General features: G+C 72.4%; 228 protein-coding genes, 2 pseudogenes and 1 riboswitch (2 of these 231 running past the window's edge). Of the genes and pseudogenes, 109 read left to right on the top strand and 121 right to left on the bottom strand.

What is annotated here, in order from left to right:
• From ACGFI7_RS30380 to ACGFI7_RS30360, 5 genes are all read right to left on the bottom strand, one after another.
• A protein-coding gene (locus tag ACGFI7_RS30380) for a hypothetical protein (protein WP_393410473.1) crosses the window boundary here: on the bottom strand, window positions 1-322 show its beginning. The gene continues 401 nt to the left of window position 1, outside the view; 322 of the gene's 723 nt are visible here — the first part of the coding sequence; the start codon lies at window positions 320-322; its stop codon lies off the left edge, out of view.
• A gap of 100 nt (window positions 323-422) precedes the next feature.
• On the bottom strand, window positions 423-713 hold the full coding sequence (locus ACGFI7_RS30375; RefSeq protein ID WP_393410470.1) for an HIT family protein: 291 nt from the start codon (window positions 711-713) through the stop codon (window positions 423-425).
• Between the two features lie 9 nt (window positions 714-722).
• Window positions 723-1,805 carry a CU044_5270 family protein gene (locus ACGFI7_RS30370; protein ID WP_393410468.1) on the bottom strand — a complete coding sequence of 361 codons (1,083 nt, stop codon included), beginning with the start codon at window positions 1,803-1,805 and terminating at the stop codon, window positions 723-725.
• Entirely contained in the window at window positions 1,802-2,359 is a 558-nt protein-coding gene (locus ACGFI7_RS30365; RefSeq protein WP_393410465.1) for an RNA polymerase sigma factor, read from the bottom strand. Before ACGFI7_RS30365 ends, ACGFI7_RS30370 begins: the two co-directional genes overlap by 4 nt.
• Before the next feature lie 79 nt (window positions 2,360-2,438).
• Window positions 2,439-2,879, bottom strand: coding sequence for a response regulator transcription factor (locus ACGFI7_RS30360; protein ID WP_393410462.1), 441 nt, complete (start codon window positions 2,877-2,879; stop codon window positions 2,439-2,441).
• A gap of 99 nt (window positions 2,880-2,978) precedes the next feature.
• Here ACGFI7_RS30360 and ACGFI7_RS30355 point away from each other — a divergent pair, with 99 nt between their 5' ends.
• The 4 genes from ACGFI7_RS30355 to ACGFI7_RS30340 all read left to right on the top strand — a co-directional run bounded on the left by ACGFI7_RS30355 (window position 2,979) and on the right by ACGFI7_RS30340 (window position 8,704).
• Window positions 2,979-3,263: a CATRA system-associated protein gene (locus ACGFI7_RS30355; protein WP_393410459.1), complete on the top strand. Its 285-nt coding sequence runs from the start codon at window positions 2,979-2,981 to the stop codon at window positions 3,261-3,263.
• A complete protein-coding gene (locus ACGFI7_RS30350) occupies window positions 3,250-4,431 on the top strand; it encodes a CATRA conflict system CASPASE/TPR repeat-associated protein (protein ID WP_393410456.1) in 1,182 nt (393 codons plus the stop codon). Before ACGFI7_RS30355 ends, ACGFI7_RS30350 begins: the two co-directional genes overlap by 14 nt.
• Window positions 4,428-8,084, top strand: coding sequence for a CHAT domain-containing protein (locus tag ACGFI7_RS30345; protein WP_393410453.1), 3,657 nt, complete (start codon window positions 4,428-4,430; stop codon window positions 8,082-8,084). The genes ACGFI7_RS30350 and ACGFI7_RS30345 overlap by 4 nt, the downstream gene beginning before the upstream one ends.
• A 161-nt stretch (window positions 8,085-8,245) precedes the next feature.
• The gene (locus tag ACGFI7_RS30340; protein WP_393410451.1) at window positions 8,246-8,704 is read left to right on the top strand and encodes a GNAT family N-acetyltransferase; all 459 of its coding nucleotides are present in this window, start codon (window positions 8,246-8,248) and stop codon (window positions 8,702-8,704) included.
• 10 nt (window positions 8,705-8,714) lie between these two features.
• Here the strand turns inward: ACGFI7_RS30340 and ACGFI7_RS30335 are convergent, their stop codons facing one another.
• The 3 genes from ACGFI7_RS30335 to ACGFI7_RS30325 all read right to left on the bottom strand — a co-directional run bounded on the left by ACGFI7_RS30335 (window position 8,715) and on the right by ACGFI7_RS30325 (window position 12,876).
• Window positions 8,715-9,509: an integrase gene (locus ACGFI7_RS30335; RefSeq protein WP_393410449.1), complete on the bottom strand. Its 795-nt coding sequence runs from the start codon at window positions 9,507-9,509 to the stop codon at window positions 8,715-8,717.
• A gap of 148 nt (window positions 9,510-9,657) precedes the next feature.
• Window positions 9,658-11,013 carry a hypothetical protein gene (locus tag ACGFI7_RS30330; RefSeq protein WP_393410447.1) on the bottom strand — a complete coding sequence of 452 codons (1,356 nt, stop codon included), beginning with the start codon at window positions 11,011-11,013 and terminating at the stop codon, window positions 9,658-9,660.
• Window positions 11,014-11,064: 51 nt separating this feature from the next.
• Window positions 11,065-12,876, bottom strand: a complete 1,812-nt coding sequence (locus ACGFI7_RS30325) for a S8 family serine peptidase (RefSeq protein WP_393410445.1) — start codon at window positions 12,874-12,876, stop codon at window positions 11,065-11,067.
• Window positions 12,877-12,999: 123 nt separating this feature from the next.
• Here ACGFI7_RS30325 and ACGFI7_RS30320 point away from each other — a divergent pair, with 123 nt between their 5' ends.
• Genes ACGFI7_RS30320 through ACGFI7_RS30310 form a run of 3 tightly spaced genes read left to right on the top strand, consistent with a single transcriptional unit; the run spans window position 13,000 to window position 15,546 of the window.
• Complete coding sequence (locus ACGFI7_RS30320; RefSeq protein WP_393410442.1) at window positions 13,000-13,617, top strand: RNA polymerase sigma factor; 618 nt, start codon at window positions 13,000-13,002, stop codon at window positions 13,615-13,617.
• The gene (locus ACGFI7_RS30315; protein ID WP_393410440.1) at window positions 13,610-14,656 is read left to right on the top strand and encodes a hypothetical protein; all 1,047 of its coding nucleotides are present in this window, start codon (window positions 13,610-13,612) and stop codon (window positions 14,654-14,656) included. Before ACGFI7_RS30320 ends, ACGFI7_RS30315 begins: the two co-directional genes overlap by 8 nt.
• 41 nt (window positions 14,657-14,697) lie before the next feature.
• A complete protein-coding gene (locus tag ACGFI7_RS30310) occupies window positions 14,698-15,546 on the top strand; it encodes a hypothetical protein (protein WP_393410437.1) in 849 nt (282 codons plus the stop codon).
• 134 nt (window positions 15,547-15,680) lie between these two features.
• Here the strand turns inward: ACGFI7_RS30310 and ACGFI7_RS30305 are convergent, their stop codons facing one another.
• A complete protein-coding gene (locus tag ACGFI7_RS30305; RefSeq protein WP_393410435.1) occupies window positions 15,681-16,391 on the bottom strand; it encodes a TetR/AcrR family transcriptional regulator in 711 nt (236 codons plus the stop codon).
• A 121-nt stretch (window positions 16,392-16,512) separates the two neighbouring features.
• Between ACGFI7_RS30305 and ACGFI7_RS30300 the strand changes: the two genes are divergently transcribed.
• The 5 genes and pseudogenes from ACGFI7_RS30300 to ACGFI7_RS30280 all read left to right on the top strand — a co-directional run.
• Entirely contained in the window at window positions 16,513-17,067 is a 555-nt protein-coding gene (locus tag ACGFI7_RS30300; RefSeq protein ID WP_393410432.1) for a dihydrofolate reductase family protein, read from the top strand.
• A gap of 58 nt (window positions 17,068-17,125) precedes the next feature.
• Window positions 17,126-17,536: an SRPBCC domain-containing protein gene (locus ACGFI7_RS30295; RefSeq protein ID WP_393410430.1), complete on the top strand. Its 411-nt coding sequence runs from the start codon at window positions 17,126-17,128 to the stop codon at window positions 17,534-17,536.
• Between the two features lie 204 nt (window positions 17,537-17,740).
• Window positions 17,741-18,154 (top strand): DUF6069 family protein, encoded by a 414-nt coding sequence (locus tag ACGFI7_RS30290; RefSeq protein ID WP_393410428.1) that lies wholly within the window; start codon window positions 17,741-17,743, stop codon window positions 18,152-18,154.
• Between the two features lie 19 nt (window positions 18,155-18,173).
• Window positions 18,174-18,422: a DUF4158 domain-containing protein gene (locus ACGFI7_RS30285; RefSeq protein WP_393410426.1), complete on the top strand. Its 249-nt coding sequence runs from the start codon at window positions 18,174-18,176 to the stop codon at window positions 18,420-18,422.
• Between the two features lie 134 nt (window positions 18,423-18,556).
• Window positions 18,557-18,730, top strand: a pseudogene (locus ACGFI7_RS30280) (Tn3 family transposase); the annotation flags it as partial.
• 329 nt (window positions 18,731-19,059) lie between these two features.
• Here the strand turns inward: ACGFI7_RS30280 and ACGFI7_RS30275 are convergent.
• A complete protein-coding gene (locus tag ACGFI7_RS30275) occupies window positions 19,060-20,364 on the bottom strand; it encodes an MFS transporter (protein WP_393410424.1) in 1,305 nt (434 codons plus the stop codon).
• On the bottom strand, window positions 20,333-21,121 hold the full coding sequence (locus tag ACGFI7_RS30270) for an MBL fold metallo-hydrolase (RefSeq protein ID WP_393410421.1): 789 nt from the start codon (window positions 21,119-21,121) through the stop codon (window positions 20,333-20,335). The genes ACGFI7_RS30275 and ACGFI7_RS30270 overlap by 32 nt, the downstream gene beginning before the upstream one ends.
• 86 nt (window positions 21,122-21,207) lie before the next feature.
• On the opposite strand from ACGFI7_RS30270, the gene ACGFI7_RS30265 reads away from it, so the two are divergent.
• The 3 genes from ACGFI7_RS30265 to ACGFI7_RS30255 all read left to right on the top strand — a co-directional run bounded on the left by ACGFI7_RS30265 (window position 21,208) and on the right by ACGFI7_RS30255 (window position 22,894).
• A complete protein-coding gene (locus ACGFI7_RS30265; RefSeq protein ID WP_393410418.1) occupies window positions 21,208-21,819 on the top strand; it encodes a CGNR zinc finger domain-containing protein in 612 nt (203 codons plus the stop codon).
• 120 nt (window positions 21,820-21,939) lie between these two features.
• On the top strand, window positions 21,940-22,377 hold the full coding sequence (locus ACGFI7_RS30260) for a zinc-binding dehydrogenase (RefSeq protein ID WP_393410415.1): 438 nt from the start codon (window positions 21,940-21,942) through the stop codon (window positions 22,375-22,377).
• 34 nt (window positions 22,378-22,411) lie between these two features.
• Window positions 22,412-22,894 (top strand): hypothetical protein, encoded by a 483-nt coding sequence (locus tag ACGFI7_RS30255; RefSeq protein ID WP_393410413.1) that lies wholly within the window; start codon window positions 22,412-22,414, stop codon window positions 22,892-22,894.
• A gap of 16 nt (window positions 22,895-22,910) precedes the next feature.
• Here ACGFI7_RS30255 and ACGFI7_RS30250 read toward each other — a convergent pair whose 3' ends face one another.
• On the bottom strand, window positions 22,911-23,885 hold the full coding sequence (locus tag ACGFI7_RS30250; protein ID WP_393410411.1) for a helix-turn-helix transcriptional regulator: 975 nt from the start codon (window positions 23,883-23,885) through the stop codon (window positions 22,911-22,913).
• A gap of 99 nt (window positions 23,886-23,984) precedes the next feature.
• On the opposite strand from ACGFI7_RS30250, the gene ACGFI7_RS30245 reads away from it, so the two are divergent.
• Window positions 23,985-24,380 carry a RidA family protein gene (locus tag ACGFI7_RS30245; protein WP_393410539.1) on the top strand — a complete coding sequence of 132 codons (396 nt, stop codon included), beginning with the start codon at window positions 23,985-23,987 and terminating at the stop codon, window positions 24,378-24,380.
• 136 nt (window positions 24,381-24,516) lie between these two features.
• Here ACGFI7_RS30245 and ACGFI7_RS30240 read toward each other — a convergent pair whose 3' ends face one another.
• The 4 genes from ACGFI7_RS30240 to ACGFI7_RS30225 form a co-directional block, all read right to left on the bottom strand.
• Window positions 24,517-25,776 carry a glycosyltransferase gene (locus tag ACGFI7_RS30240; RefSeq protein WP_393410409.1) on the bottom strand — a complete coding sequence of 420 codons (1,260 nt, stop codon included), beginning with the start codon at window positions 25,774-25,776 and terminating at the stop codon, window positions 24,517-24,519.
• 113 nt (window positions 25,777-25,889) lie between these two features.
• A complete protein-coding gene (locus ACGFI7_RS30235) occupies window positions 25,890-26,699 on the bottom strand; it encodes a DUF4184 family protein (protein ID WP_393410407.1) in 810 nt (269 codons plus the stop codon).
• A gap of 45 nt (window positions 26,700-26,744) precedes the next feature.
• Window positions 26,745-27,482, bottom strand: coding sequence for a VOC family protein (locus ACGFI7_RS30230; RefSeq protein WP_393410404.1), 738 nt, complete (start codon window positions 27,480-27,482; stop codon window positions 26,745-26,747).
• Window positions 27,483-27,525: 43 nt separating this feature from the next.
• Window positions 27,526-27,900, bottom strand: a complete 375-nt coding sequence (locus tag ACGFI7_RS30225) for a VOC family protein (RefSeq protein WP_393410402.1) — start codon at window positions 27,898-27,900, stop codon at window positions 27,526-27,528.
• 58 nt (window positions 27,901-27,958) lie between these two features.
• On the opposite strand from ACGFI7_RS30225, the gene ACGFI7_RS30220 reads away from it, so the two are divergent.
• From ACGFI7_RS30220 to ACGFI7_RS30200, 5 genes are all read left to right on the top strand, one after another.
• Window positions 27,959-28,489, top strand: a complete 531-nt coding sequence (locus ACGFI7_RS30220; RefSeq protein WP_393410400.1) for a TetR/AcrR family transcriptional regulator — start codon at window positions 27,959-27,961, stop codon at window positions 28,487-28,489.
• Between the two features lie 96 nt (window positions 28,490-28,585).
• Window positions 28,586-29,791: a tryptophan synthase subunit beta gene (gene trpB / locus ACGFI7_RS30215; protein ID WP_393410398.1), complete on the top strand. Its 1,206-nt coding sequence runs from the start codon at window positions 28,586-28,588 to the stop codon at window positions 29,789-29,791.
• Window positions 29,788-30,603, top strand: a complete 816-nt coding sequence (gene trpA / locus ACGFI7_RS30210) for a tryptophan synthase subunit alpha (RefSeq protein WP_393410396.1) — start codon at window positions 29,788-29,790, stop codon at window positions 30,601-30,603. Before trpB ends, trpA begins: the two co-directional genes overlap by 4 nt.
• Window positions 30,600-31,355 carry a GntR family transcriptional regulator gene (locus ACGFI7_RS30205; RefSeq protein WP_393410394.1) on the top strand — a complete coding sequence of 252 codons (756 nt, stop codon included), beginning with the start codon at window positions 30,600-30,602 and terminating at the stop codon, window positions 31,353-31,355. The genes trpA and ACGFI7_RS30205 overlap by 4 nt, the downstream gene beginning before the upstream one ends.
• 127 nt (window positions 31,356-31,482) lie before the next feature.
• Entirely contained in the window at window positions 31,483-31,953 is a 471-nt protein-coding gene (locus ACGFI7_RS30200; protein WP_393410392.1) for a hypothetical protein, read from the top strand.
• A gap of 13 nt (window positions 31,954-31,966) precedes the next feature.
• Here the strand turns inward: ACGFI7_RS30200 and ACGFI7_RS30195 are convergent, their stop codons facing one another.
• A complete protein-coding gene (locus ACGFI7_RS30195; RefSeq protein WP_393410390.1) occupies window positions 31,967-32,449 on the bottom strand; it encodes a hypothetical protein in 483 nt (160 codons plus the stop codon).
• Window positions 32,446-32,991, bottom strand: coding sequence for an RNA polymerase sigma factor (locus ACGFI7_RS30190; protein ID WP_393410388.1), 546 nt, complete (start codon window positions 32,989-32,991; stop codon window positions 32,446-32,448). Before ACGFI7_RS30190 ends, ACGFI7_RS30195 begins: the two co-directional genes overlap by 4 nt.
• Before the next feature lie 109 nt (window positions 32,992-33,100).
• Here ACGFI7_RS30190 and ACGFI7_RS30185 point away from each other — a divergent pair, with 109 nt between their 5' ends.
• The 6 genes from ACGFI7_RS30185 to ACGFI7_RS30160 all read left to right on the top strand — a co-directional run bounded on the left by ACGFI7_RS30185 (window position 33,101) and on the right by ACGFI7_RS30160 (window position 39,682).
• Window positions 33,101-33,508, top strand: a complete 408-nt coding sequence (locus ACGFI7_RS30185; protein ID WP_393410386.1) for a YciI family protein — start codon at window positions 33,101-33,103, stop codon at window positions 33,506-33,508.
• A gap of 5 nt (window positions 33,509-33,513) precedes the next feature.
• Window positions 33,514-34,659 carry an RNA polymerase sigma factor gene (locus ACGFI7_RS30180; protein WP_393410383.1) on the top strand — a complete coding sequence of 382 codons (1,146 nt, stop codon included), beginning with the start codon at window positions 33,514-33,516 and terminating at the stop codon, window positions 34,657-34,659.
• 72 nt (window positions 34,660-34,731) lie between these two features.
• Window positions 34,732-35,241 (top strand): PadR family transcriptional regulator, encoded by a 510-nt coding sequence (locus tag ACGFI7_RS30175; protein WP_393410381.1) that lies wholly within the window; start codon window positions 34,732-34,734, stop codon window positions 35,239-35,241.
• Window positions 35,238-35,939, top strand: coding sequence for an ABC transporter ATP-binding protein (locus ACGFI7_RS30170; protein WP_393410378.1), 702 nt, complete (start codon window positions 35,238-35,240; stop codon window positions 35,937-35,939). Before ACGFI7_RS30175 ends, ACGFI7_RS30170 begins: the two co-directional genes overlap by 4 nt.
• Entirely contained in the window at window positions 35,936-38,422 is a 2,487-nt protein-coding gene (locus ACGFI7_RS30165; RefSeq protein ID WP_393410376.1) for an FtsX-like permease family protein, read from the top strand. The genes ACGFI7_RS30170 and ACGFI7_RS30165 overlap by 4 nt, the downstream gene beginning before the upstream one ends.
• Window positions 38,423-38,833: 411 nt before the next feature.
• The gene (locus ACGFI7_RS30160) at window positions 38,834-39,682 is read left to right on the top strand and encodes a class I SAM-dependent methyltransferase (RefSeq protein ID WP_393410374.1); all 849 of its coding nucleotides are present in this window, start codon (window positions 38,834-38,836) and stop codon (window positions 39,680-39,682) included.
• A 65-nt stretch (window positions 39,683-39,747) separates the two neighbouring features.
• Here ACGFI7_RS30160 and ACGFI7_RS30155 read toward each other — a convergent pair whose 3' ends face one another.
• Genes ACGFI7_RS30155 through ACGFI7_RS30140 form a run of 4 tightly spaced genes read right to left on the bottom strand, consistent with a single transcriptional unit; the run spans window position 39,748 to window position 43,070 of the window.
• On the bottom strand, window positions 39,748-40,989 hold the full coding sequence (locus tag ACGFI7_RS30155; protein WP_393410372.1) for an MFS transporter: 1,242 nt from the start codon (window positions 40,987-40,989) through the stop codon (window positions 39,748-39,750).
• Complete coding sequence (locus ACGFI7_RS30150) at window positions 40,986-42,029, bottom strand: GNAT family N-acetyltransferase (protein ID WP_393410370.1); 1,044 nt, start codon at window positions 42,027-42,029, stop codon at window positions 40,986-40,988. Before ACGFI7_RS30150 ends, ACGFI7_RS30155 begins: the two co-directional genes overlap by 4 nt.
• The gene (locus tag ACGFI7_RS30145) at window positions 42,026-42,778 is read right to left on the bottom strand and encodes a YqcI/YcgG family protein (protein WP_393410367.1); all 753 of its coding nucleotides are present in this window, start codon (window positions 42,776-42,778) and stop codon (window positions 42,026-42,028) included. The genes ACGFI7_RS30150 and ACGFI7_RS30145 overlap by 4 nt, the downstream gene beginning before the upstream one ends.
• Window positions 42,779-42,803: 25 nt before the next feature.
• Window positions 42,804-43,070 carry an arginine deiminase family protein gene (locus ACGFI7_RS30140; RefSeq protein WP_393410364.1) on the bottom strand — a complete coding sequence of 89 codons (267 nt, stop codon included), beginning with the start codon at window positions 43,068-43,070 and terminating at the stop codon, window positions 42,804-42,806.
• A 135-nt stretch (window positions 43,071-43,205) separates the two neighbouring features.
• On the opposite strand from ACGFI7_RS30140, the gene ACGFI7_RS30135 reads away from it, so the two are divergent.
• Window positions 43,206-43,739 (top strand): MarR family winged helix-turn-helix transcriptional regulator, encoded by a 534-nt coding sequence (locus tag ACGFI7_RS30135; protein WP_393410361.1) that lies wholly within the window; start codon window positions 43,206-43,208, stop codon window positions 43,737-43,739.
• A gap of 78 nt (window positions 43,740-43,817) precedes the next feature.
• Here the strand turns inward: ACGFI7_RS30135 and ACGFI7_RS30130 are convergent, their stop codons facing one another.
• Window positions 43,818-44,369, bottom strand: a complete 552-nt coding sequence (locus ACGFI7_RS30130) for a TetR/AcrR family transcriptional regulator (RefSeq protein WP_393410358.1) — start codon at window positions 44,367-44,369, stop codon at window positions 43,818-43,820.
• Between the two features lie 72 nt (window positions 44,370-44,441).
• On the opposite strand from ACGFI7_RS30130, the gene ACGFI7_RS30125 reads away from it, so the two are divergent.
• From ACGFI7_RS30125 to rox, 3 genes are all read left to right on the top strand, one after another.
• Window positions 44,442-45,068: an FMN-dependent NADH-azoreductase gene (locus tag ACGFI7_RS30125; protein WP_393410355.1), complete on the top strand. Its 627-nt coding sequence runs from the start codon at window positions 44,442-44,444 to the stop codon at window positions 45,066-45,068.
• The gene (locus ACGFI7_RS30120) at window positions 45,065-45,379 is read left to right on the top strand and encodes a DMT family transporter (protein ID WP_393410352.1); all 315 of its coding nucleotides are present in this window, start codon (window positions 45,065-45,067) and stop codon (window positions 45,377-45,379) included. The genes ACGFI7_RS30125 and ACGFI7_RS30120 overlap by 4 nt, the downstream gene beginning before the upstream one ends.
• Before the next feature lie 185 nt (window positions 45,380-45,564).
• On the top strand, window positions 45,565-46,998 hold the full coding sequence (gene rox, locus ACGFI7_RS30115; RefSeq protein ID WP_393410350.1) for a rifampin monooxygenase: 1,434 nt from the start codon (window positions 45,565-45,567) through the stop codon (window positions 46,996-46,998).
• A gap of 18 nt (window positions 46,999-47,016) precedes the next feature.
• Here the strand turns inward: rox and ACGFI7_RS30110 are convergent, their stop codons facing one another.
• Window positions 47,017-47,604 carry a TetR/AcrR family transcriptional regulator gene (locus ACGFI7_RS30110; protein WP_393410537.1) on the bottom strand — a complete coding sequence of 196 codons (588 nt, stop codon included), beginning with the start codon at window positions 47,602-47,604 and terminating at the stop codon, window positions 47,017-47,019.
• A gap of 168 nt (window positions 47,605-47,772) precedes the next feature.
• Between ACGFI7_RS30110 and ACGFI7_RS30105 the strand changes: the two genes are divergently transcribed.
• Window positions 47,773-48,486, top strand: coding sequence for a VOC family protein (locus tag ACGFI7_RS30105; RefSeq protein WP_393410347.1), 714 nt, complete (start codon window positions 47,773-47,775; stop codon window positions 48,484-48,486).
• Between the two features lie 123 nt (window positions 48,487-48,609).
• On the opposite strand, the gene ACGFI7_RS30100 is transcribed toward ACGFI7_RS30105, so the two are convergent.
• On the bottom strand, window positions 48,610-49,602 hold the full coding sequence (locus tag ACGFI7_RS30100; RefSeq protein WP_393410345.1) for an NAD-dependent epimerase/dehydratase family protein: 993 nt from the start codon (window positions 49,600-49,602) through the stop codon (window positions 48,610-48,612).
• Between the two features lie 266 nt (window positions 49,603-49,868).
• Window positions 49,869-50,219: a winged helix-turn-helix transcriptional regulator gene (locus ACGFI7_RS30095; RefSeq protein ID WP_393410343.1), complete on the bottom strand. Its 351-nt coding sequence runs from the start codon at window positions 50,217-50,219 to the stop codon at window positions 49,869-49,871.
• Window positions 50,220-50,335: 116 nt separating this feature from the next.
• Here ACGFI7_RS30095 and ACGFI7_RS30090 point away from each other — a divergent pair, with 116 nt between their 5' ends.
• Window positions 50,336-51,211, top strand: a complete 876-nt coding sequence (locus ACGFI7_RS30090; RefSeq protein ID WP_393410340.1) for an NAD(P)-dependent oxidoreductase — start codon at window positions 50,336-50,338, stop codon at window positions 51,209-51,211.
• Window positions 51,212-51,215: 4 nt separating this feature from the next.
• On the opposite strand, the gene tsaA is transcribed toward ACGFI7_RS30090, so the two are convergent.
• The 6 genes from tsaA to ACGFI7_RS30060 all read right to left on the bottom strand — a co-directional run bounded on the left by tsaA (window position 51,216) and on the right by ACGFI7_RS30060 (window position 54,987).
• Window positions 51,216-51,617 (bottom strand): tRNA (N6-threonylcarbamoyladenosine(37)-N6)-methyltransferase TrmO, encoded by a 402-nt coding sequence (gene tsaA / locus ACGFI7_RS30085; protein WP_393410337.1) that lies wholly within the window; start codon window positions 51,615-51,617, stop codon window positions 51,216-51,218.
• A gap of 149 nt (window positions 51,618-51,766) precedes the next feature.
• The gene (locus ACGFI7_RS30080; RefSeq protein ID WP_393410334.1) at window positions 51,767-52,186 is read right to left on the bottom strand and encodes a rhodanese-like domain-containing protein; all 420 of its coding nucleotides are present in this window, start codon (window positions 52,184-52,186) and stop codon (window positions 51,767-51,769) included.
• Window positions 52,183-52,635, bottom strand: a complete 453-nt coding sequence (locus ACGFI7_RS30075) for a cysteine dioxygenase (RefSeq protein WP_393410331.1) — start codon at window positions 52,633-52,635, stop codon at window positions 52,183-52,185. Before ACGFI7_RS30075 ends, ACGFI7_RS30080 begins: the two co-directional genes overlap by 4 nt.
• 343 nt (window positions 52,636-52,978) lie before the next feature.
• A complete protein-coding gene (locus ACGFI7_RS30070) occupies window positions 52,979-53,890 on the bottom strand; it encodes an NADP-dependent oxidoreductase (RefSeq protein ID WP_393410329.1) in 912 nt (303 codons plus the stop codon).
• Window positions 53,891-53,926: 36 nt separating this feature from the next.
• Window positions 53,927-54,508, bottom strand: a complete 582-nt coding sequence (locus ACGFI7_RS30065; RefSeq protein ID WP_393410326.1) for an NADPH-dependent FMN reductase — start codon at window positions 54,506-54,508, stop codon at window positions 53,927-53,929.
• On the bottom strand, window positions 54,505-54,987 hold the full coding sequence (locus ACGFI7_RS30060) for a MarR family winged helix-turn-helix transcriptional regulator (protein WP_393410324.1): 483 nt from the start codon (window positions 54,985-54,987) through the stop codon (window positions 54,505-54,507). Before ACGFI7_RS30060 ends, ACGFI7_RS30065 begins: the two co-directional genes overlap by 4 nt.
• 29 nt (window positions 54,988-55,016) lie before the next feature.
• On the opposite strand from ACGFI7_RS30060, the gene ACGFI7_RS30055 reads away from it, so the two are divergent.
• Window positions 55,017-56,441: a DHA2 family efflux MFS transporter permease subunit gene (locus tag ACGFI7_RS30055; protein ID WP_393410322.1), complete on the top strand. Its 1,425-nt coding sequence runs from the start codon at window positions 55,017-55,019 to the stop codon at window positions 56,439-56,441.
• A gap of 35 nt (window positions 56,442-56,476) precedes the next feature.
• Here the strand turns inward: ACGFI7_RS30055 and ACGFI7_RS30050 are convergent, their stop codons facing one another.
• The 3 genes from ACGFI7_RS30050 to ACGFI7_RS30040 all read right to left on the bottom strand — a co-directional run bounded on the left by ACGFI7_RS30050 (window position 56,477) and on the right by ACGFI7_RS30040 (window position 58,906).
• A complete protein-coding gene (locus tag ACGFI7_RS30050) occupies window positions 56,477-57,598 on the bottom strand; it encodes a methyltransferase (RefSeq protein WP_393410320.1) in 1,122 nt (373 codons plus the stop codon).
• 280 nt (window positions 57,599-57,878) lie between these two features.
• Entirely contained in the window at window positions 57,879-58,514 is a 636-nt protein-coding gene (locus ACGFI7_RS30045) for a transcriptional regulator (RefSeq protein WP_393410318.1), read from the bottom strand.
• Window positions 58,511-58,906: a DNA-binding protein gene (locus tag ACGFI7_RS30040; protein ID WP_393410315.1), complete on the bottom strand. Its 396-nt coding sequence runs from the start codon at window positions 58,904-58,906 to the stop codon at window positions 58,511-58,513. The genes ACGFI7_RS30045 and ACGFI7_RS30040 overlap by 4 nt, the downstream gene beginning before the upstream one ends.
• A gap of 59 nt (window positions 58,907-58,965) precedes the next feature.
• Here ACGFI7_RS30040 and ACGFI7_RS30035 point away from each other — a divergent pair, with 59 nt between their 5' ends.
• A complete protein-coding gene (locus ACGFI7_RS30035; RefSeq protein WP_393410313.1) occupies window positions 58,966-60,267 on the top strand; it encodes a PEP/pyruvate-binding domain-containing protein in 1,302 nt (433 codons plus the stop codon).
• A 131-nt stretch (window positions 60,268-60,398) separates the two neighbouring features.
• Here ACGFI7_RS30035 and ACGFI7_RS30030 read toward each other — a convergent pair whose 3' ends face one another.
• Window positions 60,399-60,977, bottom strand: coding sequence for a TetR/AcrR family transcriptional regulator (locus tag ACGFI7_RS30030; RefSeq protein WP_393410310.1), 579 nt, complete (start codon window positions 60,975-60,977; stop codon window positions 60,399-60,401).
• A 173-nt stretch (window positions 60,978-61,150) separates the two neighbouring features.
• Between ACGFI7_RS30030 and ACGFI7_RS30025 the strand changes: the two genes are divergently transcribed.
• Window positions 61,151-62,050: an alpha/beta hydrolase family protein gene (locus ACGFI7_RS30025; protein WP_393410308.1), complete on the top strand. Its 900-nt coding sequence runs from the start codon at window positions 61,151-61,153 to the stop codon at window positions 62,048-62,050.
• A 7-nt stretch (window positions 62,051-62,057) separates the two neighbouring features.
• Here ACGFI7_RS30025 and ACGFI7_RS30020 read toward each other — a convergent pair whose 3' ends face one another.
• From ACGFI7_RS30020 to ACGFI7_RS30005, 4 genes are all read right to left on the bottom strand, one after another.
• Window positions 62,058-62,963 carry an LLM class flavin-dependent oxidoreductase gene (locus ACGFI7_RS30020; RefSeq protein ID WP_393410306.1) on the bottom strand — a complete coding sequence of 302 codons (906 nt, stop codon included), beginning with the start codon at window positions 62,961-62,963 and terminating at the stop codon, window positions 62,058-62,060.
• A 75-nt stretch (window positions 62,964-63,038) separates the two neighbouring features.
• Entirely contained in the window at window positions 63,039-63,503 is a 465-nt protein-coding gene (locus ACGFI7_RS30015; RefSeq protein WP_393410303.1) for a MarR family winged helix-turn-helix transcriptional regulator, read from the bottom strand.
• Window positions 63,504-63,533: 30 nt separating this feature from the next.
• Window positions 63,534-63,734, bottom strand: a complete 201-nt coding sequence (locus tag ACGFI7_RS30010; RefSeq protein WP_393410301.1) for a respiratory nitrate reductase subunit gamma — start codon at window positions 63,732-63,734, stop codon at window positions 63,534-63,536.
• Window positions 63,735-63,747: 13 nt separating this feature from the next.
• Window positions 63,748-64,776: an Acg family FMN-binding oxidoreductase gene (locus tag ACGFI7_RS30005; RefSeq protein ID WP_393410299.1), complete on the bottom strand. Its 1,029-nt coding sequence runs from the start codon at window positions 64,774-64,776 to the stop codon at window positions 63,748-63,750.
• A 152-nt stretch (window positions 64,777-64,928) separates the two neighbouring features.
• On the opposite strand from ACGFI7_RS30005, the gene ACGFI7_RS30000 reads away from it, so the two are divergent.
• Together ACGFI7_RS30000 and ACGFI7_RS29995 are read left to right on the top strand one after the other, a co-directional pair.
• The gene (locus ACGFI7_RS30000) at window positions 64,929-65,342 is read left to right on the top strand and encodes a helix-turn-helix transcriptional regulator (protein WP_393410296.1); all 414 of its coding nucleotides are present in this window, start codon (window positions 64,929-64,931) and stop codon (window positions 65,340-65,342) included.
• A 37-nt stretch (window positions 65,343-65,379) separates the two neighbouring features.
• Window positions 65,380-65,790, top strand: a complete 411-nt coding sequence (locus ACGFI7_RS29995) for a VOC family protein (protein WP_393410293.1) — start codon at window positions 65,380-65,382, stop codon at window positions 65,788-65,790.
• Window positions 65,791-65,793: 3 nt separating this feature from the next.
• Here ACGFI7_RS29995 and ACGFI7_RS29990 read toward each other — a convergent pair whose 3' ends face one another.
• Window positions 65,794-66,999, bottom strand: coding sequence for a TIGR04053 family radical SAM/SPASM domain-containing protein (locus ACGFI7_RS29990; RefSeq protein WP_393410290.1), 1,206 nt, complete (start codon window positions 66,997-66,999; stop codon window positions 65,794-65,796).
• 18 nt (window positions 67,000-67,017) lie between these two features.
• The gene (locus ACGFI7_RS29985; protein ID WP_393410287.1) at window positions 67,018-67,491 is read right to left on the bottom strand and encodes a hypothetical protein; all 474 of its coding nucleotides are present in this window, start codon (window positions 67,489-67,491) and stop codon (window positions 67,018-67,020) included.
• Between the two features lie 209 nt (window positions 67,492-67,700).
• On the opposite strand from ACGFI7_RS29985, the gene ACGFI7_RS29980 reads away from it, so the two are divergent.
• The 3 genes from ACGFI7_RS29980 to ACGFI7_RS29970 are packed head-to-tail and all read left to right on the top strand — an operon-like array spanning window position 67,701 to window position 72,678.
• Complete coding sequence (locus ACGFI7_RS29980; protein ID WP_393410284.1) at window positions 67,701-68,375, top strand: TetR/AcrR family transcriptional regulator C-terminal domain-containing protein; 675 nt, start codon at window positions 67,701-67,703, stop codon at window positions 68,373-68,375.
• Window positions 68,376-68,389: 14 nt separating this feature from the next.
• Entirely contained in the window at window positions 68,390-70,948 is a 2,559-nt protein-coding gene (locus tag ACGFI7_RS29975) for an ABC transporter ATP-binding protein/permease (protein WP_393410281.1), read from the top strand.
• Window positions 70,945-72,678, top strand: coding sequence for an ABC transporter ATP-binding protein (locus tag ACGFI7_RS29970; protein ID WP_393410278.1), 1,734 nt, complete (start codon window positions 70,945-70,947; stop codon window positions 72,676-72,678). Before ACGFI7_RS29975 ends, ACGFI7_RS29970 begins: the two co-directional genes overlap by 4 nt.
• 10 nt (window positions 72,679-72,688) lie before the next feature.
• Here the strand turns inward: ACGFI7_RS29970 and ACGFI7_RS29965 are convergent, their stop codons facing one another.
• From ACGFI7_RS29965 to ACGFI7_RS29920, 10 genes and pseudogenes are all read right to left on the bottom strand, one after another.
• Window positions 72,689-73,486 carry a VOC family protein gene (locus ACGFI7_RS29965; protein WP_393410275.1) on the bottom strand — a complete coding sequence of 266 codons (798 nt, stop codon included), beginning with the start codon at window positions 73,484-73,486 and terminating at the stop codon, window positions 72,689-72,691.
• Window positions 73,487-73,547: 61 nt separating this feature from the next.
• The gene (locus ACGFI7_RS29960; protein ID WP_393410273.1) at window positions 73,548-74,156 is read right to left on the bottom strand and encodes a TetR/AcrR family transcriptional regulator; all 609 of its coding nucleotides are present in this window, start codon (window positions 74,154-74,156) and stop codon (window positions 73,548-73,550) included.
• Window positions 74,157-74,181: 25 nt separating this feature from the next.
• Window positions 74,182-74,403 (bottom strand): annotated as a pseudogene (locus ACGFI7_RS29955) (hypothetical protein); the annotation flags it as partial.
• A gap of 29 nt (window positions 74,404-74,432) precedes the next feature.
• Entirely contained in the window at window positions 74,433-74,822 is a 390-nt protein-coding gene (locus ACGFI7_RS29950) for a RidA family protein (protein ID WP_393410270.1), read from the bottom strand.
• Between the two features lie 9 nt (window positions 74,823-74,831).
• Window positions 74,832-76,094 (bottom strand): PLP-dependent aminotransferase family protein, encoded by a 1,263-nt coding sequence (locus tag ACGFI7_RS29945; RefSeq protein ID WP_393410268.1) that lies wholly within the window; start codon window positions 76,092-76,094, stop codon window positions 74,832-74,834.
• 96 nt (window positions 76,095-76,190) lie between these two features.
• Window positions 76,191-76,457: a hypothetical protein gene (locus ACGFI7_RS29940; protein WP_393410265.1), complete on the bottom strand. Its 267-nt coding sequence runs from the start codon at window positions 76,455-76,457 to the stop codon at window positions 76,191-76,193.
• A gap of 55 nt (window positions 76,458-76,512) precedes the next feature.
• Window positions 76,513-77,535, bottom strand: coding sequence for a FecCD family ABC transporter permease (locus ACGFI7_RS29935; RefSeq protein ID WP_393410263.1), 1,023 nt, complete (start codon window positions 77,533-77,535; stop codon window positions 76,513-76,515).
• Window positions 77,532-78,518 (bottom strand): FecCD family ABC transporter permease, encoded by a 987-nt coding sequence (locus ACGFI7_RS29930; protein ID WP_393410261.1) that lies wholly within the window; start codon window positions 78,516-78,518, stop codon window positions 77,532-77,534. Before ACGFI7_RS29930 ends, ACGFI7_RS29935 begins: the two co-directional genes overlap by 4 nt.
• Window positions 78,508-79,323 (bottom strand): siderophore-interacting protein, encoded by an 816-nt coding sequence (locus ACGFI7_RS29925; protein ID WP_393410259.1) that lies wholly within the window; start codon window positions 79,321-79,323, stop codon window positions 78,508-78,510. The genes ACGFI7_RS29930 and ACGFI7_RS29925 overlap by 11 nt, the downstream gene beginning before the upstream one ends.
• Complete coding sequence (locus tag ACGFI7_RS29920; protein ID WP_393410256.1) at window positions 79,320-80,321, bottom strand: ABC transporter substrate-binding protein; 1,002 nt, start codon at window positions 80,319-80,321, stop codon at window positions 79,320-79,322. Before ACGFI7_RS29920 ends, ACGFI7_RS29925 begins: the two co-directional genes overlap by 4 nt.
• Before the next feature lie 84 nt (window positions 80,322-80,405).
• Between ACGFI7_RS29920 and ACGFI7_RS29915 the strand changes: the two genes are divergently transcribed.
• Window positions 80,406-81,260, top strand: a complete 855-nt coding sequence (locus tag ACGFI7_RS29915) for a helix-turn-helix transcriptional regulator (protein ID WP_393410255.1) — start codon at window positions 80,406-80,408, stop codon at window positions 81,258-81,260.
• A 13-nt stretch (window positions 81,261-81,273) separates the two neighbouring features.
• Here ACGFI7_RS29915 and ACGFI7_RS29910 read toward each other — a convergent pair whose 3' ends face one another.
• Window positions 81,274-81,999: a phytanoyl-CoA dioxygenase family protein gene (locus tag ACGFI7_RS29910; RefSeq protein ID WP_393410254.1), complete on the bottom strand. Its 726-nt coding sequence runs from the start codon at window positions 81,997-81,999 to the stop codon at window positions 81,274-81,276.
• A gap of 34 nt (window positions 82,000-82,033) precedes the next feature.
• Window positions 82,034-82,471 (bottom strand): neutral zinc metallopeptidase, encoded by a 438-nt coding sequence (locus ACGFI7_RS29905; protein ID WP_393410253.1) that lies wholly within the window; start codon window positions 82,469-82,471, stop codon window positions 82,034-82,036.
• A gap of 363 nt (window positions 82,472-82,834) precedes the next feature.
• Here ACGFI7_RS29905 and ACGFI7_RS29900 point away from each other — a divergent pair, with 363 nt between their 5' ends.
• Genes ACGFI7_RS29900 through ACGFI7_RS29890 form a run of 3 tightly spaced genes read left to right on the top strand, consistent with a single transcriptional unit; the run spans window position 82,835 to window position 84,253 of the window.
• Window positions 82,835-83,119 (top strand): hypothetical protein, encoded by a 285-nt coding sequence (locus ACGFI7_RS29900; RefSeq protein WP_393410252.1) that lies wholly within the window; start codon window positions 82,835-82,837, stop codon window positions 83,117-83,119.
• Between the two features lies 1 nt (window position 83,120).
• A complete protein-coding gene (locus ACGFI7_RS29895; protein WP_393410250.1) occupies window positions 83,121-83,246 on the top strand; it encodes a hypothetical protein in 126 nt (41 codons plus the stop codon).
• The gene (locus tag ACGFI7_RS29890; RefSeq protein ID WP_393410248.1) at window positions 83,246-84,253 is read left to right on the top strand and encodes a tyrosine-type recombinase/integrase; all 1,008 of its coding nucleotides are present in this window, start codon (window positions 83,246-83,248) and stop codon (window positions 84,251-84,253) included. Before ACGFI7_RS29895 ends, ACGFI7_RS29890 begins: the two co-directional genes overlap by 1 nt.
• A 41-nt stretch (window positions 84,254-84,294) precedes the next feature.
• Here ACGFI7_RS29890 and ACGFI7_RS29885 read toward each other — a convergent pair whose 3' ends face one another.
• From ACGFI7_RS29885 to ACGFI7_RS29860, 6 genes are all read right to left on the bottom strand, one after another.
• A complete protein-coding gene (locus ACGFI7_RS29885; RefSeq protein ID WP_393410246.1) occupies window positions 84,295-85,101 on the bottom strand; it encodes a hypothetical protein in 807 nt (268 codons plus the stop codon).
• Window positions 85,089-85,397, bottom strand: coding sequence for a PadR family transcriptional regulator (locus ACGFI7_RS29880; protein WP_393410244.1), 309 nt, complete (start codon window positions 85,395-85,397; stop codon window positions 85,089-85,091). The genes ACGFI7_RS29885 and ACGFI7_RS29880 overlap by 13 nt, the downstream gene beginning before the upstream one ends.
• Before the next feature lie 56 nt (window positions 85,398-85,453).
• The gene (locus tag ACGFI7_RS29875; RefSeq protein ID WP_393410243.1) at window positions 85,454-86,167 is read right to left on the bottom strand and encodes a hypothetical protein; all 714 of its coding nucleotides are present in this window, start codon (window positions 86,165-86,167) and stop codon (window positions 85,454-85,456) included.
• Entirely contained in the window at window positions 86,164-86,454 is a 291-nt protein-coding gene (locus tag ACGFI7_RS29870; RefSeq protein WP_393410535.1) for a PadR family transcriptional regulator, read from the bottom strand. The genes ACGFI7_RS29875 and ACGFI7_RS29870 overlap by 4 nt, the downstream gene beginning before the upstream one ends.
• Window positions 86,455-86,551: 97 nt before the next feature.
• Complete coding sequence (locus ACGFI7_RS29865) at window positions 86,552-86,788, bottom strand: hypothetical protein (RefSeq protein WP_393410241.1); 237 nt, start codon at window positions 86,786-86,788, stop codon at window positions 86,552-86,554.
• Between the two features lie 276 nt (window positions 86,789-87,064).
• A complete protein-coding gene (locus tag ACGFI7_RS29860) occupies window positions 87,065-87,265 on the bottom strand; it encodes a hypothetical protein (RefSeq protein WP_393410240.1) in 201 nt (66 codons plus the stop codon).
• An 89-nt stretch (window positions 87,266-87,354) separates the two neighbouring features.
• Here ACGFI7_RS29860 and ACGFI7_RS29855 point away from each other — a divergent pair, with 89 nt between their 5' ends.
• Window positions 87,355-87,738 carry a hypothetical protein gene (locus ACGFI7_RS29855; protein WP_393410239.1) on the top strand — a complete coding sequence of 128 codons (384 nt, stop codon included), beginning with the start codon at window positions 87,355-87,357 and terminating at the stop codon, window positions 87,736-87,738.
• Window positions 87,739-87,765: 27 nt separating this feature from the next.
• On the opposite strand, the gene ACGFI7_RS29850 is transcribed toward ACGFI7_RS29855, so the two are convergent.
• Window positions 87,766-88,338 (bottom strand): TetR/AcrR family transcriptional regulator, encoded by a 573-nt coding sequence (locus tag ACGFI7_RS29850; protein WP_393410238.1) that lies wholly within the window; start codon window positions 88,336-88,338, stop codon window positions 87,766-87,768.
• Window positions 88,339-88,405: 67 nt separating this feature from the next.
• Between ACGFI7_RS29850 and ACGFI7_RS29845 the strand changes: the two genes are divergently transcribed.
• Entirely contained in the window at window positions 88,406-88,978 is a 573-nt protein-coding gene (locus ACGFI7_RS29845) for a dihydrofolate reductase family protein (protein ID WP_393410236.1), read from the top strand.
• Here the strand turns inward: ACGFI7_RS29845 and ACGFI7_RS29840 are convergent.
• From ACGFI7_RS29840 to ACGFI7_RS29825, 4 genes are all read right to left on the bottom strand, one after another.
• Window positions 88,975-89,343 carry a VOC family protein gene (locus tag ACGFI7_RS29840; protein ID WP_393410235.1) on the bottom strand — a complete coding sequence of 123 codons (369 nt, stop codon included), beginning with the start codon at window positions 89,341-89,343 and terminating at the stop codon, window positions 88,975-88,977. The genes ACGFI7_RS29845 and ACGFI7_RS29840 overlap by 4 nt on opposite strands.
• Window positions 89,344-89,412: 69 nt before the next feature.
• Entirely contained in the window at window positions 89,413-90,243 is an 831-nt protein-coding gene (locus ACGFI7_RS29835) for a universal stress protein (protein ID WP_393410233.1), read from the bottom strand.
• A 76-nt stretch (window positions 90,244-90,319) separates the two neighbouring features.
• Window positions 90,320-91,165: a universal stress protein gene (locus tag ACGFI7_RS29830; protein WP_393410231.1), complete on the bottom strand. Its 846-nt coding sequence runs from the start codon at window positions 91,163-91,165 to the stop codon at window positions 90,320-90,322.
• 176 nt (window positions 91,166-91,341) lie between these two features.
• Window positions 91,342-92,301, bottom strand: a complete 960-nt coding sequence (locus ACGFI7_RS29825) for a helix-turn-helix domain-containing protein (RefSeq protein WP_393410230.1) — start codon at window positions 92,299-92,301, stop codon at window positions 91,342-91,344.
• Between the two features lie 71 nt (window positions 92,302-92,372).
• Here ACGFI7_RS29825 and ACGFI7_RS29820 point away from each other — a divergent pair, with 71 nt between their 5' ends.
• Both ACGFI7_RS29820 and ACGFI7_RS29815 read left to right on the top strand, forming a co-directional pair.
• Complete coding sequence (locus ACGFI7_RS29820) at window positions 92,373-92,687, top strand: cupin domain-containing protein (RefSeq protein ID WP_393410229.1); 315 nt, start codon at window positions 92,373-92,375, stop codon at window positions 92,685-92,687.
• A gap of 55 nt (window positions 92,688-92,742) precedes the next feature.
• Entirely contained in the window at window positions 92,743-95,931 is a 3,189-nt protein-coding gene (locus tag ACGFI7_RS29815; RefSeq protein WP_393410227.1) for a BTAD domain-containing putative transcriptional regulator, read from the top strand.
• Here the strand turns inward: ACGFI7_RS29815 and ACGFI7_RS29810 are convergent.
• Window positions 95,916-96,482 carry a dihydrofolate reductase family protein gene (locus ACGFI7_RS29810; protein WP_393410226.1) on the bottom strand — a complete coding sequence of 189 codons (567 nt, stop codon included), beginning with the start codon at window positions 96,480-96,482 and terminating at the stop codon, window positions 95,916-95,918. The two genes, ACGFI7_RS29815 and ACGFI7_RS29810, sit on opposite strands and share 16 nt — an antisense overlap.
• An 84-nt stretch (window positions 96,483-96,566) precedes the next feature.
• Window positions 96,567-98,039 carry an MFS transporter gene (locus ACGFI7_RS29805; protein WP_393410224.1) on the bottom strand — a complete coding sequence of 491 codons (1,473 nt, stop codon included), beginning with the start codon at window positions 98,037-98,039 and terminating at the stop codon, window positions 96,567-96,569.
• A 60-nt stretch (window positions 98,040-98,099) separates the two neighbouring features.
• On the opposite strand from ACGFI7_RS29805, the gene ACGFI7_RS29800 reads away from it, so the two are divergent.
• The gene (locus ACGFI7_RS29800; protein WP_393410223.1) at window positions 98,100-100,223 is read left to right on the top strand and encodes a BTAD domain-containing putative transcriptional regulator; all 2,124 of its coding nucleotides are present in this window, start codon (window positions 98,100-98,102) and stop codon (window positions 100,221-100,223) included.
• 77 nt (window positions 100,224-100,300) lie between these two features.
• On the top strand, window positions 100,301-100,792 hold the full coding sequence (locus ACGFI7_RS29795; protein ID WP_393410221.1) for a GNAT family N-acetyltransferase: 492 nt from the start codon (window positions 100,301-100,303) through the stop codon (window positions 100,790-100,792).
• A gap of 13 nt (window positions 100,793-100,805) precedes the next feature.
• Here the strand turns inward: ACGFI7_RS29795 and ACGFI7_RS29790 are convergent, their stop codons facing one another.
• Window positions 100,806-103,487, bottom strand: a complete 2,682-nt coding sequence (locus ACGFI7_RS29790) for a multicopper oxidase domain-containing protein (RefSeq protein ID WP_393410220.1) — start codon at window positions 103,485-103,487, stop codon at window positions 100,806-100,808.
• A gap of 132 nt (window positions 103,488-103,619) precedes the next feature.
• On the opposite strand from ACGFI7_RS29790, the gene ACGFI7_RS29785 reads away from it, so the two are divergent.
• The 4 genes from ACGFI7_RS29785 (at window position 103,620) to ACGFI7_RS29770 (ending at window position 105,958) form a co-directional block, all read left to right on the top strand.
• Window positions 103,620-104,021 (top strand): hypothetical protein, encoded by a 402-nt coding sequence (locus tag ACGFI7_RS29785; protein WP_393410219.1) that lies wholly within the window; start codon window positions 103,620-103,622, stop codon window positions 104,019-104,021.
• Between the two features lie 53 nt (window positions 104,022-104,074).
• A complete protein-coding gene (locus ACGFI7_RS29780; protein WP_393410218.1) occupies window positions 104,075-104,464 on the top strand; it encodes a RidA family protein in 390 nt (129 codons plus the stop codon).
• Between the two features lie 28 nt (window positions 104,465-104,492).
• Window positions 104,493-104,879: a VOC family protein gene (locus ACGFI7_RS29775; RefSeq protein ID WP_393410217.1), complete on the top strand. Its 387-nt coding sequence runs from the start codon at window positions 104,493-104,495 to the stop codon at window positions 104,877-104,879.
• Between the two features lie 77 nt (window positions 104,880-104,956).
• Complete coding sequence (locus tag ACGFI7_RS29770) at window positions 104,957-105,958, top strand: LacI family DNA-binding transcriptional regulator (RefSeq protein ID WP_393410216.1); 1,002 nt, start codon at window positions 104,957-104,959, stop codon at window positions 105,956-105,958.
• Here the strand turns inward: ACGFI7_RS29770 and ACGFI7_RS29765 are convergent.
• The 6 genes from ACGFI7_RS29765 to ACGFI7_RS29740 all read right to left on the bottom strand — a co-directional run bounded on the left by ACGFI7_RS29765 (window position 105,919) and on the right by ACGFI7_RS29740 (window position 109,241).
• On the bottom strand, window positions 105,919-106,491 hold the full coding sequence (locus tag ACGFI7_RS29765) for a YdeI family protein (RefSeq protein WP_393410215.1): 573 nt from the start codon (window positions 106,489-106,491) through the stop codon (window positions 105,919-105,921). The genes ACGFI7_RS29770 and ACGFI7_RS29765 overlap by 40 nt on opposite strands.
• The gene (locus ACGFI7_RS29760) at window positions 106,488-106,895 is read right to left on the bottom strand and encodes a VOC family protein (protein WP_393410213.1); all 408 of its coding nucleotides are present in this window, start codon (window positions 106,893-106,895) and stop codon (window positions 106,488-106,490) included. Before ACGFI7_RS29760 ends, ACGFI7_RS29765 begins: the two co-directional genes overlap by 4 nt.
• A gap of 82 nt (window positions 106,896-106,977) precedes the next feature.
• Window positions 106,978-107,352, bottom strand: a complete 375-nt coding sequence (locus ACGFI7_RS29755; RefSeq protein WP_393410212.1) for a DoxX family protein — start codon at window positions 107,350-107,352, stop codon at window positions 106,978-106,980.
• A gap of 83 nt (window positions 107,353-107,435) precedes the next feature.
• The gene (locus ACGFI7_RS29750) at window positions 107,436-108,341 is read right to left on the bottom strand and encodes a D-alanyl-D-alanine carboxypeptidase family protein (RefSeq protein ID WP_393410211.1); all 906 of its coding nucleotides are present in this window, start codon (window positions 108,339-108,341) and stop codon (window positions 107,436-107,438) included.
• An 11-nt stretch (window positions 108,342-108,352) separates the two neighbouring features.
• Window positions 108,353-108,484, bottom strand: a riboswitch (cyclic di-AMP (ydaO/yuaA leader).
• A gap of 86 nt (window positions 108,485-108,570) precedes the next feature.
• Window positions 108,571-108,789 carry a DUF3817 domain-containing protein gene (locus tag ACGFI7_RS29745; RefSeq protein ID WP_393410210.1) on the bottom strand — a complete coding sequence of 73 codons (219 nt, stop codon included), beginning with the start codon at window positions 108,787-108,789 and terminating at the stop codon, window positions 108,571-108,573.
• Window positions 108,790-108,794: 5 nt separating this feature from the next.
• On the bottom strand, window positions 108,795-109,241 hold the full coding sequence (locus ACGFI7_RS29740) for a hypothetical protein (protein WP_393410208.1): 447 nt from the start codon (window positions 109,239-109,241) through the stop codon (window positions 108,795-108,797).
• A 200-nt stretch (window positions 109,242-109,441) separates the two neighbouring features.
• On the opposite strand from ACGFI7_RS29740, the gene ACGFI7_RS29735 reads away from it, so the two are divergent.
• From ACGFI7_RS29735 to ACGFI7_RS29720, 4 genes are all read left to right on the top strand, one after another.
• Window positions 109,442-110,842, top strand: coding sequence for a glycoside hydrolase family 43 protein (locus ACGFI7_RS29735; RefSeq protein WP_393410206.1), 1,401 nt, complete (start codon window positions 109,442-109,444; stop codon window positions 110,840-110,842).
• Between the two features lie 21 nt (window positions 110,843-110,863).
• Window positions 110,864-112,333, top strand: a complete 1,470-nt coding sequence (locus tag ACGFI7_RS29730; RefSeq protein WP_393410204.1) for a family 43 glycosylhydrolase — start codon at window positions 110,864-110,866, stop codon at window positions 112,331-112,333.
• 101 nt (window positions 112,334-112,434) lie between these two features.
• Window positions 112,435-112,956: a signal peptidase II gene (locus ACGFI7_RS29725; protein WP_393410203.1), complete on the top strand. Its 522-nt coding sequence runs from the start codon at window positions 112,435-112,437 to the stop codon at window positions 112,954-112,956.
• A gap of 48 nt (window positions 112,957-113,004) precedes the next feature.
• Window positions 113,005-113,487, top strand: coding sequence for a MerR family transcriptional regulator (locus ACGFI7_RS29720; protein ID WP_393410202.1), 483 nt, complete (start codon window positions 113,005-113,007; stop codon window positions 113,485-113,487).
• 7 nt (window positions 113,488-113,494) lie between these two features.
• Here the strand turns inward: ACGFI7_RS29720 and ACGFI7_RS29715 are convergent, their stop codons facing one another.
• The 3 genes from ACGFI7_RS29715 to ACGFI7_RS29705 are packed head-to-tail and all read right to left on the bottom strand — an operon-like array spanning window position 113,495 to window position 116,723.
• Window positions 113,495-114,253 carry an ABC transporter permease gene (locus ACGFI7_RS29715; protein WP_393410201.1) on the bottom strand — a complete coding sequence of 253 codons (759 nt, stop codon included), beginning with the start codon at window positions 114,251-114,253 and terminating at the stop codon, window positions 113,495-113,497.
• Window positions 114,250-115,803 (bottom strand): hypothetical protein, encoded by a 1,554-nt coding sequence (locus ACGFI7_RS29710; protein ID WP_393410200.1) that lies wholly within the window; start codon window positions 115,801-115,803, stop codon window positions 114,250-114,252. Before ACGFI7_RS29710 ends, ACGFI7_RS29715 begins: the two co-directional genes overlap by 4 nt.
• The gene (locus tag ACGFI7_RS29705) at window positions 115,800-116,723 is read right to left on the bottom strand and encodes an ATP-binding cassette domain-containing protein (protein WP_393410199.1); all 924 of its coding nucleotides are present in this window, start codon (window positions 116,721-116,723) and stop codon (window positions 115,800-115,802) included. The genes ACGFI7_RS29710 and ACGFI7_RS29705 overlap by 4 nt, the downstream gene beginning before the upstream one ends.
• Window positions 116,724-116,858: 135 nt before the next feature.
• Here ACGFI7_RS29705 and ACGFI7_RS29700 point away from each other — a divergent pair, with 135 nt between their 5' ends.
• Both ACGFI7_RS29700 and ACGFI7_RS29695 read left to right on the top strand, forming a co-directional pair.
• A complete protein-coding gene (locus tag ACGFI7_RS29700) occupies window positions 116,859-118,103 on the top strand; it encodes a sensor histidine kinase (RefSeq protein ID WP_393410197.1) in 1,245 nt (414 codons plus the stop codon).
• 40 nt (window positions 118,104-118,143) lie between these two features.
• Window positions 118,144-118,815: a response regulator gene (locus ACGFI7_RS29695; RefSeq protein WP_393410196.1), complete on the top strand. Its 672-nt coding sequence runs from the start codon at window positions 118,144-118,146 to the stop codon at window positions 118,813-118,815.
• Between the two features lie 6 nt (window positions 118,816-118,821).
• On the opposite strand, the gene ACGFI7_RS29690 is transcribed toward ACGFI7_RS29695, so the two are convergent.
• Window positions 118,822-119,796, bottom strand: coding sequence for an aldo/keto reductase (locus tag ACGFI7_RS29690; protein ID WP_393410195.1), 975 nt, complete (start codon window positions 119,794-119,796; stop codon window positions 118,822-118,824).
• 84 nt (window positions 119,797-119,880) lie between these two features.
• On the opposite strand from ACGFI7_RS29690, the gene ACGFI7_RS29685 reads away from it, so the two are divergent.
• The gene (locus ACGFI7_RS29685) at window positions 119,881-120,501 is read left to right on the top strand and encodes a TetR/AcrR family transcriptional regulator (RefSeq protein WP_393410194.1); all 621 of its coding nucleotides are present in this window, start codon (window positions 119,881-119,883) and stop codon (window positions 120,499-120,501) included.
• Between the two features lie 335 nt (window positions 120,502-120,836).
• Window positions 120,837-121,307: a GNAT family N-acetyltransferase gene (locus ACGFI7_RS29680; protein ID WP_393410193.1), complete on the top strand. Its 471-nt coding sequence runs from the start codon at window positions 120,837-120,839 to the stop codon at window positions 121,305-121,307.
• Here ACGFI7_RS29680 and ACGFI7_RS29675 read toward each other — a convergent pair.
• Window positions 121,247-122,482 (bottom strand): ATP-grasp domain-containing protein, encoded by a 1,236-nt coding sequence (locus ACGFI7_RS29675; RefSeq protein WP_393410192.1) that lies wholly within the window; start codon window positions 122,480-122,482, stop codon window positions 121,247-121,249. The genes ACGFI7_RS29680 and ACGFI7_RS29675 overlap by 61 nt on opposite strands.
• A gap of 50 nt (window positions 122,483-122,532) precedes the next feature.
• Here ACGFI7_RS29675 and ACGFI7_RS29670 point away from each other — a divergent pair, with 50 nt between their 5' ends.
• Together ACGFI7_RS29670 and ACGFI7_RS29665 are read left to right on the top strand one after the other, a co-directional pair.
• Entirely contained in the window at window positions 122,533-123,099 is a 567-nt protein-coding gene (locus ACGFI7_RS29670) for a TetR/AcrR family transcriptional regulator (protein WP_393410191.1), read from the top strand.
• A gap of 198 nt (window positions 123,100-123,297) precedes the next feature.
• Complete coding sequence (locus tag ACGFI7_RS29665; protein WP_393410190.1) at window positions 123,298-124,194, top strand: SMP-30/gluconolactonase/LRE family protein; 897 nt, start codon at window positions 123,298-123,300, stop codon at window positions 124,192-124,194.
• Between the two features lie 15 nt (window positions 124,195-124,209).
• Here ACGFI7_RS29665 and ACGFI7_RS29660 read toward each other — a convergent pair whose 3' ends face one another.
• The 4 genes from ACGFI7_RS29660 to ACGFI7_RS29645 form a co-directional block, all read right to left on the bottom strand.
• Complete coding sequence (locus ACGFI7_RS29660; RefSeq protein WP_393410188.1) at window positions 124,210-124,773, bottom strand: GPP34 family phosphoprotein; 564 nt, start codon at window positions 124,771-124,773, stop codon at window positions 124,210-124,212.
• 86 nt (window positions 124,774-124,859) lie between these two features.
• A complete protein-coding gene (locus ACGFI7_RS29655) occupies window positions 124,860-126,029 on the bottom strand; it encodes a sensor histidine kinase (protein WP_393410187.1) in 1,170 nt (389 codons plus the stop codon).
• Window positions 126,030-126,051: 22 nt separating this feature from the next.
• Entirely contained in the window at window positions 126,052-126,705 is a 654-nt protein-coding gene (locus tag ACGFI7_RS29650) for a response regulator transcription factor (protein ID WP_393410186.1), read from the bottom strand.
• Window positions 126,706-126,759: 54 nt separating this feature from the next.
• Window positions 126,760-127,164 (bottom strand): VOC family protein, encoded by a 405-nt coding sequence (locus ACGFI7_RS29645; RefSeq protein ID WP_393410185.1) that lies wholly within the window; start codon window positions 127,162-127,164, stop codon window positions 126,760-126,762.
• A 285-nt stretch (window positions 127,165-127,449) separates the two neighbouring features.
• Between ACGFI7_RS29645 and ACGFI7_RS29640 the strand changes: the two genes are divergently transcribed.
• On the top strand, window positions 127,450-127,920 hold the full coding sequence (locus tag ACGFI7_RS29640) for a hypothetical protein (protein WP_393410184.1): 471 nt from the start codon (window positions 127,450-127,452) through the stop codon (window positions 127,918-127,920).
• On the opposite strand, the gene ACGFI7_RS29635 is transcribed toward ACGFI7_RS29640, so the two are convergent.
• Complete coding sequence (locus tag ACGFI7_RS29635; protein WP_393410182.1) at window positions 127,898-129,127, bottom strand: MFS transporter; 1,230 nt, start codon at window positions 129,125-129,127, stop codon at window positions 127,898-127,900. The two genes, ACGFI7_RS29640 and ACGFI7_RS29635, sit on opposite strands and share 23 nt — an antisense overlap.
• A gap of 515 nt (window positions 129,128-129,642) precedes the next feature.
• Between ACGFI7_RS29635 and ACGFI7_RS29630 the strand changes: the two genes are divergently transcribed.
• Entirely contained in the window at window positions 129,643-129,885 is a 243-nt protein-coding gene (locus ACGFI7_RS29630) for a DUF4342 domain-containing protein (RefSeq protein WP_393410180.1), read from the top strand.
• Window positions 129,886-129,890: 5 nt separating this feature from the next.
• Here the strand turns inward: ACGFI7_RS29630 and ACGFI7_RS29625 are convergent, their stop codons facing one another.
• Both ACGFI7_RS29625 and ACGFI7_RS29620 read right to left on the bottom strand, forming a co-directional pair.
• The gene (locus ACGFI7_RS29625) at window positions 129,891-130,802 is read right to left on the bottom strand and encodes an RNA polymerase sigma factor RpoD/SigA (RefSeq protein ID WP_393410179.1); all 912 of its coding nucleotides are present in this window, start codon (window positions 130,800-130,802) and stop codon (window positions 129,891-129,893) included.
• Between the two features lie 91 nt (window positions 130,803-130,893).
• Window positions 130,894-131,739: a universal stress protein gene (locus ACGFI7_RS29620; protein WP_393410178.1), complete on the bottom strand. Its 846-nt coding sequence runs from the start codon at window positions 131,737-131,739 to the stop codon at window positions 130,894-130,896.
• A 149-nt stretch (window positions 131,740-131,888) separates the two neighbouring features.
• Here ACGFI7_RS29620 and ACGFI7_RS29615 point away from each other — a divergent pair, with 149 nt between their 5' ends.
• Together ACGFI7_RS29615 and ACGFI7_RS29610 are read left to right on the top strand one after the other, a co-directional pair.
• Window positions 131,889-132,530 (top strand): response regulator, encoded by a 642-nt coding sequence (locus ACGFI7_RS29615; protein WP_393410177.1) that lies wholly within the window; start codon window positions 131,889-131,891, stop codon window positions 132,528-132,530.
• A gap of 51 nt (window positions 132,531-132,581) precedes the next feature.
• A complete protein-coding gene (locus ACGFI7_RS29610; RefSeq protein WP_393410176.1) occupies window positions 132,582-133,031 on the top strand; it encodes a pyridoxamine 5'-phosphate oxidase family protein in 450 nt (149 codons plus the stop codon).
• Here the strand turns inward: ACGFI7_RS29610 and ACGFI7_RS29605 are convergent.
• The 5 genes from ACGFI7_RS29605 to ACGFI7_RS29585 all read right to left on the bottom strand — a co-directional run bounded on the left by ACGFI7_RS29605 (window position 132,979) and on the right by ACGFI7_RS29585 (window position 138,786).
• On the bottom strand, window positions 132,979-134,667 hold the full coding sequence (locus ACGFI7_RS29605; protein WP_393410174.1) for a GAF domain-containing protein: 1,689 nt from the start codon (window positions 134,665-134,667) through the stop codon (window positions 132,979-132,981). The genes ACGFI7_RS29610 and ACGFI7_RS29605 overlap by 53 nt on opposite strands.
• A gap of 69 nt (window positions 134,668-134,736) precedes the next feature.
• Window positions 134,737-135,264 (bottom strand): hypothetical protein, encoded by a 528-nt coding sequence (locus tag ACGFI7_RS29600; RefSeq protein ID WP_393410173.1) that lies wholly within the window; start codon window positions 135,262-135,264, stop codon window positions 134,737-134,739.
• Window positions 135,265-135,379: 115 nt separating this feature from the next.
• Complete coding sequence (locus tag ACGFI7_RS29595) at window positions 135,380-136,366, bottom strand: Acg family FMN-binding oxidoreductase (protein ID WP_393410171.1); 987 nt, start codon at window positions 136,364-136,366, stop codon at window positions 135,380-135,382.
• 73 nt (window positions 136,367-136,439) lie between these two features.
• Window positions 136,440-137,399 (bottom strand): cytochrome d ubiquinol oxidase subunit II, encoded by a 960-nt coding sequence (cydB, locus tag ACGFI7_RS29590; RefSeq protein ID WP_393410169.1) that lies wholly within the window; start codon window positions 137,397-137,399, stop codon window positions 136,440-136,442.
• 10 nt (window positions 137,400-137,409) lie between these two features.
• Window positions 137,410-138,786: a cytochrome ubiquinol oxidase subunit I gene (locus tag ACGFI7_RS29585; protein ID WP_393410168.1), complete on the bottom strand. Its 1,377-nt coding sequence runs from the start codon at window positions 138,784-138,786 to the stop codon at window positions 137,410-137,412.
• A 198-nt stretch (window positions 138,787-138,984) separates the two neighbouring features.
• On the opposite strand from ACGFI7_RS29585, the gene ACGFI7_RS29580 reads away from it, so the two are divergent.
• Together ACGFI7_RS29580 and ACGFI7_RS29575 are read left to right on the top strand one after the other, a co-directional pair.
• Window positions 138,985-139,944, top strand: a complete 960-nt coding sequence (locus ACGFI7_RS29580) for an Acg family FMN-binding oxidoreductase (protein WP_393410167.1) — start codon at window positions 138,985-138,987, stop codon at window positions 139,942-139,944.
• Window positions 139,937-142,543: a GNAT family N-acetyltransferase gene (locus ACGFI7_RS29575; RefSeq protein WP_393410166.1), complete on the top strand. Its 2,607-nt coding sequence runs from the start codon at window positions 139,937-139,939 to the stop codon at window positions 142,541-142,543. The genes ACGFI7_RS29580 and ACGFI7_RS29575 overlap by 8 nt, the downstream gene beginning before the upstream one ends.
• A 59-nt stretch (window positions 142,544-142,602) precedes the next feature.
• Here the strand turns inward: ACGFI7_RS29575 and ACGFI7_RS29570 are convergent, their stop codons facing one another.
• Window positions 142,603-143,259: a CBS domain-containing protein gene (locus tag ACGFI7_RS29570; protein WP_393410165.1), complete on the bottom strand. Its 657-nt coding sequence runs from the start codon at window positions 143,257-143,259 to the stop codon at window positions 142,603-142,605.
• A 166-nt stretch (window positions 143,260-143,425) separates the two neighbouring features.
• Here ACGFI7_RS29570 and ACGFI7_RS29565 point away from each other — a divergent pair, with 166 nt between their 5' ends.
• The 3 genes from ACGFI7_RS29565 to ACGFI7_RS29555 are packed head-to-tail and all read left to right on the top strand — an operon-like array spanning window position 143,426 to window position 147,695.
• The gene (locus ACGFI7_RS29565) at window positions 143,426-144,175 is read left to right on the top strand and encodes an HAD family hydrolase (protein ID WP_393410164.1); all 750 of its coding nucleotides are present in this window, start codon (window positions 143,426-143,428) and stop codon (window positions 144,173-144,175) included.
• Window positions 144,172-147,105: a pyridoxamine 5'-phosphate oxidase family protein gene (locus ACGFI7_RS29560; protein WP_393410162.1), complete on the top strand. Its 2,934-nt coding sequence runs from the start codon at window positions 144,172-144,174 to the stop codon at window positions 147,103-147,105. Before ACGFI7_RS29565 ends, ACGFI7_RS29560 begins: the two co-directional genes overlap by 4 nt.
• Entirely contained in the window at window positions 147,102-147,695 is a 594-nt protein-coding gene (locus tag ACGFI7_RS29555; RefSeq protein ID WP_393410161.1) for a DinB family protein, read from the top strand. The genes ACGFI7_RS29560 and ACGFI7_RS29555 overlap by 4 nt, the downstream gene beginning before the upstream one ends.
• Here the strand turns inward: ACGFI7_RS29555 and ACGFI7_RS29550 are convergent.
• The 13 genes from ACGFI7_RS29550 to ACGFI7_RS29490 all read right to left on the bottom strand — a co-directional run bounded on the left by ACGFI7_RS29550 (window position 147,686) and on the right by ACGFI7_RS29490 (window position 163,467).
• Complete coding sequence (locus tag ACGFI7_RS29550) at window positions 147,686-148,459, bottom strand: DUF6544 family protein (RefSeq protein WP_393410160.1); 774 nt, start codon at window positions 148,457-148,459, stop codon at window positions 147,686-147,688. The two genes, ACGFI7_RS29555 and ACGFI7_RS29550, sit on opposite strands and share 10 nt — an antisense overlap.
• Window positions 148,456-149,307 carry a universal stress protein gene (locus ACGFI7_RS29545; RefSeq protein ID WP_393410159.1) on the bottom strand — a complete coding sequence of 284 codons (852 nt, stop codon included), beginning with the start codon at window positions 149,305-149,307 and terminating at the stop codon, window positions 148,456-148,458. The genes ACGFI7_RS29550 and ACGFI7_RS29545 overlap by 4 nt, the downstream gene beginning before the upstream one ends.
• Before the next feature lie 178 nt (window positions 149,308-149,485).
• Entirely contained in the window at window positions 149,486-151,978 is a 2,493-nt protein-coding gene (locus tag ACGFI7_RS29540) for a cation-translocating P-type ATPase (protein WP_393410158.1), read from the bottom strand.
• Between the two features lie 141 nt (window positions 151,979-152,119).
• Window positions 152,120-152,596 (bottom strand): universal stress protein, encoded by a 477-nt coding sequence (locus ACGFI7_RS29535; protein WP_393410156.1) that lies wholly within the window; start codon window positions 152,594-152,596, stop codon window positions 152,120-152,122.
• A 91-nt stretch (window positions 152,597-152,687) separates the two neighbouring features.
• Window positions 152,688-153,401, bottom strand: a complete 714-nt coding sequence (locus tag ACGFI7_RS29530) for a uridine kinase (protein WP_393410154.1) — start codon at window positions 153,399-153,401, stop codon at window positions 152,688-152,690.
• 31 nt (window positions 153,402-153,432) lie between these two features.
• Complete coding sequence (locus ACGFI7_RS29525; RefSeq protein ID WP_393410153.1) at window positions 153,433-153,951, bottom strand: flavodoxin family protein; 519 nt, start codon at window positions 153,949-153,951, stop codon at window positions 153,433-153,435.
• A 14-nt stretch (window positions 153,952-153,965) separates the two neighbouring features.
• Window positions 153,966-154,646 (bottom strand): HPP family protein, encoded by a 681-nt coding sequence (locus tag ACGFI7_RS29520; protein ID WP_393410151.1) that lies wholly within the window; start codon window positions 154,644-154,646, stop codon window positions 153,966-153,968.
• Window positions 154,643-155,476, bottom strand: coding sequence for a universal stress protein (locus tag ACGFI7_RS29515; RefSeq protein WP_393410149.1), 834 nt, complete (start codon window positions 155,474-155,476; stop codon window positions 154,643-154,645). The genes ACGFI7_RS29520 and ACGFI7_RS29515 overlap by 4 nt, the downstream gene beginning before the upstream one ends.
• Before the next feature lie 125 nt (window positions 155,477-155,601).
• Window positions 155,602-156,324, bottom strand: a complete 723-nt coding sequence (gene narI / locus ACGFI7_RS29510; protein WP_393410147.1) for a respiratory nitrate reductase subunit gamma — start codon at window positions 156,322-156,324, stop codon at window positions 155,602-155,604.
• Complete coding sequence (narJ, locus tag ACGFI7_RS29505) at window positions 156,321-156,959, bottom strand: nitrate reductase molybdenum cofactor assembly chaperone (protein ID WP_393410145.1); 639 nt, start codon at window positions 156,957-156,959, stop codon at window positions 156,321-156,323. Before narJ ends, narI begins: the two co-directional genes overlap by 4 nt.
• Window positions 156,956-158,608, bottom strand: a complete 1,653-nt coding sequence (gene narH / locus ACGFI7_RS29500) for a nitrate reductase subunit beta (RefSeq protein WP_393410143.1) — start codon at window positions 158,606-158,608, stop codon at window positions 156,956-156,958. The genes narJ and narH overlap by 4 nt, the downstream gene beginning before the upstream one ends.
• Window positions 158,608-162,255: a nitrate reductase subunit alpha gene (locus tag ACGFI7_RS29495; protein WP_393410142.1), complete on the bottom strand. Its 3,648-nt coding sequence runs from the start codon at window positions 162,253-162,255 to the stop codon at window positions 158,608-158,610. The genes narH and ACGFI7_RS29495 overlap by 1 nt, the downstream gene beginning before the upstream one ends.
• Before the next feature lie 12 nt (window positions 162,256-162,267).
• Complete coding sequence (locus ACGFI7_RS29490) at window positions 162,268-163,467, bottom strand: nitrate/nitrite transporter (RefSeq protein WP_393410140.1); 1,200 nt, start codon at window positions 163,465-163,467, stop codon at window positions 162,268-162,270.
• Window positions 163,468-163,782: 315 nt separating this feature from the next.
• Here ACGFI7_RS29490 and ACGFI7_RS29485 point away from each other — a divergent pair, with 315 nt between their 5' ends.
• On the top strand, window positions 163,783-165,630 hold the full coding sequence (locus ACGFI7_RS29485; RefSeq protein ID WP_393410533.1) for a protein kinase: 1,848 nt from the start codon (window positions 163,783-163,785) through the stop codon (window positions 165,628-165,630).
• Window positions 165,631-165,770: 140 nt separating this feature from the next.
• Here ACGFI7_RS29485 and ACGFI7_RS29480 read toward each other — a convergent pair whose 3' ends face one another.
• Together ACGFI7_RS29480 and ACGFI7_RS29475 are read right to left on the bottom strand one after the other, a co-directional pair.
• Window positions 165,771-166,841, bottom strand: coding sequence for a hypothetical protein (locus tag ACGFI7_RS29480; RefSeq protein ID WP_393410138.1), 1,071 nt, complete (start codon window positions 166,839-166,841; stop codon window positions 165,771-165,773).
• Window positions 166,838-167,827 (bottom strand): TOMM precursor leader peptide-binding protein, encoded by a 990-nt coding sequence (locus ACGFI7_RS29475; RefSeq protein ID WP_393410136.1) that lies wholly within the window; start codon window positions 167,825-167,827, stop codon window positions 166,838-166,840. The genes ACGFI7_RS29480 and ACGFI7_RS29475 overlap by 4 nt, the downstream gene beginning before the upstream one ends.
• 430 nt (window positions 167,828-168,257) lie before the next feature.
• On the opposite strand from ACGFI7_RS29475, the gene ACGFI7_RS29470 reads away from it, so the two are divergent.
• The 3 genes from ACGFI7_RS29470 to ACGFI7_RS29460 all read left to right on the top strand — a co-directional run bounded on the left by ACGFI7_RS29470 (window position 168,258) and on the right by ACGFI7_RS29460 (window position 170,480).
• Window positions 168,258-169,010: a DinB family protein gene (locus ACGFI7_RS29470; protein WP_393410134.1), complete on the top strand. Its 753-nt coding sequence runs from the start codon at window positions 168,258-168,260 to the stop codon at window positions 169,008-169,010.
• A gap of 131 nt (window positions 169,011-169,141) precedes the next feature.
• The gene (locus ACGFI7_RS29465; RefSeq protein WP_393410132.1) at window positions 169,142-169,468 is read left to right on the top strand and encodes a hypothetical protein; all 327 of its coding nucleotides are present in this window, start codon (window positions 169,142-169,144) and stop codon (window positions 169,466-169,468) included.
• A 121-nt stretch (window positions 169,469-169,589) separates the two neighbouring features.
• Window positions 169,590-170,480, top strand: coding sequence for an LLM class F420-dependent oxidoreductase (locus ACGFI7_RS29460; RefSeq protein ID WP_393410130.1), 891 nt, complete (start codon window positions 169,590-169,592; stop codon window positions 170,478-170,480).
• On the opposite strand, the gene ACGFI7_RS29455 is transcribed toward ACGFI7_RS29460, so the two are convergent.
• Window positions 170,470-171,738, bottom strand: coding sequence for an alpha-amylase family protein (locus tag ACGFI7_RS29455; protein WP_393410128.1), 1,269 nt, complete (start codon window positions 171,736-171,738; stop codon window positions 170,470-170,472). The genes ACGFI7_RS29460 and ACGFI7_RS29455 overlap by 11 nt on opposite strands.
• An 85-nt stretch (window positions 171,739-171,823) precedes the next feature.
• On the opposite strand from ACGFI7_RS29455, the gene ACGFI7_RS29450 reads away from it, so the two are divergent.
• Window positions 171,824-172,360, top strand: coding sequence for an NUDIX hydrolase family protein (locus ACGFI7_RS29450; RefSeq protein WP_393410126.1), 537 nt, complete (start codon window positions 171,824-171,826; stop codon window positions 172,358-172,360).
• 3 nt (window positions 172,361-172,363) lie between these two features.
• Here ACGFI7_RS29450 and ACGFI7_RS29445 read toward each other — a convergent pair whose 3' ends face one another.
• Entirely contained in the window at window positions 172,364-173,119 is a 756-nt protein-coding gene (locus ACGFI7_RS29445; RefSeq protein ID WP_393410124.1) for a siderophore-interacting protein, read from the bottom strand.
• A gap of 87 nt (window positions 173,120-173,206) precedes the next feature.
• Between ACGFI7_RS29445 and ACGFI7_RS29440 the strand changes: the two genes are divergently transcribed.
• Both ACGFI7_RS29440 and ACGFI7_RS29435 read left to right on the top strand, forming a co-directional pair.
• Window positions 173,207-173,929 carry a TetR/AcrR family transcriptional regulator gene (locus tag ACGFI7_RS29440; protein ID WP_393410122.1) on the top strand — a complete coding sequence of 241 codons (723 nt, stop codon included), beginning with the start codon at window positions 173,207-173,209 and terminating at the stop codon, window positions 173,927-173,929.
• A 34-nt stretch (window positions 173,930-173,963) separates the two neighbouring features.
• The gene (locus ACGFI7_RS29435; RefSeq protein ID WP_393410120.1) at window positions 173,964-174,920 is read left to right on the top strand and encodes an SDR family NAD(P)-dependent oxidoreductase; all 957 of its coding nucleotides are present in this window, start codon (window positions 173,964-173,966) and stop codon (window positions 174,918-174,920) included.
• 156 nt (window positions 174,921-175,076) lie between these two features.
• Here the strand turns inward: ACGFI7_RS29435 and ACGFI7_RS29430 are convergent, their stop codons facing one another.
• A complete protein-coding gene (locus ACGFI7_RS29430; protein WP_393410118.1) occupies window positions 175,077-175,949 on the bottom strand; it encodes an AraC family transcriptional regulator in 873 nt (290 codons plus the stop codon).
• Window positions 175,950-176,135: 186 nt separating this feature from the next.
• On the opposite strand from ACGFI7_RS29430, the gene ACGFI7_RS29425 reads away from it, so the two are divergent.
• Window positions 176,136-177,227, top strand: a complete 1,092-nt coding sequence (locus ACGFI7_RS29425) for an SAM-dependent methyltransferase (protein WP_393410116.1) — start codon at window positions 176,136-176,138, stop codon at window positions 177,225-177,227.
• A gap of 7 nt (window positions 177,228-177,234) precedes the next feature.
• Here ACGFI7_RS29425 and ACGFI7_RS29420 read toward each other — a convergent pair whose 3' ends face one another.
• Window positions 177,235-177,984: a pentapeptide repeat-containing protein gene (locus ACGFI7_RS29420; protein ID WP_393410114.1), complete on the bottom strand. Its 750-nt coding sequence runs from the start codon at window positions 177,982-177,984 to the stop codon at window positions 177,235-177,237.
• Between the two features lie 232 nt (window positions 177,985-178,216).
• Between ACGFI7_RS29420 and ACGFI7_RS29415 the strand changes: the two genes are divergently transcribed.
• A complete protein-coding gene (locus ACGFI7_RS29415) occupies window positions 178,217-179,002 on the top strand; it encodes an alpha/beta fold hydrolase (protein WP_393410113.1) in 786 nt (261 codons plus the stop codon).
• Here ACGFI7_RS29415 and ACGFI7_RS29410 read toward each other — a convergent pair.
• Genes ACGFI7_RS29410 through ACGFI7_RS29395 form a run of 4 tightly spaced genes read right to left on the bottom strand, consistent with a single transcriptional unit; the run spans window position 178,987 to window position 182,394 of the window.
• Complete coding sequence (locus tag ACGFI7_RS29410) at window positions 178,987-179,631, bottom strand: response regulator (protein WP_393410111.1); 645 nt, start codon at window positions 179,629-179,631, stop codon at window positions 178,987-178,989. The two genes, ACGFI7_RS29415 and ACGFI7_RS29410, sit on opposite strands and share 16 nt — an antisense overlap.
• Window positions 179,622-180,728: a sensor histidine kinase gene (locus ACGFI7_RS29405; protein ID WP_393410109.1), complete on the bottom strand. Its 1,107-nt coding sequence runs from the start codon at window positions 180,726-180,728 to the stop codon at window positions 179,622-179,624. The genes ACGFI7_RS29410 and ACGFI7_RS29405 overlap by 10 nt, the downstream gene beginning before the upstream one ends.
• Before the next feature lie 11 nt (window positions 180,729-180,739).
• Window positions 180,740-181,501: an ABC transporter permease gene (locus tag ACGFI7_RS29400; protein WP_393410107.1), complete on the bottom strand. Its 762-nt coding sequence runs from the start codon at window positions 181,499-181,501 to the stop codon at window positions 180,740-180,742.
• Window positions 181,498-182,394, bottom strand: a complete 897-nt coding sequence (locus tag ACGFI7_RS29395; RefSeq protein ID WP_393410106.1) for an ABC transporter ATP-binding protein — start codon at window positions 182,392-182,394, stop codon at window positions 181,498-181,500. Before ACGFI7_RS29395 ends, ACGFI7_RS29400 begins: the two co-directional genes overlap by 4 nt.
• 96 nt (window positions 182,395-182,490) lie before the next feature.
• On the opposite strand from ACGFI7_RS29395, the gene ACGFI7_RS29390 reads away from it, so the two are divergent.
• Genes ACGFI7_RS29390 through ACGFI7_RS29380 form a run of 3 tightly spaced genes read left to right on the top strand, consistent with a single transcriptional unit; the run spans window position 182,491 to window position 184,748 of the window.
• Window positions 182,491-182,883, top strand: coding sequence for a VOC family protein (locus ACGFI7_RS29390; protein ID WP_393410104.1), 393 nt, complete (start codon window positions 182,491-182,493; stop codon window positions 182,881-182,883).
• 49 nt (window positions 182,884-182,932) lie between these two features.
• Complete coding sequence (locus tag ACGFI7_RS29385; protein ID WP_393410102.1) at window positions 182,933-183,499, top strand: TetR/AcrR family transcriptional regulator; 567 nt, start codon at window positions 182,933-182,935, stop codon at window positions 183,497-183,499.
• A gap of 52 nt (window positions 183,500-183,551) precedes the next feature.
• Window positions 183,552-184,748 carry a Cmx/CmrA family chloramphenicol efflux MFS transporter gene (locus ACGFI7_RS29380; protein WP_393410100.1) on the top strand — a complete coding sequence of 399 codons (1,197 nt, stop codon included), beginning with the start codon at window positions 183,552-183,554 and terminating at the stop codon, window positions 184,746-184,748.
• Here the strand turns inward: ACGFI7_RS29380 and ACGFI7_RS29375 are convergent.
• The 3 genes from ACGFI7_RS29375 to ACGFI7_RS29365 all read right to left on the bottom strand — a co-directional run bounded on the left by ACGFI7_RS29375 (window position 184,709) and on the right by ACGFI7_RS29365 (window position 188,139).
• Window positions 184,709-185,347: a class I SAM-dependent methyltransferase gene (locus ACGFI7_RS29375; RefSeq protein ID WP_393410098.1), complete on the bottom strand. Its 639-nt coding sequence runs from the start codon at window positions 185,345-185,347 to the stop codon at window positions 184,709-184,711. The two genes, ACGFI7_RS29380 and ACGFI7_RS29375, sit on opposite strands and share 40 nt — an antisense overlap.
• A 66-nt stretch (window positions 185,348-185,413) precedes the next feature.
• Complete coding sequence (locus ACGFI7_RS29370; protein WP_393410096.1) at window positions 185,414-187,348, bottom strand: hypothetical protein; 1,935 nt, start codon at window positions 187,346-187,348, stop codon at window positions 185,414-185,416.
• Between the two features lie 134 nt (window positions 187,349-187,482).
• Complete coding sequence (locus ACGFI7_RS29365) at window positions 187,483-188,139, bottom strand: TetR/AcrR family transcriptional regulator (protein ID WP_393410094.1); 657 nt, start codon at window positions 188,137-188,139, stop codon at window positions 187,483-187,485.
• Window positions 188,140-188,221: 82 nt separating this feature from the next.
• Between ACGFI7_RS29365 and ACGFI7_RS29360 the strand changes: the two genes are divergently transcribed.
• From ACGFI7_RS29360 to ACGFI7_RS29340, 5 genes are all read left to right on the top strand, one after another.
• A complete protein-coding gene (locus ACGFI7_RS29360; protein WP_393410092.1) occupies window positions 188,222-188,665 on the top strand; it encodes a hypothetical protein in 444 nt (147 codons plus the stop codon).
• Window positions 188,662-192,039, top strand: a complete 3,378-nt coding sequence (ligA, locus tag ACGFI7_RS29355) for an NAD-dependent DNA ligase LigA (protein ID WP_393410090.1) — start codon at window positions 188,662-188,664, stop codon at window positions 192,037-192,039. The genes ACGFI7_RS29360 and ligA overlap by 4 nt, the downstream gene beginning before the upstream one ends.
• 351 nt (window positions 192,040-192,390) lie before the next feature.
• Entirely contained in the window at window positions 192,391-192,633 is a 243-nt protein-coding gene (locus ACGFI7_RS29350) for a hypothetical protein (protein WP_393410089.1), read from the top strand.
• Window positions 192,634-192,738: 105 nt separating this feature from the next.
• Window positions 192,739-193,524, top strand: coding sequence for a TetR/AcrR family transcriptional regulator (locus tag ACGFI7_RS29345; protein ID WP_393410087.1), 786 nt, complete (start codon window positions 192,739-192,741; stop codon window positions 193,522-193,524).
• A gap of 336 nt (window positions 193,525-193,860) precedes the next feature.
• Window positions 193,861-194,517, top strand: coding sequence for a class I SAM-dependent DNA methyltransferase (locus tag ACGFI7_RS29340; protein ID WP_393410085.1), 657 nt, complete (start codon window positions 193,861-193,863; stop codon window positions 194,515-194,517).
• On the opposite strand, the gene ACGFI7_RS29335 is transcribed toward ACGFI7_RS29340, so the two are convergent.
• Genes ACGFI7_RS29335 through ACGFI7_RS29325 form a run of 3 tightly spaced genes read right to left on the bottom strand, consistent with a single transcriptional unit; the run spans window position 194,508 to window position 196,418 of the window.
• Entirely contained in the window at window positions 194,508-195,230 is a 723-nt protein-coding gene (locus ACGFI7_RS29335; protein WP_393410083.1) for an SRPBCC domain-containing protein, read from the bottom strand. The two genes, ACGFI7_RS29340 and ACGFI7_RS29335, sit on opposite strands and share 10 nt — an antisense overlap.
• A gap of 1 nt (window position 195,231) precedes the next feature.
• Window positions 195,232-195,819: an ArsR/SmtB family transcription factor gene (locus tag ACGFI7_RS29330; RefSeq protein ID WP_393410081.1), complete on the bottom strand. Its 588-nt coding sequence runs from the start codon at window positions 195,817-195,819 to the stop codon at window positions 195,232-195,234.
• A gap of 41 nt (window positions 195,820-195,860) precedes the next feature.
• Window positions 195,861-196,418 (bottom strand): DUF6624 domain-containing protein, encoded by a 558-nt coding sequence (locus ACGFI7_RS29325; RefSeq protein WP_393410079.1) that lies wholly within the window; start codon window positions 196,416-196,418, stop codon window positions 195,861-195,863.
• Window positions 196,419-196,493: 75 nt separating this feature from the next.
• Between ACGFI7_RS29325 and ACGFI7_RS29320 the strand changes: the two genes are divergently transcribed.
• The 18 genes from ACGFI7_RS29320 to ACGFI7_RS29235 form a co-directional block, all read left to right on the top strand.
• Window positions 196,494-197,615 (top strand): winged helix DNA-binding domain-containing protein, encoded by a 1,122-nt coding sequence (locus ACGFI7_RS29320; protein ID WP_393410077.1) that lies wholly within the window; start codon window positions 196,494-196,496, stop codon window positions 197,613-197,615.
• A gap of 384 nt (window positions 197,616-197,999) precedes the next feature.
• The gene (locus ACGFI7_RS29315; RefSeq protein WP_393410076.1) at window positions 198,000-200,033 is read left to right on the top strand and encodes a phage tail sheath family protein; all 2,034 of its coding nucleotides are present in this window, start codon (window positions 198,000-198,002) and stop codon (window positions 200,031-200,033) included.
• A 27-nt stretch (window positions 200,034-200,060) separates the two neighbouring features.
• Entirely contained in the window at window positions 200,061-200,561 is a 501-nt protein-coding gene (locus ACGFI7_RS29310; protein WP_393410074.1) for a phage tail protein, read from the top strand.
• Between the two features lies 1 nt (window position 200,562).
• Window positions 200,563-201,411 (top strand): DUF6760 family protein, encoded by an 849-nt coding sequence (locus ACGFI7_RS29305; protein ID WP_393410072.1) that lies wholly within the window; start codon window positions 200,563-200,565, stop codon window positions 201,409-201,411.
• 1,728 nt (window positions 201,412-203,139) lie between these two features.
• The gene (locus ACGFI7_RS29300) at window positions 203,140-203,934 is read left to right on the top strand and encodes a Pvc16 family protein (RefSeq protein ID WP_393410531.1); all 795 of its coding nucleotides are present in this window, start codon (window positions 203,140-203,142) and stop codon (window positions 203,932-203,934) included.
• On the top strand, window positions 203,931-205,970 hold the full coding sequence (locus tag ACGFI7_RS29295) for an ATP-binding protein (protein WP_393410070.1): 2,040 nt from the start codon (window positions 203,931-203,933) through the stop codon (window positions 205,968-205,970). The genes ACGFI7_RS29300 and ACGFI7_RS29295 overlap by 4 nt, the downstream gene beginning before the upstream one ends.
• Window positions 205,967-206,653, top strand: coding sequence for a hypothetical protein (locus tag ACGFI7_RS29290; protein WP_393410068.1), 687 nt, complete (start codon window positions 205,967-205,969; stop codon window positions 206,651-206,653). The genes ACGFI7_RS29295 and ACGFI7_RS29290 overlap by 4 nt, the downstream gene beginning before the upstream one ends.
• Before the next feature lie 16 nt (window positions 206,654-206,669).
• Window positions 206,670-207,212, top strand: a complete 543-nt coding sequence (locus ACGFI7_RS29285; RefSeq protein WP_393410066.1) for a hypothetical protein — start codon at window positions 206,670-206,672, stop codon at window positions 207,210-207,212.
• 31 nt (window positions 207,213-207,243) lie between these two features.
• Window positions 207,244-208,353, top strand: a complete 1,110-nt coding sequence (locus ACGFI7_RS29280) for a phage late control D family protein (RefSeq protein ID WP_393410064.1) — start codon at window positions 207,244-207,246, stop codon at window positions 208,351-208,353.
• A gap of 23 nt (window positions 208,354-208,376) precedes the next feature.
• Window positions 208,377-208,964, top strand: a complete 588-nt coding sequence (locus ACGFI7_RS29275; RefSeq protein WP_393410062.1) for a phage baseplate assembly protein V — start codon at window positions 208,377-208,379, stop codon at window positions 208,962-208,964.
• A gap of 4 nt (window positions 208,965-208,968) precedes the next feature.
• The gene (locus ACGFI7_RS29270) at window positions 208,969-209,463 is read left to right on the top strand and encodes a hypothetical protein (protein WP_393410060.1); all 495 of its coding nucleotides are present in this window, start codon (window positions 208,969-208,971) and stop codon (window positions 209,461-209,463) included.
• Between the two features lie 19 nt (window positions 209,464-209,482).
• Entirely contained in the window at window positions 209,483-209,818 is a 336-nt protein-coding gene (locus ACGFI7_RS29265) for a GPW/gp25 family protein (protein WP_393410058.1), read from the top strand.
• 23 nt (window positions 209,819-209,841) lie between these two features.
• A complete protein-coding gene (locus ACGFI7_RS29260; RefSeq protein ID WP_393410056.1) occupies window positions 209,842-211,407 on the top strand; it encodes a baseplate J/gp47 family protein in 1,566 nt (521 codons plus the stop codon).
• A 2-nt stretch (window positions 211,408-211,409) separates the two neighbouring features.
• Window positions 211,410-213,314, top strand: a complete 1,905-nt coding sequence (locus tag ACGFI7_RS29255) for a phage tail protein (protein WP_393410054.1) — start codon at window positions 211,410-211,412, stop codon at window positions 213,312-213,314.
• Window positions 213,315-213,318: 4 nt separating this feature from the next.
• Window positions 213,319-214,653: a DUF4157 domain-containing protein gene (locus ACGFI7_RS29250; RefSeq protein ID WP_393410052.1), complete on the top strand. Its 1,335-nt coding sequence runs from the start codon at window positions 213,319-213,321 to the stop codon at window positions 214,651-214,653.
• 176 nt (window positions 214,654-214,829) lie between these two features.
• Entirely contained in the window at window positions 214,830-216,341 is a 1,512-nt protein-coding gene (locus tag ACGFI7_RS29245) for an IPT/TIG domain-containing protein (RefSeq protein ID WP_393410050.1), read from the top strand.
• A 10-nt stretch (window positions 216,342-216,351) separates the two neighbouring features.
• Entirely contained in the window at window positions 216,352-217,992 is a 1,641-nt protein-coding gene (locus ACGFI7_RS29240) for a hypothetical protein (RefSeq protein ID WP_393410048.1), read from the top strand.
• Between the two features lie 48 nt (window positions 217,993-218,040).
• Window positions 218,041-219,903, top strand: partial view of a hypothetical protein gene (locus tag ACGFI7_RS29235; RefSeq protein ID WP_393410046.1) — the 5' portion only. It continues 339 nt past the right edge of the window; 1,863 of the gene's 2,202 nt are visible here — the first part of the coding sequence; it begins with the start codon at window positions 218,041-218,043; its stop codon lies off the right edge, out of view.

Below are 219,903 nucleotides of genomic sequence, written 5' to 3'. Positions count from 1 at the left end.
AGACGGCGAAGGTGATGAGGGCTGCCACGCAGACGGCGAGAAAGGACAGGAACGTGTCCTTGGCCCCTCCTCCCCCGTCGCCGAACACTTCGTCGGGGACTATGCCCACGACTCCCCCGACCAGCGCGACCGCCGCTGCCGCGTATGCCTCGGGGTTGCGCCGGGGCCGGGCGAGAAACGCGTCAGCCTGGACGAGACATCGCGGCACGGCGAGAGCCGCGACGACGAAGACCAGGAACTCGGCAGCACGGTTCAGGCGTATCCGCGTGGGATCGTAGGCGACGTCGACGAGGTAACTCACGGCGAACGCCAGAACGACCACGACGCACACGATGAATGCCGGCCAGTGACGCCTCATGACGGCGGCGAGTCTGCTCACGGCCGTTCATCGCGCTCGACGTGGCCTTCGTTGCGCCAGGGCTTCAGCGCCAGGCCCTGATCTCCCTGGCCGGCTCCGCGAGGGATGCGACCGGGTGCTCGATCTCCGTCCATGGCGGCGTGAGGTCGGTGGGGCCGAAGCGCGGCAGCACGTGGAGGTGGAAGTGGAGGACGCTCTGCCAGGCCGTCTCGCCGCTGGCGTGCCAGAGGTTCACGCCGGGAGCCCCCAGCGCGCCGGTGAGTCGCCGGGAGACCTCGACGGCGGCGCGCATGACGTGCGCCGCCGTTTCGGTGCCGGCGACGATGCGACAGAAGACGCAATCGATGACCGGCATGATCACAGGTCAGTCGTTCGCCGGGGGGATCTTCGGTTCTTCGTCGGTCCAGCCGGAGTCCACCACGGCGCTCCAGCCGGCCGGCCGGAGGTCCGCGCAGTTCTGCCCGCCGGCGGACTTGCCGACGGACAGCAGGCGTCCGGTGTTCTCGTCGAACAGGACCTGCGACTCGGTGCCGTACGTGTGATCGCAGCTTCGCAGCGCGACCCCGACCGCGTCGCGACCCAGCGGGTCGCGCACGTCGCCGAGGGAGCGCACCTCGGGCAGGTCGGCCATCAGCCGGAACAGCCCGGCCCTGACCTCGGCCGGGACGGGCAGTTCGAGCAGCAGTTCGGCCGCCTGCGCGAAAAGGGTCTCCTGCCTTCTCCGGTCACTCATCGCGCCCGGGCCCTGCCACTGGATCAGCACCTTCCGCAGGGCCTCGGGGTCGGCGGGCAGGTTCTCGATCTCGGCGACGGAGACCGCCTTGCCGTTGACGTTGGGCCAGCTCGATCCCGGCTCGGCGAAGGCGTTCAGCCGTCCGGCGTAGGGCGTCTCGCCTGTCTCGTGGCGCACTGCCCGATTGCCCCGGGCGCAGGAGAAATGGGCCTGGTCGGAGCTGAAAGTCACGTCCTCGGGGGGTTGCGCCCCCTTGACGGCCGCCACCTGGGTCCAGGAGTGCACGATCCACCAGCTCGGGTCCTCGGGTGATCGCGCCACCCAGGTCTCGTCCCGGCACAGGCCCTGCGTCCGCCTTTCGCCGATCAGCAGCCCGCCCGAGTTGACGCCCTTGGTGTGCCAGTACCGGCCCGTACCGGCCGGCGCCTTCATGGTGTGCTCGGCGGCGGCGAGCAGCAGGCCGCGTGCGGCGGGATCGGCGGACGGGTCACCGGCGTCGGTGAGAACGAGGGCCGAGGCCAGCGCGAGCCCCGCCGCGGCCACGCCCACCGCCCAGCCCCGGCTGACCCGCCGCCGGCGGGGCGGTGCCGGAACCTCGGGCGGCCGGGTGGCCGCGCGGGCGATGATCCGGTCGAGTCGCGCCGCGTCGTCCACCGGGTCGAGCGTGGCGGGACGAGCGTCGGCGAGCACCTTCATCACGTCGGTCTTCTTCATCGGAAGGACTCCTTCACGGATGCCAGCGATGTGGAGGGCAAGGCGACCGCGCCTGGCTCCGTGGCCATCACGCGCTCCAGCCTGCGCCGGGCCCGGTGCAACCGGACGAAGAACGTGGCGGTCGAACACCCGACGACCTTCGCCGCGTCCGCGGCCCGCAGGCCGTGCCAGGCGACCAGCGTGAGCAGTTCGCGGTCTTCGTCGGAGAGCGTGGCGAGCGCCCGCAGGACGGCGATCCGCTCGGTCACCGATTCCGCGATGTCGCCCGTCGTCACCTCCTCGGCCGTGGCCCACGCCGTCAGGTCGCTCTCCAGCGACTGGCGTCGCGCTTCCGCCCGGTACGACTCGCGCAGGATGTTGCGCGCGACGCCGAGCAGCCACGGGAGCGCCTCGGCCGGCACATCGCCGATCCGCCGCCACGCCACGCCGAAGGTCTCACTCGCCACCTCCTCCGCCACCTGCCGTCCAGCACGGCTGACCGCGTACGCGTACACGGTCGAATAGCAAGAGCTGTACAGGGCGGTGAACCGGTCCTGAGGATCAGGTTCGGTCATGCGTCCCTCGCTTCCTTTCATGCGCCATCACCAAGGAAGTGAGCGGACGGCTCCGGTTCTTACACCCGAGGGGGATCGATCATCCAGGCCACCGACTGGATCCAGGTCGGAACGGCCAGTACGCGCCGGTTGTTCTCGGGGTGGACTGCGGATCCAGTTTCGCGAAGATCTCCGCGATATGGCTTTCGGTCGTCTCGACGCCGAGGTGCAGCTGCCGGCTGATCGCCTCCTTGAGCAGGTAGCCGACCCCGTGCGCCCGCAGCTGGGCGGCGCCCGTCAGGCCCTCGTCGGTGAAGGTCGGCGGCATGCGGATGTCGAGGACGACCGCGTCAGGCGCCTGGCCGCGCATCAGGGCCGTCAGTTCGGCGACGTCCCCGGCCTGCCCGGTGACCTCGACGCCGGCGGCTTCGAGCAGGAGCGCCACCCCGCGCCGGAACAGCGCGGAGTCGTCGCACCCACCTTGTGGACCCCGGCCCGGGGACGGGTGGCGCTCAAGGCCGGCCTGCGGGCGCGTGGCCACACCAACCCCCTGGTCGCGTTCCTGGTTCCACGGGCTCTGCAACGGCGTCACCCGGCGGACCGATAACGGGGTGAAGCGGCACGGTGACGGAGGCGACGGGTGGGTGTTCACGGTGAGGCGGTCGGCTTGCTGCGGGAGGCGTTGACCTGGAAGCTGCCCGCCGCGGAGTGGGCGGGCGTGGCGGCCGCGGTCGGCCGTCTGGAGAGCTCCGACGACGTACGGGGCGACCTCGGTCATCTGGAGCTGGCCGGGCCGATGCGGATCGTCACCCGGCACGGCGACCAGCCGGTCACGCCGATGCCCGACGACCTGCGAGAACGGGTCAACGAACTCATTCACACCCTCAGCGCCCCCGACGCCGAGGATCCCGATGGAGCCGGCTGATCTCGCCGATCCCGGCCTGATCGTCCACGTGTTCGCCGCCGCCAAGGGCCCCGAGGCGCGCGAGCACGAACGCCGCCTGCGCGGCATCTGGGACGTGCTCGGCGACCGGCTGGACATGCCCGCGCGGCGGACGGGCGAGATCGAGGTCCGCACCGCCCCTGGGGAGCCGCTCCGGCAGGCCGTGCTGCGGGTGGACGGCGACGTCCGCTGCCTCAGCGTGGCGCTGACCGGCGGAAGCTGGGCGGAGCTGGACCGGTTGTGGCGGGAGTGCGCGGGCGCGACCGGCGCGTGGGTCATGGGCGAGTGCCGGCTGTTCGTCGCCTATGTACGCACCGCACCGACGGCCCGGCGGACCAAGTCCGTACTCGCGGCCCTGCCCGAGGCCGACGGGCGGAGCCGGATGACCACGGTCAGGGGTGTGGCGGTCTGGGAGACCGGCGTCGAGGACGACGAGCGGACCCGGCGGACGTTCGCCCTGCTGGCCCCGCGCGAGCTGGAGGCGAAACTCGACGCCTGGGCGTGGACGCGCGGCGACGACCGCATGCCGCCGCTCGCCAGGCACCTCATGCACGCCGCCAAGCTCCGTTACGAGCTGCGTGTCTACCGGCGCGGCGAAGCCTTCCGCGAGGCCAGGAACCGGGTGGACGAGCAGGTGGAGGCCCTCTTGAAGGCGCTCGGCGACGACGACCTGCCGGACGCGCGGCGGGAGCTGGCCACCCGGCAGATCGCCGCGGCCGGGCTGATCTGGTCCCTGACGAGGCTGCGCGAGCTGCGCAAGACCGCGGAGATCGCCCGGCACAACATGCGCGAGCGGAATCTGGCCGACGACCTGGAGCTGGCCGACTGGTTCCTGCTGCGCCTGGACGACGACCTGGCGTACGGCGAGGCGACGCGGGAACGCGCCCGCGAGATCGGCGTCATCGCCGATCAGGTGATCGCCGAACGGCTGCAGCGCCGGGCGGAGGAGACCGCGCGTCGCTGGGAGCGCTTCCGCGTGCTGGAGACGGCCGTCGTCGGCACGCTGCTGATGATGCTGGCGGCGATCCAGGCGCTCGGCTACCGCGTGCCCGTGCCCGAGCACGTCAAGCCCTACATCGTGGCGGCGCTGGGCCTGACCGCCTTCGCGCTGACCGCGTTCGGCCTCGTCAGATGGCGGAGGAACCGATGAACCCCGAGGACCACCTCCGCGCTTACCTGCGGACCCGCGATCTCCGGGAGCTGGAGTCCGGTATCGCCGCCTACCGGCGCGCGATCGCCCGCGACCCCGATCCTCTGCTGCTGAGCGACCTCGGCAACGCGATCAGCATGCGTTTCGACGCCCTCGGGCAGCCGGCCGACCTGGAGGAGGCCGTCGCCCTGCACCGCCGGGCGGTGACGGCGCTGGCGGGCCGGCCGTACCTGGCCGAGGCCCAGGCATCGCTCGCCGGCGTGCTCGCCAACCACCACCTGACCGCCGAGCGGCACCTGCCCGAAGCGTTGGAGCTGTACGCCGCCGCGCTGCGCGGCACGCTGCACGACAGGCCGATGGTGCTGGCCAACTACGGCATGGCGCGGCAGGGATCGTACCTGCTCACAGGCGACAGGGCCGACCTGCTGGCGGCGGCCGACGCGCTGCGCGCGTCCGTGCGCGGCACCGATCCGGCCGGCCCGGCGGGCACGTACGTGTGGCGGCTGGCCAAGTTCGCCCACGTCCTGATCCCGGCCGCCGACGACCCGGTGCTCGCCGCGGAGCTGAAGGAGACGCTCGCCGTCATCCGCGAGCGGTACGCCCAGGCCCCCGACCACATCAAGCAGGAGATCCACCTTCTCGTGGGAACGGTCCTGCACGCCGAGGACGTCCCGGTCTTCTCGGAGGAGCAGTGGCGGCAGGCCCGCGAGGTCTTCGGCCACCTCAAGACCCATCCCGTGGGCCGGGCCGGCTTCCTGGCGAGCCTGGGCGGCCGGCTGATCGAGGAGGTGCGCCGGTCCGGCCGCCTGGAACAGGCGGACCAGGCGGTCGAACTGCTGCGGCAGGCCCTGGCGCAGAAGCCGCCCGGCGACCCGGAGCGGCCGGCGCTGCACATCGCGCTGGGCGCGGTGCTCGGCATGCGGATCGAGTTCAAGGGGACGTCGGAGGACCTCGACGAGATGATCGCCGCCCTGCGGGCCGGGGTGGCCGAGGTGCCCGCGGGCGACCCGAACGCGGGCATGTTCCGCTCGGACCTCGGCAACGGGCTGCTGCTGAAGTTCCAGCTCGGCGGAGGTCTGGCCGTGCTCGACGAGGCCATCGCCTCCTACCGCAGGGCCCTGGCGGATTCGCCGGACCATCCGGAGCGCGCCATGGCCTGCACCAGCCTCGGCGCGGCGCTGCACTTCAGGTGGGAGGTGACCGGCGACGCGGCCGACCTCGACGAGTCGGTGGACAGCCACACCAGGGCCGCGGAGCTCACCTCGCGGGACCATCAGAACTACGCGTTCTACCTGGCCAACCTCGGGGGCTCGCTGGCGCAGCGCTACCGGGCGGGCCACCGGAGCGAGGACGCGGAGAAGGCGGCGGAGGTCCTGCGGGAGGCGCTGGCCACCGCTCCCGGGACCAGCCCGTACCGGCCCGGCTACCTGACCAACCTCGCCGAGGTGCTGATCGAGCGCTACCACTTCACCGGGCAGAGCGCGGCGCGGGAGGAGGCCGACGAGCTGGTGCGCGAGGCGGCGGCGACGGTGCGGCCGGGCAACATCCAGTGGCCGGGCGTGCTGAACGGCCTCGGCAGAGCGCTCATGCAGGCGGACGACCACGACCAGGCGATCGACGTCCTCCGCCGGGCCCGCGCCGCCGCCCGGCCGGGCACCGTGACGCGGACCAACGCCACCGTCAACCTGGCCACCACGCTGATGCTCCGTTCCACGTCGGAGGAGAGGCCCCGGGCCGTGCTGGCGGCCGCACTCACGAAGATCCTGGCCCCGTCCGCGAAGCAGCGCCTCCTGCCGCGCCGCCGCCGGAACCAGGAGACCCCCGACCTGGACGAGGCCGTCGAGCTCTACAACGAGGCGATCAAGGCCGCGCCTTCGGGCGGCGCGTTCGCCTGCAACGGGCTGGGACTGGCGCTGCGGGCCCGCTACGCGATGACCGGCCGCGGCAAGACCCTCCTGCAGGCCATCCGCTCCCTGCGCACGGCGGTGGCCACGGCGCCGCCGGGCGACCTGACCCTGTCGATCGCGCTGTTCCACCTCGCGGAGGCGCTGACCGACCAGTGGGAGCTGACGAGGGAGGAGAAGGCCAGGGACGAGGCGCTGACCCGCTACCGCGAGGCCGCGGAGGTCGAGACGGCCTCGGCCGGGTGGCGGGCGAGCGTGGGCGAACGCTGGGGCCGGTTCGCCATGGAAGCGGGCGTCGCGGGCGAGGCCGTCGAGGGATTCGCGGTCTCGGTGGGCGCGCTGGACGAGGCGGCCTGGCGCGGGCTCGGCCGCGCGGACCAGGAACGGGTCCTCGGCGAGCACGAGGGCCTGGCCAGGGACGCCGCCGCGGCGGCGATCAGGACCGGCGACGCGGAGCGCGCGCTGGAGCTGCTGGAGCAGGGCAGGGGCGTCATGCTCGCCCAGGTCATCGGGGACCGCGCCGCCCGTGACCGGCTGCGCGCCGCCGCGCCGGAGCTGGCCGACCGGCTCGGCGAGGTGCACGGCGAGCTGGACGCCGCCGAGCGGATGGAACTGCACGACGACCTGGCCCCCGGCGCCGATCGCGGACGGCTCCTGGACCACCGGCACGTCCTGGCGCGTCGCCGCCGCGAGGTGCTGGAGGAGATCAGGCAGCTGCCGGACTTCGTCGACTTCCTGCGCCGGCCGCGCGTCTCCGGGCTGCTGCGCGCCGCCGAGGAGGGCCCGGTCGCGGTGGTGAACGTGAGCTCGTACGGGTGCGACGCGCTCCTGGTGACCGCCCAGGGCGTGCGTGTCCTGCCACTGGGTTTCACCGGCGCGGCGGCCCAGAGCCAGGCCGACCGGTTCGCCGACGCCCTGCGCGACAAGGCCGTGGACGGGGTCGCCGCCTGCCTGGACTGGCTGTGGGAGAACGTCACAGGCCCGGTGCTGGAGGCCCTGGACCGGCCGGGCCGGATCTGGTGGTGCGCCACCGGCCCGCTGACCCTGCTGCCCCTGCACGCCGCGGGCCCGGCGCTGGACATGACCGTGTCCAGCTACACGCCCACGTTGCGGGCGCTCGTCCACGCCCGCGGGCAGTCCGGGCCGCGGGCCGAGCGGCGCGTCCTGCTGATCGGCGTCCCGGTGGTCCCCGGCCAGGCCGCGCTGAAGGGCGTGCACGACGAATTGGAGGCCGCGCGGCGCCGGCTTCCCGGCGCACGTGAGCTGACCGAGGCCGACGCCACCAAGGATCGGGTGCTCCAGGCCCTGGACGACAGCGCCTGGGTGCACTTCGCCTGCCACGCCACGCAGGAGTCGCACGACCCGTCCCGGGCCAGGCTGATCCTGCACGACCGGCCGCTCACCGTACGGGAACTGGCCGTCCACCGGCTGGACCAGGCGGAGCTGGCGTTCCTGAGCGGCTGTGAGACCTCGCGGGGCGGGTCGGTGCTGGCTGACGAGGCGGTGAGCATCGCCTCCGCCGTCCAGCTCGCGGGCTTCCCGCACGTGATCGGCACACTCTGGCCGATCAGCGACCTGCACGCCCCCGCCGTGGTCGACGAGGTCTACGCGATGCTCACCGCCGGGGGCACGCGGGAACCTCACCCCGAGGGTGCGGCTCTCGCGCTGCACACCGCCGTCCGCTCCTTGCGCGCCCGACGGCCGGGCTTCCCGATCTTCTGGGCGCCGTACGTGCACATCGGTCCCTGACGCGGATGGTCACCCACGAGGTGGACCGGGGCGCGCGCCGCGGCCGCGGCCAGGTGCCCGGTCCGTGACCTGGCGCAGACCGGGACTGGCGACTTCACTGATTCGGCGACCGGTCAGTTCTTTCTAGCGTGGGGGCACACTCCCTCGGAAAGGAACTCCTCATGGTGTCGATTCGTCGTGCGACCGTCGCGGACGCGGCGACCGTCCATCGCATGATCTGTGAGATCGCCGAGCATCAGAACCAGCTGTCCGCGGTCACGTTGACCGTCGAACGGCTGGAGGAGCTGCTCACCTGGCCTGAGATCACCTATTTGATCGCGGAGAAGGACGGGCGGGCGGTCGGCTACGTGTCCTGGTTCGAAAGGATCAGCATGTGGGCGGGCACGGACTATGTCGCGTTGGACGACCTGTATGTCCGGGCCGAGGAGCGTGGCAACGGGGTCGGTGAGCAGTTGATGCGCGCGGTCGCGGAGGTCGCGGACGGCAAGGTGATCCGCTGGGAGGTCGCCGAGACCAACGTGGGGGCGCAGCGGTTCTACGAGCGCATCGGCGCCGACCTGTTCACCAAGGTGATCTGCCGCTGGCGGGTGACCGAGCCCGCGGCCGTGTCCGGCGACTGACGGGCGACGGTCAGGCCTCGTCGAGGGCGGTGCAGTGGATGACCGTCGCATCGTCGGCCGCCACCGCGTGCCGCGCCTCCGCCTGACGGACCCGGCGGATGATCTCGGCGGGTCCTTTCGACGCCAGCACGGCCATGACCTCGGGCCACCCGGCGAGCCGGAACCGGTCCACGATGCGGCCGGCTCCGTTGCTGAGCAGGGCGGCGCCGGTCGATGCGGCGATCGGGCAGCTTCCGGTGATCGCCTCGTCCGCCGCCCGCGGGTCGTCCTTGGCCACCCAGAAGCCGCCCGGCCGGTTGCGGTGGGCGCGCAGGTCCCGCAGGAGCCGCCGGTGTTCGTCGCTCCCCCGGGCTGCGGCCTCGATCGCGGGCTCGTACGAGCGGCTGATGATCACCTCCCGGGGATCGGCGACGACGAGCGGCGCGCCGTCCGCCCGGTCCACGACGAGGACCGCGTCACCGAGCACCAGATACTCGGCGAGACCGCCGGACACGCGCAGCACGGCCACGGCCGCCGACGGACTGATGGGGTCGGCGACGTCGCAGGTCTCCCGGTGGTCGTCCGTCACCTGCTCGATGGCCTCGGCGAGCAGCGCCGCGAGGCTACGGTCCGGTACGAGCGACAGGAGGCCGAGGAGGCTGCCCGCCAGGCGGGAGGCGTACCAGGCCACGCCGTGCCGGCAGATCGACGCGGTGCCGGGGATGCCGGCGCCGTCGATCAGCACCGCTGCCGAGGGGACGGCGCCGGCGAAGTCCTCGTTCGCGCGATCGGCCCGTTTCGCGACGGTCGCCATCGCCACCCGCATGCCCTGCCGCCTTCCTGCCGATCGAACCGCCGGCCCGGTCAGAGTCCGGCCTGCCAGGGGGAGTGGAACGGCGAACCGGGGTTGGTGTCACATCTTTGACACTGTAGGTCCGACCAGCCAGTCTTGCCCCCTGGCGCACGGCCCGCGGTCAGTTCCGGGGTGCGATGCGGTAGGACCGGATGACGGTCTGCTCGACGGTGTTGCCTGAGGTGTCGGCGGCCTTCGCGCGCAGGGAGACGAACCCCTCCGCGGCCGGGTGGCTCACCGTGACCTGGCCCTTGCGGATGTGGGCCGCGCTCCAGGTGGCGCCGTCATCGAAAGAGACCTCCACGGTGAGATCACGCACCTCGTCGGCGGTCGCGCCCGGCTGTCGTTCCACACGGACCGGTACCCGGTAGGTTTCGCCGCTGGGTGCGGTGTTACGGGCATCCAGCACTGGGGAGAAGCGGACGACAGAGACCGGCAGCGGGTTGTCGTCCTCGGTGTGCTCGGAGCGGAATGTCCAGGCTGTCGAGATGCGGGTCGACAGGGTGGCGGGTGCGCCCCGCTCGGCCTCCACGACCAGCCGGTAATCCGCTGCGCCCGGTGGGACGTTGAACCCCTTCCCTCCCAGTTCGGATCGTTCGGCGACCAAGACGCCGTCGCGGTAGAGCGCGACGCGCGCCCGGGTGGTGGCCGACCTCCCGGCGTGACCGGCGCCGTCGCCGTACATGGGGACGGTCATGTGGATGGAGTCGCCGGAACGGGTCAGCCTGCCGGACTCCGCGTCTCCCGTCAGGACGGGAGAGAAGACGCCCAGGTTCCACGATTCCCGGTGAACGCGGCCGGGCGTGTAGCCGGTGAGGCTTGACTCCAAGGTGGTCTCACCGCTTGCGGGGCCGTCCTCCCAGAAGTAGCGGCGCCACTTCGCCCCGCCTTCGGCGTTGACGTACTCGACGCGTACGGACGGCGTGCTGAACGTCGTCTCGGTCAGCAGGCCGGTGATCGGGCCGCCGGGCGGCTGCGCGGCGGCGGCGGCGCGACCTCTGCCTCCGATCAGGTGAGCGGCGTAGGCGGTGTGGACGACCGCCAGGTCACTGACGAGCACCTTGCGGCGGAACCCGGTGACCATGCCGCCCTCGTGAAACCATGCGAGCCGGTAGGCGCGGGAGCCGCCGGGCGACACCCACGTCCCGGTGATCTGGGTCAGTGCCCCGTCGTAGGCCTGGTCGGGGCCGAGTTGCGCGGTCGTCATGTTCTCGAACCCGTCCGGCGCGAGGGAATAGGAGGACTTCCCGTCGGTGAAGGTGACCTGGGCGCCGACCTGCGCGGCCGACGGATCAGGCACGGTGACCGAGATCGGCTTGCCCAGGCGGGCGTCCAGGTCGAGGGTCTGGTTCTCGGCCAGGTCGAGGCCGGGGTGGATCAGCTGGGTGGCGTGGTGGCCGTCGAACAGGGTGCTCCTGATCATCCAGCCGCCCTTGGGCAGGCGGAGCGTGGCGGTGCCGTCGCCGGGGTCCTGCACGGTGATGTCTTGGACGATGCCCGAGACGTCGACCCGGTGCAGCGTGGTGAGCTAGTCGGCGGCCGGGGTGCCGTCGCGGCCGGTGTGCTTGAGCGTCAGCGTGTAGGTCTCCTTCTCGTTCTCCACCGCCAGCGGCGTGCTGACCCGAACGTCACCGCCGGCGGCGACGAGGTAGCCGCCGAGGTATCCCACCGGGGCTACCGCGGTGCTGGCGGTGACCGAGACGTCGGCCTGCCCGCCCGCGGGCACTGTCACGGTCGTGGGATTCACCGTGAACGGCTTCGCGTCGCCCTGGTTCTCCACGGACAGCTTCAGCGTCACCGGTGCGGCACCGTGGTTGCGGTAGGTGACCTGCCGCGTGAGGGGCCTGTCGTCGTCGGGCGGCCACTGTTGCACGCCGAAGCCGACGCCGCTGGGCTCGGCGGTCACTGCCTGGGCCGTGGCCCGTCCCACGTCGACCCGGCCCGCGCCCTGGTCGAAGACGCCCGTTGCCGGGTTGGGCGACGCCGATCCCATCAGCGCCGCCTTGAGCGTGCCCGCGCTCCAGTCCGGGTGCTGCCCGGCCAGGATCGCGGCGGCCCCGACGACGTGCGGGGTGGACATCGAGGTGCCGGACATCGCGAGGTAGGAGCCCTCACCGAACGGCGCGTCCTTGGCGGGGGCGGCGACGATGTCCGCCCCGGGCGCGGTGATGTCGGGCTTGAGCGCCGAGTCGGTGACGCGCGGCCCTCTGCTGGAGAAGTCGGCCAGTTCGTCGGACTTGGTGACGGCCCCCACCGCCAGAGCCGCGTCGGCGCTGGCGGGCGACTCCACCGAGCGCTCGGTGCCGGTGTTGCCCACGGCGACCACGAACAGCGTGCCGTGGCGCTGGGTGAGCGTCGCCACCGCCGACTCCAGCGGATCGATCTCGGGGGTGTCGGCGCCGCCCAGGCTCAGGTTGACCACCTTCGCGCCCTGCTCGCTCGCCCACTGCATGCCCGCCAGGACCGCCGACTCCTCGCACCAGCTCACGCAGACCTTCCCGGCCAGGAGGCTGACGCCGGGCGCGACCCCCTTGTACCTTCCGCCGGAGGCGGCGCCGCTGCCGGCGATGGTGGAGGCGATGTGGGTGCCGTGCCCGTCGTGGTCGACGGCGTCGGAAGATCCGGTGAAGTCGGCCTGGGCGCTCACGCGGCCGGCCAGGTCGGGGTGGGTGGCGTCCACACCGGTGTCGAGCACTGCCACCTTCACCCCGGCGCCGGTGTGGCCCCGCTCCCACGCGACGGGTGCGCCGATCTGCTCGACACTGGTGTCCAGCGTCGGCTTGCGCAGGCCGTCCAGCCAGATCTTCGTCGCTCCGCCGGACAGAGCCTTCCGGCCGCCGGCGACGCCGTTCCAGAACCGGGCCCGGTCCTGCCTCGCGGCCCGTACGGCCAGGCCGGACACCACGTCCAGCTCCCGCGTCACGCGGGCGCCGCTCTCGGTCATCACCGAGCGTAGCCCGCCCGCGCGCGCCGGGCCCGAGCCGGTCACGATGAGCGGCAGGTCCTCGCGACGGTCGTCGTAGCCGAACGCCACGAGCGTCTTCACGTCGAACAGTCGCGGATCGAGCCGTCCCCGGCGCACCAACGCGGCGGCGTCGCTGGGTAGGACCCGCAGCCGCCCATCCCGCTCGTCGATGGCGAAGGAGACCCCGGTACGGCCCGCACCCCGCTCGACCAGGACACCACCACCCGGGCCGCTCAGCGTCACCCGGTCTCCGGTGATCAGTGTGACCGTGACGGGAGCGGCGGCCGGCGCGGGCTCGTCCTCGGCCATCGCCGTTCCCGGTGCGGCGAGCGCCAGCACCACGGCCCCCGCCAGTAGCGAAACTCTGCTTCTCATATCCTCTTCCAGCCGGTGTCCCTGTGATCCGCCTCGCATGACGGATCACTCGCACTCCACCGGAAGCGGCGGCGACTTTCACGGGGCGTGAAAGCGGAACGCCTCATCGGTTGAGTAGGGGATGTGACTGTCAATTCGACGGCTGAGGATCTCGCCGATCCACAGGGGACGATCAGCGACGAGGCTCTGGTGGAGGTGTCGCTCCGGACACCCGACCGGTTCGGTGAGATCTACGACCGGTACGTGAGCGAGATCCACGCCTACCTGGGCAGGCGGCTCGACCGGCAGGCCGCGGACGATCTCACGGCCGAGGTGTTCCTGGCCGCGTTCAGGAAACGCGAGACGTTCGATCCCCGGCGTGGCACGGTCCGTCCCTGGTTGTACGGCTTCGCCGGCAACGTGATCGCGTTACACCGGCGCGCCGAAGCCCGGCGGCTGGCGGCGCTGCAGCGCGGCGCCGGCGCGGACGACGGCCGGGAGCACGGCCACGAAGATCGCGTGGTCACCCGTGTGGACGCCGTGAGCACACAGGGACGGCTCGCGGCCGAACTGCGCGCGCTGTCCGACGGCGACAGGGACGTGCTGTTGCTGAGCGCACTGGGCGAGCTGAGCCATGAAGAGGTGGCCCAGGCGCTCGACATCCCGTACGGCACCGTCGGATCCCGCCTGTCCCGGGTGCGCAGAAAGCTTCGTGCCGCCCTGGGCGGCGTCAATCCCTTGCTTGGAGGCTCTGATGGATGAATACCGGGCGGTGCGGGATCTGCTGCCCGCACCGCCGTTGTCGCCCGAGGTCGAGCGAGCCGGGCGCGAACGCCTGCGCGCGGCCTTCGCCCAGGATCGGGTACGGGTGCGGCGTGGCCTCAGGGCCGCCAGGTGGAGCGCGCTGGCGCTCGGGATGGCCGGGGCCGCCGCGGCGGCGGCGATCGTCATCGCGAACATCGCGCCCGCCGGCGTGCCCGCCCCTCCTGGCGCGGCCGTCCAGGCGGACGGCAAGCGGTTCCTGCTGGTCGCGGCCGCCTCAGTGGCCGCCATGCCCGACGAGGGGGCGTGGTGGGGCAGCACGGAGGTCCGCGGCCGGCAGTTCCGCGAACCCGGCGGACGTTACGTCCTGCGTGAGAGCGAGTCGTTCGAGACCTGGATCCCCGCGGATCCCGAAGGGCTCACCTGGTACCGCCACACTCCTCAGGGGATCAAGCCCGCGACGCCCCAGGACGAGGCGGCGTGGATCGCCCACGGCTCGCCGACGTCCTGGACGTATGACAAGCGCTCGGAGACCGGACATTTCGGTGTCGTACGGTCCGAACCCGGTGAGCAGAAGACCTGGTCGACCGAGGACTGGGACTTCCGCATCCGCACGGCGGGCAAGCCGCTGACCAAGATGAGCGAGGTGCCCGAGACTCCTGAGGGGCTGAAGGCGTTCTTCGCCGCCGACGACCGTACGACCATCGACACCGCGGCGCGGCTGCTGTTCTTCGCGCCGGTGACGAGCGGAACCAGGGCCGCCGCGTACCAGCTGCTTGCCTCCGTGCCCGGGGTCACCGCCATCGGGGAGGTGGCCGATGCGCTGGGCCGGGCCGGGCAGGCGATCGAGTATGAGTCCGGCGAGTTCGCGCCGCCGGACTACAGGGGGGCGACCAGGACCCGGCTGGTGATCGACCCAGCCTCCGGGAGGCCCCTTTCCATCGAAGTCCGCTCCGCTGCGGACGGCTTGCTCCTGACGTACACCGCGATCCAGGACAGCCGCTGGGCGGATTCCAACCCATTGAAGGAGAAGGAATGAGATGCACTCTTGCTGTTGCCGCTGGGCTGCTGTTCGCTGGTGTGGCCGCTGCTCCGGCGTTCGCCGACGCGCCGAAGGCGGCGTACTGGCGGGTCGAGGCGACCTACACCATGACCCACCCTCACGCGGTCGGCAGCGGTTATTTCCTGACCGAGCGCCGTGTCAGCACCGACTGGCTGTCGCCGGAGGGCAAGAGCTGGAGCGGCCTGCGTAACCTGGGCGCCAGACCCGCGACCAAGAAGGACGAGGCGGCCTGGCGCGCCGACGGATCTCCGACCACCTGGGCCTACCGCACGGAAGGCATGAAGATCCGCCTGTCCACCCGGCCCGGCAAGGGCTTTATCGGGGAGGCCAAGGACCGGCCCAACGGGTTCCGGCTGGGTGAGAAGTACGTTACGTACCAGCAGCTCCAGGCTCTGCCGACGGAGGCCGAAGCGCTCAGGAAGCAGCTGACCGCCGAGGTCAACACCTGGATCGACGAGGCCGCCGAAGAGGCGAAGACCACCGCCCCGAAGGCCACCAAGAACGACTGGCTGGTCAACCTCGACCGATATGTCGCCCAGCGGGCGGTCGAGCTCCTGTACGCGAACCCGGTACCCGACAAGGTCAGGGCCGCCGCCTACCAAGTCCTCAAGACCACCAAGGGCGTCAGCGACCTCGGCCGGAGCAAGGACCCGCTGGGCCGCTCCGGCCACAAGCTCGCCCTGCCCGTCCCGTCCGGCAAGGGGTCTGAACTCAAGCAGCAGCTCCTCGTGGACACCACGGCCATGACCCTGCTGGCCGAGTACACCGACTTCGGCAAGGGCGGAAAGAAGATGCTCGGGTCCCGCGTGGCGACGTTCAAGGCCGGCTGGACGAACGACAAGCCCGCCGCCCCGGGCGTGAGCTGACCCTGGATTTTCGCCGCAGCCCCGGCCTCCGCGCCGGGGCTGCGGCTTCTCCATGGTCCATGCGGACCAGTCTCATCGATCGAGCCGGAACCGGCAGGGCTTCTCGGCGACATCCGCCTCCCCGTGGAGCCGGGTCACCGTTTCGAGGTGCGTCGGGTGATGGCGTGTTCGAGCCCGTCGAGGATGACGTGCAGGCCGAACTCCTGGGTCGTGGTGGCTGAGGGGATGGCGTGCGTGGTGGCCAGCAGCGGGAACCGGTCGGCGTTGCGGCTGAGCAGGTCGCGCATGACCGGACTCGCGTCGCCCGCCGTCCAGACCTGGGTGCCGGGGGTGGCGGCGGCGTGGGTGGCGCGGATGTGGTTGGACACCAGCATGATCGCGTCCAGGCGTTCGCTCTCGGTCAGGGGGGTGTCGACGAGGGCGCCGAGTGCGCTTTCCGGCCAGGCGGTCTCGCGGGGGCCCATCACGCGGTCGCCCGCGGTGATGGACGGCAGCCAGGGGTGCAGCCGCCAGGCGGCGGAGAGCTCGCGGGCGTACTCTTCGAGCTTGGCCCGCCACCCGCTCACCCTGCCCAGGTCGGGGGCCTCCCCGACTGCGGCCTCGATCATGACGGCGATGAGCTCGCCCTTGTCCCTGACGTAGCGGTAGAGAGCCATCTTGGTGAAGCCGAGCTCGGCGGCGATGCGCTGCATGGAGACCGCCTCCAGACCTTCGGTGTCGGCCACCTTCACGGCGGTGTCGGCGATCTGGTCCAGGTCGAAAGCCGGTTTGGGGCCTCTGCTGGACGGTTTCCGCAGGCCCCACAGCAGCTCGGCGACCGCTTTCTGATCCTCGTTGACGGACATCGCCACACTCCCTCTTGCCATCCCCAAAGAACTGTCTCTAGTATACACAGTGTCCGAGAGACACAGTTTTCGGGGTCGCGCTCCGGCCGTCCCCGCACGGCGATCAAGACGGGACATGCGCATGGGAACGATCAGCAGCTCCGCGTTCGTCAGCCTGGACGGCGTGGTCAACCACATGGACAAGTGGCACTTCGACTACGTCGACGCCGAGTCCGGCAGCCTGGCGCTGGAGCAGCTCCAGGCCGCGGACGCGATGCTGATGGGCCGCAAGACCTACGAGGTGTACGCCGGCGCCTGGCCGGACCGAGGCGGCGGGTACGCCGACGCGATCAACGCCATCCCCAAGTACGTCGCCTCCACCACCCTCACCCAGGCGGACTGGCACAACACCAGCGTGCTCGACGGCGACCTGATCGAGGCGGTCCGGGCGCTGCGCGCCAAGGACGACGCGTCGATCCTGATGCACGGCTACGGCCCGGTGGCCAAGGCCCTCCTCCAGGCGGACCTGCTCGACGAGCTCCACCTGTGGGTGCATCCGCACCTGGCCGGAGTCGGCGAGGCGGACGACCTCCTCCTCCACCCCGGCCTCACCAAGAAGCTCGAACTGACGGCCACGCGCACGCTCCGCTCCGGGGTCGTCGTCCTCACCTTGAGCAACCCCGGCGCGGGATCCTGATCGGGAGGAACACCACATGACTGAAACACCCCCACGGCACGAAAGCGGCGGATTCACCGTGAGTCGCCGTCTGCCCGCCCCCGCCGAGCGGGTCTTCGCCGCCTTCGTCGAGCCGGACAAGCTCGAACAGTGGTTCGTCGTGCCCGGCTATCGCACGCCCGCCGATCGGATGCGGGCCGACACCCGGCCGGGCGGGCGGCTCGACGCGGTCATGATCGCGGACGGGACCGGCGTGGAGATCCCCTTCGGCTTCACCTACGCCGAGATGGACCCGCCCCACCGCGTGGTCCTCGGGTTCCAGGAGCCGCGGGAACTGGTCACCGTGACCCTGTCCGACGCCCCCGACGGGGTCGATCTCACCTACGACTTCGTCTCCTGGCCGGGCCCCGCCGACCCGGACGCGTCCCGGCGCGGCGTCGACGACATGCTCGACCACATCGCGGCGGGGATCCAGCGAGGCACCATCTGATATTCCGCCCCTCGTCGTCACCCGGATCCCTCCATGACCGGTGACGAGGTGGCGTCGCCGACGACCGACAGGAGAGCGCGAGCGCGCCCCTGAGCGACGGCGACATTTTCTCCCATCTTTTCGCGGCCGATGTCGTATGCCCTCGAGCCGATTCGTAGACAAAGTGAAAGGCCGGCGGGAGCCGGCCCCTACCGGAGGTCAACCATGTCCATCACCAGCGCCAACGCCACCACCGCCCCTGCTACCACGACGAATCTGATCGTCGGCGGCGTGACCGCCGCGGCCGTCGCCGCGGTGGCGACCGTGGGCGTCGCCACGGCGGGCAGCCTCGCCGGGATCTCGCTCGACATCGGCGGCGCGCCGATCCCACTCGCCGGGTTCGCCACGCTGACCGTCGTGTTCTCCCTGCTCGGCCTGGGGCTGGCCCTCCTGCTGGCGCGTACGAACCGCCGTCCGCGTGTGGTGTTCGTCCGTACCACGATGGCGCTCACCGCGCTGTCCCTGGTGCCCGATCTCCTGGTGGACGGGGCCGTGGCCACGAAGGTGCTGCTGATGGTGACGCACCTGGTGGCCGCCGCGATCGTCGTCCCGGTCATCGCCCGCCGCCTGCGCGCCTGACCGCCGAGGAGCAGGCCGAGTGAGGCGCCGGGCCGCGCAGTCAGCGGCCCGGCGCCTCACCTTCGCGATCTTGCTGAAGTTCTCCACGCAGTACGGCCGTTTCCCGCGTGGACGCACGGAGCTGCCCGACCAGGTCGCCGAGGACGTCGCCAAGCAGGTCCAAGGGCCCGCATCGGAGCTCGGCCTCCACGAGTGGTCCGGCTCCACGATCGAGTACCACCGCAATCAGATCCGCACACCTCGGTTATCGCACCTGCACTACCGCTGACGCGACGAAGGTGACGGTGCGGCCGGCCGAGAACGTCGCACACGCTGAGCGACGGCCCGAGCGGGTACGGGAGGAACACCTCAAGCACCTGCTGAAGGAGAGGATCCAGCCGCCCACGCACATGCGCGGCGGAGGAGCTGGAGATGAGCGTGTTGTGCCTGCGCATCCTCCAGGCCGCGCTCGTGTACATCAACACGCTGATGCTGCAGGACGTCCTGGCCGATCCGGAATGGGTCAAGCTACTCAAGCCCGCCGACCGGCGTGGGCTGACCCCGCTGTGCTGGCAGCACGTCCAGCCCTACGGGTGAGGTACGGCTGGACGTCGCCAAGCGCCTGTCGCTCGGCAGCACCGCGCGGGCACCGAAGGAGGGCAACCCGGCGGAGAGGCCCGGAGCAGAAGTGCGCAGCGGGCGCTGCGGGGATCGTCCGGATCGGCCGTGTCGGGGCCCCAGCCATGGTGGGTGGTGTCAAGGTTCCTTCTGGAGGTGGCACGGCCGTGCTCGGGCGAACGCCCATCCGCTCCAGTGGAGGGGGTTTGCGGCGGGGCGCGGACGAATGCGTGCGTGGCAGTGATTTCGGCCCCGGACCCGGGCGGTGGTGTGCGCCGAAGCGGTTCTGAAGGGAAGCGGGCCGGCGCTCACCGGCTGCGCGATGCGGTGGCAACCGCCGGCACGATGACCAGCGCCAGGATGCCGCCGCCGATGGCAAGGAGAGGGTAGCCCGCAACGGCGACGACGAGGCCCGATGCCATCCCACCAGTGGCGCCGGCGATGGCGATGGAGACGTCGACCAGGCCCTGGGTTTTGGCGCGGGTGGCCAGTGGGACGGCGTCGGTGATGATTGCGGTGCCGGTAACGAGGCCGAGGTTCCACCCCAGGCCCAGCAGCGCGAGGGCCGCCGCGAGCGGGGCGATGGAGTCTTCGGGGGCGTTGGCGGTAACGATTCCGGCGGCCAGCAGGGTCAGCGCGGAGGCGGCGGCGATCGTGAGGCGGCCGTAGCGGTCGACGAGCCAGCCGGTCAAGGGCGAGGGCAGGTACATCGTGCCGATGTGGATGGCGATGACGAGGCCGGAGGCGGCGGCGCCGTGGCCGTGGTCGTGCATGTAGACGGGTGTCATCGTCATAATCGCGACCATGACGAGCTGGGTGACCACCATGACCAGCGTGCCGAACAGTGCGCCCGAGCGGCGTCCTTCCCCCGCCGGTCGCGGCCGGTCGCCGGCGTCGCCCTGTGGCGCGTTCGCCGCGGCGGTGTGTTCGTCCTCCAGGGTGCGGGCCAGCAGCAGCGGGTCGGGGCGCAGCCAGATGGCCAGGACCAGAGCGGCTGTCGCGTACGCGGCCCCGGCAAGAAGGAACGGCCCGGCTAGGTAGGGGATGCCGAGCACCTCAGCGAGGCCGCCGGTGGGCGCGGTGAGGGTGGGGCCGACCACGCCGCCCAGGGTGGTGGCCACCAGCACGGCGGACACGGCGCGGGCACGGTGCGTGGGTGCCGCCAGGTCAGCTCCGGCGTAGCGGGCCTGCAGGTTGGTGGCCGTGCCGGCGCCGTATACGAATATCGCGACGAACAGCAGGACGGGGTTGCCGACGACGGCGGCGGCGATGACGCCCGCGCTGCCGATGGCGCCGGCGAGGTAGCCGGCGGTAAGGCCGGGACGGCGGCCGCGCGCCTGAGAGATGCGCCCCACCGCGACGGCCGCCAGCGCGGAACCGGCGGTGCCCAGGGCACTGAGCACACCGGCCAGGCTGGTGGCGCCGAGCATGTCCTGCGCGAGCAAGGCACCGACGGTCACGCCGGCCGCCAGTCCGGCGCCGCTGAGGATCTGGGCGGCGATCAAGGCGATCAGGATGCGGCGCTGCGCCTGAGACGGCGGAGGGTGACCTATCAGGGCAGGCACGGGAGTCGTCACGAACTCAACCCCGGTCGCCCAGGTCCAGGTGATCAAGCAGCCCAGCGGCGGTGAAAGCGCCCACCAGTTCGTCGCGGCCCTCGGTGAAGTGCGCCCAGCTGTCGTAGTGGACGGGTACCACCCGGCGGGCGCCGAGAATCTTGGCGGCCTCGGCGGTCTGGGCGCTGTCCAGGACGATCAGCGCGCCCCCGAAGAGGACGTCGAAGCGGGGAGCCCCGGCGAAGAGGACGGCGGTGTCCACTGGACCGAAGCGTTCGGCGATCTGCTTGACCAGGTCGAGCGAGGCGTTGTCGCCGCTGACGTAGACCGTGGGCAGGCCCTCCCCGGTCAGGACGAATCCGACGACTTGCCCAGTGATCAGTTCGACCTCCTCGCGTGCGCCGGGCCCGTGGATGGCGGGCACGCCCGTAACGGTGATCGTGCCGTCACCGGGACGGTCCAGCTCGATCGACTCCCAGTCGGCCAACCCCTTGGCCGCCTTGCCCAGGCGCTGCCCGCCTCCGGGCGTGGTGAGGGTCAGCGGGACGTCGGCGAGCAGTGCCCGGCCGGAGTCGTCGAGGTTGTCGGGGTGCTCGTCATGGGAGAGCAAGACCACGTCGATGCGGCCGAGGTCGGCAGGATCGACAGAGGAGGGCGCCGTCTTGATCAGCTGGCCACCCGGCACGTGATAGTCACGGGGAGCGTCGAAGGTCGGGTCGGTCAGGAATCGCAGGCCACCGTATGCGAAAAGGGCGGTCGGGCCGCCGAGGACGCGGATGGGGATCTGCTCAGTGCTCGTGCTGGTACCAGCCAACGAAGGACCTCACGGATGAAAGTGGGTTATCCGTGAGAGACGGTAGCGGTGCCTCACGGATCAATGCAAGCCGTACCATGAGAGCTATGAGCGAGCCCCTGACCGCCGAGTCTGTGTTGCCGCCCGTGCCAGGGGCGGCGGACTATCTCGCCCTCGATTTCGTCAACAGCGCCATCGCGCTGCCTGGTGGGCGGTTCGTCGACCTTCTCGGCACTCCGGCGACGACGAATCAGTGGCTCACCGAACGCGGCCTGGCTCCGGCCAATGCCGGTGTGCAGGAAATGTGCGCGGCGCAACTGCGCTCACTGCGCGAACACCTCAGGGCGTTGTTCGCCGCCCGTGTGTCCGGGCTGCCCGCCTTGCCCGCGGCTCTGTCCGCCGTCAATGACGCGCTGAGCGGGGCCCCCACAGCCGCCCTGCTGTATTGGGACGAAAAGCATGGCCCCTACCGCTCGGCGCCGTGCCCCACCAACGAGATCCTCGATCGGGCTCTCGCGACCCTTGCGGCCAACGCGGCCGACCTCCTCACCGGTCCAGACGCCCACCGCCTCACCCTCTGCGGGTCCGCCCCCTGCAACCGCTTCCTGCTGTGCCACGGTCGCCGCCACTGGTGCTCCACCCGTTGCGGCGACCGCGCCCGCGCCGCCCGCGCCTACGCCCGACGCACCCAGTCGAAGCCGTTCGGAGAATCTCGGTGATCCTCATTCCTGATTCGCCGGCATCCGCCAGGCCGGAGCCTGGTCTTGCGTCACCGGCGTTTCACGTCTCCGGGGAATTGCCCGGCGACACTGGCCTATGCGGCGTGTTGCTCCAGCTCGGTGGGGTCGCCGGCCGGCGGCGAGGGCCTCGCCGCCCTGGGCGCCGACGAGGTCGTGGTCGGGCTGGAGAGCGTCGACCGGCCGGTCGATCTGATCCTGGACACCGTCGGCGGGCGGCAGCTGACCGAGGCCTGGCAGCTCCTGGCCCCGGGCGGGGACGTGCAGAGCATCGGCTGGGCGTCGGACGAACCGGCGGTGTTCGCGCCGCACTCGCTGTTCTCCCTCGGCCCGGCCAGGACGATCAGCGCGTTCGGCGACGTCCACGAGGTCGGCCCCGACCTGTCCACCCTGCTGGAGTTCGTGGCGGCCGGGAGGCTCTCGCCGGAGGTCGGCTGGCGCGGCGCCTGGGACCACGTCACCGAGGCCGCCCAGACCCTGCTCGACCGGAAGATCGCGGGCAAGGCGGTGCTGGACGTGGCACCGGCCGCCGCGGATTGACCGATCCCGGCCGCGATACGCGATCATGTGACCCGTGTCGACCCCCCAGGACCCACCCTCGCCTCCCCAAGCGTCCGGGCGTTCACGGGCGGCTCGCCGGCTCGGCTGCCTGGCCTTGGCGCTGCTGCCGCTGCTGCCGTTCCTGCTGCTCGCGGCGATCGTCAAGGCGCCGGTGTGGCTCGCCGACCACCGGCTGGCGCGCATGGCGGACCACATCAGGGAGAATCCGCCGCCCGGAGCGGACGTCGGGTACGTCGACGCCCACGTCGAGGTGACCGGCGACTCCGGCGACTGCTGGTACACCATCCGCTTCGAGCTCTCCACCGACCGGCCCGTCCAGGAGATGCTGGACCACTATCGCCGGGCGCGGATCGAGGACCCCGACGGCCAGGCCGGCGACTACGAACTCACGGTCTGGACGCCCATGGACGAGCCCGGCGCCTCGACGGTGAGCTCGATGATCATCCACCTGGACGGCGAGTACAGCGGCTCCTTGCTGGAACTGCGCTGCATGTGACCGGGGCAGGCGCCGGTCAGGGCGACGCCGCGTAGCGGGCGGCTATCGCGGCGGCGCGGTCGTGCAGGGCGGCGCGCAACCACGGCGGTGACAGGGCTTCGGCGAACGTACCGAGCTGCCACAGCGCCCACCGGGCGTGTCGCGGGTCCTGGAAGGTCACCTCCAGCCGCAGCGCGCCGTCCGCGTCGGCCTCCTCCGACAGGACGGCCAGCGCGGTGCCCACCAGGTCCTCCCGCCGCGCCGGGTCCAGCCGCACCAGCACGGTGACCTGGTCGCCGCCGGCCCGGAACCGGGTGCTGCGTTCCTGCCAGGCCCGGTCCAGGTCGACCCGGTCCGGCCGCTGCGCGGGTTCGGGAAGCTCCTCGGCGGCCAGGACGCGGGACAGCCGGTAGGTGCGGTCCGCGCCGGACCTGGTGGCCAGCAGATAGCCGCGGTCGCGCACGGTGACCAGGCCGATCGGGTCGACCGTACGCCACTTCGGGGCCTGGTCCTCGGCCGCGTAGTGGATGCGCAGCCTGCGCCCGGCGAACACGGCCCGCAGGACCGCGGCCACGACGGCGTCGGGCACCTCCTCCTCGGTCAGCCGGCGCGAGAGAAGGTCGGTCTCCGGGTCGATGAGCAGCCGCTCGGCCGCCCCGGCCGCGGTGTCGCGATAGCTCTCGGGCAGCGCGTCCACCACCTTGAGCATCGCCGAGGCGAGCGCCGAGCCCAGGCCGAACGCCTGCGCGCCGCGCCGCGACCCGGCGACCAGCAGGGCGAGGGCCTCGTCGTGGTTCAGCCCGGTCAGCTCGGTACGGAAGCCGGGCAGCAACGCGAACCCGCCGTTCCGCCCGCGTTCGGCGTAGACCGGGACGCCGGCCGCGGACAGCGCCTCGATGTCGCGCAGCACGGTGCGGGTGGACACCTCCAGCTCGCGGGCGAGCGCCGTCGCCGACATCCGGCCGTGCTGCCGCAGCAGCAGGACCAGCGAGACCAACCGATCGGCGCGCATGCGCAAACTCTACGAGATACACGACACAGGATGTCGTGTATCCGCTGCGAGGCTGATCACCGACATCCCGAACGCGAGGCGAATGGAGCTGATGTGACGATGGAGCGTACGGCGGTCAACCCGTGGGCGTGGTCGGTGGCGCTGGGGTACAACCAGGGTGAGATCGTCTCCGGCCACAGCCGGACCCTCTACTGCGCCGGCCAGACCGCGATGAGCAAGGACGGCGAGCCCCAGCACGCCGGTGACATGGCGGCGCAGCTGGCGCTGTGCCTCGACAACCTGGAGGCCGTGCTCGGCGAGGGCGGCATGTCCCTGGCGAACCTCGTCCGGCTCAACGTCTACACCACCGACGTCGACCTGCTCATGCGGGAGTACGGCGTGCTGGCGTCGCGGCTGGGAGCCGCCGGGGTGGCGCCGGCCTCCACGATGCTCGGGGTGAGCCGGCTGGCGATCCCCGCCCTGTTGGTCGAACTCGAGGGCACCGCGGTCGCCTGACGTCCCTGGAATCATGACACCGCTCGGGCCATCTCCTGGATGGGGATGGCCCTCAAGCCTCCTGCCCGCCGTCGAGGGCGGACCGCGCGACGTGCCGCGGACCCGGACCGGGGCGGCCTGATCACGTGTCTGCTCGTCAGCGAGTCGCGCGGCCGAGCAGGAGTTCGGCGGCCCGCTCCGCCCCGTCGGCGCGGATCGTCCCGGCCACGGCGGCCGCGCGGGCGCGCGTCCCGGAGGTCAGGGCGGCCTGGAGCGCGGCCGACAGGGACCCGGCGGTCGGGGTCGGGCCGTCGTGGCCGGTGCCGATGCCCAGCTCGGCGACCCGGCCCGCCCAGTACGGCTGGTCCGCGAGCTGGGGCACGATCACCTGCGGCGCCCCGGCCCGCGCCGCCGTCGTCGTGGTGCCCGCGCCGCCGTGGTGCACGACCGCGGCCACCCGGCGGAACAACGCCTGCTGGTTGACCTCGCCGACGACGAAGCAGTCGTCCCCGTCGTCGGTCAGGGCCAGGTCGGCCCAGCCGCTCCCGAGCACGACGCGGCGCCCCTGGCTCCGGGCCGCCTCGACGACGACCCGGGAGACCTCCTCCGGTTCGGCGCCCCGTACCCGCATGCTGCCGAAGCCGACGTACACCGGCTCCGCGCCGGCGGCCAGGAACTCCTCCAGATCGGCCGGAAGGGGGCGCTCGTCCGGGCGGATCCACGCGCCGGTCTGGGTCACGTCGAGCTCGGGCGTCTCCTGCCACGGCCCCAGGACGGGGTCGGCCGCCAGGAACGGGTGGGCGGTGAAGACGTGGTCGCGGATGCCGTTCACCGGCGGCAGGCCGACCGACGTCCGGTGGGCGTTGATCGTCTCGCCGAGCAGCGCGTCCATGTGCTCGGCGTTGAGGTCCCACAGCTCCCGGTTGCCGGTGACCCCGGCGGGGATCACCTGGCCCGGCCAGGGGCCCGGCGGGTGATGCGGCGACGGCAGGTAGCACGGGGACAGGGACGTGAACACGTACGGCACGCCCAGCTTCTCGGCCGCCGCCCGCGCCCCGGCCACGGCCGGGAAGGAGCCGGTGGCCACCACCGCGGCGCCGCCCCCGGCCGCCCCGGTGACCGCCCCGGTGACCGCCTCGGTGACCGCCCCGCTGACCGCCTCGTAGGCCATGGCGGTCAGCTCGGCGGCGATGCCGGACAGGCCCGCCCGCTCCTTGCCGGGGACCGCCCCCGTGGCCAGTGCGCGGATCGGCCAGGCGAGAGGAGTGAGCGGCACGCCGACGCCGCCTGCCAGCTCGGCGAAGTCGGGCGGCGCGCACAGCCGCACCTCGGCGCCCAGCGCCCGCAGCCGCGGCGCCAGCCCGGTCATCGGCTCGACGTCCCCGCGCGACCCGTAGGTCACCAGCACAACCCGCATTCCGCGGCCCCCTGTTTCCCGAGCGTTCCGGTGTCGAAGGGCGATTGTGCGGTACGACCAGGGCCTTGTGGCAAGACCCCCCGTGCGCTATAGCTTGGTAGTGGCAGGGAGCGTCAGGTCCCTGCCCTTTCCCGTTCCGGCGCCCGGTGAGCTCCTTCCCGTCGGCGGCCGGACACGCTCCAGCCGTGCCAGCCGTGCCAGCCGTGCCAGGCGAGCACGTGACAGGCCAGCACCAGCGCCACGCCGTCGGCGCCTCCCAAGATGGTGCTCCGCACCAGGTCGTAGTCGCTCACCGCGGCTCGCTCCGAGGTCGCCCCCACGGCGGCGCCGACGGCCGCGGCCAGCACCGTCGCGGCCACCACGATTCCCCGCGCCCGGTTCGCCGGGTACGGCCGTGCCTGATGGACCGGACGGACCGGACGGACCGGCGCCCGCCGGTACCACAGCGCGAACCAGACGCCCAGGACCACCAGGCCGCCCGCCGAGCTGACGTACATCAGCACGTTGAACACCCGGTGCGCGCCCACGACCGGCTCGCGCAACACCTGCCAGTGCGCCACCGCGAACCCTCCCACCTGCGTGAAGGCGTCCCACGCCAGATGGGTGGCCATCCCGGTGAGCAGCGCCGCCACCACCGCGACCGGCCGCGGCCGCGCGGGATCGGGCAGCCGGGCCCGCAGCCCGGCGGGAGCCAGCGCGGCCAGCGGCGCCCGCAGCCCCCAGCGGAACACCGCCAGCAGCACGATCCCCGCCGGCAGGCCCAGCACGAACGGCCCCCACCAGGCGTGCGTGCTCGCCGACGAGAACGGCAGCGGCAGGTAGTACGGCGCGTCGGGTACCACGGCCCCGACGGCCAGCGCCGACGGCGGCAGCCACCGCCGCACCGGCAGGATCGCCACGACGTGGCTCAAGGTGAAGGGCACCCGCCATTATCGTCACGTTCTTGATCGATATGTCCCGCCGGCGTGTCAGGCCGGGGCCAGGACGCAGAACTCGTTGCCCTCCGGGTCGGCCAGCACGATCCACGGGACGTCGCCCTGGCCGACGCTCGCCGGCGTCGCGCCGAGGGCTTCCAGCCGGGCCACCTGCGCCGCCTGATCGTCGCCGGGGTAGGGCAGCAGATCGAGGTGGACGCGGTTGCGCCCGGTCGGCGTGCCGGGCTCGCGGACGAACTCCAGGTACGGCCCGACGCCCTTGGCGGAGCGCAGCCGCGCATGGTCGTCGTTCACCTCCTGGACGGTCCAGTCGATCGCCTCGCCCCAGAACCGGGCCATGGCCCGCGGGCCGGCGCAGCCGACGACCACCGCGGCGATCGGCCCGGTGTCGCGGTAGATCTCCCGGGGTTGCAGGACGCGGAACACGTTGCCTTCCGGGTCGGCCAGGGCCGTCCACGGCGCGTCGCCCCGGCCTGTGCCGGCGGGCGTCGCCCCGAGCTCCTTCAGCCGCGTGACCAGCCGGGCGTGATGGTCGGCGGAGGTCGTGGCGAGGTCGAGGTGCACGCGGTACTGCACCGTTTCGGGGTCCGGGACGGTGACGACGTCGACGCAGACGGCGGCGGGGTCGGGCCACGAGAAGCCCACGGGCTCGACGTTGGTGACGCCGGGCCCCTCGCTGGAGACGCCCCAGCCGAGCGCGTCCGCCCAGAACCGGCCGAGGGCCGCGTCGTCCCTGGCCTTGACGTTCACCTGCACCAGCTGCATCCTCATGCGGCCCACCCTAGGGCGGCCGGGCTGATGGGGGTGAACCCCGTTACGGGGTGCCCTGGCCGGCGGACTGGCCGGCGGACTGGTCGGCGGACTGGTCCATGACGATGATGGTCGCGCCGCCCGGGTCCTGGTAGGCGGCCTTGAATCCGCCGGGGATCTCGGCGGGCGCTTCGACGACGGTGAGGGTCTCGGGGCGGGCGGCGTGGAAGGCGTCGAGGCTGTCGACGACGAACACGGGCGCGACGGGGGCGGCGGGGTCGTGGGCGTCGAGCATGAGCTGCGTGTCGGTGCCCGGCAGCCCCAGCGCGACGGTCGTGTCGCCTTCGCGCCACCGCTCGGTGAAACCGAGGCTGTCGCGGTAGAGGCCGAGCGAGGCCTTCAGGTCGGAGGTGGGGACGAACAGGAACTCGAGCTTCATGGCGCTTGCCCTTCGTTCGTAACTGGATTTGTCCTCAGCATAACGTCATTATGTTCGAGTGCAAGAATGGATTCCGGTTTCCACCTCCCCCAAGGGCAGGCTCGTGCTCGCCGCGGTCAGAGAGTTCGGGGGGCGCCCGTTCGACGAGGTCACGGTCACCGAGCTGGCGGCCGCGGCGGAGGTCACCACAGGCGCGATCTACCACCACTTCGGCAGCAAGCTCGGCCTGTACGTCTTCGTACGGCAGGATGTCGAACGGCGGCTGCTGGACCGGATGGAAGGCGCGATGGCGGCCGCGGCGACGACCTCCGACGGCGCGGCGGCCGTGACGGCCGCCATGCTGGTCGGGCTGGACTTCGCCGCCGGCGAGAACTTCCTCCGCATCCTGGGAGACCCTCCCCCGGACGCGGGGCGGGACCGGCTGGCCGAGTTGCTCAGCCGGAGCGCCGTTCCGCCGTCGCCGGTTCTGGGCCGCGTGCTCGCGGCCGCCTGGCGCGCGGCGCTCGCGGCGATCGCCGAAGGCGCGCCGCCGGAGCAGGCCCGCGCCGCGCTCGCCGCCCTCCGGCCGCACCCGCCCGGCGGCGCGTGAGGAATCCAGCGGGACCTCTGGCGCGTCCACGCCGGCCCATGCCACACTCGCTGTTATAGAACTCCTTCAAGAGTTATAGAACGATAGGAGTGTGGCATGCGGAACCTGTCGCCGTGGCGGGAGCCGGCCCCGCCGGACAGCACGATGGGCGAGCCCCGGGCGCGGGGCCGGTTCGGCGGGTACGGCGGGCGGTACGCGCCGGAGTCGCTGGTGGAGGCCTGCCGCGAGGTGGAGGAGGCGTTCCGGGAGGCCTGGGCGGATCCCGGGTTCCGCACCACCCTGGCGGATCTGCTCGCCGTGCACGCCGGACGCCCGACCCCGCTCACGCCGGTGCGCCGGCTGTCGCGGGAGCTGGGCGTACGGCTCTATCTCAAGCGCGAGGACCTCACCCACACCGGCTCCCACAAGATCAACAATGTGCTGGGGCAGGCCCTGCTCGCCACCCGGATGGGACGGCGCAGGCTGATCGCCGAGACCGGGGCGGGCCAGCACGGGGTGGCCACCGCGACCGCCGCCGCGCTGCTCGGGCTGCAGGCCACGGTGTTCATGGGCGAGCGCGACATCGAGCGCCAGGCTCTGAACGTCTTCCGGATGCGCATGCTGGGCGCCGAAGTGGTCCCGGTGACCACGGGCAGCCGCACCCTCAAGGACGCCACCAGCGAGGCCATGCGGCACTGGGTGGGCGCGACCGGCGACTCCCACTACTGCATCGGCTCGGTCGTCGGCCCGGACCCGTACCCGTGGATGGTCCGGGAGCTGCAGCGGGTCATCGGCGAGGAGGCCCGGGGGCAGTGCGCCGCGGCGCTGCCCGCCGGCGTCCCGGACTACGTGGTCGCGTGCGTCGGCGGCGGCTCCAACGCGGCCGGCACCTTCGCCGGGTTCGCCGACACCCCGGCGCGCCTGGTCGGCGTCGAGGCGCACGGCGGCGCGGGGGCGTCCCTCGGCCGGCTCGGCGTCCTGCACGGCTGCCGCTCGCTGTTCCTGCAGGACGACGACGGCCAGATCACCGAGGCGCACTCCGTCGCCGCCGGGCTCGACTACCCGGGGGTCGGCCCGGAGCACGCCCACCTGCGCGACCTCGGCCGGGCCCGCTACGTCACGGTCACCGACGAGGAGGCGATCGCCGCCGCCGTCCGGCTGGCCAGGACCGAGGGCATCCTGCCGGCCCTCGAATCGGCCCACGCGCTCGCCTGGGTGATCCGCGCCGCCGGTGACGGCGACCTGCCCGCCGGCTCGGCGGTGCTCATGACGTTGTCCGGCAGAGGCGACAAGGACGTCTCGACCCTGAAGGAGCTGCTGTGACGAACCCGGCCCTGGCCGTGGGCGCGGTCGAACGCCACCTGCGGGCCCGCCGCGACGCCGGCCGCGGCCTGCTCATGCCGTACGTCACCGCCGGGATCACCCCCGGCTGGACGGACTATCTGCGCGCCTTCGCCGACGCCGGGGCGGACGCGATCGAGGTCGGCCTGCCGTTCTCCGACCCCACGCTGGACGGCGTCACCATCCAGCGGGCTAGCGCGGCGGCGCTGGCCCGTGGGGCGAGCACCCGCCGGGTCCTCGCCGACCTGTCCGGCCTGCCGGACCTGGGCGTGCCGCTGGTGGCCAGCACCTACTACAACCTGGTGCTGCACGACGGCCCCGAGGCGTTCTGCGCCGCGCTGCGCCGGGCCGGCGCCGGCGGCCTGATCGTGCCCGACCTGCCGGTGCACGAGGCTGACGAACTCGCCGCCGCGGCCGCCCCCGCCGGGATCGACCTGGCCCTGCTGGCCTCGCCGGCGACGCCGCGGCCGCGCCTGGCGGAGATCGCCGAGCGCAGCCGCGGATTCGTGTACGCGGTGTCGCTGATGGGCACCACCGGCGAGCGGGCCGGCCTCGCCGCCACGGCGGCCGGGCTCACCGGGCGGATCAGGCGCGTCAGCGACCGGCCGGTGTTGCTAGGATTTGGCATTTCCACCCCGGACCAGGCACGCGAGGCCCGCCGGCACGCCGACGGCGTGGTGGTCGGCGCCGCGGTCATGCGGCGGGTGCTCGACGGGGCTGGGCCGGACGACCTGCGGGTCTTCCTCTCGACCCTGCGGCAAGCCCTCGACCAGGAGTGTGACCCACCACGATGACCGCCGACGCCGGGCACGAGGCGAGATACCGCGCCATCGCCGCCGACCTCGCCGCGAAGATCCGGTCCGGGCAGTACGCCCCCGGCGAGGCCCTGCCGCCGCAGCGGGAGCTGAGCGCCTCCTACGGGGTGACCCTCATGACGCTGCGCCAGGCGTTGCGGGAGCTCAGCGACGAGCGGCTGATCGTGCAGCAGCCCGGCAGAGGCACCTTCGTCGCCCCGCCGCACCTGGCCTACCAGCTCGACTCGCTGCGCAGCCTGGCCGACGACCTGCGCCGGCAGGGTCACGACGTGCGCACCGCGGTGGCGGGCCGGGCGGTGCGCCGCGCCCCCGCCCGCATCGCGGCCGAGCTGCGGCTGCGGCCCGGCGACAGCGCCCTGCGGCTGGAGCGGGTCCGCGAGTTCGCCGGGCGCCCCGCCGTCCACCAGGTGTCCTGGATCCGCCGTCCGGTCGCCGACGAGATCCGCGACCGCGACTTCACCGCCGTGTCCCTCTACACCGCCCTCGCCGACGCGGGGGTGACGGTCGCCCGGGCCGCCGAGACGGTCCGGCCCGGCCTGCTCGGCCCGGCCGCCGCCCGCCACCTGCTGGAGCCGCAGGGCAGCCCGGTGCTCGTCAGCACCCGCATCACCTACACCCTCGACGCCACCCCGGTGGTGTCCGACCACGCCACCATCCTCGGCAGCATGATGGAGATCCGCACCGAACGCGCCGCCACCGGCCTGTCCCTCACCTGGGGCGTCGTCAGCTGACCGCCCCGGCGCCGGCTGACCCGGCAAAAGGGCGCGGATGGAGCGCGTATTCGGCCACGGACGGCCCGCGCCGCCCGCCGCACTCTGAGGAGTCCCAACGAAGCAGGACTCTCTCAAGGAGAACGGCATGCGATCCCACAAGCTCATGACGGCGCTCGCGCTGGCGGCGGGACTGGCCGCCGCCACCGCGAGCGCGGCCCCGGCCGCCGCGACGACCTCGGCCGCGACGTGCCGGGTGGAGGTGAACTACCTCGACGCCTACGACACCGAGGAGAACAACGGCGACGAGATCAAGATCAACCTCGCCGGCTACATGTACCCCAGCGGCGGCCAGTACGTCGCCATGAACAACGGCGACACCGCCTACTCCGGCAACTTCGCCAACCCGACCACCACGATCGGCACCGGCACCTCGGCGAAGTTCAGCGTGCGCGAGGTCACCCCGCCCGCCGTCGGCCAGGGTGACGAACTCGGCTCGGTCACCGCCCAGGGCTCCACCTGCGCCCAGCTCGCCACCGGCCAGATCGCCTACATCTCCAGGCACCTCTTCGGCAACGGCTACTGGTACTACCTGAGCCTGGTGATGACCGGCCTGTGACCGTAGGAGGAGGTCACCGGTCCTCCTCGCCGGCCAGCTCGCGCGCGCGGCGCAGCAGCGCCGCGCGCCGGGCGTGGGCCCGCACCGCCAGGGTCAGGCTCAGCGCCACCAGCAGCCCGCCGACCACCAGGGCAGGCCCTGCCCCGGTGCCGCGCTGGACGGCCACCGCGGTCACGACCCCCGTGGTGGCCAGCGAGGCCACCAGGCCGAGATAGGCGGCGACGAGCCGGTCGGTGGCGAACAGCGGTACCCGGCGCGTCAGCAGCCACCCGCCGTAGCAGGCCCACGCCAGGCAGAACACGGCCGACAGCGCGAACGCCGCCTGCGTGTGGCCGGGCAGCGGGCCGGGCTCGGTCCACCACAACGCGCTCACGAACACCGCCCCGGCGGCGCCCGCCAGCAGGGCCGTCACCGCCCGGATCCTGACCCGGGCCGACAGCGCCGGCTCCAGCCGCCCGATCAGATCCCGGGCCGACAAACGAGGCTCTTCGGTCATAGCGGGTATCCCTCCTTCTCCAGGTGCTCACGCAACAGCCGACGGGCACGGTTCAGCCGCGACTTGACCGTCCCGGCCGGGATCCGGCAGATGGACGCGCACGCGTCCACCGGCAGGTCCTCCAGGTAGAACAGGACGAGGATCTCCCGTTCGGGCACCGGCAGCGCCGACAGCGCCTCCACCAGCGCGGCCCGATCCACCAGCGCCTCCACCGGATCCTCGGCGGCCGTCCCGGCGACCGTCTCGATGGCCGTCTCGGCCGCGGGCGCCGCCTGCGCCCGCGCGTACTCGCCGCGCAGCCGGTCGGTCACCGAGCGGCGGGCGATCGTGAACAGCCACGGCGCGAACCGGTCCGGCTCCCGGAGCCGGGGCAGGCCCCGGACCACCGCCAGCCACACCTCCTGGGCCACGTCGTCGGCCCGCTCGGCGTCCAGCATCCGCCGCACGTACGTCCACACCGGCACCCGCCACCGGGCCACCAGCTCGGCCAGCGCCGCCCGTTCGCCCAGCTGGGCGCGGACCACCAGCAGCTCATCGGTCATCTCGTCCTCCCGTCACCCCGCACAGTCGGGGGAACGGCCCGCCGGGTTCACGCCGGGAACCAGGTGCCCGGTTCCGCCACAATGGTCACCACCACATCCAAGGAGCGAGATGGCCAAGTACCTGCTGCTCAAGCACTACAGGGGCGCGCCGAAGGCGGTCAACGACGTGCCGATGGACCAGTGGACCCCGGAGGAGGTGTCGGCCCACATCGCCTACATGAGCGACCTGGCCGCCCGGCTCCAGGGCACCGGCGAGTTCATCGGCGAGCAGGCCCTCTCGCCCGAGGGCACGTTCGTCCGCTACGACGGCGAGGGGCGGCCGCCGGTCACCGACGGCCCGTTCGCCGAGACCAAGGACCTGATCGCCGGCTGGATGATGATCGACGTCGACACCTACGAGCGAGCCCTGGAGGTGGCCGCGGAACTGTCCGCGGCCCCGGGCGCGAACGGCGAGCCCATCCACGAGTGGCTGGAGATCCGCCCGTTCCTGGGCGAGCTGCCGACCATCACGGAGTGACGCCCGTGGACGAGACCCTGCTGCGCGCCCTCACCCCGACGGTGATCGGCGTCCTGGTCCGCCGCGGCGCCGGCTTCGCCGCGGCCGAGGACGCCGTCCAGGAGGCCCTCATCGAGGCCGTGCGCGGATGGCCGGACGACCCGCCGCGCGACCCCAAGGGCTGGCTGATCACCGTGGCCTGGCGCAAGTTCCTCGACGCCGCCCGCGCCGACGCCTCCCGGCGGCACCGCGAGCTGCGCGCCGGCGACGAGCCCGCGCCAGGCCCGAGCCAGGACGCCGACGACACCCTCCAGCTGTACTTCCTGTGCGCGCACCCGTCCCTGACCCCGGCCTCGGCCGTCGCGCTCACCCTGCGCGCCGTCGGCGGCCTGACCACGCGCCAGATCGCCCAGGCCTACCTCGTGCCGGAGGCCACCATGGCCCAGCGCATCAGCAGGGCCAAGCGCACCGTCTCGGGCGTGCGGTTCGACCGGCCCGGCGACGTCGCCACCGTGCTGCGCGTGCTCTACCTGGTCTTCAACGAGGGCTACTCGGGCGACGTCGACCTCGCCGGCGAGGCGATCAGGCTCACCCGCCGGCTCGTGGCCATGACCGGTCACGAGGAGGTCGCCGGCCTGCTCGCCCTCATGCTGCTGCACCACGCGCGCCGCCCGGCCCGCACCGCCCCCGACGGCAGCCTCATCCCCCTCGCCGAGCAGGACCGCGGCCGGTGGGACACCCGCCTGATCGCCGAAGGCGTCGAGGTGCTCCAGGCGGCGCTCGCCCGTGACCGGCTCGGCGAGTTCCAGGCCCAGGCCGCCATCGCCGCGCTCCACGCCGACGCCCCCACGGTCGAGGAGACCGACTGGGCGCAGATCGTCGAATGGTACGACGAGCTCGTCCGCCTCACCGGCAGCCCGGTGGCCCGCCTCAACCGCGCCGTCGCCGTCGGCGAGTCCGAAGGCCCCAAGGCCGGGCTCGCGGCCCTGGCCGAGCTCGACCCCGGCCTGCCCCGCCACACCGCCGTCGCCGCCTACCTGCACGAACGCGACGGCGACCCGGTGACCGCGGCCCGGCTCTACGCCGAGGCCGCCCGCTCGGCGCCCAGCCTGCCCGAGCGCGCCCACCTCACCCGCCAGGCCGCCCGGCTCAACGCGCGCCTGCGCGGCTGACGCCTCCCCTTCCCCGCGCCGGGGGCTCGGCGCGCTTGCCTGACGCATACTGCGTATGCATACTGAGTATTTATGTCCATCAGGCACGGCCTCCTCGCGCTCCTCAGCAGGGGCCCCCGCCACGGCTACCAGCTCAAGGGCGAGTTCGAGACGTCGACAGGGGCGACCTGGCCGCTCAACATCGGCCAGGTCTACACGACGCTCGCCCGCCTCGAACGCGACGGCCTGGTCCAGCCAGGCGAATCCGACGACCAGGGCCGCGTCGTCTACACCATCACCGCGGCCGGCCGCCACGAGATGACGCGATGGTTCGACACCCCGGTCACCCCCACCGACCGGCCACGCGACGAACTCGTCATCAAGCTGGCCATGGCCGTCGCGGCCAAAGAAGTGGACATCACCGACGTCATCCGCAAGCAACGGACAGCCACCATGCGCACCCTCCAGCACCTCACGCAGGCCAAACGCGCCACCACCCAAGGCACCGCCCACACCCTCGTGATCGATTCCATGATCTTCCAGGCCGAAGCCGAGCAACGCTGGCTCGACCACTGCGAAGCCGTACTCCAGGAGAAGGCATGACCCACGTACGGCTGAGCGACGTCACCAGAACCCACGGCGAAGGAGCCGCGACCGTGCACGCGCTCCAGCACGTCACCCTCGAAGCCGGCACCGGCGAACTCCTGGCCGTCATGGGCCCGTCCGGATCCGGCAAGTCCACCCTGCTCAACCTGGCGGGCGGGCTCGACCGGCCCACCTCCGGCACCGTCCACATCGGCGAGCACGACCTCGCCACCGTCCGGGACCTCGCCGCGCTGCGACGCCGCACCGTCGGCTACGTCTTCCAGGACCTCAACCTCATCCCCTCGCTCACCGCCGCCGAGAACGTCATGCTCCCGCGCGAACTCGACGGCGCCCGCCCCCGCCGAGCCCGCCAGGAAGCCATGACCGCGCTCGCCGACATCGGCGTCGACCACCTCGCCGACCGCTTCCCCGATGAACTGTCCGGCGGCCAGCGCCAGCGCGTCGCCATCGCCCGGGCCCTCATCGGCGAACGACGCCTCCTGCTCGCCGACGAACCCACCGGCGCGCTCGACACCGGCGCCGGCGACGACATCCTCCGCATCCTGCGTGAGCGCGCCGACGCCGGCGCCACCGTCCTGCTCGTCACGCACGAGCCCCGCTACGCGGCCTGGGCCGACCGGGTCGTCTTCCTCCGCGACGGCCGGATCGCCGACACCACTGACACCACCGGCACCCCGCTGACGAGCACCCGATGAGCATCACCCCGGCCGCACTACGCCTGGCCCGCCGCAACGCCCGCCGGTCCCCGGGACGCAGCGCCCTGATCATGGTCATGATCGGGTTACCCGTCCTGATCGTCACCGCGCTCCTCACCCTGACCGCGACCATGACCGTCTCGGCGCGGGAGTCCCTCACCGCCGACCTCGGCACCGCCGACGCCCGCCTCACCGTCCTCCCGGCGGACACCACCTTGCGGCAGACCCCAGGCGGCGCCACCTGGCAGTCCGGCGACACCCCGCGCCCCACTCCCGGACCGGCCGACGTCACCGCCCTCCTGGGACCGGGGTCCCGGACCGTCCCCTACGGCACCGGCACCGTCCGTCTCGGCGCCGAACAGCTCACCGCCGTCGAGACCGACCTGCGCGACCCTCTCACCCGGGGCATGCTCCCCCTGGCCGAAGGCGCGTTCCCCGGCACCGGCGAGATCGCCGTCACGCCCGCGCTCGGCCTGCGCCCCGGCGACCACGTCACCCTCACCGGCAGCGCCACACCGCTCACCGTCTCCGGCGTGATCGAACACCCGCACCGGCCCTCGCTACGCGCCGTCACCGGCCCCGACCTGCCGCTCACGCCCTTCGACGACTTCTGGGACGGCGGCGCCGGCTGGCTCGCCGACACCACCGGACCCGTCACCCGGGACGCCATCACCCGGCTGAACACCGCGGGCCTCCACGTGACCTCCCGGGCCGCCGTCACCGCCACACCCCCGATCCCCATGCCCGACCTGCAGCGCACCGTCGGGTTCTCCGCCGCGGCGATCATGGTGCTGCTCGAGATCGCCCTCCTGGCCGGGCCCGCCTTCGCCGTCGGCCTGCAAAGACGACGCCACGAACTCGCGACCATCACCGCGCAAGGCGCCACCCCCTCCCACCTCCGCACGATCGTCCTGGCCGACGGGCTCCTCCTCGGCGGCACCGCCGTCCTGCTCGCGACCGCGCTCGGCATCGCCGCCGGAGGCCTGTCGGCCACCGTCATCGCCCAGCGGACAGGACAGATCGGCCCCCTGGACATCCCCTGGGCCTCGATCCTGGCCGTCGCGGCGCTCGGCCTCGCCGCCGCCGTCACCGCGGCGCTGATCCCCGCCAACCAGGCCGCCCGCCAGGCCGCCCGCCACCACACCGCCCTCATCCTGGCCGGCCGCACCCCGGCCACCGCCGACCGGCCGGGGTGGCCCCTCGCGGGCGCGCTCATGGCCCTCGCCGGACTCGCCGTCGCGTTCGTCTCGCGCCGCCAGCCGAACTCCGGCTGGCTGATCGCCGCCGCGCTGCTGCTCCTCGTGCTCGGCCTGCTCGCCCTCACCCCCTGGCTGATCGGCCTGACCGCGCGATCCGCCGCGCGCCTGCCCCTTCCCCTCCGCCTGTCCGTACGGGACGCCGCCCGCCACCGCGCCCGCACCACCAGCGCCGCGGCGGCCGTCACCGCCGTCACCGCCATAGCGATCACCGTGGGCATCGGCGCCCACAGCACCTACATCGACCAACGCGACGCCTACACCTCCGCCCGCCCCACCGGCACGCTCGCCATCTGGGCCGGAACCATCAGCGACACCGACTGGGACGAACTCCGCGCCACCGCCACCCGCCTGCTGCCCGGCGTCCCCTTCGCCACCGGCTACCAGGTGCGCGGCGCCCAGGGCCACCGCTACGCGCTGCGCTACGCCGTGCGCTGGAACGGGAAACGCATCCGCCGCACCGTCGCCGTCGGCGGCCAGGACCTGCTCACCCTCCTCCAAGGACGCCACGACCCCCAGGCCGCCGCCGCGCTGGCGAGCGGCAAAGCCGTCGTCTTCGACCCGGCCGCCGTCCGCGACGGCAAGCTGACCATCCGCGCCGGCTCCGTCAAGGGCTCCCCGCGCACCTTCCACGTCCCCGCCGTCCTCGCCACCCCCGCCGACCCGCACCAGGGCGGCGCCCTCCTCCCCCGCGCCCTCGTCGAACAGGAGGGCTTCACCACCACCGCCCGCCAGCTCTACGCCATGCGCGAACTCCCCGGCGCCGACTTCCACAAGAGCCTCCACAACGTGACCTCCCGCGTCACCATCGCCGCCGAACCCGGATACAGCCACCTGTCCGACCCCCAGCTGTGGGCCTGGCTGGCCGGGTCGCTCGTCATCGTCGTCGGCGGCACCCTCACCGCCACCCGCCTGGCCGCCAACGACATGCGCCCCGAACGCGCCACCATGCTGGCCATCGGCGCGCCCCCCAGCATCCTGCGCACCGTCGTCGCCGGCCAGGCCCTCTACATCTCCGGGCTCGGCGCGCTGTCCGGGCTGTTCGCCGGACTGGTCGCCGGCGTGGCGCTGAGCCGGTCCACGACGACGTACGGCGCCGGCGACCCCGTCACGACCGCCATACCGTGGCCGTTCGTCCTCGCCATGGTCGCCGGCCTGCCTCTGCTGGCCGCCGCCGCGGCGCTCATCACCCGGACGAGGCCGCCGTTCCCACCCCGGCCGCTGTGACCCGCCGCATTTCCCGATTACTTATCCCGGCACTTCACCTACACAAGGTGAAGAAGTCAAGGTAAAACCCGCCACGCCGTTCCGGCCGCGTGCCCGGCCTAAAAAATCAACGAGTCACCGCGATTCATTCATGATGCACGGGTATGAAGTGGGCTCACCATTCCGAAAGGAGGCCCGAGCAGCCCGCGCGAAAAATTCGAGACGATTCACCACCCTTTTACGAGATCCCCCATCAAGCCGTTACCGGGTTCTCAAACGCACCGAAAAGCACGCATCACCCCTGTTCAAGAGGGCTATGACGCGCGCCTTTCATTCCCAACAAAAGCAGGGCAAACAATCGCCGGGCGCGATTATCGCCCACACCCTGCGAATCGTCACCCCATCATTTCTTCAGACCAGGAGAAACGTCGCATGACTCAGACCGCGCACCGCACGCACAACGGCCGGACAGAAAAAACCGCGCAGACGAAAGAAGCCATCAGGCAAGTTTACGAGTTCATCTCCGACGAGTACGACGACCGCATTCCCGGACTCACCGCCGCGGACCGCCGTTTCATCGACACCGAACTCGACTTCATCCTCGGCCGCGTCGGGCCCGAGGACACCGTGCTCGACCTCGGCTGCGGCACCGGACGGCTCACCATCCCCCTGTCGAGACTGGCCAAGCAGGTCGTCGGCCTGGACCTGTGCGACGGGATGCTCTCCGTCGCCCGGCGCAAGGCGGAGCAAGAAGGCGCCGGCATCCGGTTCGACCAGGGCGACATGTGCGACCTGCCCTACCCCGACGACAGCTTCGACGTCATCACCAGCACGCTGGCCCTCATGCACATCCCGCCGGAGGCGCGGCCGACCGCGGTCGCGGAGATCGCCCGGGTGCTGCGGCCCGGCGGCCGCATCCTCACCGGGGTCAAGAACGCCGCGTTCGAGCAGCTCACCCGGGCCGACCGGTTCGCGACCGTCGACATCACCGACGTCGACAACAAGACCCTGGTCTTCACCGGCACCCGCGACGGCGAGGAGCGGGTGGCCCCCTGGTTCAGCTTCTTCCCCGACGAACTGGAGGAGCTGTTCTCGGAGGCCGGGCTGCTGCCCGCGCGCCTGCGCGGGAACTGCCTGCTCGCCGCCTGGGTCGCCGACCAGATCCTCGCCGACCCGGGCATCTACGCCATCGTCGAGCAGCTCGAGACGGCCCTGAACGAGACTCCCCCGTTCAGCCGGTACGGCTACTACATCCTGGCCGAAGCGGTGAAGCCCGCCTGACAGGCCGACAACCACGGGAGACCGGGAGGACGGCACCCGTCCTCCCGGCTCCCGGGCACCGGAGGTCAGGCCGACGTGGCCTCCCGCACCGGCCGGCCCGGATCCTGCCGGAACGGCGCACGCAGCCACGGGAACGCCGCCGCCCCCACAGCCGAGGCCACCAGAGCCACCACCGCGAACAACGCGAAACTGCCGGCGCCGAACATCTCGTAGGCGACCGTGGCCACCAGCGGCCCGGCGACCCAGCCGAGATCGGAAACCAGCCCGAACCAGCCGAACGCCCATCCCTGACGCCCCTCCCCGAGCCGCCCGATGACAGCCCGCATGTTGACGTAGACCAGCGGCTGCACCGCCATGAGCGCGATGAAGGCCGCGGTGAACACCCCGTACGAACCCGTCACCCAGGCCAGCGCCAGAGCCGCCGCCTGCACGGCGAAGACCACCGCCGCCAAGGGGAAGCCGCGAGACAGATGCATCACCCGGCCGCCCACCCAGGAGAACACGGCGAAGACGACCAGCCCCAGGAAGAAACTCAGCGACACCGCCCTCTCCCCGGCGCCCAGCAACCCCGTACCGTGCAGCGGGAACAGCGGCTCCAGCGCCGCGTACACCGCGTTGTTGGCCAGATCGAGCACCCCCAGCACGACGACCAGCGGGATCAGCGGCAGACGGGAAAGCCGCTCCGCACCCTCCGCCGGCGCGGGCGGCCCCCCGCCCGCCGGGCCGCCCTCCCCGGGCCCGCCGCGGCGGAAGGCCAGCGCCACCAGAACGGTCGCGACCACCGTCAGCACCGCCCCGCCCGCGAACGCCGACCGGAAGTCGATCACCCCGGACAGCACGGCGATGAGACCGGGCCCCACCGTCATCCCGGCCACCGCCGCCGTCCCGAACCAGCCCAGCGTCCGATCCGAACCGTGCCCCGACTCCTTCCCCAGCTGCGCGGTGAGCCGGTACAGCGCCGGCATCGCCAGCCCCTCCCCGATCCCCCACACGAACCGGCAGGCCACCACCTGCGCACCCGTGGTGGCCACCGCCAGCGCCGCGGTGGCCACCGCCGTGACGGCCAGACCCGCGATCGCGATCGTCCGGCCGCCGATCCGGTCGACGAGCCAGCCCCCGACAGGCTGGCTGAGCGCCTTGGTCGCCGCGAACCCCGCGAACGCCACACCGATGAGCACCGCGCTCATCTGGAACACCGAGCTGAGCGTCGGCACGAACGGGATCAGCACGGTGTAGGCCACGTTCGCCACACCGACCGCGCCCAGCAGCGCCACCAGCCGCAACCGCACGCCGGCCCGGACACTCATCCGGGCCTGCCCAGGAAATCGCTGATACCGCGGTGCATCTCCGCCAGGCGCTCGGCATAGCGGGCCCTGCGCCCCGGCGCGAGCACGTACACCGGGCTCCACAGATCGACCGCATGAAACCCCAGCCGCTGCTTGAACTCCAGATTGCCGCGCCCGAAGTCCACCCACCGGCAGCCCCGGCCGGCGGCCGCCGCGACCGCCTCGTAGATCAGGAAATAGTACGGGAAATGGGTCTTGAGCAGGGCGTAGTCGATACCCGCCGCCCACAGGACCAGACAACCGTCCCGTTCGAACGACAACAACCCCGCCGCCGGCCGCCCGTCGAGATCGGCGCTGAGCAACCGCGTCCCCGGCACCTCCAGCAGCGCCCGCAACGCCGCCTCACTGTAGAGCGGCGGAGTGCCGTGCCGCTCCGCCGACTGACGGGTCAGCCGCGCGAACGCAGACAGCACCGGACCGGCCGCGGCGACATCCCGGTCGTGATAAGTCAGCCCGGCCTCCCCGCCACGCCGGTGATAACGCCGCAACCGCCCCCGATGAGCCGTCGCCAGCCGCCCCAGATAGCCGTCCATCCCGCCCGTCAGACGCACGCGACACGTCGCGTCGAGCCGGACGAGAGCATCAGGAGCCTCCAGCGCCTCCAGCGCCTCCAGCGCAGGCCCCGGCTCGAGATTCGTGACCACCAGCGCCTCGGCGCCCCACTCCCGGGCCGTCTCCACCGCGCCGGCCACCGCCCCCGGCACCACGGAACCCGCCTCACCCGCCGGCACCTGGTTCAGCGGGCTCGTCACGGCGTACACACTGGACAAGTACGCCACCGGCCCCTCCCACACAGGCGGCACGCCCGCGTCGCCCTCGTACCCACGCCACAAAGGCGAGTGCGTGACCAGCTGCGACATGACCGGCACCCCGCCGGCCCACAACCGGGCGACCCGGGACGGCGACTCCATCCCGCCCGCCACCCAGGCGTCCTGCCAGCCCTCCGTGGCGAAGACCCGGCCGCAGACCGTACCGAGATCCGGCTCCATCACCGTGCTCACGAAGGCCCCCTGTCCACGTGCAACGGACAGCGGCCCGCCAGAGGGACGTTGGCGTCCGGCAGCACGTACTGCTTCCACTCCCGCATCTCCGTGTCGCCGTAAGCCAGCTCCACCAGCGCAGGATGCGGAGGAACGTCGTCCCAGCGCCGGACCCGGTCATAGATCCGCTGCCGGATGCGCTCACCACCCGGATCGTCCCGGTTGGTCCCGAAGAACACCCGCCTCGGCTGAAAGCACATCAGGAAATGATCACCCATCCGCCTGCTGTGACGCCGCTCGTAAGCCGGGATGCACGGGAAGACGAACATGGGATCACCGGCGAAACAGAACTCCCACCCCGGATCGTCGGGATCGTCCGGGACGTCCGCAGGCCACGGCTCCGAATCCCGCGCCCGTAACCACCGCAAAGTCTCCCAGAACCGCCGCTCATGACCGGCGAAGTCCAGCCCACCCATATCAGCGAAGAACGCGATGAGCAGGTGACGACGACGCGGATGAGCCCGCGACAGCGCCACGAACTCCCTCAACGTCGCAGCCAACACCCCCAGATCCCGCTCCCCCGCCACCCACGTATAGCGGATGTGCCCCTGCGCCTCGGCCATCGTACCGAAATAACAAGGGAAACCCGGATCACTGATCACCGCCCGATAAGCCTCGTACGCCTCCCTCACCCACCCCTGACAGGCGCCGCCCGCCAGATCCTCCCTGGTCAGCAGACGCGAACGGCCTCCGGCAACGATACGACCCATGACAGGCTCCTTCTCCTACGAGGAATCAGACAGGCTCACGAATAAGAGGACACGACAGACAGCGCGGACCACCACGACCCCGGCCCAGCTCCGCCCCCGGAACCGGCACGACCTCGATCCCGTGCTCGGCCGGCAGTTCATTGCTCCGCTCGTTCCGCTCATAACTGACCACCACGCCCGCAGCCAACGTCAACACGTTGTTGCCGTCATCCCACTGCTCCCGATCGGCCACGAGAGACTCCGCGCCGAGACTGGTGCCCGACTCGAGGGGATGCGCCCGGTCAAGGCTCATGGCAGCTCCAGATGCGCCGACGATGCACTTTGTTGCGTGCGTCAAGCACATATACCGCCCACATCGAAGCCCTAACGTCCACCCGCCTCCACCACGCACTTGGTCACCGTCTGAACTGGTCGTTAGACTCGCACAGTGAGCCTGGAGCGAGCGGCCAACCTGTACGGCGCCAGCGCACTGGTGGCCGCCGACCACGTCCGCCACGCCTGGCAGACCACCCTGCCCGGCAAATCCGAATCACTCGCAGCCGGACTCGTCGCACTCGCCACCTTCGGCGACCTGTTCGTCGACGAACTCAGCAAAGCACTCTTCCTCACCCACTCCGGCACCACCCGCCTGGTCAACCGCCTCCAGGAAGCCGGCTGGGCCACCCGCCACGCCGGCGACGACGAAGCCGACCGCCGCCGAGTCCTCGTCTCCCTCACCCCCGAAGGACGACAGGTCGTCGGCGAGGTCCTCACCGCCCGCCAGGAAGCCCTCGCCGCCCTGCTGAAACCCCTCAGCCCAGGCCAACGCGAGCAACTCTCCGACATCCTCGAGACGATCCTGCACCACCAGGGCAGCGACGGACGCAGCCTGCACACCACCTGCCGCCTCTGCGACCACCAGGTGTGCGTCCCCTGCCCGACCCTCGAAGCCCACCGAGCGGCGACCACCTCCGAGCCCTGACCCTCCCCTTTGATGAAAGGGTTTTGGGTTGGGTGAGTGGTTTGTGAACTCACCCACCGCCTTTACGTTGTAGATTTCTTACGCACCGAGCACGCTCGTAAGCCTGGCCAGCGCTTCGGCGATCCGCTCCCGGGGCAGACCCAGCGTCGTGCGCTGATGGAGGTAAACCTCGGGCGCCAGCGGCGCCAGCAGCACGTCGACCAGCGCGTCCGGCCCCGGCGTCCCCGCCGCGACCAGCAGGGAGCGCACGTGGGCACGCCAGAAGCCGTACGCGCCGGTCTCCAGCCGGGAGCGGCCGACCTCCGAACCGAGCACCAGGTGGGCGTGGTCCTCCAGCAGCCGGACCATGGCGGCGTAGAAGGCGGTCAGCCGCTCGGCCGGCGGCGCTCCCGGGCCCAGCGGCGGCTCCCCGCGCAGGAGGCGTTCCTGCAGCTCCCGCTCGTGCTCGTCGAGCAACGCCACGGCGATCGACGCGCGGTCGGGATAGCGGCGGTAGAGGGTGCCGCGCCCGACTCCGGCCCTCTTGGCGATGTCGTCCATCGTCACGTCCTGCGGCGGCCGCTCCGCGAACAGCTGCGCGGCCGCCTCGAGGATCCGGGCGCGGTTGCGCGCGGCGTCGGCTCTCTCCATACCCCGATTGTATGTGGACACCTCGTCCGGTTATATTCAAGTGGACAGCGTGTCCACATAACTGGAGAGATCATGTTGCTGCACCTGGACGCCAGCGCCCGCCGCGCCTCGTTCTCACGGAAACTGTCGAGCCGGTACGCCGAGACCTGGCGCGCCGCCCACCCCGGAGCCGGCTACGTCTACCGCGACCTGGCCGCGCAGCCCGTGCCGCACATCGGCGAGGCCTGGACCGAACTGTGCGACCACATCCTGGAGCACGAGATCACCGACATCTCGCGCTACCCCGAGGCGGCCCGCACCCCCGCCCAGCGCGAGGCGTGGGCCGTCGTGGAACCCCTCCTCGACGAGGTCGTGGCCGCCGAGGTCATCCTCATCGGCACGCCGATGTACAACTACTCCATCCCCTCGGCGCTCAAAGCCTGGCTCGACCAGATCACCTTCCCCAAGATGTCGCTGAAAGGCCGCTCGTTCGTGGTGACCAGCGCCCGCGGCGGCGCGTACGGCCCCGGCACGCCCCGCGAGCCCTTCGACCACCAGGAGCGCTACCTGCGCGACTTCTTCCAGGGCCACTTCCAGGTCGGCGACGTACGGTTCATCCACGCGGAGCTGGTCAACGCCCGCCTCGACCCGGCGCTGGCGCACCTGCGCGGCCGGCACGAGGAGTCGCTGGCCGCGGCGCTGCTGGAGGCGGCCCGATGAACTGGGCGATCCTGGTGCTGGCCGGGCTGGTCGAGGTGGCGTGGTCCCAGAGCATCAAGCCGACGCAGAACTTCACCCGGCCGGTGCCGACGCTGATCTGCCTGGTGCTGATGGCCGTCGCCGTGTGGCTGCTGTCCCAGGCCATGAACACGCTGCCGGTCGGCACCGCGTACGCCGTCTTCACCGGCATCGGCGCCGTCGGCGCGATCACCCTGGGCATCGTCGTCAACGACGACCCGGTGTCGGTGGGCAGGATGGCGGCTCTCGCCCTGATCGTCGGGGGCATCGTGCTGGCCAGGGTCACCTCGTGATCACAAAAGCACTGGACGGGGCGCGGGGCGGGCTTGTAGCTTGCGGGTGACCGTGACACCGCCCGAGGAGGTGAGACCCATGAACGCTCGATCGACGTGGGTGCTCCCCCGTAGCGTCACGGACGGCGACTGACGCAGGTGTCGCCGGGAGCGCCGCCGAAGCACTCCCGAAAGGCAACACACCTGTGAACTCTCCGCAAGACGTGATCATCGCCGGGTGCGGGCCGACCGGCGCGACACTGGCCGCCGAGCTCCGGCTGCACGACGTACGCGTGCTCGTCCTGGAGAAAGAGACCGAGCCCAAGTCGTTCGTCCGCATCGTCGGCCTGCACATGCGCAGTCTTGAGCTGATGGCGATGCGCGGGCTGCTCGACCGCCTCCTCCCCCACGGCAGGCGGCGTCCGGCCGCCGGATTCTTCGCCGCCATCCCCGCGCCGGTGCCCGAGGGCCTCGACTCCGCGTACGCCTACCTGCTGGGCATCCCCCAGCCGGTCGTCGAACGCCTGCTGGAAGAGCACGCCATCGCGCTCGGCGCGCAGATCCGTCACGGTCGCACGGTCACCGGTTTCGAGCAGGACGACCACGGCGTGACCGTCGAGCTGGCCGACGGGGAACGGCTGCGTTCGCGCTATCTCGTCGGCTGTGACGGCGGGCGCAGCACGGTGCGCAAACTGCTCGGCGTCGGCTTCCCCGGCGAGCCCGCACGGACCGAGACGCTGATGGGCGCGATGGAAGTGGGCGTGCCGCAGGAGGAGATCGCCGCGAAGGTGGCCGGCGTGGGCCAGGCCCACCAGCCGTTCTGGCTCCGGCCCTCCGGGGAGGGGCTCTACAGCGTCGTCGTCCCCGCCGCCGGGGTCGGCGACCGCACCCGACCGCCCACCCTCGACGATTTCCGCCGGCGGCTGCGCGCCATCGCCGGCACCGATTTCGGCGTGCACTCCCCCCGCTGGCTGTCCCGCTTCGGGGACGCCACCCGGCTGGCCGAACGGTACCGGGTCGGGCGGGTGCTGCTGGCCGGCGACGCGGCGCACATCCACCCGCCCATCGGCGGGCAGGGCCTGAACCTGGGCGTCCAGGACGCCTTCAACCTCGGCTGGAAACTGGCCGCGCAGATCCGCGGCTGGGCTCCGGACACCCTGCTGGACACCTACGAGGCCGAACGCCATCCGGTCGCCGAGGACGTGCTGGACAACACCCGCGCCCAGATGGAGCTGCTGTCCTCCGAACCCGGCCCGCGGGCCGTGCGCAGGCTGCTCACCGAGCTGATGGACATCAACCAGGTGAACCGCCACCTCATCGAGAAGATCACCGCGACCGGCGTCCGCTACGACCTCGGCGCGGGCCCCGACCTGCTCGGCCGCCGCCTGCCCGACCTCGACCTGAAGCAGGGCCGCCTCTACGACCTGTTGCGTCGCGGCCGCGGCCTGCTGCTGGACCGCACCGAACGCCTGACCGCCCGCCGCTGGTCGGACCGGGTCGACCAGCTCTCGGATCCCACCGCGGCCCTGGACGTGCCGTGCGTCCTCCTGCGCCCCGACGGCCACGTCGCCTGGATCGGCGACGATCAGCGGGACCTGGACGACCATCTCCACCGCTGGTTCGGCCGCCCCATCCCCTGATCGGTCACGGCTGATCGGTCACGGCGCGTCCCCTGCACGGGGCCAGCGCTCCAGCAGCGCGTGCAGGGCGTCGAGCGAGCGGACCCAGGAGCTCTCGGCCGGGCGCGCGTGCCGGAAAGCGCCGGCGGCTTCGAGGCTGACGAAACCGTGCAGCGTGCTGCGCACCAGCCGGACGGCGTCCGTCAGGTCGGGCTCGTCCAGCGCGTAGGCGCGCAGCATGCTGCAGGTCAGCTCGATCGCGCGGCGCGGCCCCGGAGCCCGGGCCACCAGCTCGGGGTCGATCGGGATCGGGGCCTGCGTCGCGGCGTAGCGGCCGGGGTGGGCGCGGGCGTACTCCCGCCAGGCGTTCGCGAACGCCACCAGCGCGTCCTTCCCGGCCCGCCCGGCCGTGGCCTCGGCGATGCGGATGGTCTTCTCGTCCGCCGCCAGCAGCGCGATGCGCCCGCGCAGGTCTTCCAGCCCGCGTACGTGCACGTACAGGCTCGCGTCCTTGACCCCGAGCCGCCGCGCCACCGCCGACATGGTCACCCGGCCGAGCCCCACCTCGTCCGCCAGCTCGGCTCCCGCGAGCGTCACCTTGTCAGCCGTCAACCCGGCTCGGGCCATGCGCACCACCGTTCACCTAGGGATAAACGCCCTCAACCTAGCAGCCCTAGGAACGGCGGGAAAAGCGTTGGCGGCGTGATCCGGGAGCGGGCTAGCGTGACGTACGCCATACGCCCGAGGACCGCTCCCGCGGGCGCTCGTGATCATCCGGAAGATCGGAGACCCGGCATGACCTCTCAGCTCCACGCGCTCTGCATCGACGCGCACGACCCCCACCGTCTCGCGCGCTTCTGGGCCGAACTGCTGAACTGGGAGCCGACGGACGACGGCACCGTGCTCACTCCGACCGACGACACCGGGTTCCTGATCCGATGTCTGCCCACCCAGGAGACGAAGTACGACGAGAACACGATGCACTTCGACCTGACGAGCACGTCCGACGAGCACCAGCGGGAGACCGTGGCCCGGGCACTCGAGCTCGGCGCGCGCCACCTCGACATCGGGCAGGGCCCGGACGCGACGCACACGGTGCTCGCCGACCCCGAGGGCAACGAGTTCTGCGTCCTGGAGGCGGGCAACAAGTTCCTGGCCGAGTGCGGCTTCGTCGGAGCGCTCGCCTCCGACGGCTCGCAGGCGGTCGGATACTTCTGGAGCAAGGCGCTGGGCTGGCCCCTGGTCTGGGACCAGGACGAGGAGACGGCGATCCGCTCGCCCCACGGCGGCCCCAAGATCACCTGGGGCGGCCCTCCGCTGATGTCGCGGAACGGCCGCATCCGGCTCCACTACGACCTCGCCCCGCCCGCGGACGGCGATCAGCAGGCGGAGATCGAACGGCTCATCGGCCTCGGCGCGACCCGCCTCGACTCCCGCCCGCACGAGACCGGCGGCGTGGTACTGGCCGACCCCGACGGCAACGAGTTCTGCGTCCTGACCCCCCGGTGACCCCCGGCCATCCCTGACGACAGCCGACGACAAGGCCCGCGACCCAGGTCGGCGGCCCAGGTCGGCGGCCCAGACCCGCAACCCAGTTCCGCGACGCAGGCCCGCGGCCCAGGTCGGCGTGTGTCAGGTCTGGGGCAGGCCTGCCAGCAGCTCCTGCTCGCGTGCGGCGCTGAGGCCGGCCCGGCGCGGGCGGTCCAGCCCTTCGGCCCGTTCCCAGGCGAGCAGGTCGGCGAGCAGCTCGGCGCGGGGGCGGTGGCGCAGCCCGGCGGCGCGCGCCGCCTCGCCCGAGCGGGCCGACCAGCCCTCCCACCCCGGCTCGACCAGCCACATCGGCAGCGACTCCGGCCCCATGTACTCGTTGACGCCCTGGCCGAGCAGCCAGGCCGGGTCGGCGGCGACGACCGGCCCGGTGTGGCCGCCGACGGCGCGGCACTCCTCGATCCAGGCGCCGAACGGCACCGTCGGGCCCACCGCGTTGTAGGTGCCGGTGATCCGGGACTGCGCGCAGTCGAGCAGCCAGGCGGTCAGGTCGCGTACGTCGACCACCTGCGTGGGCCGGTCGGGCGAGTCGGGCACGAGCATCGGCCCGTGCGGGTCGCGCGCGGCCCGGCACACCCAGTAGCCGGAACGCCCGCTGTGGTCGCCCGGCCCGCCGATCAGCCCGGCCCGCGCGACGAGCAGCCGGTCGCCCACCACCTCGGCCGAGGCCAGCTCGCAGGCCGCCTTCGCCTCACCGTACTGCTCCCGGTCGACCTCCTCGCGGTCGGTGGGCTCCAGCAGCGGCGCGGTCTCGTCGGCCCCCGGCACCCCGTGCGAGGCGTAGGCGCTGACGGACGACACGTAGGCCCAGTGCGCCGCACGCCCGCCCAGGGCCTCCAGCGCGCCGCGGACCATGCCCGGCTGCCACGACACCTCGACGACAGCGTCCCACTCCCGGTCGCGCACCCGGTCGTAGGCCCCCGGCGCGCTCCGGTCGGCGACCACCAGCTCCGCGCCCTCGGCCGGCGGCCCGCTCTCGCCCCGCGCCAGACAGGTCACCTTGTGCCCGCGGCCGATCGCCTGCCGCGCCACCTCACGGCCCAGCCACGCGGTGCCGCCGAGAATGAGAAGATCCATGCCTCCACCCAACCACCGCCGACGAGCCCCGCCGACCGGGTTCGCACCTGGCGTAAAGCCGGGCGATCCGGCCACCTCGCCGGTGGTCTACACGGCTGATGAACGAGCCGGACGCTGACCTGGTCCAGCCCGCGTCGCTCGGACGTCCCGTGGATCCGGCCCGTTACGGGGGTGTGGTCCGGCCGGACAAGACCGTGCGATGGGCGCTGGACGAGCTCGCGTCGGCGAGGCGGCGGCCGCCGACACCGAAGCCGCCGCGCTCCCGGTCAGGGACTGACGGACACCTTCTCCGCGCCGATCCGCCGCATGCGCTCGACCCCCCACGCGCCCAGGGAAGCCAGGGCCTCGTTGAGCGAGACGCCGTCCTCGGTCAGGGAGTACTCGACCTTGGGCGGCACCTGGCGGTACACCTCCCGATGCACCAGCCCGTCGTCCTCCATCTCCCGCAGATGCTGGATCAGCATCTTCTCGCTCACGCCCGGCAGGCCGCGCCGCAGCTCGGAGAACCGGCGCGTCCCGTGCTCGTCCAGCTCCCACAGGATCAGCGACTTCCACTTGCCGGAGATCACGTCCATCGCCGCGTCGATGCCGCAGAAATAGGGACCCTGCCGTGCCATCCGCCCTCCACGCTTACTTTCGGGTAAGTACCTGACTTAATAGTCCGTACTGGTCAACCCTACCGGCGCGTGGAAAGGATGGCCCGGACGACGAAATCCCGGAAGGAACCCCGATCATGACAAGCGACAACGGCGTCCAGGTGAGCGTTCTCGGGCTGGGGGCGATGGGCGGCGCACTCGCCGCCGCCCTGGTCAAGGCCGGACACGCCACCACGGTCTGGAACCGCTCACCGGGCAAGGCCGGCGACCTGGTCGCGCTCGGCGCGCGGGACGCCGCCACGGCGGGCGACGCGGTACGGGCCAGCCGAGTGATCATCGCCTGCCTGCTGGACCACGCGTCCGTCCACGAGGTCCTCGATCCGCTCGCCGCCGACCTGGCCGGCCGCACCCTGGTCAACGTGACCACGACGACCCCCGCCCAGTCCCGCGAACTGGCCGCCTGGGCCGCCGGGGCCGGAATCGTGTATCTGGACGGCGGCATCATGGCCGTACCCGACATGATCGGCCGGCCGGGGGCGTCGATCCTCTACAGCGGATCGGCCGACGCCTTCGCCGCGCACCGGCCGCTGCTCGACCTGTGGGCGGACAGCACCTACTTCGGCGCGGATCCCGGGCTGGCGTCCCTGTACGACCTGGCCCTGCTCGCCGGCATGTACGTCATGTTCGCCGGGTTCATGCACGGGGCCGCGATGGTGGCGCCGGCCGGGGTGACCGCCCGCGAGTTCGCGGCCATGGCGACGCCGTGGCTGACCGCCATGACCGGCGCCTTCCACGAGTTCGCCGAAGTGATCGACGGCGGCGACTACACCGTCGCCGGGCAGCAGAGCCTGGAGTTCTCCAGCCTCGGCGACCTCCTCGCGGCCAGCTCCGACCAGGGCGTCAGCACCGAGGTCGTCGCGATGGTCCAGCGGCTCATCCAGCGCCAGATCGACGCGGGACACGGCGCCGAAGGCTTCGCCCGGATCATCGAAAGCATCAGGCGACCGGCCTGAGACCCTAGCGCGCCGCGTCCAGGACCGGCTTGACGTCGACGACCGGGGTGCCGTCGACGGCCTCCAGGTCCGACACCCGCACCCGCAGCCCGTCGACGGCCAGCACCCGGACCCGGTGCAGGCCGAGGGGATTGGGCCGGTCGGCCGACCGCGTACTGAAGACCCCCGTCAGCGGGTTGCGCACGTCGTCGCGCGGATGCACGGCCAGCACGGACCGGTCGGCGAGGTGCAGCCACGTCAGGACGAACACCTCGTCGCCCACCGCGAGATCGCGGACGCCCTCGGCCACCGCCGCGTCGAACCTCAGCCAGGCGTCGGGCCCGCCTTCCACCCCCTGCTTCGGCGCGCTCGCGCGGTCCTCAAGGGGCGACTCGACCACCCCGACGGGACGGATCTCGTACGTCATGGCTCCTCCGTACGCAGGCCGACGCCATCAGGCGGATCCCTGAGGCACGGGGAAGTGCCTCAGGAGCATCATCCGCCCCTACCGCCGCCCGGGGCAACCAGTGATCCGCCCCTCCGCGGGCGTGCGCGTCGCGGAGGGGCGGACGGCGGTCAGGACGCGGGCTCCGCGCCGCCACCCGTCGCCGGCAGCCCCGCCTCGCGCCACGCGCGGAAACCGCCGACGACATCGGTGGCCCGCGTCAGCCCCAGCTCGTGCAGCGACGCGGCCGCCAGGCTGGAGGTGTAGCCCTCGGAACACAGGACGATCACCTCGACGTCGTACCCGGTCGCCTCGGGCAGCCGGGCCTCCCCCGCCGGGTCGAACCGCCACTCCAGGACGTTGCGTTCGACGATGAGCGCCCCGGGAACCTCACCTTCCCGCGCCCGCTGGGCTGCCGGGCGGATGTCGACGATCAGCGACCCCGCGCGCCACCGGTCATACGCCTCGGCGGGCGGCAGCCGGTGCAGCGACCGCCGCCGGTCGGCCAGGATCTGGTCGATGGTGCGCGCCCCGGGTGGCGGCCGGCTCACCACTGTTCCGCCGTCTCCTCCGCGAGCTTGACCAGCCCGGAATCGGTCAGCTCGTAGCGGTTCATCGTGGACAGCGGGGGCGAGTAGACGTGCACGCTCACCGCCGGCGCGGCGGAATCGTTGTGAACCTCGTGCACATAGTCGCGCCCGAATTCACGCACGTCACCCGGGACGAGCTCCCGTTCGACGGCCACATCGTGCTCCCGCAGCGTGCCCAGGGCGACGGCGAACGCGCCCCGCGACTCCCCGTGGTCATGGAACCCGGTCGTCTGGCCGGGCAGCCAGCTGATCAGCCAGATCTCGTGGTCGTCGTCGTGGTGGAGTCGCTCGTACCAGCGCTCCTGAGTGTCCAGCCGCACCCGCCGCACCCACGTGTCCAGGTCGGCCGCGAGCGCACGGGCCCGCTCCCCCAGGTCGAGCGCTGCCGGGGCGAAGGTGTTCACGGTCATGTCGGTGTTTCCTGCTCTTTGTCTCTGCCGGTTCGTCGTCATGCGAAGGCGGGCGCCGGACACAGCGCGCTCGCCTGCCGTCCGAGGTCGACGGGCAGGTCAGACCAGAGAAGAGACCCGAGGTGCATGGCTCATAGGGTGACCCAGATTCCCCACTAAGTCAATCTGAAATTCGGGTTTTAGGTGCGATCGTCGGCGACCCAAGCGGTGTCTCCCCGCGTGAGGCCGCGTACTCGCCAGGCGTCAACGCTCTGTCGGCCTGGAACCAGCCGACGAGCGCGGCGCGGGAGAGGTCGTCCTGGTGCTCACTCCAAGGCGGTCGATCACGATGCGGGCCGGTGGATCAGAGGGTGAGGACCACTTTGCCGCGTACGTGGCCGTTCTCGACCATGCGATGGGCGGCGACGACCTCGTGCAGCGGGAACGTACGGACGGGCACGGTCAGGCGGCCGGTCGCCGCCAGGCCGACGAGCTCGCGCAGGGCGGGGAGCGAGCGGCCGCCGACCCGCCGCACCCCGTGCTCCTCGACCGCGCGCCGGTCGACGGTCGTGCCGATGCGGTGGCGGTCCTGGACCAGGGCGAGGCTGGTGGTGACGGCCTCACCGCCGACGAGGTCGAGGACGACGTCGACCCCGTCCGGTGCGAGCGCGCGGACGCGGTCGAGCAGACCGGGACCGTACGTGGTGGGGGTCGCACCGAGACCGCGCAGGTAGTCGTGGTTCCCCTCACTGGCGGTGCCGATGACCCGGGCCCCCAGGTCACGCGCGAGCTGGGTGGCGACGGTGCCGACCCCGCCCGCCGCGGCATGGATGAGGAGGACGTCGCCGGGCCCCACCCCCAGCTGGGACAGCGCGGTGTGGGCGGTCTGACCGGCGGCGGGCAGGCCCCCGGCCACCTCCCACGGGACCGACGGCGGCTTCACGACCAGACCGGCGGCGTCGGCGACCAGGACTTCCGCGTACGCCTGCGCGGTGGCCGAGCCCACCACGTCGGTGCCGACGACGACGCCGTCGGCGGGGACGTCGGGGCCGAGGGCGATGACCGTGCCGGCGAACTCGTTGCCCAGGCGTCGCGGGAAGTCAGCGGGGTGGGTGCCGGCGAAGTCGCCGCGGCGGAGCTTGCAGTCGACCGGGTTCACTCCGGCCGCGCGGACCCGCACGAGCACCTGGCCCGGCCCAGGCCGGGGAGTCTCGATCCGCAGGGGCCGCAGGACTTCCGGGGGGCCGTAGCGGGTCAGGGCGATGACGGTCGGCATGGGTGGACTCCTCGGAGCACGTGGTGATGACGGCGCTCAGCCGGTCAGGGCGTAGGGGCGGGCGGTGCGGGCCGCCCGCAGGGCTGACGCCCACCAGGCCAGCCGGTCGAACAGGACGTGCGCCGCGGCCTCGGCCGACTTGGCGAGCGCGGGATCGGTGACGCGGCCGTCCCGGTCCACGTGGTCGTGCGGGGAGTGGAAGCTGACCGTGTCGCGCAGGGTGACGGCGTGGAGCTCGGCGAGGACCTGGCGCAGCTGCTCCACGGCGCGCAACCCGCCGGCCAGCCCGCCGTAGGAGACGAACGCGACGGGCTTGGCGGCCCACTCGTCGCGCACGGTGTCGATCGCGAGCTTCAAGGAGGCGGGGTAGCCATGGTTGTATTCGCAGGTCACGACGAGGATCGCGTCGGCGTCGCCGATGCGGCCGGCGAACTCCGCCGCGTCGGCCGAGCCGCCGAGGTCGGCGGGCAGGTGGAGCTCGGCCAGGTCGAGGACGTCGACGGCGAACTCCGGCCGCCCGGCGGCGACACCCGCGGCCCAGCGGCCAATGGCCGCGCCGAACCGGCCCCGGCGGGTGCTGGCGATGATCAATGCCAGGCGGAGCGGCTGGTCGTTCACGGGCGGGTCCCCTCGTCCTCGTGACCGGCGCGGGCGGCGTCACGCACGGAGGCGAGGCCGGTGGCCAGGTGCTCGCGCTGCCGTTCCGAGAGCCGGCCGAAGGAGAGCCGTTCCAGCTCGGCCCAGGCGGTGCGGACGCGGGGGCACAGGTCGCGTCCGGTGCCGGTGAGATCGACGTCCATCGCGCGCTGGTCGGTCGGGGAGGGGGTGCGCACGATGAGCTCGGCGCGCTCCATGGCCTGCAGGGTCGCGGTCACCGTGGAGCGGTCGCGGCCCAGGAAACGGACCAGCTCGGACTGCGGCGTCCGGCCGTGGTCCTGCAGGTAGAGCAGGACCACCTCCTGCGGGGCGACCAGGCCCAGGTCGGCCAGGAGCGACGCGGCCAGGGCGGCGTGGGCCCGCACCGCCTGCAGCAGCAGCGAGCCGAGCGGCGCCTCGGCGATCTGGACTCCTGGATGCGGCCGATTACTTGTTGGCATGCCAACATCGTACCGCGCATACTGCTGGCATGCCAACAAAACTCGGGAACTTGGATCCGCTGGAGCCAGCCCTGATCCGCCACGCCGCGATCCTGATGATCGGCGGCCTGGCATCCCTGCTCAACACCACCATCGTGGGAGTCGCCCTGGACGACGCCCGGATCGCCCTGGCCGCCGACACCGAACAGATCCAGTGGGTGGCGACCGCCCACCTCCTCACCCTGGCCGTGATCGTCCCCACGATGCCCTGGGCGCTCAGCCGCCTCGGCCCCCGGACCCTGTGGCGGACCAGCCTGCTCATCTTCACCGTCGCCTCCCTGCTGTGCGGAGCCGCCTGGTCCGCCCCCAGCCTCATCGCCTTCCGCGTCCTCCAAGGCGTCGGCAGCGGGCTGATCCTCCCCGTGCTGCAGACGATCCTCACCACCCTGGCCGGACCACGGCGACTGGGCCGCGTGATGGCCCTGGTCGCGGTGCCCGGCCAGCTCGCGCCACTCCTCGGACCGGTACTCGGCGGCCTGGTCGTCGACGGCCCCGGATGGCGATGGGTGTTCTGGGTCAGCGTCCCGCTGAGCGTCACCGCCCTGGCCCTGTCCTGGCGCGGGCTCCCCCACGCCGTCCCCACCGGCCCACGGCCCTTCGACCTGCGCGGACTGCTCCTGCTGTGCCCCGGACTGGCCATGCTGCTGTACGGCGGCACCCGGCTGACGGCCTCCACCGACGCACTCGGCGCCGGCCTGCCGATCACGCTCGGCATCGCGCTGCTGCTCGGCTACACACACCGAGCCCTGCGCCGCCGCCACCCCCTGGTGGACCTGCGCCTGTTCGGCGATCGCGCCTTCGCCCTGTCCGGCGGGCTGATGCTGCTGACCGGGGCGTCGATCTTCGGACCCATGGTGCTGCTCCCCCTGTTCTACCAGCAGGTACGCGGCGCCACCGGCGTGGAGACAGGCCTGCTGCTGACTCCCCTGGCCCTCGGCACCATGACCGCGCTGCCCCTCGCCGGACGGCTCACCGACCGCTTCGGACCACGCCTGCCGCTCATCACCGGCACGCTCGTCGCCGCCGCCGGCACCGTCCCCTACGTGATCACACCCGACGCGGGCGATCCGGCACTGAGCGCCGCCCTGTTCCTGCGCGGCGTGGGACTCGGCCTGGCCACCGTCCCCATCACCACCGCCGCCTACACCCGGCTGCCGACCGAGGCCGTCCCCGAGGCGACCACCCTGCTCAGCGTCGTCCAACGCATCGGCGGCTCCTTCGGCACCGCCTTCCTCCTCGCCCTCGTCGCCCGCCACCTCACCACCGACGGCCCCGCCCCACAGGCGTACGCGATCGCCTTTGCCGCCACCCTCGCACTCTCCCTGCTCGCCCTCGTACCAGCGGCACTGCTCCCACCTCGGCCGTCCGTCAAGCCGGTCGCGAACACGGAGAAGAGCCGCACCGGCGACGTTTGACAGCCCTCCGGCCCCCCCGCGTCTGAACATGCTCGTCACCCGCCGGCGAGCCGCCACAGCGACGTGACTTCCGCGGCCCGCGCGGCGTGAAGCGGATCCGCGGCGTCCCTCGCCCGTGGATGCCGCGGCCGGGTGTCGGTCCTGTCCACCACGTACAGCCCCGCCGCCTCGATGTCGGCCAGCAGCTCACCGCGCGTCCTCAGCCCGAGGCGCTCGGCCAGGTCCGACAGGACGAGCCACCCTTCACCTCCCGGTTCGAGATGCGCGGCCAGTCCGTTCAGGAAGGCACGGAGCACCGTGCCGCCCGGGTCGTACACCCCCTGCTCCAGGACGGAGGTGGGCCGGGCCGGGATCCACGGCGGGTTGCAGACCACCAGGCCCGCGCATCCGTCCGGGAACAGGCCCGGCCCCACCACGTCGACGCACCCGGCGAAACGCAGCCGGCGGATGTTCTCGCGCGCGCAGGCCAGGGCACGCGGGCTGATGTCCGTGGCCACCACACGGCCGACCCCCCGGCGGGCCAGGACGGCGGCCAGCACCCCCGTACCCGTCCCCAGGTCGAACGCGGAACGGCGAGCCGGCTCAGGCAGCGGCGCCCGCGCGACGAGGTCCACATACTCGCCCCTGACCGGGGAGAACACGCCGTAATGCGGATGGATCCGAGCGTCGAGAGCAGGCACCTCCACGCCCTTCGTCCGCCACTGATGCGCCCCGATCACGCCCAGCAGTTCCGTGAGCGAGACGGCCATCGGCCCGGACGGCGGACCGTACGCCTCGACGCAGGCCCGGCGCACATCAGGGGCCCTGCGCAGGTCCAGGCCGTAGTCACCGTCCAGCAGGACGAGAAGCCTGCCCAGCACCCGCGCCCGGTGACCCCGGGCCCTGCGGTGCAGGTGGAACGACTCCGCCAGGCTGCCGCCCGGCCGCGAAGGCTTCCGGTCGATGCGACGGCCCATCGCCTGCAGCAACTGACGCGCCTGCGGGAAGTCGCCCCGCCACAGCAAGGCGGTTCCCTCACAGGCCAGGCGATAGGCGGCGTCGGCTCGCATCCGGTCGTCCGCGCCGACGACCCGGCGGGGAGGCGGTGTCGCGCTCTCGGAATGCCAGCGGGCGGAACAGGGGGTGTTCGTCCCGGTCGTCCAGTGGATCGTGGACACCACGTACTCCTCGTGATCGAAGGTGCGGGGGCACGAAGAGCACTTCGACGAGGAGCGGAGCGGATGTCAGGGCAGTCGGGCTACCGCTCCCCCGTCGAAGCGCGAGAGGAGACGTCACCGAGAACCATGCCGAGCGTCACGACCAGTCCTTTCAGGAGGGGTGAGTACGAGGCTCGCACAGCCCTCCGTCGGCGGGCAACCGAGCTTGGTGCCAGGGTTTCTTGGCTATTGATAGTTGATCTTGAACCAGCCGGGCGCCTTTACATTGTAGATCAACTTATCACGAGTGGGCAGCCCGGTCGAGGCCGAGGGTGGCGATGAGGTCCTCGTGCAGCTCGAACCAGACCCGGTGGCAGGAATCGACGTCCGTACGGTCGACCCACGCGCCATCCCCCGCCCGGGCGCGAGTCAGCGCCATGGCGAAGCGCCGGTCGTACCCGCGGAACCGGGCCAGGACGCTGCTCAGCCGCTCAGCCAGCGGCGCGAGCGCGCGATCGACGGCGGACAGCTCGCGCAGGACCGCGGCGTCCCAGGCGGGATCGGAATGGTCGTTGACCGCGAGCCGGTCCCCCGCGGCGGGCCGGAGCTGCCAGTCGGTGCACGCCTGTCGCAGGAGGGCGTTCAGCGGCAGGAACTGCCGGTACACGTCGTGGACCTCATCCGCGACACCCGCGTCCGCGAGTTCGGCCGCCAGCAGGCGTTCGTTCTCGGCCCGGCCCCGTTCGGTCAGCGACCAGCCGCCGGTGCCGGCGAACGAGGTGTGCTGAACCCAGCCACGCGCCTCGGCGTCGAGCAGCGCCTCCTCCGTCTCGGCCACGTCGAGCCCGTAACGGCCGGCGATCACGGGGGTGTCGGCGTACCCGGTGATGCGCACGGCGTGCAGGACCAGCAGGCCGGCCGGGGACTGGCGCGTCATGAGTCGGCGTCCTGCCGCGCCGCCAGCCGCATGAATCGCTGCTGGCAGGCCTGCGGCGAGTTGAACCCCATCGCCTGCGCCATCTGCGCCCAGGTCAGCCCGGCGCTACGAGCGGTGAACAACAGCGCGGACTCCAGCGCTTCGACCTCGGCGCGCGCCGCGGGCAGCAGGGCGAGCGCGCTCAGGATGTCGTCCGGACCGAGGTCGGCGTCGCGCCAGGCGGCGAACTCCACGAGATCGACCGCCGACAGCGGGACCGGCGGGGGCCGCCAGGGACGCGGGGCGAGCGCGTCGGCGCCCAGGCGCAGCAGGCGCCCGCGCGCGTCCTTCTCGCGCTGGGCCTGCTCATGGTCGGCGCGCGCCATGTCGGCGAAGTGCTCCTTGCGTGACATGCGACCGATGATGCAGACTCAACGGAACGTTGTCAATGTTTTGTTGAAGGATGGGATCGATGCTCGTACCGCTGAGCCAGGCCGTCGCCGGCACCTGCGGAGGCAAGGCAGGTGCGCTGGGCGTGCTGCTCCGAGCGGGACTGCCGGTACCCGACGGGTTCGTGGTCCCGTTCGTGGTCCCGTTCGCGGGCGGAGCGGGCGAGGCGGACGAGGCGGACGAGCTCGACGCGTTGACGCGGGCGCTGGCCCGGCTCGGGGACCCGCCCGTGGCCGTGAGATCGTCGGCGGCGGGCGAGGACACCGGCCGCGCCTCGGCGGCCGGCCAGCACGAGAGCTTCCTCGCCGTACGGGGAGCGGGCGAGGTGGCCGAGGCCGTACACGCCTGCCGGGCCTCTCTGTTCACCCCGCGGGCCGTCGCCTACCGGGGAGCCTTCGGCGACGCCGCACCCATGATGGCCGTCATCGTCCAGCGCCAGGTGGACGCGGAGGCGTCGGGGGTCATGTTCACCCCCGCGGAACCCGGCGGCGTCACCGACATCGAGGCGTCCTGGGGGCTCGGCCCCACCGTCGTCGGGGGCACGGTCACCCCCGACGCCTACCGGGTCGCCGCCGACGGGACGGTCGCGCGTACCGTCGCCGACAAGCGGACCCGGCTCGACCGGCACGGCGGGCGGCTCGTCACCCGCGAGGTGCCCGAGCCGTCCCGCACCCGGCCGGCCCTCGACGACGCGACCGCCCTCCGGCTGGCCGAGCTGGGCGGAGAGATCGCCGCCGTGCTCGGCGGGCCCCAGGACATCGAGTTCGCGATCGCCGGCGACCGGATCTGGATCCTCCAGTCCCGCCCCATCACCGCCCCTCCCCCACCACCGGCCAGGTCACTACCCGCTCACCCGTCACCCGCCGCGAATGGCGGGGGTGCCGTGGGCGGGCCGGGCACTGTGAATGGCGAGGGCGCCGCGAATGACCATGCCATCGTCAATGACCAGGGTGCCGCGGATGACCCCGGGATCGCGAATAAGCCGGGGGCCGTGAATGGGCCGGAGGTCGTGCTCGCCGGGACTCCGGGCAGTCGTGGGGCGGCCACCGGGGTCGCGCGGATCGTAAGAGGGCCCGCGGACTTCGGGCGGGTGCGGCCGGGCGACATTCTCGTCTGTCCCTTCACGGACCCTGCCTGGACGCCGCTGCTGCGGGTCGCCGCCGGGGTCGTGACCGAGATCGGCGGGGTGCTGTCCCATGCCGCGATCGTGGCGCGCGAGCACGGCATCCCCGCCGTCCTCGGCGTCGCTGACGCGACGGTCCGGCTGGACGACGGCGCGCCCGTCACCGTCGACGGCGCCACCGGCACCGTGACGACGAGGTGACCGGGACTCCGTACGGATCCGCAGCCGAGGAACCCGGCACCAGCCACCCGGGACGGCGGAGGTCGGTGCAGGCCGGGCACCGGTCGGGAATTCCTGGTCCCGGGGGTTGGATGTGACCGGCTTGTGCCGCCTCAGCTCTGGCGCAGGCCCGCGATGAGGAGTGTGACCATGCGGCGGGCGTCGTAGCGGGGGTCGTCGGCGCCGATGCAGAGGTTGCCGACGCCGCGCATGAGTTCGAGGGCGTCCTGGCCGGGGCGGATCTCGCCGGCGGCGGCCGCGGCTTCGAGGAGCCGGGCGCACACGGGCACGAGGCGGTCGAGGAAGTAGGCGTGCAGTGCCTCGAACCCGGCCTGGTCGGACCGCAGGACGTCGGCGAGCCCGTGCTTGGTGACCAGGAAGTCCACGAACTGGTCGATCCACCGCCCGAGCGCGGCGTAGGGCGTGGGCCCGGCCTCCAGGAGAGCGGGTCCGGCCTCGGCGCAGGACTCGATCTGGTGGCGGTAGACGGCGATGATCAGATCCGCCCGGGTCGGGAAGTGGCGGTAGATCGTGGCCGTCCCGACGCCCGCCTCGGCCGCGATGTCGCGGATCGGGGCGTCGACGCCTGAGGTCACGAAGACCGCGGCGGCCGCGTCGAGCAGGGTCTTCTCGTTGCGCCGCGCGTCCGCCCGCTTGGGCCGGGCCGCCCGGCCCGCGGCTCCGTCGTTCATCAGGCTCTTCCCTCCGGGGTTGCTAAACGGGACAGTGTCCCGTATCGTCAAACGGGACAGTGTTCCGTTTATTCATTCTGCCAGAGCACGGAGCTGTCGGCCACCTCATGCCGCCGTCGCCACACCGCGCGCCGGCCGCGTTCAGCCCATCGAAAAGCGAGGAAGAACCCCTCATGAGCATGTCAACCATGACCGTGCCGGTCGTCTCGGCGAAGCCGGTCACGCTGCCCGCCCCGGGCCGCGGCACGGAGCTGCGGGTGCGCGTGTCCGCGCCCGCCGACGGCCGCGACCTGCCCGTCGTCGTCTTCTCGCACGGGTTCGGCGAGTCCATGGACGGGTACGCGCCGCTGGCGGACTACTGGTCCGCCCACGGCTTCGCGGTGATCCAGCCCACCCACCTGGACTCCAGGACGCTGAACCTTCCCCCGGACGACCCTCGCACCCCGTCGATCTGGCGGATCCGGGTCGAGGACCTGAAGCGCGTGCTCGACGGGCTCGACCTCGTCGAGGCCGCCGTTCCCGGGCTCGCCGGGCGGCTGGACCGGGGCCGGATCGCGGTGGCCGGTCACTCCTGGGGCGCGCAGACGGCCAGCGTGCTGCTGGGCGCGCGGGTCCTCGGCCCCGACGGCGGCCCCGGCGAGGACCTGTCCGATCCGCGCGTGAGGGCGGGCGTGCTGTTCGCCGCGCCCGGCCGGGGCGGCGCCGACCTGACGCCGTTCGCCGTCGAGCACCTGCCCTTCATGAACCCGGACTTCTCCGGCATGACCACGCCGGCCCTGGTGGTCGCGGGCGACCGGGACCAGTCGCAGCTGTCCGTCCGGGGGCCGGACTGGTTCACCGACCCGTACCACCTGAGCCCCGGCGCCAAGAGCCTGCTCACGCTCTTCGGCGCGGAGCACTCGCTGGGCGGGATCTCCGGCTACAACGTCACGGAGACAACGGACGAGAGCCCCGAGCGCGTCGCCCTGATCCAGCGGCTCACGCTGGCCTACCTGCGCACCGCGTTCGACCCGGGGGACCCGAACTGGGCCGAGGCGAGCGCGGAGCCGCTGGGGCGCCTGGAGTCCAGGTGAAGCCCGCCTACTTCTTGATCGCCTCGCGGACGGCCGGGACGATCTCCTGGCCCCAGCGGGCCAGCACGGTGAGATCGGGGGCACCGTGGCCGCCGGCGAAGAGCGTGAAACCCGCCGCGCCGTGGTCGAGCACCGCTCCGGTCAGCTCCTCGACCCACTGCCCGGTGGAGCCGCCGATCCAGCGGCCGTCGCGGTCGCGGGTGGCGGCCAGCGGCCGGTCGGTGATGCGGCCGGGGAGGTTGTAGACGGTACGGATCGCGCCGGGGTCGCGGCCGGCCGCGACCGCCGCCTCGTCGATGATCGGCCGCGAGGTCCGGTAGCGGTCGCTGAGCCAGTCGGCCGCGTGGCCGGGGATCCAGCCGTCGGCCACCCTGCCGGTGACGGCGAGGGATCGCGGGCCGACCGATCCGGTCCACACCGGGGGCGCGGCCACGGGGGCGGGCTCGATCTGGTGGACCCGGTAGTGGCGGCCCTCGTAGGTGACCGGGGGCCCGCCGCCGGACAGCAGCTTGACCAGGACGATCGCCTCCTCGAAGGCGTCCACCGCGTCGGCCGGCGACATCCGGGGCACGCCCAGGTCGACGATGCGGTCCCACAGCCCGCCCGCGCCCATGCCGAGCACGATCCGGCCGCCTGACAGCGCCGACAGCGAGGTCGCCATCTTGGCCAGCATCGGGGCGGGCCTGGTCGGCAGGTTGCTGACGTTGACGAGGCCGGAGAGGCTCCGGGTGCGGCCGAGGATGAAGCCGAGTGCGGCGTAGGCGTCGAGCCAGCCGCCGATGTAGGGGTGGTCGGACAGCGACAGGTGGTCGAGCCCGTCCTGGTCGGCCTGCGCGGCCATGCGCTCCAGTGCGGGGATGTCGTCGATGCCGGAGTGCGCTCCGAAGCCGAAGACGACGTCGAGTGCGGACATGATGTGCCGCCTTCCTGGGACACGAAAAATCAGTTCGTACTACGAACCATATTAGTTCGTAGTACGAACTTCAAATCAGCGGGCCGGATCGGGCTCCAGGAAGACGATCGGGACCTTGTTGTCCGCCACGACGCGGCCGAGCAGCGCGCCGAGCGTGTCACGCTCCGCCGGGCCGAGCCCGGTGATCAGCCTCTCGACCCGGCGGCAGGTCTCGGCGTAGAACTCGGCGGCGAGCTTGGCGCCCCGCCCGGTGAGCGCCACCGTCACCGCCCGCGAGTCGGTCGGGTCGGGCTCGCGCCGGACCAGGCCGTTACGCTCGGTGCGGTCCACCAGCCCGGTCAGGCTGGACTTGGCCAGGCCGAGCACCGTGCCCAGCTCGCCCATGCCGTAGGACTGCCCCATCAGGACACAGAGCAGCTGGCCCTGCTGCTGGGTGATGCCGTGCTCGCGGGCCGACTCCACGTAGACGGCGTTCACCAGAAACGTGGCCCGGACCAGCCCGGCCACGGGCCCCATCGGATCGTCGACCTGCTCGTTCACCGGCCCAGGATAACAAATTCGTGGTACGAACTACCCTTTCCTGGAAAGGGCCGGGCGGCGGCGGTGGACGACGTGCGGCCGCCACAGGTACGCGACCGGCGCGGACCAGACGTGCACGAGCCGGGCGAACGGCCAGATGGCGGCGAGCACCCAGGCCGACATCGCGTGCAGCAGGAAGACGAGCGCGCGTGGCGCCGCGGCGCACCCGCGGGCTGGTGAGGCGGCGGACAACCGAAGTCCCCGGTCAGGGGCCGATCGGCCTGTGGCCGGGCTCCACCGGGTCGAGCACCTCGAACGCCCTTCGGCGCGGCACCCGCGGGACCGGCCGCCCGTACCCGAGCCTGATCAGCATCTGCACGTGACCCAGCGGCCCGGCGCGGTTGCCGGAGTGCGGCGCGGGGCGCAGGTCGAGCGGCTGGCTGAACAGCGACGCGGCGACGCCGCGCGCGGTCGCGGTGAGCAGCACCCGCTGCAGCGCCTGCCCGGCGCGCAGCCAGTCGAGCGGCCCGTCGCCCCTGGTGAACAGGGCCGCGAGCTGCGGCTCCCGCTCGAAGTCGGCGACCGGCGCGCGGCCGCGCCCGCCGCCCAGGCCGAAGTCGCGCAGGGGCGGCGTGCCGTGCCGGGGGCGGGGGCCGAAGGCGTGCTCGGGCACCCCGTCGCAGTCCCGGCCCGTCCAGCGGGCCAGCTCGGCGCGGTAGCGCTCCTCGGCGGCCAGCGTCGCCTCGGCCATGCCGATCATGTCGAACACCCGCCGCGCGGTCCTGCCCTTCACCTTGACGAGCGTGGCGCCCTCGTCGTGCGCCGCGTGCACCAGGTCGGTGAAGACCTCCGCGGGCAGCCGGCGGCCGTCGAAGGGGAAGCGGTTGGTGCGCCGGTGCGGGATCATCTCGTACAGCAGCCGCTCGTCCTGGCCGGGCGGGTCCGCGGGGGTGGCGCGCACGACGGCCAGCAGGTCGGGGCGGCGGGCCGGGTCGGGCAGCGTCTCCACCAGAGCGGCGTGCCCGGTCGCCCGGATCGCCAGGCGCAGGTTGTACAGCGCCGCGCCGCAGCTGACGCCGAGCCCGCGGCCCAGCGGATCGGTGACCACGAGCAGCCGTTCAAGGTCGGCGTAGAGCTCCATGGTCGCCTCGTCGACGCAGCGGAAGCGCCACGGCTGGGTGTTGTGCACCGACGGCGCGGCGGCGGCGGCGTTCACCATCCTGCTCACGCCGCCGGGGGTCGCGAACGGCAGTTCCCGTGGCCCGGCCTCGGGGACAGCGCCGAGCTCGGTCATCGGGACACCTCCGGCGCGGGGATGACAGCGGACATGGAGATAACATCCCGCGCCCCGAGGCGCCCACGTCAGGGACGAAAGTCCCCTGGCCCGCGGCCGATGGGCCGTACCGGGCCCGGTCCGTTGCCGGCCGGTCGTTATACCCTGGCACCATGACCGCGAGCGACCTCGCCAATCTCGTCCATCTGCGGCGGGCGCGCGATCTGATCGACCGCGAGTACGCGCGCCCGCTCGACGTGCCGACGCTGGCCCGCCACGCGCTGATGTCGCCGGCCCACTTCTCCCGGCAGTTCCGGGCCGCCTACGGCGAAACCCCCTACAGCTACCTGATGACCCGCCGCATCGAGCGGGCGATGGCGCTGCTGCGCGCGGGGGTCAGCGTGACCGACGCGTGCATGGCCGTCGGCTGTACCTCGCTCGGCTCGTTCAGCTCGCGCTTCACCGAGCTGCTGGGCGAGACCCCGAGCGCCTACCGCGCCCGGGAGCACCACGACGTGACCTCGATGCCCCCGTGCGTGGCCAAACTGCACACCAGGCCGATCAGAAACGTGCCGAGCAGGATCTGAGAAGCGCGGCGCGAACCCGCCGCCTAACGTCGGCCCTATGACAATCGCACTCCACTACTGCCACATCACCGTCGACGACGTGGACGCGGCACTCACCTTCTACCGCGACGCGCTCGGCCTGGAGGTGCGCAACGACGTGTCGGCCGGCGAGTTCCGCTGGGTCACCCTCGGCAGCGCCGACCAGCCGGGCGTGGAGATCGTGCTCTCCGAGCCGCACGCGGGCCGGTCCCAGGCCGACGGCGACGCCCTGCGGGAGCTGCTCCTCAAGGGCGCCCTGCCGATGGTCGTGCTCCGCACCGACGACCTCGACGCGACCTTCGAACGGATCCGCGCCTCCGGCGCCGAGGTGCTGCAGGAGCCCATCGACCAGCCCTGGGGCCCGCGCGACTGCGCCTTCCGCGACCCGTCGGGCACCATGGTGCGGATCCAGCAGGAGACGAAGGGCTGACCGTCACGGGGTGACGTGGGCGGCGAGTTCCTCCTGGTAGGGGAAGCTGCCCGGCTGGTAGCCGCACCAGGGCTCCTCGCCGAAAACGTCCCCGGTGCAGGCGTAGGCGCGCGAGCGGGACCCGCCGCAGACGGTCCTGAACTCGCACCCGCCGCAGCGCCCTGACAACCGGTCGGGGTCGCGCAGCGCGTTGAACAGCGGCGCCGTCCGGTAGATCTCAGTCAGCGGCTTCTTCCGTACGTCGCCGCAGCTGATCGGCAGGAAGCCGGACGGGTGCACGGTGCCGGTGTGGGAGACGAACACCAGGCCGCGACCGGCGTTGACGTCGATCGGCGGGCGGCGGACCCGCCGGTCCTTGATCAGCCCCGCCCGCCGGGCGCGCCGGCGCAGGTCGCGGTAGAGCGGGCCGAGCCCCAGCTCGGCGACGTGGTCGGCGCCGCGCTCCGCCAGGATGAGCCGCTGGACGGCGACGCGCCGGAAGTGGTGGGCCTCGGTGGTCTTGACCGGGATCACGGTGCCGAGATCGTAGAGGAAGTGCAGCACGTCCTCGGCCTCGCGCGGGCTCAGCGCGGCGAGGGCGCGGCCGCGGCCGGTGGGCACCAGGAAGAAGACGCTCCACAGCATGGCGCCGTGGTCGCGCACCAGCCGGGCGACGTCCGGCAGCTGGGAGAGGTTGCCGCGGGTCACCGTGGTGTTGATCTGCACCTTGAGCCCGGCTTCCCGGGCCGCGCGCCAGGCGGACAGCGTGCGGGAGAATACCCCGTCGTAGCCGCGGAACTCGTCGTGGCGGGCGGCCGTGGCCGCGTCCACGCTGATCGAGATCGCCGCCGCGCCGGCCTCGTGCAGCCGGGCGAGGTTCTCCCGGGTGAGCGCGGGCGTGGCCGAGGGCGACACGGCGGGGGCCAGGCCGAGCTCACGCCCATGCCGTACGAGGTCGAACAGGTCGGGGCGTTCGAAGGGGTCGCCCCCGGTGATCACGAACAGCGGGGCGGGGCGGCCGAAGGCCGCGACCTGGCCCATCAGCTCCCGCGCCTCGGCGGTGCTCAGCTCGCGGGGGTCGCGGTCGGGCTGGGCCTCGGCGCGGCAGTGCAGGCAGGCCAGGGGGCAGGCCCGGGTGGACTCCCAGATGACGATGAACGGGGCGGCGGCGACGTCGCGGCGGGCCCGGCGCAGCGGCCGGGACCCGGGGACGTGGTCGATGGTGGTCAACGCGGACTCCTGCGCGGTCTAGGGGGCCAGGGCGATGCCGGCGGCGATCAGCGCGACGCCGGTCGCGGTCAGCAGCGTGCCCAGGCCGATGACCAGCGTGGTGACCTGCCACGCCTGGTAGGCGTTGAGCAGTGTGGCGCGCAGCATCTGGCCGGTGAAGGCCGTCTGCCGCAGCGCCGTCAGCTTGTCGTCCCCGTCGGGCGCGGCCATCAGCTCGGCGCTCACCTGCGCGTAGGTGCGGCCGCCCGTGGCCGTGCGCACGTTGTTCCCGATCACTTCGGCGAAGTCGCGGGCCTGGGGCCCGGTGACGACCGGCCGTCCGGCGAGGCTCGCGGGCACTCCCCTGCCGGGGAAGCTGATCCCCTGGTCGCGTAGTTCCCGGCCGATCCGGGCGCGTCCTCGCACGCCCTGGATCGCCATGACGGGTCCCGACAGCACCATCGCCGCGCCCACCGCGCCCAGCAGGGTCACCGCTGCTTGCAGCATGCTCACGTGTCGCTCCTGAGGTCATCACGCTGGTGAGCCCGGCGTCGGCCGGACCCGACCCCAGATTTCCGGCACCCGCCCCTGTCACGGCAGGGACCAAAGTCCTCGCGGCGGCGTCCGATGGACCGTTTCGCCGGTGCGGCTCTTGCGCGAAGGAGCGATCGTCTTCTAAGTTATGCACCGTAACTAAGGTTAGGCTTACCAAAGGACAGCACGTGAAGACTGGCGGGCGCACGGCGACCTTCGCCCTCGGCGACATCGTGGCCGCCGGGGTCCGCATCGGCCTGGCCGAGCTCACCGTGCAGAAGGTCGCCGACGCGCTCGGCGTCACGACCGCCGCCGTCTACCGGCACGTGCCGAGCCGATCGGCGTTGGAGAACCTGGTCGGCGAGGCGATCCTGGCGGAGCTGACCCTGGCCGACGATCCGGCCCACTCCACCGCGGAGCACCTGGTCTCCTTCGGCGCGCAGCTCCGGCGGTTCGTGCTGGCGCACCCGGGCAGCGCCGACTACTTCCAGCGCCTCTTCCCGCGCGGCGCCTCCGGGGTACGGCTGCTGGAGACGCAGGTCGCCGCCCTGGGCCGCCGGGGCTACGACCCCGCCGCCGCCACCGTGCTCAGCTCCGCGATCGCCACCATCAGCCTCGGCCTGGTCGTGGCCGAGGAGTCCCGGACCGCGCACGGCCGGGACGAGCCGGGCGGCGCCGGCGAGGCGCTCGCCGCCATGACCGGGTCCCCGGTGCTGCGCGAGGCGCTCGCGGGCATCCCTGACCACACCGCCGACGACTACTTCGTCCTGCTGCTGACCGCGGCCGCCGACGGGCTGGCCGCCCACCTCCCACCCGGCCGGCCGGTCGGCTCGCTGACCCTCCGGCACCCCTTCACCACTTGAGGAGAGCACCACTGATGGCACGCCGGGGATACGCCGGGGCCATGGCGAAGACGTTCGGCGCGGTGGAGCACACGCTCACCGTCGTCGGCGTCGAGGACATCACCCCGCACTACCGCCGCATCACCTTCCACGCCCCCACCCTCTTCGACGGCCAGTCCTTCGAGCCCTCCGCCTGGGTGCGCCTGTGGGCGCCCGACCCAGACGGGAGCGGGCGCGAGCACCAGCGCGGCTACACCCTCGTCGAGCCCGACCCGGACAACCAGCGGGTCGGCCTGGAGTTCCTGCTGCACGAGCCTCCCGGGCCGGCCTCCGCCTGGGCGGCGGGGGTGCGGACCGGCGACACCATCCAGGTCACCCGCTGGGCGTCGGGGCACTTCGCGGTGCCGGACCCGGAGCCCGAGGGCTACCTGCTGATCGGCGACGCTGCGTCGGTGGCCGGGATCAACGCCATCCTGGCCGCCGTGCCCGACACCACCCCGGTCGTGGTGCTGCTGGAGCAGTACCACGACGAGGACTCGGCGATCCCGATCACCCCGCATCCGCGTGCCACGGTCGCCTGGCTGCCGACCACCGGCGATCCCGGCGTGCTGGCGCGGGCGATCGGCGAGCGCGACTGGTCCGACTGGTACGCCTGGGTCACCGCGGAGTCGGCCGCCACCAAGGCGGTGGTGGCGCGGCTCAAGGAGCACGGCTTCCCGCGTACCGACGTCAAGTCCCGCGCCTACTGGGTCAAGGGCAAGGCCATGGGCACGGACCGGCAGCAGGCCGCCGAGGAGGCCGCGCCGGCCAAGGAGACCGTGCCCGAGGAGACCGTGCCCGTGGAGACCGTGCCCGCCGAAGTCGGCCGGTGGCGGTCGCGGGCCGGGGCGCGCCTGCTGGCGCCACTCCGTTCCCGCTTCATCCTCGCCGGCGTGTTCCAGGGCGTGATCTCCCTGCTCCAGCTGGCCCCGTACCTGCTGCTGGTGGAGCTCTGCCGCCGGCTGCTGGCGGACGGCGCCGGGGCGGCGGGCCTGGCGGACCTGGGCCTGCTCGCCCTGGTCCTGATGGGCGCGGGCGCGGCGGCCGCGGGCGGGCTGGCGCTGGCGATGCACGTGGTGGACGCCCGGTTCGGCCACCACGTGCGGATGACCGTGGTGCGCAAGCTGTCGCGGCTGCCGCTCGGCTGGCTCACCGAGCGCAACTCGGGGACGGTCAAGCAGGCGGTCATGGACGACACGGCCAGCGTCCACTACCTGGTCACCCACGCGGTGATCGACGTCGTCGCGGCGGCGGTGACGCCGATCGCGGTGCTGTGCTACCTGTTCACGGTCTCCCCCGGCCTGGCCGCGATCCTGCTGGTGCCGCTGCTCGCCTACCTCGTCCTGGCCGCCCGGATGGTCCAGGGCTCGACCGCGCAGCTGGCGCGCTTCACCGTGTGGGAGAAGCGGGTCTCCGCCGAGGCGGTCGCCTATCTGGACGGGCTGACGGTGGTCCGTGCCTACGACGCGGGCCCGGCCGCGGGCTTCCGCGCGACGCTGGACGAGCGGGCCCGCTTCCTGGACGCGTGGCAGCGCCCGCTGACGGGCCGAAAGACCCTGGTCGACCTGGTCACCCGCCCGCTGACCTCACTTCTGGTGATCATCGTGGCGGGCGGGCTGATGCTCGCGGGCGGTCTGCTCGCCGCCTCCGACCTGCTGCCGTTCCTGCTGCTCGGCGTGACGTTCGGGTCGCAGTTGCTGGCCGTGGCGTACGGGATGGGCTCGATGCGCGACGCCAGGGCGGCGGCCCAGCGGATCGGCCTGATCCTCGACGAGCGGGAGCTGCCCGAGCCCGGGCGGCCGCGGACGCCGTCCGGCCACGCGGTCCGTTTCGAGCAGGTCTCCTTCGGCTACGACGAGCGCCACCCGGTCGTGTCCGGCATCGACCTGGAGCTCGCCCCCGGGACGGTGACGGCGCTCGTCGGCCCGAGCGGCGCCGGCAAGTCCACGCTGGCCGCGTTGCTGGCCCGCTTCCACGACGTGGGGTCGGGCCGCATCACGATCGGCGGCGCCGACCTGCGCGAGCTGCCCCTCGACGAGCTCTACCGGCGGGTGGGGTTCGTGTTCCAGGACGTGTCGCTGGTCCGCGGCAGCGTGCACGACAACATCGCGCTGGCCAGGCCCGATGCCTCCCGGGCGGAGGTGGAACGGGCGGCGGCGGACGCGCGGATCCACGACCGGATCGTCCGGCTGCCGCAGGGATACGACACGATCCTGGGCGAGGAGATCAGCCTGTCCGGCGGCGAGGCGCAGCGGCTCACCATCGCCAGGGCGCTGCTGGCCGACCCGCCGGTGCTCGTCCTCGACGAGGCGACCGCCTTCGCCGACCCGGACTCCGAGCACCGCGTGCAGCAGGCGCTGAGCCGCCTCGCCGAGGGCCGCACGGTCCTGATGATCGCGCACCGCCTGCACACCGTCACCGGCGCCGACGCCATCGTGGTTCTCGACGGCGGCCGCGTCGTCCAGCGCGGCACGCACGAGAGCCTGCTCGCCGCCCCCGGTCTCTACCGGGAGCTGTGGAACGCCGCCCAGGTCACCCAGGAGGTCTCGGCATGATCAAGCGAACGCTCCGCCTGGCCGGCGACCGCCGCGCCGTCGTCCGCTACCTGGCCCTGCTCGCGCTGAGCACGACGGTCCGGGCCGGCGCCATCCTGAGCCTGGTCCCGCTGCTGAGCTCGCTGTTCTCCCCCGCTCCCGGCGACGCGGTGCCCTGGGTCGTGACGCTGGCCGCCCTGGTGGCGGCGGGCTGGGCGATCGACTACCGGCTGGCCGGGGCCGGCTTCGCCATCGGCTTCGACCTGCTGTCCGGCATCGAGGGCCGGATCGCGGACCGGCTCCAGCGCATCCCGCTGGGCTGGTTCACGGCCGAGCGCCGTGCCGAGGGACAGCGGGCACTGACCTCCTCGGGGCGGGAGCTGTGCCAGGGCATCGCGAACCTGCTGACGCCCGCGGCCGGCGCGCTCGTCGTGCCCGTGCTGATCGGTGTGGGCCTGCTGTTCGTCGCCTGGCCGCTCGGCCTGGTGGCGCTGGCCGCCGCGCTGCTGCTCATGGGCACCGTCTGGGCGAGCCTACGTTCGCTGAACGCGGCCGACGACGCCTACGCGGCGGCGTCCAGGGACGCGGGCGAGCGCATCATCGAGCTGGCCCAGGTGCAGCAGGCGCTCCGGGCGGCGGGCCGCACCGGGACGGACGGCTCGGCCGTGGCCGCCGCGCTCGACAAGCAGCGCGGGGCGACGCTGCGCCTGATCGGCTTCAGCCTTCCCGGCCAGGTGATGTTCGGCCTGGCCACCCAGGCCGCCCTGCTGGGCCTGGCCGCCACCGCTGTGGTCCTCGGCCTGGACGGCCGGCTCGGCGCGCCGGAGGTCATCGCGCTGATCATCGTCTCGGTGCGCTTCGTCGAGCCGTTCCTCACGCTGGCCGAGCTGTTCCCCGCGATGCAGGCCATGCGCGGCACGCTCGCCCGGGTGCACGCCCTGCTCGACGCGCCGGTGCTGGGGGGACGCGAGCAGGTGACGCCAGACCCGGCCGCCCCCGCGCTGGAGCTGCGTGACATCCGGTTCGGGTACGAGCCGGGCCGCGAGATCCTGTCCGGGGTCTCGTTCACGGTGGCGCGCGGCACCACCACGGCGGTGGTGGGGGCGTCGGGCGCGGGCAAGAGCACGCTGCTGGCGCTCATCGCGCGCTTCCACGAGGTGGACGGGGGCGGCGTGCACGTCGCCGGGCATGACGTGCGCTCCTACGACCCGCCGGCCCTGATGCGGCAGCTGGGCATCGTCTTCCAGGACGTCTACCTGTTCGACGCGAGCCTGTGGGACAACATCCGCCTCGGCAACCCCGGTGCCGGGGACGAGGAGATCCGGCGGGCCGCGTCGGCGGCGCAGCTCGACGAGGTGGTCGCCCGTCTGCCCGACGGCCGGCAGACCCGGGTGGGCGAGCGGGGCGCGGCGCTGTCCGGCGGCGAGCGCCAGCGGGTGAGCATCGCGCGCGCCCTGCTCAAGAACGCGCCGCTGCTGCTCCTGGACGAGGCCACCGCCGCACTGGACACCGGGAACGAGCGCGCGCTCGTGCACGCCCTGGAGGCGGGCGGCGGCGGGCGCGCCACCGTCATCGTGGCGCACCGGCTCAGCACCATCGCCAGGGCCGACCAGATCGTGTTCCTGCACGAGGGGCGGGTGGCGGAGCAGGGGTCCCTGGCCGAGCTGCTCGCCCAGGACGGCAGGTTCGCGGCCTACTGGCGGCAGCGCGAACAGGCGGCGGGCTGGACGCTGGCCGCGCCCCGCGGCTGACGGCCCGGGGTCAGGAGGCCGTCGGCTGGGTGGCCAGGTCGGTCACCCTGATGCCGAGCTCCGGCACGATCGGCTCCTCCGCGGCCGCCCGCAGGACGTCGGCGAGCTCCCAGGAGGCCACCGCGTCGCCCCGGAAGGCCAGGGCCCGCAGGCCGGGCGTCTCCCCGGTGGCGAGCACCAGGTCGGCCCCGCTCGGCCAGGTGAAGCGGGAGATCCCCTCCGCCAGCGGGGTCTCGGCGCCGCCGAGGACGTCGCGGAGCACCCGGCGGGTGAGGTCCCACCGCGCCACCTGCCCGGCGACCGCGGGCAAGGACGCCTGGGCGACGCCTTCCCCGCCGGGGTCCGGCCACGGGGGCGCCGGGTGCATGCCGGGCAGGTCGGCGGCGAACTCGTCCAGCAGCTCGCCGGCCTGCGCCAGCTGCACGAGGAAACCCAGCCCGGTGTCCTTGGGGTGCAGGAACGCCTCCTGCCACTGGTCGTAGTCCAGGTTGACGAGGATGGGCTCGAACCCGGCGGCGCGCGCCGCGTCGAGGCTGACCCGGATGTCGCGCACCTTGAACGTGATGTGGTGCGGACGGGCCGGCGCGCCGGTGGCGTCGAGGAAGCGGCGGACGAACGAGGACGGGTCGGCCCCTGGCGCCAGCAGCTCGACGCGCATGTCGCCGGCGTACTCGATCTGCGCCGGGCTGAAGGCGATCTGGTCGAACCCGCTGCGCCAGCGGCCGCCGAACCGGCCGGCGAGGACCGGACCGGCCTGGGCCCAGGCCCGCACGGCGAGAGCGACATGATCCAGCGCGTATGCCGTCATGGGACCCCTGATATCAGACGAAAATCGTCTTTTGGACGCTAGAGCGGAGATCCTGACCGTGTCAAGAACCGGATTCCCGGTGGTGGACGGCGGACAGCACGAAGTCCACGATCTCCTCGACCAGGGCGCCCTTCCGCGCGGCCAGGGCGGACGTCTGGCCGATCGGCGTGGAGAGGAACCGGCTGGTCAGGATGCCGGCGACCGCGTCCAGGACGAGCGCGGGAGAGGTGCCCGCCGGCAGCTCGCCGCGGTCGATGGCGGCGACCACGACGGCGCGGCCGATCCGGATCCGCTCGCGCTGGAACGACTCCAGCGCCTGCCCGAACAGCTCGGGGTAGACCCGGGCCTCGATCTGGGCCCGCAGGTAGACCAGGCCCTGCGGCTCCAGGTAGCTGTCGAGGATCTCGCCCGCCATCTGGATCAGGTTGTCCCGCAGCGATCCGGCCGTCTTCTCCTCCGGATGCGGCGGCAGCCCGGTGGCCAGGGCGGCGACGATCAGCCTCTCCTTGCTCCCCCACTTGCCGTAGAGGGTGGCCTTGCCGACGTGGGCGCGGCGGGCCAGCACGTCGAAGCTGAACCCGGCCCAGCCGACCTCGCCGTACAGTTCGAGGGCCGCGGCGTGCACGCGGGTCTCGAGATCGGGGTCCGGCGGACGGCCTCGTGCGGTCACGCGCTCAGTGTGCCAGACCGCGTGATCATCGCCGGAGGAGCTCCGCCAGATGCACGCCGCGCCGACCGGGCAGCTGACCGGCCTGGGTCCGGCACGAGAAGCCGTCGGCCAGGAACACCGCGCCGGCCTCGGCGCGCAGCGCGGGCAGCAGCGTGTGTTCCGCGACGGCGACAGAGACCTCGTAGTGGCCGCGTTCCATGCCGAAGTCGCCCGCCAGGCCGCAGCAGCCGGCGAGACTCACCGTACCCGCGCCCGGGCCGGACCAGTGATCGCGCCTCAGCTTTCCCGGTGGCGGGCGATGACGTCGATCTCGACCAGCATGCGCGGGTCGAGCAGGCCGGCCACGACCACGGTCGTGGCCGCCGGTCCGCCGTCGGGGAAGAGCTCGGCCTTGACGGCCGCGTAGGCCCGGTAGACGTCCGGATCCGTGACGTAGCAGATGATCTTCACCACGTCCGCGAGCGCGAACCCGCCGGCCCTGAGCAGCGACTCGACGTTGGCGAACGCCTGCCTGACCTGGGCCTCGGGGTCGCCCTCGCCGACCAGCCGGCCGGCGAGGTCGAGCGCGCACTGGCCGGACAGGAAGGCCAGGTCGTCGTCGACGACCAGTTGCGACATGCCCGGGAAGGTCAGGGCGGCCGTGGGGTTGACGACTCTGCGCGCCACCGCGACCCGCTACTTCACCGCACCGCGGATCGCGGCGCCGAGCGCCCGGATGCCGCGTTCCAGCTCCTCCTCGCCCACGTGGCTGTACGCCAGGCGCAGGTAGGTGGCGCTGTCCGGCCGCGTCGCCTCGTTCATGAACCGCTCGCCCGCCCGGAAGCTGACCCCGGCGGAGGCGGCGGCCTGCTGCGCCTTGTCCCAGTCGACCTGTTCCGACAGGCGCAGCCAGAGATAGAAGCCGCCGTCGGGCAGGTCGAAGGTGACGTGCGGGGCGCAGTGTTCCGTCACGGCCGCCGCCGCGATGTCCCGCTTGCGGCGGTAGACCGGCAGGACCGAGTCGATGTGCGCGTCGAGGTGCCCGCGGGACACGAACGCGGTCATCGCGCGGGCCGTCCACTGGCTCACGCCGAGGTCCTGGCGCACGGCGGCCAGCGCGGCGATGACCTCCGGCGAACCGGCCATCCAGCCGAGCCGCAGCCCGGGGGCGACGATCTTGCTGAAGCTGTGCGACTGGAAGACGCGGCCGTCGCGGTCCATCGACAGCAGGCTGGGCACCTCGGGACCGGACAGCCGCAGGTCGGCGTAGACCGCGTCCTCCAGGATGAGCAGGTCGTGCCGCTCGGCCAGGCTCATGATGCGCCGCCGGCGCTCCTCGCTGGTCGTGTAGCCGGTCGGGCAGCTGTAGGACGCGACGATGTAGAGCATCTTGGGCCGCACCCCGTCGGCCCGCATCCGCTCGAGCGCGCGCTCCAGGTCGTCGGGGTCGAGCCCGTCGACGTCCATGGCGACCGGGTACGTCCGGGCCTTGCGCATCTCGAAGTAGCGCAGCGCGTACGGGAACGTGGCCGACTCCACCAGCACGCCGTCGCCCTCGTCCACGAGCGCGTTGATGGCCAGGCCGATGGCCTGGACGGAACCGGAGGTGAGGGCGATCCCGTCGGCGGTCAGGTTGGCCCGGTCGTTCTTCCCGCCGAGCCAGGATGCCAGCGCGGTGCGCAGGTCCCGGTTGCCGAGCACGAGTTCCTCGTACGTGGCGAGATAGCGGAGCTTGTCGTCGGCCGGGTCCCAGCCCATGGAGATGTATTCGAGCGCCCGCCCGGAGTCGCGGTCGAGCACTTCCTGGTGGAGCGCGGCCAGCGTGGCGATCGGGAAGGTCTCCTCGGCGGCCAGGCCCTGGTCGAAGTTGAACGTGACGGGCACCGGCGGATCGGGGAAGAAGAGCGGCGGCCCTGACCGGGCGATGTCGGAGTAATGGCTGCGGGCGTCGAATGTCACGGCGGCCTCCCAGGTGGGCACGCGCAAGCTGAACCTCATCATATATAAGATTAGGTTCATTGTTAAAACAAGCCCACAGTTCGGAAAACTGCGCTGTCAGGGCGTCCAGCCCAGGAACGCCTCACCCGCGCTCATCGCGCACCACCAGAAGGCCAGCGAGACGACGGGCACCAGCAGCCCCCACGGGGAGCGGGCCCGCACCGCCATGACGGCTGCCGCCAGGAGGGCCAGCCACACCGCGAACAGCGCGATGACCGCCCAGAGCGGGGCCATGAGGCCGCTGGAGGTGTAGAAGGGCACCAGGGTGCAGAGATGACCGGCCAGCCCCAGCCAGCTTGCGACGCGGCGCGCGACCGTACCCATGGGGGTTAAGATCCCACGTCCGGATCACGATCGGATGTCGGACCCGGACGTGGGATCAGCCCCGCCCCGCCCTCCGGACCAGCAGCCAGATGAGGTAGCCGCCGCCGATCACCGTGGTGACCACGCCGACCGGCAGCGCGATGGGCGCGAACACCACCTGCGCGCCGAGGTCGGCGGCCAGCAGCAGCACCCCGCCGGTCAGCGCCGCGGGCAGCAGCGCCACCCCCGCCGTCCCGGCGAGCAGTCGGCCGATCTGCGGCGCGGCCAGCGAGATGAACACGATCGGCCCGGCGACCGCCGTCACCGTGGCCGTGCAGCCGACGCCCGCCACCACGAGCAGCAGCCGCAGCCGGTTCAGCCGCACGCCCGAGGTGACGGCGAGGTCGTCGCCGAGCGCGGTCTGGTGCATGCCGGGCGACAGCGTCATCAGCAGGATCGCCAGCGCGCCGACGACGGTGAACGGCAGCGCCAGCTCCCCCCAGTCGACCCCGTTCAGCGAGCCCGCGCTCCACCCTGTCGCCGCCATCGCGATCTCCAGCTCGGCCCGCAGCACGATCCACGTGTTGAGCGCGGTCAGCATGGCGTTCATGGCGATGCCGATGACGATCAGCCGCATGCCGTTGAGCCCGGAGCGCAGCGACAGGAAGTAGATCACCGCGGCGGTGGCCATCCCGCCCGCCACGGAGCTGACGGCGAGCTGCGCCGGGGTGCTGCTGAGCACGGTGATGGCGAACAGCGCCCCGGTGTAGGAGCCGGCGTCGAGGCCGATGACGTCCGGGCTGCCGAGCGCGTTCCTGGTGAGGTTCTGGAAGATCGCCCCGGCCAGCCCGAGCGCGGCGCCGAAGACCAGCGCGGCGGCCACCCGGGCCAGCCGCCAGTCGCGGATCACCACGACGGAGTCGCCCTGCCCGGCCAGGGCCGCGAGCACCTCCGCGGGATCGGACCAGGAGGCGCCGAAGCACAGGCCGACGAAGCCCAGGACCAGCGCCGCCGCCACCAGGCCCAGCGACACCAGCAGCGGCCGCCGCCCCATCCTGATCGAGTACGCGCCGGCGCGCAGCACGAGATGACCGGTCATGATCGCACCATCCCGCGGCTGCGTACCGCCCAGATGAGCACCGGCGCGCCGAGGAACGCGGTGACCACGGCCACCGGCACCTCCCCCGTGGGGAGCAGGACGCGCGCGGCGATGTCGGAGACCAGCAGCAGGATCGGCCCCAGCACCATCGTGTAGGCCATCAGCCACGGGATCGACGCGCCCGCCACCCGGCGGGCCAGGTGCGGCACCATCAGCCCGAGGAACGCGATCGGCCCGGCGGCGGCCGTGGCCGCCCCGGCGAGCAGGGTGACCAGCACGAGCACGCCGAGCCTGGTCCGCGTGACGTGCCCGCCGAGCGCCTTGGCCACCTCGTCGCCGAGGACCATCGCGTTCAGCGGCCTGGTGATCGCCACGGCGCCTGCCAGCGCCACGCCGATCGTCACCAGCGCCGGTGTCAGCGGCTGCTGCTCGTGCCCGGCCAGCGCGCCGACGGCCCAGAACCGGTGCCGGTCGAACACGTCGGGCACCAGGAGCCGGATGCCGAGCGAGATGCCCGCGAGTACGGCGCTGAGCGCCACGCCGGTCAGGACCAGCCGCAGCGGCGAGGTCGAGCCGACGGCGTAGACGGCGACCGAGGCGAGCACGGCGCCCGCGAAGGCGAGCCCGAGCTGTCCCGCCGCGCTGTCGGCCAGGCCCAGCAGGGCGCCGAGCACGATGGCGAACCCGGCGCCGGAGGTCACCCCGAGGATGCCCGGCTCGGCCAGCGGGTTGCGGGTCAGCGTCTGGACGAGCGTGCCCGCGGTGCCCAGCGCCGCGCCCACGCAGATCCCGAGCACCGTGCGCGGGACCCGGATCCCGCGCACGATCACGTGCTCGTCGGTGCCGGCGTAGGCGGTGAAGGCCTGCCAGATCTCGGCGGGCGGGATCGCCTGCGCGCCGACGGCCAGGCTCGTCACCGCGACGGCGAGAAGGAGCACGAGGGCGGCCAGGAGCACGGCCGCCCGTCGTCGATCAATCCTCAAGCCCCGCGACTCCACGCTTCCAGTAGCCGGTGAACAGCGCGTCCATCCGCCCCGCGCTCCACCGGCGCAGCGGCTTGATGTCCCCCGCCTCCCCGGCGGCGAACAGGAACGACGGGACCTGCGGCAGTGTCAGGGACCGCACCGTGTCGGCGAGCGAGGACCGCCCGTCCTCGCGGACGAGCCAGGTCACCTCCGCCCCGGCCCGCTCGGCGAGCGGGTAGGCGTGCTCGGCCGGGTCGTCGGTCTCGATCACGAGCTGCGCGGAGACGTCCGCGGGCGACTCCTCCAGCCACCGCGCCGCCGCCGGCAGGGCGGTGGCGTCGACGGCGAAGACGTAGTGCCCGTACGAGTGCGGGAACGCCTTGGCGCCGGGCGGCCCGGCGACCGCCACCTCGTCGCCCACCGCGACGGTGGCCGCCCAGGCGGCCGCGACGCCGCCCTCGTGCAGCACGATGTCCAGATCGAGCTCGCGGGCGCCGGCGTCGTACCGCCGGACGGTGTACTTGCGGGTGGTGACCGACGGCTTGGGCCAGTCGAGCATCAGCTCGTCGTTGGGCACCGGGAGGCGGCGGGTGCCGTCCGGGTCGGGGAAGACGATCGCCACGTGGTCGTCGGCCTGGTAGCTGTGGAAACCTGCCAGCTCCGGGCCCTTGAGCGTGAGCCGCAGCATGCGCGGGGTCACCAGCTCGCGGGCGACGACCGGGGCCGTGCGGATCCCGATCGGGTAGCCGACGCGGACCACGCCGGCCCCGTTCCTGTGGTGCTCGGCGACCCGCGCGGCGGGATCGCGGCGCTCGATCCTCATGACTGGAGCAGCGGTGCGAGCACCTGGTCGACGGCGTCCAGGGTCTTCATCGCCGACTCGTAGGTGGCGGCCTCGGTGTAGCGGATCGGGAAGACCTTGCCGGCCTTGACGGCGGGCAGGCCCTTCCACAGCTCGGAGTCGAGCACGTACTTCACGGCCTCGTTAGGCGTGCCGTCCTGCTGGACCGTGTAGGTGATGGCGTCGGCCTCGCCGAGGCTCTTGGGCAGTTCCTCGATCGACGGGTACTCCGAGACGTCGGCCGCGTTGCCGCCCTTCTCCTTGACCTCGCCGTAGTAGGTGATGCCGATGTCCTGGGCGATGCTGGTGCCCCACGACCCGGCGAACTCCCGCTGGAACGTGCCATCCGCGATCTCGCCGTACGCGCCGACATGGCCGAACTTCAGGCCCGCCAGCACGTCCTTGTACTTGGCGGCCAGTTCGGCGGCCTTCTTCTCGTACGCGGCCTTGGCGGCGCCGAAGTTGTCCACGCGGCCGGCGGCGTCGGTCTGGCGCTGCGACAGCTCGCGCCACGCCGACGGCATGGTCGGGCCGATCACGGCGACCGGGGCGATCGACTCCAACCGGTCCATGTCGACGTCCACCAGGGCCGGCTTGGGCACGCCGATGATGATCAGATCGGGCTTGACCTTGGCGATCGCCTCGTAGTTGGTCTCGGCGGCGGTCTCCCCCGCGATCTTCTCCAGGCCCTCGTACGTCTTCAGGTCCTCCTCGGACATCAGCGGCAGGCCGCGCTTCCAGGTGGAGATGCCGACCAGGGCGGCGTCGGCCTCGATCAGCACGGGCACCGCGTACCCCGTCGCGACGACCCGCTTGGGGTCGGCGGGGATGGTGATCTCGCCGTTGTCGGCGGCGAAGGTCCGGGTCGCGGGGGCCGCGGCGGCCTGCTGCTCGCCGGACTCGGCCGCACCGCAGCCGGTCGTCAGGGCGAGCGCGAGGGCGACGGCGCCGGCGGTGCGCCAGGGCAGTGCAAAACGCATGGGAACAGTCCTCGGAACAGATGAAAGGCCAGGCCATGAGTTGGCCGAGGCATGGTTAGGCTACCCTTACCAAGGATGCTGGTGATGTCGATGGGAGGTCAGCTGATGTCGATGAGAGGCCACACCGTGTCTCTCGCGGAGCCGCGGAGCGCCGATCCGCTCCGGTGCGAGGAGTACGCCTACGGTCTCGGCAGGCCCACCGGCGTCCTGGTGCTCAAGTACCGTTCGGCGGGCGTGCTGGAGTTCGGCGAGAGCCGGGAGGACTTCCTCCACCAGCTCTACTGGTCGCCTGACGGCGTGCTGTCGACCCGGTACGGGACGCAGGGGCAGTTCGTGGGCCCGCTCGAGGCGTTCTGGGCGCACCGCGCGGTCACCCACGAGGTGCGCGCGGCCGACCGGCAGACGGTCTACCGGATGTGCCTGCGTGAGGTGCCGCAGGGGCTCGACGGGCTGCGGGCCGGCCCGGTGTCCCTCGGCCCGGAGATCGGCGGGCTGATCGAGGCCATCTGCCGTCCGGGATACGACGAGGACGCCGCCCTGGAGGCCCGGGCCCGCATCATGGCCGGGCTCACGGCCGCGGCCGCCGAGCCGGCGGGCGGTCACGGCGCGGGCGGCGGGTTCGCGCAGACGGTGGTGCGCGAGCTGTCGCACAACCCGGGCGAGAGTGTGCGGCTGGACGAGTGGGCGGCGCGGCTGCACGTCAGCGTGAAGACGCTGCAGCGCGACTTCGAGCGCGAGTTCGGCATGTCCTACTCGCAGGTGCGCACCAAACTGCGGTTGCGCACCTCGCGCGTGCTGCTGGAGAGCCGGCCGGTGACGGAGGTGGCCCGCCGCGTCGGCTACTCCAGCCCTTCGGCCTTCATCACGGCCTTCGTCAAGGAGTACGGCTACACCCCCGGCCGCTACGGCTCGGCCCGGCCGGAGTCAGCCGCCTCCTGACGGCGGACGCGGGTCAGGGCAGCAGGGCGCGCGCCAGCGCGGTGCCCTCCCCCGGCGCGACCGGCTCCTTCAGGAACACCGGGCCCTGCGACATGAACCGGGGCCTCGTCCCCCGGTGCTCGTCGGCGGCGTGCACGGTCAGCGGATGCACCAGATACATGTCGCCCGGCACCCCGGTCGCGTACGCCACCGGGCGGTCCTTCGAGGCCTCGTCCAGCAGCGGCCCGGCCTCGAACGGGTCGAGCACCCGCTCACCCAGCGCCCGGGCGGCGTCACGGTGGGAGCCGACCCGGATGCGGGTCGGCGCGTCGTCCTCGCCCACCTCCGACAGCAGCACGAGCAGCAGCATCGTCTCCGGCCGGCCCGACACCGCCCACGAGCCGTCCGGCAGGGCCACCGACGCGTCGACGTGCCAGCCGCGGTCGTCGGCCGCCGCCTTGCCGGGGAAGCGGATCGGCATGTTGCCGAGCGAGCCGCGCGGCTGCCACCCGCCGGTCCCGGCGATCTCGTCCAGCGCCTGGTACAGCCGGGGGCTGCGCGCCATCTCGCCGAAGGGGCCGTGACCGGCGAGGTCGGCGGTCCACACCACCGGCTGCTCCCACCCGGACGGGTCGTCGGGCGACAGGCCGATCAGCTGCCACACCAGCGCCTCCGCCACGTCACCCACCTCACGTGGCACGGCCGCCTCCAGCTTGGCGAAGCCCTCGGCGATGAATCGGTCGATGTCCACGATCGTCATGCGGGCCACACTAACGACGGCGTCCAGCGATTTTTCAGGACACCTTGGACGAGGGCGCCGTCCAGGTGTTGCACGACCGCGGGTCCTTGGCGCGCCGGCCCTTGTCGAGCCAGGCGGCGATGGTGCGCCCCTTGCCGTGCGAGCGGACCTCGGACTTCTCGTCGCCGCTCGCCCGGGTCAGCCTCATGAGCACGTCCCAGTCGGCCGAGGTACGGTCCAGCGAGGTCCAGACGCTGCCCATGAAGACCCCGGACAGGCACTCGGCCTGCAGCTCCAGGCGGCGGAGCTGCTCGTTCAGCTCCTTGTCGTTCCGGTACGGGTGACGATGGTAGGCCCGGTCGATGCCGGTGAGCTCCTGCACGTGATGCCCGTACTCGTGGGAGATCACGTTGAGCAGGAGCAGATCGGACGGGTCGTCGAGCAGGTTGTCGTCCAGCAGCACGAGGAAGCGCCGCTCGGCGGGACAGTACATCGCCGTGGCCTCTTCCCAGGGGGTCTTGCAGAAGCCTGGGCTTGGTGATGAACCCGATCCTGGCCTTGGCGAAGGGCAGCCGGGCCCGCTTGAAGTGGGCGCCCCAGGCCTTGTTCAGACAGTCGAGCGCCGCCGTCAGGTAACGCTTGGCGGCGGCGACGTCTCCTGACTCGACCTCCCGCTCCGGGCACGAGCTCGTCGGGAGCTTGCCGGTGCGGTAGAGCTTGTTCGCGGTCAGGTCGCCCCTGTGGTGCGACCCCCCCGCACGGATCTTCGGGACCTTCCCCTAGAGGGGGAGGGGATAGGTCCGGTGGTGGGATGTTTGGTGCGGCCTTGTACGGGCTGCTGGCGGCTCTGCCTCGGGTGAAAGTGACCCCGGAGACGGTCAGCCAGGCGATGATCGACCGGTGGTATGCCCAGGAGGAGAACTACCGGCTGCGGTTGCGGGCGATCGGGGAGCTGGCGCGGGTGTGCCCGCCGCCGGATGTGTTCGCGGGCCAGACGGCGTGCCCGTCGCACCCGGCGGAGCGGTGGCCGTGCCCGTTGACGAAGATCGCCTGGTATGCGCGAGGATCGGATCCGCGGGCGGAGGAGCGGGCGCTGCTGGAGGCGATCCCGCTGCCGGACGGCATGAGCGGTGAGGAGTGAGATGACCGGCGAGCTGGAGCTGGCTGGCGAGGTGCTGTCCGGGGAGGTCCTCTCCCCGGGCGGGGCCCCGCCCATCCCCGTACGGGTGCCGCGCCGGCGCGCACTCTGCCGGAGCTGCAGGAGCTGATGCGGTCGCTCGGCGGCAGCGATCTCGCGGTGGCGGCGGTGGATGCGTGGCTGGCGTCGGAGCGTCGCTCGTCTTCGGCGACCCGGGATGGCTACATCAAGGATGCCTCGTGGTGGCTGCTGTGGCTGGCTATGCGCGGGGTCGACCCGGCCGATCCGGCGCCGATGGAGGCAGACAAGTACGTGGAGGCGATGGGCGCGGCTGGGTTGGAGCCTGCCACCAGGGCTCGCCGGGTGTCGTCGGCCGCGTCGCTGTACCAGTACCTGGTGCGGGCGGGCGCGGCGGCGCGGGATCCGTTCGCGGGCATGGACCGGCCTCGGGTGTCGCAGGAGTCGAAGACGCGCGGCCTGTCGAAGAAGCAGCTCGACGAGATGCTGGCGTGGGCGAAGAAGGACGCCGCGGCGCGGGCTGCCGCCTATGAGGAGGGGCGGGGTGCGCGCTCGTGGGCTGTGTCGGCGGCGCGCACGTACGCGATGATGTGCCTGCTGGTGGTGACGGCTGCCCGGGTGGGCGGGGTGATCGCGGTGGAGCTGGCCGCGCTGGGGTTCGACGAGGGGCACCGGGTGATTGACCTGCCGGTGAAGGGCCCGGCTGGGAAGACGCTGCGGTTCCCGGTGCCGCCGTACGCGTGGGCGGCGATCAACAGCTACCTGGACTACCGCGGGTACGAGCCGTGCCCGCTGTTCCAGACCGAGTCGGGGCGGCCGGTGGCGCAGCAGGCCCTGTTCGGGACGGTGCGGCGGATCGCGAAGCTGGCCGGGGTGCCGCACTGGAACGCGATCTCGATCCACTCGATCCGGCACGCGATCGCCACGCACGCGTTGCGCTCCGGCCGGCCGCTGCACAAGGTGCAGGAGCTGCTCGGTCACGCCGACCCGCGCACGACGATCCGGTATCTGCGCAAGATCGGGGTGTTGGACGAGTCGCTCGCGTACGAGCTGGCCAAGGACTTCGCGGTGGGGGAGGCCGAGGCCCTGGCGGTCGACGAGGACGAGGACGACGTGTAGCTCCCAGTCAGCTCCCAGAACCTCCCAGTTCTGGGAGCGGCCTACTCATCGGCCGCTTTCTGGCCTCGTCGGGGGTGGGCGTCAAAGCGGTCGCGCAGCCAGTTCACCGTCATGGCGAGAGCGCTGAACGAGACGATGACGAGGAGGATCGCTGCGCCGATGCCCGTGTCCTCGGCGGTCTCGGTCGCAGCCCACCACGTCAGGAGAGTGAGAGGCATCCACGTCCAAATCTCAGACCGCAAGACCCACTGCAGGAGTGAGATCCCGGGCTGGCAGGTCCGTCGTGCCAGCCAGGCGACGCGAGAGTGCAGGCCGGCGTACAGGATGCCCAGGGCGTAACAGATGATCTCTCGGCGGGACCCCTCGGCGGCCAGCTCCTGCAGCTCCGTCCGCCACTCTTCCTCGCTCGCGGGCTCGACCGCAGCGAGCGAGGCGAAACGGAGGATTCGTGCGGCTGCGGGAGGAGGGTGGGGAGACGGCGGTGGCATAGGCCACAGAGTCCAGTCTAGGATGATATCCCTCACCCTTCGCTCGATCTCTAGAGCTTGATAGCCCGGAACCCCGCCAGGATTCAGCAGGTCTATGACCTGGAACTGGGTGACCGAAGGGGACCAGTCCAGCTCCTCGAGCGGAACGACGCGTCTTGTCTCGAGCATCTTCACCAGAACCGCCCTGAACTCCGGGGAGGTGCTGAGCATTCCCCTCTGCGACCGCGGTTCGAACATGGAGGATTGTCCGTTCTCGCGGGTCACGCGGATCTGCGCGATTCGTCCCTGACGGATGGCAACCGTCACCGTCGTCTGGCGGAACCCATCGTGGCTCATCCTAAGCCCCATCACGAGACCCATCCCGGCTGCAGGGCTGGCCGGGGCCTCTGCTTTTCCTCGGTGAGGGCGAGTCCTTCGCCGGTGAGCTTGTACATGCGGCGCCGAGGGCCGTGGGAGTCGGGTGTGTCGTCCTCCCAGTAGGCGCGCACCAAGCCGTTGCGTTCCATGCGACGCAGGATGGGGTAGACGGTGCCGGGGCCGAGGCCGGTCTCTCGGGAGATCTCCAGGCCGTAGGTGGGGGCGTCTCTGCTTGCGGCGGCCCGGAGGGTTTCCAGAACGCTCCGGGTGGTGCTGGTCATGCGTATGGGTGCAGCCATCTCCCCTCCTATCGTCGATGTGTCAGCTCCCAGAACCTCCCAGTTCCGGGAGCTGACTACTTGTCAGCCGCTTTCTGGCGCTTTCGGGGATGCGCGTCGAAGCGGTTACGCAGCCAGTTCACGCTTATGGCGAGCGCGCTGACCGAGGCGAGGATGAGGAGTATCGCTGCATGACCGCCGGTGTCCTCGGTGGTCTCGATCGCAGCCCACCACATCAGGTAGCCGAGCGGCAGCCACGTCCGAGCCTCCGAGCGCAAGATCCACCGCAGGAGTGAGATTCCGGGCTGGTGGGCTCGTCGTGCCAGCCAGGCGACGCGAGAGTGCAGGCCGGCATACAGGACGCCCAGGAGGAAGAAGGCGATCGTCCAGCGAGAAGCACCTTCGTCGACGAGCGTGCGCAGATCTGCTCGCCACTCTTCGTCGCTCTCGGGCTCGACCGCGGCCACCGAGGCGAAACGGAGCACCCGTTTGGCTGCGGGACGCGGCTCTGGAGGTGGCTCGGGACGCGGCTCTGGAGGTGGCGCGCCTGGCAGTATCGCCTTCCCTGCCATCCAGGCCATCCTGCCCGCCGGGACATTGTCATGCAGCAGCACGTAACCGGCAGGCACCGATGTCGGGTGGTAGAGCTCGAGAAGCTGCGTAAGCTTCTTGAACTCCTTCGTCGCGGATTGGCGATCTATCGTGTCCTGGAGTTCCTGGAGTTGCTTGATCGTTTCAGGGGATATGTTGACCGTGAGCTTGCCCTCGCGAGGCTCGCTGTGGCTCGTCATGAGACCCAACCGGGACGTAGAGCGGTCCTGGAACGCTGGGTTTCGGCGGCAAGGGCGAGTCCTTCGCCGGTGAGCTTGTACATGCGGCGCCGAGGGCCGTGGGAGTCGGGTGTGTCGTCCTCCCAGTAGGCGCGCACCAAGCCGTTGCGCTCCAAGCGACGCAGGATGGGGTAGACGGTGCCGGGGCCGAGGCCGGTCTCTCGGCAGATCTCCAAGCCGTAGGTGGGGGCGTCTCTGCTTGCGGCGGCCCGGAGGGTTTCCAGAACGCTCCGCGTGGTGCTCGTCATGCGCAAGGTTGCGGCCACTTGCCCTCCCGCCGCCCGCCGCCCGCCGTCGATATATATCGAGATACTACCCGGGAGGCGCGAAGCCTATGCGGAGTTCTCAGCTCTTGTAGGCCCCGGTCAGGACGTTCTCGGTGTGGGTGACGACGGCGCCGAGGAGCGCCACGACCTCGAGGGCGACGAGCGCCAACTGCTCGTCGGCCGTGAGCGGGAGGTCCTGGGGGAAGAAGTGGGCGCGGGCGGCGGTGCCGATGGCCCAGACCGCGACGAGCGCACAGGCGATGGGGCGGAACGCCTTGAGCTCGGCGAGGTCCTCGGGGGTGACGTAGCGGCGCACGGTGATCTCCTTCCAGGGTCGGGGCTGAACATACCGACGATTCAGCGGTTCCGTTGGTTCCCTCTGGTAATTGTGCTTTTTCGGGCCTGCTCTGGCTGTGTTTGTGTTGCTTTCTGTTGAAACCGTGCGTACCCTCATCGCCAGGATGGGTCATTTGCGGCTCGGGGGTGGCGCGAGTGACCCTTTCCCATGGATGGGGTTGGCTGCGGTGCGTCCCCTTGGGGCGTGCTCAGGTGTAGAGGCCAACATGGGAGGGGCGGCAATCTCCCGCAATGATCACACGCTCGGGTCACCAGGATGCCGATACAGCCGCCATTCGGGAGAGTCGTCCGGGACGGACGCATCCACCTCCACCCCACGCATCGCCTCAGCGATCGTCTCCTCGTCCGCGCCGCCGGCCGACAGCGCCTCAGCAAGCGCCGCGGCGAACTCTTGGGCGTCGACGCCTGCTCGGCTGAACTTGTCCCGATCCGGCATGACCGCTCCCAGGGTGGGGCCTATCGGCTCGCTCGTACCCTTCCTACCCGCCCGCACGGGCGTCCCCTCAGAGCCCCTCGGAGGTTGCCATGTTCTCTGCCCTGCTCGACCGCCTCTGGGGGCCGAAGGCGACCCATCGGGTGATCGAGGACGGGCCGTGCTTCGGCTGGGTCCACCTCCCCCACGGCATCGCGCAGGTGCAGCTCGCCCTCTACCAGGTGACGACCGCCCGGCCGCGCGGCGGCCGGAAGACGGTCACCTGGGAGGTGGAGTGGGCGACTGACCTGGACAATCCGCAGTGGGCGCCGATCAAGGGCGATCCGGTGCCCGTGCCGAAGGACGCCGTGGAGAACGCGGCGTGGGATGTGCTGGCCTGCGTGCTGATCCGCGATCACGGATGGGGTACGAGGCCGCGTGAGCGGTGCCGGATAACAGGAGCGCGGCGACCACGACGCCGGCCAGCAGGGGGATGACACGCATGATCGGCATCATAAGCCGGGTCAGGCCTGCAGTGACCTCCGCACGGCGATGTCGACCAGCTCGTGGATCTCCTTCTCGGTGAAGATGCCGGGCAGGGTGAGGCGCTCCAGGATGAGCCAGTTGAGCGCGAGATACAGGAGCACCACCGAGGTCGCGTCGCCGGGCAGGCCCGAGGCGGCGTGGTAGCCGATGTTGGCGTCGATGTCCGCGCGGATGCGCTCGGTCAGCACGGCCCGCAGTCCGGGCCGCCGGGCGGACTCCAGCCGCAACTCCAGCAGGGCCAGGTAGCCGGAGTTGAAGGCGGAGACCCGGTCGACCAGCTCGTGCATGAGCTCGGCGTAACGGGCCGTGTCCTGCACGCCCTCCTGGTTGCGGGCGATCGTGGCCTCGTCGGGCAGCAGCCGCTCGTAGACGCGCCCGCCGATCTGGGTGAACAGGTCGTCGCGGTTGGCGAAGTAGTTGGAGGCCGTGCCGGGGGGAACCGCGGCCTCGGCGTCGACCGCCCGGAAGGTCAGGCCGCGCGCGCCTTCCCTGGCGAGCACCTCGATGGCCGCGTCGATGAGGGCCTGCCGCCGCCCGGGATTCTTGCGCACCTTGACACCACTCCGTTTGTAGTACTACGTTCAAACCACTTCAAACATAGTACTAGGAGATGATCGCATGCGAAAGCTCGTCTACTACGTGGGCGTCTCGCTCGACGGCTACATCGCCGGCCCCGGTGCCGAGATCGACTTCTACCCGCTCGCGGACGACATGGCGGCCTGGCTGAACGAGCGCTATCCCGAGACGATCCCCACCCACATCCGGAAGCTCGTCGGCCTCGACGGCACGCCCAACCAGGTCTTCGACACGCTGGTGATGGGCCGCGGCACCTACGAGCCGGCCCTGGAGGTGCCCACCACCAGCCCGTACTCCCACCTGCGCCAGTACGTCGTCTCCAGCACGCTGACGATCGACGACCCCACGGTCCAGGTGGTGCCCGGCGACCCGGTCGAGCTCGTCCGGCGGCTGAAGGCCGAGGACACCGGGATGGACGTCTACCTCTGCGGCGGCGGCAAGCTCGCCGCGTCCCTGCTCCCGGAGATCGACGAGATCATCCTCAAGAGCTACCCCGTGGTGGCCGGCACGGGCATCCCCATGTTCTCCGGCGGCTTCCGTCCCACCCCGTTCACCCCGGCCCGGCGCGAATCGTTCAGCAACGGCGCCCAGGTCACCTGGCTCACCAGGGCTTAGGCCGTCCCTTCTCGCGGGAGAGGTTCGAGGAACTCCAGACGGTTGCCGTGGGGATCCTCGCTGTAGAAGCGGCGCATCCCCGGGAAGTCGTCGTCGAAGAGCACGGGATAACCGGCCTCGCCCAGCCGCCTGGCCCAGTCGTCGAGGTCGCGGACCAGGAGGCCGGGGTGCGCCTTCCGCGCCGGCCGGAAGTCGCTCTCGACGCCGAGGTGCAACTCGATGCCGTGGCCGCGGAACCAGCAGCCGCCGCGGGCGGCGAGCACAGGAGGCTTGGGGATCTCGGCCAGGCCGAGCACGCCCGCGTAGAACGCCCGCAGGGCGGGCTCACTGCCGGGCGGGCAGGCCAGCTGGACGTGGTGCAGCATGACGGCTCCTCACATATATCTTGATGTGAAGATAGTTTTACCACTTACCGTCCAGATCGTGATCGCCCGTCACTGTCGGGGGCGTACCACCGCGACCGGGCACGTCATGTGGTGCAGGACCGCGTGGCTGACCGAGCCGAGCAGCGCGGAGGCGAAACCGCCGAGGCCGCGCGAACCCACCACCACCAGATCCGCCGTCTCGCCCGCCTGGATCAGCGCCTCCGCGGGATGGCCCGATCGCTGGTCGCCGACGATCTCGACGTCGGGGTGCCGCTCACGCCACCGCGCCACCCGGTCGGCCGCCGTGCGGAGCTCGGCCTCGCAGGCGCTCGCGAGACGGACGTTGTACGCGGCGGCGTACGGCGGCACGACCGGCATCTGCCACGAGTAGACGACGTGCAGGGGCACGCCCCAGGCCCGGGCCTGCTCGACGGCGTACGCGACGGCGTCCGAGGACCCGTCGGAGCCGTCGTCGCCCACGACCACCCGGCCGTGCGACGGCCGCGACCCGCCGCGGACGATCACGACGGGACCGCAGGCGTGCCCGGCGACCCCCCTGCCGACCGAGCCGAGCATGAGCCGCGCGAACCCGCCGAGCCCCCGGCTGCCCAGCACCACGCTGTCCGCCGGCCGTGACTCGCCGATGAGGGCGTCGACCACGTTGCCGGACGGCATCCCCGTGGTCACCTCCAGACCCGGCGTCGAGGCCCGGGCCCGCTCGGCGGCCGCGGCCAGCGTCCCCTCGCAGTACTTCGCCTCCTCCTCGCCCAACCGGCCCGGCTCGCAGACATGCACGATCCGCAGGGGCAGCTCCCTGCGCTGGGCGTCGGCGGCGGCCCACGCCAAGGCTTCTGTCGCCGAGGCGGACCCGTCCACCCCGACCACGACACTCCTGGTCATCACGTACCTCCGCGTGCCCGTCAACGACTCTTCGTAACCGTGCCGGCACACCGCGCGGTGCCGGTCCCGGAGTGCGTCAGCTCGCCCGTACCACCGCGACCGTGCAGCGCGCGCGGTGCAGGACGCCCCGGCTGACCGAGCCCAGCAGCGCGGAAGCCGCCGTGCGCCGCCCGTGGGAGCCCACGACCAGCAGGTCCGCCTGCTCCGACGCCGCCGTCAGCGCCTCCACGGCGCCGGCGTACCGGATGTCCTCGGTCACGGTCACGTCCGGGTACCGCCGCGCGAACGGCGCCAGGATCGAGCGGACCATCTCCTCGCGCCCGGCGCGGTCCTGTTCCACCACGGACGGCAGCTCGCTGCCGGCCGCCAGGACCGGCGGCCGCCAGCCGTGCACGACCAGCAGCGCGCTGCCCCGCAGGGCCGCCTGTTCGTAGGCGTAGGCCAGCGCGGGCCGGCACTCGGGCCCGTCGTCCACGCCCACCACGATCCGCCCGCTCGCCGGGTGCCGCCCCGCCTGGACCACGACGACCGGGGCCTCGATGTGACCGGCCACCTGGCCGCTGACCGAGCCGAGGAGCGCTCCGCTGACCGGGCCGAGTCCTCTGCTGCCCACGACCAGCTCGGTGGCGGCCCTGCCCTGCTCGCGCAGGATCCGCGCGGGCGGCCCCTCCTCCAGCAGCGCCACGACCTCCAGGCCGGGGTGGCGTTCGTGGACCAGGGCGACCGCCTCGTCGAGCGCCTTCTCGCCGGCGCGCCGCAGCTGATCGGACGGATCAACGTCCGGAAATTTCGTGATCTGGTACGGCTGCCGGTCCACCGCGTGGACGAGCCGCAGCGGCTGGTGCGTGCGCGAGGCGTGGTCGGCGGCCCAGACCACCGCGGCGCGCGCCGCCAGGGAACCGTCGATCCCGACAACGATCATGGCTCTCTCCTCGGGTCGGCCTTCGCCGTGCAAGGTCCGTCACGGCCTGGGCTTCCAGTGCACACCCGCGCGCCGGGTCACGGCAGAGGCCGAAGTCCCTTTCCGGCGGGTCCATCGGCGCACCGGAGCGCTGAAGGTCGTCCTGTCCCGCGACGCGGACGGGTGACAGGGGCGGGTCAGGCGTGTGCCCGCGGGCCGAAGGAGCGGCGGTAGGCGGCGGGGGTCGTGCACACCAGGGCGTGGAACCGCCTGCGGAGGTTGGCCGCCGACGACAGGCCGACCCTGGCCGCGATCGTCTCGACGGGCAGGTCCGTCTCTTCCAGAAGCGTCCGGGCCGCCGCGACGCGCTGCTGGAGCAGCCATCGGCCGGGGGCGACGCCGAGCTGATCGGCGAACCGGCGGGCGAGCGTCCGGGGTGAGAGCCCGGCCCGGGTGGCGAGGTCGTCGACCCCGAGGGGCTCGTGCAGCCGTTCCAGGGCCCAGTCGAGCACCGGCGCCAGCGACTCCGGCGGCTCTCCGGCAGGGTCCGGGGCGGCGTACTGGAGCTGACCGCCTTCGCGGTGCGGCGGCATGACCATGTGCCGGGCGATCCTGGCGGCGTGCGCGGCCCCGTGGTCGGTGCGGGCCAGGTGGAGGCACAGGTCGACGCCCGCGGCGGTGCCGGCGCTGGTGGCGACGTCGCCCAGGTCGACGTAGAGCGTGTCGGGCTCCACCTGGACGCGCGGGTAGCGGGCGGCCAGGTCGGCGGTCATCCGCCAGTGCGTGGTCGCCCTGCGATCGTCCAGCAGCCCCGTCTCGGCGAGGAGGAACGCGCCGGAGCAGATGGCGACGACGCGGGCGCCGCGCCGGTGCGCCCGCCGGATGGCGTCGATCACCCCGGCCGGGGCCGGCCGTTCCCGGTCCTGCCAGCCCGGGACGACCACCGTGTCCGCGCTCTCCAGGGCGTCCAGCCCGAGGTCCACGACCATGTCGTAGCCCGCCAGGGTCGGGACGGGGCCGGGCCGCTCCCCGCACACCGAGAACGCGTAGCGGGCGGGGAGCCCCGGCCGGCGCACGCCGAAGACCTCGGCGGCGCAGGCCAGCTCGAACGTGGACTGGGGCGCCAGCACCAAGGCGACCACCCGATGGAGACTCATGGCAAGAAAATACCTGAAGGCGTCAATCCAGACACTTATCCCGCTCTGCCCCGGGCCAGGACGATGCATCCATGACAGATGACGTTCAGGTGATCCAGGTGGACGAGGTCGAACCGGTCGAGGTGGTGCCCGGGATCATCCGCCGGCGGCTGCCGGCCACCGAGTGGGCGCGCGGGTGGATGTACGACTTCGCCCCGGGGACCGAGTGGCCCGAGGTGGACGTGCACGAGGGGGAGGAACGCTATTACGTGGTCTCGGGCGAGTTCATCGACCGGGGACAGCGGCTGGGACCGGGCAGCTACGTGGTCTTCGCCCCCGGCAGCACGCACCGTCCCCGTACCGAGACCGGGGCCCGCATGCTCGGCATCAGCATCCCCGTCCGCTGAACCGCTGATACCTTGCCCGGCGGGGCCGGCACGAGCCCCGTGGCGGAAGGACATCATGCGATTCGGGGTGCTGGGCCCGCTGGCCGTGTGGACCGACAACGGCGAGCCGGTCTCGATCCGCGGGCGCATGGTGCGCGCCCTGCTGGCCGACCTGCTGGTGCACGAGGGGCGCCCGGTGTCGGCGGACCGGCTGGTCGAGGACCTGTGGGGCGGCAAGACACCGGCCGACCCCACGGCCGCGCTGCACGTACGGGTCTCGCAGCTGCGCCGCGCGCTGGCGGGGGCCGAGCCGGACGGGCGGGACCTGGTGGTGTCGCAACCTCCCGGCTACGCGCTGCGGGCCGCGTCCGGCGCGGTGGACGCGGCCCGCTTCACGGCGCTGACCGAGCAGGCGCGGGAGGCTCCCGACCCGCGCACCCGGGCGGGCCTGCTGGCCGAGGCGCTGGAGCTGTGGCGGGGCCCGGCCCTGGCGGACTTCGCCGACGAGGAGTTCGCCAGGGTCGCCGTGGCGCGGTGGGAGGAGCAGCGGCTGGCCGCGCTGGAGTCGCGCGCCGAGGCCCGGCTGGAGCTGGGCGAGCATGGTGACCTGGTCGGCGAGCTGGGCGAGCGGGTCGCCGGGCACCCGTACCGTGAGCGGCTGCGTGCGGCGCACATGCGGGCCCTGTACCGGGCCGGCCGCGCGGGCGAGGCCCTCGACAGCTTCCAGGAGCTGCGCCGCGCGCTCGCCGACGAGCTGGGCCTGGAACCGGGGCCGGAGCTGGTGGCGTTGCAGCGGGCCATCCTGGCCGGCGACCCGTCGGAGGACGCGCCCGCGCCGGCGCCGCGGCCGATCAGGCCGACCACCAACCTCCCCGCGCCGGTGACGGAGCTGGTCGGCCGGGAGCTCACCGTACGACGGGTCAGGGAGTCGCTGGCGTCCGGCCGGCTCGTCACGCTCACCGGCCCCGGCGGGGTGGGCAAGACCAGCGTGGCACTCGCGGTCGCGCGCGCACTCGCCGGGACGTACGCGGAAGGCGTGTGGCTGGTCGACCTGACCGCCTGGGACGGGCGGGGCGACCCGGCCGAGCCGGTCCTGTCGGTCCTGTCCATCCCCGACGCGACCGGCGACGCGCCGGCGGGCGAGCGGCTGGCCGCGGCCCTGCGCGACCGGCGCCTCCTGCTGGTCCTCGACAACTGCGAGCACGTCGTCGCCCCCGTGGCCGAGCTGGTCGGAGGCTTGCTGCCGGCGGTGCCGGAGCTGCGGGTGCTGGCCACCAGCCGGGAGCCGCTGCGGCTGCGCGGCGAGACCCGCTGGGACCTGCCGCCGCTGGACGTGCCCGAAACCGACGACCCGGCCCGGCTGGCCGGCTCCCCCGCGGTGCGCCTGTTCCTGGCGCGGGCCGGGCTGGACCCGGAGCCGGGCGTGGTCGCCGAGGTGGCGGAGGTGTGCCGGCGGCTGGACGGGATCCCGCTGGCGCTGGAGCTGGCCGCCACCCGGGTCCCGGCGCTCGGCGTGCCGGAGCTGGCGGCCCGCCTGCGGGTGCCCGGCGACCGGTTCATGCTGCTCGGCTCGGGGCCGCGTGACGCGCCGGCCCGGCAGCGCACGCTGGCGGCGGTGATCGACTGGAGCTGGCGGCTGCTGACCGAGCCCGAGCAGACCGTGCTGCGCCGGCTGGCCGTCCACGCAGGCGGGTGCACGCTGGCCGCGGCCGAGGAGGTGTGCCGCGGCGGCGCGATCGCCGGCGGCGAGGTGCTGGACCTGGTGACCGGGCTGGTGGACCGCTCGCTGGTGACGCGCGGCGAGGGGCCGCGGTTCCGGCTGCTGGAGTCGGTCTCCGCGTACTGCCTGGACGAGCTGGGACGCAGCGGTGAGGAGGCCGCGCTGCGGCGGCGGCACGCCGGCTACTACCTGGGGCTGGCCGAGGAAGCCGCGGCCCGGCTGCGCGGGCCGGGCCAGCGGGAGTGGCTGCGCAGGCTGGACGCCGAGGCCGCGAACATGCGGGCGGCCCTGGAGACGTTCCGGCGCGCGGGCGAGGCCGAGCCGGCGCTCCGGCTCACCTCGGCGCTGGCCTGGTACTGGTATCTGCGCGGCCGGCTCGCCGAGGCGCTGCGGTCGCTGGCGACGGCGCTGGCCGTGCCGGGCGACGCCCCGGCGGGCGTGCGGGCCGGGGCCGAGACCTGGCACACCGGCCTGGCGATCCGCCTGGGCAAGGCCGGGCCGGAGCGGGTGGCGCCGGCGCTGGACGGCTTCCCCGCGGCCGACCGGGCCGGGCGGGCGCACGCCGCGTGGTTCCTGGCCGCGTCCGTCATCGACTTCGGCGACGAGAACCTCACGGCCGAGCTGCTGGAGGAGGCGCTGGACGCGTTCCGGGCCACCGGCGACCGGTGGGGCGAGGCGGCGGTGCTGAGCACCCGCGCGATGCTCCCGCACGTGCGCGGCGACCAGGAGGCGCTGGCGCACGACGCCCGCCGGAGCGCCGCCCTGTTCGGCGAGCTGGGCGACGACTGGGGGATGCTGCAGGCCCGCGACTGGCTGATCGGCCTGGCCGACCTGACCGGTGACCGGGCGGAGGCGGCCCGGATGGCCGAGGACGACCTCCGGACGGCCGAGGACCTGGGCCTGTGGGTGGACGTGGCCGGTCGGCTGGGCTGGCTGGCCTGGGTTCACGTCCAGGACGGCGACCCGGTGCGCGCCCTGCGCCACGCGGAGCAGGGCCGGAGGCTGGCCGCCGAGCTGGGCCAGCGTTCAGGAGAGGTGTTCGTGGCCATCGGCCTGGCGTTCGCCGCGCGCCGGGCGGGCGAGCTCGACCTGGCCGAGGAGAGCCTGCGCGACCTGCTGGCCGAGGCCAGGCGGCAGCAGGAGGCCGGTGACAGTGACCCGCCGTACCTGTCGATGGTGCTGGTCGAACTGGGATTGCTGGCCCGCCAGCGGGGCGACGCGGCCGCGGCGCTCTCCTGGCACCGGCAGGGCTTCGACGCGTACCGCGCCCAGGGCCTGGCGTACGGCATGGGCTGGGCGCTGGCGGGCATGGCCGACGCGGCCGCGGCCGGCGGGCGGGCCGGGGTGGCCGCCCGGCTGCTCGGCGCCGCCACGGCCGCCTGGCGGGAGTCCGGGCAGCGGATGTCCGGCTCCGACCGCGACGAGCTGGCGCGCATCAGGGGCGAGGTCGAGGCCGCCGAGCCGGACTTCGCCGCGCTGTTCGCGGCCGGCGGCGAACTCTCCCCCGACGAGGCGCGTCGTCTGCTGGATCACTTGGGGACGTAGACGTGGACGACGATGCCGGAGCCGAACCGGTTCACGTCCGCCAGCTTGAGGTGGGTGGTGTCGAACCCGGCACCCTCGAACAGGTGCTTGCCGGCTCCGACGATGACCGGGAAGTACCAGAAGTGGAACTCGTCGATCAGGCCGTGCTCCACGAGCGTGCGGTCCAGCTCGCCGGTGCCCCACTTCACGATGTTCTGCCCGGGCTGCTCCTTCAGCTTCGCGACCTCCTCGGCCACGTCGCCCCGGATGAGGGTGGCGTTCCAGGTGGTCTCGGTCAGCGTGCGCGAGGCCACGTACTTCGGCATCTTGTTCATCGCCTCGGCCTGGGGGCCCTCCCGCCCCGACCAGGCCTCGGCGAAACCCTCGTAGGTCACCCGGCCCAGCAGCATCGCGTCCGCCGAGGCAGACAGTTCGGCGGCGTAGCCGTCGTGGTCCTCGTCCCAGTACGGCTGGCCCCAGTGCTGCGGCTCGGCCCGCGACGCGGTGGAGGGGCGGGTGTCGTCGATGATGCCGTCCAGCGACACGAACGTCGACTCGATGAGCTTGCGCATGATCTGCTCCTTGGATCTCCCGGAGCGGCGGGCGCCGCTCCCTCTTGCTGACCTCAAGATTGCCGCCCCGCCCTTACCGTTTCCTTACCGCCCGATCGGGCGCAGGTGCCGGAGCAGCGTCAGGGCGGCCACGGCCAGGCCGAGCACCAGCGCCCCGCTCAGCGCGGCCACCACGAGCAGCGCCTGATGGAAGGCCGCCTGCGCCTCGGCGACCAGGGCCGCGGCCTGCCCCCGCGGCAGGTCGGCCGCGGCGGCGAGCGCCTCGCCGAGTGACCCGCCCGCCATCGGGGAAGTCACCATGCCGCCGTAGACGACGGTGCCGACGCTGCCGAGCAGCGCGATGCCGAGCGCGATGCCGAGCTCGCCGCCGCATTCGGCCATCGCGGACGCGGACCCCGACCGCTCCGGCGGCGCCGACCCGACGATGAGGTCCAGCCCCAGCGCTCCCACGGGGGCCATACCCAGGAACGCGATCGTGACCCCCGCGACGAGCGCGCCGAACCCGTCGCCGGCCACGACGACGGCGAACCCGGCCGCGGACACGGCCAGCCCGGCCGCCACGACGAGGCCAGGCCGCAGCACGCCGGCCACGATCGGGGCGAGCAGCGAGCCGGCGGCCAGGCCCAGCGCGGGGACCGCCATCCACAGGCCGGCGGTCAGCGGCGAGAGGCCCTCGACCAGCTGCAGGTGCTGGCTCACGAACAGGTAGACCCCGCCCTGCACCACCATGGCCACGGCCAGGATCAGCAGCGCGGCGCTGAACGAGCGGTCGCCGAACAGCCGCAGGTCCACCAGGGGCTCCGCCAGCCTGTGCTGCCGCCGCACGAACGCCAGGCCGAACGCCAGGCCGGCGGCGAGCGCCGCGTACGCCGTCACCTGCCCCGGGTCGTCGGCCAGTTCCTTCAGCCCGTACACGACCGACAGGATCGCGGCGAGCGACATCGCCACGCTCAGCGGGTCGAACCGGCCGCCGCCGCGGGTCTCGCTCTCCGGCAGCAGCACCAGGCCGCCCACCAGGACGACGACCATGATGGGCACGCCCATGAGGAACACCGAGCCCCACCAGAAGCGCTCCAGGAGCACCCCGCCGATCACCGGCCCGGCGGCGGCCCCGCCCATGAAGCAGGCGGTGAACACGCCGATGGCCAGGGCGCGCCGCCGGGGGTCGGCGAACAGCCCGGCCGCCAGCGCCAGCGCCGACGGGCCGATCGTGGCGCCCGCGATCCCGAGCAGCACGCGGGCGGCGATGAGCATCGTCGTGGTGGTCGAGTAGGCGGCCACGAGGGAGGCGGCGGCGAACGCGGCCGCCCCGATGAGCAAGAGCCTGCGCCGCCCGATCCGGTCGCCGACCGAGCCCATGGTGATGATGAAACCGGCGATCATGAACCCGTACGAGTCGGTGATCCACAGCAGCTCGGTGGCGCTCGGAGCCAGGTCGGCGGCCAGGTGGGGCAGCGCGAGCATCAGCACGGTGTTGTCCACGGCCAGCAGCAGCGTCGCCAGGGCCAGCACGAACAGCCCCAGCCACGCCCGCGTGGACTCTTTCGTCGTCGTCATGATGATCAGCCTGGAGGGCTGACGTTCGGGTCCTGTTCGGATCTGCTTAGGGTGAGGTCCATGCGCTTCGCCGTACTCGGACCGCTCGAGGTGACCGCTGACGACGGCCGTGCCGTGCGCGTGCCCGAGCTGAAGGTACGGGTCCTGCTGGCCTGCCTGCTCGCCGGCGACGGGCGGGCGGTGCCGGCCGGGCGCCTGATCGAGAACCTGTGGGGGCCGGAGCCGCCGGGCAACCCGCTGGGCGCGCTGCGCGCCAAGGTGTCGCAGCTGCGCCGCGCGCTCGACGACGCCGAGCCGGGGGCACGGGAGCTGGTCGCCACCCGGTCCCCCGGCTACCTGGTCGACGGCGACACCGACGCCCGCCGCTTCCTGGAGGCCGTCGGCCGGGCCCGGTCGGCCGGCGGCCCGCGCGAGAGAGCCGCCTTGCTGAACGAGGCCCTGTCCTGGTGGCGCGGCCCCGCCTTCGCCGACTTCCCCGACGAGCCGCTCGCCCGGTGGGCCGCGGCCCGGCTGGAGGAGCAGCGGCTGGCGGCCCTGGAGGACTACGCCGACGTACGGCTGGATCTCGGGCAGGACGCCTCCCAGGTCGCCGAACTGGCCGAACTCGCCGCGCAGCACCCGATGCGGGAACGCTTCCACGGCCTGCTCATGCGCGCCCTCTACCGATCGGGACGGCAGGCCGAGGCGCTGGAGGTCTACCGGGCGCTGGGCGACCGCATGCGCGACGAACTCGGCCTCGACCCCGGCCCCGAGCTGACCGCGCTGCACCGGGCGATCCTGGAGCAGAGCCCGGGCCTGGGCCGCCCGCCGATCCCGCCGGCGCCCGCGCGGCTCCCCCGGCCGCTCACCGAGCTGGTCGGCAGGGACGACCCTCTGGCGGAGCTGGTCGCCCTGCTCGGCGGGGCCCGGCTCGTGACGCTCACCGGCTCGGCCGGGGTCGGCAAGAGCCGCCTCGCCCTGGCGGCCGCCCACCGCCTAGCCGGCGACTTCTCCGGCGGCGCGTATCTGGTGGAGCTGTCATCCTTGACCACCGGAAGCGGCCCGGACGTGGCCGGGACCGTCGCGACGGCCCTGGGCGTCCCCGGCGACGGCGCGGGGATCGGGTCGGCTCTCGGTCCGCGCCGGACGCTGCTGGTCCTCGACAACTGCGAGCATGTGGTCGAGCCGGTGGCGGAGCTCGTCGAGCGGCTGCTGCACGCAGGGCCCGGGCTGAGCGTGATCGCCACCAGCAGGGAGCCGCTCGGCGTGAGCGGCGAGGTGGTACGGGAGGTGCCGCCGCTGGACGCGGTGGCGGCGATGCGGCTGTTCGCCGCCCGCGCCGCCGACGCGCAGCCGGAGTTCACGCTGACGGCCGCCGACGCCGACGCCGCCGAGGTGATCTGCCGCCGCCTCGACGGCATCCCGCTGGCGCTGGAACTGGCCGCGGCGCGGGCGCGCTCCCTGGGCGTGCGGGCTCTGGCGGCGCGGCTGGACGACCGTTTCCGGCTGCTGTCGGCCGGACGCCGGTCCGGCCCGGCGCACCAGCGGACGCTGCGGGCCGCCCTCGACTGGAGCTGGGATCCGCTCACCGACCCGGAACGCGTCGTGCTGCGCCGCCTGGCCGTGCATGTGGGCGGCTGCACGCTCGAGGCCGCCGAACGGGTCTGCGCCGCGCCCGGCCCCGTCCCAGGAACTCCGTCCAGCGAGTACGAGCCAGCCGCCGGGTCCGACGCCACCGGTGTGGCGGAGCTCGCGTCGGGTGAGGTCGCCGACCTGCTGGCCCGGCTGGTCGACCGGTCGCTGGTGGTGCGGTCCGGCGACAGGTATCGGCTCCTGGAGTCCGTGGCCGCGTACGGGCTGGAGCGGTTGCGCGAGGCCGGCGAGCATGACCGTGTCCTGCGGTGGTACGCCACCTACTACACCCAGCTCGCCGAGTGCGCCGAGTCCTACCGGAGCGGGCCCGCGCGGCACCGCTGGATCCGGCGGCTGGACCCCGAGGTCGCCAATCTGCGCGGCGCGCTGGAGGCCGCCGTCAGTCTGGGCGACACCCCGCTGGCCGCCCGGCTCACCGGCTCTCTCGGCTGGTACTGGACTCAGGCGGGCCGCCCGGCCGAAGCACCCCACCCGACGCCACTCCGTACGGCGTCCGCCGAAGACCCGCGAGCCGCGGACGAGTGCCACCCGGTGACGGCGTTCGGCGGGTGACCGGGCGGCCTGTGGTGGGTGATCGCGGTCCGGGCACGGCCTCTTCATCGCCTGGCCGGGCGGGGTACGGTGATCGGATGGCAGGCGAGAACGGTGAGCCGATCCTCCGCCCGGCCGTCGATTCGGACGCCGGCGCGGTCGCGGAGATCTGGTACGAGGGATGGCGCGACGGGCATCTGGGCCACGTCCCGCAGGAGCTGGCCGAGGTCCGGACGCGGGAGTCGTTCCTGGCCCGCGCGCCGCGGCGGGTCGGCGACACGGTGGTCGCGACGGTCGGCGGCGTGGTGGCCGGGTTCGTGATGGTGGTCGGCGACGAGGTCGAGCAGGTCTACGTGGCCAGGAGCGGTCGCGGCACCGGCGTCGCCACGGCGCTCCTCGCCGAGGCCGAGCGGCTGGTCGCCGCGGGCGGTCACCGGAAGGCGTGGCTGGCCGTGGTCTCGGGGAACGCCAGGGCGCGCAGGTTCTACGAGCGCGGCGGCTGGCTCGACGACGGGCCGTTCGACTACGCGGCGCACGGCCCCGACGGCCCCATCCCGGTTCCGTCCCACCGTTACGTCAAAGAGGTCTGACCCTCCTGGCCGATCAGCGGGCGCCCACCTCGAACAGGCCGTGCGCGCCGCCTTCGGCCTGCCGCATGGTGTGGTCCACCACCGGATAGGTGCCCGGCTCGGGGAAGACCAGCTCGGCGAAGCCGCCCTGGGCGGGGGCCAGGTCCAGCACCTGAGCGCCGCCCGCGTCGGCCGCGCGCAGCCGGTACGCGCCCTCCTTGTAGACCGTGTCGAACGGCGCGCCGACGACGTGCAGGGCGGTGCCCGAGCTCGGCCCGGCCGCGACCGCCCAGATCCGCACCCGCTCCCCCGCCTTGGCGGTGAGCGGCGCGTGGTCGTAGCCGGCGGCGGTGCCGTTGAACATCCAGCCGTCGGGGCGGCCTTCCCGGATCTTGACCACCTGGGCGTCGCTGCCCGGCTCGCCGAGGTGGAGCTCGCCCTGCACCAGGAGGTACTCCCGGTCCACCGCGGGCAGCCCCGGCGGGTCGATGATCACCGCACCGTACATGCCGTTGGCGATGTGCTGCGTCATCGGCATGGTCGAGCAGTGGTAGAGCCAGGCCCCGGCGTGGTCGGCGCGGAAGCGGTAGGTGAGCCGCTCCCCCGGCTGGATGGTGCGCATGACGTCGTCGGGCGCGTTCGCCCCGGCGTGGAAGTCGATGCCGTGGCCGGTGGTGCCGCCGTTGACGAACGTGACCGTGAACGTGTCGCCGACCTTGCCGCGCAGCACCGGCCCGGGGACCGTGCCGTCGAAGGTCCACACGCGCTGCCGCACGCCAGGCGCGACCTCCCGGACGACCTGGTCGTCCACGCGGATCTCGACGTCGTGCGCCGTGCCTCCGGGCGCGGGTTCGAGCGCGGCGTCGTACGGGGTCCAGCCCGGTGACATGGGCGCGGACAGGTCGAGCCGGGCGGGACCGGCCGTCGCGGTCTCTCCGGAGGTGCCGTGGCCGCTGTGCGCGCCGGTCCCGGCGGCTCCCGCCGGGACGATGCGCATGGTCATGCCGGCGGCGCGGTGCCCGGCCACGGTGCACCAGCCGTCGACCGCTTCCGAGAGCGGCGCGAGCGTGAGCGTGGCGCTCTCGCCGCGGGCCAGCAGCGGGGTGCGCTCGCCGGTGGCCAGCCGCAGGTCGTGCCGCTGGGCGTCGGCGTTGGTGACGCGCAGCGTCAGCACGGTGCCGGGGGCGGCGTCGATGCGCGAGGGCCGGACGCTCATCCCGGACAGGGTCACCTCGACCGTCCGCGCCCCGGTGGCGGTGACGGTCGCGGCCTGCTCGCCGCCGGAGCCGGTCACCGACAGCACGACGGCGGCCGCCGTCAGCAGGACGCCGACCACCACGCCGGCCAGCGCGGGCCGACTCCCCTCCGGCCTCCGGCCGCCGGCGGGCCTGACGCGTGCGCCCTCCATAGGCGCGACGCGCGTCGTCCCGGCGGGCCCGCTGTCGCTCGTACCGGCGGGCCCGCTGTCGCTCGTACCGGCGGCGTAACGCGAGCGGGTCAGGGCGAGCACGGCCAGGGCCACGAACGCGGCGGCCGGGGCGAGCACCAGCGCCCAGCCGAGCAGCCGCACCGGAGTGGGCACCGGCAGCGCGAGCAGCGGCACGCCGAGGTTGAACGCCGCGAGCCGCACCGTCCAGCCCCGTTCCAGCAGCGCCGCGTTCTCCTTGAACCGGACCGGGCCGCCGCCCAGCACCGCGGGCAGCAGGTGCAGCAGCGAGCCGAGCAGCACCTGGGCGACGAACCCGGCGAGCACCAGCGGCAGCAGCGGGTCCAGCGCCGCGGTGACCTCGGCGGGCGGGGTGGTGGCGACCACGACCAGGTTCGCCACCAGCGCGACCTCGAACCAGACGACGGCCGCCCCCATCGTCCAGGCGGCTCCGGTGTGCGGGCGGCGCCGGCGCACGGCCTCGGCCAGGGGCGCCAGCGCGGCGGCAGTCCCGGCCGCGTAGGCGGCCAGCCCGGCGAGCGCGGCCCACCGCCAGCCGGCCAGCAGCCCGGTCGTGGCCACCGCCAGGCCGGGGGCGGCCAGCCGGAGCCCGATCCGGGAGGCGCGGCGCGTCCGGTCCGGCATGCGGGTGCGCAGCACGGTCGGCCAGAGGGTGAACAAGGTGCCGAGCACGGTCAGCCCCACCCAGCCGAGCAGGTTCACCTCGGCGTGCGCGGCGTGCATGCGCTCGTGCGCCGCGCCGCCCACGGTGTGCGCGGCCAGCAGGCCGCCGAGCACGCCACCGGCCGCCAGCGCGCCGGCCGCGCTCACGTACCAGCCGATGACGTGCCCGAACCTGCCGGGCAGGGCCCGGCGCAGCAGCGCGACCAGGACGTACGCGTGCCACAGCACCACCGCCACCACCACGCCGGCGCCGGTCGCGGCGAGCTGCCAGGGCCCGGCGGCGACCCCGTACAGGATCGCGAGCGTGGCGGCGTTGAGCAGGGCGAGCCGGGCGAGGCTGCCCGTCCGGGAGGGGTTCCTGGTCCGCAGCAGCGCGACGGCGAAGTGCTCGCTCCAGATGAGGATGGCGGTGGACACGGCGCCGAGCAGGAACACGTGGATCAGCAGCCAGCGCGGCGCCGGCAGCACGTCGCCCAGCGGCGCGACGGCGACGGTCAGGCCCAGCCAGCCGACCACGATCGCGTTCGCCCGCAGGTGCCAGGACGCGCGGGGGCGCGGCGGCGTACTGGACGGGGCTGACTCGATGCGTACCTCGACGGGGTTCACCGCCGGCACCTCCATGTCGTGACCAGCGCGGGAACGCGACGGACGGGACCACCGTACGGCCCGGCGGCGCGGCCGGGCCGGGGCCGAAGGTCATCCGATGTGGGACCAAGGTCCCTTATCGGAAACTGGATCATGGTGGACTTCCGCCCGGTGGAGGTGGCCTTCAGGGAGAAGGACGACAAGATCCTTTCCTCGATCACCCGGACGTGGAGCGGCGTCGTCACCGGCCAGACCGGCAACGGCCAGGCCTGGTGGGCGCTGCAGAACGACGGCTCCGAGAAGACGATGAAGGAGCAGAACCGCCGCTACGCCCTCCAGTCGGAGTGCCTGCAGGCCGTGTCCGTGAAGAGCCTGGGCAAGACCGTCAAGGACTGGCCGGCCTTCCTGGCGTCCAGCCGTCCGAAGGCCTACGCCAGGTTCGACAAGAGTGACGGCAAGACGGCCAGCCGGGTGTACTGGGCCAGGCAGGGCTACAAGACGGGCAAGCCCGGCTCGTGCAACACGTGGAAGGCGCCGTCCGCCAAGGTGGCGTGAGCGCGGGCGACCCCGCGGAGCGGGCCGGCGGCCGATCCCCTATCGTGCGGCGCATGACGGAACGACGTGCCATTCTCAGCGGTTCGACCTTCGAGGAGCAGATCGGTTACGCCCGCGCCGTGGTGGACGGCGACCGGGTGCACGTGTCGGGGACGACCGGCTACGACTACGCCACCATGACGATCTCCGACGACGTGGTGGAGCAGGCCGAACAGTGCCTGGCCAACATCGGCGCGGCGCTGGCCGAGGCGGGGTGCGGGTTCGCGGACGTGGTCAGGGTGCGCTATCTGCTGCCCGACCGGGAGGACTTCGAGCCCTGCTGGCCGGTGCTGCGCAGCCGGTTCGGCGAGGTCCGCCCGGCGGCCACGATGCTGGTGTGCGGGCTCGCCGACCCGCGCATGAAGATCGAGATCGAGGTGGACGCGCGCCTGCCGCGTGGCTGAACGCGCGGCTGCGGGGAACGGTCCCGGCATGGAGGTGCTGAGCAGCCGTGTGCTGGTGCGTCCCGGTGACCTGGAGCGCAGCCGCCGTTTCTACGCCGGGACACTCGGCCTGGCGGTTTACCGGGAGTTCGGGCCGCCGGACCATCCCGGCGTGGTCTTCTTCCTGGGCCAGGGGTTCCTGGAGCTGTCCGGGCGTGCCGACGGCCCGGCCGGGGCGCGGATGGAGCTGTGGTTGCAGGTCCGTGACGTGCGCCGGGAGGAGGAGCGGCTGCGGGAGGCGGGGGTCACCGTGCTGCGCGAGGCCAGGCGGGAGCCGTGGGGGCTGGTCGAGCTCTGGATCGCCGACCCCGACGGCCACCGGATCGTGCTGGTGGAGGTCCCGCCGGAGCATCCGCTGCGGCGGGATCCGCGCTGAGGCCGGTTTCCCCGGGTGAGCGGCGCTCGTAGCCTTGGTACGGTTTGATCGCCGCAGCTCTTCATGACCGAGGAACGATGCCGAGCATCAAAGATGTCGCCCGACTGGCCGGGGTCTCCGTCGGCACCGTGAGCAACGTGCTCAACCGTCCCGAGATGGTCTCCCGCGAGACCCGCCTGCGGGTGGAGGCGGCGGTGGCGCAGCTGGGCTATGTCCGCAACGGCTCGGCCCGGCAGTTGCGTGCGGGGCGCAGCACGACGATCGCGGTGGTCGCGCTCGACCTGACCAACCCGTTCTTCATCGACGTGCTGGGCGGGGTCGAGACCGCCGCGCAGGACGTGGACGTCAACGTGATGGTGGTCAACAGCAGCAAGGACGCCGCCCGGGAGGCGCGGCTGCTGCGGATGTTCGAGGAGGAGCGCCCGCTGGGCGTGCTGATCACCCCGGTCAACGCCTCGGGCCAGCGGGAGCGGCTGGGCGGGCTGATCTCCCGTGGCATCCCGGTGGTGACGTTCGACAACTCCTCCCGGCACTCCTACGGCTGCGCCGTCTCGGTGGACGACGTGCTCGGCGGCCGGCTGGCCGGCCGTCACCTGGTGGAGCGGGGTCACCGGCGGATCGCCTTCGCCGGCGGGCCGTTCGCGGTCCGCCAGGTGCGCGACCGCCACGACGGCCTGGCCGCGGAGCTGGGCCGCGACGCCGCGCTGACCGTGATCCCGCTGCCGGACCTCACCGTCGCCACCGGCCGCGCGGCCGGCCAGGAGCTCGCCGACCTGCCCCGCGAGGAGCGGCCCACCGCCGTGTTCTGCGCCAACGACCTGGTGGCGATGGGCGTGCTGCAGGAGCTGACGCAGCGCGGCCTGCGGGTCCCCGCCGACGTGGCGATCCTCGGGTACGACGACATCGACTTCGCGGCGGCGGCCGCCGTGCCGCTGTCGTCGATCAGGCAGCCGCGCCGGCAGCTCGGCCGCACCGCGGCCCTGATGCTGCTGGAGGAGGCCAACAGCCCTGAGGGCCACGAGCACCGGCACGTGGTCTTTCAGCCCGATCTGGTGGAGCGCGTCTCCACGGCGTCCTGAAGCAGGCCGTCGACCGCCTTGCGCAGCCGGGCCGCCCGCCCGGCCGGGGTCCTGGCCTTCAGCAGCGGCAGGATCACCTGATAGCGGGCGGTCTTGCCGAGCGACTCGAAGCGGGCGGCGGCCTCCGGCTCGGCGGCCAGCGCCTCGGCCAGGTCGTCCGGGACGGTGACCTCGCGCTGCGCGGCGTAGGCGGCGTCCCATCGGCCGTCGGCGCGGGCCGCGGCGACCTCGGCCAGCCCTGGCGGGCGCATCCGGCCGGCGGCGGTCAGCGCTTCCACCCGCTCGACGTTCACCCGCGACCAGGGGCTGCCCTTGCGGCGGCGCGAGTAGCGCTGCAGGAAGCAGTGCTGGTCGTACGACTTGCGGTGGCTGTCGATCCAGCCGTAGCAGAGCGCCACGTCCAGGGCCTCGCCGATGGTCGGCGCCTCGACCCGCGACCCCTTCTTGGCGATCAGCAGCCAGGCCCCGCCCTCGTCCTCGTGGTGTTCGGCCAGCCACGCCTCCCACGCGGCGGCGTCCGCGAAGTGCATCATCCGCCCAGGACCTCCAGGTAGTGGCGGTTGTACATGATGCCGAGGACGTTGCCGAACGGGTCGACCACGGACGCGGTGACGAAGCCGGGCCCCCGCTCGGTGAGCGGCTCGTACGGGGTCGCGCCCATGGCGAGCAGCCGGTCGAGCGCGCCCTCGACGTCGTCGACGTGCCAGTGCAGCAGCGCTCCGCCGGGCTCCTTCGCGGCCTGCGGCGGGGCGTACGCGCGGTCGATCAGGCCGAGTTCGGTCTGGCGGTCGCCGATCCTGAACTCGTAGTAGGCGGCCGGCTGCCCGTTGCCGGGACGCTCGAAGTACGGCTCGACGCCCAGCAGTTCGGCGTACCAGTTCTTCGCCGCCTCCAGGTCGTCGGCCCAGATGTTGATGGTGGCGGGTCCTCGCAGCATGTGCCGCTCCTTTCGTCTGATCACCACCTTAGGACCCGTTGAGGAACATGCGGTTCCTCAACGGATCCGACCGGGGCTCTCGTCAGAAGGCGTACGGCCCGAACCGTCCCCAGGCCACGAAGGCGGCCAGCAGGAGCAGCACCACGTTGACGGCGATCGCCGGATACTCCTTGCGCCGGCCGTGCGTGACCGCGGCGCCGACCATGACGGCGACCAGGCCCGCGGCCGCCAGCGGCGTCAGGACCGGGGCGACGCCGAACGTGGCCGGGAGGATCAGCCCGAGCGCCGCCAGCACCTCCAGGGCGCCGATGCCCTTGACCGCGCCCGCCGGGAAGTCCTCCGTCCAGGCCAGGCCGACGGCCGCGAGCGCCTCCTTGGGCTGGATCAGCTTCATCAGGCCGGCCACGCCGAAGGCGGCGGCCAGCAGGCCCGCGACGATCCACAATGCCAAGTCCATGAGGGGTCCTGTTCCAGCGTGAGACGAAGGTCAGACAGGACTGTAGAGGGTGCCGGGCCTGGCCGGTCCGCCACCCTGTCCGGCTACCGCTGGGCCGCGGTGCTGCCGGCCCAGTCGAGCAGGGCCTCGGCGGTCTGGAAGCGGCGGCTGGAGCTGGTCTCGCCGAGCAGGACGCCGACCAGGCGGCTGCCGCCCCGCTCGGCGGCGAAGGCGAGCGTGTAGCCGGCGGCGCGGGTGAAGCCGGTCTTGACGCCGAGCGCGCCGGGGCTGCCGAGCAGGCGGTTGGTGTTGCTCCAGGAGTACGCGCCGTGCTCGGAGGTGGCCGGGAGGGTGTGGTAGCGGGTCGAGGTGACCTTGGCCAGCGTGGGGTTCTCCAGCAGCGCCTGGGCGAGGCGGGCCTGGTCACGGGCGGTGGAGTGACCGCCGCCGCCGTAGGGCATGCCGTCGGCGTTGACGTACGCCGTGTCGTTCATGCCGAGCCGGCGGGCGGTGGCGTTCATCTCGGTCACGAACGCGTCGACGCCCGGCCCGTACGCGCGGGCGAGCGCGTGCGCGGCGTCGGCGCCGGAGGGCAGCATGAGCCCGTACAGCAGGTCCTCGACGGTGAGCGTGTCGCCGGCGCGCAGGTAGGCGACGGCCGCGCCGCCGCCGGCGGCGTAGCGGACGTCGGCGGCGCTGACCTCCACCTTGTCGGTGGGCGCGGCCCGCTGGAGCACGACGTACGCGGTCATCATCTTGGTGAGGCTGGCCACCGGCCTGCGCTGGTCGGCCTCCTTGCTGAAGCGGACCTCGCCGGTGCCGGCGTCGACGAGGTAGGCGGCCTGGGCCAGGACCGCAGGGGTGTCGGCCGCGCGGGTGCCGACGGCGGCCGCGCTCACGGCCGGGGCGGCCTGGGCGGCGGTGGTGCCTGCGGTGGTGCCGGCGGTGGCGACCCCGGCGGCGACGGCGAGGCCGAGCAGCGGGCCGCTCAGCCGGTGGGTGACGTGCATGAGGGGATTGCTCCTCGCTTCCATGCCGCCTACCGGGTTAGCTGACGGGTTCGGGCGTGGAAGTGCCCTACGGCGCGTGCTGCGCCGATTCACCCCAAGGGATGGGTCCCCGGCTCCGCGAACGGACTCGGCGGCCGTGCGCTCCCCGGGGGAGGGCAACGCACGGTCTGGGCAAATGATGCCTCAAGGTAATGCAATCCGACAAAAGCTACAAATGGGATTTCGAGCCTCAAACCGCCTTGTGCAGGGCGAGCAGCCCGCCGACCACCGGGATGCACGCCAGCATCCGGGCGCCCGGCGCCGCCGCGCAGATGACCAGGACATAGGCCGCGCCGTGCAGCGGACCGACGAGCGAGGTGATCGTCTCGGCGTGCACGGTGACGAGGTTGACGAGCAGGACCGCCAGGGTGAGAGCCTCGGCGACGGCCCCGATCCGCAGGAGGGTCACCGGCGTCACGCTCCCGGCCGGACGACCATCAGGACCACCACGACCGCCCAGACCACGTTGTAGAGCCCGGCCAGCATGGACAGCGCGCGCAGGCGGCTCCCGTCGTCCGGGTCACGCAGCGCGTCACGCTGGCGCGGGTGGATCTGGGTGGCGAGCAGGACGGCCGCGACGCCGGTGAGCACCATCGAGAGCGTGATCCAGAGCTCCCCCATCCGGCCCTGCAGCAGGGCCATGACGATCCCGGCGGCGGGCACCAGCAGCCCGAGAAGGCTGTAGCCGCGGGTGACGCGGTGCAGGGCGGCGGCCACGGCCGGGTTGCGCTCGTCCCCGCCGGACGGTCCGGTCACCGGGGCGTACCGGGGAAACAGGCTCGCCGCCACGGCCGAGCCCCCGACGAACACGATGGCCGCCAGGACGTGCACGGACAGCAGGACGTGATCCCTCACATTCATCCTCCAACCTTCAGGGTGACTGAAGCCTAGCGCAAGCTTCAGATGCCCTGAAGGTCGGGCTCCTTCACAAGTCCTCTTGACGGGTGTTGTGTTGGCGTTAACACTTGGCACACATCCCTCCACAAGGTCACGGAAGGAGCGAAACCGCAGCAAAATGTTAGCGCTAACACTGCATCTCGCATGAGAGGCCCACGCCTTCGATGAACACTCCCCCCTCTCCGCGCCGCCGTCTCCGCAGGGCCGCGGCGCCGGCCGTCGCCGTCCTGCTCGCCCTGGGCTGGCTGGTCGCGATCCCGCCCGCCGCGTCGGCCGCCGCCTACGACGCGTACGTCATGGGCTACTTCACCGAGTCGCCCACCCAGCAGGGCGCCGACTACGGCCTGCACCTGGCGGTCAGCCCTGACGGCCTGAACTGGACCCCGCTCAACCAGAACAACCCCGTGGTCACCCCCACGGCCGGCACCGGCGGCCTGCGCGACCCGTACATCCTGCGCAAGCAGGACGGCACCTTCGTGGTGCTGGCCACCGACCTCAAGGGCACCGACTTCTCCCAGAACAACCAGTACATCCACGTGTGGGACTCGCGTGACCTGACCTCGTTCACCGACTACCGCCGGCTCAGGATGCACACCATGGCCACCCACACCTGGGCGCCGGAGGCGTTCTGGGACCAGGCCCGCGGCCAGTACGGCATCGTCTACTCGGCCCGCGACGGCGGCCGCGACGTGTTCATGGTCAACTACACCGGCGACTTCCGGACCGTCAGCGCGCCCCAGGTGTTCTTCGACCCCGGGCCGAACGTGCTCGACGCCACCGTCCTCGTCGACGGCGGGACCGCGTACCTCTACTACAAGAACATGGACGACGGGAACCTGTACGGGGCACGCTCCGCCACGCTGACCCCGCGCAGCTTCACCACCTACACCGGCCCGCTGCGCCAGGGGGGCGGCATCGAGGCGCCGATCCTGGTCAAGTCCAACACGAGCGGCACCGCCTACCTGTGGGGCGACTCCTACTCCCCGGTCAACGGCGAGTTCTACGCCTGGTCGACGGCGAGTCTCGGGTCGGGATCGTGGAGCGTGCTGAACCAGCGCGCCTACACCCAGCCGCTGAACTCCAAACACGCCACCATCGCGCCCATCACCGCCGCGGAGCAGGCCGCGCTGCTCGGCCGCTGGGGAGCGCCGGCCTGGAACCGGCTCAAGTCGTACAACTTCCCCGACCGGTACGTGCGCCACCAGAACTACGTGGCCCGGATCGACCCGTACCCATTCGACCCGTACCCCGACCAGCAGTGGCGGATCGTCCCCGGGCTGGCCGACGCGGCGGGGGTGTCCTTCCGCTCGGTGAGCGACCCCGGCCGCTACCTGCGCCACAGCGGCTACGCCGTGCGCCTCGACCCGGACGACGGGACGGCGCAGTTCAGGGCCGACGCGACGTTCCACCGGGTGCCGGGACTGGCCGACGGCTCCTGGGCGTCGTTCCGGTCCGCCAACTTCCCCGACCGCTACCTGCGGCACAGCGGCTACCTGCTGCGCATCGACCCGGACGACGGCTCGGCCGGGTTCCGCCAGGACGCCACCTTCCGCGTCGGCTCCTGACTCATCCCCCGAGGAGTGCTCGTGTCAACAGCTTCCCTGCCGCGCGCCGCGCGGCGGATCCTCCTGCTCGCCGTCGCCGTCGCCGTCGTCGTCGCGATCGCCGTGTCGGCCGTCGTCACCACCGGCCCCGCCGCGGCGGCGCCCGGCCCGTCCTTCACCAACCCCGTCGTCCCGGCGCCCAACAGCGCCGACCCGACGCTGGTGCAGTACAACGGGTTCTACTACTACGTCGCCACGACGTGGAACTCCGACGTCGTCATGCGCCGCTCGGCGACCATCGCCGGGCTGCGCAGCGCGCCCGAGCAGGTCGTGGTACGGACCGGCGGCACCACCATGTGGGCGCCGCACCTGGAGATGGTCGGCAACCGGTGGTACCTGTACTACTCCGTGGAGCAGGGCAGCCTGCCCCGCCGCACGCACGTCGCCGAGAGCGCCGGCTCCGACCCGATGGGCCCCTACACGATCCGCGGCGTCGTCAACCTGATGCCGAACAACGGCTGGGCGATCGACGCCAGCCTGCTCAAGCTCAACGGCAACCTGTTCATGACGTTCTCGGCGTTCGCGTCCGACGGCCTGCAGTCGCTGTTCATCGCGCCGATGGCGAACCCCTGGACGGCGAGCGCGTACGGCACCCGGATCTCGGCCCCGACCCTGGACTGGGAGCGTCAGAACGGCGCCGTCAACGAGGGCTCGTTCGCCCTGCAGCGCGGCGGCCGGACCTTCCTGACCTACTCGGCCAGCCACTGCAACGGCCCGAACTACAAGCTCGGCATGCTGGAGTACCGCGGCGGCGACCCGCTGTCGGCCGCCTCCTGGAGCAAGTCCGCCGGTCCGATCTTCCAGCGCAACGACGCGAACGGCGTCTACGGCCCCGGGCACCACTCGTTCTTCACCTCCCCCGACGGAACCGAGACCTGGATCGCCTACCACGCCAACTCCTCGTCGAGCCAGGGCTGCGGCACCACCCGCACCACCCGGGTGCAGAAGATCTCCTGGAACGCCGACGGCACCCCCAACCTGGGTGTCCCGGTCTCGACCTCGACCGTGATCCCCGGTCCTTCGGGTGAGCCGGCCCTCACCACGGTCCGGATCCGCAACCGGCACAGCGGCCTGTGCCTGGACGACTACAACTGGGTCACCACCCCCGGCGCGGAGGTGCGCCAGTGGACCTGCAACGGGCTCGCCGCGCAGGACTGGGTGATCACCCCGGCCGCCGACGGCTGGTCCACCGTCACGAACCGGCACAGCGGCCTGTGCCTCGACGACAAGGACTGGGGCACCGCGGCCGGCGCCCCGGTCCAGCAGTGGACCTGCAACGGCCTGGCCGTCCAGCAGTGGCGGATCACGTCCGCGGGCGGCGGCTACTCCACCCTCACCAACCGGCACAGCGGGCTCTGCCTGGACGACTACGAGTGGGTCACCACCCCCGGCGCCGAGGTGCGCCAGTGGACCTGCAGCGGCAACAACGCCCAGCAGTGGACCGTCTCCTGACGGGCCCGGCCCGGCGCGGGGGCTGCCCTCGCGCCGGGCGGGCGAGGCCGCCGTCCGGTTCCACTAGATTGGGGCCCAGCCCACGGAAGGCGAGGTGGAGAGTGCCGATCGGACGAACGGCCACGGGCGGGCGGCTCTACGGCCGGATGCTGGCGCTCGCGGGCCTGGTCCTCGTCGCGGACCAGCTCACCAAGCTGTGGGCGGTCTCGGTGCTCTCCGACGGCGAGCGCATCACGGTGATCCCCCAGGTGATCCAGTTCCGGCTGCTGTTCAACCCCGGCGCCGCGTTCTCGATCGGGGTGGGCGCGACGTGGGTGTTCACCCTGATCGCGGCCGGGGCCGTGGCCGGCATCCTCTACACCGGGCGGCGGCTGCGCTCGCGGGCGTGGGCCGTCGTGCTGGGCGCGCTGCTCGGCGGCGCCTTCTCCCACCTGCTCGACCGCCTGTTCCGGCCGCCCGGCTTCGCCCGGGGCCACGTCGTCGACTTCATCGACTACGGCGGCCTGTTCGTCGGCAACGTGGCCGACATCGCGCTCACCGTCAGCTGCGTCGTGCTGGTGCTGCTCACCCTGCGCGGCATCCCGCTCGACGGCGCGGGAGCCGCCGAGCGGCCGAGGACGTAGCACGCCGGTATGCTCGGCATCACATCCATGTGAAGGTCGAGTGATCATATGCGGATCGGCGAGCTGTCGGAGCGCACCGGCACACCCCCGCGCCTGTTGCGCTACTACGAGGAGCAGGGCCTGATCGCCCCGTCCCGGGCCGCGAACGGCTACCGCGACTACGACGAGAGCCAGGTCGACCGGGTGATGCAGATCCGCGGCCTGCTGGAGGCGGGCCTGCCGACCCGCATCATCAAGCAGATCCTCCCCTGCCTCGACCACCCCGGGCAGATCCACCTGCCGGACGCCCCGCCGGAGATGATCGCCACGCTGGAGCGCCAGCGCGACCGGATGACCGCCCGCATCGACTGCCTGGCCCGCAACCGCGACGCCATCGCCGCCTACCTGGACGCCGTCCGCCCTCCGGCGGACGGCGGCACAGACGGCGACACGGACGGCGACACGGACGGCGACGCGGAGGGCGGCACGGACGGCGATACGGGGGCCGCCCCGTCGTCCGTGGACAAGGACACATACGTCTGCCCCCCGTGAGCGCTCATCAGGCGTCGCGGGACCGCAGCAGCAACCCCCCGGCCAGCAGGGCGGCCGCCGCCCAGGCGGCGAGGACGCCGAGCCCCGCCCAGGGCTGGATCGGCAGGCCGCTCACGCCGACCGTGGCCTGCACGGCGAGGCCGGCGTTCATCGGCGCCAGGCTCCACAGGAACCGGTGCCAGCCCGGGTCCGACACCATGACCGCCAGCAGCGGCAGCAGGTAGAGCAGCCCGAGCACGACCGCGATCGACGCCGCCGGATCGCGGACCGCCACCGCGACCCCCACGCTGAGCAGCCCGACCAGCACGAGGTAGAGCACCGAACCGGCGGCCGCGCGCAGCGTCGCCCCGTCCTCGGGCGACAGCGCCGGATAGCCGCTCCCCGGCAGGATCAGCCGCGCGGCCAGGGCCGACGCGAGCACCGCGACGGTCGCCGCGGCCGCGGTCAGGACGGTCACGACGACCGCCTTGGCCGCCAGCACCCGCCCCCGACGCGGGACGGCCGCCAGCGTGACGCCGATCATGCCCGTGCTGTACTCGCCCCCGACGGCCAGCACCGCCAGCAGGGCGACGCAGGCCTGGCTCGCCTGGACACCGCTGAAGGCCAGCTTGACGGAGTCCTGCCCGCATCGCCCGTAGGGGCAGGTCAGCGTGGTGGTCAGGATGGCGCCGACGCCGACGGTCACCACGACGGCGAGCAGCAGCAGCCGGCCGGCTCCCGCCACGGTGCGCAGCTTCGTCCACTCGGCGTGCAGGGCCCGGTTCACGAGTCGCTCCGGTTCAGCTTCACCGCGGCCAGGGCGAGCGCGAGCGCGGCGTAGCCGCACAGCACGCCCAGACCGGCCCACGGCGGCAGCGGGTAGTAGCCGGCCTGCGGCACGTAGAGGTCGAGCACCTGCGGATACTCGGGGATGCTCTGCTGCACGGCGAACCCGGCGGCGGGCGTGACCCGCAGCAGCCACCGGGACAGCTCGACCGGCAGCACCGAGGCGGTGGCCAGCACGTGCGGCAGCAGGATCAGCGCCAGCGCGGTGACGACCGCGGCCGCGCTCCGCCTGAAGAGCACCCCGAGCGCGAGCGCCAGCACGGCGGCCACGGCCAGCAGCGCCGCCACGCCCACGATCACGCGCAGTTCGGTGAGCGCGGGCACCGGCAGCATGTAGTTGCCGTTGCCTCGCAGCAGACGCTTGCCGACGGGCAGGGCGACCGCGCAGGCGGCCAGCCCGGTGGCGAACACCGCCGCGCCGATCACCACGGCCTTGGCCGCCAGCACCCGGCCCCGGCGCGGCGAGGCGGCCAGGGTGGTGCGGATCAGCCCGCGCCGGTACTCGACGGTCATGAACAGCACCGCCACGACGATCACCACCACCAGCGCGAACAGCGCCCCGGTCAGCGTCAGCTCCACCGCCATGCCGCCGTCGGCGAGCGGCGCGATGTCCCCGCTGCCCGTCACGGTGAACGTGCCCCCCGCCTCCGCGGCGCTCCCCGGATGGTGGATCCCGGCGTCCAGGTCGGGCGTGGCGCCGAGGTCGGTGTGCCGCCACTCGCCGGACGCCGCGCCCTCGACCTTCACCTGGTCGAACACGGCGGTGGTCTCGGTGAACCGCACCTGCTCGACGAGCCCGCCGAGCCCGCCCTGCTCGACCGAGAGATCGCCAGGCGAGGCGGCGAACATGCCGATCTCCACCCGGGCGGGCAGCCCGGGCAGCCGGGCGGCGGCGATCTCGGTCCACTGCCGCCCGTCGGCGGACTCGTAGCCGGTCAGGGTGTCTCCGGCGCGGGACAGCCGCAGCCAGCGCGGCGCCGGGCCCGCCCGCCCCGCCACGTCCTCGGTGTAGTCGTACTGCATCCGCACGCCGTGCCGGCCGGTGGCCATGACCGCCGCGTACGACGAGCCCTGCTCTGTGCCCTCCTTGACGATCACGCCGGCCTTCGCCCACGGCACCAGGCCGGGCTCGATCCGGTCGTGGTCCGGCGGCGGGTAGGTGATCACGCCGGACATGGACGCCAGCCGGACCGCGATGGAACCGTCGCCGTCCAGCGTCCGGTGCACGAAGAAGAACTTGTCGCGGACCGCCCTGCCGTCCGGGCCGAGCGGCGGCTCGGGGCAGACGATCTCGACCCCGTTCCGGTCGCACGAGGAGTGGCTGCCCGCCGCGGAGACCACCGCCAGCAGCGGCACCGTCAGCGCCGCGACCACGAGGCCAAGCACCCAGCCGCGGACCGTGCGGAACTTCGTCCACTCCGCACGCAGCGTCCGCCCGAACCCGGCGCGCGCCGGACGGGCCTCGGGCCGGCGCGGGGCCGTGACGGTCATCGGACGCTCTCGCTCGCCACGAACTCGACCGCGTCCCTGGTCAGCTCCATGTACGCCTCCTCCAGCGTGGCCCGGTGGGCCGTGACCTCGGAGAACGGCACCCCGCCGCCGGTCAGCAGCTCGACCACCCGTTCGGCGGGCGGCCCCGACACCGTGACGATGTCGCCGCCCGTGGCGGCCACGGTGGCGCCCGCCCCCGCCAGCGTCTCCATGGCCAGGGAGCGGGCCGCGGTGCGGATGGTGACCCGGTCACGGGAGGCGGCCTCGATCAGCTCGGCCACGCCCATGTCGGCCACCACCCGGCCCCGCCCCACCACGACCAGCTGACCGGCGGTGCCCTCCAGCTCGCTCATCAGGTGGCTGGAGACCAGCACCGCCCGGCCCTCGGCGGCCAGCGACCGCAGCAGGCCGCGGATCCACACGATGCCGTCGGGGTCGAGCCCGTTGAACGGCTCGTCCAGCATGAGCACCCGCGGGTCGCCGAGCAGCGCGGCGGCGATCCCGAGCCGCTGGCGCATGCCCAGCGAGTACCCGCCCGCCCGCCGCCGCGCCGCCTCGCCCAGCCCGACCAGGCCGATCACCTCGTCCACCCGCGCCGCCCCGAGTCCCTGGGAGTGGGCCAGCCACAGCAGGTGGTCCCGTCCGGTGCGGCTGGGCTGCAGCGCGCCCGCGTCCAGCAGCGCGCCGACGTGGGTGAGCGGGGCGGTCAGGGTCCGATACGGTCTGCCCCCGATCAGCGCCCGGCCCTCGTCGGGGGCGTCCAGGCCGAGGATCACCCGCATGGTCGTGGACTTGCCCGCGCCGTTGGGCCCCACGAACCCGGTGACGCGCCCCGGCGGCACCGTGAACGTCATCCCGTCCAGCGCCACCGTCCGCCCGAACCGCTTGCGCAGCCCGGACACCTCGATCGTCGCTTCCATGCCGGGCAGCCTAGGCAGTGGCGGCGCCTCCGGTCGTCACGCCGCCGAGCGATCCTCGTCCTCCCCGCCGTCAGCGACCGGGCCTCCCTCGTACGAGGGATGTCATCGTTCCGCTGAGCCGGGAGAATGGCCGTCGTGGGTGAAGGGTGGGTCGTCCGGCGCGCTCCCGCGTGGGCGGGCCCGGCGGTGGCGGCGTCGGCGGCGGCCGTGCTCGCGGTCGGCGAGACGGCCGTGCGTGCGGCGGGGGAAGCGGCGGGAGGAGCGGCGGGGGGAGCGCAGCCGCTCGTGCCGGTGGTGCTCCTGCTGGTGGCGCTGGCCACCACGATGCCGGCGGCGCTGCTGCGCACGCAGCCGGTCGTGGCCGCGGCGGTCGTCACCGTGTCGGTGCTGCTGTCCCTGACGGCGTTCCAGACGCTGACGGTCGCGGGGGCGGCGGCGCAGCTGGCCTGCGGGTACCGGCTCGGGCGGCACGGGTCGTGGCGGCTCGCGCTGCTCCTCGCAGCACCCTTCCCGGTGCTGGCGCTCCTTTCGCTGCAGGTCACGGTCGCGGTGTCCGCGCCGGCCGGCCTTCCCCCCGGCCCGGTGTCCTCGTCAGGGTCCGGGCCGTCGGGCGAGGCGGTCCTGCCGGGGCTGGTGGTGCTGCTGGGGTCGCTCGCACCGGCGGCGGCGCTGGCCGGGACGGCGCGGCGGGCGCACGCGGACGCCGCCGCGGGCACCGCCGAACGTCAGGAGATCGCCGGCACCCTGCTGGAGCACACCGCACGCGGCGAGCGCGCCAGGATCGCCCGCGAGCTGCACGACGTGGTCGCCCACCACATCTCCATGGTGGCCGTGCAGGCCGAGACCGCCCGGCTGGTCGTCCCGGGGATGCCCGCGGCGGGCGCCGAGCGGCTCACCGCCATCGGCGACACGGCCCGCGCCGCGCTGACCGAGATGCGGCGGCTGCTCGGCGTGCTGCGCGAGGACGCCGAGGCGGAGCGCCGCCCCCAGCCCGGCCTGACGCTGGAGGAGCTGATCGAGCTGGTCGACGAGTCGAGGGACGCCTCCGGGGCCGCCACCAGGCTGGTTCTGCGCGGCACGCCCGTCCCGCTGGACCCCGGCGTCGAGCTGGCCGCGTACCGCATCGTCCAGGAGGCGCTCACCAACGCCCGCCGTCACGCTCCCGGCGCCGCGGTCGACGTGGAGCTGCACTACGACGGCGACGGCCTGCGGCTGCTCGTGCGCGACAACGGCGGCACGCCCACCGGCCCGGCCGACGGCTTCGGGCTGGCCGGGATGCGCGAGCGCGCCGCCGCCGCCGGAGGCGAGCTGCGCGCCGGTCCCGTGGCAGGCGGCGGGTTCGCGGTCGAGGCCCGGTTGCCCGCGGAGGCGGAAGCGTGACGGGTGAGTGCGGCAGACTTCGTACGGGAGAGGGGGCGGCGTGAGCGGCGAGCGGGTGCGCATCGTCATCGCCGACGATCATCTGGTGGTGCGGACGGGGTTCGGCGAACTGCTGGACACCCAGCCGGACTTCGAGGTGGCCGGGACCGCCGCCGACGGCGCGGAGGCGGTCCGGGTGTGCGGCGAGGTCGCGCCGGACGTGGTGCTCATGGACGTGCGCATGCCGCGCATGGACGGCATCGAGGCCACCAGGCGGCTGGCCGGTTCGGGTCCGCGGGTGCTCATCCTGACCACGTTCGACCTGGACGAGTACGTCTACGACGCGTTACGGGCCGGGGCCAGCGGGTTCCTGCTCAAGGACGTCACCGCCGAGCGGTTGTTCGACGCGGTGCGGGTGGTCGCCGCCGGGGAGGCGCTGCTGGCCCCGGCGGTCACCAGGCGGCTGATCAGCGAGTTCGCCCGGCTGCGCCCGTCCGGGGCGCCGCCGGTCGGCGCGCCGGTCTCCGCGCTCACCCCGCGCGAGACCCAGGTGTTGCGCCTGATCGCCGAAGGGCTGTCGAACCCGGAGATCGCCGCGCGCCTCACCGTCACCGAGGAGACGGTGAAGACGCATGTCAGCCGCGTGCTGGCCAAGCTCGGGCTGCGCGACCGGACGCAGGCCGTGGTGGCCGCGTACGAGTCGGGTTTGGTGGTGCCGGGGGGCCGCCGGTGATCGCCGTCAGTCCCAGGCGGGGAGCATGGCCTGCGGGTAGCGGGCGCCGTAGCCGCCCGTCGGCAGGATCTCGGCGATCCGCTTGAGGTCGGCCTCGTCGAGGCTGAGCTCGGCGGCCCCGACGTTCTCCGCCAGCCGCTCCGGGCTGCGGGTGCCCGGGATGGGCACGAGGTCGTCGCCCTGCGCCAGGATCCACGCCAGGGCGAGCTGGGCCACGGTCGCGCCCTTGCCCGCCGCGAGTTCGCCGAGCAGGCGGGTGGCCTCCAGGTTCTTCTCGTAGTTGCCCGGCTGGAAGCGGGCGTCCCAGCTGCGCATGTCGCTCTCGTCGTACTCGGCGCCGGGCTTGGCCTGGCCGGTGAGGAAGCCGCGGCCGAGCGGCGAGTAGGCGACGAACCCGATGCCGAGCTCGCGCAGGACCGGGAAGAGCGCCTCCACGTCCCGCTCGAACAGCGAGTACTCCGTCTGCAGGACCGAGACGGGCAGCACGGCGTGCGCCCGGCGGATGGTGTTGGCGCCCGCCTCGCTCAGCCCGAAGTAGCGCACCTTGCCGGCGTCGACGAGCTCCTTGACGGCTCCCGCCACGTCCTCGATCGGCACACTCGGGTCGACGCGGTGCTGGTAGAGCACGTCGATGACGTCGACGCCGAGATAGCGCAGGCTGTTGTCGGCGACCTCGCGGATGTGCTCGGGCCGGCTGTCGACGCCGCCGGGGCGCGTGCCGGTGAAGTCGAAGCCGAACTTGGTGGCGATGACCACCTCGTCGCGCACCGGGGCGAGCGCGGCGCCGACGATCCGCTCGTTCTCGCCCTGTCCGTAGAGCTCGGCGGTGTCGAAGAACGTCACGCCCAGCTCGTGGGCGCGGCGGATGGTGGCCTCGCCCTCCTTCTTGTCGGAGGGGCCGTAGGCGAAGGAGACGCCCATCGCGCCGTATCCGATCGCCGAGACCGTCAGGCCCTGGCTTCCGAGTCTGCGCTGTTCCATGTCGTTACACCCTTTCCTGATGTAAGAGCACTCTAACATTGGATGTGAGAGTACTCTAACATCCCGAAGGGGGGAGCCGTCCACATGAGCAGTCCCACGACGCCACGCCGCCGCTACCACCACGGCGACCTGCGCGCCGGGCTGATCCGCGAAGGCATCGCGCTGCTGGCCGAGACCGGGGTCGCCGGTTTCTCCGTGGCCAAGGTCGCGGCGCGTGCGGGCGTGTCGTCGGCCGCGCCCTACCGCCACTTCCCCGACCGGGAGGCCCTGCTGGCGGCCTGCGCGGCCGCCGTCATCGCCGAGATCACCGACGTGCTCGCCGACGCGGCCGACCGGGCCGGGCCCGACCCGGTCGAACGGCTCGCCGCCACCGCGGGTGCCTATACCCGCTACATGCTGGATCATCGCGCCGGCGTCGACCTCGCTTACACCTACGACCTCCCCGGCGAGCACCGCCACACCGTCCAGGACCAGACCCGGCGGCTCACCGACACGCTGGCCGGCCTGGTCGCGGACGCCCTGCCCGCCGACACGCCGTGGGCCGAGCTGATGGAGGTCGTCTACGTGCACCTGGCCATCGCCCACGGCTACGCGACCTTGCTCACCAAGGGCGGCCCCCCACCCCGCGACCCCGACGCCTACGCCGCCCGAGCCACCACCGCGGCCCACGACCACATCACCGGCTACCTCACCCGCCAGGCTTGACCACCCCGCTCAGGCCTCCGGCCAACGCCCCCGCCCTGGCTTGGCGGCCCCCGGACCGTTCCCGCACCATCACGGGACACCCACCACGGCCCACGCACTGCCACCCTGGCGAGAGGCGCCGGCCCCCTGCCGACGCACCACGCCCCGCCCCTGAAGCAGCGCACCACCCAGGGGCTGACCCACACCCCCCGCCGGCCGTCCGCACGACGGCCGGGTCGTCGAGGAAGGTGGCCACGACGAGCTGCTACGGAGCCTCCGAGCCGAGTCCCCAGCCCAGCGGCGCGAGGGGGAAAGCCGGTTGATCGGCGTGGGGCGGGGTCGTTAGCGTCGGGTGGGTGATCACAGCGCGGAGGGCGACGCCGGCTGACGCCGATGAGCTGGTACGGCTGCGGGCGGTGCTGCTGGCGAGCATGGCCGGCCATGAGCCGCCGGACGACGGCTGGCGTGAGACCGCCGGGAAGCGGCTGCGGGCGCGGCTCGGCGAGCCGGAGCCGCGGCTGCTCGCCTTCGTCGTGGACGCGCCCGGCGGCGGGCTGGCCGCGTGCGCGACCGGCACCGTCGAGGAGCGGCTCGGCGGTCCGGGCAACCCGGAAGGCATGGTCGGCTACGTCTTCAACGTCGCGACCCATCCGGAGCACCGGCGGCGCGGCTACTCCCGGGCCTGCGTGACGGCCCTGGTCGAGTGGTATCGCGAGCACGACGTGCGCACCGTCGACCTGCGCAGCTCCGCCGAGGGCGAGCCGCTCTACGCCTCGCTGGGGTTCGTGCGCACCTCCGACCCGGCGATGCGGCTGCGGTTCGGCTGATCATCCCGAGCGGGGTCCGCGATGGCCCGCCAGCCGTCCGGTTCGAGCGCGTACGCGGACACGCTGCCCGAGGTGAACCACCGCCAGGCGCCGGGCCGCACCAGCGTGGCCCCGGCCGCGGCGGCCACCAGGGCCATGGCGCGCGGGTCGTAGCCCGGTGTGAGCTCCTCCGTACCTCCCTCGTACGAACCACGGCGGAGCACGGCGTCGACCAGCTCGGCCAGCACCGCGCCGCGCCCGCGCGCGGCCGCGCCCAGGAGGGCGAGGAGCACCTGGTGCGTCCGCACGCCCGGCGTCCCGGCGGGCTGCGGCAGGACCGGCCGCCCGAGCGCGAGGTCGAGCAGCGGCGTGACCAGGTCGACCCCTGACAACAGGGCGTTGACCGGCTCCACCAGCCGTGGGTTGACGTCGATGAAGACCGGCCCGTCCGCGCCCAGCACCACGTCCGCGGAGAGCGCGCCGTGCCAGCCGAGTCCCTCGCCCAGCGCCCGTACGTGCTCGCGCACCTCCGGCAGCGCCACCCCCAGTTTGTGCCCGGCGCCGCCCCTGGCGCCCTCCCGCACCCGCAGGCAGGCGTGGAACGCCACCTGCGACCCGCCGTCGAACACCGACTGCACCATGGCCAGCGGCCCTTCGACCTCCCGCTGCACCAGCAGCTCCGGCTCACCGGCCCACGGACCGTCGAGCCGCTCCCCCGGCCCGGCCAGCCGCCGTACGCCGCTGCTCGCGGTGCCGATCGGCCGTTTCACGTACGCGGGATAGCCGTCCCACTCGGCCAGGTCGCGTACGACGGCGGAGTCCGGCTGCGGCACGCCCAGGCGGGCCAGGGTGGCGTGCGCGGACACCTTGTCCTGCACCGCGGCGAGCGCCGCGAACGGCGGCACGACGGTGGCCGTCCCGGCGCCCCGCTCCCGGGCCAGCACGGCGACCTGTTCCTGCGTCGGCAGCAGCACGTCGAACCCGCCCTTCCGGTAGACGCCGGTCGCGGTCTCCAGCCAGCCGTACGGGTCGGCGCCGTAGAAGGGCACCCGGTGGACGCGGCGGACATGGCGGGTGAACGCGCACAGGCAGAGCGGATCGGGCGAGAGGACCTCGACGTGGTGGCCCGCCCTCGACAGCACGGTGGCGCACTGCCGCGAGGTGACGCCCGATCCGTCCGACAGCAGGATCCGCATGACAGCCTCCCATTTGTATATGACATAAGCTTACGTCATATACTTACGAGATGGGCAGACCCGCGCAGATCAGCCGTCCCGCCGTCCTCGCCGCCGCGCTGGCGCTCGCCGACGAGCGCGGCCTCGACGCGGTCACCATGCAGGCCGTCGCCGCCCGGCTCGGCGTCACCGCGATGGCTCTCTACCGGCACGTCCGCGACAAGGACGACCTGCTCGACGGGCTGGTCGAGGCGTTGCTGACCGAGTTCCCGCCGCCGGATCCCGGCCTGCCGTGGCGGGAGCGGCTGACCGTGCTGGCCACCGCGATCAGGGCCTCGGCCGGCCGCCATCCCACGGTGTTCCCGCTGCTGCTGCGCCGACCGGCCGGGACCGAGCAGGCCCGGCGCGTGCGTGACGGCGTGCTCGCCGCGCTGGGCGAGGCGGGGCTGGACGGCGAGCGGGCGGCCCGCGCCGAACGACTGATCAGCACCGCCGTCCTCGGGTACGCCGCGAGCGAGGCCGCCGGCCGCTTCGCCCACCACCCGGCCCAGGTCCGCGACGCCGACTTCGCCACCCTCCTGCGCGTCATCGGCACCTGCGTCGACCCCCGGGGAACGTCATCCACCCCTCCCCTCTGACCCCATCCGCCGGCGAGCGTAGACCGATACGCGTGGGCGGAGCCCGGGGCGGGCTCGACGCGTGCCGGGGACGTCCCGGGTGGGTCACCCCGCCCCACACCGTCAGGTGTGACTCAAGACGAATCGGCGCGCGTGTCGATTCGGGGGTGGGGCGTTCGTGTAGGGGGTGAAGGAGACGTACGGAGGAAGGACACGTACATGAAGGCACCGCGCATCCTGCTGGACGGTCTGGGCATCGGCGAGTCGCCCCGCTGGCACGACGGACGGCTGTGGTTCTGCAACTGGGGGGACGACGAGGTCATCGCCCTGGACGGGGACGGCCGGGCCGAGGTGATGTTCTCGGAGCCGGGGATCGGCGCCCACTCGATCGACTGGCTGCCCGACGGCCGCATGCTGATCGTGCCGAAGCACACCGATCGGGGCCGGCTGCTGCGCCAGGAGGCCGACGGGTCGCTGGTGCCGCACGCCGATCTGAGCGGCCTGCCCTCCGGGTTCAACGAGATCGTGGTCGACGGCCGCGGCAACGTCTACGTCAACGGCGCCGACTTCGACTTCCTCGCCTTCCTGGAGAAGGCCATGGCCGACGGCATGGACACGCCGCTGCACGAGCGGCCGGACTTCGTGCCCGGCTACATCGCGCTGATCACGCCCGACGGGCGGGCGCGGCAGGTGGCCGACGGGATCGCGTTCCCCAACGGCATGCTGGTCTCGCCCGACAACCGCACGCTGATCATCGCCGAGTCGTTCTCCGGGACGCTCACCGCGTTCGACATCGCGCCCGACGGCGACCTGTCGAACCGCCGGGTCTGGGCGGACGGGCTCGGCCCCGACGGGATCTGCATGGACGCCGAGGGCGCGGTGTGGACGTCGGTCGGCGAGCGCGACGTGGCGCGGGTCCGCGAGGGCGGCGAGGTGCTGGAGCGGGTGGAGCTGGACCGGGCCGCGTTCGCGTGCATGCTGGGCGGCCCTGACGGGCGGACCCTGTACGTCGTGGCCGCCGAGTGGAATCCCGTGGATCCGTTCGGCGGCCCGCGCACCGGTCAGGTGCTGGCCATCGACGCCCCGGCCCCGCGCGCCGGCTGGCCGGGACACTGACCTGGGGAGGAGCCGCTACAGCGTGCCGTTGGCCGCGGCGGGCCAGACGAGGTCGGCGACGATCGCCGACTCGACGGCGACGCGGAGCCAGTGGTCGCGGGTCAGCCGGTCGATCCTGCGGGCGCGCTCGCGTCTCGGCAGGCCGCGGAACCAGCGGCGGTGCAGGTCGCAGGCGCGCATGACGGCCAGCAGGCCCACCGTGCCGTCGTCGGCGGGCACGCCGCCGAGCGCGGCGAGCAGCCTGTCCATGATCGCGTATTCGGCGCCGTACTCGGGCGCGCGCAGGCGTGTCACCGTGCGCCCGTGGAACAGGCCGCGGGACGGCTCCTCGCCGACCACGACCCGGCCCTGCTCGCGCAGTGCGGCGATGCGCCGCAGGTGGGGGCGGCCCGCCGCGACGGCGACGATCTGCTGGGCCAGGCCGGGCTGCGGGCCGTGCGCGGCCAGCTCGGCGGCGGCGAGCCCGAGGTCGAGATGCGGCGGCAGCCTGACCCTGCCGTCCTGGCCGATGATCCAGCCGTCGGCGGACGCGCACAGGGCCAGGATCAGCAGCTCGTCCGCCATTTCCAGCCGCGACATGGACGTAGCCTACGCCCGGCGGGGCGGCTGCGGAACGCACCACGTGGACCGTTTGACGGCCTGCGCGAGATGTCGCCGGACGCGGGTCAGCCGGCGAAGCGGACCGTGACCTCCAGGCCGCCGCCCGGGTTCGGCCGGGCCCGGACGGTGGCGCCGTGGGCGCGGCCGATCGCCGCCACGATCGACAGGCCGAGCCCGGCCCCGCCGTCGGAGCGGGTCCTGGCGTGCAGGCGGCGGAACGGCTCGAACAACTCACCCACCCGCTCGGCGGGCACCTCCGGCCCGGTGTTGCGGACCGTCAGCACCCCGCCGGACAGCGTCACCGCCACCGAGCCGCCCGGATGGTTGTGGCGGACGGCGTTGTGCAGCAGGTTGTCGACCAGCCTGGACAACAGCACGGGATCACCGCACACCGTCGCGGGCTCGACGTCCGCGCTCACCTCGATCCCGTCGTGGGCCAGTTCGCGGACGGACCTGGTGACCACCTCGTCCAGCGGGACCGGCTCGCGGTCATCCAGGCCGCGTTCGCTCTGCGCCAGCACGAGCAGCGCGTCGATCAGCCGTTCGCTGCGCTCGTTGACGGCCAGCAGCTCCTGACGGACCTGGGGCAGCCGGTCGGGTGAGGGGTCGGTGAGCCCGATCTCGATCGTGGCCCGCTGGATGGCGAGCGGGGTGCGCAGCTCGTGCGAGGCGTTCGCGACGAACCTGCGCTGGCTGTCGGCCGCCCGTTCCAGTCGTTCGATCATCGCGTCGAACGTGTCGGCCAGCTCCTTCAGCTCGTCCGGCGGTCCTTTCAGCGCGATCCGCTGGTGAAGGCTGGTGAGCGACAGGCGGCGGGCGGTGGCGGTGATGAGGTGGATCGGGTGCAGCACCCGCCCGACCAGCCACCACCCGACGGCCACCGAGATCAGGGTGAGCACCGCGATCACGACCCCGGTGACCAGCCATTGGAACCGCAGCACCTCGTACTGCAGGACGGTCGCGGTACGGATCACGTCCTCGCTGCCGCCGCCCGGGACCGGGGCGGGCGGCGCCTCGGCCACCCGGTCGCCCGGGAGCCCGGGCGGGTCGGGCAGGCCGTTGGCGCTGATGCCCGCCACCTGGACGGTCAGCATGCCGGCCATCAGCAGGTTGACGATGACCAGCAGGACGACGGCGGTGCCCAGGAACAGGCCGGCGTACAGCGCGGCGAGCCGCACCCGCATGGTCCGCGCCCGCTTCCACGGGCCTCCTCCGGTGCCGCGCTCCCGTCTCAACGATCCGCCTTCAGCATCCCGGTCAAAGCCGGTATCCCGCTCCGGGCAGCGTCTCGATCAGGGGCGGGTCGCCGAGCTTGGCCCGCAGCTTGCTGACCGTCACCCGCACCGCCGTCGTGAACGGATCCGCGTGCTCGTCCCACGCCTGTTCGAGCAGCGTCTCCGCGCTGACCACCGCTCCCCTGGCCCGCATCAGGACCTCCAGCACCGCGTACTCCTTGCGGGACAACGACAGGTAGCGGCCGTCGCGGAACGCCTGCCGGCGCGGCGCGTCCAGCGTCACCCCATGCCGCTCCAGCACCGGTGGGAGCGGCGCCTGGCTCCGCCGCCCCAGCGCCTGCACCCGCGCCACCAGCTCGGCGTACGCGAACGGCTTGGGCAGGTAGTCGTCGGCGCCGAGCCCGAGCCCGGCCACCCGGTCGGGCACCGAGGCGGCGGCCGTCAGCATCAGGATCCGGGTGCGCACCCCCGCGCCGGCCAGTTCCTTGCACACCTCGTCGCCGTGCACCTCGGGCAAGTCCCGGTCCAGCACGACCACGTCGTAGTCGTTGACCGCCAGCCGCTCCACCGCGGCCGCACCGTCGTAGACCACGTCCACCGCCATCGAGAAGCGGCGCAGCCCCTCGGCCACCAGGTCGGCCAGCGCCTTCTCATCCTCCGCAACGAGCACCCGCATGCGCCGTTCCTACCGCCTGTGATGTTGCGCCCTCGTTAAGAACGGTCCTTCCCGTCAGCTCCCGTCGAGCGGGGCCTGGAGGTCGGCGGGGGTGCCGTCGGGGTCGACGACGGTGGCGTAGCGGACTCCCCACTCGGAGCTCCAGGGCTCCCGAAGGGACGGGTGACCGGCCGCGACGAGTTCCTCGTACAGGGCGTCGACGGCCTTCGCCGTCGGCAGCCCGAAGCCGAAGGCCACCCGGGGACCGCCGGTCGGCCGGGTCCAGCCGGGGGTGAACCTGGTGACGGCTTCCTCGGTGTCCAGCATGACGAAGGTCCCGTCGGGGAGCTCGCAGGTGGCGTGGCTCGGCTGGCCCGCATCGACCGAGAAGGTCAGCCCCAGCTTCTCGTAGAAGGCGATGGAGGCGTCCAGGTCGGACACCACGATGTTGATCTGGCTCAGGCCGGCTTTCGCGGTCATGGTGAACCTCTCGCCGTGAGATCGAGACACCTGATGATGACACCGCGCCCCGGACCCGCCCAGCCTTTACTGGAAAGCTTCCTGACTGACAAGGCCGTCGTCGATCACGTTTTCTCAGGTGGTCTTCATCTTTCACAGAGATCATCCTCAGCCGTCCGAGCCACCATGGGTTGGGCAGGTCCCGGACGTGGAAGACGGTTTCACAGGGAGAATCTTGAGGATGAACGTGCCACTCATGACTCGCGCGGCAGGTGCGCGCCCCGGCTCGGCGCGGGCGGGTGCGCGGTGAACGCGGCGCTCGTGCAGCGCGCGCTGGTCGCGCTGACCGTCATCGGCATTCTCGGCGCCGGCTTCGAGCTGGCGGTCGAGCGTCACTGGCGTAGCGCCCAGCAGCTGGTGCCGTGGACGGCGCTGGCGCTGCTGGCCGCCGGCGTGCTCCTGGTCCTGCTCAACCGGGTCTTCGGCGTGGTCCGGGCGATCGCCGCCGTGGTGCTGCTCGCCTCGGCGTTCGGGGTGTTCGCGCATGTGTCGGCCAACATGACGGTCGGGTCCTTCTCGGGGAAGCTCGACGGGGTGTCGGCGGCCGGGCAGTGGTGGCAGGCGTTCACCAAGTCGGTCGGCGACGCCCCGCCGCTGGCGCCGGGCATGCTCGCGCAGGCGGCTCTGCTGCTCCTCCTGGCCACGTATGTCACCCGTCGCCCCGCGGGCCGGCACGCCGATACGGCGGCGGGCGTCAGGGAGCCCGCCGAGAGGTGAGCCGCCGTGCCCGGCCCTGGCGGGCGGTGGTGGCGGCGGTGGCGGTGACGGCGAGCAGGAGGAGCCAGGCCGCCAGGATGAGCGTGGCGGGCTTGGCCCCCCAGGCGGCGATCATGGCGCCGCCCGCCATCGTCCCCAGGGACAGGGCGCCCATGGTGAGCGTGTCCAGGGCGGCCGAGGTGCGGCCGCGCAGGTGGTCGGGGGTGACGGCGAGGCGGTGGCTGGTCATGGCCACCGAGTAGACGGGCGGCAGCACCGATTCGGCGAAGGCGACCAGGCCGAGGGTCAACGGGTCGGGCGCGGCCGCGTACAGGGGGAAGACGAGCGCCTCCACCCAGAGCATGGCCACCGCGATGCGGGCGACGGCGAACCTTTCGGCGAGCCGTCCCGCCAGGAGTGAGCCGAGCAGCGCCCCGGCCGCCGCCGCGCTGAAGATCAGCCCGATCTGCTGGGGTGAGGCGCCCACGCCTTGCGCCAGGGTGATGATGACCAGGTAGCCGGCCCCGTACCGGAGCATGTCGCCGGTCTGGAGCAGGGCGAACAGGCGGATCAGCGGCTGCCGCCACAGCCAGCCCAGCCCTTCGCGGATCTCCGCGACGAGCCGGCCGGGCCCCGGCGTCCTGGGCGTCTCCTGGAAGGAGTCGCGGATGAGGCGCAGGCTCGCGGCCGAGACGACGAACGAGAGGGCGTTCACCGCGAACGGCACCGTCCGGCCCAGCCCGTAGACGGCGGCGGCCAGGGTGGCGCCGGTGACCCGCAGCGTGCTGAGCGTTCCCTGGGTGACGCCGAGTGCGCGGGCGAGCCGGCCGGGACCGACGATGGCGGGCAGCACGGCGGTGTTCGCGGACTGGAAGAGCGCGTGCAGCACGCCGCCGAGCGCCGCCACCGCGTACAGGTGGGGCAGGGCGAGCCGGTCCAGCCAGAGCGCCGCGGCGACGCTCGCGGCGAGCGCGGCGCGGCCGAGCTCGCACCAGATCATGGTGCGCCGGCGGTCCCAGCGGTCCACGAGCGCGCCGGCGGCGAGCCCGACGAGCAGGTAGGCGGCGGTGCTGACGCCGAGCACGAGCCCGCTCTGCGCGGCCGACCCGGTCATGGCCAGCACGAGGAGCAGGAAGGCGAAGTCCTGGATGTGGTCGCCGGCGTCGGAGACGATCCGACCGGAAAGGAGCAGGGCGAAGTTCTTGTTCCGCCACAGGGCGGTGTCCATGGGTGACGCTCCGTTAGCGCGTAGGGACGGAAGGCTGCTGAAACCTCGTCCCGGGCGCTATTCGATCGGAGCGGTACGCATGAGGCGGAGACTAGCCGTCACCCATCCAGGGCCGCACCCGGTTTTCCGCCCGCGAGACCGTGCAGGAGCAGGTCGGTGAGCGTGTCGACGACCTCGTCGTCGACAGTGGCCGGGCTGCGCGTAGGAGAGCATCGACAGACCTGGCGGGGGTGTTCCGCGCCGAGCCCGCGGTGCTGGACGTGCTCGGCGGGGTCACCGAGACCGGCACCGGCACGCTGCTGCACGGTTGCGGGACGCGTTCATGCCGCTGTTCTTCCCGCGCTTCTACGAGAGGGCCACAGGCTGGCTGTACGACTACGACGCGGGGCGGGCCGATCTACCTCCCGCTGTCTGATGCGGCGCGATTCTTCACCGTGCGCGCACGGCCACGGGGCGGTCGAGGGGGAAGCTTCACCCTGCGGCGCTCGCCGTCTGAGTGGGAGGAGCCACGGCGCATGACCGTCACCAAGGAACGGGCCCGGCCCGAGCTGACCGACCGGATCAAGAACGTGATCCACGAGGGCAACGTCCGCCGCATCATCGTCAAGGACAAGCGCGGCCACACCGTCATGCAGGTGCCGGTGACGGTCGGCGTGGTGGCGCTGGTCTTCGCCCCCGTCGTCACCGCGCTGAGCGCGATGGGCGCGCTGGCCGCCGACTGGACGATCCAGGTCGAGAAGACGGACGAGAACGCCTGAGGCCGTCAGCGGAGCCAGACCTGCCGCAGCGCGCGGCGGAGCCTGGTCAGCGCGTCCTTCTCCAGCTGGCGCACCCAGTGCGGGGTGAGGCCCATCTTCTCGGCGATCTGGCGTGAGGTGTGCTCCTCGTACCCGTCGAACCCGTACCGCAGCTTGAGGATCAGCGCCTGACGGGGCGCGAGCCGTCCGATCGAGGCGGCGAGCAGGCGCTTGAGCTCCGCGCGCTCGATCTCCTGCTCGGCCCGGGCGCTGTCGGGGTCCTCGATCATGTCGCCGAGCGTCATCGCGTGCTGCCCGTCCTGGACGATCAGATCGAGGCTGACGCAGTCCTGCGGGGTGCGCCTCAGGAGTGCCAGCTTGGCGGTCTCCACGCCGGCCCGCGCGGCCACCTCCGCCTCGGTGGGCGCCCGGCCGAGCAGGTGGGTGGCCTCGATCTCGGCCCGGGTGACGGCGACCAGGCGGTCCTGCAGGCCGATGGGCAGGCGCACCGTGCGGGCGTGCTCGATGCCCTGCTGGATGGCCTTGCGGATCCACCAGGCGGCGAGGGTGGAGAGCCGGTAGCCCTTGGTGTGGTCGAAGCGCTCGATGGCGCGGATCAGGCCCAGGTTGCCGTCCTGGATGACGTCGGCGAACGACATGCCGCGGTGGGCGTGCCGTTTGGCGATGGCGACGACCAGCCGCAGGTTGGCGCGGATCAGGTGGTCCCTGGCGGCCCTGCCGCCGGCGGCCACGGCCACCAGCTCGGGGTCGGGGCCGTACGCGTCGATCAGGCGGGCGGCGCGGTCGCCCGCCCGCATCCGGCCGGCCAGCTCGGCCTCCTCCGCCGCGGTCAGCAGCGGGGTGCCGCCGATCCTGGCCAGGTAGTCGCCGATCTGCTCGTGCTGATGGGCTCTCGCCTGCGCCAACACCGCCGCCACCGTCCTCCGAGTCGTCGCCGTCGGGATCACTCCCACCATGACGCGCGGCGGCCTGCGGCGATGGTGGCCAAGGTCCTCAGGCGCAGGGACCTTAGCCCTCCGTGTGGTGCTCGGCGCGGATCCGGACGACCGCCAGCGGGACCGGGGAGTGCTGGAGCAGCGCCTGGCTGACCGAGCCGAGCACCATCCCGGCGAACGCGCCGTGGCCGCGGGAGCCGATCACGAGCAGGTCGGAGCCGGTGGCGGCCTCCCCGAGGACCTCGACGGGGTGTCCCTGGACGATCTCCTCGAGGACGTGCACGCCGGGGTGTCTCTCGCGGTGGCCGGCGAGCGCCTCGCGCATGATCGTCCGTTCCCTGCCGCCGCCGGTGGTCGGTTCGAGGCCGGGCCAGGACCAGGCGTGCACGACGCGCAGGCTGACGCCGCGCAGCTCCGCCTCGGCGAAGGCGAAGGCGAGCACGCGGGCGGAGGCGGGCGAGCCGTCGACCCCGGCCACGATCTCGCCGCGCGGCCGCGCGGGCAGCTCACGGACGACGACGACGTCGCAGCCGGCGTGACCGGCGACGCCGTGGGCCACCGAGCCGACCAGCAGGCCGCGCAGCTTGCCGAGCCCGTGGTTGCCGATGACGAGCAGGTCGGCGTCGCGGGAGGCGTCGATCAGGGCCTTGCGCGGGTCTCCCCCCAGCAGGACGACGTCCGGCTCGACCTCGGGGCGCTCGTGCTTGGCCCGCTCCTCGGCGGCGGCGAGCACGGACCTGCCGCCCTGCCGCATCCATGCCGCGACCTCGGCGTACCGGCCGCCGTCGGAGGACTCGAGCACCCAGGCGGAGATCGCGTGGCCGATCGTCAGCGGCACCTTGCGCAGCGCCGCCTCCCTGGCGGCCCACGCCGCCGCCTCCAGCCCGGCTCTCGACCCGTCGACGCCCACGATGATCATGACGGCCCCTCCCTCTTCCTCGTCCCGACCTTATCCCCGGGATGATCGCCTGGCGGAGTGGCCCTCGCCTTCCGCAGGCGCCGTTCCACTTGGTCAAAAAGGACCTAAGTCCCTTTCGTCGCAGACCAGGAGTGGCTAACGTCAAGGGCATGATTCGCGTGTTCCTCGTCGATGATCATGAGGTGGTCCGGCGCGGTGTCGCCGCCCTGCTCGATTCTGAGGACGACATCGAGGTCATCGGAGAGGCGGGCACCGCGGAGTCGGCGGTGGCCAGGATTCCGGCGCTCAGGCCGGACGTGGCCGTGCTCGACGTGCGCCTGCCCGACGGCAACGGCGTGGACGTGTGCCGCGAGGTCCGGTCCAAGGTGCCCGGCCTGGCGTGCCTGATGCTGACCTCGTACGCCGACGACGAGGCGCTGTTCAACGCGGTCATGGCGGGCGCCGCCGGTTACGTGCTGAAGCAGATCCACGGCTCCGACCTGGTGGGCGCGGTGCGCACGGTGGCTTCGGGCCAGTCGCTGCTGGACCCGCAGACCACCGCGGCGATGCTGCAGCGGCTGCGCGACCAGGCCGCCAAGCAGGACCCGCTGGCCGCCCTGTCGGAGCAGGAACGGCACATCCTCGACCTGATCGGCGAGGGCCTGACGAACCGGCAGATCGGCGAGCGGTTGTTCCTGGCCGAGAAGACGGTCAAGAACTACGTGTCCAACCTGCTGTCCAAGCTCAACATGCAGCGGCGTACCCAGGCCGCGGCGCTGGCGGCACGGCTGCGTGCCGAAGGCCGCCAATGATGTGACCTTCGTCCCTAATGACAAGCGTTCCTGATGGGGAATGCTGAATTCATGCAACTCGATTCGTCCGGCCTGCAGGTGCTCTCCAGAGAGGAGTGCCTGCGCCTGATGTCGTCCATGCCCATCGGCCGGATCGTCTTCACCGATCGGGCCCTGCCCGCGGTCCAACCCGTGACTTTCCTCCTGGACGGCGAGCGGATCGTCGTCCGCACCGGCATCGGCTCCAAGCTGGCGGCGGCCACCCGGGAGGCCGTGGTGGCGTTCGAGGTCGACGAGTTCGATCCGGACCGGCGCACCGGCTGGTCGGTGACGGCCGTCGGGCACGCCCGCGCCGCGACCGACCCCGCCGAGATGGCCCGCCTGGCGGCGTTGCCGCTCACCCCGTGGGCGCCCGGCAGCAAGGACCACTACATCGTGATCGACGCCGAGCAGATCAGCGGCCGGCGGATCACAGAGGAACTCGCCAGCACAGCGACGTCCCTCCCCCCTCGGGGGAACTGATCTCGAACGTGCCGCCCAGCCGGGCGGCACGCTCCTCGAGGTTGCGCAGGCCGCTGCGCCGGCCCCCCGCGGGGATGCCGACCCCGTTGTCGTGCACGGTCAGCGCCAGCCCCTCGCGCGTCACCTCCACCGCCACGCCCGCCCTGCTGGCCTTGGCGTGCCTGACGACGTTGGACAGCGTCTCGCGCAGCACGGCCAGCAGATGCTCGGCCACCTCGTCGGGCACCTGGTTGTCGATCTGGCCCTCCAGGCGCAGGCCGGGCATGAAGCCGAGATGGCCGCGGGACGACTCCACCAGGTCGACGATCCGGCCGCGCAGGGTGTGACCGGTGGTCTCGGGGGTGGCCTGCAGGGCGAAGATGGTGGAGCGGATCTGGCGGATGGTCTCGTCCAGCTCGTTGACCGCCTGCTGCAGCCGGTTGGACGCCTCGGGCTGGTCGACCAGGCGCACCGTGCTCATCAGCGTCATCGCGATCGCGAACAACCGCTGGATGACCACGTCGTGCAGGTCCTTGGCGATGCGGTCGCGGTCTTCGAGCAGGCCCAGCCGCTCGGCGTGGCGGCGGGTCTCGGCCAGCTCCAGCGCGATGGCCGCCTGCCCGGCGAACGCCTCCAGCATGCGCAGGTCGGCGGCGCTGAACGGCAGCCGGCCGCTCCGCTTGGCCAGCACCAGCACGCCGCGCACCGTCTGCCCTGAGCCGAGCGGGACCAGCAGCTCGGGGCCGTAGCCCAGCTCACGCAGCTCGGAGTCGCCACCGTGCAGGTCGTCGGCGGTCACCGCGTGGCCGGTGCGGAACACCTCGCCCGCCGCGCCCTCCCCCAGCCCGAACGTGACGCTGACGGTCTCCTGGCCGCCGTCGCCCTCGGCGTACTCGACGCGCAGCCGCTCGCCTCCCGGGTCGGGCAGCAGGACCTGGACGAGGTCGGCGTCGGTCATCTGGTGGGCGCGGGCCGCCATCATGCTGAGCACCTCCTGCGGAGCGGCGCCCGACAGCAGGCGGGTGGTGATCTCGGAGGAGGCCTGCAGCCAGGTCTCGCGCCGGCGCGTCTCCTCGTACAGGCGGGCGTTCTCGACGGCGACGCCGGCGGCGGTGGCCAGCGCGATGACGATGGCCTCGTCCTCCTCGTCGAACTCGGCCCCGCCGCGCTTCTCCGTCAGGTAGAGGTTGCCGAACACCTCGTCGCGCACCCGTACCGGCACGCCCAGGAAGGTGCCCATGGGCGGATGGCCGGGCGGGAAGCCGTAGGACTCGGGATGGTCGGAGATGCGGCCCAGGCGCAGCGGCCGGGCGTCCTTGATGAGCAGGCCGAGCAGGCCGAGCCCGTGCGGCCAGTGCTCGATCTTGGCGATCTCCTCCTCGCTCAGCCCGACCGGGATGAACTGGACGAGCGTGCTCTCCTGACCGACCACGCCCAGCGCGCCGTAGGAGGCGTCGACGAGCTTGGTGGCGGTCTCCACGATGCGCCGCAGCACCGTCTCCAGGTCGAGGTCGCTGCCCACCGAGACGACCGCTTCCATCAGCGCGTGCACCCGGTCACGGGTGGACAGCACGGCCTGCAGACGCACCTGCAGCTCGGCCAGCAGGTCGTCGAGGCGCATGCCAGGCAGCAACGGCTTCTGCTCGCTCATGCTCATGAAGTCAGTCTCGCACCAGGACATGGCGGCGCCCACCCCGGTGGGGTGGGCGCGGAGGGGCGGTGGCGATCAGCGCAGGAAGGCGTGCCGCCGGATGATCGGCAGGTTGCCGAGTCCGAGGGTGGTCCCGGCGCCGGCCATCGCCAGCCCGGCCAGGACGATCGTGTAGACGATGTGGTCGTCCATGAACGGGTTGGTGGTCAGCGGCAGCTCGGCCGCCCACATGAGGAGCAGCATCAGGCCTCCGGCGACGGCGGCGGCCCGCAGGCCCACGCCCAGGACGAGCGCGGCGCCGACGCCGAGCAGGCCGGCCATGAACATCCAGTCGACCCAGGCCTGGCCGGCGAGTGCGGTGAAGAGGCCGCCGAGCGCGTTCTCCTCGGTGCCCTTGAGGAAACCGGTGGTGGGGCTGCCGCCTGCCAGCCAGGCCTTCTCGGCCGGGGTGGCGAAGCCGAGTCCGAAGGTCTTGTCGACGAAGGCCCAGAGGAAGGTCCAGCCGAGCGCGATCCGGGCGAGGGCCCACACGTAGTCGACGGGGCGACGGCCGGCCGTGGCCTGAACCGCGTGGGCGGGCTTGGCGGGGGTGATGGCGGCCATGACGGCCCCCTTTCAGACGGGTCCAGGTCTCTCCTGCACACCTCCATCACACCGTCACGGGCGCCGCGCGGGCAGTGCCGTCGGACCCCGCCTCCCCATGACCTTGGTCCCGCCTTCAACCGAGAAGGTCCTGGACCGGACGCCGTACCACGTCCTTGTCGTCGAACGTGATGCCGAGCCGCATGATCATCTGCGGGTACTCGCCGGAGCACAGCTCCTCGCGCAGGAACTCCCGCAGATGGGTCATCTCCAGCACCTGGGTGTGGAAGGCGGCGCTGACCCCGTAGGCGGAGGCGTGCAGGAGCACCCGCTGCAGCGACTGGCCCGCGGCGAGCCAGTCCTCGCGGGTGTCGCCCGGCGTGGTCAGCACGGCCACGACGCCGGTCGCGGTGGCTCCGGGATCGCCGTCGTCGCTGCCCCACCGGTGGCGCCAGGCGTAGTCACGCTGGGCGAAGTGCGGCTCGGTGCGGACCGGGTCGCGGGGGTAGGCGTCGGCGGGCACCCCGTCGGCGCGCCGGCTGCCCGGCGGGCGGGCCCACCGGATCACCTCCAGGCCGAACCGCCGGTCCTGGGCCTGGACACCCTGGGCGGCCTGGGTGAGCGCGGCGAGCACGGTGACGGCGTCGGGCTTCAGGACGGGGGTGAGCCTGGCGCCTTCCGCCTGCGCGCTCCTGACCAGCGCCTCGACCAGCCGGTCGGGCACCGGCAGGCTGGTGAAGCCGGCCCGGTGGGTGCGCCGCCGCTCGATCTCGGCGGCCAGCACCGAGACGCCCTCGTCGGGGTCGGTCTCGGGGCCCACCTTGACGACGGCCAGCAGGGCGGGCCGGTCGGGGTCGGGCATGACGCGCACGACCGGCTCGTACCCCGCCGCGCGCATGGCGGTCCGCATGGTGAACAGGGCCGCGCCGCAGCTGATGAGCATCTCGCGGCCCTGGGCGTCGCTGACCCTGAGCTTGCGCTCGGCGTCGGCGCGCAGGCTGATCTCCTCGCCGGTGACGGCGAAGGTCCACGGCTGGGTGTTGTGCACCGAGGGCGCCCAGCGGGCGGCCTCGACCGCGGCTTCGACGGCCGTCTTGGGCGAACGGCTGGCCGGACGGTTCATGACGCACCTCCAACTGACGATAACCCAGCGCACCACACCCAGCCTCCGCCGGGCAGGGCCTGAGGTCCCGCCGTTACGCCCCGGTCAGCCGGCGGCGGAACACCCAGTACGTCCACCCCTGGTAGATGAGCACGATCGGGGTGAAGATGACCGCCACCCACGTCATCACCGTCAGCGTGTAGGGGCTGGAGGCGGCGTTGGTGATGGTGAGGCTGTTGGCGGGGTCGAGCGCGGGCATGACGTTCGGGAACAGGGCGGTGAACAGGGCCGCCACCAGGCCGACGATGGCGAGCGCGCTGCCGCTGAAGGCCCAGCCGTCGCGGCCACGCAGGGTGGCCAGCAGCGACGCGACCAGCGCCACGGCGGCCACGCCGGCGATCGCCCAGTAGGCCGGCTTCTCGCTGCCGAGCAGCACCAGGAAGGCGGCGGCGACCGCGACGGTCAGCGGGCCGAGCACCCGGGCGATCTTCCTGGCCCGCTCGCGGAGCTCGCCCGTGGTGCGCAGGGCCAGGAAGACGGCGCCGTGCTGGGCGAACAGCAGCAGCGTGGCCACCCCGCCGAGCAGCGCGAACGGGTTGAGCAGCGTGAGCAGGGTGCCGGTGTACTCGTGGTCGGCGTCCAGCGGCACCCCGGCGACGATGTTGGCGAACGCCACGCCCCACAGCACGGCCGGGCCGAGCGAGCCCCAGAAGAAGGCCCGGTCCCAGCCCTTCTGGCTGTCGCTCTTGTTGCGGTACTCCAGGGCGACGCCCCGTACGATCAACGCCAGCAGGATGAGGAAGAGCGGCAGGTAGAAGCCGGAGAACAGGGTGGCGTACCACTCGGGGAAGGCGGCGAAGGTGGCGCCGCCCGCGACGAGCAGCCACACCTCGTTGCCGTCCCAGACGGGCCCGATGGTCTGCACGACGGTGCGCCGCTGGGCCTCGTCCCGCGCCACGAACGGCATCAGGATGCCGACCCCGAAGTCGAAGCCCTCCAGGACGAAGTAGCCGGTCCACAGGACGGCGATGAGCAGGAACCAGATCGTTTCCATGGCGTGATCCTCAGTAGCTCAGGGCGGGGACGGCCTCGGGCTCGGCGTCCGGCTGCTCCTCGGCGCCGAGCTTGATGAACTTCAGCAGCAGCCGGATCTCGATGACGGCGAGGATCGCGTACACCAGGGTGAAGCCGACGAGCGTGATCGCGACGGACGTGACGTCGACGCCGGGTGAGACGGCGGCGGCGGTGCGCATGAGGCCGAACACCGTCCACGGCTGGCGGCCCATCTCGGTGAAGATCCAGCCCATGGTGTTGGCCAGGAACGGCAGCCCGATGCCGAGGATGGCCAGCCGGTGGAACCACGGCCCGTCGGGCAGCCGTCCCTTCCTGGTCAGCCAGAGCCCGAGCAGGGCGAGCCCGCCGGCCAGCATGCCGAACCCGATCATGAATCTGAACGACCAGTACGCGATCCCGACCACGGGCACGTAGTCACCGGGCCCGTACATGGCCTCGTAGCGCTTCTGGATGTCGTTGATGCCCTCGACCTCGCCGTCGAGGGTGTTGGTGGCCAGGAGGCTGAGCCCGAACGGGATCTGGACGTTGACGTGGTTGCGGCCGTTCTCGACGTCGCCGACGGCGAACAGGGAGAAGCCCGCGGACTTCTCGTCCTCCCACAGCGCCTCGGCGGCGGCCATCTTCATCGGCTGCTGCTCGGTCATGAGCTGGGCCTGCCAGTGCCCGGTGAAGGACACGCCGGCGGCCGAGACGAGGGCGACGACCAGCGCCGCGCGGGTGGCCGGGCGGAAGATGGGGACCTGCCTGCCGCGCAGCAGGAACCAGGCGCTGACGCCGAGCACGAACGCGGCGGCGGTGAGGAACGCGCCGAAGATCACGTGCGGGAACGTGACGAGCGTGGTCGGGTTGGTGAGCACGGCCCAGATGTCGGTGAGCTCGGCCCGGCCGTTGTTGATCGTGTAGCCGACCGGGTGCTGCATCCACGAGTTGGCCGCCAGGATGAAGTAGGCGGAGATGTTGGTGCCGATGGCGGCGGTCCAGATGGTGGCCAGGTGGATCTTGGGCGGCAGCTTGTCCCAGCCGAAGATCCACAGCCCGAGGAAGGTGGACTCCAGGAAGAACGCCATGAGGCCTTCCATCGCCAGCGGCGCCCCGAAGACGTCGCCCACGAATCTGGAGTAGTCACTCCAGTTCATGCCGAACTGGAACTCCTGCACAATGCCGGTCACCACGCCCATGGCGAAGTTGATCAGGAAGAGCCGCCCGAAGAACTTGGTCAGGCGCAGGTACTCCGGCTTCTTCGTGCGGTACCACGCGGTCTGCCAGCCGGCCACGAGGATCGACAGGCCGATGGTGAGCGGCACGAAAAGGAAGTGGTAGACGGTCGTGATGCCGAACTGCCACCGGGAAAGATCCAGCACGTCCATGACCATCAGCTTCGTGCCAGGTCAGAGCCGCTTCGTAGGGTCGGCGGACCCTTCCCCGAAGGACCTTCGGCCCGGCCGAACGGCTCCTTTCTCCCCCGGTGGGAAGCGGGGCAGGGACTTTGGACACATCGCTCGCGGGTCCTCCGCCCCTGCCGGTCGGCGCGCGCCCGCGACAGGGTCGGAGGCAGGAGGTGCGTCATGTCCCCAACCCTCGTGAGCACCGGTCTCGGCGTCCGGCGGCTGCTCCTCGCGGCCGGCCAGGCGCCTTCGGTCTGCAACACCCAGCCGTGGCGCTTCCACGTCGTGCCAGGGCGGCACATCGAGCTGCTGGCCGACCCCGCCCGCCGGCTGCGGGTGGCCGACCCGCGCGGCCGCTCCATGACCGTGAGCTGCGGCGCCGCCCTGTTCAACCTGCGGCTCGCGGTGCGCCACGTGGGCCGGCGCCCCATCGTGTGGCCGCTGCCCGACCCGGAGAACCCGCTGCTGATGGCCGCCGTGCGCGTCGCCGAGGGCCGTCCCGCCACCGCGGAGAACCGCGAGCTGTACGAGCTGATCCCGGCCCGCCGCACCAACCGCGAGCCGTACTCCGGCCGGCCGGTGCCGCCGTCGGTGCTGGGCGACCTGCGCATCGCCGCCTCGCGAGAGGGCGCCACCCTGGTGCCGTTGGACGGGGACTGCGCGGCTGAGATGCTGGATCATGTGGCACTGGCGGAGGACGAGCTGTCCCGCGATCGCGCCTACCAGGCCGAGCTGGCGGCCTGGACGATGCCGGGCGCGCGCTTCGACGGCGTGCCCGGTTACGCCCAGGGCCCGCGCCCGACCAGGGACCCGGGGCCGGTGCGCGACTTCGGCAGGCACGAGCGGGACGCGCCGTTCGAGGAGCACCCGCAGCTCGTCGTGCTGACGACGCCCGGCGACCGGCCGATCGACTGGCTGCGGGCCGGGCAGGCGCTGCAGCGCGTGCTGCTGACCGCGACCAAGCACGGGCTGTCCGCCTCGTTCCTGAACCAGCCGCTCGACCTGCGCGACATGCGCGGTCGCCGGGACCCGCACCACCGCCGCGGCCACGCCCAGATGATCATCAGGCTCGGTTACGGACCGCACGTCCCGGGTAGCCCCCGCCGCCCGGCCGGCGAACTGGAGATGACAGATGCTTGACGGATACGACGTCCTGCTCCGCGACGGCGGCATCGCGCGGGTGCGCCCGCTGCACGCCGAGGACCGGCAGGCCCTGCACGAGCTGGTGGACCGCTCGTCCGCCCGCTCGGCCTACCTGCGGTTCTTCACCGGAGGACGGACCACCGCGCACGCCTACATGGACCGCATCACCGGTCCTGACTACCGGGGACACGCGCTGGTGGCCACGGTCCGTGATCAGCTGGTCGCGGTCGCGGAGTACATCCCGTCCGGCGACGGCGCCGCCGAGCTGGCGATCCTGCTGGACGACGCGGTGCACGGCGTCGGGCTGGGCACGCTCCTGCTGGAGCACGTCGCGGTGGACGCGGCCGCGAACGGGGTGCGCACGCTGGTCGCCGACGTGCTGGCCGAGAACAAGACGATGATCAACGTGCTGCGCGACCTGGGGCTCGACAGCACCCAGGAGTACGCCGACGGCAACTGGCGGGTCGTCATCGACGCGCGGGTCACGCCACGGCTGCGGTCCGAGATCGAGGCCCGCGACCACGAGGCGGAGCGCGCCTCGCTGGCCCGGGTGCTGCTGCCGCGCTCGGTCGCGGTGATCGGCGCCGGCCGTGACCCTTCGTCCGTCGGTCACACGGCGCTGCGCAACCTGATCGACGGCGGCTTCACCGGCCCCGTCCACCCGATCAACCCGAGCGCGGACGAGATCGCCGGTCTCACCGCCTACCCCAGCGTGCTGGCGGCGCCCGGCCCGGTGGACCTGGCCATCGTGGCGGTGCCCGCCCAGGCGGTGCTGCGCGTGACCCGCGACTGCGCCGAGGCGGGCGTGGCCGGGCTCGTCGTGCTGACCTCCGGTTTCGCCGAGGCGGGGCAGCCCGGCGCGGAGGTGGAGATCCTGCGCGTGTGCCGCGGCGCAGGCATCCGCCTGATCGGCCCGAACTGCCTGGGCGTGGTCAACAGCCACGCCCGGCTCAACGCCAGCTTCCTGCCCATCACCCCGACCGAGGGCCGGGTGGGGCTGGTGTCGCAGTCGGGCGCGGTGGCCGCCGCGCTGCTGGAACGGCTGGACGTGTCCATGTTCGTCTCGGTCGGCAACAAGGCCGACGTGAGCGGCAACGACCTGCTGGAGTACTGGGAGGACGACGAGAACACCGACGTCATCGCCCTGTATCTGGAGTCGTTCGGCAACCCGCGCAAGTTCGCCCGCATCGCCGGGCGGGTCGGCCGCAAGAAGCCGATCCTGCTGGTCAAGAGCGGCCGCACGGGCGCCGGCGACCGGGCGGTCCGCTCCCACACGGCCGCCGCCGCCACCCCGGACGTGGCCGTGGACGCGCTGGTGCGCGCCTCCGGCGTGATCCGGCTCGACAGCGTGCACGAGCTGATCGACACCGCCCGGCTGCTGTCCACGCAGCCGCTGCCCGCCGGGCGGCGGGTGGCCATCGTCGGCAACTCCGGCGGGCCGGAGGCGATGGCGGCCGACGCCTGCGAGGCGGCCGGGCTGTCCGTGCCCGAGCTGCCGGCCGGGCTGATCAAGGCACGCGGCAACGCCGCCGTCGGCAACCCCGTCGACCTCACCGCCGACGCCGGCGCGGAGGAGCTCGGCGCCGCCATCGCGGCGGTCGCGGGCTCGTCCGAGGTGGACGCGGTCCTCGTGGTCTACACGCCGCCGTTCGGCTCCGGGCTGGAGGCCACCCGCAAGGCCATCGCCTCCGCCGCGTCCGGCTCCGCGAAGCCCGTCCTGGCCTGCGTGGTCGGCCACGACGGCGTGATCGACGGCCACGTGCCCAGCTACGCCTTCCCCGAGCAGGCCATCAAGGCGCTGGCCCAGGCCGTGCGGTACGCCGAGTGGCGGGCCCGCCCACTGCCCGCGCACGAGGAGCCGCCCGCCGCCGACGTGGAGTCCGCCCGGGCGATCGTGCACGAGCGGCTGCGGCAGGACCCCGACGGCGGATGGCTCTCCCCCGAGGAGGCCAACCGGCTGCTCCGCTGCTACGGCGTGGACGTGGCCGAGGCGGTGCCGGTGCACGACGCCGACGCCGCGGCCGAGGCCGCCGCCAGGGTCGGGCTGCCCGCGGTGCTCAAGGTCACCGGGCCGGTGCACAAGAGCGACGTCGGCGGCGTCCGGCTGGGGCTGCGGACGGCCGAGGACGTGCGCGCCGCCTACCAGGACATGTCCGCCAGGATCGGGCCGGAGATGACGGGCGCGATCGTGCAGCGGATGCTCCCCGCCGGGGTCGAGATCATCGTCGGCGGCGTCAACTATCCGGTCTTCGGGCCGCTGGTCATGGTGGGGATGGGCGGCGTGACGGCCGACCTGCTGGCCGACCGCGCCTTCCGGGTGCCGCCGGTGGGCCCGGCCACGGCCAGGGAGCTGATCGACGAGCTGCGGTGCGCGCCGCTGCTGCACGGCTACCGCGGCGCGCCGCCGGCCGACGTGGCGGCGCTGGCCGGGCAGGTGGCCCGGATCAGCCGCCTGCTGGAGGACCTGCCCCAGGTCGCCGAGCTGGACCTGAACCCGGTCATCGTGACGCCGGACGGCGCGGCGACCGTGGACGTGCGGATCCGGGTCGCCCCGGCCCAGGCGCCGCCGTCGCCGCTGCTGCGCCGCCTGCGCTGAGACGCGACGCGAGAAGGGGGGCCGCCCCGCCGGGCGGCCCCCCTTCCGTTTCTTCCGGTCTACATCAGCGGCGGGACGACCACGAGGTCCTCCTTGTCGTGCGCGAGCTCGTCCACGACGTCGACCACGCCCTCGACGGACCGGGCGGCTTCGACGGCCGCGACGGCCTGGGAGGTCCACCGGACCCGGCCGGCCAGGGTGACGACGCCCTGCTCCACCCGGACGGTGAAGCCGCAGCCCTCCGGCATCCTGGCGCGCACGTCGGCCTCGATGTCGGCGGCCGGGCGGGTGAACACCCGCAGCACGTCGCGCTGGTGCAGGGTGCCGGCGATGCGGCCGGTGACCGGATCGATCACCGGCACCTGCTTGATGCGCCGGTCGTGCATCAGCCGGGCGGCGTCCCTGACGGTCATGCCGGGGGTGACGGTGACGGCCGGGGAGGTCATCAGCTGACGGGCCCTGATGCCGGCGGCCTTCTCGTGCTCCCGCCGTTGCCGAGGGCTCTCGAAGATGGACACGCTGTGCCGTACCGGGTCGATCTCCTTGAGCAGCAGGTCATCCTCCGACACCACGCCGACAGGGCGGCGGTCGGCGTCGATCACGGTCACGGCCCCGACGGCGTAGCGCTTCATGGCGCCGATGATCTCGCTGAAGGACGCGTCCTCCAGCACCGCTATGGCGACCCGTCCCATGACGTCCTTGACGTGAATGGTCATGATGCCTCCTTCCAGTTCCACGATCCGTCATGGGGGCGGGCACCGGCAGCGCCGAAGGTCCCGACCGGCGGGGACCTAAGACCGGAGCGGACGCGGGTCCGGAGGTCCCGCGGGACGTGGCCTACGGCCATGGATGGGGCGGTGACTCGCGGGTAGCGTCCTGGACATGGCCGCGATCGACCTCAACACGCTGCGCGCCGTGGTCTTCGACACCGACGGCGTGGTCACCGACACCGCGAGAGTGCACGCCGCCGCCTGGAAGCACGTCTTCGACCGCTTCCTGCGCGGCCGGTCCGCCCCGTTCGACATCCGCGACGACTACCTGCGCTACGTGGACGGGCGGCCCCGCCTGGACGGCGTGCGCACCTTCCTGGCCTCGCGCGACATCACGCTGCCCGAGGGCGGCCCGGAGGACGAGCCGGGCGCGCCGACCGTGCACGGGCTCGGCATGGCCAAGGACGAGTTGTTCGTGCGGCAGATCGCCGAGCACGGCGTGGCCGCGTTCCCGTCCACGGTGGCGCTGCTGCACGAGCTGCGCAACCGGGGCTGCCGCACGGCCGTGGTGTCGGCGAGCAGGCACTGCCGCGCGGTCATCTCGTCCTCTGGCCTGCTGCACCTGTTCGACGTGCTCGTCGACGGCAACGACGCGGCCCGCCTGGGCTTTCCCGGCAAGCCGGACCCGGCGCTGTTCCTGGAGGCCGCGCACCGGCTCGGCCCGCCCGCCGCCGAGGTGGCGGTCGTGGAGGACTCGCTGCCGGGCGTGGAGGCCGGCCGCCGGGGCGGCTTCGGGCTGGTGGTGGCCGTCGACCGGGCCAAGGCGCAGGCCCAGGCGATGCTACGGGCGGGAGCCGACGTGGTCGTGCACGATCTGGCCGAGCTGGCCGTGGCCGGGCGGGTGCCGGTGGGCCGTCGATGACGCCCTGGATCCTCGCGTACGAGGGCTTCGACCCGGATCGCGAGAGGCTGCGGGAGGCGTTGTGCACGCTCGGCAACGGGCGCTTCGCCACCCGCGGCGCCACCCCTGACGGGCTGCGCCGCACCCCCGGCACGTACGCGGCCGGCGTCTACGACCGGCTCACCTCCTCCGTGGCCGGGCACACCGTCACCAACGAGGACCTCGTCAACCTGCCCGACTGGCTGCCGCTGACCTTCGCCACCCCGGGCTGCGACTACTTCCATCCGGAGGGCGCCGACCTGCCGGAGTACCGGCACACCCTCGACCTGCGCGAGGGCGTGCTGACGCGGGAGCTGCGCTGGCGTGACCCGGAGGGCCGGATCACCCGGGTGCGGCAGCGACGCATCGTGTCCATGGCCGACTCCACCCTCGCGGCGCTGGAGACCACGTTCACGGCGGAGAACTGGTCCGGCCCGCTGCGGGTGCGCTCGGCGCTCGACGGCGACGTGCGCAACGACGGCGTGGCCCGCTACCGCGACCTGCGCGGCGATCACCTGACCGACCACGCGACGGGCGCCGAGGACGACTTGACCTGGCTGACCGCCACGACCCGCTCCTCGCGCGTCACGGTCGCGCTCGCCGCCCGGGTGGACGCGCCGGGGAAGCCGGAGGTGACCGCCGGCCGCGCCCAGGTCGCCTCCGTCCGCACGCTCGACCTGGTGGAGGGGGAGACGGCCCGGGTGTCCAAGGTGGTGGCGCTGGTGACCTCGCGCGACCCCGCCGTGCACGACCCCCGCTCGGCGGCCGTCCGGCACGTGCGGCTCGCGCCCCGCTTCGACGAGCTGCTGGCCCGCCACACCACCGCGTGGGACCGGCTGTGGGAGTGCGCCCGCATGGACGTCAGCGAGCCGGAGCTCGCCCAGGCGGTCCACCTGCACGTGTTCCACCTGCTGCAGACGATGTCGCCGCACACCGCCGACCTGGACGCCGGGGTGCCCGCCCGCGGCCTGCACGGCGAGGCCTACCGGGGGCACGTCTTCTGGGACGAGCTGTTCGTCCTGCCGTGGCTGAACCTGCGCTTCCCCGAGGTCTCCCGCGGCGCGCTGCGCTACCGGTGGCGGCGGCTGACCGAGGCGCGCGCCGCCGCCCGCGCCGCAGGGTACGACGGCGCGATGTTCCCCTGGCAGAGCGGCAGCGACGGGCGCGAGGAGACCCAGCGGCTGCACCTCAACCCGGAGTCGGGCCGCTGGCTGCCCGACACCTCCCACCTGCAGCGGCACGTCGGCCTGGCCATCGCCTACAACGTCTGGCAGTACCACCTGGCCACCGGCACCATGCCCGGCTGGTGCGCGGAGCTGCTCGTCGAGATCACCCGGTTCTTCGCCTCGCTGGCCGTGCTCGACCCCGCCTCGGGCCGCTACGAGATCCGCGGCGTGATGGGCCCTGACGAGTATCAGACGGGCTGTCCGGGCGCCGACTCCCCCGGCCTGGACAACAACGCCTACACCAACATCATGACGGTGTGGCTGCTCCAGCGGGCCCTGGAGATCGCCCCCACGGTGCCGGGCGTGGACCACCGGGAGCCGGCCCGCTGGGCGGACATCACCCGCCGCATGCGGGTCGACTTCCACGACGGCGTGATCAGCCAGTTCACCGGCTACGCCGACCTGCTCGAGCTCGACTGGGAACGCTACCGGGGGGTGCGCCGCCTGGACCGGGTGCTGGACGCCGAGGGCGACGACGTCAACCGCTACAAGGCGGCCAAGCAGGCCGACACGCTGATGCTGTGCTACCTGCTGACCGACGACGAGCTGCTGGCCATCCTGGACCGGCTCGGCTACCCGGCGGACCAGGGCCTGATCCGGCGGACGATCGCGTACTACCTGGAACGGACCAGCCACGGCTCCACGCTCAGCGCGGTCGTGCACGCGTGGGTGCTGGCCAGGACCGACCGGGCCGCGTCGTGGGACCTGCTCGTCGAGGCGCTGATGAGCGACATCGCGGACGTTCAGGGCGGCACGACCGAGGAGGGCATCCACCTCGGCGCCATGGCCGGTACGCTCGATCTGTTGCAGCGGTGCTATCTGGGGCTGGAGGTGCGTGACGACGGGCTGCGTCTCGATCCGCTCCTGCCCGACCGGCTCGGCACGCTGTCGCTGCCCGTCCGGGTGCGCGGCGTACGGTTCGAGATCGAGGCCCGCGACGGCACGGTGCGGGTCGACGGGGAGACGCTCGCCCGCGGCACCGGCCGCACCTTCACCTTCAGACCAGCCTTCGACACGGGAGGAACGACCATGGCAGGCACCGGCGACCTCGGACGCCGCATCGCGCATCACCGCGAGCGCCTCGGGCTGACGCGCGAGCAGGTCGCCGAGCGGGCGGCCGTGAGCCCGGGCTACGTGGAGTATTTGGAGGAGAGCCCCGGCAGCCCGACGGCCGAGACGATCGCCCGGCTGGCCGGCGCGCTCGGCGTCACGACGGACGATCTCCTGGGCGGCGGCATGGACCGGCCTCCGGGTCACGGCCCGGCGGCGGCCTCGCCCGTGCTGGAGACGCTGGACCGCGAGGAGTGCCTGCGGCTGATCGCGCCCGGCGGCGTCGGCCGGGTGGCGTTCAACGGCTCGCACGGCCCGACGATCCTGCCCGTCAACTACCGGCTCCACGAAGGCTCGATCATCTTCCGCACCGCCCACGGCGGGGCGATGGACCGCGACCTGCGCACCGGCCTCGAAGGCGTGGAGGTCATGGTCGGGTTCGAGGTCGACCGGATCGACGAGGTGCGCCGCGAAGGCTGGAGCGTGCTCGTCCAGGGGCCCTACCACCACATCTCCGACGAGGAGGCGGCCCAGGTGAGCGACGCCGGCGTGTCGCCGTGGGCGGGCGGCGAGCGCCTGCTGCACATCCGCATCGTCCCGCAGCACGTCACCGGCCGCCGGATCCACAGCCTGTGACGGACAAGGACGTCCTGCGCGACTACCTGCGTGAGGCGCGCGAGGCGCTGGTGTGGAAGCTCGACGGGCTCACGGAGTACGACGCGCGCAGGCCGCTGACGCCGACCGCGACCAACCTGCTGGGGCTGGTCAAGCACGTCGCGGCCACCGAGCTGCTCTACCTGGGGCACGTGTTCGGCCGCCGGCTCCCCGAGCCGCTGCCCTGGCTGGAGGCGGCCCTGGCGGACGACGCCGAGCCCAACTCCGATCTGTGGGCGACGCCCGAGGAGACGCGGGAGGACATCGTCGGCTCCTACCGCCGGGTCTGGGCCAACTCCGACGCCACGATCGAGGCGCTCGACCTCGGCCATCCGTGCGAGATCCCGTGGTGGAGACCGGAGAGCCGCCGGACCACGCTGCACCGCCTCGTGGTCCATATGATCGCCGAGACCCATCGCCACGCGGGCCACGCCGACATCGTCCGCGAGCTGGTCGACGGCTCGGCGGGGCTGCGCGCCGGCAACGCCAACCTGCCGCCGGGCGACGGCGCCTGGTGGGCGGCCCACCACGCGCGGGTGGAGGAGGCGGCCCGCCGGGCGGGTCACCGGTAGACGGCGTCCTCGACGGTGAAGCGGATAAACTCGCCCTCGGCCCACCGTTCGGTGCCCGGCCACCAGCCGCCGCGCAGCGCCACCGGGATGGTGAAGCCGTCGAAGACCGCCTCCCGCCCGCAGACGACGCCGAACGGGTGGCGCCGGTAACCGCCGCCGTCAGGGTTTCCCCAGCGGGAGACGGTGACCTCGGTGAGCCGGCCGTCGTCGGCCACGGCGAGCCGGACGTCGAAGTCCTCGTCGCCGATCGGCAGGCTGGCGATCGACTCGTGCCGGTCGACGTGCTTCCACCGGATGCGCGGGTCCAGGGCGGCAGCCGGGGCCAGCACGAACTCGCAGGCCAGCCGGCCCGCAGCGCTGCGGGTGATGTCGTGGTCCGAGCCGGACATCATGGGCAGGGCGTCCAGCATCCGCCAGCGCATCTCCCCCACGCCGTCGTGGTAGCGGTCGAACCCGTGCACCGGCAGCAGCCCGATCCAGGCGGTGGCGGCCCAGACGAAGCCCTCCATGGGCTCCAGCGCCTGGGTGGCGTGGAAGCGCCGCCAGGTGCCGAGCTTGATCTCGCCGCGCGAGCGCAGCACGACCGAGCGCAGCAGCGGGGTGCCGGGGGCGATGGCGTGCAGCACCCAGCGGCGGGCCGCGCCGGGCAGCGGGTCCGCCTGGCCGGGGTCGAAGCGCGGCGCCCCGCCGGTCGCCGTCTGCAGGCAGTCCCAGTCGCGCCGGGCCTGGCTGGTCAGGTGCGGCGGCGAGACGATGACGGTCATGGCGTCCGCTCCCGGGGCCGTACCACGGCGACCGGGCAGTGGGCGCGGTGCAGCACCCCGTGGCTGACGGAGCCGAGCATGGTGGTGGCGAACCCGCCCAGCCCGCGGGTGCCGACCACGACCAGGTCGGCGGTACGCGAGGCCGCGGCCAGCGCGGGCACCGGGTGCCCGGCCACGACGACCTGCACGGCCTCCACCTCCGGATACTTCTCCAGCCACGGGCGCAACCGCCGCGGGAAGTCGTCCTCGATGCCTTCCGGCGGCAGCGGCCCGAACCCGACGGGGTGCGGGCTGCCCGCCGGGAGCCGCTTGCCGTAGACGACGCGCAGCCGCGCGCCGCGGGCCCTGGCCTGCTCCATCGCGTACTCGACGGCGCAGTCGGCGTCGTCGGAGCCGTCGTAGCCGACCACGACCTCGTCGTGGCCGCCGCGGGCCGGACCTCTGACGATCACGACCGGTCCCGGCCCGTGTCCGGCCAGGCCGAGCCCGGTGGAGCCGAGCACCAGCCCGGCGAACCCGCCCAGGCCGCGGCTGCCGACGACCACGGTGTCGGCGGTCTCGGACTCGGTACGCAGCCGCTCCACGACCGCGCCGGTGACCACGGCGGTGCTGACCTCCAGGCCGGGCGCCTGCTCGCGGGCCCGCCGCGCCGAGCGTTCCAGCAGCAGCCTCGCCTGCTCGGTCAGGGACTCGCCTCCCTGCGACAGGGGGTGCTCGGGGATCCAGGGCTCGCGCACGTACACGACGCGCAGCGCCTTCCCGCGCCGGCCGGCGTCCGCGGCGGCCCAGTCGAGCGCCAGGCCGGCCTGTTCTGATCCGTCCACGCCCGCGACGACGTGTCTGCTCATGTCCAGCCTCCTCGGGTACGGGAGCGCGGGCGAGGGCCCGTGCCGCCTGCCGCCCGCACTCCCGGTCGCGCCGGGGGCTCCCGACGGGGGCCATCGGCCCTCGGCGGATCCATCCTCACCCGATCGGCTGCTACCCGGACAGAGGCATCCGTCACCCCCACCTCAGGACCTTCGGCCCTTAACCGGACAACCGTTTTACCCAAGGGAGGGAACGCAGGAGGTCGACGAGGAACGGCGTGAGCAGCGCGGCGGCGACCGCCATGGCCCAGCCGAGCGGCGGGATCGGCACCAGCGCGAGCAGCGCGCCGGCCTGCGGCACGAGCGTGACCACACACTGCAGGGCGAGCGTGCCGAGCACGGCGACCATGATCGCGCGGCCTCGCCACCAGCCGCTCTCGAACGTCCAGCGGCGGGCCCGCACCACGTAGGCGAGGGTCAGCCGGGCGAACACGAGCGTGAGCACCGCCTGGGTCCTGACCTGTTCCTCGCTCCAGCCGAGCGAGCGGGCCACCTCCACGGCGGCGAACGCGAGCAGGCCGACGATGAGCGCGCGCACCGCGATGCGGGCCAGCACCAGGCCGGTCAGCAGCCCGTGGCGGCCGGGCCGGGTCTCCAGCGGGTCACCGGGCGCGCGGTCGACGCCGAGCGCGATGGCCGGGATGCCGTCGAGCACCAGGTTGATCCAGAGCAGCTGCACCGGCAGCAGCGGGATGACCAGCTCGGGCCAGGCGAACAGGCCGACCAGGACGAGGAAGATCTCCGCCAGGTTGCCCGCCAGCAGGTAGCCGATCATGGAGGAGACGTTGCGGTGCAGCCGTCGGCCCTCGCGCACGCCGGTGACGATGGTGCCGAGCTCGCCGTTGGTGACCACGACCGCGGCGGCCTCCCTGGCCACGTCGGTGCCCTCGTCGCCGGCCATGGCGATGCCGACGTCGGCGTTGCGCAGGGCGGGGGCGTCGTTGACGCCGTCGCCGGTCATCGCCACCACCTGGCCGTCGGCGCGCAGCGCGCGCACCAGGTCGAGCTTGGTCTTCGGGTCGACCCGGGCGAGCACGCCCGCCTCGCGCAGCCGCCGCTCGCGTTCGCCGGGCTGGCCGTCCCCGTCCCCGTCCCCGTCTCCGTCTCCGTCTCCGTCGAGATCGGATCCGGAGACGACCGGGTCGGGGTCGATGCCGACGTCCACGGCGACGGCGCGGGCGGTGTCGGCGTGGTCGCCGGTCACCATCATGACCCGGATGCCGCCGCGCCGGCAGTCGGTGATGGCGTCGCGGGCTGAGGCGCGCACCTCGTCGCTGAGCCCGACCAGGCCGACGGGGCGCAGCCCGGTCGCGTCGAGGTCGTCGGTGTCCTTCTCGGCGAGTGCCAGCACCCGCAGCCCTTCGCGGGCCAGCTCGGTGACCGCCTCCGCCAGCCTCCGGCCGGCCTCGCCCGGCGCGCAGCGGGCCAGCACCACCTCGGGAGCGCCCTTGACGGTCAGCACGGGGCGTCCGGTGCCGGCGTCGCGGGTGACGGCCGCCATCGAGCGGATGTCGGCGTCGAACGGGCGGGTGGCGAGCCTGGGCTCGTCCGCGACGATCCCGCGCCCGGCCGCCGCGGCGAGCAGCGCCACGTCCACCGCGTCGCCGACCCCGTCGTGGGCGTCGTTGGCGCGCACGGCGGCCCGCCACAGGTTCTCCCCGGCCAGCTCGACGTGCTCGGTCACGGTCAGGCGGCCGGTGGTCAGGGTGCCGGTCTTGTCGGAGGCGATCACGGTGGTGGCGCCGAGCGCCTGGATGGCGGAGAGCCTGCGGACGATGACGCCGAGTTTCGCCATCCGCTGGGAGCCCAGCGCGAGCGCGGTGGTGACGGCGGCCGCCATGCTCTCGGGCACCGCGGCGATCGCCAGCGCCACCCCGGCCAGCACCAGGTCGATCCAGGCGATGCCGCCCCTGGCCAGGCCGAGCACGACCATGACGACGCCGGCCGCGACGGCCAGGACGCCGATACGCCTGGACACCTGGGCCAGCTCCACCTCCAGCGGGCCCTTGACCCGGGTGTGCAGGGCGGTGGCGATGCGGCCCATCTCGGTGCCTGAGCCGGTGTGCTCCACCACGGCCAGGCCGGACCCGTGCACCACCAGCGTGCCGGAGAACAGCATCCCGTCGCGGTCGCCGAGCGGACCCTCGGCGGCGCCGCCGGCCCGTTTGTTCGCCGAGCGGGACTCGCCGGTGAGCATGGACTCGTTGACGGCCAGCGACACCGCCTCGACCAGCCGGGCGTCGGCGGGCGCCCGGTCTCCGGCGGCCACCTCCACCACGTCGCCGGGCACCACCCCGGCGGCCTCGATGCGGCGTACGGTGCCGTCGCGGCGCACCTTGGCCATGGGCGCGGTGAGCGTGCCCAGGGACCGTACCGCCTGCTCGGCCTTGACCTCCTGGGTGACGCCGATGACCACGTTCACGATCAGGATGGCGACGATCGCCGCCCCCTCCGGCACCTCGTTGAGCACCAGGAGCGTCACCCCGCCCGCGATCAGCAGCAGGATGGACAGCGGGTCGGCGAGCTGGCGGACCACCCGCGCGGGCAGCGACGGCGGCTTGGCCTCGGGCAGCTTGTTGGGGCCGTGCTCGGCGAGCCTGGAGACGGCCTCGGCCTCGGTCAGGCCCGCGGTGGTGGGTGTGGTCGCGTCCATCAGGTGCGCGCGGGTGATGCGCCGCGCTCCTCCCCCCGTCGTCGTTCCCGACAGCACTTCCACTAGATCAGATGGCGGAGGGTCCGGGAAGTAACCGGGAGCCCCCGTCGCCCCGGGCCGGTGGCGGCCTGGTCCAGGGGTTCAGCAGGCCGCGGCGGCGGCGAGCGGCCGGCGGGTCACCGTCTGGCCGTCGCCGACCACGACGACGGGGCAGGGCGGCCAGCGCAGGCAGGCCAGCAGCACCGCGCCGAGCCTGCCGTCGCCCGCGCGGTGCGCGGCCGAGCCGAGCACCAGCAGCGCGGCTCCGCGCGCCGCGTGCCGCAGCGCCGTCTCCGGCCGGCCCTCGACGGTCCGCCCGGTCACCTCCACGTCGGGGCGCGCGGCCCGGACCCGCAGCAGGGCCCGCTCCAGCACCTGCTCGGCCTGTTCGGCCCGCCTGTCCTTGACGGCCCTCGTCATGGGGCGGGCGTACGGGGCGAAGCCGCCGGGCCCGGCCTCCCAGGCGTGCACGACGACCAGCCGTGCCCGGGCCCGCCCGGCCTCGTCGGCGGCCCACATCAGAGCGGCGTCACCGTCGCCGGTGCCGTCCACGCCCACCACGATGTCCTGATCTGCCATGTCTCCATGATCGGGGAGCCGGTGGCATGTCCGGCAGGGCCGTTCTGCCCTGCTTCATGGGTCTTTCGTCAGTGTGGCCCGCCCCGTCCCGTTACCGGGTCACCAGGTACGGGGAGGCGAAGTCGGTGTTGTCCACGACGACGTCCACGCGCGCCCGCGGGTCCGCCTCCCGCAGGTAGACGCGTTCGGCGACCAGGTAGCGGTCGCGGTGCACGGCCTCGGCGTCGGATCCGGCCCAGTCCTGGTCGCGGGCGGCGCCGCGGGCGACGGACAGCTCCTCGTCCACGTGCAGCCGTATGCGGTAGTCCCAGAAGGCGTCGATCTCCGGCCGGAAGGCGAACACGCCGTCCACGATCAGCACGCTGTCGGGAGTGAGCGGGGTGGTGACGGCCGCATGGTCCACCTGGGTGAGCGGGTCGATCGAGCACAGGGCGCACGCGGTGGCCGCCGGTGACCGGCACGGGCCGAGCAGGAGGCGCTCGGCGGCCTCGTAGTCGTAGGCGTTGCGGTAGTAGCCTTCGCCGGACTCCCTGTCGTACAGGTGACGGTCCTTCCACGGCCGCTTGAAGTCGTCCAGGGTGGCGCGCAGCACCGGGCGGCCGGCGGCGGCGATCGAGGCGGCCAGCTCGTGGCCGAAGCTCGTCTTGCCCGACGCGGTGCGGCCGTCGACGCCGACCAGCAGGCGGCCGTCGCCTCGGCTCAGCACCTGCCGGGCGATCTCGCCGACCAGGGCGGCGCGCTCGGGGGACGCGGGGCCCGGACAAGGCTGCCGCCAGGTGGAGACTGAATGGTGGATCGGGGGCACCGGTCCAACCTAGCGGGAGCCCCGGGAGCCCTCAGGAGGCGGGGACCGGGAAGGACGCCGCGAGCGTCTCGCCCCACCGGCGGGCCCGGTCCAGCTCTCCGGCCAGCAGCGGGCCCTTGGTCCCGGTCACGTAGAAGCTGTGCGCCGGCGCGGCGCTCCTGACGCCGAGGCGGCGCAGCCGGTTGGCGGCGCCGCGGGCGGCCGAGCCCGGGAGGCGGGGCTTGGCGACGCGGGTGTCGAAGGCGGCCGCGGCCAGCCGGGCGGAGCCGGTGCGCAGGCCGGACAGCCATTCGCGGATCCCGATGCCGCGGGACACCAGCCCTTCCGGGGCGTCTTCCGCGGCGGACCTGCGGGTGCCGGCGCGGCTCATGGCGAAGGCGTGCGTGGGGCCGCCGACCACGAGCAGCGCCACGTCCTCGGCGATGACGGCGGGCGCGGCGCCGACCTCCACCACCTCGGCCCGCATCCGCTCGGCCAGCCCCTCGGCGATGGCCTCGGCGATCTGCCGGGTGTTGCCGTACATCGACTCATAGACGACGAGCGCGTACATGGCGCGCCTCCTGATCAGGGAAGGACGGGTTGAAGCTGGAACATGCCGGTGATGAGCTCGCCCGGCTCGTCGGTGTCGTCCGAGGGCTCGACCCGGCCGGCGACGGCGGCCAGCACGTCGCGGGCGGTGATCAGCCCGACGATCCCACCGCGGCCGACCACGGGCACCGCGTCGCACGCGGCGTCGAGCATCACGGCCGCGACCCGCGCCAGCGAGGCGCCGGGGCCGACGCGCGGCCGACGGCGGCCGGACAGCAGCGAGCCGACCTGGCGTCCGGACTGCTCGTGCGGCCCGCCGGACCAGGTCGCGGCCAGGTCCTCGCGGGTCAGGACGCCGAGCACGTGCCGTCCCTCGACGACCGGCAGGTGGTGCACCTCGGCGCGGCGCATCAGCTCCCACGCCATCAGCGGCGACTCGCCGGGGCCGACGGCGACCAGGACGCGGCTCATCACCTGCTTCGCGGTCAGCCCCGCGACCCCTCCGGGCCGCTCACCCGGGGCCGCCCGGCCGGGAGCCGGGGGCGGGTGCGGGTAGGCGGCGGTTCGCGGTTCGGCACGGGTCCCGGTGCGCGCGTCGGCGCCGGCTTCGGTGCGCAGGTCGGTGCGCATGTCGGTGCGTGCGTCGGTGCGCGTGTCGGTGCGCGTGTCGGTACGTACTTCGGCACGGGCTTCGGTACGCGTGTCGGTGCGGGTCATGAGGTCACCTCCGGGCGCGGGCGGACGACGGCGACGGGGCAGGTGACGTGGTGCAGCACGCCGTGGCTGACGGAGCCGAGCACGGCCGAGGCCAGCCCGCCCCGCCCGCGCGATCCGACGACGACCAGGTCGGCCCGCTTCGAGGCCTCGATCAGGGCGGCGACGGGGTGTTCGCAGGCGTGCGCCTCGGTGATCCACACGTCGGGGTGGCGCTCGCGCCAGGGGGTGAGGCGGTCGCGCGCGGCGCGCTCCTCCTCCTGCATGACGCCCTCGATGAGCGAGTCGTACGCGACCGCGTACGGGGAGAACGCCGGCATGGTCCAGCCGTACACGACGTGCAGTGCGGCGTCGCGCCGGCGGGCCTGGTCGATGGCGTACTCCATGGCTGCGTCGGCGTGCGGGGAGCCGTCGTAGCCGACCACGACGCGCTCGTGCGTCTCGGCGGCGGGGCCGCGCACGACCACCACCGGGCCGTCGGCGTGCCCGGCGACGGCCATGCCGACCGAGCCCAGCACCAGGCCCTTGAACCCGCCGAGGCCGCGGCTGCCGATGACGAGGCTGTCGGCCTTGACCGACTCGGCGAGGAGCGTCTCGGCGACCCCGCCGGCGAGCAGCTCGGTCGTCACCTCGATGCCGCCGCCGAGCGCGCGGGCCCGGTCCGCGGCCACCTCCAGGATGTCGGCGCACTGTTCGGCGCCGTGCTGTCCCTGCTCGCAGACGTGGACGATGCGCAGGCCCAGTCCCTTGCGGCGGGCGTCGGCGGTGGCCCATTCCACCGCCGCGGACGCCGGCGCCGATCCGTCCACGGCCACCACGATCTGCCGGGTCATCAGCGTCTCCTTCCCCGGTGCTTCCGCTCTCACCTCCAGTTTCGCCAACCGGGGGTCGCGGTTCCCGGGGAAGAAGGCCCTGATCGGATGGTCTTTGGTCCCGAAGAGTCACCAAAGGCCGGCGCTCACCGCCTGGTGGTGGGCGTCCAGCCGGGGGTGCGGGTGACGGGCTCGCGGCTGCGGTAGACGATGTACGGGCGGGTCAGGTAGCCGATCGGCGCGGTGAGCATGTGCACCAGCCGCGTGAACGGCCAGATGGCGAAGAGCACCAGCGCGCTGAGCGCGTGCAGCTGGAACAGCAGCGGCGCCCCGGCCATCAGCTCCGCCTGCGGCTGGAAGACGAAGACGGACCGGAACCAGGGTGAGACCGTCGTGCGGTAGTCGTAGCCGCCGCCCAGCACGTTCGCGGCCACGGTGGCGGCCAGCCCGAGCACGATCACCACCGCCAGGACCGCGTACATGAGCTTGTCGTTGCGGGTGGTGGCGGTGAAGACCGGGCCGACGGTGCGCCGCCGGTAGATGAGGATGGCCAGGCCCGCGAGCGTGCACACCCCGGCGATGGTGCCGAGCACGACGGCGACCACGTGGTACATCCCCTCGGTGATGCCCACCGCCTCGGTCCACGACTTGGGGATCACCAGCCCGCCCACGTGCCCGAGGATGACGACGAGGATGCCGAAGTGGAACAGCGGGCTGCCGACGCGCAGCAGCCGCGACTCGTACAGCTGCGAGGAGCGGGTGGTCCAGCCGAACTTGTCGTAGCGGTAGCGCCAGACGTGGCCGAGCACGAAGACGGTCAGCGCCACGTACGGGGCCACCACCCACAGCAGCAGGTCGAGCGGGCTCATCGTGGACCTCCATGGGTCGGGAACTGCTGCGGGCCTGATCCGTTCACCGGGTACGGCGCCAGGCCGACCTCCTCGGCCGGCGGCCCCTCGGCGGCGAGCCTGGCGGCGGCGGCGCGCTCGCGGGCGGTGGCGGCCGGCAGCGTGGCCAGCACCGCGGCGACCACGTGCGCGTACGGGGAGCGCTCCGACTCCAGCGCCTTCTGCAGCAGGTCCAGGCCCGCCCGGTGCTCGCGCAGCAGCCGCTCGGCCTGGGCGGTGCCGCCGCGCGCCGACAGTTCGCACACCACGGCCAGGTGGTCGGGCAGCTCGCCCTCGGCGGGCTCGAACCCCGCCTCGCGGAAGGCGTGCTTGAACCGCAGCAGCGCCATCCCGCGCTTCCTGGTGTCGCCGTAGGTGTAGTAGGTCAGGTACAGGCAGCAGCGGCGCTTGAGGTCGAACGTGGCCACGTAGTGCTCGGCCAGGTCCTGCGGCGTGGTCGCGACGGCGTGGTCGAGGAAGGCGCGCAGCCGCCGGGCCGGCTCGCCGCCGGGCAGGGCCTCGACGGTACGGTCCAGCAGCGGCAGCGCCTCGGCCAGCCGATCGTCGGGATAGCTGAGCAGCACCGACGCGGCCAGATGGACGGCACGGTCGATCACGAGTCCTCCTTGCGGCGGGGGAACAGGCCCTCGGGTGTGCCCTTGCCGTCCCAGTTCAACAGGTTGACGCGGCCGCGCAGCTCGTCGGCCCGCTCCAGTTCGTCGCCCTTCTGCCGTTCGCGCAGCGCGTGGAAGTTCTCCACCGCGATCGGCGCGGGCGTGCCGGACGCCTCGCCGAACGGCCCGCCCATGCCGGGGCCGCCGTCGTAGTCGAGGCTGCACCCGGTGGCCAGCTCCTCCAGGTCGGCGGCCTGCTCGGCGTGCGCCTTGGGGATCACGTACCGCTCGCCGTAGGGGGCCAGGGCGAGCAGCCGGTGCATGGACTCGACCTGGCCGCCGGTCATGCCGACCGCCTCGGCGATGCTCTCGTCGGGCTCCTGGCCGAGGTTGAGCCTGCGCATGTAGGAGCGCATCGCGGCCAGGCGGCGCAGCACCTGCTTGACCGGGCCGGGGTCGCCAGCGGTGAACAGCTCGGCCAGGTACTCGACGGGGATGCGCAGCGACTCGATGGCGCCGAACAGGTTGCCCGCCTCCTCGCCGTCGTGCCCGGTCTCGGTCAGCACGTCGACGACGGGCGACAGCGGCGGGATGTACCAGACCATCGGCATCGTGCGGTACTCGGGATGCAGCGGCAGCGCGACCCCGTAGTCGAAGATGAGCCGGTGGATCGGCGAGCGCTGGGCCGCCTCAAGCCAGTCCTCGGGGATGCCGGAGGCGCGGGCGCCGGCGATCACCTCCGGGTCGTTCGGGTCGAGCAGCACGCTCTTCTGCGCCTCGTACAGATCCTTCTCGTCCGGCGTCTGCGCCGCCTCGGCGACCCGGTCGGCGTCGTACAGGATGAGCCCGATGTAGCGCAGCCGCCCGACGCACGTCTCGGAGCAGACGGTCGGGATGCCGACCTCGACGCGGGGGAAGCAGAACGTGCACTTCTCCGCCTTGCCGGTGCGGTGGTTGAAGTACACCTTCTTGTACGGGCAGCCGGTCACGCACATCCGCCAGCCGCGGCAGCGGTCCTGGTCGACCAGGACGATGCCGTCCTCGGAGCGCTTGTACATGGCGCCCGACGGGCACGAGGCCACGCACGAGGGGTTGAGGCAGTGCTCGCAGATGCGCGGCAGGTAGAACATGAACGAGCGCTCGAACTCCAGCTTGACCTGGTCGGAGACCTTCTGCAGCACCGGGTCGGCGCGGGTCAGCTCGGGCGAGCCGGCCAGGTTGTCGTCCCAGTTCGCCGACCAGGTGATCTTGGTGGGTTCGCCGGTGATGAGCGACTTGGGGCGGGCGACCGGGGTGTCCTCGGTCATGGGGGCCGAGAAGAGGCGGTCGTAGTCGTACGTCCAGGGCTCGTAGTAGTCCTGGATGGACGGCATGAGCGGGTTGGCGAAGATGGTCAGCAGCTTGCGGAGCCGGCCGCCGGCCTTCAGCTTGAGCCGGCCGCGCGCGTTCAGCTCCCAACCGCCCTGCCACTTCTTTTGGTCCTGGTAGGTGCGGGGGTAGCCGAGCCCGGGGCGGGTCTCGACGTTGTTGAACCAGACGTACTCGGTGCCGGCCCGGTTGGTCCACGCCTGCTTGCAGGTGACCGAGCAGGTGTGGCAGCCGATGCACTTGTCCAGGTTCATCACCATGGCCAGCTGGCCCATGACTTTCATCAGTAGTCCACCTCCTGGGAGCGCCGCCGGATCACGGTCACCTCGTCGCGCTGGTTGCCGGTGGGCCCGAGGTAGTTGAACGCGAACGACAGCTGGGCGTAGCCGCCGATGAGGTGCGTCGGCTTGACCAGCAGCCGGGTGAGCGAGTTGTGGATGCCGCCGCGCCGGCCGGACGTCTCGCTCTTGGGCACGTCCACCACCCGTTCCTGCGCGTGGTACATGTACACGGTCCCCTCGGGCATCCGATGGGAGACGATGGCGCGGGCCACCACGACGCCGTTGCGGTTGACGGCCTCGATCCAGTCGTTGTCCGCGATGCCGGCCTTGGCGGCGTCCGCGGGGCTCATCCAGATCGTCGGGCCGCCCCGTGAGAGCGTCAGCATGAGCAGGTTGTCCTGATACTCGGAGTGGATGGACCACTTGGAGTGCGGCGTCAGGTAGCGCACGGTGATGCCGTCGGCGGTGCTGTCGCCGACGCCGGGCTCGCCGAACATCGCGGTCATGTTGAGCGGCGGCCGGTAGACGGGCAGCGTCTCCCCCGCCTCCTGCATCCAGTCGTGGTCCAGGTAGAAGTGCTGGCGCCCGGTGAGGGTGTGCCAGGGTTTGCGGTGCTCGACGTTGATGGTGAAGGCCGAGTAGCGGCGGCCGCCGGTCTCGCTGCCCGACCATTCGGGCGAGGTGATGACCGGGACGGGCCGGGCCTGGGTGTCGGCGAAGGTGATGTGGCGGTGCTCGTCGGCCAGCCCGTCGAAGGAGGTGCCGGTGCGGCGCGCCAGCGTGGCGAAGCCCTGCGCGGCCAGCCGCCCGTTGGTGGTGCCCGACAGCGCCAGGATGGCCTCGCACAGGTCGACGTCGCGGGCCAGCGACGGCCGGCCGTTCGCGGTGAGGCCGTTGGTCCGGCCCAGCCGTTCGATCTCGCCGCTCAGGTCGTAGGTGATGCCCTTGGTGGTGGCGCCCAGTCGCTCGGCGAGCGGGCCGAGCGAGGCCATCTTCTCGGCGACCGCGGCGTAGTCGCGCTTCACCTCGACGATCTTCGGGAAGTCCAGGCCGGGCGTCGGCGTCTCGCCGGTCTGCCGCCAGTCGCGGACCCGGCCGTGCGGGGTGGCCAGCTCGTCGGGCGTGTCGTGGATGAGCGGCACCGCCACCAGGTCGGCGCGGGTGCCCAGGTGATCGGCGGCCAGGGTGCTGAAGGCGCGGGCGATCGTGTGGAAGGCGGCGAAGTCGCTGCGGGTCTGCCAGGGCGGGTCGATGGCCGGGTTGAACGAGTGCACGAACGGGTGCATGTCGGTCGACGACAGGTCGTGCTTCTCGTACCAGGTCGCGGCCGGCAGCACGATGTCGGAGAACAGCGTGGTGGAGGTCATCCGGAAGTCGAGCGACAGCAGCAGGTCGAGCTTGCCCCGCGGCGCCTCCTCCCGCCAGGTGACCCCGTCGGGCCGCTGGTCCGGCGCGGCCTCCTCGGCCCGCAGCGAGGCGTCGGTGCCGAGCAGGTGCCGCAGGAAGTACTCGTCGCCCTTGGCCGAGGAGCCGAGCAGGTTGGCCCGCCACACGGTCAGCACGCGCGGCCAGTTCTCCGGCGCGTCCGGGTCCTCGCAGGCGAAGCGGAGCTCGCCGGAGGCGACCTTGGCGGCGAGGTACGGGCCGGGTTCCTGCCCGGCGGCCCGCGCCTCGTCGGCCAGGTCCAGCGGGTTGCGGCCGAACGTCGGATGGGACGGCATCCAGCCCAGCCGGGCCGACTGCGACAGCAGGTCGGCGGTGGTCCGGCCGGCGAACGCGCCGTCGCCCAGCGGCGAGGCGACCACGTCGGCCCGGTAGGTGTCGTAGCGCCACTGGTCGGTGTGCAGGTACCAGTACGCGGTGCCGATCATCTGGCGGGGCGGCCTGGACCAGTCGGCGGCGAAGGCCAGGTGCGACCAGCCGGTGACCGGCCGGCACTTCTCCTGGCCGACGTAGTGCGCCCAGCCGCCGCCGTTGACCCCCTGGCAGCCGGTGAGCGTGACCAGGGCCAGGAAGGCCCGGTAGATCGTGTCGGAGTGGAACCAGTGGTTGGTCCCGGCGCCCATGATGATCATGGAGCGGCCGCGGGAGTCGTCGGCGTTGCGGGCGAACTCCCTGGCGATGCGGGTGGCCTGCGCGGCCGGAACCGACGTGATCGCCTCCTGCCAGGCCGGGGTGTACGGCTCGCTCGCGTCGTCGTAGCCCTGCGGCCAGCGGCCCGGCAGCCCGCCGCGGCGCACCCCGTACTGGGCCAGCAGCAGGTCGAACACGGTCGTCACCAGGTGGTCGCCGACCCGTCGCACCGGCACCCCGCGTTCCAGCACGCCGGCCTCGCTCCCGTCGAAGCGGGGCAGCGCGACCGTGACGGCCTCGCCGGTGTCGAGCATGGTCAGCGCCGGGGACACCTCGCCCAGGTCGAGGTTCCACCGGCCCTCGTCCGCCTCGGCGAAGCGGAACCCGAGCGAGCCGTTCGGCACCGCGACCTCGCCCGCGCCCGCGTCCCACACGGCGGTACGGAACGCCGCCTCCTTCCCTTCCTGGCCGAGATCGGCGGCGGTGAGGAACTTGTCCGGCACGTACCGGCCCGGCTCGCGCTCCCGCATCCGCACCAGGAACGGCAGGTCGGTGTAGCGGCGCACGTAGTCGGCGAAGTACGGGGTGCTGGAGTCGACGAAGAACTCCTTGAGGATCACGTGCCCCATGGCCATCGCCAGCGCCCCGTCCGTGCCCGGGTGCGGGGCCAGCCACTCGTCGGCGAACTTGGCGGCGTCGCTGTAGTCGGGCGACATCACCACGACCTTCTGGCCGCGGTAGCGGGCCTCGGTCATGTAGTGCGCGTCCGGGGTGCGGGTGACGGGCACGTTCGAGCCCCACAGCATCAGGTACGCCGCGTCCCACCAGTCGGCCGACTCCGGCACGTCCGTCTGGTCGCCGAACACCTGCGGGGAGGCCACCGGCAGGTCGGCGTACCAGTCGTAGAACGACAGCATCGCGCCGCCGATCAGCGAGATGAACCGGGCGCCCACGGCGTGCGAGGCCATCGACATGGCCGGGATCGGGGAGAACCCGGCCACCCGGTCCGGCCCGTACGTCTTGATCGTGTGCACGTGCGCGGCGGCGATGATCTCGGCGGCCTCGTCCCAGGTGACGCGCACCAGCCCGCCCTTGCCGCGCGCCGACTGGTAGCGGCGGCGTTTGTCCGGGTCGGTGGTGATCTCCGCCCAGGCCGCGACCGGATCGCCCAGCCTGGCCTTGGCCTCCCGGTACATGGAGACCAGCACGCCGCGGGCGTACGGGAAACGCACCCGGGTCGGCGAGTAGGTGTACCAGGAGAAGGCGGCGCCGCGCGGGCAGCCGCGCGGCTCGTACTCCGGCCGGTCGCCGCCCACGCTGGGGTAGTCCGTCTGCTGCGCCTCCCAGGTGATGACGCCGTCCTTGACGTACACCTTCCAGGAGCAGGATCCGGTGCAGTTCACGCCGTGCGTCGACCGCACGACCTTGTCGTGGCTCCACCGGTCACGGTAGAACGCGTCGGCCTGGCGCCCGCCGATCTGGTGCAGCGTGCGCAGGTCGGGGGACATCGTGCCGGGGTGCAGATAGCGTCCCAGCCGGAGCAAGGCGTCGGTGAGCGGTCCGTCCATGCCGGACATTTGGCTCTCTTTCTATGAGGTCCGCGCGCGGACGCGGAGGATGAACCAGCAGTAGACGAAGGCGCCGAACGCCATGGTCGCCAGCAGCATGAGCCCGATCGAGTACGAGCCGGTCGCCTCGAAGATCAGCCCCATCACGATCGGCGGCAGGAACCCGCCGAGCCCGCCGGCCGCGCCCACCACACCGGTGGCGCTGCCGACCATCGCGACCGGCACGGACCGCCCGAGGATCGCGAACACCGCGCCGTTGCCCAGCCCGAGCGCCGCCGCCATCGCCAGGAACCCGACCGTCGCCAGCGGCATCCCCGGCGCGAACGAGACCACGATCGCGCAGCCGAACACCACCGCCAGCACGTAGGCCAGGACGACCTCGCCGCCGATCCGGTCCGACAGCCAGCCGCCCACCGGGCGGGCCAGCGTGGCCAGCACCACGAACCCGGCCGCGCGGGCCGCCGCGTCGGCCACCGTCAGCTCGTACACGCTCTGCAGGTAGAGCGGCAGGTAGACGCCGAAGGCGACGAACCCGCCGAAGGTGAGCGCGTACATGCCGGCCAGCTCGATGGTCACCCGCATCCGGGCGGCGTCGGTGAACCTCTTCAGGAACGACTCGGTGGCGGGCTTGGCGCCGGGGGCGTTCCGGCCGGCCAGCAGGAAGACCACCCCGGTCACGGCGAGCGCGGCCGCGACCACGAAGAAGGGGGCGCGGCGGCCGAACTCGTCGGCCAGCCAGGGGGTGGCGAAGCCGGAGATGGCGGTGCCGATGTTGCCCATGCCGAACACGCCCAGCGCCAGGCCGCGGCGCTCCGGCGGGAACCACGCGTTGACGAACGGGACGCCGATCGCGAACGTGGCGCCGGTCAGGCCCAGCAGCAGCCCGCCCGCCAGGAGCAGCGAGTAGCTCTCGGCGAAGGCCAGGAAGACCACCGGGATCACGCCGATCAGCGTCGTCACCCCGAACACCAGCCGGCCGCCGAAACGGTCGGTCAGCGCGCCGAGGAAGATCCGCCCCAGCGACCCGACGATCACCGGGACGGCGACCAGCACCGACACCTCGGTGGCGCTCAGTCCCATCGACTGCTGGTAGACGGGCCCGAGAGGGCTGAGCAGCGCCCAGGCCCAGAAGTTCACCGCGAACGCGGCGGTCGCCAGGCACAGCGCGGTGATGCGGCTCGCCGTGGACGTGCCCGTGGCGGCGGGCGGTGCGGCAGGCATGGTGGGTCCACCTCCAGGAGAACGCTAGGACTGCCAAGCCTTCCCGATCTCCCATGCCCGCTAAAGGGCCTTTAGTCCCACGAAGTTGGACCAAACGACGATCATCTTCCGGACTCCATATCCCACCCCGCGCTCGGCACGATCTTCCGCACCTCCGTCACCGGTTCGGCCATCGGAGCGCCGGGCTCACCGGCACGCCGCCGACCAACCGGCATCTCGACCAGCGCAACGGCGCAGGCTCGTCCAGCGACCAGAAAGATCAACACACCGCTCGTTCGACTGTTGCCCGGCGCAGCTTCGCCTATAAACTCCCCCATGACGCTTTTGCCCCTTCAGTCCGTCGATCCTTTACACATTGGGCGTTTCCGTCTCCGGGGGAGGCTCGGGAGCGGCGGTCAAGGAATCGTCTTCCTCGGCGAGGACGATGCCGGGGCCTGCTTCGCGATCAAGGTTCCTCACCCGCACGCTCTGACCGACGCCGAGACCCGCGCCAGGTTCGCCAGGGAGATGGAGATCGCCCGCCGTACGGCCCCAGCCTTCACCGCACGCGTGGTCGAGGCGAAACTCGAAGATGATCTGCCGTACATCGTCAGCGAATATGTCGAGGGCCCCAGCCTGCGCGACCGCGTGGAGCGGAATGGACCGCTGCCGCCCGACGCGGTGCACCGGCTGGCGACCGGGCTGGCCACCGCGCTGTCCGCCATCCACCAGGCCGGGATCGTGCACCGCGACGTCAAACCCGACAACGTGCTGCTGGGCCCGGACGGGCCGCGCCTGATCGACTTCGGCATCGCCCGCCTGCCCGGTGGCTCGCTCACCGCCTCCGGCCAGCTCGTGGGGACGCCGCTGTACATGGCGCCTGAGACCTTCGAGGGTCAGCGCGCCACGGCCGCGACCGACGTGTTCGCCTGGGGCGCCCTGGTGGCCTTCGCCGCTCAGGGGCGCCACGCCTTCGGCGGCGGCGAGATCGCCGCCGTCATGCGCCGCATCCTGTCCGAGGAGCCCGATCTGGCCCAGGTGCCCGAGTCGATCAGGCCGACCGTCGCCGCCGCCCTGGCCAAGAACCCGGCCATGAGGCCCAGCGCCGTCGATCTCGTGATCCGCCTCATCGGCAGTCCAGCCACGCCCGAGTCCGGCACTTGGGTGGGCCGCAAGCGGGGCAAGAAGCCTGCGGTCATCATCTCCGTGATCGCAGCCGTGGCGGCGGTTGGCGTCACCCTCGTCCTGGTCCGGCTGGTGGATCCGGGCCCGGGGCAGACGGTGAACCCGGTCTCCCAGCGGGCGGACACCGAAGTGATCACACAAGCACCGGTGGACACCCCGGCCCCCGAGCCCGTAACGACCTCTCCCGCCACCGAGGCGGTCACGACCCCGTCCGCGCCACTGATCACCACCCAGCCCAGGAACACTCCGGACGTGCCGATCCCGTCCGGCCTCAAGAGTTCCGGCATGGAGGCCTACTACGAGGTCAGCGAGGCCGAACACGCGAAGAAGGTGAAGAGTCTCACCGCCCGCGATTTCCGCCCCGTGTCGTTGTCGATCACGAACCGGGGCTACACAGCACTCTGGCTCAAGCAGAGCGGCCCGGATTTCGTGACGGCTCACGACCTGTCCGCCGAGGAGTACCGCACGTTCTGGCAGAAGTGGAGCGCAAAGGGATACCAGGAGACGGTCGCCACGGCCGGACCGGACGGGCAGGTGTTCGCCAGCGTGATGGAGCGGCGCGACGGAGCCCACATGGCCTACTTCGGGCTGACCGCGGCCGACCTGCGCCGGCGCAACGAGGAGGCCCTTGTCAACGGATTGATCCCGGCCTGGATAACCGCCTATGGAAACCGCTTCAACGTCGCCTGGGTCCCGGGCGACACCGCCGACTGGCAGATGACCATCAACCAGACCCGGGCCCAGTACCAGAAGGAATTCGACAAGCGCATGGATGCCGGCTACATCCCCGAAGTGGCCACGATAGGCACCAACGGGTTGTTCACGGCGATGTGGCGGCCATGGAACAGCGCCTTCTACAGCTATACCGGCCTGTCGGCAGAGGAGCACGTGCGCCGCAGGGAGGCGCTGCTCGCGCAGGGTTTCCGGCTGGCCAGACTGTCAGCCACCCAGGTCGGCGACGTGGTGATGTACTCGTTGCTGGCAACCAAAGAGAGTTAGCGAAGTGTCCCGCTCCCCGTCCCGCTCCCGGAGAAGAAGGGCACGATCGGCGTGAGGCGGCCTTGCGTTTATCCCCGACGCCGCCGTCGACCCGGCCGGATTATCCTGGCACCGCGCCCGGAAATTAATCTCCGGGCGCATCACCGAGATGACGGAATCCATCGCCGGAAACGGCGGCCCAGAACAGCCAGATAAAGCACCCAGCCCGCGCCGACAATCGCCAGAGTGGCCACCGGTTGCCACAAAGACCCGGCCGCCAGTTCCGCCATCGCCCGACGGCACACCACCACCGTGATCGGCACCGTGTAAAAGGCGAAGAAGGCCAGGCCCAAAACCCGCCCCACGACCACGAACCACGCGTACACCCGCACACTCCGCCGCCCCCCGCCGCCCCGCCCGCGCAGATACGCCTGCGCGTCGGCCATCAGATTCTTGTTCCCGCTCGCGTTGGCGAACACGTAGTACACGTCCGTACGCATGAAGAACAGGAACTGCCAGACCACCTGCGCCAGGCAGATCACCATCACCAGCCGCGCGAGCGCCGACTCGGCCACCCACAGCACGCACGCCGACAGGCAGATCAGCACCCAGTCCACCCGCATCCCCGCCAGATAGGCGCGGTAGCGGGCCCGCCGCGGCACCCCCCACACCCCGGTCATCCGGGTCTGCACCACCAGGAACTGCAGCCGGGTGCCCAGCGACAGCTCCGCCCGCACCCCCAGCGACCGCGCCGCGGCGATGTGCCCCAGCTCGTGCAGGAGGACCAGCATCCACGACCCGGCCGCGAACGCCAGCGTGAACGTCAGACTTCCCTGCCACACCAGCGACGACACCCCGGGCCGCGCCCTCGGCTCGGCCACCGCCGCCGCCAGCGCGCACCCGGTGAGCAGCAGCAGCGCGACGTCCGCCGGACGGGAGAAGAACCAGGCCACGTGCCGGGGCCGGATCCGGTCCCACACGTTGGGCCGCCGCCCGGCCCGCCGCAGCAGCCCCGCCCCCTCCAGCCCGCCGACGAAGGCGGCCACGTCCACGTCCACCCCCCGCTCGGCCCGCACCCGCTCACGCGCCTGCGCCACCGTGCGGGTGCCGTCGAGCGCCGCCACCACCGCCGCGGCCACCGCCGGGACGTGCACGAACGTCTCCCCGTTGCCGATCACGTAGTCGTCCGGCCCGTCGGCCACCACCGTCAGGAAGGACAGATCGGTGTTCACCCGCAGACCTCGCACCCGTCGTAGCGCGGGAACTCCCTGATCGAGGTGGTCAACGTCAGCAGGTCGAGCCAGACGCTCCGCCCCTCCACCGCCGGGGCGCCGGCGCCGGCCAGATAGCGGATCACCTCGGAGGCCAGCATCCCCGACACGATCTGGCACAGCGGCCCGAAGGCCGGGATCACCCGTTCCGGGTTGTCGCTGAGAGGCAGCTCGGCGCCGCCGTACCGGGCGGCCAGCGACCGTTCCTGGCACACCAGGCAGCCGGTCTTGCCGGGCACCACGAGCGGCCCGACCAGCCCCACGTGCTGGTTGAACCCGCCCGTCACGAACGGCACCCCGGCCTCGACGCAGGCCCGGTTCACCCAGCGGGCGACGTCAGGCCGCGGCGTGTCGACGGTGCTGACCACGAGGTCGGCCGCCGTCACCACGTCCCCGGGCCCGGCGATACGCCGCTCGACGGCGGTCACCCGCACCCCCGGGCGGTGCGCCCGCAGCCGCCGCGCCGCGGCCGCCGTCTTGGGCTCGCCCACGTCCGCCGCCGTGTACAGGTGCTGGCGGTGCAGGTTGCTCACCTCCACCCGGTCGTGGTCCAGCAGCGTGAGCCGGCCGACGCCGCCGGTGGCGAGCTGGAGCGCGACCGCCCCGCCGATCGCCCCGACGCCCAGCACCGCCACGTGCGTGCGGCGCAGCTCGGCGAGCGCGGCGGTGACCTCGGCCGCGGGCCGGAACATCGACAGGAACAACGCGAAGCGGGAGAGCCCGGCGTCGGCCGCCAGCGCGTCGAGCTCCTCGCCGGTGACCAGGACGCGGGCCTCCAGCAGCCGCGCCACCGCCGCGTCGACCTCCTCCGGCGGCACCTCGCCGATCAGCGCGTACAGGTCGGCCTGCTCGACCGGTTCGCGGGCGCACAGCCAGATGAGGCGGCGCAGCGGCGCGGCGGCCGGATCCAGGATCAGCCCGGTCGGCGGGAAGTCCCCCAGCCGCACCTGCTCATGCGCGTCATCAATGAAAAGCGGAAAAGCCGGATTCACCTGAATCCTGGGCATGAAGACGGCTCCTGTGAGCATGAAGGCGGGGCCCCACGAAGGGGGCCCCGCGACGGTCAGCAACTGTTGCTGTTACCGGTGGTCTCGACTTCTTCGACCTTCCTGATCTCGATCGTCATGCGCGATCCCTTCGTAGATCGTGTTGGCCGATGTGATCGTAAGGAGAATCACCGGGACCAGGGAGGCCCAATGACGTTCTGTGTGGCAATTGATGCCCTAAGTCGCAGGAATTCTCCCATTCTCAATTATTTGCCGAGGAAAACTCACATTGCCGCCCCAGTTCAGGGTGGGCGCCGCGTGACCGCGTTCGGTGGGCGCCGCGTGACCGCCCGACGTGGCACGGGCGGGACAAGCGCGGGATACTGCCGCGATGACTACCGAATACGTCCAGAGCGACCAGTTCCGTGGCGCCCGCATCCACCTGTCCGACCTCGGCGGTCTGGAGATCCGCGATTGCGAGGTCAGCGGCCTGAAGATCGTCGACTGCCACGGGAGCGACGTCTACCTCGGCGGCGCCTTCGAACGGCTCGTCGTCAACGATGTCGACGTGACCGCCTACGTCGAGGCCGAACTCGACCGCCGGCACCCCGCACGGGCGCTGGCGCGTGACGCCGCGTCCCCCGGCGACTACCGGGCCGCCTGGGATGCCGTCGAGACGCTGTGGGCGGCGACGATCGACCGCGCCCGACTGCTGCCCGAGGCCAAGCTGCACGAGCGGGTCGACGGTGAGTGGTCGTTCGTGGAGACCCAACGGCACCTGCTGTTCGCCGGCGACGCCTGGCTGGGCAACGCGGTGGCGGAGGAGGAGGCGCCGTACCACCCGTGGGGCCTCTGTTCCTGGATGCCGCCTGACGCGATAGCGAAGCTCGGCCTCGCCCTCGACGCCGCCCCGACGCTCGACGAGGTGCTCGCGCCGCGGCTCGCCCGCATGGCCACGATGCGCCGCGTCGTCGACGGGCTCACCGAGGCCGAGCTCGATCGGGTATGCGGCCGCAAGCCCGCGGATCCCTTCCCCGACCAGGAGTACGTCGTGCGCCGTTGCCTCAAGGTGGTGCTGAAGGAAGAGACTGAGCATCACCGCTACGCGGTGCGCGACCTCGCCGCGCTCGAGGCCCATGCCTGAACCGGAGGAGTCGACGATGAAGCCCGCGCGATTCGCGGGTTCGCGCTTGGCGGCGTGCCCACCCTGACCGGACCCTGAACCCGAGCGCGTCCGACTATGTGTGCGGGCACCTGCTGTCGACGCTGGTCGGCGTGGATCGAGCACAGGTGGATCTCACCGACCCGGAGTCGCGGCAGGAGCGGTTGGACGCGTTCGTCGCGCTCCTGCACGAGGTCGTGTTCCCGTGGTTCGCCGGCACCCGGGATCCGCGCGACCTGGCGGCCACGCTCGACGAGCGGACGCTGGCCGCCCAGCCGGTGAGCTTGGCCGAGTGGCTGGTCAGCCTGGGTATGCGCGATCAGGCGCGGCTGTTGATCGAGCGGTACTGGTGCTGGAGCCGACCGGTCACGAGAGGGTCCAGGCCGGGGCTGAGGCCGCGCGCGCCGGCGACCGGATCCTTTGGGGTGACGAGTTGGTAGCGGTGGGATGGAGCCGCGTGATGTTGGACCTGACCCGGCCCCTTTACATTGTAGATTATTAGGTTATCAGATATAAGATTACTACGATGGAGGGACACGCCTGGAGCCTGGAGGAGCCCGAGTGAAGTTCACCGTCGAGTACCCGGTCAGCGTGCCCGGCTACGACCCCGCCCTGGTCCGGCCCGACGCGATGCGACAGGTGGTGAGGGCGGCCGAGGAGGCGGGGTTCGCCGCGATCGGGTTCACCGAGCATCCGGCGCCGTCGAAGAAGTGGCTGGACGCCGGCGGGCACGAGACGCTGGACCCGGTCGCCGCGCTGAGCTACTGCGCCGCCGTGTCGGAGCGGATCCGGCTGATGACGTATCTGCTCGTGCTGCCGTACCACAACCCGTTCCTGCTGGCCAAGAGCCTGGCCACGGTCGACCTGCTGTCGGGCGGGCGGCTGACGGTGGTGGCCGGGGCGGGCTACCTGCGCTCGGAGTTCCTGGCGGCGGGCGTCGACTGGGCCGAGCGCAACACCCGCTTCGACGAGTCGATCGAGGTCATGCGGGGCGTGTGGACGACCGTGCCGTTCGACCACGAGGGGCCGATGTTCGAGGCGCACGGCGTGGCCGCCCTGCCCGCTCCGGAGACTCCAGGCGGGCCGCCCATCTGGATCGGCGGCAACAGCACCCTGGCCCGCCGCCGGGCCGCCCGTCATCAGGGATGGAGCCCCTTCATGACGACCGGGGAGCTCGCCCGTACCGTCAGGACCCCGGCGATCACCACGGTCGAGCAGCTCGCCGGGCATGTCGCGGAGGTCCGCGAGCTGGCCGCGGGGCCGATCGACGTGCAGGTGCGCACCCCGGCGCACGCGTTCATGATCGACGGCGGCTCCGTCGAGGAGCACCGCGACCACCTGGGCCGCCTGGCGGAGGCGGGCGTCACCTCGTTCGTCGTCCAGCCGCCCGCCGCGAGCGTGGCGGCCACCGTCGAGGCGCTGCACGGCTACGCCGAGACGTTCATCCGGTGAGGATCGTCCACCCGTGCGCGGGCACGACGCACGGGTCGGCGGCGTCCGGGTGGGAGCGTTCGGCGACCGTGAGGCCCGCGACGTCGACGGGGAACCGGTAGGGCTCCTGGCCGGTGTTCAGCAAGGTCAGCAGCCGGCCGCCGCCCACGCTTTCGAGCGCCATGGCCGTATTGGTCAGATGGGGCACGGCCGTGCGGGCGGCGGTCAGCCACGGGTGGCGCCGCCGCAGCCCGATCAGCCGCCGGTGCAGCCCGTGCACCGGCCGTCCGGCGGGGTCGAGATCGCCGGGGGCGCCGGGGAAGGCCGGCCTGATCGCGTCGTCGCCGCCCGGCCGGTCCTCCTTCAGCCCGCGCAGGCCCTGCTCGTCGCCGTAGTAGACGCTCGGGACGCCGCCCACGGTGAACAGCACGGCCAGCGCGTGGCCCAGATGGCGTTCGTCCGCCAGCCGGGTGGCGATCCTGGTCACGTCGTGGTTGCCGACGAAGGTGAGCGGCACGAAGGACTCCATCAGGGCGTCGTGCCGCTCCAGCGCCCAGGCCAGCTCGTAGAAGTTGCCGTCGTTCAGCGAGCTCCAGACGGCCTTCCACAGTTCGTACTGGGTGACCGAGTCCAGCCCGCTCTCCGCGACGTAGCCGATGTAGTCGCCGTGGATCACCTCGCCGCCGAACCACGCCTCGGGGTGACGCGGGCGCACCTGGGCGAGCGCCTTGTGCCAGAAGGAGGCGGGCATCGCGTACGCGGCGTCCAGCCGCCAGCCGGACGCCCCGCGGGCCAGCCAGTGGTCGAGCACCCGGACCACGTGGTCGAGGACCTCGGGGTGGTCGTGGTTGAGCGCGACGAGGCCGTGGTGGCCCTCGAACGTGGCGTGGCCGCCGTCGACCGGCACGAACCAGTGCGCCCAGGCCGGGTCGCCGAATTTCGGATGGCCCCTGCCCACGTGGTTGAACACCCCGTCCAGGATGATCCGCAGGCCGTGGTCACGGGCGGCGCGCACCAGCCGGTCGAAGTCGTCCTCGTCACCGAGCCTGGGGTCGACGCGGAAATGGTCGACGGTGTCGTAGCCGTGCGTCTCCGACGCGAAGACCGGCCCCAGCTGCAGGCCCGAACAGCCCAGGTCGGCGGCGTAGCCGAGCCACGACTCCAGCCGCCGCAGACGGTGCCGCGCCGGCGTGCCGGGCTGCGGGGCCTCCGGCTCGGCTCCCGTGAAGCCCAGGGGATACACATGCCACCAGACGGCTCCCCGCTTCCACCACGTCACACCGATGAGCCTACGCCGACGGCCGGGACACGCCCCCGCGACCTCCGCTGACCGGCCACGATCCGGCGAACAGTACGATCAACGGGTGACCGAGATTACCGAGACCGCGCCCGGCTGGCTCGCTCCCGAGGAGCTCGAGTCGGTGCGCGGCCGCATGCCGATCCTGTACGTCGACGCGGTTCCGGTGCGGGTGGACGACACGGGCGTCGTGACCCGCGTCGGGCTGCTGCTGCGCATCGCGCCCGACGGGACCGTCAGCAGGGCCCTGGTCTCCGGGCGGGTGCTCTACCACGAGCGGATCCGCGACGCCCTGCTGCGCCACCTGGAGAAGGACCTCGGCACGGTCGCGCTGCCCAGCCTGCCCACGTCGCCGGTGCCGTTCACGGTGGCCGAATACTTCCCGACGCCCGGCGTCACGCCCTACCACGACCCGCGCCAGCACGCGGTGTCGCTCGCCTACATCGTGCCGGTCCGCGGCGACTGCCGGCCCCGGCAGGACGCTCTCGACCTGGTGTGGTTCACGCCGGAGGAGGCGGCCTCCCCCATGGTCCAGCAGGAGATGACCGGCGGCCAGGGGGTGCTGCTCAAGCAGGCGCTGGCGCACGTCGGCCGGCTGACCTGAGGCTCAGTGGTGCAGCCCCCGCTTGCCGGGGGCCCAGAAGGGCTTGACCTTGATCGAGGTCCGCGGCCAGTTGCGTTCGCGGACCAGATAGTTCCTGACGAGCTGACAGGTCCGCGCCTCCCCCGCCACGTAGGCGGCGCCGGTGTTGCCGGGCAGTTCCAGCGCGGCCAGCCCCGCCAGCAGCACCGGCGACGCCACGGCGGAGGCGCCGTGCCTGTGGACCCGCCGCAGGTCGTGCGGGCCGTCGAGGGGCAGTTCTTCGCCGGGCCTGTCGCTCTCCAGCACCCCGTACACCCGGGCCTCCTCCCCCAGCGCGCGGATCATCGGCCCGAACGCGCAGGCGGCCGTCTCCTCTCCCACGAACAGGTGGAAGTCCGCGTCGCGGGTGGCGAAGTCGCCCTGCGGACCCCAGAACGTCACCGGCTCGCCCGGCCGGACCGACTCCACCCAGCGCAGCCCGATCCCGTCTCCCCCGTACAGATGGGCGCGGAGCTCGATGGCGCGCTCGCGCGGCGCGTAGTCCCAGATCGTGTACGTGCGCAGCGTGTCGCCGGGCTGCAGCAGGCCGCGCAGCGAGAGCGGGTCGTTGATCTGGATCCTGACGTGCTGCCCGGGCGTGTACGACGGCGCGAGCGGCTCGTCCGCGACCAGGCGGATGCGCCGGACGGCGGGGGTCACCGGCTCGACGTCGGTCACGGTGGCCCGGGTGAAGTGCTTGGCGAAGATCGTGGTCAGCGGGTTGCGCCGTTCTGTCTTCATCCTTCTCCTTAATGCCTCTAAGTTTGCTTAGAGGCATTAAGGAAGCATAGGGTCTCCTACGTGTCAACCGATCACACGAGGAGGACGATGGCTGGGCAGCTCGCCGGCAGGCGCGAGCGGCAACGGCGTAACACGCTGGCCGAGATCCACGCGGCCGCCCGCCGGCTGCTGGTCACGCAGGGTCCGGCCGCCGTGACCATCAACGCGGTGGCCCGCGAGGTCGGCATGACCGGACCGGCGCTCTACCACTACTACGCGGGCCTGGACGATCTCCACGCCGCGCTGACCGCCGGCTTCTACGAAGAACTGGCCGCCGCCCTGGCCGCCGCCCGCGACGCGCACGCCGGGGCGCCCCCGGGCCGCCGCCTGCTCGTCGCGGCCCGTGCCATGCGGCAGTGGGCGATCACGCACCGGGCCGAGTTCGGCTGGCTGTTCGCCCGGCCCGCGCCCCCGGCCGGCGAGCGGCGGCCCGACTCGGCCGAACACCGGGCGGCGGTCGGCTTCGAGCAGGTCTTCCTGGAGATCTTCACCGAGCTGTGGGAGACCGACGGGTTCCGGGTGCCCGAGCCCGTCGAGCTCGCCCCCGGACTGCGCGACCAGCTCACCGCCTACTCCGCCGGGATCGGCGGCAGGCTGCCGCCGGAGGCCGCCCACGTCTTCCTCACCTCCTGGATCAGGCTGTACGGGCTGCTGTCCATGGAGGTGCTCCACCAGCTCAGCTTCGCCCTGTCCGATCTGGCGCCCGTCTTCGAGGAGTGCCTGCGCGAGCTGACGGACCGGCTCGGCCTGCCGTACGAGCCGCCGGCTTGACCTGGAGCGCGCTCCACTTCGTAGCCTCGGTCCCATGACCACAGCGCAGCAGAAGATCGGATCCGGTTTCGGCGCCCGCACCACGGCGCGTGAGGCGGTGCACGGCGTCGACCTCACCGGGAAGCTGGCGATCGTCACCGGCGGCTACTCGGGGCTCGGCCTGGAGACCACGCGCGCCCTCGCGGAGGCCGGGGCGCGGGTCGTGGTGCCCGCCAGACGGCCCGGCGACGCGCGGGAGGCGGTCGCCGGCATCGACGGGGTGGAGGTGGACGAGCTCGACCTGGCGGACCTCGACAGCGTGCGCGGCTTCGCCGAACGGTTCCTCGGCTCCGGCAGGGACGTGCACATCATGATCAACAGCGCGGCGGTGATGGCCGCGCCTGAGACCCGCGTCGGGCCGGGATGGGAGCTGCAGTTCGCCACCAACCACCTGGGCCACTACGCCCTGGTCAACCGGCTCTGGCCCGCCGTCCGGCGCGGCGGCGGACGGGTGGTGTCGGTGTCGTCGGGCGCCCACCGCATCACCGGCATCCGCTGGGACGACGTGCAGTTCACCTCCGGCTACGACAAGTGGGCGGCCTACGGGCAGGCCAAGACCGCCAACGTGCTGTTCGCCGTCCACCTGGACAAGCTCGCGGCGCCCTTCGGGGTGCGTGCGTTCGCCCTGCACCCCGGCAGCATCCTCACCCCGCTCCAGCGGCACCTGCCCAAGGCGGAGATGGTGGCGGCGGGCTGGATCGACGAGGACGGCAACCAGCTCGTCGACACCTTCAAGACGCCGGAGCAGGGCGCGTCCACCCAGGTGTGGGCGGCGACCTCGGCGCAGCTCGACGGCATGGGCGGGGTCTACCTGGAGGACTGCGACATCGCGGAGCAGGCCGACCCGACGGGCCAGGGCCCGGGCGTGAGCCCGCACGCGACCGACCCCGAGCAGGCGGCCCGCCTGTGGCGGCTCTCGGCGGACCTGACGGGCGTCGACGCCTTCGCCTGACCGGGACGTAGCAATGACCGGGACGTGGCAGTGACCGGGACGTGGCAGTGACCAGGACGTGGCAGTGACCAGGACGTGGCAGTGACCAGGACGTGGCAGTGACCGGGACGTAGCAGCCACCGGGCGCCTTCATCGGCGTCCGGCCACGGGGTGGTGTTACCTGCTTGCGGCCGGAGGTGGCGTCCGGCCTGGCGCGTCTCGGCGGTAGGCGCCCGGGGCCAGGCCGTACTCCCGCTTGAAGGCGTGCGCGAGCGCGTGCTCGGAGCCGTAGCCGACCTGGCCGGCGATGGCCGTGAGCGGCGTGTCGGTGTCGCGGAGCAGGCGGGCCGCGGTGGCGAGGCGCCACCAGGTGAGGTAGGCCAGCGGCGGCCGTCCCACCAGCGCGTTGAACCTCCGGGCGAACGCCGCCCTGGACAGCCCGCCCCGCCGGCCCAGTTCCTCGACGGTCCACGGCCTGGCGGGGTCGGCGTGCACGGCGCGCAGGGCCGCGGCCACGGCGGGGTCGCCCAGGGCCGCCGCCCAGCCGCCGGTCCGCTCCGCCAGCCAGGCGCGCAGGATGTAGAGCAGCAGCAGGTCGAGCAGCGCGGGAAGGGCCGCGTCGCCGCCGGGTCCCGGGGGCCCGTCGAGCTCATGGCCGAGCAGGTCGACGGTGGCGTGCAGCGCCGGGTCGCGGCCCACCTTCGCGGGCAGGTGCATGATCTCGGGCAGCTCGGCGAGCAGCGGGTGCGCCCGCTCGCGGTCCAGCCGGTAGCCGCCGGACAGCAGCACGGTCGTGCCGCCGGGCTGCGCGGCCGGGCCGGCGGTCAGCCGGTGCGCGGCGGCCCTGGGCAGGAACGCCACGTCGCCCACCGCGAGCGCCGCCGGCTCGGCGTCCGGGCCCAGCAGGACGCAGGAGCCCTGCAGCACGAGGTGGAACCCGGCGCCCTCCCCCGCCGGGATGCTGTCGGCGAAGGGCACCTTCCTGATGACGCGGCTGGCGTGCGGGCGACCGGCCCGCGCCGCGGCGACCGCGTCCGACAGCACGTCCATGCCGGGGAGCATAACGGGAGACGCTCCCGCAAACCCGGAGCATCCTGGCGGATCAGGCGTCTTCCGGCAACTGTGACGCCTGTCACGGCAGGACTCCCCTGATACACGTACTTTTCCCTGTTATCGCAGGTCGAGTGGGTAAATCCTGATCCGCGGCTGTTACTGAACGAAAGCGAGATCTCTGTCATGCCCACTGACCTCATCATCGACGCCGAGCGCACCGGCCGCCTGACGGACCGGTTGTTCGAGAGCACGATCGGCGCCCTGGAGCTCTACTCCGTGTATCTGGGCGCCGAACTCGGTCTGTACCAGGTGCTGCACGAGCGGGGCCCGCTCACGCCCGGCGAACTCGCGTCCGCGGCCGGCATCGCGCCGCGGTACGCCCGCGAGTGGCTGGAGCAGCAGGCCGTCGCCGCGTTCCTCGACGTCGAGGAGCAGGCCGCCGGCGAGCGCCGTTTCTCCCTGCCGCCCGAGCACGCCCGGGTGCTGGTGCACGCCGACGACCCGGCGTACGTCGCCCCGTTCGGGCACCTGGTGGCCGGCATCGGCGGCGTGCTCGACCTGGTCGCGCACGCGTACCGGACCGGCGGCGGCGTCCCGTACTCCTCGTACGGGCGCGCGTTCCGGCACGGGCAGGGCCACATCAACCGGCCCGCCTTCACCCACGACCTGACCGGTGAGTGGCTGCGGGCCCTGCCGGACGTGGCCGAGCGGCTGCGCTCCGCGCCCGCCCCGCGGGTGGCCGACGTCGGGTGCGGCCAGGGCTGGTCCACGCTCGCGCTGGCCCGCGCGTTCCCCAACGCCCGGGTGGACGGCCTGGACCTGGACGCGGCCTCCGTCACCGACGCGCGCGCCAACGCCGAGGAGGCCGGGCTCGACGACCGGATCCGGGTGCTGCACGCCGACGTGACCCGGCTGCCGGAGACCGGCCCGTACGACCTGGTGATCATCCTGGAGGCGCTGCACGACCTGGCGCGGCCGGTGGAGGCGCTGCGCGCGATGCGTGCCGCGCTGACCGAAGGCGGGGCGGTCCTGGTCGCCGACGAGCGGGTGGCGGACACGTTCACCGCGCCCGGCGACCCGGTGGAGCGGCTGATGTACGGGTGGAGCGTCACGCACTGCCTGCCCACCCAGCTGGTGGAGCAGCCGACGGCCGCGACCGGCGCGGTGATCCGCGCGGACACGGTACGGGAGCACGCGTCCGCCGCCGGCTTCGCCCGCTGCGAGGTGCTGCCGGTGGAGAACGACTTCTTCCGTTTCTACCGGCTGGACGGCTGACGTCCGGTCAGCGCCCGGTCCAGTGGGCCGGGTGTTCGAGGGCCGGCGGCAGTTTGGTGGCGGCGTCGCCCTGGGCGGCGCCGACCTGGGACCGGGTGAGGAAGAGACTGCCGGTGAGGTCCGCGCCGCTCAGGTCGGCGCCGCGCAGATCGGCCCCGATGAGGTCGGCCTGCCGCAGATCGGCGCCCTTGAGCCGGGCGCCGATCAAGTAGGCGCCACGCAGGTCGGCGCCGCGCAGGTCGGCTCCCTTGAGGTTGGCGCCCATGAGGTCGGCTCCCCTGCGGTTCTTGCCGCGCAGCCCGGCGCGGGCCAGCTCGCTGGCGCGCAGCAGCAGCGGGTTGACCCGTTCGCGGCAGGCGGCCACGTCGACGGCGAGGATCTCCTCGGGGGCGCCGCGGGTGAGCCGCTCGGTCTCCTCCTGGAGCGCCCGCAGGTCGGCGTGCAGGGGCCGGGCGGCGGGCAGCGCGAGCGCCTCGGCGAGGTACCACAGCAGCTCGTGCAGCTGCCGCACCACGGGGAAGACGGCGAACATCTCGCGGGCTGACCCGGGCCGCCGCCGCCAGTCGTGACCCTCGTACACGACCTGGGAGACCTTCTGCCCGGCGCCGAAGCAGTCGTAGGCGACGCATCCAGGGAATCCCTTGCGCCGCAGGTCGCGGTGGATGCCGCAGCGGAAGTCGGCCCCGAGGTTGCGGCACGGCTCGCCGGCCGCCTTGTCGACGGCGAAGTCGGCGGAGCGGGAGAAGGGCAGCGCCACGCAGCACAGTCCAGAGCAGTTCGCGCAGTCGGCTCTGAGATCGTGCACGCGCGTCGTCGCCCCCGGGGTCAGTCGTCCAGATCGGGCGGCACCGGCCGCTCCGGCTTGCCGAAGAAGGCCCTTCCCGACCGGCCTCCATGATACGGGCGAGAAGAGATCGGTTGTCCTGTCAGCAGGAGGAGCCCGGGTGATCAGTAAGTTGGCCCGGTACACCCCTACGACAGGAGTTCAGATGCCCAAGGTCTTCGTCCACGGCTTCCCCGAAACGGCGGCGGTGTGGGGCCCGTTGCTCGCGGAGCTCGAACGCGCCGGCCTCGACCGGGCCGATCTGATCCGCCTGTCCCCGCCCGGTTTCGGCGCGCCCGTCCCGGCCGGGTTCGACTGCACCGTCACCGCCTACCGTGACTGGCTGATCGACGAGCTGGCGGGGTTCACGGAGCCGGTCGACCTGGTCGGTCACGACTGGGGAGGCGTGCACGCGGTGAACGCGGTGATCAGCCGCCCGGGGCTGGTGCGCAGCTGGGTCAGCGATGTGATCGGCCTGTTCGACCCTGAGTACGGCTGGCACGGGATCGCGCGGAAGCTGCAGGCGCCGGACGCCACCGAGGCGGCAGCGCTGGCGCCGTTCGGCCCGACGGACGAGGTACGGGTCGCGACCTTCGTCAAGCTCGGGATGGGCGACCAGGTGGCGAGGCAGGTCGTGGAGGGTCAGGACGAGACGATGGGCCGGGCCTCCCTCGCTCTCTACCGGTCGGCCGCGCAACCGGTGATGGCCGAGCTCGGCCGGCGGCTGGAAGACGCGGCGCGGCGGCCGGGGCTCGCGTTGCTCGCCACCGAGGACGACGTGGTGGGGACGCCCGAACAGCGGCGGCGCTCCGCCGAGCGGGCCGGCGCCCGGGTCGAGACGCTCGAAGGACTCGGCCACTGGTGGCTGACCCAGGACCCGGAGCGGGCCGCCCGCCGTCTCACCGATTTCTGGGCGGACGTTCAGGCCGCGGGTGGTCAGTCGTCCAGATAGCGGAGGATCGCCAGCACCCTCCGGCTGTAGGCGGGGGCGGCCGGCAGCTCCAGCTTGTCGAAGATGGCCTGGATGTGCTTCTCGACCGTGCTCAACGACACGTGGAGAGACGCGGCGATCGCCCCGTTGGCGTAGCCCTGCGCCAGCCGGTGGAGCACCTCGCGCTCGCGGCCGGTGAGCCTGCTCAGCGGGTCGGCCCGGCCGGTGCGGGCCAGCAGCTGGCGGACCACCTCCGGGTCGATCACGGTGCCGCCGGCGTGCACCCGCTCCAGCGAGTCGAGGAACTCGGCCACCTCCGACACCCGGTCCTTGAGGAGGTAGCCCAGCCGGTCACCGGATCCGGCCAGCAGCTGGGCCGCGTAGGTCTTGTCGACGTACTGCGACAGCACCAGCACGCCCACCTCCGGCCAGCTCTCGCGGATGCGCAGCGCGGCGCGCAGCCCGTCGTCGGTGTGGGTCGGCGGCATCCGCACGTCCACCACGGCCACGTCGGGCCGGTGCGCGGCGACGGCCTCGACCAGGGCGGGCGCGTCGCCGACCGCGGCCACGACGTCGTGCCCGGACTCGCGCAGCAGCCCGGCCAGGCCCTCGCGGAGCAGCACGGAGTCCTCGGCCAGGATCAGCCGCACGCCGGCTCCCTGGGCAGCGTGGCGCGCACGCGGGTGCCGCCGCCGGCCGGGCTGTCGACCTCGAACGTGCCGTCGAGGGCGAGCACCCGGCGGGCCAGCCCGGCCAGGCCGCCGCCGGACGGGTCGGCCCCGCCCGCGCCGTCGTCGGAGATGTCCACCCGCACCGCCTTCCCGTCCTCGCCGAGCACGACCAGGATGTCACGGGCGCGGGCGTGCTTGACCGCGTTGGTGATCGCCTCCCTGGCGACGAAGTAGAGCGCGGTCTCCACCTCCGGCGCCGGCCGCCCGTCGAGCCCGTAGTGCAGGGTCACGGGTACGGGCGAGCGCTCGGCCACGCCGGACAGCGCGGCGCGCAGCCCCAGTTCGTCGAGCGCGGTCGGATAGACGCGCCAGGCCACGCTGCGCAGCTCGTCGAGGAGCCGGCGGGACTCGGCGTAGGCCTGGTCGACCAGGGCGGCGGCGTCGTCCGGGCGGTGGCGGGCGCGGCCGAGCAGCATGGCCAGGGCGACGCCGCGCTGCTGGACGCCGTCGTGCAGGTCGCGTTCGATGCGGCGGCGCTCGTCGTCGACCGCGCGGACGATGCCGGAGCGTGACGTGGTCAGCTCGGCGATGCGCCGCCGCATCAGCTCCTGCTCGCCGGGGCCGAGGAAGCGCGCGGCCAGGAGGCGCTCGGCGGCCACCGTGGCCCAGCAGCAGAGCGCCGCCCCGGCGAGCACGACGACGGCGCAGCTCAACCCGATGATCATGCTGTCGGTGGTCAGGTTGATGCCGGGGAAGCGCAGCTCCACCGGGGTGGTCGTGCCGGTCGCCATGGCCCCCACCGCGCCGGTCAGGAACAGCACGCCCACGAAGGAGGTGGACAGGAAGAGATAGCCGCCGGCCAGGCCGACGACCGCGCGCGCGGCGAGGTAGCCGGCGCCCGCCCCGTCCGCCTCGGTGTCGTACCCGAGCAGGGCCCGCAGCCGGGCGCGTTCCAGCGCCAGCAGCCGCGGCGCCCAGCGCGCCCGGGCGGGCCAGGCCGGCAGGAGCAGCAGCGCGGCCACCCCGGTGACCACCCCGGTCAGCACCCCGGCGATCCTGCGCAGGATGACGTCCACGGCTGCGCAGTCTAGGCGTCGCGGCGGCGCAGCACCGCGTAACCTGCGGCGACGGCCAGCGCGGTCCAGGCGGCGAGCCAGGCCAGGCCCTCGCCGGGCGGGTACGGGAGCGCCCCGCCGGTGAGGTTGTCCGTGCTCTCCAGGAACGCCATCCCGGCGAACGTCGGCAGCCGCAGCGACACCTCCACCGCGACGGAGCTGCCGGTCATCACCAGCAGCAGCGGCAGTCCGAGCGTCGCCATGAACAACACCGCGAGCGCCCCGGCGGAGCCGCGCAGCGCCGCGCTCGCCCCCACCGCCAGCACCCCGATCAGCGCGTGGAAGACGCCCAGGCGCAGCAGGTCGGCCGCGGTCTCGGCGGGCTCGAGCACGGGCACGGTGGGGAACACCGGCGCGAGCAGCACCAGGTAGGTGGCCAGGGCGGCGACCGCCCCGGTCAGCACCCCGGCGGCGAACAGCAGCGGCGCCACCACGAGCGACTTGGCCGCCAGCATCCGCCCGCGCACCGGCACCGCCTGCAGGGTCGGCCTGATGGTGCCGGAGGCGTACTCGGTGGTGACGGCCAGCACGGCCAGCGTCAGCGCCGCGTACTGGGAGAACAGCACCACCGACACCACGGGCTCGGTCGCCTGAACCGGCGCCCCCTCCATCGCCGCCGCCCCGCCCAGGGTGACGGCGCCCAGGGCGCTCACCACCACGCCCGCGGCCAGGCAGAACCAGGTGGAGCGGATCGACCTGAGCTTGACCCACTCCGCCGCCATCGCGTTCCTCATCGCGCCACCCCGTACTCCACGCTGCCGACCGTGAGCTCCTGGAACGCCTGCTCCAGCGAGGGCTCGCGGGGGCTCAGCTCGTGCAGCCGCACCCCGGCCTCGAACGCGAGGTCGCCGACCCGGTCCACGCTCGCGCCGGTCACGACCAGCTCGTTCTCGCCGCGCCGGACGGTTTCCAGCCCAGCGGCGGCCAGGGTCGCCGCGAGGTCGCCCGCGTGCGGGGTGCGGACCAGCACCTCGGTGGCCGCCAGCAGCCGCGACAGCGGGGCGTCGGCGAGCAGCCGTCCCTTGCCGATCACCACGAGGTGGTCGGCGGTGAGCTGCATCTCGCTCATGAGGTGGCTGGAGACGAACACGGTGCGGCCCTCGTCGGCCAGCGACCGCATCAGCTCGCGCACCCAGCGCACCCCGTCCGGGTCCAGCCCGTTGACGGGTTCGTCGAACATCAGCACCTGCGGGTCGCCGAGCAGCGCCGCCGCGATGCCCAGGCGCTGGCTCATGCCCAGCGAGTACGTCCCGGCCCGCTTGCCGGCCACCGACTCCAGCCCGACCCGCTCCAGCACCCTGGGGACGCGGGTCGCGGGGATGCCGTTGGCGCGGGCGAGCGCCAGCAGGTGCGCCCTGCCGCTGCGGCCGGGGTGCACGGCGCGGGCGTCGAGCAGCGCGCCGACCGTGCGCAACGGCCTGTCCAGCCGGTGGTACGGGACGCCGCCGACGAGCGCGGTGCCGGAGGTGGGCCGGTCCAGGCCGAGGATCATGCGCATCGTGGTGGACTTGCCCGCGCCGTTCGGGCCGAGGAATCCGGTGACGGCGCCGGGCTTCACCTCCACGGTGAGCCCGTCGACGGCGGTGCGCTCGCCGTACCGTTTGGTGAGCCGGTCAAGGGTGATCATGTGCTCTCACGGTAGGCGGGCACGAAGTCCGCGACCACGGGGCCGCCCGCCGACTCGTATGGCGGATTCCCGTAACGGCCGTTCTAAGATCGTTCGGTGCCCCTCGGTCATATCGGGGTGAACGTCCGGGACCTCGCCCGTGCCCGGGCCTACTACGACGCGTTCATGCCCCTGGTCGGCTTCGAGAGCTTCTTCGCGGCGGACGACGAGTTCTCCTACCGTCCGGCGGGCGGCAAGCCGGGAACATACCTGTTCTTCTATCCGGCGCTGGAGGACGGCGGCTACTCCCGCCACCGTCCCGGTCTTCAGCACCTGGCCTTCATGGTGCGAACCCGCGAGGACGTGGACCGCCTGCACGACTGGGCGGTGCGGCAGGGCGCCAACGTGATCAGCACCCCCCAGGAGTTCCCGCAGTACGGTCCCGCCCACTACGCCTCCTTCTGGGAGGACGCCGACGGCGTGATGCTGGAGGTCGTCTGCCACAAGTGACCGGGTTCCCGTATTGCACAGATCAGTCCAAAACGCTACCGTACGGGACATGGCGCGACCGAGGACGTTCGAGGAGGAGCAGGCCGTAGAGGCGGCGATGCGGGCGTTCTGGGCGGCCGGCTACGAGGCCACCTCGACGCAGGACCTGTGCGCCGCCACCGGGCTGGGGCGCAGCAGCGTCTACAACGCCTTCGAGAGCAAGCGTGAGCTGTTCGCGAAGGCGCTGCGCCGCTACATGGAGCAGATGGACGCCCAGCTGTCGGAGCTGCTGGAGAGCGAGCTCCCGATCAGGGAGAAGGTGCGCTTGCTGCTGTGGGACGCGGTCGACCACCCCGACCCGGCGGGGTGCATGGTCGTCAACACCCTCGTGGAGCTGGGGCCGCGCGATCCGGAGATGGCCGAGCCGGCCAGGCGTCACCAGCAGGAGCGGGTGGCCAGGCTGCGCGACGCGTTCGCGGCCGCGCGGGCCGAGGGCGAGCTGGCCCCCGACCGGGATCCGGCCGCGCTCGCCGCCTTCCTCATGGCGACGATCGGAGGCATGCGGGTGGCCGCGCGCGGCGGCAGTGACCGGGCCAGCCTGGAGGCCATCGCCACGACCGCGCTGCAGGTCTTCTGAGTTTTTCTGCCCTTGTTTTGTACTGATCTATCTAAAATTGGAGGGGATTTCTGTGCCGTTGGCCGTCTACATCCTGGGCGTGGCCATCTTCGCCCAGGGCACCTCGGAGCTGATGCTCGCGGGGCTGCTGCCGGAGATGGCAGCCGACCTGGGCGTGTCCGTGCCTGACGCGGGCCTGTTGATCTCCGGTTTCGCGGTGGGGATGCTGGTGGGCGCCCCGGTGCTGGCCGTGCTGACGCTGCGCTGGCCGCCCCGCACCGCGCTGCTGGCCTTCATGGCGGTGTTCGCCGGCTCGCACGTGGCGGGCGCGCTGACCTCCTCCTACGGGGTGCTGCTGGCGACCCGGGTGGTGGGGGCGTTCGTGTACGCCGGATTCTGGGCGGTGGCGGCCGTGACCGCGATCAGGCTGGTGCCCGACGGCGCCCGGGGCCGGGCGATGAGCGTGGTGGCGGGCGGGCTCACCGTGGCGACCCTGCTCGGCCTGCCCGCGGGCACGCTCGTGGGGCAGAACCTGGGCTGGCGCGCCGCCTTCTGGGCGGTGGCGGCGCTGTCGGCGCTGGCCGCGGCCGGGGTGCTCGCCACCGTCCCGGCCACCCGCCCGCAGTCGGCCTCCGGCCAGGAGCTGTCCCTGCGGGCCCAGGCACGCGCGCTCGCCCGGCCGTCGGTCTGGCTGGCCTGCGCGACCACCGCCGTCTCCACCGCCGCCGTGCTGGTCACCTTCGCCTATCTCGCGGCGCTGCTCGTGGACACCACAGGGCTGGCGCCGGGCTGGGTGGCGGGCGTGCTCGCCCTGTACGGGCTGGGCTCGCTGATCGGGATCACGCTCGGCGGCCGGGTGGCGGACCTGCGGCCGTTCGCCCTGCTGTTCGCCGGGCTGACCGGCGTCACGCTGGTGTCGGCGGGGATCGGGCTGGGCGCGACGGCGGCGTGGGCGGCGGTGCCGCTGGCGTTCCTGCTGGGCGGGTTCGGGTTCGCCGTCAACCCGGCGCTGAACACCCGCGTGTTCGCGCTGGCCGCGGGCGCTCCGGCGCTGGCCGCGTCGGTGAACGTGGCGGCCTTCAACGTCGGCATCACCGTGGGCCCCTGGCTGGGCGGGCTGGCGCTGGACGCGGGGTACGGCTACCCGTCGACCGGCTGGATCGGGGCGGCGCTCGGCCTGCTGGCGCTGGCCACGGTGGCCGTGGCCAGGATGACGCGGGGGCCCGTCGTTCAGCCGGCGCCGGTCGAGCCGGCCGTCCCCGCCTCATAGACGCAGACCGAGAACGGCCGGTGCGCCGCGTTCTCCACCAGCTCGCTCACCTGGGACAGCGGCCCGGCCGACACGAACCGGTGCAGCCGTCGCGCCTCCGGCCACGGGTGCACGAGCACCAGCACCCCGCCGGGGGCGAGCAGGCGGGTCAGTTGCTCGCTGGCCCGCTTCAGCCGGTCGCGGCGGCCCAGGTAGTAGAGCGTCTCGGCGCAGAACACCAGGTCGTAGGGCTGGTCGGAGGCGAAGGTGAGGATGTCGGCGGCCATCAGCCGGGTCCGGCCGTCGTGCCCGGTCACCCGCTCGGCCGCCCTGGCCAGCGCCCGCTCCGAGATGTCGAGCCCGGTGATCTCGGCGTCCGGGAAGGCGTCCAGCAGCAGCCCGGTGAACACGCCCTCGCTGCAGCCGACCTCCAGGATCCGCCGGTAGGGGCGCACGGGGACCTGGGTGAGGGTGGCCGCGTACTTGGCCTGTTCGTACGCGTCCGTCCCCATGCGCCAGGGGTCGGGGTTGCGGTGCCACCAGTCGAAGTAGCGGCGCAGGAGAGCGCCTTGGCCACGGGAGCCCAGCAGCGAGAGCGTGCGGAAGGCGGTCCGGTGCACAAGGTCTCCGACACGTTCGACAGGTCGCACGCGGGCCCTCCCTCGCAGCGGAACTCCGGCCGTTTCTCATCCTGCATGATGTGATCGCCGCGCGAGCGGCAGCGGCGCGAGCCGCTGCCACGGATAGGCGGGCAGCCCGGCCACCCGGCCCGGACGGGGGAACACGGCGTCCCAGTCGGCGTCGGCGCCCGCCTCGATCAGCTCACCGGCCGCCTCGTCGACGCCGTCGCGGCCGGCGGCCAGCACGGTGACGACCACCGGCGGCCGGGGCGCGCTCCTGCGGATCACCGGCCCGAGCCCCGGCCCCACCTCGACGAACAGCTCCACCCCGCCTTCGGTCAGGTCCTCCACCGCCCGGCAGGCCCCGGCGACCGGGCCGAGCGGGGGGTCGTGCGAGGCCGCCGATCCGGCGCAGGGGTGGGCGGCCAGGGCACGGGCGACGTCCTCCAAGGTCATCCGCCCGGCGGCCCAGGCGGCGGCGAGATGTCCTCCGCGACCGGTGGGACCGCCCGGGTCCTGGCCGAAGGCGGCGGCCGGTCGGATGCCGCGGGCGGCCAGCATCTTGGTCACCGCGACGTGCACCGCGAACACCACCGCCGCCCGCCGCGCCGCCACCGGCCCTTCCGCCGCTCCGCACCCGGTCAGGTCCGGGACCGGCGCGCCCTCCCCGATCCCCGGCAGGGCCGCGCGCACGGACCAGCCCAGGGCCGGGGTCAGCGCGGCGTCCACCCGGTCCACCGCCGACCTGAAGACCCGGTCGTCGACCGGCAGCCCGGCCCGCGCGACCGCGAGGAAGTCCCCGGTGTACGCGAAGGCCACCCGCCCGTCCCTGACCGCCTGCCGCACCCCGCCGGCCAGCGCCCGCGCCGCCGCCGACGGGTCGTCCGCCAGCACCACCCGCCGGTACGGGTGCCGCGACCGGCGGGCGCACGAGGTGTAGGCCAGGTCGTAGAACTCGTCAGGGGAGGCCGAGCGCAACCGCTCCGCCGTCCGCCGCACCGCCTCCCCCAGCGCCTGCTGCGACCTGGCGGACACGGTGACCGGCAGCGCTCCCCGCTGCCGTACCACCCGCCCCAGGTCGGCGGGGGCCGGCGCGACGATGACGTGCGCCCCGCCCTCGCCCCCGGAGCCGTGCACCCCCACGAACCCGCTCGCCGCCGGCCCCGCCATCACGGGCGCCAGCCGCGCCTGCACACCATCGAGCGCGGGACCCGGCGTTCCCGCGGCCACGCTCTCCCCGAAGGAGCCGGGCGTGCGGCGGTGCCGGAGCACCAGCATGGCCTTGACCACGGCCAGGATCCCGTTCGCCGGGCCCTCGCCCACCGGCAGCGGGGTCTCGCGTCCCATCGCCAGGGCCCGGCCGAGCGCCGCGTGATGCCCGGCCCCGGCCTCCACGTACACCAGCTCGTCCGGATCGACCCGCGCTCGCTCGTACAGCTCGCGGACGAGCTTCTCCTGCTCCTCGACCGGACCGCTCCCCCAGCCGGCGAGGACGCCGTGGATGCGGTCGCGTCCGGCGAGCGCGTCGCCGAGGCGCTTGAGCACCAGCGCGCCGCCGCTCCACGCCTCGCCGTACGGGCCGATGTCCACTCCGGCGGCGAGCGCGAGCCGTACCTCGCCGTCGTGCACCGCGCGGCAGGCCCGTTCCAGCGCCGCCAGCGAACCCGGGCACGACCGGCCGGGACCGGGGCCGAGATGGCGGCGCACCGCCTCGTGCCCGCCCCCGCCGGTGTACACCCCCGCCCCGGCCCCGTCGAGACCGGCGTCGTCGAGTGCCTCCACCACCAGCTCCAGCAGCACCGGGTCGCCGGGGGCCAGCCGCGCGGCCTCGTGCGCGGTCAGCCCGAAGTAGCCGGCGTCGAACCCCTCGGGCAGCCCCTCCCCGACCGACGAGAGCCCGGTGTCGAGCGCCGCCCACAGCGCGCCGAGATCCGCGATCCCACCCGGCAGGCGGCACGCGGCCCCCACGACCGCCACCGCCTGACCACCGACTCCGCCCACGTACCGCCCCCGCCGCGATGATCAGCGATTACGGGGAATCACTGTGGGGCTCGGCCGGGGCCCAGGTCAAAGCACCATGCCGTGACACGCGGCCAGGGGGACGGTCTGCGCGGATATGGCCTCCGCCAGGACGCTCAGACCGGCCGGTGATCGGTCTCGCGGGCCGGCTCGAACCCCGACAGCATGGCCTCCAGCGCGAAGCCGAACCGTGACCGCGGCTCACGCCCGTCACGCACCGCCCCGGCGAGGAGCGGGAACTCGGCCGGATCGAGCCCGTCCAGCAGCCGCTCCTGGCCGAACTCCCCCGCCGGGCCGCTGGACACCTGGATCGCGGCGTGGCCGACGACGAACCCGATCACCGCGTACAGCATGTCGAGCGCCGTCGCGGGCGGGAACCCCGCCCCGCGCAGAAAGGCCAGCCCGGACTCCATGGCGCGCAGGTTGGCGGGGGTCACGGCGGGCCGGGTGACGACGAGCGGGATCAGGTGGGGGTGCGCGAGCAGCGCGGCGAGCAGGGCGTCGGCGTAGCCGCGCAGCCCGTCCCGCCAGGACCCGGACTCGAACACCGGCGGCGCGACCCGGGTGAGCAACTGCTCGACCAGCCCGTCGAGCAGCGCGTCCTTGCCGGGGACGTGGTGGTAGAGGGTCATCGCCTCCACGCCCAGCTCCGCGCCGAGCCGTCGCATGGACAGGGCCTTGAGCCCCTCGCGGTCGGCCAGGGCGAGGGCGGCTTCCAGGATGGCCGAGCGGGTGAGGCCGGCCCGCTGGCCGCGCGTCCGGTTGCCGGGCATGGGCGGCTCCTCCGCTTGACGAATCTTACGGCGTAAGTCTAGCGTGGAAAGCGAAACTTACACCGTAAGAAGGAGGTTGGTGATGCCGGTGTCCCTCACCGCGACGCCGCCCCGCGCTCTCGGCGCGCTCAAGGCCGGGCTGGGGCTGACCGTGCTGGCCACGGCCGTCCCGCTGATCGACCTGGTCACGCTCGACAGCCTGACCGGCCACGTCCGGGCCGCGTACCCGCAGTGGTCCGCCGACCTGGTGGCCATGGACCGCGACGCCATCGTCATCGCCCTGACCGTCATCGGCGCGCTGGGCGTCGCCGGCTGGCTGGTGGCGATCCGCGCCGTCGCCGCCGGAGCGCGCTGGGCCCGCGTGGTCACCACGGTCCTGTTCGCACTCGGCGCCGTGATCGCGCTGACCACCCTGTCGCTGTCGGGCGGGGCGTACGAGAACGTGGTCCCGTACCTTTACGGGACGCTCGGGGCGCTGCCCGTGGCGGCCGGGGCGGTGGCGGTCGCACGGGTGTGGCGGCCATGACGGTCGTCCGCACCCGCTCGGGCCGCGTGCGCGGTCTGACCCGCGACGGGGTGCACGTCTTCAAGGGCATCCCGTACGCGATGCCGCCGTTCGGACCCCGCCGGTTCCGGCCGCCGCGGCCGGTCGAGCCCTGGGACGGGGTACGCGAGGCGACGGAGTCCGGGCCGACGGCGCCGCAGCCGGAGTTCCCGATGCCGCCGGAGGCCGACGGGTTCTACCCGGTCGTGCGGGGCGAGGACTGCCTCAACCTCAACGTCTGGTCCGCCGGACTCGGCGCGGCCGGGCTGCCGGTGATGGTGTGGCTGCACGGCGGCGGCACCGAGGGCGGCAGCGCCCTCCTCTACGACGGCACCGCCTTCGCCCGCGACGGCGTCGTCCTGGTGACCGTGCACTACCGGCTGGGTGTGGAGGGCCTGCTCCACCTGGGCGACGGACCGGCCAACCTGACGCTGCTCGACCAGGTCGCGGCTCTGGAGTGGGCACGGGACGACATCGCGGCCTTCGGCGGCGACCCGGGCAACGTCACGGTGTTCGGCGAGTCGTCCGGGGCGATGTTCACCGGCGCGCTGCTCGCCATGCCGCGGGCGCGCGGCCTGTTCCGGCGCGCGATCATGCAGAGCGGCGCGGGCAACCTGGCCTGCACGCCCGAGACCGCCCGGCACGTCGGCGGCGTCCTGGCGGAGGTCCTGGGCGTGCCGCCGACGCTGGAGGCGATCGCCGCCGTGCCGGTGGAACGGGCGCTCGAGGCGCACGCCGCGGTCATGGCCATGCTGGCGCGGCATCCCGACCCGCGCCGCTGGAACGGCGAGCCGGGGGCCCGCGTCACCGCCTGGCAACCGGTGGTCGACGGCGACACGCTGCCGGGCCGGCCGCTCGACCTGATCGGTCCCGGGGCCGACGTCATGGTCGGCTCCAACGCGGAGGAGGGCAGGCTGTCGCTGGTGCCCTTCGTCCCGCTGTCCTCCATCAGCGAGGAGGTCCTGGTCACGGCCATGGAGCTGTACGGGTTGCCGGTCGGGGAGGCGCTGGCTCGGCCGGCCGCCGTTCGACCGGCTCACCGGCCCGGAGCCGCCGGAGGAGCTGTCCCGCGCCATGCGCGCCGCCTGGGTGACGTTCGCCGCGCACGGCGACCCGGGCTGGCCCGCCTACGACCTGGACCGGCGGCCGGTGATGCGCTTCGGGGCCGAGTCCGGAGTGGTGCTCGATCCGGAGCCCGCGTTGCGCGAGCTCTGGGATCGTGTCTACTGAGCCCCTGGTCGAGGGGCGGAATTGTCGGTGGCGGTTGGGAAGATGGAGCCATGACCGACACCCCGCCCCACACCGTCATCGCCGACAGCGCGGCCTACGCCGAGGCCGTGCAGCTGGCCGTCGACGCCAACGCCGCCTATTACGGCGCCGGTGAGTCGGCGCTCGACGACGACGCCTACGACCGGCTGTTCCGCGGCATCCAGGCCTACGAGGCCGCGCACCCCGACGAGGTGCTGCCCGACTCCCCGACCGGCAAGGTGGCCGGCGGCGCGGTGGTCGGCGACGTGCCCCACACGGTGCCGATGCTCAGCCTCGACAACGTGTTCTCCGCCGAGCAGCTCGCCAAGTGGGTGGCCGGCCTGGAGCGGCGGCTGGGGCGGCCGGTGGCGGCCTTCAGCGTGGAGCCCAAGCTCGACGGCATGGCGGTGTCGGCCCGCTACCACGCGGGCCGGCTGGTGCAGCTCGTCACCCGCGGCGACGGCACCGCCGGTGAGGACGTCTCCCACGGCATCGGCACCATCACCGGTCTGCCCAGGCGGTTGTCCCGGCCGGTCACCGTGGAGATCCGCGGCGAGGTGCTGATGACGGCCGAGCAGTTCGACGAGGCCTGTGCCAAGCGCCTGGCCCACGACGGCACCACCTTCGCCAACCCGCGCAGCGCCGCCGCCGGCACGCTGCGCGCCAAGGACCGGCCGTATGTCTGCGAGCTGACCTTCTTCGGCTACAGCGCGCTGCCGCTGCCGCCGGACGACGACTCCGAGCTGGCGGCGAGCCTGCGCGAGCTGCCGCACAGCGAGATCATGGAGCTGGTGGCCGGGCTGGGCGTGGCGACGACGGCGGCGACCCCGGTGGCCGGCATCGTGGCCACGACGGTGGAGCGCATCCAGGAGCGCGTCGGCGAGGTGGCGGCGGCGCGGGCGACGCTGCCGTTCGGCATCGACGGCATCGTGATCAAGGCCGACACCGCCGCCGACCAGGCGGAGGCCGGGTTCGGCACGCGCGCGCCGCGCTGGGCGATCGCCTACAAGCTGCCCGCCACCGAGAAGATCACCAAGCTGATCGGGGTCGAGTGGGCCGTCGGCCGCACCGGCATCATCGCCCCCCGGGCCGTGCTGGAGCCGGTCGAGCTCGACGGCAGCACCGTCACCTACGCCACCCTCCACAACCCCGCCGACATCGCCCGGCGCGGCCTGATGCTGGGCGACCACGTGATGGTCCACAAGGCGGGCGACGTGATCCCCCGGGTCGAGGCGCCGGTGGTCCACCTGCGTACGGGCGAGGAGACGGAGATCGCCTTCCCCGAGTCCTGCCCGCACTGCCAGGGCGAGATCGACCGTTCCCAGGAGCGCTGGCGCTGCGTCCAGGGCCGCGCCTGCCGGGCGGTCGCGTCCATCCTCTACGCGGCGGGCCGCGACCAGCTCGACATCGAGACCCTGGCCGAGAACCGCATCGTCCAGCTCCTCGACGCCGGTCTCATCATCGACTTCGCCGACCTGTTCACGCTCACCCGCGACCAGATCCTCGGCCTCGACCGGATGGGCGAGACCAGCACCGACAAGCTCCTGGCCGCCCTCGACCAGGCCCGCGCCAGGCCGCTGAGCCGGGTGTTCTGCGCGCTGGGCGTGCGCGGCACCGGCCGGTCCATGTCGCGCCGCATCGCCCGCCACTTCGGCACGATGGACGCGATCCTGGCCGCCGACGTGGAGGCCGTCCAGCAGGTCGACGGCATGGGCCCGGAGAAGGCCACGCTCCTGGTCGCGGAGCTGGAAGAGCTGCGCCCGCTGATCGCCAAACTGGTCGCCGCCGGGGTCAACATGACCGAGCCGGGCGTCACCGGGGCCGGGTCCTCCTCCGAGGCTCCCGAGCTTCCCCTCACGGGCAAGACCGTGGTGGTCACGGGCGCCATGACGGGCGAGCTGGCGGCCCTGTCGCGCAACCAGATGAACGAGCTGATCGAGCGGGCGGGCGGCAAGTCCTCGTCGAGCGTCTCGGCCAAGACGAGCCTGCTGGTGGCGGGCGAGAAAGCGGGTTCGAAACGCGCCAAGGCCGAGTCCCTGGGCATCACCGTCATCTCCCCCGACGAGTTCGCCACCCTCATAGCAGACCACCTGACCCCAACCACCTGATCCTGCGCCCCGTTTCTCTCGCTACGGCCTCCCGCCGGTCTCATGTGTACGGAGCGTGACGGCGGGTGATCTTTGGGCATGGCCAAAAAGCTTTGACCCGGTAGATGGGATATGTCCGAGGCTGGCGCATTTTGCCCCCCGGCCAGATCGCCACGGCGTCCGCAACAGCACGACATCGCCGATACGTACGGCGATTGCCGAGAATCTAGCGATGGCGTGCTCTGGATCACCGAGCCCGGATCTGCCCGATCCTGAGACGAGTTCAGAAGTCTGGCGTGGCGTTTCCACCCTGGCCGTCTTGGCTACGTATAGTGACGGATCGATGTCACTTCGTGATCAGGGGGAAAGATCATGAAAAGCAAGCTTATCGCCGCTGGCGGCCTGCTCTTCGCTTCGGCCGCCTTCGCCACCGCCATGGCCGTTCCGGCCGCCGCCACCGTGTCGCACCCGCCGTGCGTGTTCGACGCGGAGTACGACGGCGCCTGGCTCAAGACGGACGGCGACGACGTGAAGATCGGCACCCGCGACGTCGAGGTGTGCAAGCGCTTCTGGGGCTTCCACCACGACCACGACGAGTACGACGACGAGGACTGATCGCTCTAAAGGTAATGACCGGCGCCGGCACGGCTCGTCCGTGCCGGCGCCGGCGCTTGTCGCGGCTATCCTCGACGGGTCAGGAGATCGCTGAGGAGCCGCACGTTGGTCGTCTACGCCGGGCAGGGTGATCCACGCCGGTCGATGGCGCTGCTGTGGCGGGCCGGTCCCGCCGCGGAGACCCGTCCCGGACCCAAGCCAGGGCTGAGCGTCGACGAGATCGTCGACGCCGCCATCGCCATCGCCGACGCCGACGGCATGGCAGCGCTGTCCATGCGGCGGGTCGGCGAACGGCTGGGCCGCAGCGGCATGGCTCTCTACACGTACGTGCCGGGCAAGAACGAACTGGTCGACCTCATGTACGACCGCGCGCTGGCCTCACTCCCGGCTTCCTACGATCTCTCGGACGGCTGGCGGGCCGCGGTGTCGGCATGGAGCCGCGAGGTGCGCGCCTTCTACCTGCGCCACCCCTGGGCGCTCCGGCTCTCCCAGGCCCGGCCGGTGCTCGGGCCGAACGAGTTCACTCTGCTGGAGTCCCTGGCCGCGATCCTCTTCGAGACGGGTCTGCCACCCGAGGTGCTGCGTGGCACCGTGTCCCTGCTGACGGACTTCGTCCGCGGTTCGGCCGCCACCGTGGCCGAGACCCGGCAGGCCTCCTCGGAGACGGGAGTGCCCGACGAGGAGTGGTGGCGGGCCAGAGCCGCGATCCTGACGGAGGTCGCCCCGGGCTTCGCCAGTCGCTACCCCATGCTCTCCCGCATCGACTCCGAGCCCCCACGACCGGACGAGAAACCCGTCGCCTACCTGGAGCGCAAGTCCGGCCACGCCTTCGAGGAAGGACTGACCGTCATCCTCGACGGCATCGAAGCCGCCATCTCCCGCCTTCCCTAGCCATCCCACCTTCCCCACACCTCTGCGGTCCAAGAGGCGACCACCCAAAACCCGCACGGCACCCAGACAGACGCGCGAACACGGGGGGCACGTCCGCGGACACGCGGATACGCAGATGCGCGGCGGGTGCGCCCGGTCCGGCGCAGGAACGGAGCGGGCCCCCAGACGAGCGGGCCCCCAGACGAGCGAGTCCCGTGCCAGCGATCCCCCGTACGAGCGGGCGGCGAATGAACGGGCGGGGGGCAGGGGTGTGTTCCCGGGGCGTGATGAGACGGTGGGGGTCAGCCCTGGGCGGAAGGGGTGGTCGGGCGTGGGGTGGGGTGGTGCGCTGGCAGGGTGAAGGCCCTTTATGACGAGATCGCCGACTGGTACGAGAACGAGTTCCTCGGTGCGGGCGACCCGCTCGGCATCGAGGGGGTGCTGCGTGAGCAGCTGGGCGAGGGTGCGGGCCCGTGTCTGGAGATCGGGTGCGGCACCGGCGTGCACGCGCGGGTGGTGCGTGAGCTCGGCTGGGCGCCGTTCGGGGTGGACCTGTCGGAGCGGATGCTCCGGTACGCCCGCGGGCGCATGCCGGTGATGCGGGCGGACGCGGCGCGGCTGCCGTTCGTGGACGGCCGGCTGCCCGCCGCGATCGCGGTGATGGTCCACACCGACATGCCGCGCTATCCGGAGGTGCTGCGGGAGGCGGCCAGGGTGTTGCGGCCCGGCGGGCTGTTCGTGCACGTGGGGGTGCATCCGTGCTTCTGCGGCGGGTTCGCCGACCGCACGGACCCGCAGGCGGTGGTGATCCGGTCCGGCTACCACGACAGCCACTGGACGAAGGCGTCGTGGACCGACCGGGGCGTGCGCGACAAGGTGGGCGCGAGCCACTGGCCGCTGTCCGAGCTGCTCAACGCCTTCCTGGCGGCGGGGCTGACGCCGGAGCGGTTCGCCGAGAGCGGCGGGCCCGTGCCGGTGGTGCTGGCGGTACGGGCCCGCAAGGCTCAGGAGTAGAGCCGTTCCAGCCAGGCCCGCCAGGCCGGCCCCTGCCCTTCGGTGTCGCCGAACACGTGGTGGGAGGCGATCAGCGGCCCGCCGAACCCCTGCATGAACCGGTAGAGGGCGTCCGGTGTGCGGACGCCCAGCGTCTGGTCGCCGCGGTGGTAGACGACGCCCTCGATCGGGGGCAGCCCGTCCACGTCGAGCCGGACCTTCTCGCCCGGCGAGGACGCGCCCAGCTCCGCGTACAGGATCTCCCAGGCGCGCGGCCAGTCGGTCACCGGCGGGCCGAACTCCGTGACCGGCGTCGCGTGGCGGCCGGGGAAGTGCGTCAGATACTCGACCAGCGTGGCGAAGAACAGGGCCAGGCCACCGGTCATGGCCTCGTACTCGTCGGCCCAGTCGTCGCCGGGCAGGAAGCCGCTGGTGACCATGCGGACCAGCGTGCTGCCGTGGTCGCGGCCCTCGATGAGGAACTCGTACGCGACGAACCGCCCGTCCGGGGCGGTGTCGCCGGTGTGGGCGAAGCGGCTCGGCTCCTCGGCCGCGGTGACCGTGGTCGTCCCCATGTCGATGCCGCCGAAGGCGGTGCGGACCGCCCCGCCGGACACGTCGGTGCGTCCCATGAACCACGAGTCGATGCCAGGACCCGTCGTGATGGCCGCCCACACCTCCTCGGGCGTCGCCTCGACTATGGCCTCCTGGGGCAGTTCGAACTCGTGGCCCACCTCATTGCTCCTTTTTCACCGCGGGGTGCACGGCCACGATCAGCCGGTGGTCGCGGCCGCCCGCGGCCTGCTCGTCGTGGTATTTGCTCACCAGCCGGGCCACGGCGTCGGCCAGCTCCTCGGCGAAGGCGGCCCGGTCGGCGGCCGAGGCGAAGCGGACCTCGCCGTCGATCGCGAACGTGGCCACCCGCTTGCCGGCCGTGGTGGCACCGGTGATCAGCGTACCGACGTCTCGCACCAGTTTGGCGGCCACGGCCAGCAGCCAGCGGGCCGACAGCCGGTCGGGGGCGCGTTCGGGGTCGGGCTGCACGGCGGCCAGCGCCACCGGTGAGATCACGAAGGACGCGGCCTTGGCCTGCATCACCCGCTCGGTGACGTTGCCCTTCTTGCGTTCCTCGACCAGCTCGACCAGGCCGTGCTTCTCCAGGGTGCGCAGGTGGTAGTTGACCTTCTGCCTGGCGAGGCCGACCTTGGCCGCGAGCGTGGTCGCCGAGCCCGGCTCGACCAGCTCGGCCAGCAGCCGGGAACGCATGGGATCGAGCGAGGCCTCGGCCGCCGCGGGATCCTCGATCACCGTCACTTCGTACATACGCCTAACATCGCACCGAAAAAAATAATTGTCAAGCGGGCTCACTGCACCGACTTGAGCTCCTCCAGGTACTCGGCGAGCGGTTGCAGCCCGATCTCGGCGCGCCGCGCCTCCACCCCGGCCTCGTCCTCGATGGGGGTGCGCGGCTTCCACTGGCCGTCCTGGGTCATCTCCCACTGGGTGCCGTACCGCTGGGGCTTGCCCTCGGCCACCCGCACCCGGTCCTCCAGGTAGGCGAGGTTGCCCGGCGAGGCGTCGCCCGCGGCGACCGCGTCGCGCAGCAGGGCCAGGGCGCGGCGCTGAAGGTCGAGGTCGCGGTCGGCGTGCTGGACGAGCGCCCAGGCGGCATCCTCGCCGTCCTCGCCGACCAGCTCGTAGCCGGGCCAGCCGTGCTGGTCGATGATCTGGCGCATGCGCTCGGTGTTGGCCTGCTCGACCCGGTTCCAGTCGGCCTCGGCGGCCTCCATGGTCCTGACCTTCTGGTCCTGGCGGAGCATCTCCAGGAGTTCGGCGCGCAGCCGCGGATCGCTGGGGGCGTCGTCTCCGCAGGCCGTGGCCAGCAGCAGGACAGCCAGGAGGCACGTCAGGAACGTCCGCATGCTCGACCGTACCGCGCGCACGATCGACGTCCAATGCGGAACGCCCCTTTCCGCGGTCACTCGTACGGTGGGGGCATGAAGACGATGACGTGGAATCAGGTGAGCGCGCGACGGCTGGCCAGGGCCGGGCTGACCACGCCGGGCGCCACCCCCGCCGGAGTGGTGGCCGGGATGTGCGGGGCGCACGCCCAGGTGATGTCGGCCGCCGAGCTGTCGGTGGCGCTCCGCCTGGAGGGCGCGACCCGGGCGGACGTGCGCGAGGCCCTCTGGGGTGAGCGGACCCTGGTCAAGACGCACGGCCCGCGCGGCACCGTGCACCTGCTGCCCGCGCGGGACCTGCCGATGTGGGTGGGGGCGATGTCGTCGATCCCCGCCGAGGTGGGCCGGTTCCCTGACGGGGTGCGGATGACGGCGGAGGAGACCGACCAGGTGGTGGCCGCCATCCGCGAGGTGGTGACCGGCCGGGCGCTGACGATCGACGAGCTGAGCGAGGCGGTGGTCGAGGCGGCCGGGCCGTGGGCGGGCGACCTGGTGATGCCGGCGTTCCAGACCATGTGGCCGCGCTGGCGCCAGGCGATGGCCGTGGCGGCGCACCGGGGGGCGTTCGTGTTCGGGCCGGTCAGGGGGCGCAAGGTGACCTACACCGCGCCGCCGGCCGGGCCGGAGCCGGTGGACGGGCGGGCCGAGCTGGTCAGGGCCTATCTGACGGCGTACGGGCCGGCCACGCCGGAGCACTTCGCCCAGTGGGCGGGCGCGCCGAAGAAGTGGGCCGCGGCGGCGTTCGAGCTGGTCGAACGGGAAGAGGTGCGCCTGGAAGGCCGGCCGGCGTGGGTCCTCGCGGGCGACACCGAGGTGCCGGACGAGCCGCCGCGCGGGCTGCGCCTGCTGCCGTACTTCGACGCGTACCTGATCGCGGGCCGGCCGCGTGAGCTGCTGTACGCGGGAGAGGCCGCGCGGCGGGCACTGGCGGGCGGGCAGGCGGGCAACTATCCGGTGCTGCTCGTGGACGGGCAGGTGGCCGGGGTGTGGCACCAGCGTCGCTCGGGCAAGCGGATCGAGGTGACGGTGGAACCGCTGGCCGAGCTGACCCCGGCCCTGCTGCGCGAGCTGGGCGAGCAGGTGGCGCGGGTCGGCGACATTCTGGAGGGGACGGCGCGCCTCACTGTCGGCCCCGTCGGCGTGGGACCGCACGCCTAGTGCTCCAGCGAGACTTCGGGATTCTCCTCCTGCGTCCTGTCGGATCCCAGCCTGTGGCCCGAACGTAGCGGCATACATGATGACCTGGTCAGATGATGACGATATCGGGGTACTTCATATGCGGCGCGTCCATTGACGATCGCACCGTCGAATGCGCATTCTCGACACTGCGACCAGGCAACTTCTTCCTCGTGGCGACGCGGTGGTCCCCTCAAGCCAAGCTGGCGTGTGATGCCCGTCATCACTTGAGCTTGCGGTGCCGGAGGCCGGTCGGCCACTGATCGTCGGAGTCACCGACAGCATCCGGATCGGCAAGTTCGGCAGTCGAGGCTTCTCGGTGTTGAGACGATTTCACGCCGTGCCATGCGGCGACGACAGGAGGCGATGATGCCGACCACGTCCTATCCAGGTGTATATCTCCAAGAGACACCCAGCGGGGTCCGGCCTCTCGAGGTCGCCGGCACCTCGACCGCGGCCTTCGTCGGGCTGGCTGAGATGGGCCCTGCCGAGGCCACCCGCGTCACCAGCTGGACGGAGTTCCAGCGCCGCTACGGCACTTTCATCACCGGCGGTTTCCTGGCGCACAGTGTGCTCCAGTATTTCAACAACGGTGGCCGCCAGTGTTACATCGTGCGAGTCGTCCCCAACGACGCCGTCGCGGCCGACATCACCCTGCGCAACAGGGCTGCGCCCGCCTCGCGCTCGAACGTCGCGGCTCAGGACGCGTCCGCCGGCGAGCAGGACGCGTCTCCCGCGCAGAAGGGCACGTCCTCCATCCAGGAGGCCGCCGACACGTCGGGGGTGCGGTTCCAGGCCAAGAGCGAAGGCGTCTGGGGCAACTCGCTACTGCTGCAGATCGAGGACGGCGAGCTGGACCCGGGCAACGAGTTCAAGCTGACCGTCCGCCGCCAGGCCGACCCCACCCTGATGCTCGAGGATGCCGCCGATCGGGCGCCGTTGGAGACGTTCGACAACCTCAGCGTCGACCCCGACGCCCCCAACTACGTGACCACTGTGCTGGACAGGGACTCGGCGCTCATCCGCGCCGAAGTACTGGAGGGCAACACGGACGTGCAACGGGGCATGCACCGAGGCGGCGCCAGGCCGCAGCTCCCGCTGAAGGCGAACCGTGCCTTCGAGATCGACATCGACAACGACGGCTTCCGACTGGTGCAGCTTCCCGACGATGTCGCCGACCTCACGGATGCGGCCAGGGTGGCCGCGAAGCTCCAGGAGGCCGTGAGAAACCTGGGTCGCACGAGACGAAGGAACAGTACGCCGGCCGAGGCCTTCGCCGGTTTCGAGTGCAAGGTCGGTGAGGACGGAGAACTCGTCCTCCTGTCGGGCACCACCTCGGCGACTTCGTCGGTGCGTGTTCAGCCCGCCAAGGAGTCGTCGGCCACCACCGGCCTCAAACTCGGCCCTGGCAACAAGGGCAGGTCCGAGAGCGGCATCGCGGTACGCAGGCCGGTCACCGTGGCGGCGGCACAGGTCGGGGACGCGGCCCAGGACGACAAGGTTCTGGGGGCAACGCCGGGCACTGACGGTACGAAGCCGACCGCGCAGAGTTTCATCACCGCGTTCAGCCGGCTTGACCCCGTCACGGATTTCAGCCTGCTCGCCGTGCCGGGCGAGGGCAGCACCTCGATGGTCAGCGCAGGAATGGGCTACTGCGCCAACCGGCCGTTGCAGGACGTCTTCTTCGTCGGCGAGACCGACCGGGAGACGCTTGACGCGGACGCGGCCGCTGACTTCCGCAACAACCTGACCGTCGCCAATTCCTATGGAGCGCTGTATTTCCCGTGGGTCAAGGCACTGGATCCGACCGGAAAATCACGCGAACCGATCCTGCTGCCGCCCAGCGGTTACATCGCGGGACTCTATGCCCGCGTCGACGCCGCGCGCGGGGTCTGGCGGGCGCCCGCCGGGACCGACGCCGGGCTCAACGGAGTCGTCGGCCTGGGCGTCGAGATCAACGATGTCCAGCACGGCACCCTGAACCCCATCGGGGTGAACGTCATCCGCCGATTCCCGGGCACCGGCGTGGTCGCCTTCGGCGCGCGTACGGTCACCGCGGACTCCTCCTGGCGCTACGTGCCGGTGCGGCGCACCGCGATCATGCTGCGGGTCAGCATCTACAACGGCATCCAATGGGCGGTGTTCGAGCCCAACGACGAGCCGCTGTGGTCGCAACTCCGGCTCAGCATCGGCTCCTTCATGACCACTCTCTTCCGGCAGGGCGCCTTTCAGGGCGCCACTCTCTCCGAGGGCTTCTTCGTCAAGTGCGACGGGGAGACGACCACCCAGGCGGACATCGACGCCGGCGTGGTCAACGTGCTGGTCGGCTTCGCGCCGCTGAAGCCGGCGGAATTCGTCATCGTGAAGATCAGCCAGAAGGCGGGAATGGCGTCGGGATAGGCCCCGGCGCAGGTAGAAGGTGGGCACATGGCTAGGTTTACCGTCAACTCCACGCGGTTCGATCCGTATCTCGGGTACAAATTCAAAATCAAGTGGGACGGCCAGTACGTGGCCGCGCTCAACAAATGCAGCGCGCTGAAACGCACAACAGAGGTCACCACTTGGCACGAGGCGGGCGACGCCAGCGGTCCGAGGCAGATCCCGGGCAAGTCCAAGTACGACGCGATCACGCTGGAGTCCGGGGTCACGCACGACACGACGTTCGAGGAATGGGCGAACAAGGTCAACAATTTCCAGGGGGATCCGGCGATGTCGCTGGCGACCTTCCGCAAGGACATCACCATCGAGATCTACAACCACCAGGGGGCGAAGGTCCTCGCCTACAACGTGTTCCGCTGCTGGGTCTCGGAATATCAGGCGCTGCCGCAACTGGACGCGAGCACCAGCGCCGTGATGATCTCCACCATCAAGCTGGAGAACGAAGGCTGGGTGCGGGACACCGCCGTGGTCGAGCCCAAGGAGACCTGAGGTGGACCTCCTTCCGGGAGGCTACTGGGACGCCGGCGGACGGTTGCACCGGGACTTCGAGTTGACGGCGCTGACCGGGCATGAGGAGGAACTGCTCTCCCGGCCGGGGCAGAGCGCCAGGCTGGTGACCGAGGTGATCAGCCGTTGCGTGCGACGACTGGGCGGCCTCGGCCCGGTGACGCCGGCGATCGCCCGGGACCTGCTGGTGGCCGACCGGCACTACCTGCTGCTCCAGTTGCGCCGGCGAACCTTCGGCGACCTGGTCAGAGCGGACCTCGTCTGCCCGTGGCCGGACTGCGGTCAGCGGGTGTCCCTCACCTTCTCCCTGGACCAGGTGCCGGTGGAGGAGGCTCGGGAGCAGGCGGCGACGTTCACCATGTGGCTCGGCGGGACGGAGGTGACGTTCCGGCTGCCGAACGGCGGGGACCAGGAGGAACTGGCGGAGTTGCTCGCGCACGACGAGGCGGAGGCGACGACCCTGCTCCTCACCCGCTGCCTGCTGGCGTTGGGAACAGACGGCCCTCCCGACCGGGCGCGGGTCTCGGCGCTGCCCGCAGCGGACAGGGCCGCGATCGAGGCACGGATGGCCGAACTGGCGCCCCGGGTCGAGCAGACCATGCAGGCCGAGTGCGCGGAGTGCCGTCGGACGTTCCTCGCGCCGTTCGACGTCCAGCGCTTCTTCCTCGGCGACCTGCGGATCGAGGGCGAGCAGCTCTATCACGAGGTGCACTACCTCGCCTACCACTACCACTGGAGCGAGCGGGAGATCATGGAGATGACGCGGGAGCGGAGGCGCACCTACATCGACGTGCTCTCCGAGACTATCGAGGTGCTGAACGGTGGCACCTGAGGGATATCTCCGGGACACGCTGGCCGCCGGGGCACGCCGTTTCCCGCATCGCGCCACCGTCCGCCTGCTGCTCGGTCAGCCTGAGCACGCCGGGATGCGGGTCACTTTCGCCCCCGCCGCTCCCGGCCTCGTCTTCACCTACCTTCGGCCGCTACCAGGACGCCCTCTGGCCGTGGCTCCTCAAGGCGCTCTTCTCCCCATGTCATCCGCCATCGCGGAACGATCCTCGCCGCCCGGGCGACCGACTCTTCCCTGCCCTGTGCCGATCGAGCCTTGCCCCGCTGAGCTCGCGGCCACCGGCGAGGCTCCGCCGCCCCGACCCACCCACGAGCGTGTCGGCAGCTTTGCGGAGCGTCCCGGGCCGGCGGCCGTCCCGACGATCTCCGACGCACCCCACCCGGCTGTTCCTGCGGAGCGGCCGGTGAATGCTCGGGCGAGTGTTCGGACGCCCGGCCTCACGAACGCCTCGCCTCCCGAGGCCCAGAACGAACCGGTTCCCACCGTCACACCGGCTGCGCCGGTGCGTCATGCCGTACTGGAGGCCTCTGGAACTCGTGCGGGGGCTCCACCGGAGCTGCCTGCGGATGCCGCTGCGGATCGTCCCGGATCGTCTGTTCGCTCGCCGGGGCAGCAGGTGGCCGGGCCGGTTTCCCCCGACGAGCCGGACGGGGCCGCAGGGGATGTCGCGCTGGAGAGTTCCGGAGCTGATGTGGGGGTCGCCGGTGCGGCTTCTGATCCTGCGGGCTCGTCTGTTCGTGCATGGGTTCAGCCCGTGTCGGTTGCCGCTGAAGTGATGCCCGAGGTCATCTCGTCGCGTGTGGTCCTTCCTGGAGGGCCGGCCCCGACACCCACCGGCAGCAGGGACAAGTCGCTCAGGATGCCCTATGCCGCAGACGGACCGGACTCCCCCGGCCGGCCGGCCGCCCCCGCGAGCGATGCCACGCTGGAGAGTTCCGGAGCTGATGTGGGGGTCGCCGGTACGGCTTCCGGCCCTGCGGAACCGTCCGTTCGTGCATCGGTTCAATACGTGCCCGGTGCTGTCGAGGTCGTGCCCCAGATCGTCTCGTCACGTGTGCTCCTTCCTGGAAGGCCGGCCCCGACACCCACGGGGAGCAGGGACGAGTCGGTCACGATGCCCGATGCCGCGGACGCACCGCGCTCCCCCGGCCGGCCAGCCGCCCCCGCGGGCGATGCCGCGCCGAAGCAGTCCAGAGCAGGTGTGGGGAAGCTGTCCGCCGGCGCGGTGCCGAAGGTCGCCTCACCGCATACGACCATCCCCGACCCGGCATCGGCTGAGCCTGTCGCGGTGGGGCGGACCGTCGTGGTGATCCCGGGCCGTCGCCTGCCGGCATGCTCTGACGTGACCACGACCGTCAGCCCGAAGCCGGTATCCAAGGAGGAGACCGCGGTCACCGGCAGGGTCCAGAGGGAAGGCGTCAGGACGCCCGCCACCGCGACTCGGGAGGCGCCGCCCGCTCCGCCGAACAGGTCTGGAGCTGCCGCCGCGTCGGCGGTCTCCCTTGCCGAGCAACCGTCCGTGCCGGCCCATGTCCCACCTCCTATGCCGCAGGAGCACGCGCACGCCAGACCGGTCGCCCCGCCTCGTACGGTCTCTGGCCGGCGAGCCGGGCCCGCGTCCGCAGGGGGCACGATCGCGTTCTGGGAGCGGAGGTACGTGGGCCGGCTTCACGTGGGGATCCTGAGGTGAGCGAGTCCACGGCCATCGGCATGGTCAGTGCCTCTCTCCGCATGCTGCTGCTGGAGGAGTTCCGTCTCTGTCCGGCCCCCAAGGTCACCATCCTCGCCCCCGACGAGCAGGGCCCCGACCGGCGCCTGAACCTGTTCCTGTACAAGGTCGTCGAGAATCCGTTCCTCAAGAACCAGGACTGGACCGCGCACGAAGGCGGGATCGTGCCTCCGCCGCTCTCCCTCACGCTGTTCTACGTGCTGACCGCCTACGCCCCCAATGACGATCAGCTGGGCAACGTCACCGCGCAGCAGTTGCTCGGCGAAGCCATGCGCATCTTCTACGAGCACGCGACGATTCCCGCCCGCTGCCTGGACTCCGGTCTGCACGCCGCGCGGGAGCGCCTGAACATCGTCGGCGACGACAACGGGCTGGAGGAGCTGACCAATCTGTGGAGTGCCCTTTCCCAGCCGTTCCGCCTGTCTGTGCCGTACCGGGTCTCCACCGTCCAGATCGCTCAGTCGCCGGGTGGCCCGCATGCCGCGCCCAAACGGGTCCGCCGGATCGGGATCCCTGAACCCAGGGTCTCGTTCAAGCCGCCTGTGGTCACGGAGATGACCCGGGTCGGCACGGAGTTGGCCTTCACGGGCACGCACCTGAGCGGGTGGCAGGTCAGCCTGTGGTTCGGGGGGATCCCTCTGGCCGCGGGACAGCCGTTGACCGGCGACACCTTCACGGTCCCGCTGCCGCCGGGTCTCGCCCCCGGCCTGTACGAGGTCCGTGTCGAGATCTCCGGCATGTTCCGCCGCACGTTCCTGTACGAGGCGGCACCATGACGCGCCCGTACGCCGACAACTTCGAGCACCTGGCCGACGAGCTCGACCACCTGGACCAGCTCATCCGCGCCCGGCTGGAGGCCGGGCGCCTGGGGCCGGACGACGCGGGCCGGCAAAAGGCCGACGGGCTGCTGGGCCGGCCGAAGGGCGAGGAGACGCGCGGGGATGGGCCGCTGGACAGGCAGATCGTGGCCAGGGTGGAACGCAGCCTTGCCGAGGGAGTGTGGCTGGCACTGCCTGCTCTGAGCAGCCTTTTCGGGCTGTCGGCCGTGGAGACGCGGATCGTGGTGATCTGTCTGGCGCCCGAGCTGCGCCGCAAGTACGACCGCCTGTACGCCTGTCTGCAGGACGACATCACCCGGCGACGACCGAGCGTGGACCTGATCCTGCATCTGCTGTGCCCGTCCGAACACCGCAGATGGGCCGCCCGGAGCTGCTTCTCGGAGAACGCGCCGCTGCTGCGTACCGGCATTCTGCAGCCCGTGGCCGACCCTGCGAGTCCGTCGGGATCCTCGGGGCTGGCCCAGTTCATGAAGGTGGATCCCCGGATCTGCCACTTCCTCATGGGCATGAACGAGCTCGACGCCTCCTTGGTGGGCAAGTTGCGGCAGCACGACGAACAGGACGTCGGCCACGACCTCGCCGACGGCGTCCTGCGCCTGATCAAGCACCACTGGTCGGGCGAGGGCCGCCCCATCGTCTTCCACCTGCATGGACCGGCAGGCTCGGGCAAGCTCGACCTGGCCGCCCAGGTGTGCCGCCGGCTGGAGATCCCGCTGCTCAGTGCGGAAGCCGGTGCGCTGGACACGGGCATGCTTCTACGGACCTGCCTGCGGGAGGGGGTTCTGCATCAGGCGGCGATCCACCTTCCGGCCGCCGGCACGTTCCCGCCCGCCCTCCTGGGCGCGCTCAAGGCGGCCGTGGCCGACTTCGGCCGGCTGACGTTCCTGACCGGCGAGCGTGCGTGGGACGGCGGCGACTTCCCCGGTGCGCTGTTCCACTCGATCGCCATGCCGCCTCCCGACCCGCGACGAGCCGTGGCCGCCTGGCGGGAACACCTGGCCGGGCACACCGAGGAAGCCCAGGAATGGGCGGAGCAACTCGTCTCCAGGTTCCGGCTGTCGCCGCGGCGGATCGGCGCCGCACTCTCCCTGGCCGACAACCAGCGGCTCATGGAGCCGAACGCCCGGCCGCTGGCCCTCGCCGACGTGGCGGCGGCCTGCCGCGGTCATCTGGGAGGCGGGCTCGACGGCCTGGCCGTGCGGATCGACCCTGCGCGCGGCTGGCGGGACCTGGTGCTGCCGGAGGATCGGGCGAACCAGCTGCGCGCCATCGGCGACCAGGTCAGACACCACTTCCGGGTGCATGGCGAGTGGGGATTCCGCCGCGGCGGCGGGCTGACCGTGCTGTTCAGCGGACCACCGGGCACCGGCAAGACGATGGCTGCCGAGGTCCTCGCTCACGACCTCGACCTGGACCTGTACAAGGTGGACCTGTCGGGCGTGGTCAGCAAGTACGTCGGCGAGACCGAGAAGAACCTGGCGCGTGTCTTCCACGAGGCCTCGGCGGCCCACGCGATCCTCTTCTTCGACGAGGCGGACGCGCTGTTCGGCAAGCGCACGCAGGTGTCGGACGCCCATGACAGGTACGCGAACATCGAGACCGGCTACCTGCTGCAGAAACTGGACGACCACGACGGGGTGGTCATCCTGGCCACCAACCTCCGGCAGAATCTCGACGAGGCGTTCACCAGGCGCCTGCGGTTCATCGTGGAGTTCCCCTTCCCCGAGATCGACTCAAGGTCGCGGATCTGGCGAACCTTGTTTCCGCCGCATGCCCCCGTGGCGTCGGACGTCGATTTCGACGCGCTGGCCAGGCAGTTCCCCCTGAGCGGCGGAAACATCACGAACGTGGTGCTCAACGCGGCCTTTCTGGCCGCCGCGGACGGCGGCGACATCGAACGGCGGCACATCCTCCTTGGCGCCCGCCGGGAGTTCGAGAAGATCGGAAAACTCTGGCCGGGGGACGAGCAGTGAGTGACGGGTTTCCTGGCAGGCCGAAGATCCTGCGCGGCGCTCTCGTGGAGTTCGGACTGAGCCTGCCGCCACTGTTCGTGGCGTTCCAGTTCAACCCGGAGCAACTCACTCGCAACAGGTCACTCGGCTACGCCCCTCCGAAGGGGGCGACAGCGGCCACCCAGCGGGAGTTCCATCGGCAGAACTCCGATCTCCTGGCTCTGCAGAAGGAGCAGGTGGTCATGGTGGAGGAGCAGACGATCGGCTTCGACCTGCGGCTGGACGCCACGGACAGGCTCGACGAGCGCGACACCGTCGCCGAGCAGTTCGGTATCGCGCCGCAACTCGCGACGTTGGAGCTGATGGTGCAGCCGAAGGAGGAGAGCCTGCTCGCCGGCGCCGCCGAGTTGCTGCTCGGCAAGGCGGCGCAGGGGTTCAGCTTCACCCGCTCGGCCAATCCGCCGCTGCTGCTCTTCATCTTCGGCCGCAAACGGATCCTTCCGGTGAACATCACCTACATGAACATCACCGAGACCGAGTTCAGCACGGACCTGAACCCGATCAGAGCCACGGTGGCCGTCAGCATGACCGTGATCGAGGGCAAGAACCTGCCTCACACATACACGAAGGCCATGACGGAGGCGATGTCCCTGCTCAATCTGGCCAACATCGCCGACCTCCAGCACATCGTCATCCCGGGGTAAGCCGATGTTCAGCAACATGTCGCGCTATCGTGCCGTCCCCGCCGAGGTGGTGGCGGACGCGCGGGGGGAGACAGCGGTCGCGGCCGGGCTGCGGCCGCTGCCCGAAGCCCCCGCCGTGCTCATGCACGTGATCAGGGCGGGTGATCGGCTCGACCGGCTCGCCTTCACCTACTACGGTCAGTCGCTGTACTACTGGCGCATCTGCGACGCCAATCCCGACTACCTCTCTCCACTGGCCCTGCTGGGCAGAGAACCGCTGGTCACCACCGGTTTCCCGGTCTTCGAGCCGCCTACCGGCCCGCCCTGGGGGCAGGCATTGCGGCTGCTCGCGGACACCGTGGGCGTGGCGGACGTCGTCGTGATCGACGAGCTCGGACCGCCGCGGAGCACGGCCCTGCTCGTCAAGCACAACCGGCTCGACGTCGACGCGGAAGGGATCGCCGAGGTCATCCGTTCGGCCGGATTCACCGTCGGGATCCCCGCCGAACGGAGCAGGATCGGCGAGTCCATCGCCATCCCGGCCGTGACCGGTCCACCAGCAGCGGGCGGTGGCTCATGAGCCTTCACCCCGCATCACCCTGCGGGTGCACATGAAACACGACAGCCTCCGCGTCGAATTCGACGGCGCGGAGATCGAGGCTCTCTATCAGGACCTGATCAGCCTGGAGGTCGAGCTGGACGACCGGCTGGCGGCGATGTTCCGTCTGACGGTGGCGCTGCCGCCGCGCCCTGACGGCACCTGGCCCCACCTGGACGACGACCGGCTCGCGCTGTGGCGCAAGGTCGTCATCACCGCCGGTCTCGAGGACGACACCCGGCGGTTGATCTCCGGCTACGTCACTCACCTCCGTCCCTCCTTCGGGACCGAGGTGAACGACTGTCGCCTGGAGGTGTGGGGGATGGACGCGAGCGTGCTCATGGACCGCGGCGACCGGCTCCGGGCCTGGCCCAACAAACGCGACAGCGACATCGCCACCGAGGTGTTCGGCGATTACGGGCTCACGCCACGGGTCACCCGCACCGCCGTGGTGCACGACGAGGAAGTCTCGACCATCGTCCAGCGGGAGAGCGACATCCGCCTGCTTCGGCGACTGGCGCTGCGCAACGGGTTCGACTGCTACGTGGACGGCGACGTGGGCCACTTCGGCCCGCCGGTGACCGGCGCGCCTCCGCAGCCGGTGCTCGCCGCGCACTTCGGACCGGAGACCAACCTCAGCGCCTTGAGGCTGCAGGCTCAGGCCCTCGCTCCCACCGGGGTGAGCATGAACCAGCTCGACCACTTCAGCGGCGACATCCTCGAGGCCACGGCCCAGCCCGGCCACCTGCCGGCCCTGGGCGCCAGGCGCGTGACCGACCGGCCGGGCGTGCTCCGCGTCGGGCACGTGGTGACCACCGGCTTGCAGGAGATGACGGCACTGTGCCAGAGCCTGCAGGACGAGGCGGAATGGTTCGTCACGGGAGAGGGCGAGGTCATGGCCAACCGCTACGGCACCGTACTCCTGCCGCGGCGGACCGTGACGATCAAGGGCATCGGTGAGGCTCACAGCGGCGTCTACTACGTCACTCACGTCACTCACAGCTTCACGAGCGACGGCTACGTCCAGGCCTTCAAGGTCAGGCGCAACGGCCTGAGACTCACCGGTGAAGAACAGTTCACAACGGGCGACGCCATGGCCGCCTTGATCGGGGGAATCAGATGACGGAAACCGCAATCGAGAACATCGTGGCGGGCCTGGTGGAACAGGTCGAACGTCGCTTCTACGGCAAACACCGGGGCATCGTGATGGACAACGAGGACCCGGCAGGTCTCGGCCGCCTCAAACTGAAGGTGCCCAGCGTGCTCGGCCCGGACGTCGTCACCGGCTGGGCCACACCCTGCCTGCCCTATGGTGGAGCGGCCGCCCAGGGCATGGTGTTCGTACCGGAGCGGGAAGCTCATGTGTGGGTGGAGTTCGAGGAAGGCGACCTCGAGTTCCCCATCTGGGTCGGCGTCTACTGGGCCAAGGGCGACATGCCCGAACCGGCCACGGTGGGCCCTCGCCCGACCAGGAAGATCATCAGCACGGTCAAGGGGCACACTCTCGCGTTCGAGGACGCCGACGGCAAGGAGTCGGTCATCCTGCGGGAGGGCGGCGAGGGCCACACGATCACGATGGACGGCGACGGCCTGAAGATCACTGATGCGATGGGCAACGCCGTCGAACTGACCCGCACAGAGATGAATCTCATCGCGAGGACTCCCCTCACCATCAATGCCGCCGGAATGCCGGTGAAAATCATCTGTTCCGCCCTCGCCCTGGTGCGAGGTTGAGCCGATGAGCAGACTCGTCGTCGTCAAGGGCGATCCGGTGCGCGGCACCGACCAGCACAATGTGCAAGGGCAGGCGACCAATCCTGCCCCGCCGCCACCCACCGTCCCGTATGTCGGTGTCGCCGCCTTCGACTATGTCGGCGCGATCACCGACCAGGTCAGCGACTTCGTCACCGCCGACGACGTCCCCATCGCCCTGGTCACCAGCCGCAGCACGCTGGACCCGGGGCAGACCACTTCAGCGGGCCGGCACGCGGGACCGCAGGGCGCCGCGTTCGTGCCGCCGGCACCGCCGCCCATCCCGGCCTCGCTCACTATCACCGATGCCCCCCTGGGCGTCGGGATGCCCAACGCGGCCGCCGGGAGCGCTCTGCTGACCGTCGACGGTGTCAAGGTCCTGCTCGACGGCGACCTGATCGACACTTGCAGCGGGATAGGGGCGCCGGCGGGGTCGAAGGTGAGCGCCCGCGGCCAGTCCTATCTCACGTGTGCGGACTGACGGCAGGAGGGAGGAACCCGTGAGCCTACCGCTCGGCGGCCTCGCGCCAAGATTCGACGACGATGCCGACCTGCGGACAAAGATCGTACAAGTGCTGTTCACCGCGCCGGGGGAGCGGGTAAACCAGCCGGAGTTCGGCTGTGGTCTGTTCAATCTCGTCTTCGATCACAACAACCCGATCACCGCGGCCGCTGCGGAGTTCACCATCGGTCAAGCACTCACCCGCTGGCTGGGTGACGAACTGGTGGTGTCGGCGGTGGACGTGCAGGGGCAAGAGGAGATGCTGCTGGTGGAAATCGACTACGTTCGCCGCAAAGACATGAGTCGGCGAGCCGTCCAGCTCCACTTCGGCTGATCTGGAGGGACGGGCAGGCGCACATGGCCACCATCAGGCAGGTAGGCGGCAGGCCCGCCGTCGATTATCTGGCACGGGACTACGAGTCCCTGTTGGCGTCCATGCGCGCCCTCGTCCCGGACCGCTTGCAGCAGTGGAAGGACTTCGCCGACGAGGCCGACCTCGGCAACGTGCTCCTGGAGCTGTTCGCCCACATGGGCGACATTCTCAGCTACTACCAGGACCGGGTGGCCAACGAGAGTTTTCTGAGCACCGCGCGTACCCGGCGCAGCGTCATCGACCATCTACGCCTGATCGGCTATGAACTGGGCACCAGCGCTCCCGCGGCGGCCGTGCTCAGCGTCAGTGTGCCGGCGACAGTCGACGACACGGTCACGATCTCCAGAGGCGACGCCTTCGCCACCCGTGGCCACGGCGATCGGCCGAGCCTGCGCTTCGAATACACGCGCCAAGCGCCGCTGGTCATCGACTTCGGAGCCATCCGGCCCGATCGGCGCACCCTGCGCAAGGTGTTCGTCGGCGTCCCGGTCGAAGAGGGCCGGCTCATCTCGGAGGAGCGCCTCGGCACCTCCGACGGCACGGCGAACCAGCACTTTCCCCTGGTCCATCCAAGGCTGATCAGACGCCCGCAGACGGCGGGAGACCTGCTGATCAGGACGAGGCTGGGAGGCAGAACAGAGCAGTGGACCGCGCGTGAGACCCTGGCCTTCAGCCAGGCCGACCAACCCGACTACGTCGTGGAGATCGACGCCGAGGACCGGGCCACCGTGCTGTTCGGTGACGGCCTGCTCGGCAGGGTCCCGCCCGCCGGAGCGGTCGTGCTGGCCACCTATCGCGTCGGGGGCGGCCTCGCGGGCAACGTGACCGCAGGTGAGATCGACACCATCGTCGCGGCGCCACAGCTGGACGGTTTGGGGGCGAAGGTCGCCAATCCGCAACCTGCCGGAGGAGGTGCTGAACGGGAGGACATCGAGCACGCCGTCCGTCACGCGCCCGCCGTCTTCCGTTCGCTGGGGCGCGCGGTGACCGTCGGCGACTATGAGGCGCTCGCGCTGCGATTCAACGGCGTCGCCAAGGTTCGAGCCGTGCCGACCGGCTCGAACCGGGTCACCCTGTGCGTCGCCCCCGAGGGCGGTGGCAAGGTCAGCGACGTGCTGGAAGAAGGGCTGCTCGGTTACCTCGAGGACAAGCGCATGATCAACCAGATCGTCGAGGTGGCCGACGTCGACTACGTCCCCATCTACGTGAGCGCCGAGATCGGCGTCGAGAGCTCGTACGCCGCCGCGGACGTTCTCGACCGGGTACGCCGGGCCGCTGCCGGGCTGCTGGCCTTCGAGCACGTCGGCTTCGCCCAGCCCCTCTACCTCAGCAAGTTCTACGAGGAGATCCAGAACACCGCCGGGGTGCTCTACGTCGAGATCACCGAGTTCTGTCGCGGCGAGTCACGAGCGGGGAGCGGTGCGGCCGCCCACACGATCGAGTCCTTCGGCAAGATCGAACTGGGACCCAACGAGATTCCGGTCATCCCCTCCGATCCGGCCTACGCGACGGGGATCAACGTCGAGGCCGTCGAGCGGGGAGGACCTTGACGATGCGGCTGCTCGACCTCACCGCCACCCCGCACGCCGGCGGCAACCGCATCGATCTGGCCTGGCGCATCCCCGAACCGGATCGCCTGACGGGAGTGCGGGTCGTGCGCCGCCGTGACACCCATCCGACGAGCCCTTCCGACGGGGAACTCGTGGACGAGGGCCTCGGCCTGACGGCCGTCACGGACCGCGGCCTGCACGGGGAGACCGTCTACTACTACACGTTGTTCCCCTTCGACGGTGACTCCGGAGCCTACGAGCTGGACCCGGCCAACCGGATCTCCGCCATGGCCCTGTCCCGCTACGACTTCGGGCAGCAGCTGTACGACCTGCTGCCCGCCCTCTACCACCGCTACGACGCGGAGCACCATTACCTGCGTCGCTTCCTCGACCTGCCGGGCAGCGAGCTGGATCGGCTCTACAGCCTCACCACGTCCATGTTGTCGTCGAAGGATCTGCGAAGGGCGGACGGGGCCCTGCTCCCGCTGCTGGCGCAGTGGATCGGGTGGCCGACGGACCGGAGCGCGCCGGTGGCCACCCAGCGCAACGAGGTCCGCCAGGCCGCCCACCTCTACCGGACGATCGGCACCATCGCGGCACTCGACGCCACGGCGACCCGGGTGAGCGGGTGGACGGGGCGTACCAAGGAGTTCACCCACAACGTGGCGCGCACCAACCAGCCGGAGCGGCTGAACCTGTGGTCGCTGCGCCGCGACGGCGCGGGCCGGTGGCATGAGCCCGCGCTGACGTCGGTCAACTTCGCCTACGACGGCCGCCCGGCGGCAGTGGACGAGCCCGACGGCTCGGTGCTGATCTTCTACCACACGTATCGCCGCCATGGCTGGGATCTGTGGGCCAAACGCCTGCGCGACGGCCAGGGGGAGGCGAGCGCACCGGTCGTGGACCGGCACGGCACGGCTCAGCACCCGACGGCGGCCCGGCAGAGAGCGACGTTGTGGTTGTTCTGGGAGAGCTATGACCCGGTCCACCGCCGCCGGTACCTCTCCTTCAGCACGCGCGCCGGTGACGCGTGGTCGCCGCCTCAAACGTTCCTGGACCAGCGGACGGACCGCCGCCGACCGGCGGCGGTGAGCGACGCGGCCGACGGCGTGTGGCTGTTCTGGCTGGAGCAGGACGCCATCCGGTTCGCCAGGCACGACGGCGCAGACTGGGAACTGACGCAGCCGGGATCCCTGCCTGCCGGGCATGGCCTGGACGATCTCTTCGCGCTCATGACGGACGATCGGCTGTGGTTGTTCTGGACGTTCCCGGACACCGGCACGGACGAGCGGACCTGGTCGAGCGTGGCCTACCGCAGCCTCACCCTGACCACCGGCGACTGGTCGCCGGTCTCCTACCTGCCCAAGAGCGGCCACTACCATGATCGCCAACCGGCTGCGCGGGCGATCGAGGGAGGCATCGAGCTCTTCTGGAGCACCACCCGCTACGGCGGCTGGTCGATCAGCCACAACACCCTGACCACCGACTGGGGCGAGGCCGAGCAGGTCGGGTCGAGCCCGGCGACGCGCCGCGCCCCCCTGCCGGTGGACCTCGGCGCCGACGGCACGCTGCTGCTCTACCGCTCCAACCAGAGCCTGGAACGCTCCAGCGCGGTCTATGCCGCGACCCGCACCCTGGACCACCGTTACGCGGGCACGACCACCGTGGACACCACGGCGAAGGCCAAACTCGCCCTCTACGGCAGCTTCGCCGACTTCCAGACCTACCTGTACGACAACGGGCGAACCACTGCGGACCGGATCGCCGACGACACCATCGGGGTCTACCTGACACCGCCTCCCGACGTCGACCCCGGCCGAGCCGCCGAGACCGTCACCCGGCTGAGCGGAACACTGGCCGACTTCGTGCCCGTGACCACCCGCCCGGTCCTCATCTGGACGGAGTAGCGACATGTTCACCTACGTCACCAGAGCCAGACGCTGTGCCGACAAGCCGGAACCCGCGGAGCAGAGGTGCGGCTGCGAGGGCTTCGACGTACGCAGGTACGCGGATGGCGGGCAGCCTGCCGGACTCGAGACGTGGACTGTCAGCAAGCCGCACGACGCCGACGAGGTGGCGGCCGACCTGGCCGCCGAGCGGGTGATGGCCGGCCCGAGCGGGCAGCGCGCCAACGACCTGGTGGGATTCGGCCGGGCTTTCGGCCACGACTTCACAGGTGTGCGTCTGCACACTGACAGCGCCGCCGCCGGTTTCGCCAGGGCGCTGCGCGCCCAGGCCGTCACGGTCGGACGGCAGATCTTCTTCCGGGAGGGCGCCTACCAGCCGCACACGCCAGGGGGAAGGCTGCTGCTGGCACACGAACTGGCACACGTGGTCCAGCACGACCGTGCTCCGCGCCTCCGGGTGAAACGGCAGGGTCTGTCCTGCACGACGGTGGATTTCCCCGACTTCCACGTCATCCTGGCTGGGACCGTGGTTCATTACCTCATCCAGCAGGATTTCGGAGGCAAGGTGCCAGGCGCCGTATCCATCGGCATTCCGGGCGCCTCGGCCCGCTCCATCCGCACCGAGGGCATCTGCGGCGGTTTCAAGAAGGAGATCCCGCCGGAGGAGTTCGGCTCGTCCAGTCCACGAGCCGGGATGGGCCTGCCCGACCTGGCCAGAATCACTCCGGACAGAAAACTCGAGGTAGCGGAGGTCAAGCCGGCTGCACTGGTCTGCCTGGTCGACGGTGAGATTCAACTCGCCAGATATGTGGGCGAGGGCAACAGCCCTGATGCGGGCCAACAGGCGTGGCGCACAAGCAAGGGCATCCGAGGGGTTGTGCCCATGCCCCCGGAGACCTACACACCGCAAGGCCCCATCGTGGCGGGCCCCTTCATCATCAGGACGCAGTGGTGCGCGCCCGGCCTGCTCGCCTACAGCGTTTTCACCCCGCCTCGGTCCAGGCGGGTCGCCGAGGAGGAACGGCGTCGTGCGCAGGAGAGGATCCAGGCCGAGGCTCGCAGGCGGAGGGCCATAGCCGTGGGGGCCGCCGCAGCGGGTGCCGCGGCAGCACGAGTGATCGCGGGTAAGGCGGCATGGCGGCATTTCTGGACCGTGGTGATCGAGCGCTTCGCGGTGCGCGCGGCCGCGGCGGCGGCGCTCGCGCTGGCCGACGGGCCGCTGCCCTTCGGTGAGCTGCTCGACCTGGGGCTCGCCGCGGTCACCATCGTGCAGATCGGCATCGAGTGGAACGAGCTGTGGCGAAAGGCCGACGAGCTCGCCGCACACGAGGGAGCGTGATCCGGGCGCGGAGCGCGATTTACCAGCTCTTGAGGTGACCTTGCTGAATCAGCAGCGTGTGGTCGCTGTTCCGGGCTGCGCGAGTGGATAGATATGTGACAGGCGGTTCGGCGAGAAGATGGCCTTCACCTCGGGGATCGACCGTTCACGTGACCTAGTGTTCACCGGGGTGAGCGATGGCTGACTTTTCCCGGCCACCGTCCGAGGTTCTGGCGCAGACCCTCGGCAAAGGCTATGTCGGGGCGCACATCGAGCAGGGTGTTCCTGTTCTCGACCGCGATCTGAATCTGCAGCACGACCTCGTGTCCTCCACGGTGCGTTCCATCGTCTCCAGCTTTGTCGGCGACGGCGTCTCGGTCGGGTCCAAGGTTTTCGAGATCCGTCCGATTCCGGTGGACGCGGACCGGCCGGCGTCGGAGTCGAACAACGACTTCTGGATTCTCGCCGGCGCGTCGGTGTCTGACGCGTGCCTCGTGGGCGGCGTCGAGGTGCGGAACTTCGCCAAGCTCAGATACAGCTCCCAGAAGCTTCCCGAGCTGACGACGCCGGACCGCGAGCAGGGCCCGATCCGCGAGGACGTCGTCTACCTGGACGTATCCATGAGCACGGTTGACGGTTCGACGGACAAGGACCTGCTGAACCGCGGCGACATCGGCATGCAGACATCCGTACGGCTCCGCCCCTCCTGGGTGGTGCGGGTCGCCGAGGGGAAGCCGGAGCCCCCCGCACCGGCTCCGCCCGGGCACACGTACCTGCCGTTGGCACGGTTGCGGCGCGAGTCGGACAACCCCGCGATCGCATCCTGGATGATCACGGATCTCCGGCAGGTCATCCTGCCTCTCACCGAGGTCCGACGCCAGCTCGACCTGGTGACACGCCTGCTGCTGAGGCCGTACTTCGACCCCGACCCGCTCAAGCAGTTCGAACCGGTACGCGGCGGCTCCGAGACACCGGTGACCTTGCACGGACGCAACTTCAATGTCTACGCGGATCAGCCGGTCAAGGTGTTCTTCGGCTCGGTTTCCGTGGACGTCATAGCGACCGAGGCGACCAGGATCAGGACCATCCTTCCGAAGAGACTCGAACGAGTATCGAAGGTGACCATCGAGACGGCCGGCGGTTCGGTGATCAGTGACGCCCTCTTCTCCTTCGAAGAAGGTGGCGAGCCCCCGCTCTTCCGGGACGGGCCGGTCGCATTCACCCCGCGATCCGGCGGGAAGGACGTCGACGTCACCCTGTACGGCACGAACTTCGACACCACATCAGCGGTGTGGTTCGGGACGAACGCCATGGCGGAAATCGTCAGAATGACGCCAGAAGGCTTGATCGTGAGGGTTCCCGACGGCCTGCTCGGTCCGGTGCCCATCAGCATCGCAACGGCCGGTGGAGTCACCACTGCGAGGGAGCCTTTCATCGCCGGCTGGGCACCGGAGTTCGCCGCATCGGGTGTCCAGTTCACTCCTGACACCGGCAGGGCGGGCGACCGCGTCCGTCTCTCGGGAAGGCATTTCGACGCCCCACCCGTAGCGGTCTTCTTCGGCACCTTGCCCGCGGAGGTGGTCAGTGTCGACGACGAGCTCATCGTCGTCACGGTTCCGACCCAGGCGGTGGGACCCCAACGGATTCGCGTCACCACCTGCGTCGGCTCCACGGTGAGCGACGACAGTTTCACCGTGGTGTCCCGCTGAGGAGGATGACGTGTTCGAGGTCTACCCGAAGGGCCAGGCGGCACCGGAGCAATTGGAGCCGGGAGCTACGACCTCGCTGCTGGAGTTCACCGAACTGTCCGCGGTCGATGCGGCGACAGGACGCAGGGACATGTGGATCAGGATCGTCAAGCTCGGCGGCGGTTGCGGCCCCCCGGGGCCTCCGCACCCGGCTGTTCGGCTGAAGGCCGACACGGGGGCGGTCGTGGAGGTGCCGATCTCGACCACGCCGGTCGTGATCCTCAACGGTCCGGAGGGTTCGCCTCAGGCGGCGAACGCGAACATGACCGCAGAGGCCGACGACGTCTACCTGGTCCGGGTCACCATTCTGCGAGAGATTCTCCAATGGCGGCTGCAGCTGGTGAACAACGACGGGACCGCACGAGGCTTCGTCTGGGTCGTCGCGGACCGCAACAAAGACAGCCGTCAACCGTGGATCGACCTGCCGACCACGCTCGACTTCGCGGTCGACGTCGGGCAGCACGTCACGCGGAGCATCCAGATCATCAATCGCGGCACAGGGGCGCTCACCATAACCGACAAGGAGGGTTTCCAGCCCGGCCCGGGATTCGTCCTGACCACCGTGCCCAAGAGCCTCAAACCCAACGCGTGCGCCAACTTGGACGTGACCTTCACCGGCGTGCCCGGGCCCACCACCGTTCGCGCCGTCTACGACGTCACCAGCGACGACACGCAGGCGAAGACGACCGCCGGGCACAACCGCCGGGTCACGCTCACGGCCGTCGCCCGGCTGGCTCCCGGCACGATCCTGCTCGCCGACAGGGACGCCGCCGGAGTGGACGGGGACCCTGCCGGCGGTGTCATCAGAGTGGATCCGACAACGGGAAAACAGGTGAGGTTGTTCGCCGGCCGGCACATCGCGGCTCCCTCCGGAGTGGCCATGGAGGCCAAGGGGACGCTTCTGATCGTCCGCGAGAACGAACTCGTCCGGCTCGATCTGATGACGGGGCAACACTCCGTCGTGGCCTCCGGCGACCCGCTGGGGAGGTTCCACGTGGGGCTGGCCATCGAGGACGACGGCCAGATCCTGATCACCCACACCGGACGCGAGGGGCACCGCAAGGGGCAGCTCATCAGAGTGCATCCGGACACCGGCGAGAAGACCGTGCTGACCGAGAGCGACTGTGATTTCGCCGGAGTGGCGCTGGAGGCCGACGGCACGATCCTCGTGGTGGAACAGGGGATGTCACCCGGCAAGCCACGCCGTCTCCTCCGGATCGATCGCCATACCGGAATGCCGACCGTCCTGACCACCATCGATCCGCCCTGCAGGCCGGTCGGACTGGCGGTGGAGCAAGGTGGCCAGATCCTGGTCACCGATGCCGTCTCCGCCGACGGCAGAGGCAGGCTGATCCGGTTCGATCCGACGACGAAGAGCACGACGGTGGTGTCCAGCGGGCAGTTCTTCCGCGCGCCGTGGGGGGTCGCGGTCGAACCGGAGGGTTCGATCCTGGTGTCCGACCACGAGGCCTTCGGCCACCAGGGCGGGGTGCTCCGCGTCCATCCACGGACCGGCGAACAGACGACCGTGAGTGCCGGAGGCCTTCTGACCAGTCCACTCATGATCGCACTCGTGCCGCACGACCGGCGCGAATCCGTACCGCTCCGCTGACATCGATGCGCTCGGTGTCCCGTCCATCTGCACGCCACGGGGGAATCCATGGGCAACACACTGAAGCGGAGCGAGTACTGGGACCACGACCTGTACATCCCGCGCATCGGCGCCACCGGCAGCGCCCAGAGTCACACGGACATGCACCGCTATCTGCTGCCCATGGACCAGGCCCGCAACACTGCCTGCCTCACATGGGGCGTGGCCGCGGGGATGACCGTACGGGCGGCAGCCGGAGGATCGGGCGGAGTGAGAGTCAGCCCGGGTGCGGCGATCGACGTGGAAGGGCGCTTGATCGTCCTGCGGCCGGGTGGCGCGGCCGTCGTCGATCCGGCCGCGGACCCGGATCAGATCGACGACATCATGACCGTGCTCGTCGCGGACGACGGGGTGGCGCTCGGGACGGCCGAGGTGAACGGTGACCGCCTGCTGACGGTCACCTGGCTTGAAGTGCTGCAGCGGGAGGACCCCGACGACCCACCCCAGCTCGTGCACGCCCCTTGGTTCCGCCTGATCCCGGTGGAGGACGACGACGGCCGGCAGGTGGTGCTGGCACAGCTGACGCTGGACGACGGCAGGGTCACGGCCTCTTCCGCCGGCCTACGCCGCCTCGTGGGCGTGCCCACCGGACGCCTGGAACTACGGGCCGCCACCGACTCCGGCGGAGCCGGCCTCAAGGTCGGGCAACGGGTGATGGCCGAGTTCGCGGCTGACTCGAAAGGTGACGTCGCCCTCACCCTGACCTCGACCGACGGTCACCGGCGATCGCTCAGCGTCGACGGCGCGACGGGCGACGTGTCGGTCCATTCGACGCTGCGCGCTCGTGGGGACGCCGACATCGCCGGCAAGCTGACCGCCCGTGCCGCCGTCGAGATCACCGGGAGCATGAACGTTCATGGCGTCCTGAATGTGCTCAACACGTTGAAAGTCCACAACGTCCTGGACGCACTGGGCGCGTTGAACGTCCACGGCGCTCTCACCGCAAAGGGCTCCGTGACCGCCAACGCCGGACTGACGGTGAACGGTGTGCTGGACGCCGGTCGCCGCATGCGGGTACGCCAGGGCGAAGATGTCACCTCCGGCATCTGGTTCCACCAACGCGTGCCCAACGCCGACCGGGCCTTCATCGGCATGGTCGACGACACCACCGTCGGCATCCTGGGCAACACCGGCGCCGGCTGGGCCCTACGCATCAACACCACCACCGGCGAAACAACCTTTCCCGGCAGCAAAGTCGCCATCGCCGGCAAACTCGACGTCACAGGCACCCTCACCACACAAAACACCATCGACGCCCAAGGCGTACTCAACGCCCGCAACGTCCTCAACGCGCTGGGCGCGTTGAACGTCCACGGCGCTCTCACCGCAAAGGGCTCCGTCACCGCCAACGCCGGACTGACGGTGAACGGCGTGCTGGACGCCGGTCGCCGCATGCGCGTACGACAGGGCACCGACGTCACCGCCGGTATCTGGTTCAACGATAACGCGTCCGACCGCGTCTTCATCGGAATGATGAACGACAACCAAGTCGGCGTCTATTGCAGTCCCCTGGTCGACTGGCCGCTGTTCTTCATCATCGACACCGGCGAAGCATGGTTCACGCGTGGCATGCTTGTTCGCGGACCGGAGGCGCAATTCGAGTGCGGCAGGGTCGACATCCACGCCCCGGTCTACATCGGTGGTGACGCCAGCATCCACGGCGATAAGGTCTACGTCCACAACAAGCTACGGGTGGTCGGGCAATCGAGCCTCGAGGGCGGGACCAAAATCTATGGCTCCCTCACCAAGCCTGGCGGCACTTTCCTCATCGACCATCCGCTCGACCCGACCGGTAAATATCTCGCGCATTCCTTCGTCGAATCACCGGAGATGCTGAACGTGTACTCCGGCGTCGCAGTCACCGACGACCGC

The sequence above is a fragment of the Nonomuraea sp. NPDC048826 genome (assembly GCF_043198225.1).
Lineage (GTDB): Bacteria > Actinomycetota > Actinomycetes > Streptosporangiales > Streptosporangiaceae > Nonomuraea.
Note: the sequence above shows the minus strand (reverse complement) of the source record. Positions and strands in the feature narration are given on the sequence as shown.

Excerpts from the sequence above, each read along its gene's own strand:
- ACGFI7_RS29620 (WP_393410178.1), bottom strand. The coding sequence starts at position 131,739 with ATGATCATCGTGGGCGTCGACGGGTCGAGAGCCGGGCTGGAGGCGGCG.
- ACGFI7_RS30190 (WP_393410388.1), bottom strand. The coding sequence starts at position 32,991 with ATGACCGATGAGCTGCTGGTGGTCCGCGCCCAGCTGGGCGAACGGGCG.
- ACGFI7_RS30340 (WP_393410451.1), top strand. The coding sequence starts at position 8,246 with ATGGTGTCGATTCGTCGTGCGACCGTCGCGGACGCGGCGACCGTCCAT.
- ligA (WP_393410090.1), top strand. The coding sequence starts at position 188,662 with ATGACGGTCGTCCGCACCCGCTCGGGCCGCGTGCGCGGTCTGACCCGC.
- ACGFI7_RS29560 (WP_393410162.1), top strand. The coding sequence starts at position 144,172 with ATGACGCCCTGGATCCTCGCGTACGAGGGCTTCGACCCGGATCGCGAG.
- narH (WP_393410143.1), bottom strand. The coding sequence starts at position 158,608 with ATGAAAGTCATGGGCCAGCTGGCCATGGTGATGAACCTGGACAAGTGC.
- ACGFI7_RS29400 (WP_393410107.1), bottom strand. The coding sequence starts at position 181,501 with ATGAGGAACGCGATGGCGGCGGAGTGGGTCAAGCTCAGGTCGATCCGC.
- ACGFI7_RS29675 (WP_393410192.1), bottom strand. The coding sequence starts at position 122,482 with ATGCGGATCCTGCTGTCGGACGGATCGGGCGTCACCTCGCGGCAGTGC.
- ACGFI7_RS30315 (WP_393410440.1), top strand. The coding sequence starts at position 13,610 with ATGGATGAATACCGGGCGGTGCGGGATCTGCTGCCCGCACCGCCGTTG.
- narI (WP_393410147.1), bottom strand. The coding sequence starts at position 156,324 with ATGAGCCCGCTCGACCTGCTGCTGTGGGTGGTGGCCCCGTACGTGGCG.
- ACGFI7_RS29260 (WP_393410056.1), top strand. The coding sequence starts at position 209,842 with ATGGCCACCATCAGGCAGGTAGGCGGCAGGCCCGCCGTCGATTATCTG.
- ACGFI7_RS30130 (WP_393410358.1), bottom strand. The coding sequence starts at position 44,369 with ATGGAGAGAGCCGACGCCGCGCGCAACCGCGCCCGGATCCTCGAGGCG.
- ACGFI7_RS30105 (WP_393410347.1), top strand. The coding sequence starts at position 47,773 with ATGACCTCTCAGCTCCACGCGCTCTGCATCGACGCGCACGACCCCCAC.
- ACGFI7_RS29755 (WP_393410212.1), bottom strand. The coding sequence starts at position 107,352 with ATGGACTTGGCATTGTGGATCGTCGCGGGCCTGCTGGCCGCCGCCTTC.
- ACGFI7_RS29735 (WP_393410206.1), top strand. The coding sequence starts at position 109,442 with ATGAACACTCCCCCCTCTCCGCGCCGCCGTCTCCGCAGGGCCGCGGCG.
- ACGFI7_RS30045 (WP_393410318.1), bottom strand. The coding sequence starts at position 58,514 with ATGACGCGCCAGTCCCCGGCCGGCCTGCTGGTCCTGCACGCCGTGCGC.
- ACGFI7_RS29565 (WP_393410164.1), top strand. The coding sequence starts at position 143,426 with ATGGCCGCGATCGACCTCAACACGCTGCGCGCCGTGGTCTTCGACACC.
- ACGFI7_RS29875 (WP_393410243.1), bottom strand. The coding sequence starts at position 86,167 with ATGACGAGCCACAGCGAGCCTCGCGAGGGCAAGCTCACGGTCAACATA.
- ACGFI7_RS30350 (WP_393410456.1), top strand. The coding sequence starts at position 3,250 with ATGGAGCCGGCTGATCTCGCCGATCCCGGCCTGATCGTCCACGTGTTC.
- ACGFI7_RS30195 (WP_393410390.1), bottom strand. The coding sequence starts at position 32,449 with ATGACCGAAGAGCCTCGTTTGTCGGCCCGGGATCTGATCGGGCGGCTG.
- ACGFI7_RS29580 (WP_393410167.1), top strand. The coding sequence starts at position 138,985 with ATGTCCCCAACCCTCGTGAGCACCGGTCTCGGCGTCCGGCGGCTGCTC.
- ACGFI7_RS30100 (WP_393410345.1), bottom strand. The coding sequence starts at position 49,602 with ATGGATCTTCTCATTCTCGGCGGCACCGCGTGGCTGGGCCGTGAGGTG.
- ACGFI7_RS30030 (WP_393410310.1), bottom strand. The coding sequence starts at position 60,977 with ATGAACGACGGAGCCGCGGGCCGGGCGGCCCGGCCCAAGCGGGCGGAC.
- ACGFI7_RS30140 (WP_393410364.1), bottom strand. The coding sequence starts at position 43,070 with ATGAGCCTTGACCGGGCGCATCCCCTCGAGTCGGGCACCAGTCTCGGC.
- ACGFI7_RS30110 (WP_393410537.1), bottom strand. The coding sequence starts at position 47,604 with ATGGCCCGAGCCGGGTTGACGGCTGACAAGGTGACGCTCGCGGGAGCC.
- ACGFI7_RS30375 (WP_393410470.1), bottom strand. The coding sequence starts at position 713 with ATGCCGGTCATCGATTGCGTCTTCTGTCGCATCGTCGCCGGCACCGAA.
- ACGFI7_RS30165 (WP_393410376.1), top strand. The coding sequence starts at position 35,936 with ATGAGCATCACCCCGGCCGCACTACGCCTGGCCCGCCGCAACGCCCGC.
- ACGFI7_RS29295 (WP_393410070.1), top strand. The coding sequence starts at position 203,931 with ATGACGCGCCCGTACGCCGACAACTTCGAGCACCTGGCCGACGAGCTC.
- ACGFI7_RS30265 (WP_393410418.1), top strand. The coding sequence starts at position 21,208 with ATGAGCGAGCCCCTGACCGCCGAGTCTGTGTTGCCGCCCGTGCCAGGG.
- ACGFI7_RS29600 (WP_393410173.1), bottom strand. The coding sequence starts at position 135,264 with ATGGCCGCCATCACCCCCGCCAAGCCCGCCCACGCGGTTCAGGCCACG.
- ACGFI7_RS30200 (WP_393410392.1), top strand. The coding sequence starts at position 31,483 with ATGCGATCCCACAAGCTCATGACGGCGCTCGCGCTGGCGGCGGGACTG.
- ACGFI7_RS29845 (WP_393410236.1), top strand. The coding sequence starts at position 88,406 with ATGCGAAAGCTCGTCTACTACGTGGGCGTCTCGCTCGACGGCTACATC.
- ACGFI7_RS29320 (WP_393410077.1), top strand. The coding sequence starts at position 196,494 with ATGAAGACGATGACGTGGAATCAGGTGAGCGCGCGACGGCTGGCCAGG.
- ACGFI7_RS30290 (WP_393410428.1), top strand. The coding sequence starts at position 17,741 with ATGTCCATCACCAGCGCCAACGCCACCACCGCCCCTGCTACCACGACG.
- ACGFI7_RS29740 (WP_393410208.1), bottom strand. The coding sequence starts at position 109,241 with ATGAATGTGAGGGATCACGTCCTGCTGTCCGTGCACGTCCTGGCGGCC.
- trpB (WP_393410398.1), top strand. The coding sequence starts at position 28,586 with ATGCGGAACCTGTCGCCGTGGCGGGAGCCGGCCCCGCCGGACAGCACG.
- ACGFI7_RS30000 (WP_393410296.1), top strand. The coding sequence starts at position 64,929 with ATGACCGCGAGCGACCTCGCCAATCTCGTCCATCTGCGGCGGGCGCGC.
- ACGFI7_RS29350 (WP_393410089.1), top strand. The coding sequence starts at position 192,391 with ATGAAAAGCAAGCTTATCGCCGCTGGCGGCCTGCTCTTCGCTTCGGCC.
- ACGFI7_RS29870 (WP_393410535.1), bottom strand. The coding sequence starts at position 86,454 with ATGACGAGCACCACGCGGAGCGTTCTGGAAACCCTCCGGGCCGCCGCA.
- ACGFI7_RS29965 (WP_393410275.1), bottom strand. The coding sequence starts at position 73,486 with ATGACGGCATACGCGCTGGATCATGTCGCTCTCGCCGTGCGGGCCTGG.
- ACGFI7_RS30025 (WP_393410308.1), top strand. The coding sequence starts at position 61,151 with ATGAGCATGTCAACCATGACCGTGCCGGTCGTCTCGGCGAAGCCGGTC.
- ACGFI7_RS29770 (WP_393410216.1), top strand. The coding sequence starts at position 104,957 with ATGCCGAGCATCAAAGATGTCGCCCGACTGGCCGGGGTCTCCGTCGGC.
- ACGFI7_RS29645 (WP_393410185.1), bottom strand. The coding sequence starts at position 127,164 with ATGACCGCGAAAGCCGGCCTGAGCCAGATCAACATCGTGGTGTCCGAC.
- ACGFI7_RS29445 (WP_393410124.1), bottom strand. The coding sequence starts at position 173,119 with ATGAAGACAGAACGGCGCAACCCGCTGACCACGATCTTCGCCAAGCAC.
- ACGFI7_RS29245 (WP_393410050.1), top strand. The coding sequence starts at position 214,830 with ATGGCTGACTTTTCCCGGCCACCGTCCGAGGTTCTGGCGCAGACCCTC.
- ACGFI7_RS29925 (WP_393410259.1), bottom strand. The coding sequence starts at position 79,323 with ATGAGGATCGAGCGCCGCGATCCCGCCGCGCGGGTCGCCGAGCACCAC.
- ACGFI7_RS29430 (WP_393410118.1), bottom strand. The coding sequence starts at position 175,949 with ATGGACGTGCTGTCGGACGCGGTCGCCGCGGCGCGGGCCGGTCGCCCG.
- ACGFI7_RS30090 (WP_393410340.1), top strand. The coding sequence starts at position 50,336 with ATGACAAGCGACAACGGCGTCCAGGTGAGCGTTCTCGGGCTGGGGGCG.
- ACGFI7_RS29895 (WP_393410250.1), top strand. The coding sequence starts at position 83,121 with ATGACCGGCGAGCTGGAGCTGGCTGGCGAGGTGCTGTCCGGGGAGGTC.
- ACGFI7_RS29905 (WP_393410253.1), bottom strand. The coding sequence starts at position 82,471 with ATGTACTGTCCCGCCGAGCGGCGCTTCCTCGTGCTGCTGGACGACAAC.
- ACGFI7_RS29800 (WP_393410223.1), top strand. The coding sequence starts at position 98,100 with ATGCGCTTCGCCGTACTCGGACCGCTCGAGGTGACCGCTGACGACGGC.
- ACGFI7_RS30160 (WP_393410374.1), top strand. The coding sequence starts at position 38,834 with ATGACTCAGACCGCGCACCGCACGCACAACGGCCGGACAGAAAAAACC.
- ACGFI7_RS29765 (WP_393410215.1), bottom strand. The coding sequence starts at position 106,491 with ATGATGCACTTCGCGGACGCCGCCGCGTGGGAGGCGTGGCTGGCCGAA.
- ACGFI7_RS29575 (WP_393410166.1), top strand. The coding sequence starts at position 139,937 with ATGCTTGACGGATACGACGTCCTGCTCCGCGACGGCGGCATCGCGCGG.
- ACGFI7_RS29310 (WP_393410074.1), top strand. The coding sequence starts at position 200,061 with ATGGCTAGGTTTACCGTCAACTCCACGCGGTTCGATCCGTATCTCGGG.
- ACGFI7_RS29550 (WP_393410160.1), bottom strand. The coding sequence starts at position 148,459 with ATGACCGTCATCGTCTCGCCGCCGCACCTGACCAGCCAGGCCCGGCGC.
- ACGFI7_RS29660 (WP_393410188.1), bottom strand. The coding sequence starts at position 124,773 with ATGTCGCGGCTGGAAATGGCGGACGAGCTGCTGATCCTGGCCCTGTGC.
- ACGFI7_RS30145 (WP_393410367.1), bottom strand. The coding sequence starts at position 42,778 with ATGGGTCGTATCGTTGCCGGAGGCCGTTCGCGTCTGCTGACCAGGGAG.
- ACGFI7_RS29910 (WP_393410254.1), bottom strand. The coding sequence starts at position 81,999 with ATGACGATCGTGGACATCGACCGATTCATCGCCGAGGGCTTCGCCAAG.
- ACGFI7_RS30230 (WP_393410404.1), bottom strand. The coding sequence starts at position 27,482 with ATGAGGATGCAGCTGGTGCAGGTGAACGTCAAGGCCAGGGACGACGCG.
- ACGFI7_RS29810 (WP_393410226.1), bottom strand. The coding sequence starts at position 96,482 with ATGCGCAAGCTCATCGAGTCGACGTTCGTGTCGCTGGACGGCATCATC.
- ACGFI7_RS29970 (WP_393410278.1), top strand. The coding sequence starts at position 70,945 with ATGATCAAGCGAACGCTCCGCCTGGCCGGCGACCGCCGCGCCGTCGTC.
- ACGFI7_RS29545 (WP_393410159.1), bottom strand. The coding sequence starts at position 149,307 with ATGAGCAGACACGTCGTCGCGGGCGTGGACGGATCAGAACAGGCCGGC.
- ACGFI7_RS30345 (WP_393410453.1), top strand. The coding sequence starts at position 4,428 with ATGAACCCCGAGGACCACCTCCGCGCTTACCTGCGGACCCGCGATCTC.
- ACGFI7_RS29525 (WP_393410153.1), bottom strand. The coding sequence starts at position 153,951 with ATGTACGCGCTCGTCGTCTATGAGTCGATGTACGGCAACACCCGGCAG.
- ACGFI7_RS29585 (WP_393410168.1), bottom strand. The coding sequence starts at position 138,786 with ATGGACGTGCTGGATCTTTCCCGGTGGCAGTTCGGCATCACGACCGTC.
- ACGFI7_RS29495 (WP_393410142.1), bottom strand. The coding sequence starts at position 162,255 with ATGTCCGGCATGGACGGACCGCTCACCGACGCCTTGCTCCGGCTGGGA.
- ACGFI7_RS29880 (WP_393410244.1), bottom strand. The coding sequence starts at position 85,397 with ATGGCTGCACCCATACGCATGACCAGCACCACCCGGAGCGTTCTGGAA.
- ACGFI7_RS29255 (WP_393410054.1), top strand. The coding sequence starts at position 211,410 with ATGCGGCTGCTCGACCTCACCGCCACCCCGCACGCCGGCGGCAACCGC.
- ACGFI7_RS29840 (WP_393410235.1), bottom strand. The coding sequence starts at position 89,343 with ATGCTGCACCACGTCCAGCTGGCCTGCCCGCCCGGCAGTGAGCCCGCC.
- ACGFI7_RS30225 (WP_393410402.1), bottom strand. The coding sequence starts at position 27,900 with ATGAAGCTCGAGTTCCTGTTCGTCCCCACCTCCGACCTGAAGGCCTCG.
- ACGFI7_RS29820 (WP_393410229.1), top strand. The coding sequence starts at position 92,373 with ATGACAGATGACGTTCAGGTGATCCAGGTGGACGAGGTCGAACCGGTC.
- ACGFI7_RS29385 (WP_393410102.1), top strand. The coding sequence starts at position 182,933 with ATGGCGCGACCGAGGACGTTCGAGGAGGAGCAGGCCGTAGAGGCGGCG.
- ACGFI7_RS29535 (WP_393410156.1), bottom strand. The coding sequence starts at position 152,596 with ATGGCAGATCAGGACATCGTGGTGGGCGTGGACGGCACCGGCGACGGT.
- ACGFI7_RS29615 (WP_393410177.1), top strand. The coding sequence starts at position 131,889 with ATGATTCGCGTGTTCCTCGTCGATGATCATGAGGTGGTCCGGCGCGGT.
- ACGFI7_RS29805 (WP_393410224.1), bottom strand. The coding sequence starts at position 98,039 with ATGACGACGACGAAAGAGTCCACGCGGGCGTGGCTGGGGCTGTTCGTG.
- ACGFI7_RS29315 (WP_393410076.1), top strand. The coding sequence starts at position 198,000 with ATGATGCCGACCACGTCCTATCCAGGTGTATATCTCCAAGAGACACCC.
- ACGFI7_RS30020 (WP_393410306.1), bottom strand. The coding sequence starts at position 62,963 with ATGTCCGCACTCGACGTCGTCTTCGGCTTCGGAGCGCACTCCGGCATC.
- ACGFI7_RS30070 (WP_393410329.1), bottom strand. The coding sequence starts at position 53,890 with ATGCCGACCGTCATCGCCCTGACCCGCTACGGCCCCCCGGAAGTCCTG.
- ACGFI7_RS29270 (WP_393410060.1), top strand. The coding sequence starts at position 208,969 with ATGAGCAGACTCGTCGTCGTCAAGGGCGATCCGGTGCGCGGCACCGAC.
- ACGFI7_RS29630 (WP_393410180.1), top strand. The coding sequence starts at position 129,643 with ATGACCGTCACCAAGGAACGGGCCCGGCCCGAGCTGACCGACCGGATC.
- ACGFI7_RS30005 (WP_393410299.1), bottom strand. The coding sequence starts at position 64,776 with ATGACCGAGCTCGGCGCTGTCCCCGAGGCCGGGCCACGGGAACTGCCG.
- ACGFI7_RS29795 (WP_393410221.1), top strand. The coding sequence starts at position 100,301 with ATGGCAGGCGAGAACGGTGAGCCGATCCTCCGCCCGGCCGTCGATTCG.
- ACGFI7_RS29995 (WP_393410293.1), top strand. The coding sequence starts at position 65,380 with ATGACAATCGCACTCCACTACTGCCACATCACCGTCGACGACGTGGAC.
- ACGFI7_RS29515 (WP_393410149.1), bottom strand. The coding sequence starts at position 155,476 with ATGACCCGGCAGATCGTGGTGGCCGTGGACGGATCGGCGCCGGCGTCC.
- ACGFI7_RS29435 (WP_393410120.1), top strand. The coding sequence starts at position 173,964 with ATGACCACAGCGCAGCAGAAGATCGGATCCGGTTTCGGCGCCCGCACC.
- ACGFI7_RS29855 (WP_393410239.1), top strand. The coding sequence starts at position 87,355 with ATGTTCTCTGCCCTGCTCGACCGCCTCTGGGGGCCGAAGGCGACCCAT.
- ACGFI7_RS29890 (WP_393410248.1), top strand. The coding sequence starts at position 83,246 with ATGCGGTCGCTCGGCGGCAGCGATCTCGCGGTGGCGGCGGTGGATGCG.
- ACGFI7_RS30325 (WP_393410445.1), bottom strand. The coding sequence starts at position 12,876 with ATGAGAAGCAGAGTTTCGCTACTGGCGGGGGCCGTGGTGCTGGCGCTC.
- ACGFI7_RS29470 (WP_393410134.1), top strand. The coding sequence starts at position 168,258 with ATGACTACCGAATACGTCCAGAGCGACCAGTTCCGTGGCGCCCGCATC.
- ACGFI7_RS29490 (WP_393410140.1), bottom strand. The coding sequence starts at position 163,467 with ATGCCTGCCGCACCGCCCGCCGCCACGGGCACGTCCACGGCGAGCCGC.
- ACGFI7_RS29775 (WP_393410217.1), top strand. The coding sequence starts at position 104,493 with ATGGAGGTGCTGAGCAGCCGTGTGCTGGTGCGTCCCGGTGACCTGGAG.
- ACGFI7_RS30250 (WP_393410411.1), bottom strand. The coding sequence starts at position 23,885 with ATGCGCGCCGATCGGTTGGTCTCGCTGGTCCTGCTGCTGCGGCAGCAC.
- ACGFI7_RS29670 (WP_393410191.1), top strand. The coding sequence starts at position 122,533 with ATGGGCAGACCCGCGCAGATCAGCCGTCCCGCCGTCCTCGCCGCCGCG.
- ACGFI7_RS29300 (WP_393410531.1), top strand. The coding sequence starts at position 203,140 with ATGGTCAGTGCCTCTCTCCGCATGCTGCTGCTGGAGGAGTTCCGTCTC.
- ACGFI7_RS29330 (WP_393410081.1), bottom strand. The coding sequence starts at position 195,819 with ATGTACGAAGTGACGGTGATCGAGGATCCCGCGGCGGCCGAGGCCTCG.
- ACGFI7_RS30155 (WP_393410372.1), bottom strand. The coding sequence starts at position 40,989 with ATGAGTGTCCGGGCCGGCGTGCGGTTGCGGCTGGTGGCGCTGCTGGGC.
- ACGFI7_RS30040 (WP_393410315.1), bottom strand. The coding sequence starts at position 58,906 with ATGTCACGCAAGGAGCACTTCGCCGACATGGCGCGCGCCGACCATGAG.
- ACGFI7_RS29975 (WP_393410281.1), top strand. The coding sequence starts at position 68,390 with ATGGCACGCCGGGGATACGCCGGGGCCATGGCGAAGACGTTCGGCGCG.
- tsaA (WP_393410337.1), bottom strand. The coding sequence starts at position 51,617 with ATGACGTACGAGATCCGTCCCGTCGGGGTGGTCGAGTCGCCCCTTGAG.
- ACGFI7_RS30035 (WP_393410313.1), top strand. The coding sequence starts at position 58,966 with ATGCTCGTACCGCTGAGCCAGGCCGTCGCCGGCACCTGCGGAGGCAAG.
- ACGFI7_RS29710 (WP_393410200.1), bottom strand. The coding sequence starts at position 115,803 with ATGACCGTCACGGCCCCGCGCCGGCCCGAGGCCCGTCCGGCGCGCGCC.
- cydB (WP_393410169.1), bottom strand. The coding sequence starts at position 137,399 with ATGGAAACGATCTGGTTCCTGCTCATCGCCGTCCTGTGGACCGGCTAC.
- ACGFI7_RS29485 (WP_393410533.1), top strand. The coding sequence starts at position 163,783 with ATGACGCTTTTGCCCCTTCAGTCCGTCGATCCTTTACACATTGGGCGT.
- ACGFI7_RS29750 (WP_393410211.1), bottom strand. The coding sequence starts at position 108,341 with ATGCACGTCACCCACCGGCTGAGCGGCCCGCTGCTCGGCCTCGCCGTC.
- ACGFI7_RS29520 (WP_393410151.1), bottom strand. The coding sequence starts at position 154,646 with ATGACCCGCACCGACACGCGTACCGAAGCCCGTGCCGAAGTACGTACC.
- ACGFI7_RS30205 (WP_393410394.1), top strand. The coding sequence starts at position 30,600 with ATGACCGCCGACGCCGGGCACGAGGCGAGATACCGCGCCATCGCCGCC.
- ACGFI7_RS29780 (WP_393410218.1), top strand. The coding sequence starts at position 104,075 with ATGACGGAACGACGTGCCATTCTCAGCGGTTCGACCTTCGAGGAGCAG.
- ACGFI7_RS29665 (WP_393410190.1), top strand. The coding sequence starts at position 123,298 with ATGAAGGCACCGCGCATCCTGCTGGACGGTCTGGGCATCGGCGAGTCG.
- ACGFI7_RS29395 (WP_393410106.1), bottom strand. The coding sequence starts at position 182,394 with ATGATCACCCTTGACCGGCTCACCAAACGGTACGGCGAGCGCACCGCC.
- ACGFI7_RS29835 (WP_393410233.1), bottom strand. The coding sequence starts at position 90,243 with ATGACCAGGAGTGTCGTGGTCGGGGTGGACGGGTCCGCCTCGGCGACA.
- ACGFI7_RS29650 (WP_393410186.1), bottom strand. The coding sequence starts at position 126,705 with ATGCGGGTGCTCGTTGCGGAGGATGAGAAGGCGCTGGCCGACCTGGTG.
- ACGFI7_RS29440 (WP_393410122.1), top strand. The coding sequence starts at position 173,207 with ATGGCTGGGCAGCTCGCCGGCAGGCGCGAGCGGCAACGGCGTAACACG.
- ACGFI7_RS29425 (WP_393410116.1), top strand. The coding sequence starts at position 176,136 with ATGCCCACTGACCTCATCATCGACGCCGAGCGCACCGGCCGCCTGACG.
- ACGFI7_RS30240 (WP_393410409.1), bottom strand. The coding sequence starts at position 25,776 with ATGCGGGTTGTGCTGGTGACCTACGGGTCGCGCGGGGACGTCGAGCCG.
- ACGFI7_RS29685 (WP_393410194.1), top strand. The coding sequence starts at position 119,881 with ATGAGCAGTCCCACGACGCCACGCCGCCGCTACCACCACGGCGACCTG.
- ACGFI7_RS29705 (WP_393410199.1), bottom strand. The coding sequence starts at position 116,723 with ATGGAAGCGACGATCGAGGTGTCCGGGCTGCGCAAGCGGTTCGGGCGG.
- ACGFI7_RS30120 (WP_393410352.1), top strand. The coding sequence starts at position 45,065 with ATGAACTGGGCGATCCTGGTGCTGGCCGGGCTGGTCGAGGTGGCGTGG.
- ACGFI7_RS29605 (WP_393410174.1), bottom strand. The coding sequence starts at position 134,667 with ATGAGCATGAGCGAGCAGAAGCCGTTGCTGCCTGGCATGCGCCTCGAC.
- ACGFI7_RS30370 (WP_393410468.1), bottom strand. The coding sequence starts at position 1,805 with ATGAAGAAGACCGACGTGATGAAGGTGCTCGCCGACGCTCGTCCCGCC.
- ACGFI7_RS29540 (WP_393410158.1), bottom strand. The coding sequence starts at position 151,978 with ATGGACGCGACCACACCCACCACCGCGGGCCTGACCGAGGCCGAGGCC.
- ACGFI7_RS29860 (WP_393410240.1), bottom strand. The coding sequence starts at position 87,265 with ATGCCGGATCGGGACAAGTTCAGCCGAGCAGGCGTCGACGCCCAAGAG.
- ACGFI7_RS29815 (WP_393410227.1), top strand. The coding sequence starts at position 92,743 with ATGCGATTCGGGGTGCTGGGCCCGCTGGCCGTGTGGACCGACAACGGC.
- ACGFI7_RS30055 (WP_393410322.1), top strand. The coding sequence starts at position 55,017 with ATGCCAACAAAACTCGGGAACTTGGATCCGCTGGAGCCAGCCCTGATC.
- ACGFI7_RS29595 (WP_393410171.1), bottom strand. The coding sequence starts at position 136,366 with ATGAACCGTCCGGCCAGCCGTTCGCCCAAGACGGCCGTCGAAGCCGCG.
- ACGFI7_RS30125 (WP_393410355.1), top strand. The coding sequence starts at position 44,442 with ATGTTGCTGCACCTGGACGCCAGCGCCCGCCGCGCCTCGTTCTCACGG.
- ACGFI7_RS30245 (WP_393410539.1), top strand. The coding sequence starts at position 23,985 with ATGGAGCGTACGGCGGTCAACCCGTGGGCGTGGTCGGTGGCGCTGGGG.
- ACGFI7_RS29415 (WP_393410113.1), top strand. The coding sequence starts at position 178,217 with ATGCCCAAGGTCTTCGTCCACGGCTTCCCCGAAACGGCGGCGGTGTGG.
- ACGFI7_RS29940 (WP_393410265.1), bottom strand. The coding sequence starts at position 76,457 with ATGGGTACGGTCGCGCGCCGCGTCGCAAGCTGGCTGGGGCTGGCCGGT.
- ACGFI7_RS29360 (WP_393410092.1), top strand. The coding sequence starts at position 188,222 with ATGCCGGTGTCCCTCACCGCGACGCCGCCCCGCGCTCTCGGCGCGCTC.
- ACGFI7_RS29760 (WP_393410213.1), bottom strand. The coding sequence starts at position 106,895 with ATGCTGCGAGGACCCGCCACCATCAACATCTGGGCCGACGACCTGGAG.
- ACGFI7_RS29570 (WP_393410165.1), bottom strand. The coding sequence starts at position 143,259 with ATGACCATTCACGTCAAGGACGTCATGGGACGGGTCGCCATAGCGGTG.
- ACGFI7_RS30095 (WP_393410343.1), bottom strand. The coding sequence starts at position 50,219 with ATGGCACGGCAGGGTCCCTATTTCTGCGGCATCGACGCGGCGATGGAC.
- ACGFI7_RS30185 (WP_393410386.1), top strand. The coding sequence starts at position 33,101 with ATGGCCAAGTACCTGCTGCTCAAGCACTACAGGGGCGCGCCGAAGGCG.
- ACGFI7_RS30060 (WP_393410324.1), bottom strand. The coding sequence starts at position 54,987 with ATGCCAACAAGTAATCGGCCGCATCCAGGAGTCCAGATCGCCGAGGCG.
- ACGFI7_RS30305 (WP_393410435.1), bottom strand. The coding sequence starts at position 16,391 with ATGTCCGTCAACGAGGATCAGAAAGCGGTCGCCGAGCTGCTGTGGGGC.
- ACGFI7_RS29250 (WP_393410052.1), top strand. The coding sequence starts at position 213,319 with ATGTTCACCTACGTCACCAGAGCCAGACGCTGTGCCGACAAGCCGGAA.
- ACGFI7_RS30365 (WP_393410465.1), bottom strand. The coding sequence starts at position 2,359 with ATGACCGAACCTGATCCTCAGGACCGGTTCACCGCCCTGTACAGCTCT.
- ACGFI7_RS29830 (WP_393410231.1), bottom strand. The coding sequence starts at position 91,165 with ATGATCGTTGTCGGGATCGACGGTTCCCTGGCGGCGCGCGCCGCGGTG.
- ACGFI7_RS29935 (WP_393410263.1), bottom strand. The coding sequence starts at position 77,535 with ATGACCGGTCATCTCGTGCTGCGCGCCGGCGCGTACTCGATCAGGATG.
- ACGFI7_RS29610 (WP_393410176.1), top strand. The coding sequence starts at position 132,582 with ATGCAACTCGATTCGTCCGGCCTGCAGGTGCTCTCCAGAGAGGAGTGC.
- ACGFI7_RS29325 (WP_393410079.1), bottom strand. The coding sequence starts at position 196,418 with ATGCGGACGTTCCTGACGTGCCTCCTGGCTGTCCTGCTGCTGGCCACG.
- ACGFI7_RS29690 (WP_393410195.1), bottom strand. The coding sequence starts at position 119,796 with ATGGAACAGCGCAGACTCGGAAGCCAGGGCCTGACGGTCTCGGCGATC.
- ACGFI7_RS30175 (WP_393410381.1), top strand. The coding sequence starts at position 34,732 with ATGTCCATCAGGCACGGCCTCCTCGCGCTCCTCAGCAGGGGCCCCCGC.
- ACGFI7_RS29915 (WP_393410255.1), top strand. The coding sequence starts at position 80,406 with ATGTCGATGGGAGGTCAGCTGATGTCGATGAGAGGCCACACCGTGTCT.
- ACGFI7_RS29885 (WP_393410246.1), bottom strand. The coding sequence starts at position 85,101 with ATGGGTCTCGTGATGGGGCTTAGGATGAGCCACGATGGGTTCCGCCAG.
- ACGFI7_RS29280 (WP_393410064.1), top strand. The coding sequence starts at position 207,244 with ATGAAACACGACAGCCTCCGCGTCGAATTCGACGGCGCGGAGATCGAG.
- ACGFI7_RS29825 (WP_393410230.1), bottom strand. The coding sequence starts at position 92,301 with ATGAGTCTCCATCGGGTGGTCGCCTTGGTGCTGGCGCCCCAGTCCACG.
- ACGFI7_RS30300 (WP_393410432.1), top strand. The coding sequence starts at position 16,513 with ATGGGAACGATCAGCAGCTCCGCGTTCGTCAGCCTGGACGGCGTGGTC.
- ACGFI7_RS29285 (WP_393410066.1), top strand. The coding sequence starts at position 206,670 with ATGTCGCGCTATCGTGCCGTCCCCGCCGAGGTGGTGGCGGACGCGCGG.
- ACGFI7_RS29920 (WP_393410256.1), bottom strand. The coding sequence starts at position 80,321 with ATGCGTTTTGCACTGCCCTGGCGCACCGCCGGCGCCGTCGCCCTCGCG.
- ACGFI7_RS30170 (WP_393410378.1), top strand. The coding sequence starts at position 35,238 with ATGACCCACGTACGGCTGAGCGACGTCACCAGAACCCACGGCGAAGGA.
- ACGFI7_RS30335 (WP_393410449.1), bottom strand. The coding sequence starts at position 9,509 with ATGCGGGTGGCGATGGCGACCGTCGCGAAACGGGCCGATCGCGCGAAC.
- ACGFI7_RS30075 (WP_393410331.1), bottom strand. The coding sequence starts at position 52,635 with ATGACCGTGAACACCTTCGCCCCGGCAGCGCTCGACCTGGGGGAGCGG.
- ACGFI7_RS29365 (WP_393410094.1), bottom strand. The coding sequence starts at position 188,139 with ATGCCCGGCAACCGGACGCGCGGCCAGCGGGCCGGCCTCACCCGCTCG.
- ACGFI7_RS29720 (WP_393410202.1), top strand. The coding sequence starts at position 113,005 with ATGCGGATCGGCGAGCTGTCGGAGCGCACCGGCACACCCCCGCGCCTG.
- ACGFI7_RS29785 (WP_393410219.1), top strand. The coding sequence starts at position 103,620 with ATGGTGGACTTCCGCCCGGTGGAGGTGGCCTTCAGGGAGAAGGACGAC.
- ACGFI7_RS29635 (WP_393410182.1), bottom strand. The coding sequence starts at position 129,127 with ATGGACACCGCCCTGTGGCGGAACAAGAACTTCGCCCTGCTCCTTTCC.